Below are 230,686 nucleotides of genomic sequence, written 5' to 3' on the forward strand. Positions count from 1 at the left end.
TCGCGCAGTTCCCCGCGCCCCTGAGAAGCACGGGCTGCGCCCTGTGCTTCTCAGGCCCGCAGGGGCCTGAATCTTCAGGGGCGCGGGGAACTGCGCGAGCAACCCCGACGCACCCGCACCCGACGAGCAACCGTCCGTCCCCGATTCGGCGAAGCCCGGACCGCATGGCAACATGCCGTCATGTCCTCCGCGCTGACCGATCTCGTCCCGCTCCCGATCGTGCAGGCCCCGATGGCGGGCGGTGTGTCCGTGCCGCGGTTGGCCGCCGCCGTGTCCGAGGCGGGTGGGCTGGGGTTTCTCGCCGCCGGGTACAAGACCGCCGACGGGATGTACCAGGAGATCAAGGCGCTCAGGGGCCTGACCTCCCGCCCCTTCGGCGTGAACCTGTTCATGCCGCAGCCCGAGTATGCCGAGCCCGCCGCCGTGGAGGTGTACGCGGAGCAGCTCGCCGGTGAGGCCACCTGGTACGACGCCGAGCTGGGCGACCCGGACAGCGGACGCGACGACGGCTACGAGGCCAAGCTCGCGGTGCTGCTCGACAACCCCGTGCCGGTGGTGTCGTTCCACTTCGGCTGCCCGACCCCCGAGGTCGTCGACGCCCTCGCCCGCAAGGGCACGCTCACCCTGGTCACCGCGACCTCGGCGGAGGAGGCCCAGGCCGTCGAGCGGTCCGGGGCCCACGCCGTGATCGTGCAGGGCGTCGAGGCGGGCGGCCACCAGGGCACCCACCGGGACGACCCCGAGCGGGACTGCGCCGGCATCGGCCTGCTGTCGCTCGTCGCCCAGGTCCGCGAGGCCGTGGCACTGCCGATGGTCGCGGCCGGCGGCATCATGCGCGGCGGCCAGATCGCCGCCCTCCTCACGGCGGGCGTCAGCGCCGCCCAGCTCGGCACGGCGTTCCTCGCCACCGCCGAGTCCGGCGCGCACGCCGTGCACAAGCGGGCGCTGACCGACCCCCTCTTCGTCCGTACGGAACTGACCCGCGCCTTCTCCGGGCGCCCGGCCCGAGGCCTGCTCAACCGCTTCATGCGCGAACACGGCCCGTACGCGCCCGTCGCCTACCCCGAGGTCCACCACCTCACCTCACCGCTGCGCAAGGCCGCCGCCAAGGCCCAGGACGCGCAGGGCATGGCGCTGTGGGCCGGGCAGGGGCACCGCATGGCCCGGGGGCTGTCGGCCGGGGAGCTGGTCGAGGCGCTGGCCGCCGAGATCGCCGCGGCGCAGGCCGCGCAGGCCTCCGCCCAGGTCGGCAGCGGTCAGGGCGGTCAGGGCGGCGGCCAGGCAGGGAGCGAGGGGCGATGACCGCACCCGTGTTCGTGGTGGACTCGCTGGACCTGCCGGACGGCTGCGGCGGCGAGTTGGTCCTCGACGGGCCCGAAGGGCGGCACGCCGTCTCCGTGAAGCGGCTGCGGGCCGGTGAGGACGTCGTCCTCACGGACGGACGCGGACGCTGGGCGGAGGGGATCGTCAAGGCCGCCGAGGGCAAGGACCGGCTCGTGGTCATGGACCTGGAGACCGTGCACGAGGAGGCCCCCGCCGAGCCCCGGATCACCGTCGTCCAGGCGCTGCCCAAGGGCGACCGGGGCGAAGTGGCCGTGGAGACCATGACCGAGGTCGGGGTCGATGTGATCGTGCCCTGGGCCGCCTCCCGCTGCATCACCCAGTGGAAGGGCGACCGGGGGCTGAAGGCCCTCGCCAAGTGGCGGTCCACCGCGCGGGAGGCGGGCAAGCAGTCCCGCCGGGTGCGGTTCCCCGAGATCGCGGACGTGGCCACCGGCAAGCAGGTCGCGGCGCTGCTGGCGAAGGCCGACTTCGCCGCCGTCCTGCACGAGAGCGGCGACGAGACCCTGGCCACGGCCGAACTGCCGGCGACCGGGGAGATCGTGCTCGTCGTGGGGCCCGAGGGGGGTGTGTCGCCGGAGGAGCTGGCGCTCTTCGGCGAGGCGGGCGCGGGGGCGTATCGACTCGGGCCCAGTGTGCTGCGTACGTCGACCGCCGGGACGGCGGCCGGGGCGCTGCTGCTGGGCCGAACCGGACGCTGGTCCTGACCGCCCCGGTCACGGCCCGCCTCCCCGACCCCCTGGGAGCATCGTGGAACTCGCCCAAGTAAGGCTGCTCGTCTCCGACTTCGCCGCCTGCTACCACTTCTACGCCGATGTGCTCGGGCTGAAACCGCAGTCCGGGGCGGTCGAGGGGCCGTACGAGAAGTTCAGTCCGGCGGTCGGGGCCGCGGGGATCGCGCTGCAGGACCGGGCGATGATGGCCGAGGTGCTCGGCGAGCTGGCCGACGCGGCGAACGGGCACCGGTCACTGGTCGTGCTCCGGGTCGACGACCTGGACGACCACTGCCGACGGATCGTGGAACGCGGCGCCACGCTCCTCCACGGGCCCGCACGTATGACCGACCGGATGCGCGCGGCCCATCTCAAGGACCCCGAGGGGAACTTGGTGGAGCTGCAGGAATGGCTGCTGCTGAGCGGCTGACGTCTCCGCCCTCGCCCGCTTCTCCCGGCAGCATGGCCGCATGCGGTCTTCCGTGGCGCGGCGGGCGGTGGCAGGCTGCCGTGCATGGGCGCATGGAGGCGTATCAGGGCGTACCGGACAGGTGGGCGTCGGCTCCTGCTGGGAGTCGGGCTCGGGGTCGGCGCCGTCGTGAGCCTGGTGGCCTGTGAGGGCGGCGGGCTCAACACCGGCGCGGTCGCGTTCACCACGGACCAGCTGGCCACCAAAGAGCTGGAGCGGGAGGGCCTCGACGTCCAGTGGCTCAACTGCACGGCGTCGTACGACGGCGACGGCGAGGGTGACAAGCAGGCCGGCGACAAGCAGGCCGGTGACAAGAAGTCCGCGTCGCCTTCCGCGTCCGTCAATACCGTCGCGAAGGTCGACTGCACCGGTGAGGACAAGGAAGGCCGGGACATCACCGTCACCGGGAAGGTGACCAAAGAGGTCAACGGCAGGTGCGTACGCGGTGATCTGACCGCGAAGGTCGACGGCAAGGAGTGGTTCCACGTCGAGGGGCTGGGCAACTGCGACGCCCCCGACCAGACCCCGGGCGCCGGACAGCCCGATCCTGGTCGGCCGGGGCCCGAGGTGACGGTCACCGTCACGCAGACCATCTGGTGCCAGAAGGACCCGGCGTGCGTGCCCGAGGGCAAGTGAGGCCCGGCCCGGGGCAAGTGGCGCCCGGCGCGAGGGACATGATCCAAACCCCTCCCCATCAGAGCGAACGCTGCTTACAGTGACCGGGTGACTCAGCTCGCGTATTTCCGGTATCCGCACCTGCACGGCGACCTGGTCGCCTTCACCGCCGAGGACGACGTGTGGGTCGCGCCTCTGGACGGCGGCCGTGCCTGGCGGGTCAGCGCGGACAACGTGCCCGTGAACCATCCGCGGATCTCCCCGGACGGCACCACCGTCGCGTGGACCTCCACGCGGGACGGCGCGCCCGAGGTGCATGTCGCGCCCCTCGACGGCGGTTCGGCCAAGCGCCTGACGTACTGGGGGAGTTGGCGCACCCAGGTGCGCGGCTGGACACCCGACGGCCAGGTCCTCGCGCTCAGCACCCACGGTCAGGCCAGCCTCCGGCGCAGCTGGGCGCGCGCCGTCCCGCTCGACGGCGGCCCGGCCACCACCCTCCCGTACGGGCCGGTCGGCGATGTCGCCCACGGCCCCGCCACCGTGCTGCTGTCCGCGCCGATGGGCCGCGAGGCCGCCTGGTGGAAGCGCTACCGGGGCGGCACGGCGGGCAAGCTGTGGATCGACCGCGCGGGTGAGAACGGCGAGGGCGCCGGTGAATTCACGCGGCTGCACGCCGACCTGGACGGAAACATCGAGTACCCGCTGTGGGTCGGCGACCGGGTCGCGTTCCTGTCCGACCACGAGGGCGTCGGGGCCCTGTACTCCTCCCTCGCCGACGGCTCCGACCTCCGCCGCCACACCCCCGGTGGGGGCACCTCCCGCTCGAGCGAAGCCGAGAGCGGGGGAGGTTTCTACGCCCGGCACGCGGCCACCGACGGCACCCGCGTCGTGTACGCGTCCGCCGGTGAGCTGTGGCTGCTGGACGACCTGGACGGGGCCGAGCCGCGCAGGCTCGACATCCGGCTGGGCGGGCAGCGCGTCGACCTCCAGCCGTTCCCGGCGAGCGCCTCCCGCTGGTTCGGCGCCGCCTCGCCCGACCACACGGCCCGGGGCAGCGCGATCTCCGTGCGCGGCTCCGTCCACTGGATCACCCACCGCTCCGGCCCCGCCCGCGCCCTCGCCGCCGAACAGGGCGTACGGGCCCGGATGCCGCGCACCTTCCGGGTGGACGGCGAGGAGTGGGTGGTGTGGGTGACGGACGCGGAGGGCGACGACGCGCTGGAGTTCGCCCCGTCGACCGGCGTCGGACCGGGCGCCACCCCGCGCCGCCTCGCCGCCGGACAGCTGGGCCGTGTCCTCGGTCTCGCCGTGGCGCCCGACTGCAGCCGGGTCGCCGTCGCCGCGCACGACGGCCGGGTCCTCCTCGTCGAACGGGAGACCGGAGAGGTCCGGGAGGTCGACCGCAGCGAGGACGGCGAGGTGTCCGGGCTGGTCTTCTCGCCCGACTCCGCCTGGCTCGCCTGGTCGCACCCCGGCCCGCGCCCGCTGCGTCAGCTCAAGCTCGCCAACACGGCCGACCTGTCCGTCACCGAGGCGACCCCACTGCGCTTCCAGGACTTCTCGCCGACGTTCACCCTCGACGGCAAGCACCTCGCCTTCCTCTCCGCGCGCGCCTTCGACCCGGTCTACGACGAACACGTCTTCGACCTGCACTTCGTCAGCGGCGCCCGCCCGCACCTCATCACGCTCGCCGCGACCACCCCGTCCCCCTTCGGGCCCCAGCGCCACGGCCGCCCGTTCGACGCACCCGACAAGGACGAGACCCCGGACAGCGAGGGCGCCCCCGCGACCCGGATCGACCTCGAAGGGCTCGCCGACCGGATCGTCCCCTTCCCGGTCGAGGCCGCCCGCTACTCCACGCTCCGCGCCGCCAAGGACGGGGTGCTGTGGCTGCGCCACCCCGTCACCGGCGTCCTCGGCCACTCCCGGGCCACTCCCGACGACCCGGACCCGAAGTCCTCGCTGGAGCGGTACGACCTCGCCCAGCGGCGCCTGGAGTACCTCGCCTCCGACGCCGACCACTTCTCCGTCAGCGGCGACGGCAAGCGGGTCCTGCTGTGGACCGACGGCAAGCTCAAGGTCGTCCCCAGCGACCGGCGCGCCTCGAACGACGACGAGAGCGACAGCAACATCACGGTCGACCTCTCGCGCGTACGACGGACCGTCGACCCGGCCGCCGAATGGCGCCAGATGTTCGACGAGACCGGCCGGCTGATGCGGGACAACTTCTGGCGCCCCGACCTGGGCGGCGTGGACTGGGACGGCGTCCTGGCCCGCTACCGCCCGGTCCTGGAACGGGTCGCCACCCACGACGACCTCGTCGACCTCCTCTGGGAGGTCCAGGGCGAGTTGGGGACCTCGCACGCGTACGTCACCCCGCGCGGCCGGGGCGGCTCAGGCGACCGGCGGCAGGGGCTGCTCGGGGCGGACGTCTCCCGCCACGAGGACGGGACCTGGCGCATCGACCGGGTGCTGCCGTCGGAGACCTCCGACCCCGACGCGCACGCGCCGCTCGCCGCGCCCGGGGTGGCCGTGCGGGCCGGGGACACGATCGTCGCCGTGGGCGGGCAGCCGGTCGATCCGGTGGTCGGACCCGGGCCGCTGCTCGTCGGGACGGCAGGCAAGGCGGTCGAGCTGACCGTGCAGCCGTCCGGCGGCGGGGATCTCCGGCATCCCGTCGTGGTGCCCATCTCCGACGAGGAGCCGTTGCGGTACCACGCGTGGGTCGCGGACCGGCGGGCCTACGTCCACGAGAAGTCCGGTGGCCGGCTCGGGTACCTGCACGTGCCCGACATGGTCGGCTCCGGCTGGGCCCAGCTCCACCGTGATCTGCGGATCGAGGTCGCGCGGGAGGGACTGGTCGTGGACGTCCGGGAGAACCGGGGCGGGCACACCTCCCAGCTCGTCGTGGAGAAGCTGGCGCGGCGGATCGTCGGGTGGGACCTGCCGCGCGGGATGCGGCCGACCAGCTATCCCGACGACGCGCCCCGGGGGCCCGTCGTCGCCGTCGCCAACGAGTTCTCCGGGTCCGACGGGGACATCGTCAACGCGGCGGTCAAGGCGCTCGGGATCGGGCCGGTGGTGGGGACGCGGACGTGGGGCGGTGTCGTGGGGATCGACAGCCGGTACCGGCTGGTCGACGGGACGCTCGTGACCCAGCCGAAGTACGCCTTCTGGTTGGAGGGGTACGGGTGGGGGGTCGAGAACCACGGGGTCGATCCCGATGTGGAGGTCGTGCAGGCGCCGCAGGACTACGCGGCGGGGCGTGATCCGCAGTTGGACGAGGCGATCCGGATCGCGTTGGAGGGGCTGGAGTCGACACCGGCGAAGACGGCGCCTTCGCTGCCGGAGTCGTAGTGAGGGGTGGCTCGTTCGTCTGCGGCTGAGTGGGGGCTGGTCGCGCAGTTCCCCGCGCCCCTGAGAAGCCGGGGCTGCTGCGCCCCGTGCTTTCAGGCCCGCAGGGGCCTGAATCTTCAGGGGCGCGGGGAACTGCGCGACCAGCCCCCACCGGACCCGCACCCGACGACGCGCCCTGGCGATAGCATGCCCGGGTAGCGATCACCGGTGGCTGGGAGGCGACATATGGCTGGGGAGCCGCAGGACGACTGTCTGTTCTGCAAGATCGCGGCGGGTCATGTGCCCGCGACGATCGTGCGGGAGACGGAGACGACCGTCGCGTTCAGGGACATCAACCCACAGGCACCGACCCACGTCCTGGTCATTCCGAAGGCGCACTACCCGGACGCCGCGACCCTCGCCACCGCCGCCCCGGCGCTCGCCGCGGACGTCCTGCGCGAGACCCAGGCCGTGGCCGACGAGGACAAGCTGGAGAGCTACCGCATCGTCTTCAACACCGGTGCCGGCGCCGGCCAGACCGTGTTCCACGCGCACGCCCACGTCGTCGGCGGCCGTGGCCTGCAATGGCCCCCCGGGTGACGAGCCGTGTCCGTACGTGAACTGGTGGTCCTCGGCACCGCCAGCCAGGTCCCGACCCGGCACCGCAACCACAACGGCTACCTCCTCCGCTGGGACGCGGAGGGGCTGCTCTTCGACCCCGGTGAGGGCACCCAGCGTCAGATGCTGCGCGCCGGGGTCGCCGCGCACGACCTGAACCGCATATGTGTCACCCACTTCCACGGGGATCACTCGCTGGGGCTGGCCGGTGTCATCCAGCGGATCAATCTCGACCGGGTCCCGCACGACGTCACGGCGCATTACCCGCGCTCCGGGCAGCGGTTCTTCGACCGGCTGCGGTACGCCACCGCGTACCGGGAGACGGTCCCGCTGATCGAGGCGCCGGTCGAGGGGGAGGGCGGGGTGCTGGCCACCACCCCCGGCTACACGCTCGACGCGCGCAGGCTCTCGCACCCCGTCGAGTCGTACGGCTACCGGCTCGTCGAGCCCGACGGGCGCCGCATGCTGCCCGAGCGGCTCGCCGAGCACGGGATCAAGGGGCCGGACATCGGGCGGCTGCAGAGGGAAGGCGCGATCGGGAACGTCTCCCTCGACGACGTGAGCGAGGTGCGGCGCGGACAGCGGTTCGCGTTCATCATGGACACCCGGCTGTGCGACGGCGTCCATGCCCTCGCCGAGGCCGCCGACATGCTCGTCATCGAGTCCACGTTCCTGGACGAGGACATCCAACTCGCCGTCGATCATGGACACTTGACGGCCGGTCAGGCTGCCTCGGTCGCCCGCGACCGCGGCGTACGGCATCTGGTGCTCACCCACTTCAGCCAGCGCTACTCCGAGCCCGCGGAGTTCGAACGGCAGGCGCGGGCCGCCGGGTTCGAGGGGGAGCTGACCGTGGCGCACGACCTGATGCGGGTGGCGCTGCCGAAACGGCGGTAGGCAGCAGGCCGCAGGTGGCAGGTGCCAGAGCGAGCGTTTTCGAAACGGCAACAGCGCGGCCGTACGATGCTTTGATGTCCCTCCCCAAAGCTGAACTGCACCTGCACATCGAAGGCACCCTGGAGCCGGAGCTGGCGTTCGCGCTGGCCGCCCGGAACGGGGTCGCGTTGCCGTACGCGGACACGGATGCGCTCCGCAAGGCGTACGAGTTCGAGGATCTGCAGTCCTTTCTGAACCTGTACTACGAGCTGATGGCCGTGCTCCGCACCGAGCAGGACTTCGCGGACCTCGCCGACGCCTATCTCGCCCGCGCCGCCGCCCAGGGCGTACGGCACGCGGAGATCTTCTTCGACCCGCAGGCCCACATCGCGCGGGGCGTGGGGATGGGGACGGTCGTGGAGGGGCTGTGGCGGGCGCTGGGGAGGAGTGAGGAGACGCATGGGGTCTCGACTCAGCTGATCATGTGCTTCCTGCGCGACCAGTCCGCCGCGTCCGCCCTCGACACCCTGGAGGCCGCGAAGCCGTATCTCGACCGGATCGTCGGGATCGGGCTGGACTCCGCCGAGGTCGGGCATCCGCCGGTCAAGTTCCGTGAGGTGTACGAGGCCGCCGCCGCGCTCGGCCTGCGGCGCGTGGCGCACGCGGGGGAGGAGGGGCCGCCGGAGTACATCACCGAGGCCCTCGACATCCTCGGCGTCGAGCGCGTCGATCACGGGCTGCGCTGCATGGAGGACCCGGCCCTCGTCGAGCGGCTGGTGCGGGACCGGATCCCGCTGACGCTCTGCCCGCTGTCGAACGTCCGGCTGCGGACCGTCGACACCCTCGCCGACCACCCGCTGCCCGCGATGCTCGACGCGGGCCTGCTCTGCACGGTCAACTCCGACGACCCGGCCTACTTCGGCGGGTACGCCGGCGACAACTTCGACGCCGTACGGCGCACGCTCGGCCTGACCGAGGACCGGCTGCGCGATCTGGCCCGCAACTCCTTCACCGCGTCCTTCCTGGAGCACGACGAGGAGCGGCGGGCCCGGTATCTCGCCGAGGTGGACGCGTACGACTTCGGCTGATCGACCGGGTGACCGCGCGACCGCGTGACCGGGTGACCAGGTGACGGGGCCTCAGGCCGCCGGGCGGTATTCGGGCCGCTCGGCGGTCGTCTGCTCCTGGTAGCGGGCGTGTTCCGTGGTGGGGGCGGCCGTGCGCAGGGCCACCCAGGTCATGGGGGTCGCGATGAGGAGGAGGCCCACGGCCAGGATCGCGCCCATCACCGGGTAGCCGGCGTGGGCGGAGAGCAGACTGCCGACGAGGGGGCCGGCGGCCGTGCCGAGCGAGGACGCGGAGCCGATGAGGACCGCCCAGCGGCCACGCGGGTCGAGGGAGGCGGCGAGACCGATGAGATACGACAGGACGACCGGGTAGAGCGTGTTCCAGGCGATCTCGCCCGTCGCGAAGGTCGTCAGGTCGGTCGCGGTGGCGGTGAGCGCGATACAGCCGGCGATGAGCGCCGTGCCGGCGCCGATGGGGAGCGCGCGGCCGAACCGCGCGCCCAGCGCACTCGCCCCGATGACCCCGAGCAGGCCCGCGCCGAGCGCCGTCGCGAAGACCGCGCCGACGGTGACCTCCGAGAGCCCGGCCTGGGTGGTGCCGATCCGGCCGCTGACACCCCAGAGGGAGTTCTGCGCCAGGGACCACAGCAGGAGCGTGACGGCGAGGGTGAGGCCGTGCCGGAGGTGGGGCAGCGGGCCCCGTTCCCGGGTGACCTGGGCGGTGGCCACCGGGGCTGCGAGCCGGGTGGTCGCCGGGAGGGTGAGCAGGGCCGTGAGGGCGAGGGCGGCCAGCGGGAGGCCGTGGCCGGGGCCCAGCTGGGGGATCGTCAGATACAGCGCGCCGGCCAGCGCCGAGACGCTCAGCAGGCCCTGCGTCGACACCCGGTGCGGGTCGCGCCGCCCGGCGATCCCGGTCGCGGCCACGGCGGTGGCCGTACCGGAGCCGAAGCCGCCGAGGACCGCGCCCACGACCACGGCGGGGAGGGCGGTGGTGAGCGCGGCGGTGCCGTAGCCGGCGGCGGCGAGCAGCAGGCCGGTGCGGGCGAGGCGGCGGGGGCCGAGGCGTTCCACGTGCGCGGCGAGCGTGAAGCCGGCCGTGGCCGAGCCCAGCAGCAGGGCGCTGCCGACGGCGCCGGCCTCGGTGGTGGTGAGGGGGAGGGACGCGTCGAGTCTGCCGACCGTGGTGGGCAGGAGGTACGCGGCGAGATACCCGGCCGTGAAAAGGGCGACGAGGGGCCAGGGCGGGGTGGTGGTGCGGGGGGACACGGGCGTTCCTGGACGTGCGAAGGTGCGGCTCAATGAGGGGGGTTGGGCGGCTGGCTGTCGACGGACAGGGACGCGCGGAGAATTTGTATCACGTCGCGTTTGGGGTGGGGATTGCTGGGTAGCGGAGAGGGCTTTGGGGGTGCTGGGTGGGGCGTTTTCGGGTGCGGGTGGGTGGGGCTTCTCGCGCAGTTCCCCGCGCCCCTAAAGATTCAGGCCCCTGCGGGCCTGAAAAGGGCGGGGCGCAGCCCCGGCTTTTCAGGGGCGCGGGGAACTGCGCGATCAGCCCCCACGCACCCGCACTCGCCCTACTGCCCGCAGCCCCGAGCTATGAGGCGCCGGGCGGCCGTCAGGCGGAGCGGCGGAACCCGATCGTCGGGACCGCCCGCCGCAGCGGCCACGGGCTGACGTGGTCCTTGGGGAGGAGGTCCTCCAGGAAGGCGTACCGGCGCAGCGCGGCGGGGTCCTGGCGGTCCAGCGACCGCACCCGCCGCCACCACGCGGCGATCTCGGCCCACCCGGGCGCGGACAGCGACCCCCCGAACTCCTGCACGGACAGCGCCGCGGTCAGCCCCGCGAAGGCCAGCCGGTCCTCCAGCGGCCAGTCCGCCAGCGTGCCGGTGACGAATCCGGCCACGAACACATCGCCCGCGCCCGTGGGGTCCATGGCCTCCACGGCGATGGCCGGCACCTCCGCCGTCTCACCGGTCCGCCCGTCCACGGCGTACGCGCCGTCCGCGCCCAGCGTCACCACGGCCACCGGGACATGGTCGGTCAGGGCACGGGCGGCGGCCCGCGGGCACTCGGTGCCGGTGTACCGCATCGCCTCCTGCGCGTTCGGCAGGAACGCCTCGCAGTGGGCGAGATCGGCGAGCCCCGCCAGATCCCAGGCGCCGGTCTCGTCCCAGCCGACGTCGGCGAAGATCCGGGTGCCCTCGCTCGCGGCCCGGGCGATCCAGGGGGCGCGTACGCCGGGCGTGAGGGAGGCGACGGCGGCGCGTGCGGGGGGCGGGCACTCCGGCTCGGACTGCTCCGGGGGCGCCGCGTGGCCGTGCGAGACCATCGTGCGCTCGCCCTCGTACGCCATGGAGACCGTGACCGGGGAGTGCCAGCCGAGGACCGTGCGGGAGGTGGAGAGGTCGATGCCCTCGCCCTGCTCCAGGGCGTCCCAGCAGTACTCGCCGTAGTGGTCGTCGCCGAAGGCCGCCGCGAGGGAGGTCTTCAGGCCGAGGCGGGCCAGGGCCGTCGCCATGTTCGCCACACCGCCGGGGCTCGATCCCATCCCGCGTGCCCAGGACTCGGTCCCGCGCACCGGGGCGGAGTCGAGGCCGGTGAAGATGATGTCGAGGAAGACGGTGCCTGTCAGATACACGTCCCAGGGCGGGTCGTCCGGTGCGCGCAGGGCCCTCAGCGGGTCGACCTGGGGCCGGTGCGGACGCTCTCCCTTGAACGCGGTCACGATGTGCTCCCTGGCGTGGTGCGGATTTAGCCAGTCTGCACCAAACGCTCCGCTGAGGGGGGCGGGGCGTGCTGTTGCCAGGTCTTCGGCCCCGTGCCTCGCCCTCCAGCTCGGTCCCTGAGGGATTCTGGCGGGCGCGGGTGCGTGGGGGTTGCTCACGCAGTTCCCCGCGCCCCTGAAAAGCGGGGGCTGCGCCCCCTGCTTTTCAGGCCAGCAGGGGCCTGAAGCTCTTAGGGGCGCGGGGAACTGCGCGAGAAGCCCCACCGGGCCGCGGACGGAGAACCGGGGTCACCAGCGCGGTACGGCCGGTGTCGTCCAGTCCGGCTGAGCCACCCGCATCGCCGCCGCGTCGTCACGTTCCCGCAGGGACCCGTCGTCGGACAGCCACCGCTGATGCAGGGACTCCAGCCGGACCCGGTCGAGTTCGACGCCGAGCCCCGGCGCGTCGGACACCCGTACCGCCCCGTTCTCGAACGTGAGCCGGGAGGTGAGGACGTCCTCCGACTGCCAGGGGTAGTGGGAGTCGCAGGCGTGGTGCAGACCGGGCACCGTGGACGCCACATGGGTCATCGCGGCGAGGCTGATCCCCAGGTGGGTGTTGGAGTGCATGGACACCCCGACCCCGAAGGTCCGGCAGATCGCGGCCAGTTCACGCGTGTTGCGCAGCCCGCCCCAGTAGTGGTGGTCGGACAGGACGACCTGCACGGCCCCCTTCCGGAACGCCTCCTCGATCTCCGCGAAGGTCGTCACACACATGTTGGTGGCGAGCGGCACGGACGTCCCCGCCGCGACCTCGGCCATCGCGGGCGTCCCGAGCGCCGGGTCCTCCAGATACTCGAGCACGTCGGCCAACTCGTCCGCGACCTTCAGTGAAGTCCCCACGGACCAGGCCCCGTTGGGGTCGAGCCGCAGCGGATGCCCGGGGAACGCCTCGGCCAGCGCACGGACCGCGGCGACCTCCTCCTCCGGCGGGAAGACACCCCCCTTGAGCTTGAACGACGTGAACCCGTACCGCTCCTTGAACTTCCGGGCCTGCGCCACGACCCCGGCCGGATCAAGAGCCGCACCCCAGTCGTCCTTCTCGCTCGCGACGCCCTCGGGATGGTCCGCCCACTTGTAGAAGAGGTACGCGCTGTACTCCACGGTGTCCCGCACCTTGCCGCCGAGCAGCGCGTGCACGGGCAGCCCCAGCGCCTTGCCGAGGGCGTCTAGACAGGCGACCTCGAACCCCGACACCACCGACAGCCGCAGCTTGTCGGCGGTCTGCACGCCGCGCAGCCCGCCCACGTCCACCTGCCCGGAGACCCGCGACCCGTCGACCGCCACCTCGTCGGCGAGGACGGACAGGCCGTTCAGATCGCTGACCTGACGCCCCACCAGCTTCTCCGCGAACGGCCGGGCCAGCTCCAGGTACTTGGTGTCGCCGTACGTCTCACCGACCCCCGTGATCCCGTCGCCGGTCACCACCTCCACGATGAGCCGCGGGGTGTACGGCTGGTGCACACCCTGCGTGTTCAGCAGCGGCGGGTCGGCGACCAGGATCGGGGTCAGCCGGACCTCGGTGATGGTCAGGTCGCGGGTCGCGGTCACGGGTCGGCTCCTACGGTCGGGGACCATCTGCATCTTCTGTTTCTATCTTCATTCGTCTACATATGGAGATGGAGGTTAGGTACGCGAACAGCGGGCGTCAATAGGTCCCGGCCCCGCCCCGCTCACGCTCGGCACGGACACGCGTACGCGCCGTACGGCCCGGCCGGCGATGAAAAGCACGGGGCGCGGCCCCGGCTTCTCAGGGGCGCGGGGCTGTGTCGACATGCGGCTCCGCCGCGTGGGCGCGACCAGCCATGAACGACCCGCAGCCCGCTGACCGACAGCCGGCCCCGAGCTCCCCCGGTAAAAGCCCTACGGCACTGTCAGTCCCCCGTCGTACTCTTGAATCACAAGCGCAGGCCACCGCCTGCGACTCGCTTCAAGGAGGACGTGCGGCCCCAGAGCCGGCCCATGACTCAGACACCCACAGCTCACACCCCCGCGCAGGGCAAGGCGAGAGCACAGTTCACCGTCCCCGCGGCGCACCCCATGGTCACCGTGCTGGGTTCCGGCGACTCCCTCCTGCGCGTGATCGAGAAGGCCTTCCCGGCGGTCGACATCCATGTCCGGGGCAATGAGATCAGCGCGGTCGGCGACGCCCCCGAAGTCGCTCTCGTCCAGCGCCTGTTCGACGAGATGATGCTGGTGCTCCGCACCGGACAGCCGATGACGGAGGATGCGGTGGAACGCTCGATCGCGATGCTGAGGGCGAGCGAGAACGGGAAGAGCGACGGCCAGGAGACCCCGGCCGAGGTGCTGACACAGAACATCCTGTCCTCGCGTGGCCGCACGATCCGCCCCAAGACGCTCAACCAGAAGCGGTACGTCGACGCCATCGACAAGCACACCATCGTCTTCGGCATCGGCCCGGCCGGCACCGGCAAGACCTACCTGGCCATGGCCAAGGCCGTCCAGGCCCTCCAGTCCAAGCAGGTCAACCGCATCATCCTGACCCGCCCCGCCGTCGAGGCCGGAGAGCGCCTGGGCTTCCTGCCCGGCACCCTCTACGAGAAGATCGACCCCTATCTGCGTCCGCTGTACGACGCGCTGCACGACATGCTCGACCCCGACTCGATCCCCAGGCTGATGGCCGCCGGGACCATCGAGGTCGCGCCCCTGGCGTACATGCGCGGCCGTACGCTCAACGACGCCTTCATCATCCTCGACGAGGCCCAGAACACCTCGCCCGAGCAGATGAAGATGTTCCTCACCCGCCTCGGCTTCGAATCGAAGATCGTGATCACGGGCGATGTGACCCAGGTCGACCTGCCGAACGGCACGAAGTCCGGTCTGCGCCAGGTCCAGGACATCCTGGAGGGCCTGGACGACGTGCACTTCTCCCGGCTGTCGTCGCAGGATGTCGTACGGCACAAGCTCGTCGGCCGTATCGTCGACGCGTACGAGAAGTACGACACCACGCACGGCACGGAGAACGGCTCGCACAAGGGCGGCCGGGGCAAGGCCGGGCCCAAGGGGAAGTAGCAAGCACCGCACCATGTCGATCGACGTCAACAACGAGTCCGGAACCGAGGTCGACGAGCAGGCGATCCTCGACATCGCCCGCTACGCACTGACGCGGATGCGTATCCACCCCCTCTCCGAGCTGTCGGTGATCGTGGTGGACGCCGACGCCATGGAGCAGCTGCACATCCAGTGGATGGACCTCCCCGGTCCGACCGATGTCATGTCGTTCCCGATGGACGAGCTGCGTCCGCCGTCGAAGGACGACGACGAGCCGCCGCAGGGTCTGCTCGGCGACATCGTGCTCTGCCCCGAGGTCGCCGAGAAGCAGGGCAAGGAAGCCGACACGCAGCACTCCATGGACGAGGAACTCCAGCTCCTCACCGTCCACGGAGTGCTGCACCTCCTCGGCTACGACCACGAGGAGCCCGACGAGAAGGCCGAGATGTTCGGCCTGCAGGCCGCCATCGTGGACGGCTGGCGCGCGGAGAAGGGCCTCACCGGCCCCTCCCCGGCACCGACCGTGTCATGAGCGCGACCCTCATCGGCGGTGCCGTCGCCCTGGTCGTCGTCGCCTGGCTCGCCGCCTGCGCGGAGGCGGGCCTCGCGCGCGTCTCCAGCTTCCGCGCCGAGGAGGCCGTACGGTCCGGGCGGCGCGGCAGCGCGGGCCTCGCGCAGATCTCGGCCGACCCGACCCGCTATCTGAACGTCGCGCTCCTTGTGCGCGTGGCCTGCGAGATGGCCGCCGCCGCGCTCGTCACGTACGCCTGTCTGCAGCAGTTCGACGCGACCTGGGAGGCGCTGGTCGTCGCCATCGGGGTGATGGTCCTCGTGTCGTACGTGGCCGTCGGTGTCTCCCCCCGCACCATCGGCCGCCAGCACCCCCTGAACACGGCCACGGCCGCGGCGTACGTCCTGCTGCCGCTCGCCCGGATCATGGGCCCGATCCCGAACCTGCTCATCCTGATCGGTAACGCGCTGACGCCCGGCAAGGGCTTCCGGCGCGGCCCGTTCGCCTCCGAGGCCGAGCTGCGCGCGCTGGTCGACCTCGCCGAGAAGGAGTCCCTGATCGAGGCCGAGGAGCGCCGTATGGTGCACTCGGTGTTCGAGCTGGGCGACACCCTCGTCCGCGAGGTGATGGTCCCGCGCACCGACCTGGTCGCCATCGAGCGGTACAAGACCATCCGCCAGGCCCTCACCCTCGCCCTGCGGTCCGGTTTCTCGCGGATGCCGGTCACCGGCGAGAACGAGGACGACATCGTCGGGATCGTCTATCTGAAGGACCTGGCCCGCAAGACGCACATCAGCCGGGACGCCGAGAGCGAACTGGTGTCCACGGCCATGCGCCCCGCCGTCTTCGTCCCCGACACCAAGAACGCCGGTGACCTGCTGCGCGAGATGCAGCAGGAGCGCAACCACGTCGCCGTCGTCATCGACGAGTACGGCGGCACCGCCGGCATCGTCACCATCGAGGACATCCTGGAGGAGATCGTCGGCGAGATCACCGACGAGTACGACCGGGAGCTGCCGCCGGTGGAGGACCTGGGCGACGACCGCTACCGGGTCACCGCCCGCCTCGACATCACCGACCTCGGTGAGCTGTACGGGCTCGACGCCTACGACGACGAGGACGTGGAGACCGTGGGCGGTCTCCTCGCCAAGGCCCTGGGCCGGGTCCCCATCGCCGGCGCCTCCTCGGTCGTCGCCCTGCCCGACGAGCGCGAACTGCGCCTCACGGCGGAGGCCGCGGCCGGCCGTCGGAACAAGATCATCACGGTGCTCGTGGAGCCGGTCGGCCCCGCCGGGTCGCCGGAGGAGGAGGCGAAGCCGGAGTGAAGTCCCGATGACCCCACAGGAGTTGCGCGCCTTCTGCCTCTCCTTCAACGAGGCCGTCGAGGACTTCCCCTTCCGCCCCGAGATCTCCGTCTTCAAGGTCCTCGGCAAGATGTTCGCCCTGAGCTGGATCGACGAGCGGCCCCTGAAGGTCAACCTCAAGTGCGACCCCGAGGACGCGATCCGGCTCCGCGGCGAACACCCCGGCCTGATCACCCCCGGCTATCACATGAACAAACGCCACTGGAACACGGTGACCCTCGACGGCGACCTCCCGGACCGGCTGGCCCGGGAGCTGATCGAGGACTCGTACGACCTGGTCGTGGCGGGCCTGCCGCGCGCGGAGCGGCTCCGCCTCGACCGGCCGTGAGCCCACCCCGTGGCAGGGCGGGCCGACCCGCTCTCCGTATGCTCGGCTCATGACCGACAGCAGCGCGCTCGACCCCGAGGACCGCAAGATCGTCACCCTGGCCCGTTCCGCGCGGGCCCGTAACGGGGTGCCCGAGGGGGCCGCCGTACGTGACGAGACCGGCCGTACGTATGTCGCCGGGACCGTGGCCCTGGACTCCCTGCGGCTCAGCGCGCTGCGCACGGCCGTCGCCATGGCCGTGGCCTCCGGCGCCAAGTCCCTGGAGGCGGCGGCCGTGGTCACCGACTCCGACACCGTCTCCGACGAGGACCGGGCCGCCGTACGGGACCTCGGCGGGCCGGAGACGCCGGTGCTGCTGGCGGGGCCGGACGGGGCGGTACGGGCGACGGTGACGGCGGGCTGAGGGCGAGGGCGGGGCGAAGCTGACGTCGGGCCGCGGGTGACGGTGGGCCGCGGCTGCCGGTGGGATCGCCATCGCCGCACCGTCAGCGCCGAATGCCCTTCCGCGATGGGCGCGGCCGTGGTGGGCCGGGCAGGGGAGAATGAGGGCCGTACCCAACGTCGACCTTTGCGGAGGAGCGGGGAAATGCGGAACGCGCGAGCGGGGCAGGTCGCCGGGCCCGAGGACCTCATCGATGTGGCCCGCCTGGTCACCGCGTACTACGCGCTGCACCCCGATCCGGCCGAACCGGGGCAGCGGGTGGCGTTCGGCACCTCGGGGCACCGCGGTTCGTCCGTGGCGGCGGCGTTCAACGAGGACCACATCGCGGCCACCAGTCAGGCCATCTGCGAGTACCGCGCCGCCCAGGGCACCGACGGCCCCCTCTTCCTCGGCGCCGACACCCACGCCCTGTCCGAGCCCGCCCGGATCACGGCACTGGAGGTGTTCGCCGCCAACGACGTGACCGTCCTCATCGACCTGGCCGACGGCTACACGCCCACCCCGGCCGTCTCGCATGCCATCCTCACCCACAACCGGAACCGCGCGTCCGGTCTCGCCGACGGCGTGGTGGTCACCCCCTCGCACAACCCGCCCGCCGACGGCGGCTTCAAGTACAACCCGCCGAGCGGCGGCCCCGCCGGTTCCGAGGCGACCTCCTGGATCCAGGACCGCGCCAACGAGATCATCACCGGCGGCCTGAAGGACGTACGCCGTATCCCCTACACCCGCGCCCTCGCCGCACCCGGCACCGGCCGCCACGACTTCCTCGGCGCCTATGCGGCCGACCTGCCGAACGTGCTGGACCTGGAGGCGATCCGGTCCGCCGAAGTGCGCATCGGCGCCGATCCGCTGGGCGGCGCCTCGGTCGCCTACTGGGGCCGGATCGCTGAACAGCACCGGCTCGACCTCACGGTGGTGAACCCGCTCACCGACCCCACCTGGCGCTTCATGACGCTCGACTGGGACGGCAAGATCCGTATGGACTGCTCCTCGCCGTACGCCATGGCCTCGCTCATCGAGCGGCGCGACCGGTTCGACATCGCCACCGGCAACGACGCCGACGCCGACCGGCACGGCATCGTCACACCGGACGGGGGCCTGATGAACCCCAACCACTACCTCGCCGTGGCGATCTCGTACCTGTTCTCCCACCGCGAGCAGTGGCCCGCGGGCGCCGGAATCGGCAAGACCCTGGTGTCGTCCAGCATGATCGACCGGGTCGCGGCGGACGTAGGCCGCCCGCTGGTCGAAGTCCCCGTCGGCTTCAAGTGGTTCGTGGACGGCCTCTCCGACGGCACGCTCGGCTTTGGCGGCGAAGAGTCGGCGGGCGCGTCCTTCCTGCGCCGCGACGGCTCGGTGTGGACCACCGACAAGGACGGCATCATCCTGGCCCTGCTCGCCTCCGAGATCACGGCGGTCACGGGCAGCACGCCGTCGCAGCACTACGCCAAGCTCACCGACCGCTTCGGCGCCCCCGCCTACGCGCGCGTCGACGCCCCGGCCTCCCGCGAGGAGAAGGCCCTGCTCGCCAAGTTGTCCCCGCGCCAGGTCACCGCCGACACCCTCGCCGGCGAGCCGGTCACCACGGTGCTCACCGAGGCCCCCGGCAACGGCGCCGCCCTCGGCGGCATCAAGGTCGCCACCGCCAACGCCTGGTTCGCGGCCCGCCCCTCGGGCACCGAGGACGTCTACAAGATCTACGGGGAGTCGTTCCTCGGCCCGGACCATCTCAGCCGGGTCCAGGAGGAGGCCAGGTCCGTGGTGCTCGCGGCGCTCGGCGCCTGACACGACGAGTAGGGGGCCGGGATGGACGACGCCGTGGTGACGGCGCTGATCGCCGCCGGGGCCGCGATCGGCGGCGGAGCACTCACGGGGGTGTTCACCCTCGCCTCCGCCAAACGCCAGGCCGCGGCCGCCTGGGCGGCGGGCGAGCGCCAGGCGACCGCCGCCTGGGAGGCCGGCCGGCAGCAGGCGGCCGCCGCCTGGGACGCCGGACAGCTCCAGGCCACGGCCCAGCTGGACGTCGCCCGCCGCACCCTCACCGAACAGACGCTGGCGAACCAGCGGGCGGTGCGGCGCGCGGCCTACGTCACGTATCTGAGCCGTACCGACAGCGCGCAACAGGCGCTCACCGCCTGGCAGAGCGCCCTCGGTACCACGGACGAGGCGCCGCGCCGACGGGAGTACGACACCGCCATGGGCGCGGTCGGGGAAGCGCTCAACGTCGTACGTCTGGAAGGGCCGGACCCCGTGGCAGCGGCGGCGGAGGCGCTGCGGAACTCACTCGACACGGCCGCTTCCGGAACCCAACAGTCCGTGGCACAGGCCGAGTTCCTGAGTGCGGCCCGCGCGGCGCTCACGCCTGTGTAGTCCGTGGCGGGCGGATAAGATCCGTGGTGCCCGAGATGAGGGGGGCCTGGTGCAGCTGAACGTGTCGTACGAGGACCGGCACGACGGCATCACTGTCGTGCGGGTGGAAAGCGCCTGCCAGGGCGACGCGCTCGACGTCGGTTCCGCATCGGAGTTGCGCACGGCGCTGTTGAAGCGGGTCGAGGAAGGGCGGCGGTCTCTTGTCGTCGACCTCAGCGCGATCGATGACGTCGACAGCGCGGGAGCGGGCGTGCTGGTCGAGGACCTGAAGTGGGTGTATTTCAAAGGGGGGAGGCTCTCCCTGGTCGTCACGAGCGATGGCTGGCACGCACTCTTGTCCAAGGCCGGCTTGTACAGGATCGTCCAAGCACACGACACCGTGTCGAGGGCGCTCAAGGGGGCCGCTTCGCCCAACTACGAACGGGGGAGTGAGGAGTGGGCCAGCCATTGGCGTGAAGGGGAGGAGCGCGCCGTCGCATCGGGCGGTCACACGTACGAACATCTTTCCGAGGACGTCACGTTGGTGAAGGTCATGGCCGGGCAGCCGTTCGGAGATCTGAACGTGTACACCGCGCCGTACCTCCGTAGCCTGTTCGTCGACCTGGTGAACCAGGGACGGTACTTCCTGGTCGTGGACTTGACGGATCTCGGGGGCCTCGACTCGACCGGGCTGGGTGTGTTCGTCGGTGGTCTGAAGAGGGTCCGCGGCCGCGATGGCTCGATGGTGCTGGTCGTGCCGTCCGAGCGGATCCTGAAAGCCTTCCGGATCACCGGGCTGACCAAGGCTTTTCCCCTCTTCGACACGGTGGACCCCGCCGTCGAGTTCATCGGCCGGGAGGTATCCACGGCACATGCCTGACGGTGAAGCGCGTCGGCGCACCGCCGCTCAATGGGACCCCGTACGCCTCGGAGTCCACCCCGCCCCCGGCCCGGACAGCACCCTCGACCTGCCGTTGACCGAGTACCTGCCCCGCCCGCACGACGAGACCCTGCGGCAGCGGCTGGCCCGTACCGCGGCCACGAACGACGCGGTGTTCGTCCTGTTGGTGGGCCGTTCCGCGAGTGGCAAGACCCGGGCCGTCTATGAGGCGGTGGCGGCCGTTCTGCCCGACTGGCCGGTGGTGCACCCGGCGGACGCGGACGAGCTGATCGCGGCGGACATCGGCGCCCGCACCGTGCTGTGGCTCGACGAGACGCAGCGCTATCTGAACGGGGTCTCGGGCGAGCGGGCCGCCAGGGCGTTGGGGCGGCTGCTGGACCAGGTGGCGCCGCTCGCGGTGGTCGGCACGATGTGGCCGGAGCATCTCAGGCGACTGACCGAGAGCCGACGGGACGGCGAGGACGAATCGCCGTACATCCGGGCGTTGTTGACGAGACGTCACGCCATGATCGCGGTGCCGGACACGCTGTCCGGTGACACCCCGGCCCTCGCCGCCGCGGCGGCCCGTGATCCGCGCCTCGCCGCCGCCGTACGGGCGGCAGGTCCCGGCCATCGCGTGCTGCAACACCTCACCGGGGGACCGGAGTTGGTGCGCCGCTGGGAGATGGGCCCGGACCAGTGGTTCACCGCTCCCGAGCACGCCGTGCTGACGGCGGCCGTCGAGGCACGCAGGCTCGGGCACGCCAGCGCCGTACCGGCGCGGCTGCTGATGGAGGCCGCGGCCGGGTTCATGGACTCCACCGCCCGTGCGACCGCGGGCAAGGAGTGGTTCCCGGCGGCCATCGGCGCGCTGACGACGGCCGTACGTCGCCACAGCCCGGCGCCGCTGATAGCGGAACGGCACGAGCCGGGTGTCGGCGACCCCGACAGCTACCGCCCGGACGACTACCTGGAGCAGCACATCCGCCGGGTCAGGGCGCACCGGGCGCCACCGGCCGAGTTCTGGACTGGCGCCTCCTGGGCCAGGACCGCCGACGACCTCTACGCCTTCGGGCGGGCCGCCGAACAGCGGCGCCGCTACGGCTGTGCCGCCGCGCTGTACGAGAAGGCCGTCCAGCAGGGCCACAGCCGGGCCCGGGCCGCCTGGGCGGTACTGCGGGAGACCACCGACGGCCGGGCCGCCGCCGAGGAGACGGCCGCGACGGACCCCGTCGCCTGGGCGGCCCTCGCCGTGTCGAGGGAGCGCGACGGCGACAGGACCGCCGCCTACGACGCGTACCGGCACGCGGCCCGGGCGGGCGATGTGTGGGCCTGGCCGGCGATGGCCCGGATCCGCGAGGAGGAGGGCGACCCGGCCGCCGCGGACGCCGTCGCCGCCCTGGCCGCGGCGGCGGGGCAGCCGCTCGCCTGGCGGACGCTCGGCCGGATGCGCGCGGTCCACGGCCCGGCGGCGGCCAAGGCGTTCGAGCAGGCGGTGGGCGTCGGTGACGGGTGGGGGCACGTCGGACTCGCGCAGGTCGCCGAACGCGCGGGCGACCTCCCCGAGGCGGTGGAGCACGCCACACGGGCGGCCGACGCGGGCGTCACGGCGGCCTGGGCGCGTCTGGTGGGGCTGCACCGGTCGCTCGGTGACCCTGCGTCAGCCGTGGCCGCGGCCACCGGGGGCGCGGACGCCGGAAACCCCGAAGGCTGGTCCCTCCTCGCTCAACTGCGCCATGCGGACGGCGACTTGCCGGGTGCCGCCGCGGCCCATCGAGAGGCCGCGGCCCTCGGCGTCGGCGCGGCTTGGCGCGAACTGGCCCTGCTCGCCGAGTCGGACGGCGACAGCGTCGCCGCCGAGGAGGCCGCCGCGCAGGCGGTGCGCACCGGCGACCCGGAGGCCTGGACCGCCCTGGCCGAGTCCCGCGAGGAACGCGGCGACGACACGGGCGCCGCACATGCCGCCGCGGAGGCGGCGCGCGCCGGCGATGTGGAGGCGTGGATCACGCTGGCGCGCGGCCGGGAACGCGCCGGGGACGCGGAGGGCGCGGAGCGCGCCGCCGACCTGGCCGCGGACCGGGGCTCCCCCGCAGCGTGGGCGGCGCTGTCCCGGATGCGGGAGCGGGCGGGGGACCGGGACGGATCCCGGCGGGCGGTGCTGCGGGCCGGCGCCCTCGGCGCCTCCGACGCCTGGACGGCACTGGGACGCGTGCGTGAGGAACTGGGCGACACCGCAGCCGCCGAACGCGCCTACGACCGCGGCTGCGAGGCCGGTGACACGGAGGCGTACGCCGCGCTCGGCGCCCTGTATCTGGAACAGGGACGGTCGGCCGAGGCCTGCGCCGCCTACCGGTCGGCCGTGGACGCGGGACTCCCCGACGCCTGGGAGGGCTTGCTGTCGGCGTTGGCGGCCCAGGCACCCCGCGCCACCTCGGCACGGACGGTGGACCGGCTGCGCACGACGGGACTGTCGGCGGGGGGGTGAGTGGAGGGCAGACGGAGGGGTGAGCTGAGGCCGGGTGACGTGCAGCGCAAGGGCGGGGGCGCTGCGGGCCCTCGCCGCCGCGGTACGTGAGGTGTCGGGCAGGTGCACGGCCCTCTCCCGAGCCGCATCGGAAGCGCTCGCCTGGTTCTTCCAGTTCCTTTTAGTTCTTCTTCTAGTTCTTCTGCAGGGTGCGGGTCACCCCCGCGATGACAGCCGTCGTCAGGATCCAGCCGACGGCGATCAGGGCGTAGGCCAGCCACTGGAGGGTGCCGTCCGACCAGTACCAGGCGGTGCGCTGGCCCAGGCCGCCGATCGGGATGAGCAGGTCGAGGGTGTAGACGAACGGCTGGAAGGGGGCGCCCTCGCCCCGCTTGACGGGAGTGGGGGACCCGGCGTCGAAGGCCGCCGTGCCCAGCAGGGTCAGGGCGAGGAGCCAGACACCGGCCAGCCAGGGGCGGTAGCCGTAGCCGACGGTGACGTCGAGGAGATGGCCCCAGACGCGGGCGGCCGGGGAGAGCGTGCGGCGCCGGTGGCGTTGCCGGGCGAGGAGCACACGGCGGGCGTCGTCGTCGTGACCGGCCTTGCGGTACCAGGCCGCCAGCTGTTCGTACGGTTGGGGGCTGTAGCCGGGGCTGCTGCGTATCCAGGCCACCCGGCGGGCCACGGACTCCCGGTCGCCCACGGCCTCGCGGCGCTCGCCGTTCGCCTCCGCCGTCTTGATGGAGCCGTAGACGAAGCCGTCCAGCTCCACCCGCTCCGGCCAGCTGTGCTCGTTCTCGTGGAGGTACGACACCTGGGCGGCCCGTAGGTCGACCGTGCCGGACGGCCGCCGGGCGAGGGTGAAGTCGAAGTCGGTGGCCTGTGCGAGCATGGCGACCAGGGCCGGGCCGTCGGCATTCTCGCCGTCGGGGGCTCCGTTCAGGACAGCGCCTTCGAAGGTCACGTTGTCCGTGATCCGGGCGCCGCGCAGCCGTACGGTGCCGTTCGCGGTGAATCCGCCGGAGAGGTTGAGTGTCTGGATCACGGAGTTGTCCAGGGCGAGGGCGACCCCGCGAGGGCTGGGACGGTCCAGCAACGCGCCCTGCATGAAGAGTCCGCCCGACAACTGCGCGCCCAGCAGCCGGACTTCTCCTCGGGCGACGAATCCGTGCCCGCAGTAGAGGCCTCCCTCCACGACCAGGCCTCCGGCGCGCACGGCCCAGCCGGTCGATGAGGAGATCTCGGCCCCGTTGAGGATCACGGCCCCGCTCACGTGGGTGTTGATGAGAGACAGAGGGACGGTGTGGCCGTGGAACGGTGACACGGCACCGCGTTCCACGAGGGATCCCCGCAGGTCGAGGAGCCCGTCGACACGGGCCGTCGTGGCCTCGACACCGGGCACCCGACAGCTCATGATCGCGACCGTTCGGGTCGACGCTCCGAAGAGGTCCACCCCTTCGTCCAGCCGGCACCCCTCCAGCCACAGCGGATGAGTGATCTCCGCCCCGGACAGATCGATGCGCCCGGTGATGCGCGCCCCGGCGAGCCTCAGACACGCGACCGCGCCCGGCCGCGCCGTGTTCGCGCCCAGCAGCAGCGCCACGATCACCGCCGCCCGCACAGTCCGCCCCGGCCCCCACTCCCCGCCCCCGGCGAACCGGTCCTCCTCCGCGACACCCGTCCGCAGATCCACCCGCCGCCCCTCCGGAAACGCGTCCCACAGTTCACGTTCCGGGGCCGTCAACTCGTCGTAGGTGAGCACCGGTACAGGGTAGTGATCTACGGCCACGAGGCATCGGCAGGCGCTCACGGCGTAGTGTTACGGCCGGTAACAGCCCTCCGAGCTGCACGAAAATCATGCGCGGACGAGTGGACACCCGGGCCGGGCTACCGGCGAAACCGCACGGCGCGGGACAGATCGGCGCACCGGCGCGACCTTGCCGGAGAGTCGGCCGGCGTCGTCGGCGATCGGCTTCGGCCACTTTCGCCGACCCTTGCCGCAACCCGCAGAACATCTCTTGCAATCTTGGCCCGCGCACGCCTCAATGGAGCCGTTCTCCTGGCGGACCGTCACATTCCGCCGCGCGGCCGCGCATTGCACCGCCCCCACATGGCAACGCCCGTACCGGGACGTACGGGGCGTCCCCAGGCCCCGTGCACCTCCCGTACCAGGGAAGGGAATTCGCTCGATGAAACGCATACGACTCGGAGTCGGCTCGGCGCTCGCGGCAGGGACGCTGGCCGTCACCGGCCTAGCGTTCGCCCCCACCGCCGCGGCCGTCACCCCGGCCACCGCGACGATCAACGCCACCTGCACCATCGGCGGTTCCGGCGTGGCCACGCTCACGGCCACCCAGACCGGCACCACCGCCACCGTCACCGTCTCCTCGGAGGAGATCACCGCCCCGCTCGCACTCGCCGAGGACTCGATCCAGTCCACGCTCACCCTCGTGAAGGCGAGCGGCGGTACGACCGTCTTCACCGGTACCGAGAACCCGGCGCTGGCCCTCGGTGACGGCGTCACCGTAGGCCCGCTCACCGGCACCGTCGCTCCCGGCGACAGCCTGGAGGCCTTCGGCGGCTCGCTGCAGATGGTGATCTTCGGCTTCCCGGTGACGTGCACCGCCGGCGAGGCACAGTCGCCGGGGCCGTTCGTCTTCGACTGACAGACCTGTTCGACGGCTACTGACAGGTGAGGGGTGGTGCCGCCCGACCGGCGGCACCACCCCTCACCTCGACTCCGCCATGACGCGGTCACGGTCAGAGCGCGTCGGGCCCCCGCTCGCCCGTCCGCACCCGTACGACCGTCTCCACCGGCAGCGCCCACACCTTGCCGTCGCCGATCTTCCCGGTGTGGGCGGCCTTGACGATCGTCTCGATCACCGCGTCCGAGTCGGCGTCCTCGACGACGATCTCGATACGGATCTTGGGGACGAGATCGACCTGGTACTCGGCGCCCCGGTACACCTCGGTGTGGCCGCGCTGCCGGCCGTAGCCGCTGGCCTCGGTGACGGTCAGACCGTGCACGCCCGTCTCCTGCAGGGCGGACTTGACCGCGTCGAGGCGGTACGGCTTGACGATCGCGGTGATGAGCTTCATGGCTTAGGCCTTGGCCTTCTGCGAGGAGGGGACGGACGCGCTGACCGGGGCGCCGTGCCCCAGGACGCCGTGATCGTATGCCGTCTCGGCGTGCACCGTAAGGTCGAGACCGGTGTGCTCGTGCTCCTCGTCCGCGCGGAAGCCCAGCACCTTGTCGATCAGCTTCCCGATGCCGTACGTGACGAGGAAGGCGTACGCCCCGACGGCGACCACGGCCACCAGCTGCTTGCCGAGCTGGGCGAGCCCGCCGCCGTAGAGGAGGCCCTCGGCGCCGCCGGTCATCGACTCGACGGCGAAGACACCGATCAGGACCGTGCCGATGACACCGCCCACCAGGTGGACGCCGACGACGTCGAGCGAGTCGTCGTAGTCGAGCTTGAACTTCCAGCCCACGGCGTACGAGCAGACGACACCGGCGGCCAGGCCGATGACCAGTGCGCCGAGCAGGGAGACCGAGCCGCAGGACGGGGTGATGGCGACCAGACCGGCGACCGCTCCGGAGGCCGCGCCCAGGGTCGTCGGGTGGCCGTCGCGCTTCTGCTCGACGAAGAGCCAGCCGAGGAGGCCGGTGCAGCCGGCGGCGAGGGTGTTGAGGAACGCGGCGGCGGCCAGGCCGTTGGCGCCGAGGGCGGAGCCGGCGTTGAAGCCGAACCAGCCGAACCAGAGCAGACCCGCGCCGAGCATGACCATCGGCAGGTTGTGCGGGCGCATGGCGTCCTTCCTGAACCCGAGCCGCGGGCCCAGGACCAGGCACAACGCCAGTCCCGAGGCGCCCGACGTGACCTCCACGGGCAGGCCGCCCGCGAAGTCGAGGGCGCCGAGGTCGTCGAGGATCCAGCCGCCCGGTCCCCACACCCAGTGGGCGACCGGAACGTATACGAGCAGCGCCCACACCGGCACGAAGACCAGCCACGCTCCGAACTTCGCGCGGTCCGCGATCGCGCCGCTGATCAGCGCGGCCGTGATGATCGCGAAGGTCAGCTGGAAGGTGGCGAAGAGGAGGGTGGGGACGGTGCCGTGGACGTCGGCGGGGCCGAGGCCGCCCATACCGAGGTGGTCGAGGCCGCCGATGAGACCGCCGAAGGCGTCGTCCCCGAAGGCGAGCGAGTATCCGGCGGCCAGCCACACCACGGTGACCAGGGCGATCGAGACGAAGCTCATCATCAGCATGTTGAGGACGCTCTTCGTACGGACCATGCCGCCGTAGAAGAGGGCGAGGCCCGGGGTCATCAGCAGGACGAGGGCGGTGGCGGCGAGCAGCCAGGCGGTGTCGCCTGTGTCGATGCGCCCTGCGGCAAGGGCGGCGGCGAGAGTCACGGTCGTCTCCATCGAGGTCGGGGCTCGTCAGAGGGTCACCGGAACGCGTTTCCGGATGCGTACGGGTGTGTTTCCGTGACGTTTCGTTGCGTGAGGGTTTCGGAAAGCTCACGGTCCGTGCTGGGTACGGCGGGGCTCTGTCGATCAGGGACAATGGGCGCCATGAGCGTTCGTACCCAGTCATCCGAGCAGCCGGCCGAGGCCGCCCACCGTGCCGGCTTCGCCTGCTTCGTGGGCCGCCCCAACGCGGGCAAGTCCACCCTCACGAACGCTCTGGTCGGCCAGAAGGTGGCGATCACGGCCGACCAGCCCCAGACGACGCGGCACACCGTACGGGGCATCGTGCACCGTCCGGAGGCCCAGCTGATCCTGGTGGACACCCCCGGCCTCCACAAGCCGCGCACCCTGCTGGGCCAGCGGCTCAACGACGTCGTGCGCACGACCTGGGCCGAGGTCGACGTGATCGGCTTCTGTCTGCCCGCGAACGAGAAGCTCGGCCCCGGTGACCGTTTCATCGCGAAGGAACTGGCGTCCATCAAGAAGACGCCGAAGATCGCGATCGTCACGAAGACCGACCTCGTCGAGAGCAAGCAGCTCGCCGAACAGCTGATCGCCATCGACCAGCTCGGCAAGGAGCTGGGCTTCGAGTGGGCCGAGATCGTGCCCGTCTCGGCGGTCGCCGACAAGCAGGTGGACCTGCTGGCCGACCTGCTCGTCCCCCTCCTCCCGGAGGGCCCCGCCCTCTACCCCGAGGGCGACCTCACCGACGAGCCCGAGCAGGTCATGATCGCCGAGCTGATCCGCGAGGCGGCCCTGGAGGGCGTCCGTGACGAGCTGCCGCACTCCATCGCGGTCGTCGTCGAGGAGATGCTCCCCCGCGAGGACCGCCCCGCCGACCGGCCCCTCCTCGACATCCACGCCTTCGTCTACATCGAGCGCCCCAGCCAGAAGGGCATCATCATCGGCCCCAAGGGCAAGCGCCTGAAGGAGGTCGGCATCAAGTCCCGCAAGCAGATCGAGGCCCTGCTCGGCACGCCGGTCTTCCTTGACCTCCATGTGAAGGTCGCGAAGGACTGGCAGCGCGACCCGCGCCAGCTGCGGAAGCTGGGGTTCTGACCCCCCGGTCGACACCGAGTCCGGTCGACTTCGAGTCCGGTCGACTTCGAGCCCGTTTCGACATCGAGCCCGTTCGATGGCCCTAAAGGGGTCGCCCGCTGGTCAAATTTGACTAGGGTGAAGCAATGGGTGAGAAGACGATTCCGATCCTTCCGTGTCAGAGCCTCCCGCCGCTCCTCGACTTCTATGTGGCCCTCGGCTTCGAGGTCACCTTCCAGCAGCGCAGCCCCAATCCCTATGCCGTGGTGGAGCGGGGCGGGATCGAGCTGCAGTTCTTCGGGCTGAAGGCGTACGACCCGGCCGTGTCGCTCAGTACGTGTTACGTGATCACGGACGAAGTCGACGCGTTGTACGCCGCGTTCCGGACCGGTCTCAAGGAGACGTACGGGCGGATACCCACGCGCGGGCTGCCGCGTATCGGGCCGCTCAAGGACATGTCGTACGGCGTGCGGCAGTTCCTGATGACCGATCCGGGAGGCAACTGCGTCCGGGTCGGGCAGCCGACGAGCGAGGACCAGAGCCACCGGCCAGCCCCGAAGGAGACGTTCGCGCGAGCCCTCCACCACGCGTCCCTGCTGACGGACTCGAAGGAGGATCCGGCCGCCGCCGCGCGGGTCATCGACCGGGTGCTGGGGTCGACGGAACAACCGACGCCGTCGCTGCTGGTACGACTGCTCGTGCTGCGTGCCGATGTCGCCGTACGGCTCGGCGACGAGGAGACGGCGACCACCGCGCTCGTACGGGCGGAGACGGTACCGCTCACCGGCGAGGAGCGGGACGCGGCCAAGGACGCCCTGCTGCGGCTGGAGGATCTGCGGGGCCGGGGCCCGGCCTGAGAGAGCGCCGCCGCCCCGGGACGGTTCTCCGGGGCGGCGGCGGGCATGCCGGGTCAGGCGGTGGTGGCGGGGGTCAGCGCGTCCACCAGGCCGCCGACGTGTTCCTCAGGGTGTTGGTGCCGCAGTGGATCTCGCCCATACCGAGGTGGTACGTCTCCCAGTCGTCGAGGTACGACACCTTCATGCCGGCGCCGCTGTACGCCGCCGTCACGGCCTCGGTGAAGATGTCCTTGCCGCCGATGACCGGGCCCCACTGACGCGGAGCGAGGTAGTGGGTGCGGCTGAGGACGACGCCGTTGACGGCGCCGGGGACGTAGGCGCTGGTCATGACCGGCGGCGCGGGCGCGGGCGCCGCCGGGGAGGCCGCCCCCTGGCTCTCCCTCGGCGCGTCGAGCCGCTGCTGCTGGCCGTACTCCCGTGCCACCTCCGGGAGTTCGGCGCCGGTGCCGAGACGGGTCAGCCGGGGCAGGCGGACGGTCTCGTCCGCGCCGCCCGACTGCGACTCGCCCACCTGGTCCCTGCCCTGGGTGTAGAGCGCCGGGACGCGTACGACCTCGGCGTCCGTGACACCCGTCTCGCGCTTGAGCACCGCGAGGTTGGCCTCGATACGGCGCGTGGCGAGGTTGTTGTCGGAGACCAGGTTCTTGGAGCCGAGGGCCTCCGAGATGGACTCCCAGGGGACGTTCGGGATGGAGAACATCGGCTTCGAGCCGTGACCGGCGGCCTTCGCGTCACGCAGCAGCTTCAGCCCCGCCTCGGGGTCGGCGACCGCGATCTTCCAGCCGCGCGGGGTGTCGGCGGGCAGGAACTGCACGAACTCGTCGACATGGCCCACGTGCAGCCAGGACGTGTCCAGGAACAGGGGGTCCTGGAGGCCCTGGGACTTCAGGAACGTCCGCATCACCTTCGCCGGCTTGTCGCCGGTGTCGGGGCGCTGCCCCATGATGATCCGGCCCGCCGGGAACGAGCGCTCGCCGTGGGCGTACGGCGGAATGGTCTCCAGGTTGCCCATGGAGTTGAGCGTCCACTCCTCCGACTCCTTGGCGCCCGTCACCTGCACGGCACCGATGTTCCGGCCCCGCAGCTTCTCGAACAGCTCCCGGCCCGACTCCCGGTCCAACTGGGCGGAGCGCAGCATCACGCGCATGGCCTGCCGCTTGCCGTTCGCGCCGGTCATGCTGACGTACGCGGGCTCCACGAAGTCCTGCGCCCAGATGTCCCCGTACTTGGTGAAGTTCACCGTCGGCTGGGTGATGCCGGCGTTCTTGGCCGCCTTGTCCAGGCCCTCGCGGAAGGCGCGGTTGAGCTTGCCGTAGTTGCCGCCGGAGACCTTGGTGACCAGCAGCTGCTGGGCGTTCTGCAGGTGGTGGTGGGTGAGGAGCGGGGCGACGCGCAGGGTGACCGAGTCGGCGGTCGTGCCCTTGGAGGACTTCACGGTCAGCCGGACGCGGGCCGTCCCGTCCCACTTCGCGGTGTCCCGGATCACGTCCCGGGCCTCCACGCCGAACTCCACGCCCGCGCGCAACTCGGCCCGCGACAGACGGGTCTTGTCCGTGACGGGCTCCCACTTCGTGCCCCGCTTGACGAACACGCGGGTCTGCTTGGCGCCCGCCGTGATCTTCACGCTGCCCTGGGCGCCGGCGGGGGCGCTCTTCATCGGTACGGACCGGACGCGGGCCAGGTCGGCGATGTCGGCCGTGCCGTTCACCTTGGTGTCGGAGGCGTCGTTGCAGGCGGCCAGCTGGGCGTCCGTGAGGGGCTTGCCCTTCGGGCCCGTGGACGGGCAACGGCTGCTGTCGTCGTCGATGTTGGGCAGCATCAGCGCGCCCCGGGCCACGGTCCAGCCGTTCTCGCCGGCGGTGTCCGTCGTGCCCGTGACGTCGACCCGGCCGTCCCTGTTCGTGTCCACCCGGAGGTCGGTCGGGGGTGCCCCGGCGGCGAAGGCCGCGGGGGCGGCGAGGGAGGGGGTGGCGAACAGGGTGCCGGAGACGGCGAGTACGGCTATCGCCCGGTGGGCGGGTCTGGGTGAACGCGGGGGCACGGGTGTCCCTTCAGTGGTGAGGTGGTCAGCACTGAAGAGGGGTGGTGGGGAGGATGCGTTGCCTGTGAACCCGCTGTGATTTCGCCCCCGCCGCCCCTACCCGTCCCATCCCCAGGGGCGCTGCCCCTTCGACCCCGAGGGGTGCTGGGTGGTGGGCGGGGTGAGGGGTGGGGTGTTTGGGGTGGGTGGGCGTGTGCGGGTTCGGTGGGGGTTCTCGCGCAGTTCCCCGCGCCCCTGAAAAGCACGGGCTGCGCCCTGTGCTTTTCAGGCCGCAGCCCCGTCGTCTTTCAGGCCGCAGCCCCGTCCCTTTCAGGCCCCCCGGGGCCGTCGGCTTTCAGGCCCCGGGGCCTGAATCCTTTGGGGGCGCGGGGAACTGCGCGATCAGCCCCCACGCACCCGCACCCGCCGACGAACCGGGCGTCACCCCCCGCTCTGCCCCCGCAGCACATCCCGGTACCACCCGTACGACGTCTTCGGAGTCCGCTCCAGCGTGTCGAAGTCGACGTGGACCAGCCCGAACCGTCGCGCATAGCCCTCCGCCCACTCGAAGTTGTCGAGAAGGGACCACACGAAGTACCCGCGGACATCGACCCCCGCCTCGACCGCCCGGTGCAGCGCGCGCACATGGCCGTCGAGATAGGCGACGCGCCGCTGGTCGTCGACGCCCTCGTAGGAGCAGCCGTTCTCGGTGATGACGACGGGGGGCAGCCGGTCGCCGTAGCGGGCGTGGAAGGTGGTCAGCAGTTCGGTGAGGCCCTCGGGGACGACCGGCCAGCCGAAGTCGGTGGTCGGGACGTTCTCGATCTGCTTGACGGTGAAGGGGAGTTCGGCCGGGATCGTGACACCGCCGAACTCGATGTCCGCGCCCTCGGGGGCACCCACGCGGGTGGGGGCGTAGTAGTTGACGCCGTACCAGTCGATGGGTTCCGAGATGATCTTCAGGTCGGAGTCGATGTCCGTGCCCGGCATCAACTCGCCGATGCCCTCCGGGTATTCGCCCAGCAGGACGGGCTCCGCGAACAGCCGGTTCAGGAGAAGGTCGTAGAAGCCGGCCGCCTCCACGTCCGGCTGGGCCTCCGACGCCGCCCATGTCGGCCCGTGCGAGTTGGCGATGCCGATGTCACCGACTCCGGCCGCGCGCAGGGCCCGTACGGCGAGACCGTGGCCCAACAGCTGGTGGTGGGCGGCCGGGAGCGCGTCGAACATCAGCTGCTTGCCCGGCGCGTGGGTGCCGAGGGCATGGCCCAGGAGCGTGTGCTCGGCGGGCTCGTTGATGGTGATCCACTTGGTGACGCGGTCACCGAGCCGCGCGGCCACGACGGCGACGTACTCGGCGAACCGCTCGGCGGTGTCCCGGTTCAGCCAGCCCCCCGCCTCCTCCAGCGACGACGGCAGATCCCAGTGGAAGAGGGTGGGGACGGGGCGTACGCCCGCGCTCGCGAGTTCGTCCACCAGGCGGTCGTAGAAGTCCAGGCCGTTCGGGGTGTTCACCCGGGGCCAGGAGATCGAGAAGCGATAGGCCCCCACGCCCAGGTCGCGCAGCAGGGCCACGTCCTCGGGGTAGCGGTGGAAGTGGTCGCAGGCCACCGCCGCCGTCGAGCCGTCCTTGATGTGGCCGGCCCCGGCCGAGAAGGCGTCCCACACGGACGGCTCGCGCCCGTCGACGGCCCCCTCGATCTGATGCGCGGAGGTCGAGACGCCCCACAGGAAGCCTGCCGGGAACTGGGGTATCGGGTTCGTCGGGTTCGTCGCCATGGGCGGATCATCCGTACCACTGGTAACGGAAGTCAACGCCCCCGGGTGAAGTGCCCGTTAAGCGCCCTGAGCACGGCCGGGACGCCCCTCACGCCCCTTCCTTCAGCACCCTTCTGATCAGCTCCCGCTGGTCCTCCGTCAGCCGGGGGTCCGCGCAGTGCACGGTCCTGCCGTCCACCGTGATCTCGTACGCGAAACCGTCCGGCACCCCCAGCGGCGGAGCGCCCCGGCCGGCGGCGAGTGCCCGCTCGGCCAGGGCCTGCCAGTCGCAGGCGTCGGGCCGCCCGGCGGTGTCCACCACCGCGTGCCGCTCGATGCCCGCGAAACCGCCCGTGCGCCGCACTTCAATACGCATGGGTCATGTGTACTACAGCGTCCGTACGCCCACCTGCTCCCAGGCCTTCAGCACCGCCGTCAGCTCGTCGCCCTGGCCGTAGCGGTCCTTGGCCGCCTTCACCGTGAGCGTGGCGAAGTCGACGAAGAGGGCCTGCTTGCTCAGTTCGCCGCCGGTGAGGACGTCGTACCAGATCTGCCCGGCCCGCTCCCAGGCGTGGCCGCCGAGGGCCGTGGCCGCGAGGTAGAACGCGTGGTTGGGGATACCGGAGTTGATGTGCACCCCGCCGTTGTCGCGGCCCGTGCGGACGTAGTCGTCCATGGTCGCCGGCTGCGGGTCCTTGCCGAGGACGTCGTCGTCGTACGCCGTGCCCGGGGCCTTCATCGAGCGCAGGGCGGTGCCCGTGACGCGCGGGGCGAGCAGGCCCGCGCCGATCAGCCAGTCGGCCTCGGCGGCGGTCTGGCCGAGCGTGTACTGCTTGATCATGGCGCCGAAGACGTCCGACATGGACTCGTTGAGCGCGCCCGGCTGGCCGAAGTACGTCAGGTTCGCCGTGTACTGGGTGACGCCGTGGCTCAGTTCGTGGCCGATGACGTCGATCGGGATGGTGAAGTCGAGGAAGATCTCGCCGTCGCCGTCGCCGAACACCATCTGCTCGCCGTTCCAGAAGGCGTTGTTGTAGTCGCGGTCGTAGTGCACGGTCGCGTCCAGCGGCAGCCCGGCGCCGTCGATCGAGTCGCGCGCGTACGCCTGGAGGAACAGCTCGAACGTGGCACCCAGGCCCGCGTACGCGCGGTTGACCGTGGCGTCCTTGCCGGGCTCCTCGCCCTCGCCGCGGACCTTCCTGCCGGGCAGGGCGGTGCCGTGGCGGGCGTCGTGGATGGTGCGGTGCGGTTTGCCCGTCTCGGCGCCGGCGGGCGCGGCGATGCTCGGGGCGCCGATGACCGTGGTCAGCCGGCGGTGGGTGCGCTCGAAGGCGTCGCGCTCCAGGGTCTTGCGCGCGGCGCCCGCGAGCACCGGGTCCTCGGCCTGGGAGAGCTTGTCGAGGACATGCGGTGGTACGACGGTGCAGAAGACGGGCTCGTGGCCCCCGTTGGTGGTCATGTCCCGCACGATTGCACTCCGTTAAGGGCGTGTCACTAGGGGCAACCATGATTGGTGAAATGTCGCCGTATGGGTTGCGTTTCGTCAGCGCCTTGTTACTGAGGGTTCCGTGCGGGCTTTCCGTGGTTGGGGCTTCTCGCGCAGTTCCCCGCGCCCCTGGAGGGGCGCTCGTCGCACCCGGTGTGGTCTTGCGCACCTTTTGTCCCGCTTGCTCCTTCGGTCCCGCATACTGATACGGCCCCCCGCACCGGGCAGGACTCAGCTAGGCTGCGCAGCATCATGCGTTTCGGGCTGCTTCTCCTTAGCTGCCGCGGCGAGGGCCTGTAGTCGAGGCCGACCCCCTCCCCGCGGTGCTTTGGCGTTGCGTCGTCGGCCGTCCTTTCCGGACCATCGAGGAGCCCACGCAATCATGGCGAACCGCCAGCAGCCCACGTCCATGCCGATCCACAAGTACGGACAGTACGAGCAGGTCGACATCCCGGACCGCACGTGGCCGAACAACCGGATCACTACCGCCCCCCGTTGGCTCTCCACCGACCTGCGCGACGGCAACCAGTCCCTGATCGACCCGATGTCGCCCGAGCGCAAGCGCCGGATGTTCGACCAGCTGGTCAAGATGGGCTACAAGGAGATCGAGGTCGGGTTCCCGGCATCGGGACAGACGGACTTCGACTTCGTACGGTCGATCATCGAGGAGCCGGGGGCCATCCCCGACGACGTCACCATCTCCGTACTGACCCAGGCCCGTGAGGACCTGATCGAGCGGACCGTCGAATCCCTGAAGGGCGCCAAGCGCGCGACCGTCCACCTGTACAACGCCACCGCCCCCGTCTTCCGCCGGGTCGTCTTCCGCGGCTCCAAGGACGACATCAAGCAGATCGCCGTGGACGGTACGCGGCTGGTGATGGAGTACGCGGAGAAGCTGCTGGGCCCGGAGACCGAGTTCGGGTACCAGTACAGCCCCGAGATCTTCACCGACACCGAGCTGGACTTCGCGCTGGAGGTCTGCGAGGCGGTGATGGACGTCTACCAGCCCGGCCCGGGCCGCGAGATCATCCTCAACCTGCCCGCCACGGTGGAGCGTTCGACGCCGTCGACGCACGCCGACCGCTTCGAGTGGATGAGCCGCAACCTCTCCCGCCGCGAGCACGTCGTCATCTCCGTCCACCCGCACAACGACCGCGGTACGGCCGTCGCCGCCGCCGAGCTGGCGCTGATGGCCGGCGCCGACCGCGTCGAGGGCTGTCTGTTCGGACAGGGCGAGCGCACCGGCAACGTCGACCTGGTCACCCTGGGCATGAACCTCTTCTCGCAGGGCGTCGACCCGCAGATCGACTTCTCCGACATCGACGAGATCCGTCGTACGTGGGAGTACTGCAACCAGATGGAGGTCCACCCGCGCCACCCGTACGTGGGCGACCTGGTCTACACGTCCTTCTCCGGCTCCCACCAGGACGCCATCAAGAAGGGCTTCGACGCCATGGAGGCGTCCGCGAAGGAGCAGGGCAAGACCGTCGACGACATCGAGTGGGCGGTCCCGTACCTGCCGATCGACCCCAAGGACGTCGGCCGCTCCTACGAGGCGGTCATCCGGGTCAACTCGCAGTCCGGCAAGGGCGGTATCGCCTACGTCCTGAAGAACGACCACAAGCTGGACCTGCCGCGCCGGATGCAGATCGAGTTCTCCAAGCTGATCCAGGCGAAGACGGACGCCGAGGGCGGCGAGGTCACCGGCTCCGACATCTGGGCCGTCTTCCAGGACGAGTACCTGCCGAACCCCGACAACCCCTGGGGCCGGGTCCAGGTCCGCAACAACCAGTCGACCACCGACAAGGACGGCGTGGACACGCTGACCGTGGAGGCCGAGGTCGACGGAGCGGAGACCACCCTGGTCGGCACCGGCAACGGCCCGATCTCGGCGTTCTTCCACGCGCTGCAGGGCATCGGCATCGACGCCAGGCTGCTGGACTACCAGGAGCACACGATGAGCGAGGGCGCCTCCGCACAGGCCGCCTCGTACATCGAGGTCGCCATCGAGGACAAGGTCCTGTGGGGCATCGGTATCGACGCGAACACGACGCGTGCCTCGCTGAAGGCGGTCGTCTCCGCCGTCAACCGCGCGGCCCGCTGACCAGCCCGACCGGCGGTTTGAAAGCCCCGTTCGCCGGATTCCGGCGGGCGGGGCCCGTCGTTTACCGGCCAAACCCGGTGATCGTCGTGGGTGGGCCTCGTCCGGAGTACTGACTGCGCCTCAACAATGTGGCTAACATCACGCAAGCGCGGCGATGTTGCCGAGGGGGCACTTCCCGCGCCCAAGAGCCGTGTGTGGGGGAGTGACGGAGGTGCGACGTGCTGCCAGGACGGGACCCGATCGGCGATGCCGCCGCGCTCGCCCGCGTCGGGCACACCAGCCGTGCCGCCGGCCTGTCGCGGGTGCTGGGCACCCGGATCGCGTGGACCGGCGTCGGTGACGGCGAGTTCTTCTGTCCGGGCTGCGGAGGCGACCGCAACTACCAGCGTCTGCTCGGGCGCCGCCGCTTCACCTTCCTCGGTGTCCCCGTCCTGCCCCGCGGCGAGACGGGCCCCGTGGTGGAGTGCGCGGCCTGCCGCCACCACTACGCCACGGACGTCCTCGACCACCCCACCACCACCCGCTTCTCCGCGATGCTCCGCGACGCCGTCCACACGGTGGCCCTGGCCGTCCTCGCGGCCAGCGGCACCTGCTCCCGCCCCTCGCTGACCGTCGCCGCGAGCGCCGTCCGCTCCGCCGGGTTCGACGACTGCACGGAGGACCAGCTCGGCGCCCTCGTCGAGGCGCTGGCCGCCGACACCGGCCGCGTCTTCGGCGAACCCTGCGGCCCCGGTCTGGCCATAGAGCTCCACGAGGCCCTGGACCCGCTGGCCCCACACCTCGCCCCGACCGGCCGCGAGGCGATCCTCCTCCAGGGCGCCCGGATCGCCCTGGCGGACGGCCCGTACACCCCGGCGGAGCGGGACGCGCTCGCCACGGTCGGAGCGGCGCTGACGATCTGCTCGGACGACGTGACACGACTGCTGGTGGCGGCGCGGACACCGTCGTAGTCGGCACGGGCGCGGCCACCGTCGTGACCGCGACAGCCACCGTCATGACCGCCGCTGTGCATACATGCGTACTGGTTTCGTACGTGCGCCCTTCCTAGCCACCTCCGCGCTTCGAGCGCCCTCGTGTGCGCTTGTATGGGCCACGCGTCGCTGGGGATCGTCGCCAGAGACACCCCCCCCACGGCACTGCGAGGTCCCAGGTGACGACGACGACCGACACCGCTCCCTCCGCTCCGGGAGCGCTCCCGCTCATCGGCCACGCGGGCCGGCTGGCCCGCGACCGGCTGGGCTTTCTCGAAGAGGTGCGCGCCCTCGGGCCGGTCGTCCGGATCCGGCTGGGGCGCACCCCGGTCCATGTGGTCAGCGCCCCCGAACTGGTCCAGCGGATGCTGGTGGCGGGCAACGGGGTGGAGTTCGACAAGGGCGGCCCCTTCTTCGACCAGGCCGCCCAGCTCGTCGGGGACGGCCTGTCCACCTGCCTGGCCGGACCCCACCGGCCGATGCGCGCCGCGCTGCGGCCCGTGTTCGCCCGGTACCAACTGCCGCACCACACCGAGCGGTTCCGTGACTGCGCGGTGGAGGTGACCTCGGCCTGGCGGTCCGGGCAGGTCGTCGAGCCGTACACGGAGATGAAGCGCTTCGCGGTCGCCGTGCTGGCCCGGACCCTCTTCCTGGCCCCCGAGGACCGGCAGGCCGTCGAGGCCGTCCAGCGCAATGTGCCGGTGATGCTCTCCGCTCTGGCGACCCACATGATGGTGCCCGGCAGCAATCGTCTGCCGACCCCCGAGAACTGGCGGAACGCACGGGCGTCCCGGGAGACGCGCGCGGCGGTCGCCGCGATGGTCCGGCGCCGGATGAGCGACCCCGTCGACCACCACGACCTGATGTCGGCCCTGGTGCCCCCCGACCGCCCGGACGCCTACACCGAGCAGGAGGTCTTCGACCAGGTCATCACGTTCTTCATCGGAGGCACCGAGACCATGTCGTCGCTGCTGTCCTGGACCCTGCATCTGCTCAGCCGCCACAGGGAGGAGTACGAGCGGCTGGAGACCGAGCTGGACGAGGTGCTCGGGGACCGGCCGATCACCTACCAGGACCTGGGCCGGCTGACGTACCTGCGGCGGGTGATCAACGAGTCGCTGCGGCTGCACCCGCCCGTGTGGCTGCTCAGCCGGGTCGTCCTCGTCGACACCGAGCTCGGCGGCCACCCGCTCCCCGCCGGCGCGGGCCTGCTCTTCAGCCCGTACGCCCTGCACCGGGACCCGGACGTCTTCGCCGAGCCCGGGCGGTTCGACCCCGACCGCTGGATCGAGGACCGGATCGAACGCCGCCACCGGGAGGCGTTCATCCCCTTCGGCGCCGGCGCCCGCAGATGCGTCGGCGACGCGTTCGGGCTCGCCGAGGCGCAGACGGCCCTCGCGGTGATCCTCCGCGACTGGCGGGTACGGCCGAGTCCGGGCGGGATCCCCGAGCCGCTGCTGCGGATGACCATGCGACCGCAGGGGGAGCGGCTGGTCCTCGACCGCCGGACGGACCGGGCCCCCTCCACCGGGGCCGGAGTACTCCCCGGGGAGTAGTACGGCCGTCGTACCGCCCCCGGCAGTACCGCTCAACTCGCCCTCACGCGCGACGAATCGGTTCTCTCCCGGCGGGAGTCTGGTGAACGTCCAGACACCCGCAGAGGGAGGGGGGACCCCGTCATGGGGCCCGGAGAGACAAACGTACGTACGCGACGGCGGGCCGTGCCCTGGCTGGTGCTCGGGTTGTGGGTGGTGCTGCTCGCCGTGGTGTCGCCGTTCGCGGCGAAGCTGTCCGAGGTGCAGAACGACCGCGCGGTGGACTATCTGCCGGCGAGCGCGGACTCCACCCAGGTCGCCGAGATCCAGGACCGGTTGCCCGGCGGCGAGGCCACCGAGCTGGTGCTCGTGTACCACCGGGAGGGCGGGCTGACGGCCGCCGACCGGGCCGCCGCCGACGCGCAGGTCGCCGAGATCGGGGACCGGGACCGGCTGACCACCGAGCCCGAGGGCGTGCCGTCGAAGGACGGGGCCACGCTCATGTACCCGGTGGCGAGCAACGGGCCCGGGACCGACGAGAAACTGCGGGACGCGTTCGTCGAGCGGGTGCGTGAAGTCGCCCACAGCGAGGGCGGGTTGACGGTCGAGGTGGGCGGGCAGGGTGCTCTGGCCACCGACGCGGGCAAGGTCTACGACTCGCTCGGCGGGCCCCTGCTCTACACGACCGTCGGGGTCGTCGCCGTCCTGCTGATCATCATCTACCGGAGTCCGGTGCTGTGGCTGGTGCCGCTGGTCGTCGCCGGGATCGCGGACTTCATGTCCATGGGGGTCGCGTACGGGCTGAACCAGGCCTTCGGGACGACCGTGTCCGGGCAGAGCTCGGGCGTGATGACGATCCTCGTGTTCGGGGCGGGCACGGACTACGCGCTGCTGCTCGTCTCCCGCTACCGCGAGGAACTACGGCGTATCGAGCGGCCGTACGAGGCCATGAGGGTCGCCCTGCGCGGCTGCGGGCCCGCCGTGCTCGCCTCCTCCGGGACGGTCGCCGCCGGGCTGCTGTGCCTGCTGGCCGCCGACCTGAACAGCAGCCGGGGCATGGGACCGCTCGGGACCGTGGGCGTCCTGTGCGCCCTCCTCGCCATGCTCACCCTGCTGCCGGCCCTCCTCGTCCTGCTGGGGCGGCGGGTGTTCTGGCCGCTCGTCCCGGCGTTCGGCAGTGAGCCCAAGCAGCGGCGGAGCCTGTTCTCGGCGATGGGATCGTCCGCCGGGCGGCGCCCCCTGGTCGTGCTGGCGGGCGGGGCCGTCCTGCTGGGCGCGCTCGCGCTCGGCACGCTGAACCTGCCGGGCGCCCTGAAGCAGGAGGACTCCTTCGTCGACAAGCCCGAGTCGGTGGCGGCCATGGAGACCCTGGGCAGGGCCTTCCCCGGCCAGGGCACCCAGCCGATCTCGGTGATCACCCCGACCGGGCGGGCCGACGCCACGCTCACCGAGATCGAGGGGCATCAGGGGGTCGCGGCGGTCGAGCGGGGCCGCAGCGGGGACGGCTGGACCGAGATCTCGGTCGTCGCGAGGAGCGCGCCGGAGTCGGCCGCCGAGACGGCCACCATCGAGTCGCTGCGGGACGCCCTCCCGGAGTCCTACATCGGCGGGCCCAGCGCCGAACAGCTCGACCTGAAGGACACCAACGCCCGGGACCGGCTCGTCGTCGTACCGATCGTGCTCGTGTCCGTGCTGCTCGTCCTGGTCGCCCTGCTGCGGAGCCTGGTCGCGCCACTGCTGCTCGTCGTCGCCGTGGTCGCGGTGTGGGCGGCCTCGCTCGGCATCGGCGGACTGGTCTTCGGGCCGGTGTTCGGGTTCGAGGGCACCGATCCCGGGCTAGGACTGCTGTCCTTCGTCTTCCTCGTCGCCCTCGGCGTCGACTACGGCATCTTCCTCATGCACCGGATGCGCGAGGAGTCCCTCGCCGGCGCCGAACCGGCCGCCGCCGCGCTCACCGCGCTGCGCACCACCGGCGGGGTCATCGCCTCCGCCGGGCTCGTCCTGGCCGCGACCTTCGCCGTGCTGCTGAACATGGGGCTCGTCCAGCTCGTCCAGCTGGGCTTCGTCATCGCGGTCGGCGTCCTCCTCGACACCTTCCTCGTCCGTACCTACCTCGTGACCAGCGCGAGCGTGGCGCTGCGGCGGAAGGTCTGGTGGCCCGGACCGCTCTCGCGGGAGCCGGCCGACCCGGCGGGGCAGCCGCCGGGTGAGGCAACGGACCGGGAACGCGTGGCAGCCGGCCGCTAGCCGCGACGACCCCAGGGGCGCCCTTCCCTCCCGGAAGGGCGCCTTCCTGACGGAGGATGAGCCCGTGACGGCAACCACGAGCAGACGGACCGGATCCACGAGCACGAGGACCGGATCCACGATCACGAGGATCGGACCCGCGATCACGAGGATCGGATCCACGATCACGAGGATCGGACCGGGGCTCGTCGAGCGGCTGCGCACGGCCACCGGGCCCGACGGCCTGCGGTACGACGCGTACACCGCCGCCGTCCTGGCCGTCCTCGACTGTGTGACCGCCGTGGTCGTCACCGGGGACGGGCGGGTGCCGGACGCGCTCGGCTTCGCGCTGCTGGTCGCCGTCCATGTGCCGCTGGTCTGGCGCCGGCGGCGGCCGGTGCTCACGCTCTGGGTGCTGGTGGCGCTGGTCGCCCCGTACCACGCGTTCGACAACAACCACACCGCCGCCGTGGCCCCGGCCATGCTGGCGCTCTACACGGTCGCGGTGAGCGGCACGGCCCGGCGCACCCTGCGCAACGGCGCCGCCGTCGTGGCCTTCACCCTGGTCGTCAACGGCCTGTTCACTCCCGACCAGCTTCCGGAGTTCCTGCGGATCTCCGGCTGGATCGTCTCCGTCCTGATCTTCGGCGGATACGTGCGCGTCCACCGCCAGTACGTCGCCTCCGTCGTCGAACGCGCCGAGCGCGCCGAACGCACCCGGGAGGAGGAGGCGCGGCGGCGGGTGGCGGAGGAGCGGCTGCGCATCGCCCGCGACCTGCACGATCTGCTCGCCCACAGCATCACGCTCGTCGGTGTGCAGACCTCCGTCGCGGCGCACGTCCTGGCCGCCGACCCCGACCGCCTCGACCGGGCCGCCGTCGCCCAGGCCCTCGACGACATCGCCGAGACCTGCCGGACCGCCCGCGGTGAACTGCGGGGCACGCTGGAGGTGTTGCGCGAGTCCGAGTTCACCGGCCCGGGAGGACGGGGCCCGCTGCCGGGTCTCGACGGCCTCGCCGACCTCGTCGACGCGGCCCGCACGGCGGGGGCCCGCGTGGAGAGCGCGGTCGAGGCGGACGGGGTGCCGTCCGGGGTGGGCGCGGCGGCCTACCGGATCGTGCAGGAGGCCCTGACCAACGCCGTACGGCACGGGGGAGCGGACCTGGCGATACGGGTGGAGCTGCGGGCCGGGGGAGGGGTGCTCCGGGTGCGGGTGACGGACGACGGGGTCGGGGCGGCGGCGTCACGGGAAGCGGTCGGGACGCCCGCACGGGGCTCCGGTTCGGCGGGCCCCGCCGTCACGGACCGGGGCTTCACGGACCGGGGCTTCACGGGCTCCGGTTTCGGGATCCTCGGCATGCGCGAGCGGGCCCGCAGTGTGGGCGGCACGCTGGAGGCCGGGCCCCGGGCGGGCGGCGGTTTCGCGGTGGAGGCGGTGCTGCCGCTGGGCGGGGCGGGTGAGCGGCACGCACCCGTCCCCGTGGACGCCGATGCGCATGCCGGTGCCGGTACCGGTGCCGAAGCCGAACGCGGAGAGGCCGTCGCCGTCGCTGTCGCCGCCACCGAGCGGAAGGCGGCCCGATGACCGACCGGACGATCCGTGTCCTCCTCGCCGACGACCAGACCCTCGTCCGCGCCGCCTTCGCCATGCTCGTGGAGTCGGCGCGGGACATGGAGGTCGTGGGGCAGGCGGGGACGGGCCGGGAGGCGGTGGAGCTGGCGCGTACCGCGCGGGCCGACCTCGTCGTCATGGACCTGCGCATGCCCGACCTGGACGGCATCGAGGCGACCCGGCTCATCGCGGCGGACGAGGACCTCGCGGGCGTACGGGTCCTGGTGCTCACCACGTACGACACGGACGAGCACGTCGTGGAGGCCCTGCGGGCGGGCGCCTCCGGCTTCCTGGTGAAGGACATGCGACCGGCCGAACTCCTCGACGCCATCCGCACGGTGGCCGCCGGCGAGTCCCTGCTCTCCCCGGGCCCCACGGCGCGCCTCATCGCCCGGCTGCTGCGGAGCCCCACCATGCCGACCGCCCTGCCCGACGGCGGCCCCGACTGCCTCTCCGACCGGGAGAGGGAGGTCCTCACCCTCGTGGCACGCGGCCTCAACAACACCGAGATCGCCGACACCCTGGGCCTGAGCCCACTGACCGCCAAGACCCATGTCAGCCGCATCATGGGCAAGCTGGGCGCCCGGGACCGCGCCCAGCTGGTGATCGTGGCGTACGAGTCGGGGATGGTGACCCCGGGAGCGGGCTGACGTCACGTCAATACCCGATCGGCGCAGCCCTGTTGCCGGACACCGGGGGGCGCATTAGGTTCACCGGACATCAGACATCAGACATCCGACATTCGACGTCCTACGTCTGGGGAGCCGCCGCCGTGCCGATCATGCCCCTCACAAGCCGTACGGCCGCCGTGCTGGCCGCGGCCACAGGACTCCTCGCCGCCACCACCGCCGCCGCGGTCCCGGCGGCCTCCGCCACCGAACTCCCCACCCGGGGCTGCGCCTCCTCCGTGCCGTACGTGTCGGGCCAGGGCGGCTACGCCACCTACCGCATCCCGGCCACGGTCAGCACCCGGGCGGGCACCGTGCTGGCCTTCGCGGAGGGCCGGCGCGACGGGGCAGGCGACACGGGCGACATCGACGTCGTCCTCAGACGGTCGGCCGACGGCGGCTGCACCTGGGGCCCGCTGAAGGTGGTGGCCGCCGGGAACGGGGACACCCGGGGCAACCCGGCGCCGGTGGTCGACCCGAGGACCGGCCGGGTCGTCCTCGTCACCTCGTACAACGGCGGCGGGGTGACCGAGGGGCAGATCATGCGGGGCGAGGTGCCCGCCGAGCGGAGCCGCCGCGTCTTCGTACAGGTGAGCCGGGACGACGGCCGCCGCTTCACCGCCCCCCGGGACATCACGGCGGACGTGAAACCGCCGGGCTGGCGCTGGTACGCGACCGGCCCCGGCCACGCGCTCGCCGTCACCCGGGGACCGTACGCGGGCCGCCTGGTCGTCCCCGCCAACCACTCGGCCGCTCCCCTCGCCGACTCGGCGGACAGCGGGCAGGAACCCAGGTACTACGGCGCCCACGCGATCCACTCCGACGACGGGGGCACGACCTGGCGGCTCGGCTTCGTCGACGACACCTACGACGGCCTCGGCAACGCCAACGAGAACATCGCCGCCCAACTCCCGGACGGGCGGCTGTACTTCAGCGCCCGCGACCAGCACGGCAGCAGCGTCGGCAACCGCCTGGACACCTACTCCGGCGACGGCGCGGAGTCCCTCGACCGCCCGTACACCGTGCAGCCCACCCTCCTGGACGTCCCCGTCGTCCAGGCCTCCGTCCTGCAACTCCCCTCCGGCGGCCCCCTCCTCTTCTCCGGCCCCTCCGTCCCCACCATGCGCCAGGCGATGTCCGTCTGGCGCAGCGACGACGCGGGCGCCACCTTCTCCAGGTCCACGACGCTCTCGCAGCGCCCCGCCGCCTACTCCGACCTCGTGCCCCTGGGCCGCACCCATGTGGGCGTCCTCTACGAGACGGGCGTGACGGGCCCGTACGAGACGATCGAGTTCCGCCGGCTGCCCGTGCCCGCCGTCGTGCGCTGACGCGCCGACGGCTACAGCAGGCCCGCCGCCGCCAGGTACTTCCCCACCTGCTCGGTCTCCGCCTCCGACAGCGGCACCTGCGGTTCCGCGGTGGCCGGGCAGGCGATGACGCCGCGCAGGTGGAGGGCCGCCTTGAAGGCGCCGAGGGCGGCCGAGCTGCCGCCCATCCGGGTGAGGTCGGCCGCCCCGACCATGGCGAAGAGGGCGCACAGCCGTTCCTGTTCGGCGCGGGCCCGGTCCCAGTCGCCGGCGCGGCAGAGGCGGAAGAGGCGGACGTACCCGGCGGGGTCGACGTTCGCCAGCCCCGGCACCGCGCCGTCCGCGCCCAGGGCGAGCGCGGAGTCGACGACGAGTTCGGAGCCGGTGAGGGCGCTGAAACCGGTGAGGGCGGCGTCGGCGCGGGCGCCTGTGACGACCGTACGGAAGGCGGCCAGGTCGCCGCTGGAGTCCTTCAGACCGGCGATGACCCCGTCCGCCGCCAGGTCGAGGATCACGTCGGCGGGGAGCTTGGTGTGGACGGCGGCCGGGATGTCGTAGGCGAGGACCGGGACGGGGGAGCCGGCGGCGAGCAGCCGGTAGTGGCGGGCGATCTCCGCCGGATGGGTGCGCGTGTAGAAGGGGGCGGTCGCCACGACGGCCTGGGCTCCGGCGGCGGTCACGGCGCGGACGTGGTCCAGGACCCGGGGCGTCGTCATGTCGATCGCCCCGGCGAGCACCGGGAGCCGGCCGCCGACATGGCCGACCACCGTCTCCACGACCCGCCGCCGCTGCGCGTCCGTCAGATACGCCGCCTCCGACGACGAGCCGAGCACGAACAGCGCGTCCACACCGCCCGCCACGAGATGGTCGACCAGCCGGACGAGCGAGGGGACGTCCAGCTCGCGGTCCGGTGTCAGGGGCGTGCAGACGGGCGGGATGACACCGGTCAGCGGGGCGGGGACGGTCATGGCGGCTCCCTTGGTGCTAGGTATCGCGTACGGAGCCCGACGCGGGCGCGGCCACCGCCTGGGCGACCAGGTCACGCGTCGACTCCGTCTCCTGCACAGGATGGTGGCAGCGGAACCGGTGTCCGGCGGCCGACGCGGCCGTGAAGTCCGGCATGATCTCCGCGCACGCGTCGTCCGCCTTCCAGCAGCGCGTACGGAACGGGCAGCCGCTCGGCGGCCGGGTGGCCGACGGGACGGGGCCCACCAGCGGGATCGGGTCGATCGGGTCGAGCAGACCGGGCGTGGCCGAGAACAGCGCGCGGGTGTACGGGTGCCGGGCGCGGTCGGTGACCAGGGCCGCCGGGGTCTCCTCCACGATCCGGCCCAGATACATGGTGATCACCCGGTCGCTCATCCGCCGTACCGTCTGGATGTCGTGCGAGACGAAGACCAGCGCCAGGCCGAGGCGTTCCTTGAGGTCGAGGAGGAGGTTGAGGATCTGGGCGCGGACCGAGACGTCCAGCGCGCTCGTCGGCTCGTCCGCCACCACCAGCTCGGGGTCGAGCGCCAACGCCCGCGCGATGGCGACCCGTTGGCGCTGACCGCCGGAGAGCTGGCCGGGCAGCCCGTCCGCGAGTGCCGTGGGCAGGCCGACCAGGGACATCAACTCCCTTACCCGGTCCTCTCGTTCGGCCGGGGTGCCGCGCCGGTGCACATCGAGGGGGTCGCGCAGGATCTGGCGGACCGTCAGCCTGCGATTCAGGGCCGTAGACGGGTCCTGGAAGATCATGCCGGTGCCGCCGCCGACGGTCACCCGGCGCTCGGCCGGCGACATGGACCACAGGTCCCGCCCCCGGAACGACACCGCCCCGGACGTCGGCCGGTCCACGCCCACCAGCACCTTCGCCAGCGTCGACTTGCCGCACCCCGACTCGCCCACCACACCCACCGTCTCACCGGGCGCGATCACCAGATCGGCGCCGGTCAGCGCGTACACCCGATCCCGGGTGAACACCCCGCCGCTGCGCGCCCGGTGGACGACATGGGCGCCGGAGACCTCCACGAGCGTGCTCACCGCGTCACCTCCGTGGCGTTCATGACGTCCACCACCGGGTGGTGGCAGGCCGCCGTGTGCGTACGGGTGCCCCGCAGGGCCGGGGCCGTCGTACGGCAGAGCTCGCTCGCCCTCGGGCAGCGGTCGGCGAAGCGGCAGCCCGCCGGGAAGTCGGCGGGGGAGGGGACGACCCCCTTGATCTGGGTCATCCGCTCGGCCGCCGACTCCAGCGACAGGACGCTGCCCAGCAGACCGCGGGTGTAGGGGTGGGCGGGCAGCTCCACCAGGTCCGCCGTCACCCCCGTCTCGACGATCTGCCCGCCGTACATCACCACCACCCGGTCGGTGACGTCCGCGATCAGGGCCAGGTCGTGCGAGACGAGGATCAGCGCGAACCCCAGCTCCTCGCGCAGCCGCAGCAGCAGCTCGATGATCTGCGCCTGTACGGTCACGTCGAGCGCGGTCGTCGGCTCGTCGGCCACGATCAGCCGGGGGGTGCGGGACAGGGCCATCGCGATGAGGACGCGCTGGCGCTGGCCGCCGGAGAGTTCGTGCGGGTAGCTGCGGAGGGTGCGTTCGGGGTCGAGGCCGACCAGGCGCAGCAGCTCGGGCGCGGGGCGTCTGCCGCCCCGGCGCACGACCTGCTTCAGCTGGGCGCGGATCGTCATCGCCGGGTTCAGGGAGGACAGGGCGTCCTGGTAGATCATCGCCATCTCGTGGCCGAGAAGCCGACGCCGTACGCGCATCGGCTCGCCCACCAACTGCCGTTGATCGAAGCGCACTTGGCCGCGCACCCGGGCGCCCTTCGGTTCCAGGCCCATCACCGTCAGCGCGGTCAGCGACTTGCCGCAGCCCGACTCGCCGACCAGGCCCAGCACCTCACCGGGGCGGACCTCGAAGCTGATGCCGTCGACGATGTCCACGCCCCGGTGGCGCTTGTCGAAGCCGATCGCCAGGTTCTCCACGGACAGGACCGGTTGGCCGGACGGGAGGGGCCGGGCCCGGGAGCGCAGGCGCAGCGCGGCCTCGGTCAGACCCGGCAGCTCGGTGATCTCGTCGCCGCCCTCCGGCGCCGGGGTCTCCAACGGGTCCTCCGCCTCACGCGGCTCCACCTCCCGCGCGACCGGCGCGGCCCACGCGTCGGAGACGCCCTCGGAGAGGATGTTCAGGCAGAGCACCGTGACCAGCATCAGCAGACCGGGGAAGACGGTCGCCCACCAGCCGCCGGTCAGCACCATGTTCTTGCCGTCGGCGATGACACTGCCCCAGGACGGGTCCGGTGGCCGTACGCCCGCGCCGATGAAGGACAGCGACGCCTCGAAGACGATGGCCTCGGCGACCTGGACCGTGCAGAACACCAGCACCGGGGCGGCGCAGTTGATCGCCACGTGCCGGATCACGATGTGCGGGGTGCGGGCTCCTATCACCCGCTCGGCGGTCACATAGTCCTCGCCGTACTGGTCGAGGACGTTGGCGCGCACCACCCGGGCGACCGGCGGGGTGAACAGGAACGCGATCGCGCAGATCAGGACGGTGATCCCACCGCCGAAGACGGCCACCAGGACGGCGGCCAGAGCGATCCCGGGGAACGCCATGACCACGTCCAGACAGCGCATCAGCGTCTCGTCGACCGCCTTGCGCGAGGTCGCGGCCACGGCCCCGATCAGCGCCCCCACCACCAGGGCGAGCGCGGTCGCGCCGAGCCCGATCGCCAGCGACCAGCGCGCCCCGTACATCAGCCGGCTCAGGATGTCCCGGCCGAGGCTGTCCTGCCCCATCCAGTGCTCGGCGGAGGGCGCGCCGGTGCCGCCCACCAGCGCCTGCTGGTCGAGCGGGTCGTCCGGGGCGAGCCAGGGCGCGAGGAGGGCGGTGAGGACCACGACCGCCAGGAAGCAGACCGCGATCCGCGAGAGCAGCGGCAGCCGGCGCCAGGAGCGCAGCCGGACGCCGGGCCGGGACAGGGCCTCCGTCAGGCGTTTGCGCGTGGTCACCATCAGGCCGAACATCAGGGCATCAGCTCGCATCCCTCAGTGGTGGTCGTCAACTTGCTTCCCTCAGGCGCGGGTTCACCAGCAGATAGAGGACGTCGATGACGAGGTTCACGACCACGAAGCCCGCGGCCGTGGTCAGCACGACCCCCTGGACGACCGCCGGATCGCCGTTCTTCACGGCGTCGATCATCAGCTTGCCCATCCCCGGCAGCGAGAAGATCGTCTCGATGACGACCGCGCCGCCCAGCAGATAGCCGACGCGCAGCCCGAGCACGGTGAGCGGGTTGATCAGGGCGTTCCGCAGGACGTTCCGGCCCACGACCACCCTCGGCGGCAGCCCGCTCCCGATCGCCGTCCGCACGTAGTCCTTGTCCAGCTCCTCCACCATCGCCGTCCGCACGATCCGGGTGAGCTGCGCCGCCACCGGCAGCGACAGCGCGAACGCCGGCAGCGTCATCGTCTTCAGCCACCCGGTGAAGGAGTCCGCCGGATTGACGTACCCGCCCGTCGGGAACCACCCCAGGTCCACCGCCAGGTACTGGATCATCAGCAGCGCCAGCCAGAACCCGGGCGCCGCGACCCCGGTCAGCGACACCACCCGGATGACCTGGTCCGGCAGCCGGTCCCGGTAGATGGCCGCGGTGACCCCGCCGAGCAGCGCCAGCACGACCGCGATGCCCAGCCCCAGGAAGGTCAGCTGCAGGGTGAGCGGCAGCGCGGTCATCACCTGGTCGACGACGGGGGCACGGGTGAGCGCGCTGATCCCCATGTCCCCGTGCAGCAGATCGCCGATGAAGCCGACGTAGCGGACGGGCAGCGGGTCCAGCAGCCCGTTCTCCTCCCGGAAATCACGCAACTGCTCCGGCGTCGGATTGGCCCCCTGGAAGAACGCGGACGCCGGATCGACATCGGAGAACCGCATGACGACGAACACGAACAGCACGATCCCGAGCATCAGCGGAACGAGCAGAGCGACCCGCCGAACAAGAATGCGAACAATAGCGACCACGTATGACTCCGGATCACTGAGGAAACCCAAGGGGCGCGGGGAACTGCGCGATCAGCCACGAACAAACCCGCAGCCGGCATTCCACCCGCACCCCAACGGCGCTAAACCCACTTGGCCTGCAACAGGTTGATCCCGGGATAGGGCTGAGCCCTTATCCCGCTGAGCCGCTTCGGATTCCACGCCGTCATCAACTCGTTGTGCACCACCGGATACAGCACGACCTGTTCGGCGACGATGTCGATGTAGTCCTGCACCATCATCTTCTTCTTGTCGGCGTCGGGCTCCTGCGTTGCCTGGTCCATGTCCTTGAAGAGCTTCTTGGCCACGGAATCGTCCGCCCAGCGCGCGTACTGCATCCACAGGTTCTGCGGCCCGTAGTTGTAATGCATGATCAGATCCGCGTCGAGCCCGAACTGATTGGGATTCGAGGCCGCGGCGACCACCTGGTAGTCCTGCTTCTGGTCCATCTTCGTGAAGACGGCCGTGGTCTCCTGCGGCGAGAGCGTCGTCTCGACCCCGATCGCGTCCCAGGACGCCTTGATCGTCGGCAGACAGTCGACGATCCAGCTGACGTTCACCGCCAGGATCTCGATCTTCAGCCCCTTCACCCCGGCCTCCGCCAGCAGCGCCTTCGCCTTGTCCGGGTCGTACGCGTACACGCTCTTCGCCGGCCGGTAGCTCGGATTCTGCTCGTTCAGAAAGGAACTCGCCGGTTTCCCGTGCCCCTTCAGCGCGACCTCGATCATCTTGTCCCGGTCGATCGCGTGATGCAGTGCCTGCCGCACCCGGACGTCGTCGAAGGGCTTGCGTTCGGTGTTGAACATGAGGAAGAGGTTGTTCATCCCGGAGCCGCCCTGGACGGACATGCCGCCCTTCTCCAGTTGCCCGATATTGGCGTACGGGATGTTGTCGGCGATCTGCGCGCCGGCGCTCGCGCCGGAGATCTTCGCGACGCGCGGGGCCGCGTCCACGATGGTCAGCCAGTTCATCTTCTTGAACGCGGCCGGACGGGGGCCGTTGTAGTCGGCGTACGCCTCGAACGTGGTGTTGGACTTCGGGTGGTGCGCGGTCTGCCGGTACGGCCCCGAACCGATCGCCTTGCCCTTGATGGCGTCCTCCCAGGCGCCGGGCTGGGAGTAGACGTGCTTCGGCATGATCTTCGCCAGGGTCAGCCGGGAGATGCCGTCCGGGAACGGGAACCTGAGCACCAGCTCGACGTTCCGCGCGTCGATCTTCCGGACCTCCTTCAGCCAGCTCGCGAAGAAGCCCTTGGCGAGGGTCTGGGTGCCGGGGTCGAGGATGCGCTCGTAGACGAAGACGACGTCGTCGGCGGTCACCGGTTTGCCGTCGTGGAAGGTGGCGCCGGGCCGCAGCTCGAACTTCCACGAGGTGCCGGAGGTGTCGCCCGGCACGGCCGTCGCGAGCGCCGCGTAGGGCTCGCGGGAGATGGGGTCCGTGTCGAGGAGGCCCTCGTAGATGTGGTTGTTGGCGGCCATGCAGAAGGCGGACGCGGTCTGGGTCGGGTCCCAGCTGCCGTCGTTGCCGTACCCGATGACGGCGGTCAGGGTGCTGTTCTTCCCGCCTCCGCCGCCACCGGTGTCGTTGGTGGACTCCGGTCCGGCCGAACAGGCGGCCAGCGACGAGGAGAGAGTGGCGGCCGCGCCCAGCGCGCCGGAGTACTTGAGGAGTGACCGGCGGGTCGGCGCCGGGGCGTCACGGATCACGTCGCGCACGGTTCCTCCAGGGAGAGAGGCTGGGAGGGAGATACGACGTCCTACGTCCTGTAGGGGGCAGCGTGACCTTAAAAGCACCGGTGAGGGCGGTCAAGTGATCGCACACGAATGGCGTACCCGCCAAAGGTGCGACCAATGGCGGATCATTGTCGACGGGAACTCCGGTATGAAATAACGACAGTTGAGGGTCCGTTAGGAGAGAGTTTCCCGGAGTCATCACAGGGCGTTAACCTGGCGTTCCCCTGGTCAGTTCACGCGGTTTCCGTCCGGAGGTGGGACGTCGGATGTCCGGCGAGCGTACGATGCGGCGCATGTCTCAGGAGAGCGGGCGCCGGCGCCGGCCCGAGCGGCGGGTGAGCAGCCAGATCCAGCACGAGGTCATGCAGCTCATCCTCGACCGCAAGCTCCAGGCGGGCGCCCCCCTGCCCACCGAGACGGAGCTGATGGAGGACCTCGGCGTCAGCCGCAACTCCGTCCGGGAGGCCCTGAAAGCCCTCCAGGCCCTCGACATAGTCGACATCCGCCACGGCTACGGCACCTATGTCGGCGAGGCCTCCCTCACCCCCCTCGTCGACGGCCTCACCTTCCGCACCCTCGCCCGGCCCGACGGCGACACCGCCGCGCTCGCCGAGATCCTCCAGATCCGCGAGGTCCTGGAGGACGGCCTCGTACGACGGGTCGCGGCCACCCTCACGGACGAGGAGCTGGACGGTCTCGCGGCCGTCGTCGACCGGATGGAGGCGGCCGGAAAGGCGGGCGAACCCGTCGCCGAACTCGACCGCGACTTCCACGAACTCCTCTACGCCTCCCTCGGCAACGCGCTCATCCCCCAGTTCCTCGGCGCCTTCTGGACCGTCTTCCTGCGCGTCGCCGGCGCCCGCGGCTGGACCGACGACCCCACCCCCGAGCTGACCGTCCGCCGCCACCGCGACATCGTGGCCGCCCTGCGCGCCCATGACGTCGAGGGCGCGCAGCGGGCGATGTCCGACCACTTCAGGGGCATCGAGACGCGGGCGGCACAGGCCTCGCGGGGGGTGGGCTAGGCCATGGGGGAGTCGATCCGGCTCTGGGACCCGGCGGACCCCGGTGTGCTGCGGCTGCCGTCCGGCCGGCTGGTGCGCGGCCGGGGGCTCCGCCGTCCGCTCCCCGACGGCCGGGTCCCCACCTACGCCGTGTACCTCCTCGGCAAGGAGCCGCCCGAAGTCCCCTGGGAGTCCCGCTGGTTGCGCTGGCCCGACTTCCGGCTGCCCGGTGACCGGGCGGAGGCGGCGCGGGTGCTGCGGGACGCCTGGGACCGGGCTTCCGTCGACCGGGTCGAGCTGGCGTGCGGCGGCGGCCGGGGCCGCACCGGCACCGCGCTGGCCTGCCTGGCGGTGCTGGACGGCGTACCGCCCCAGGAGGCGGTGGCGTACGTACGCCGGCACTACGACCGGCACGCGGTGGAGACCCCCTGGCAGCGGCGGTACGTACGACGGTTCGAGGTCTGACGGCTTGGGGTCACGGCCGGCGGGCGCGGAAGCGGAGGCTGCCGCCCTGCTCGTGCGTGGCCACGGCGACATCCGTGAAGCCCGCCCCGGTCAGACGGGCGGGCAGGGTCGCCGGATCGACGACGTTCATGGTGTCCCGGAAGTGGATCAGCCGGAAGCGGAAGCCCGGCAGGCTGTCGCTGCCGGCGAAGGTGCCGCCCGGCCGCAGCACCCGGAACGCCTCCGCGAAGATCCGGTCCTGCTGCTCGACGGTCGGCACATGGTGCAGCATCGTGAAGCAGACGACCGAGTCGAACGCCGCGTCCGGCAGCGGCATCGCCGCCCCGTCCGCGTGCACGATCCGGGCGCGCTCGCCCCAGGCGACGTCCAGCAGCCGGGCGGTCCCGGCGTCGACCTCGACGGCGGTCAGGTGCGGCACCTGCTCGACGAGCACCCGCAGGTTGGCGCCGTAACCGGGACCGATCTCCAGGACTTCCGCGCCCAGTTCGACCCCGTCGAGCGCCCAGGGCAGCAGCAGTTCCCGCGTCTTGACCGCCCACTTCTCGGAGCTACAGATCTTGCGGTGCATCTGATTCATCGGCATACCGCCGACGCTAGGCCCGCCCCCGCAGTGTCCACCACGGGCTAGGCTGCCGTCCCATGTCGCCAGACGGACACGGACACGGACACGGGCACGGACACGGACACGGACACGGGCACGGACAGCGGGGCGCGGAAGCCGACGAGGGTGCGGGCGCGGGCGGAGCGGTCTGGTGGGACACCGGGCCGGTCGTCGAACGCACCCCGCCCGCCATGCTGCGAGGGCCGCACCCCACCGCGATCTTCATCGGCCACTTCGCCATGCCGCGCGGCACCGCCTTCACCCGCCACTGGCACGCCGTCCACCAACTCGCCTGGTCCGCCAAGGGGTTGCTGCGGGTCACCACCCGGCGGGGCTCCTGGCTGCTGCCGCCCACCCTCGCCCTGTGGATCCCCGCACGCGTCCCCCACACCACCGAGTCGGCCGGCGACACGGTGATGCGCAGCCCGTACGTGGATCCCGCGAGCTGCCCCGGCATCGACTGGCCGGAGCCGACGGTGGTGGCGGTGGGCCCGCTGCTCCAGGCGCTCATCGAACACCTCCTCCGCACGGACCTGCCCGCCGAGGCCCGCGCCCGCGCGGAGGCCGTCCTCCTCGACGTCCTGCACCCCGTCCCCGTCACCAGCGTCACCGCCCCCGAGCCCAGCGACCCCAGAGCCCGCGAGGTCGCCCGCGCCCTCACCGCGAACCCGGCCGACCCCCGGCCCCTCGCCGCCTGGGGCACCCAGGTCGGCGCCAGCGGCCGAACCCTGGCCCGGCTCTTCGTCACCGAGACGGGCCTCGCCTTCGGACAGTGGCGCGAACAGGCCCGGATGCGCGCCGCGATGCCGCTGCTCGCCGAGGGCCTCCCCATCGAGTCCGTCGCCCCCCGCGTCGGCTACGCCTCGGCCAGCTCCTTCGTCGCGGCGTTCCACCGGATCGTGGGCGTGACCCCGCGCCAGTACTTCCCCGTGCACCGCTGAGCGGCGACCCCCACGGGCAGGGGAAGCACGGCACCATCCGCCCGAACCGCCCCGCCCCGCACATGACTTCGCCCCCGCCACCCCTGCCCGTCCCATCCACAGGGTGCTGCCCCTGGCCCCCGCTACGGGGTTCGCCGTCGAGGCGACACGGAGGACGGGGTGCAGCCCTCGGGGATGGGACGGGTAGGGACGACGGGGGCGGGAAAGCCCCGGGCGCCTCGGCGGGAGCGGCCCGGTCCGGACTACGTGCCGGTCCTCGCGGGCCCGTACAGCGCGTTCGGCGCGCCCGTCATCAGTGCCCAGTACCTGTCCCCGTACGACCAGTGCCACCACTCGGTGGGGTAGTTGACCAGCCCGGCCGTGGTGAGCGCCGCGCTCAGGGTGCGGCGGTTGCGGCGGGCCGTTTCGGAGATGTTGGGCGCGTCGGTGTAGCAGGCGTCGTCGCTCTCCTCGGGGCTGGCGTCGAGGCGGGTGCCCATGTCGAGTTCCTCCCCGGCGGCGGTGCACAGGGTGAGGTCGACCGCGGCGCCGGCGACATGCGGCCCGATCTCGGGCGGGGAGAGGGAACGGCTGGCCTGGACCCGGAGGTACTCGTCCGACCAGTCCGGGTTGGCCTCGCGCAGTTCGGCGGCGTACCTCTCGAAGTACTCGATCTGCAGGGTCAGCGGCCGGTACCCCTCGGTGACCAGCAGCCGCAGCCCGTCGGGCAGCAGCCGGGCGGCACGGGCGAGCCGCCACGCGACGCCCTCGCGCAGATGCGCGTACGACCCCTCGGGGTCGGCCTGGCGGGAGTCGACCACCACGAAGGGCAGCTCCCTCAGGTCGACGAGGGGCTCACCGCACTCCTGGACCGGGACACCGGCGACCTCGGGGTCGCTCATGAGGATGATCGAAGGCATGCGTCGTCCTCCACCGGGCGGGAGGTGTGAGGCGGCGGGCTGTGCGGCAGCACCCCGGGGAGGGACCTGATCCCCTGATGTCCCTCCCCGGGGGCTTCCCCCCTTGAGTGGTGGTCTGCGGCCTGGAGCCGGGCTTTCCCCCAGCCCGTCCTGCTGTTCCGAACCCACTGTTGTCACGTTCCCACCGGTCCGTCCCCTGTGCGCTCCGGTGGGCCGACCGGCCGGGCGGTGGTCGCCCGGCCGATCCGTTGTTCCCCCGAGAACAACGAGAATGCCGCACTCCGCTGGAAGTTCTCTGCAAGTCCGCCGCAAGCGGGTTTCGGCCTGGCCGACCGGCGACCACGACCGCGACCGACGGCCGGCCGCCGGCGGCGGAAGCGGTCCTGTTACGTACCCGCGTACGCAATTCCACGGATCCCGGGCCGTGTTCCCCGCACGGAATGCTGATCTTCCGCGGGGAAACAGGAGGATCCGGTGGTCCGTCGCACCAACACGTCGTGCCTGGGCATGGCCGTCAAGGCCTATCTGCTGCTGGTGGTGTGGAACACCGTCGGTTACGCGCTGGTGCTGCCGGTCGTCGTACCGGACGTGATGGCCGCCCAGGATCCGCCGCTGCCGCCGCCCACGGCCGAGCAGTACGCGCTCCTGCACGCCGTCCCCGTCGCGGTCGCGCTGGGCCTGGCCGCGTTCACCAGATGGTCCCGGCCCAGCCCCTGGTGGTCCTACGTCTGCCACGCGGCGGTCGTCCTCGTCGCGAGCCGCGCGGCCGTGCTCTGGGCGGACGCCCGGTTCGAGTCGGCGATGCTCGCGCTCAGCGGGGCGGCCGGGCTCGCCGCGTTCCTCTGCCACCGGGCGGTGCGCTGGTGGGACGACGGCGGCTTCAACGGCGGCCGGCGCCGCCCCGCGCCCGGCGAGATCTGGCATGCGTACGTTCCGTACCGGGACACCGAGGGCGGGAAGGAACGGTACTGCGTGGTCATGCGGCCCCGCCTCCGCCATGTCGAGGTTCTCCAGATCACCAGCCAGGACAAGGACCGCCGCGACGATCACATCCGTATCCCCAACGTCGGCTGGGACTTCTCCTCCGGCAAGGACCACTGGGTCGAGATCGGTCTGCAGCCCCGGCTCGTCCGCTACGACTGGTTCACCGACGTCAGGCCCAAGGGCCGCTGTCCGAAGCCGACCTGGCGACAGCTCCGGGCCCGCCGCCCGGCCGGCGGCACGGCGGCGTCCCTCCGGTCCCGGATCGCCCGGATCGCCCGGATCACGCGGGTCACGCGGGTCACACCCACGGCCACGGCTCGTTCCGTTCGCGGGCCTCGCAGACGTTGAACACCGCCATGGCCTCGGCCCGCAGCGCGTCGGCGCCGGCCCGATCGCCGAGCGCGGCCCGTACGACGGACAGGTTGCGCAGGGCACGGGCCCGGGGCAGCGGCAGGGCGAGGACGGCCCAGAGGGCGGCGGAGGCCGTCAGCAGCCCCTCCGCGTCCGTCAGCCGGCCGTCGGCCAGCGCGCACTCGCCGAGCGTGCGCAGCGTCAGGGCCTCGCCGAAGCGGTCCTCGTGGACCCGGCAGACCTCCAGGATCTCGTGCAGTTCCGCCTCCGCCTCCCGGATGTGCCCGAGCCGCAGCCGGGCCTTGGCCCGGGCCCGCAGGGCGTACGCCGCCATGTGCGGGTCGCCGAGGGCGCGCAGGATCTCCAGCGCCTGCTCGGCCACGCGCGCGGCGTCCTCGTACGCGCCGAGCGAGCGGTGCACCAGGCTGAGGGTGCGCAGCGCCAGGGCCTCGCCGCGCCGGCTGCCGAGCCGCCGGTACGCCCGCAGCGACTCGTCGAGCAGCGGGAACGCGCCCTCCTGGTCGCCGAGTTCTAGCCGTACGGAACCGCCGTACCGGCAGGCGACCCCGACCCCGGTGTCGTCGCCGACCCGCCGGAAGCCGTCGGCCGCGTCGGTCAACGCCCGCTCCGCGTCACGCAGTTCACCGACCTCGCGGCAGGCGCTGCCGAGGCCGGCGAGGGCGGCGGAACGGCCGCGTACGTCGCCGAGTTCGGTGCAGATGCGCTCGGCGGTGCGGAAGTACTCCTGGGACTCGGCGATGCGGTCCTGCTCGTAGCGGAGCTGGCCCAGGCCGATGATCAGCAGAGCCTCGCCCGAGCGGTCCTCGGCGCGGCGGGCCGCGGCGAGGGCGGCGTCGTGGCTGCGCCACCAGGCGTCGAAGCGGTTCTTGATGGCGAAGGAGGAGGAGCAGAGCGCGGCGGCGGCTTCGCAGGCGAGGGTGTGCAGGCCCATGGCCGCCGCCCGCTCCACCGCGTTGGTGAGGGTGTCGGCCTCCGCGTCGAACCAGGCGAAGGGGTCTTCCAGGGCTCGGTGGGTTGTTCGGGCGCCTACCGGGGTGGGGGGTTCTGTTTGTTCGCGGGTTTCGGTCGTGGGTGGTTGCTCGCGCGGTTCCCCGCGCCCCTTCAGGGGCGCTGGTGTGAACCTCTGTCTCAATGTGACCGCGCCTGAGGGGGACTTCTCCGTCACTCTGTCCATCAGCCACAGGCCCGCCGAGAGGGCTCTGCCGACCGCTGCCGTGCGGTCTTCCACCGGGTCCTCGGTCTCCGCTCGTTCGGCGGCGTAGACGCGGACCAGGTCATGGAGGCGGTAGCGGGGCTGGCCGATCTGGTCGGTGCCGGGGCAGTTGATCAGCTGGGCGTCCAGGAGGCGTTCGAGGATCTCCTCGGCCTCGTCCTCCGGTGTGCCGGACAGCGCGGCCACCGTCCACACGGCGACGTCCGCCGAGCCGAGCGTGGCGATACGGCGCAGCACCCGGCGGGCGCACTGGTCGAGGGCCTGGTAGCTGAGGCCGAGGCCGGCCCGTACCTCCAGGTCGCCCACGGACAGCTCGTCGAGGCGGCGGTGTTCGTCCGCGAGGCGCTCGGCGAGCACGCTGGGCGTCCAGTGCCGCCGGGTCGCCAGCCGGGCGCCCGCGATCCGCAGGGCCAGCGGCAGCCCGCCGCACAGCTCGACGATGCGCCGCGCCGCGGCCTGTTCGCGCGGGTCGTCCGGGGTGCGTTCCGGGCCGGTGACCCTGGTCAGCAGTTCGAGGCCGCGGGCGTTGTCCAGGACGTCCAGGTCGGTGCGCCGGGCCCCGACGAGCCCGCCGAGCCGGGCCCGTGAGGTCACCAGCACCCCGCAGGTGGCGCTGCCCGGCAGCAGCGGCCGTACCTGGGCCTCGCCGTTCGCGTCGTCCAGGACCAGCAGGATCCGCCGCCCGGCGACGAGGCTGCGGAACAGGTCGCCGCGCTCGGCCGTGTCCTCGGGCGGGTCCGCGCCGAGCGCCCGCAGCAGCCGGCCCAGGACCTCGGCGGGCGGCACGGGCTCGCTGAAGCCGTGCAGTTCGGCGTAGAGCTGACCGTCGGGATACTCGCCGGCCACCCGGTGCGCGGCCTGCACGGCGAGCGCGGACTTGCCCACCCCGGCGGCCCCCGACACCACGACGACGGGCATCGCCTCCCGCTCGCCGGTCAACCCCGCGACGACCCGCGCCAGTTCCTCCTCCCGCCCGGTGAAGTCCCCGATGGCGGGCGGCAGCAGGGACACGGGCCGGGGCGCGGCGGCCTGCTGCGGGGCGGCGGTCGTGGGGGAGACGAGCAGCGCCGGGTCGGCCCGCAGGATGGCCTCGTACAGCCGGGTCAGCTCCGGGCCCGGGTCGAGTCCCAGTTCCTCGGTGAGCACGGCCCGGCCCTCCGCGTAGACGGCCAGCGCGTCGGCCTGCCGGCCCAGCCGGTACAGGCCCAGCATCAGCTGCCCGCGTGGCCGTTCCCGGGTCGGCCGGGCCCCGACCAGTTCGGTCAGCTCGGTGACCAGCTCCGCCTCGTGCCCGCCGGCCTCCAGCTCGGCGGCGATCCGTTCCTCCAGGGCCGCCTGCCGGGCCTCCTCCAGCCGCCCGGCCTCACCCCGCAGCGCGTCCCCGACCCCGCCGAGCGCCGGGCCGTGCCACAGCTCCAGCGCCTCCCGCAGCAGCCGTGCGGCCTCCGTGTGGTCCCCGTCGGCGGCGGCCCGCCGGCCGTCCGCCGTCAGTGCCTCGAACTCCGCCACGTCGACCCGTCCGACACCGGGCCGCATCACATACCCCGGCGGCCGGGTCTCGATCGCCTCCGCCGCCTCGGCGGGCAGCGCCCGCCGCAGCGCCGACACATACGTCTGCACCAGCGCCCGCGCGGTGTCCGGGGGCTCGTCCCCCCAGATCACGTCCACCAGCGCGTCCGCGGGCACCACCTGTCCCGCCCGCAGCAGCAGCACGGCCAGCAGCGCTCGCGGTTTCGGTCCGCCCAGCCGCAGGGGTCTGGCACCGTGCCACGCCTCGACCGGGCCGAGCAGTCGGAATTCCAGCTCCACGGGTCCCCATCTTCCGTGCCGTCGGACCGCCGGGACAGCGGTTGCTCACGCAACGTTCGACGCTCATGTACGCCGAGTGGTTTCCCAGGACGCGTGATGCGCCAGCGAGTTGTCGGAAAACGGGGGAACCAGAGGGAATCTTAGGTGGGCGACGCGGAGATTCCCCGCCTGAGTGAGGACCACCTGTGACGATGCTGTGAGGACCGCCTGTGGCGATGCGGTACGGGAGCCCCCGGTCAGGGGCGGACGGGACGGACGGGGTGGGCCGCCTGGAAGGCCAGCCGCCGGTCCGCGTCGGCGCCGAGCCGGTCGAGCAGGTCGTCGAGGGCCAGGAACTCCTCCCAGACGGGCCTGCCGCTCACCTCGGCCAGCCGCCCGACCACGAGGTCCTCCAGCTCCCGGACCCGCTTGTCCTTCCACACCTTGTCCGCCAGGGACACCAGCAGATCCTCGATCCCGGTCCCCGGCTCCGCCCACGCGGCATGTGTCGCCGCGAACCTCGCCCACTCCGGCTCGACGCCGTGCTCCAGCAGCAGTCGGCGCCCGGCCTCCTCGTGCGCGGAACCGGGGCCCGACAGCTCCCCGGTGTGCGCCGTCTTACCGATGTCGTGCGTGGCCGCCCCGAAGAGCACGGCCGCACGGTCGAACGACAGCTCCGGGTAGCGCCGCTCCGTCCAGTCGGCCAGCTCGTACGCCACGTCGTGCACGAGCCGCAGATGCGCCGCGAGCCGTGGCGGGGCGTCGAGGCTCCGCAGCAGCGCGACGGCCCGCTCCGGCAGCGGGCGCAGTGGTGGGTCGGTGACGGCGGTCAGGGGATCGGCGGCGCGCGACGAATGCACGGCATTTGTATACAGGCCGTTCAGTTCTCTTGGCCACGGCCCAACGCTTTTGCGCCGCCCGGAAGTTGTACAGCACAGACTCCCGCCGAGTTTAGGCACGGCAGGTCACCAGGGAGATGCGAAGAGTGAAATTCGATGGTGCAGGGGAGCACCGTGAAGGCAGTGGGAGAAGGGCCCGGGGGACGACACTCGGCGGGCGCGTCGAAGAGGCGGAGGAATCGGTGGAGGAATTGCGGCGGACGGCCGGGAGGGCAGGAATTGTTCTGTCGTCACCGGGCATTTCGGCGGCGGCTCTGCGGTGAGCGGGCACGGGAAGAAGCCGGCGATCGGCACCTACGCGGTCGACACCCGCACCGGGAAGGTCGGCCGGGTCATGGGCCACGAGGGGCCGTACGTACAGCTGCGGCCGGTCGGCGGAGGGAGGGAGTGGGACTGCGCCCCCGAGGCCGTACGGGCGGCCACGACCATAGAACGGCTGCGCGCGGCGACCGCGTACGAGAACGCCCGCAGCCGGGGTGAGGTCCCTTGAAGGGGTGACCGTGGCCCGAGGTCCCTCCAAGGGGTGACTGTAGGCGAGAATGGGCGGCATGAGTCTGTTCCGCGACGACGGCGTCGTCCTGCGCACCCAGAAGCTGGGTGAGGCGGACCGGATCATGCTGTGCTCTCCCGGGGGACGACCCCCGTACCCCCAGCAGGAAACCCGCGGGGGTGCGCGATGAGTCTTTTCCGGGACGACGGCGTGGTGTTGCGCACCCAGAAGCTGGGTGAGGCGGACCGGATCATCACGCTGCTCACTCGTGGTCATGGGCGGGTGCGGGCGGTGGCCCGGGGGGTGCGGCGGACGAAGTCGAAGTTCGGGGCGCGGCTCGAACCCTTCTCGCATGTGGACGTGCAGTTCTTCGCGCGGGGCAGCGAGCTGATCGGACGCGGACTGCCCCTGTGCACCCAGAGCGAGACCATCGCCCCGTACGGCGGCGGCATCGTGAGCGACTACGCCCGCTACACCGCCGGGACGGCCATGCTGGAGACGGCCGAGCGGTTCACGGACCACGAGGGCGAGCCCGCCGTGCAGCAGTATCTGCTGCTCGTCGGCGGGCTGCGCACCCTCGCCCGCGGCGAGCACGCGCCGCACCTCGTCCTCGACGCCTTCCTGCTGCGCTCGCTCGCGGTCAACGGCTACGCCCCCACCTTCAGCGACTGCGCCAAGTGCGGTCTGCCCGGCCCGAACCGGTTCTTCTCCGTCGCCGCCGGCGGCTCCGTCTGCGTGGACTGCCGGGTGCCCGGCAGCGTCGTACCCTCGCCGCAGACGCTGGAACTGCTCGCCGCGCTTCTTACGGGAGACTGGGAGACCGCGGACGCGAGCGAGCCGCGGCATGTGCGGGAGGGCAGCGGGCTGGTGTCCGCCTATCTGCACTGGCATCTGGAGCGCGGCCTGCGCTCCCTGCGCTACGTGGAAAAGTCGTAGACCGTACGTCGTAAGTCATCAGCGGTACAGCGGTACAGAGGAGACGAGAAGCACATGGTGGTACGCGGGTTCCTGGGGCGTCAGCGCCGCGAGTACAAGGCACCGACGCCGCACCCGTCCGGCGCCCGCGCGCCCAAGCTCCCCGGTGAGCTGGTCCCCAAGCATGTGGCGATCGTCATGGACGGCAACGGCCGCTGGGCCAAGGAGCGGGGGCTGCCGCGCACCGAGGGCCACAAGGTCGGCGCCGAGCGCGTGCTCGACGTCCTCCAGGGCTCGGTCGAGATCGGCGTGCGCAACATCTCCCTCTACGCCTTCTCCACGGAGAACTGGAAGCGCTCGCCCGACGAGGTCCGCTTCCTGATGAACTTCAACCGCGACTTCATCCGCAAGACCCGCGACCAGCTCGACGAACTGGGCATCCGGGTCCGCTGGGTGGGCCGGATGCCCAAGCTGTGGAAGTCGGTCGCCAAGGAACTCCAGGTCGCCCAGGAGCAGACCAAGGACAACGACCTGCTCACCCTGTACTTCTGCATGAACTACGGCGGCCGGGCCGAGATCGCCGACGCCGCCCAGGCCCTCGCCGAGGACATTCGCGCGGGCCGGCTGGACCCCTCCAAGGTCACTGAGAAGACCTTCGCGAAGTACCTCTACTACCCGGACATGCCGGACGTCGACCTGTTCCTGCGCCCCAGCGGCGAGCAGCGCACCTCCAACTACCTGCTCTGGCAGAGCGCCTACGCCGAGATGGTCTTCCAGGACGTGCTGTGGCCGGACTTCGACCGCCGTGACCTGTGGCGCGCCTGCGTGGAGTTCGCCTCCCGCGACCGCCGCTTCGGCGGCGCCATCCCGAACGAGGAACTGCTCGCCATGGAGGGCCGGACGGAGGACTGACCGTTGGCGCAGGCCGGTGGGGAGAACATCGAGCTGGTGTACCGGACGACGGCCGGGGACTTCCGCGAGGCGCTGCGCGTGTCGGCGCGGGCCTCGGCCGCCGGGCGGTGGGGGAGGGGGCTGCTGCTCTTCTCCGGCGGAACGGGGCTGGTCCTGGGGGCGGTGCCCCTGCTGCTCGGCGTCGTGCCCGACCCCAGGGTCCTCGTGATGACGGCCGCGCCGGTGCTCGGGCTGCTGGTCCTCCCGTACGTCCAGGCCCGGCTGCTGCATCGCCGGGCGGCACCGCTCGGCGTCCACCGCACGGTGCTGGACCTGTGGGGTGTCACGGTCGCGCACGACCGGGGCACCGAACGGGCGGCCCGCTGGTCACAGGTGTCCCGGTACGCGGAGACCCCGCACACCTTCGTCCTCCTCAGCGGCGCCCACGCGCCCCGCCTCACCGTGCTGCCGAAGCGGGGCCTCGCCGACCCCGCCGACACGGACCGGCTCCGCGCCGCCCTCGACCGCGAGGGCCTGACCCGGGTATAGCACTTGGTGCACGCCAGTGAGGCGCTTGGGGCGACGCAACGCGACGCCGCCTGGTTCGGCTACCTCGGCGACGTCGAGGACTTCTACGAGAAGGGCCCGAGCTTCGCCGACGGCGACATCACGTACAAGATGGCGGACGTCCTGCTCGACGACTTCTTCAAGCAGGTCGAGGCCAAGCGCGACGGGACGAGCGAGCTGGGCGCGGAGCTGCGGTTCACCCACGCCGAGGAGATCATCCCGCTCGCCGCGCTGATGGGCCTGCCCGGCAGCACCAAGGGCGCCACCACCGGCCGGCCGTACATCTACGCCGACAACCCCTGGCGCGGGGCGAACGTGGCACCGCTGGGCGCGAACATCCAGTGGGACGTCTTCAAGAAGGGCTCCACCCTGCTGGTTCGCATGCTCTACAACGAGAAGGAGACCGCGTTCAGGAGCGGCTGCCGCCCGGTGGCGAAGAACAGCTCCTTCTACGACCTGAACGAGCTGGAGCGCTGCTTCGGCCGCAAGGCCTGACGAGGCTTGTGCGAAGCCCGGCCAGGGCCTGACCTCCGGCGTCGTGGTCTACGAGGTCTTCGCCGCGCACTCCGCGCAGGTGCCGAAGATCTCCACCGTGTGGGCGACGTTCACGAAGCCGTGTTCCGCGGCGATCGCGTCGGCCCACTTCTCGACCGCCGGGCCCTCCACCTCCACGGCCTTGCCGCAGACGCGGCAGACGAGGTGGTGGTGGTGCTCGCCGGTCGAGCACCGGCGGTACACGGACTCGCCGTCGGAGGTGCGCAGGACGTCGACCTCGCCCGCGTCGGCGAGGGACTGCAGCGTGCGGTAGACGGTGGTGAGCCCGACCGAGTCGCCCTTGTGCTTGAGCATGTCGTGGAGGTCCTGCGCGCTGCGGAACTCGTCGACCTCGTCCAGTGCCGCGGCCACGGCCGCCCGCTGCCGGGTGGAACGACCTCGTACAGGTCCAGCGGTCGTCACCGTTGCCTCCTCACGTAGCGGTCTTGCGGGGGCCATTGTGCCAGTCCGCACCGTCCCCGGTCGGACACCGGTCAACCGGCGGACCCCTCGACGGAGCTCCGACTGGCCGGAACCGCATCCCCGGCCACTCCCGCCCCGGCGGCCTCACGGGCCTTCGGGATCACACATTCCCCCGGGTCGCCGGCGGCCGCTTCCAGGGCCTTCGCACGCCGCCTGGCCAGCGGCGTGGCCAGCGCGGTGAGCACCATGAACGCGGCGATGGCGAGCAGCACGATCGTCGCGCCGGGCGGCACGTCCTGGTAGTACGAGGTGACCGTGCCGCCGATGGTCACGGAGACCCCGATGGCGACCGCGACCGCGAAGGTCGCCGCGAAACTGCGGGTCAACTGCTGTGCGGCGGCGACGGGGACGACCATCAGCGCGGACACCAGCAGCAGGCCGACGACGCGCATGGCGACCGTCACGGTCACCGCCGCCGTGACCGCCGTCAGCAGGTTCAGCGCGCGGACCGGCAGGCCGGTGACCCGGGCGAACTCCTCGTCCTGGCTGACCGCGAACAGCTGCCGGCGCAGGGCCAGCGTCATCACGATCACGAACGCGGCCAGGACGCAGATCGCGGTGATGTCCTCCTGCGACACGGTCGACAGCGAGCCGAAGAGGAACGACATCAGGTTGGCGTTGGTGCCGCCGGGCGCGAGGTTGATGAGCATCACACCGCCGGCCATGCCGCCGTAGAAGAGCATGGCGAGCGCGATGTCGCCGCGTGTCCTGCCGTACCAGCGGATCAGCTCCATGAGGACCGCGCCCAGCACGGACACCAGCGTCGCCATCCACACCGGGGACCACGACAGCATGAAGCCGAGGCCGACGCCGGTCATCGCGACATGGCCGATGCCGTCGCCCATGAGGGCCTGGCGGCGCTGGACGAGGTAGACGCCGATCGCGGGGGCGGTGATGCCGACGAGGACGGCGGCGAGCAGGGCCCGCTGCATGAAGGCGTAGTTGAGGATCTCCATCGCGAATGCCTTCTCAGCTCAGCAGGCCCGTACGGACCGGCTCCGTGCCCGGTGCCGCGTGCGGGTGGACGTGGTCGTGGCCGGGCAGCGCGTGCTGGCCGACCGCCTTCGGGGGCGGGCCGTCATGGGTGACACAGCCGTCGCGGAGGACCACCGCGCGGTCGATCAGCGGCTCCAGCGGGCCGAGTTCGTGCAGGACCAGCAGCACGGTCGTACCGCGTTCGACCTGCCCCCGGAGCGTCTCGGCCAGCACCTCCTGGCTGGCCAGGTCGACACCCGCCATCGGCTCGTCCATGATCAGCAGTTCGGGTTCGGAGGCGAGGGCGCGGGCGATCAGGACGCGCTGGTGCTGGCCGCCGGAGAGGGCGTTCACCGAGTCCTTGGCGCGGTCCGCCATGCCGACCATCTCCAGGGCGTGCCGGATCGCCTCGTGGTCGGCCTTGCGGAGGATGCCGAGGCGGGTGCGGGAGAGCCGGCCCGAGGCCACGATCTCCGTCACGGTCGCCGGGACACCGCCCGCCGCCGTCGTGCGCTGCGGTACGTATCCGAGGCGCTTCCAGTCGCGGAAGCGGCGGCGCGGGGTGCCGAACAGCTCGATCTCGCCGTCACTGACCGGCACCTGCCCGATCACCGTGCGTACGGCGGTGGACTTGCCGGAGCCGTTGGCGCCGAGCAGCGCGACGACCTCACCGCGGCGCACGGTGAGGTCGATGCCGCGCAGGACGGTGCGCGAGCCCAGTTCGGCGCGGACGCCGCGCAACGAGATGACGGGCTCGGTCATGCCTGCTGCCTCCGAAGGGTCAATGAGGTCACTTGGCTCCCAGGGCCGTCTGGAGGGCCTTGAGGTTGGCTTCCTGGACCGAGAAGTAGTCCTTGCCGCGCGATTTCTCGGTGATGCCCTCGATCGGGTCGAGGACGTCGGTCTTGAGGTTCGCGTCGGCGGCGATGGTCTTCGCGGTCTTGTCACTGACCAGTGTCTCGTAGAACACGGTGGTCACGCCGTCGGCCTTCGCCATCTTCTCAAGTGCCTTGACCCGCGCGGCACTCGGCTCGGACTCGGGGTCGAGGCCGGAGATGGCCTCCTCGGTGAGGCCGTAGCGCTCGGCGAGGTAGCCGAAGGCGGCGTGGGTGGTGATGAAGATCTTGGTGTCGGTGGTCTTCAGACCGTTCTCGAACTGGTCGTTCAGCGCGCCCAGCTTCTCGACCAGGGCCTCGGTGTTGGTCTTGTAGGTGTCCGCGTGGTCCGGGTCGGCCTTCTCGAAGGCGGCGCCGACGCCCTTGGCGATCTCCGCGTACTTCACGGGGTCGAGCCAGACGTGGGGGTCCTTGCCGGCCAGTTCCTCGTTCTCGTGCTCGTCGTGCTCCTCCGAGTGGCCGCCGACCTCGTTGCCGTGGTGCTCCAGCGTCGTCAGCGTGGCGGCGTCGATCTTCGTCTTCAGCTCGGACTGCCCGACCGCGTCGTCCACGGAGGGCTGCAGGCCCTTGAGGTAGAGCACGGCGTCCGACTCCTGGAGCGCGGCCGTCTGCTGGGCGCTGATCTCCAGGTCGTGCGGCTCCTGGCCGGGCTCGGTCAGACTGGTGACGTTCACGTATTTCCCGCCGATCTGCTCGGCGAGGAAGGCCATCGGGTAGAACGACGCGACGACGTCGAACTTGTCCGTGTTGCCTGCGGCGGCACTGTCGGTGGAGCAGGCCGAGAGCGTGGTGAGGCTCAGGGCGGCGGCCGCGGTCGCCGCCGCGGGTATCAGGACTCGTCGTCGTACTGCGTTCATGACAGTCATTTTCATCTTATCTGGAAACGATTGTCAACAAGGCTGGTGGTAAGCCCTTGGTAAGGCCTTTGTCCGGCTCTTGTCCGTCTCCGGCCGTCTCCTTCTTCGAACCGATTTGATCGGAGGGCAGGCCCCGCCGGTAACCTGAAGCATTCGCTCTGAAGCGCGTTCGCTTCCCTCCAGGGGCGCATCGCTTCGTCGCCCGTCGTCGTAATGAAGAGAGCACCGTGGCCGCCGACAAGATCGACACCATCGTCAGCCTGAGCAAGCGCCGAGGCTTCGTATTCCCCTGCAGCGAGATCTACGGCGGCCAGAAGGCCGCCTGGGACTACGGACCGCTGGGTGTCGAGCTCAAGGAGAACATCAAGCGTCAGTGGTGGCGCTACATGGTGACGTCGCGCGAGGACGTGGTCGGTATCGACTCGTCCGTCATCCTGGCCCCCGAGGTCTGGGTCGCCTCCGGCCATGTCGCCACCTTCTCCGACCCGCTCACCGAGTGCACCTCCTGTCACAAGCGGTTCCGCGCGGACCACCTGGAGGAGGCGTACGAGGCGAAGAAGGGCCGCCTGCCGGAGAACGGCCTCGCGGACGTCAACTGCCCCAACTGCGGCACCAAGGGCCAGTTCACCGAGCCCAAGCAGTTCTCGGGTCTGCTCTCCACCCACCTCGGCCCCACCCAGGACACCGGCTCGGTCGCCTATCTGCGCCCCGAGACCGCCCAGGGCATCTTCACCAACTTCGCCCAGGTGCAGACCACCTCGCGCCGCAAGCCGCCGTTCGGCATCGCGCAGATGGGCAAGTCCTTCCGCAACGAGATCACGCCCGGCAACTTCATCTTCCGCACCCGCGAGTTCGAGCAGATGGAGATGGAGTTCTTCGTCAAGCCGGGCGAGGACGAGAAGTGGCAGGAGTACTGGATGCAGGAGCGGTGGAACTGGTACACCGGCCTGGGCATGCGCGAGGAGAACATGCGGTGGTACGACCACCCGCAGGAGAAGCTCTCCCACTACTCCAAGCGCACCGCCGACATCGAGTACCGCTTCCAGTTCGGCGGCAACGAGTGGGGTGAGCTGGAGGGCGTCGCCAACCGCACCGACTTCGACCTCTCCGCCCACGCCAAGGCCTCCGGCCAGGACCTGTCGTACTACGACCAGGAGTCGAGCGAGCGGTACACGCCGTACGTCATCGAGCCGGCGGCCGGTGTCGGCCGGACGATGCTGGCGTTCCTGCTCGACGCGTACACCGAGGACGAGGCGCCCAACGCCAAGGGCAAGCTGGAGAAGCGGACGGTGTTGCGGCTCGACCACCGGATCGCCCCGGTGAAGGTGGCCGTGCTCCCGCTGTCGCGCAACCCCGAGCTGTCCCCGAAGGCCAAGGGGCTCGCGGCGGCGCTGCGGCAGAACTGGAACATCGAGTTCGACGACGCCGGTGCGATCGGGCGCCGGTACCGGCGCCAGGACGAGATCGGTACGCCGTACTGCGTGACCGTGGACTTCGACACGCTCGACGACAACGCGGTGACCGTGCGTGAGCGGGACTCGATGAAGCAGGAGCGGGTTTCCTTGGACCAGATCGAGGGTTACCTCGCTGGGCGGCTTGTCGGCGCGTGATGCCGGGGCCGGGTTCGCGTCTGCCCGGCTTGAGTGAGGGGCCGGCCGCGGGTTGTTCGTGGCTGGTCGCGCAGTTCCCCGCGCCCCTTGAAGGGCCTTCGGCCCTCACGGGTGCGGGGAACTCTGCGTTTTACAGGTCCAGGTCGGCGTAGAGGGCCGCGTGGTCCGAGGCCTGGTTGAGTTTTGAGGTGACTGTGGTGAAGGGCTCGAAGGTTCTCGGGGCCCAGATGCCCCGGCGTTCGACGCCGACGTGTGTCACGCGGTCCCACAGCTCCGGGCTGAACATGAGGTAGTCGAGCTTCTGTTCGTCGCGTTTGCCGGTGCCGTGGGTGCCCGGGGGATTGGTGCCGTAGCTCTCGTGGGTCATGGCCTCGCGCAGGCCCGCGTCGAGGAGGAGCTTGATCGGGGGACTGGTCAGTGTGTCGTTGAGGTCGCCGGCCACGACGACCCGTGAGGAGCGTTCGAGGGCGGCCTCGTAGATCTCCCTGACCCGCTTCGCCTGGGCCTTGCGGCGCCTGTCGTTCTCGGAGGCGCGGCCGAAGCCCTTGCTCTTGAAGTGGTTGCCGAGGATCCACAGGGGTTCGCCCGCGACCTCGACCTCGAACTCGGGGCAGTCGCGGCTGAACACCGGGCCGCCGTCGTCGCCGGGGTCGAAGATGTGCGACCGCACGGAGGTCACCGGGAACCGGCTGAGGATGCCGACGTCGATGCCACGGCTGTCGTTGCCGTCGACGAGCAGGTTGAACGGGTACGGGTCGTGCCCCATCGCCCCGCCCAGCACCTGGGTGTTGAAGCGGTCCAGGGTGAGCCGGTCCTCCACCTCGACGGTGAGCAGGATGTCCGCGTCCACCTCGGCCATCACCCGGGCGGTGTTCTCCACCGCGTCCCAGCTGATGTCGCCCCGCACCATCTCGGCCCAACCCGACCACTTGGCCCGCCCCTTGGCGACGATCCTGATGGCGGGGCCGCCCGTCGGGGACACCGTGTAGAGCTTGGCGCCGCCACGGGGCTGGTTGACGAAGAACGGCCGGCTGCTGCCCGGGTCCGAGTCGTGCGCGCCGTGCTTCACGATCAGCTCGGCGATCCGTTCCTTGTCCGCCTCCTGGTAGATCTCCTTGTCGAGGAGGCCGGCCAACTCGGTGAAGTCGTCCAGGATCTCCTTGCGCCGCACGTCGTCGTCGAGGCCGAACACCGTCGGCCGGCGGAAGAGGTTCTCGGCGTTGAAGGTGGCGATACGGATGGTCATGCGCCCTCCTGGGGCCACGCGGCCGGTGACGGGCTTGACGGGCCTGACGGGCTGACAGGCACCTCGAATTGTCCGAGAGCGGGCGATTGGTGTCCAACGGAATGCCATGGAAACCTCTGGAACACCATGGAAGCTTCCGGAGTGCCCGGAAAAATCTCGTACGACCCACCAATCCGGACGTTCCCCCGGTCCGAAGAAGGGGTCATACGGCCCGCAGGGGGCGGGCCGCGCATCTCACGGGGGCGCACATGCGCAAGCAAGCAGTCATCGGCGTACTGACCATAGCGGTGGCGATCGGGACGGTCGGCGCGGTCGGATCCGGGGTGCTGGGCGGATCGTCGGCGTCGACCGGGGTCGCGGGCAGCGACTCCTCCGGCACCGGCACGGGCGCCGGAACCGGTATCGAGTCCAAGGGCGGCGGTCTCGGCGCCGGGGCGCGGGTGACCGGTGGGCTGAAGGCCGTCGGTCTCACCGCCGACCAGCGGCTCGTCGCCTTCCGCGTCGACAAGCCGGGTTCCGTCGTCCCGCTCGGCAAGGTGGGCGGCCTCCGGGGCGACACCAAGCTCATCGGTATCGACTACCGCGTCCAGAACAACAAGCTGTACGGCGTCGGCGACCGGGGCGGCATCTACACGATCCGCGAGGTGGGCGCCAAGGCCACCAAGGTCTCCCAGCTCACGGTCGCCCTCCGGGGCAAGGCGTACGGCGTCGACTTCAACCCCGCCGCCAACCGACTCCGGGTGATCAGCGACACCGGACAGAACCTCCGCCACAACCTCGACGATGCCCAGGGCGCCCCGGCCGCCGGCACCACGGCCGTCGACGGCACCCTGACCAACCCGCCGGTCCCGCCCGCCACGACCGGCGCCACGGCCCAGGGGGTGACCGGAGCGGCGTACACGAACAACGACCTCGACACCACCACCGCGACCACCCTCTTCGACCTGGACACCGCCCAGGACCAGGTCTCCGTCCAGTCCCCGGCCAACGCGGGCAACCTCGCCCCCACCGGGAAGCTCGGCGTCGACGTGCCGCCGGACTCCGGGTTCGACATCTACAGCTCGGCGAAGAGCGGGGTGAACGCCGGGTACGCGGTGACGGGGACGCGGGTGTTCGGCGTCAACCTGCTGACGGGGAAGGCGAGTTCGATGGGGAGCTTCCCGAAGGGGCGGAAAGTGGTGGACCTGGCGATCCCGCTGCGACAGGGCTGACGGAACGAGGTGAAGTGACGGAGGGAGGGGTCGAAGGGTGACGGCTGACAGCTGACAGATATTGAAATCTGTCAGCTGTCATGCCATCGTGGGGTCATGACCACGACGACACCGACCCGCACCCTCGGAACCACCGGCCCCCAGGTCTCCGCCCTCGGCCTCGGCTGCATGGGCATGTCCGCGCTGTACGGCGACGCCGACCGGGCCGAGTCCATCGCGACGATCCACGCGGCGCTCGAAGCGGGCGTGACGCTGCTGGACACCGGCGACTTCTACGGCATGGGCCACAACGAACTGCTGATCGGCGAGGCCCTGCGCACCGCGCCCGCCGCCCGCCGGGAGCAGGCGCTGACCAGCGTCAAGTTCGGGGCGCTGCGTGACCCGGACGGGGGCTGGTCCGGGTACGACGGCCGCCCGGCGGCGGTGAAGAACTTCGCCGCGTACTCCCTCCAGCGCCTCGGCACCGACCACATCGACATCTACCGGATCGCGCGGGTCGACCCCGGCGTACCGGTCGAGGAGACGGTCGGCGCGATCGCGGAACTGGTCGAGAAGGGGTACGTCCGCCACATCGGCCTGAGCGAGGTCGGCGCGGAGACGATCCGCCGCGCCGCCGCCACGGCTCCCATCACGGACCTCCAGATCGAGTACTCGCTCATCTCGCGCGGCATCGAGGACGAGATCCTGCCGACCACGCGCGAGCTGGGCATCGCGGTCACGGCGTACGCCGTCCTGTCCCGGGGCCTGATCTCGGGCCACTTCACCCGCGACCGGCAGCTGGGCGCGGGGGACTTCCGGGCCTCCTCGCCCCGTTTCCAGGGGGAGAACCTCCAGCACAACCTGGACATGGTCGATGCCCTGCGGAAGATCGCCGAGCAGAAGGGGGTGTCGGTCGCGCAGATCGCGATCGCCTGGGTGCTGGCACAGGGGCCGCGCCACGACACGGACATCGTCCCGCTCGTCGGCGCCCGCCGCCGCGACCGGCTGACCGAGGCGCTGGGCGCGCTGGACGTGACCCTGGACGCGGCCGACCTGGCGGCGATCGAGGGCGCCGTCCCGGCCGACGCGGCCGCGGGCGACCGCTACCCGGCCGCGCAGATGGCACACCTCGACAGCGAACGCTGATCACTCCTGCGGGTACGGTTCCCACCATGTCACCGACCTCCGAGACCCTGACCGCCGAGCGCATCCTCGAAGCGACCGAGGAGGTCCTGCGCCGCCACGGGCCCGCCAAGGCCACCGTGGTCGACGTGGCCCGCGCGCTCGGCGTCAGTCACGGCAGCGTCTACCGCCACTTCCGTACGAAGGCGGTGCTGCGGGAGGCGGTGACCAAGCGCTGGCTGGACCGCACGACGGCGACCCTGACCGCGATCGCCGACGAGGACAGCGCCCCGGAGACCCGGCTGCGCGCCTGGCTGACCGCCCTCTTCGACGCCAAGCGCCGCAAGGCCGGCGACGACCCCGAGCTGTTCGCCACCTACCAGGTCCTGGCGGACGAGAACGGCGAGGCGGTCGGCACCCACATCACCGAACTGACCGACCAGCTGGCCCGCATCATCGAGTCGGGCGTGACCACCGGCACCTTCGCCTCCCCCGGCCCCGACCCCACCCCCACCGCCCGAGCCGTCTTCCACGCCACCGCCCGCTTCCACGACCCCTCCTACGCCCCCACCTGGCTACAGCCGGACATCGAGGCCCAGTTCGAGGCGGTCGTGGACCTGGTGGCGCGGGGGCTGCGGGCCTGAACGCGCGGGCGCCGGGCGGGCGGTGGCCCGGCGGGGCATACGCCTACGCCGCGCAGAACTCGTTCCCCTCCGGATCCCGCATCACCCACCAGTGCCCCGCCGGGCCCCGGTCGAACTCCTCGACGCGGGTGGCGCCCAGGGTTTCCAGGCGGGTGACCAGGGTGTCCAGGCCGTCGGGGTCCGCGTGGATGTCGATGTGGAGGCGGTTCTTGACCGTCTTGGGTTCGGGGACGTCCTGGAAGAGGAGGCGGCGGCCCTTGCCGATGCCGGTGAAGGGGTCGTACGGGTCGTCGGGGTGGCGGACGGCGGCGTAGCCGCGGAAGACGTGGTGGCCGTTGTGCTCGGCGACGGCGGCCTCGGGGAGATCGCCCGTGGCGAGGAGGTGGGTGATCAGCGTGCTCGGGTCCTCCACCTCGTAGCCCAGCGCCGCGGCCCAGAAGTCGGCCAGCGGCTGGGCGTCCCGGGTGTCGATGACCAGTTTCCAGTTCAGTGCGGTGGTCGTAGCCATGTAACCGGTTATATTGGTTACATGGGTTCGACGTCCAGGGCATCGGCTGCGAAGGGGGTGTCGGGAGTGTCGGCAGCGGCTGGCATCCGACTGCGGTCCTACTCCGGGAACGTCTACCGGTTCGATCCGGGCGCGCTGTGTCTGGAGCTGCTCGTCACCGGCGGTCCCGGCGCCCTGGCCCGCTACGAGGTGCTGCACACCCCCGACGACCTGACCGCATGGGCCGATCAGTCCCGGCTCACGCCCACGCCCCTCGCGCTCCACGTCACGGCGGACGACGTGGCGTACGCCCGGCGGCTGCGCGACGCGCTGACCCGTACGGTCGTCTCCCGCGTCGTCGGCGGCGCCGGGCTCCCCGAGCTGGGCATAGCGGCGGCGGACACCGCCGACCTCGACCTCGTCAACGAGGCCGCGGCCCGCCCGCCGCTCGCCCCGGCGATCGGCGCGGACGGCACCCGGGGCTGGGCCGCCGGCACGGCGACCGGGGCGCAGCTCCTCTCCACGGTCGCCCGCGACGCCGTCGACCTCCTCACCGGGCCGTACGCGGAACGGATCCGCATGTGCGCCGGCGACCGCTGCTACCTCCTCTACGTCGACACCTCCCGCCCCGGCCGCCGCCGCTGGTGCTCGATGGAGCACTGCGGCAACCGCCACAAGGTCCGCGCCCACCGTGTGCGCCGCTCCGGGGCGGCGCCGGTCGAGTAGCGGCCCCGCCGGGCAACAGTCCACGAGAAAGGGTGATCCTCATGTCCACGCGATCCACCGGACTCACCAAGGACGCCGGATGGGAAGTCGGCGTATCCCGCACCCTGCCCCAGTCACCCGACGCCGTATGGGAGTTCATCAGCGGACCGCGGGGGCTGGAGCTGTGGCTCGGGGCCGGGGCGCGGCTCACTCCCGAGCGCGGTGCCGCGTACGAGACCGACGAGGGCGCCACGGGCGAGGTGCGCGGCTACCGGCCCGGTGACCGCATTCGCGTCACCTACGGCGACACGACCGTCCAGGTCGCCGTCTCGGCGGCCGGCGGCGGCAGGACCGTCCTCGTCTTCCACCAGGAACGCATGGCGAGCACCGAGGAACGCGAGCGCCAACGGGCGCACTGGCGGCGGGTGATGGACCAGGTCGCCGACGCCCTCGACCAACTGGCCTGACGCCGGCGGCGGTTACGAGTCCGTCGGGTCCACCGTCGCCTGGTGGGCCTCGGCGAGGTGTTCCTCGGCCTTCAGCCACGGCAGGAACTGCGCGCCCTTGCGCCAGCCGCAGGTGTCGCAGCTGATCGTGCGCTGCACCCCCGACCGCTGGACCCGCACGATGTGCTCCCGCCCGTGCTGATCCCAGCGGCTCACCTTGCTCGTGTTGATCTGCTGCATGACGTCTCCAGCCGACACCCTGACACCCGCACGGTTGCGTTCCACGTCCGTGAGGAGTCTGCGGCAAGAGCAACATCAACAGGGGAGGTTGAACGATGAGTTATCCCATTGGTTACCCGGTCCCCGGTGCCGGCCCCTACGAGCCGACGCCCGCCGCGTCCCGCACCTCCGCCGACTCCAGCCGTTTCGCCGTCTGTTCGGCGGTCCCCCGGGCCCACGCGCCCGTGGTGAGGGCGCCGAGGACGAGTACGACGAAGCCGCAGACCGCGAGGATCCACCAGGCGGGGCGGGCCGCCGCGACGAACGAGTCGGCGTACGACGACGAGCCGATGCCCGCCGCGAGGACCGCGCCGATCACCGCGACGCCCAGTGTCTGGCCGATCTGGCGGCTGGTGGAGGCGACCGCGGCGGCGACACCGGCCTGGGCGCGCGGCATCCCGGACACGGCCGTGTTGGTGATGGGCGCGTTGACGAAGCCGAAGCCGAGGCCGAAGAGGACGTAGCCGATGACGAGGGTGACATTGCCGGTCTCGGCCTCGAACGCGGCGAAGAACACCCCGCTCGCGGTCATCGCCGTCCCGGCGATCAGGAGGGGCAGACGCGGCCCCCGGCTGCCGACCATCCGTCCGGCGACCGGCGCGCAGACGAAGCACAGGATCGCCATCGGGAGCATCCACAGCCCGGCGTCCAGGGCGTCGAGGCCGCGTACGTTCTGCAGGTAGAGCGTCGACAGGAACAGGAAACCGCCGAGCGAGGCGAACGCGCTGACCGCGATCACCGTCGCCCCGCTGAACGGCGCCGAGCGGAAGAAGCGCAGGTCGATGAGGGGTTCGTCGCGGCGCGGCTCGTAGCGCAGGAGGGTCAGCAGCGCGGCCAGGGCGACGCCGCCGAGCGCGAGGGTCTCGGCGACCGGCGCGGTCGGCGCCTCGATGATCGCGTACGTGAGGGAGCCGAGCAGCACGATGACCAGGAGCTGTCCGACGGGGTCGGGGCGGCGGGCCTTCGGGGCGCGGGACTCGGGGACGTACCGCCAGGTCAGCAGCAGCGCGGCCAGCCCGACCGGAAGGTTTATCCAGAAGATCGAGCGCCAGCCGACGGAGTCCACGAGAACCCCGCCGATGATCGGCCCGGCGGCCATCGAGATGCCCACCACCGCGCCCCAGACACCGATCGCCCGGGCCCGCTCGCGCGGATCCGTGAACGTGTTGGTGATGATCGACATGGCGACCGGGTTGAGCATCGAGCCGCCGACCGCCTGCACCATACGGAAGGCGACCAGCGATTCGAGGTTCGGGGCGAGCGAGCACAGCACCGAGCCGACCGTGAAGACCACCAGGCCGGCCATGAAGACCCGTCTGCGGCCGATCCGGTCCGCGGTGGAGCCCGCCAGCATCAGCAGGGCGGCCAGGACCAGGGTGTAGGCGTCGATGGTCCACTGCAGACCCGCGAGGCTCGCGTTCAGGTCACGCTGCATCGAGGGCAGGGCGACGTTCAGGACGGTGTTGTCCAGGCTCACGATCAGAAGGCTGGTGCAGCAGATCGCGAGCACCAGCAGACGGTGGCGGCGGCTGAGCTCGGGCATGCGCACCATCGTACGCCTGACTCAATAGTGTGCCTAACTAATGAATGACGTGGTGTTCGTCCGTGTGCGTGACAATGGGGGAATGTCCACGCCCTCGAACGCGACCGCCTCGCCCCTGCGGATCGGTCCGCACACCGTCTCGCCGCCCGTCGTCCTGGCCCCGATGGCCGGCATCACGAACGCGCCCTTCCGTACCCTGTGCAGGGAGTTCAGCGGCGGCAAGGGCCTGTTCGTCAGCGAGATGATCACCACGCGGGCGCTGGTCGAGCGCAACGAGAAGACCATGCAGCTGATCCACTTCGACGCGACCGAGACACCGCGCTCGATCCAGCTGTACGGCGTGGACCCGGCGACCGTCGGCAAGGCCGTCCGCATGATCGCGGACGAGGGCCTCGCCGACCACATCGACCTCAACTTCGGCTGCCCGGTCCCCAAGGTGACCCGCAAGGGCGGCGGCTCGGCCCTCCCGTACAAGCGCAACCTGCTCCGAGCCATCCTCCGCGAGGCCGTGAGCGGCGCGGGCGACCTGCCGGTCACGATGAAGATGCGCAAGGGCATCGACGACGACCACATCACCTACCTCGACGCCGGCCGGATCGCCGTCGAGGAGGGCGTCACCTCGATCGCCCTGCACGGCCGCACCGCCGCCCAGCACTACGGCGGCACCGCCGACTGGGACGCCATCGCCCGCCTCAAGGAGCACGTCCCCGAGATCCCCGTCCTCGGCAACGGCGACATCTGGTCCGCCCAGGACGCGCTGCGGATGGTGCGGGAGACCGGCTGCGACGGCGTCGTCGTCGGGCGCGGCTGCCTCGGCCGACCCTGGCTGTTCGCGGACCTGGTCGCCGCCTTCGAGGGCCGTACGGAAGCCCGTGCCGGAGGCGCTGACGGATACGGCGCGGCGCCGGCCCTCCGCGAGGTCGCCGACATCATGGTCCGCCACGCCACGCTCCTCGGCGAGTGGATCGGCGACGAGGCGCGCGGGGTCATCGACTTCCGCAAGCACGTGGCCTGGTACCTCAAGGGCTTCGCGGTCGGCTCCGAGATGCGCAAACGCCTCGCCATCACCTCCTCCCTCGCCGAACTCCGCGCCGGACTGGACGAGTTGGACCTCGACCAGCCCTGGCCCGTCGGCGCCGACGGGCCGCGCGGCCGTACCTCCGGCAACAACCGCGTCGTCCTGCCCGACGGCTGGCTCAAGGACCCGTACGACTGCGCGGGCGTGGGCGAGGAAGCCGAACTGGACACGTCCGGAGGCTAGTTGTTCGGGGCTGCCCGTTCTGTCGGTGTTCCGGTCGTTGTGCGGCCGGTTTCCGTCATCTCGGAATGAGTGGGGAAATGTCCGGGTAGCGCGTTTTGGTGTGCGGAGCGAATGAGACACCGAAAAAGTCGAAGAATCCGGCGAAGAGGCCCTCGAAGCGGCCGCTGCGGAAACCGTCGGCCCAGCCGTGCAAACCCTCCCGGCCCCCCGCCCCGCACACCCCGCCCCCGTCCTACGTCCCCCACTGCGCGCACTACGTCTCGTACGTCCTCACCGTCCTGGACCGGCTGGTGCCGGCCGGCACCCGGTGCGCGGTCATCGGCGCCCCGCTGAACTCCAACGTCGGCGACAGCGCGATCTGGCTCGGCCAGCGCGCGCTCCTCGGCGCGCTCGGGGCCGAGGTGCGCTACGCCTGCGACCTGATGTCGTACGACGCCGGGCACCTGGCGGCCTGCCTCCCGGACGGCCCGATCATGCTCACGGGCGGCGGCAACCTCGGTGACCTGTGGGAGGACAGCCAGCTCCTGCGGGAGCAGGTCCTGCGCGACTTCCCGGACCGCCGGATCGTCCAGCTGCCCCAGTCCGTGCACTTCACCGACCACGCCAACCTCACCCGGGCCCGCCGCGTCTTCGACGCCCACCCCGACCTCACACTCCTGCTGCGCGACCGGCACAGCCTGCACCGCTGCCGCACGGTCTTCGAGGCCCCCGCGCTGCTCGCCCCCGACCTCGCCTTCGCCGTACCGCCGGACGCGCTGGCCGGCGGCGCGGTCGCCCATGACGTCGTCTGGCTGGCGAGAGAGGACAAGGAGTCGGCGAAGGGCCCACCGGCCGGGCGCGGCGCGTCCCGCACACGGCAGGACGGCCCGTACGTCTTCGACTGGACCCGGGAGGGCGCCGACCTCGACTGGCGGCAGGCGAAGGAGGCCCTCTGGCGCGGCCGGGCCCGCGCCCTGTGCCGCGCCGGCTCAGGTGACCCGCCCGGCGCCGTTCCCGCCCTCCTCGCCGCCTACGACGGCCTCGCCCGCCTCCAACTGGCCCGAGGCTGCCGCCTGTTGACCGCCGGCCGCGTAGCCGTCACCGACCGCCTCCACGGCCACGTCCTCGCCCTCCTCCTCGGCCTCCCCCACGTCCTCGTAGCCGACCGCTACGGCAAGGCCCGCAGCTACTGGGACACCTGGACCACCCACCGCCCCCCGACCACGGAGTGGGCCTGGACAGAGGCGGAAGCGAGGCAGACGGCGGGACGGCTACTGGAGCGCCTCCGGGCCCCACAAAGGTGAAAGGCAGGGGGCGCAGCCCCCGCCTTTCAGGGGCGCGGGGAACTGCGCGAGCAACCACGACGCACCCGCAGCCGAAGCTGCAAGGGGCGCAGCCCCGTGCTTTTCAGGGGCGCGGGGAACTGCGCGAGAAGCCCCACCGAACCCGCACCCACCGACGAACCCGCACCCCAACGGCGCCTAGGCCCCTCCCACCGCGGTCAACAGCGCCAACGGCGCCGCCGCCGACCGAGACTCCCGCACACACGCATGCGGATACGGCACCGGCACCGGATGCGTATCCCGCCCGTACCCGGCCAACACCTCCGGCAGCCGATACCCGGCCGCCCCCGCCGCGTCCACCATGCCGGAGGCCACCGCCCGCGCCTCGTCATGCAGCCCGTACCGCGCCAGCCCCAACGTGATCAGCGCGTTGTCGTGCGGCCACACCGACCCCCGGTGGTACGACAGCGGGTGATACGCCGGCTGCCCGGCGGCCAGCGTCCGCACCCCCCACCCGGAGAAGAAGTCGGGCTCCAGCAACCGCCGCCCCACCGCCTTCCCGTACTCCTTGTCCAGCAGCCCCGACCACAGCAGATGCCCCGCGTCCGAGGCGAGCGCGTCGACCTGCCCGCCCTCGCGGTCCAGCGCCAGCGCGGGAAAGCCGTGCCGGGGCATCCAGAAGTCCCGCTGGAAACGGTCCCGGAGGTCACCGGCGGCCTGCTCCAGCAGCGCCGCGTACACCTCGTCCTCCCACACCGTGCGGGCCAGCACGGCGGTGCGGCGCAGCGCGTCGTACGCGTAGCCCTGCGCGCCCGCCGCCATCACCGGCCCGGCGGCGGGCCGGCCGCCGTCGGCGGAGCAGATCGAGCCGGGGGAGTCCTTCCAGTTCTGGTTGGCGAGGCCGCCCTGGTCGGCGCGGTAGACGAGGTAGCCGCGCGAGGTGAGGCCGCCGTGGTCGAGCATCCAGCCGATCGCGGCCCGCGCGTTGGGCTCCAGGCGGCGGGCCAGGGTGACGTCCCCGGTCTGCTCGACGTACGCGCCGAGGAGGACGAGGAAGAGCGGGGTCGCGTCCACCGAGCCGTAGTAACGCCCGTACGGCACCTGCCCGAAGTGCGCCAGCTCGCCGTGCCGCACCTCGTGCACGATCTTGCCGGGCTGGGCCACCGAGTCGACGCCGACCTCGGTCGCCTGGGCCGAGGCGAGCGCGAGCAGCGTGGCGGCGGCCGGCTCCGGCCGGTAGGGGAGCGTGAAGAGGGAGGTCAGCAGGGCGTCGCGGCCGAGGAGGGTGAGGAACCAGGGCGCCCCCGCGGCGGGCACCCGTACCGTCTCGCCGTCCGGGCCGGTCGCCGGGACCTGGAGCGCGGCGAGATCGGCGAGACCGCGTGCGCAGGCCGCCGCCAGCTCCGGCCAGCCCGTGGGGAAGGCCACGCCCTCCACGAACTCGTCCTCGGCGGACCGGAGTTGCTCGTGCACGGCGACCGGTGAGCGCGGAACCCGGATGGCACGCCGGTCGCCGTGCGGCCGGGCCATCACCCGCAGGGTCAGCTCCACCGAGCCGTGCGGTGCGACATCGAGGGCCCAGACCAGGCGCCGCGCCCCCGTCCCGGTCTCCTCCACACTGTCCGGCACGGGCTCGGCCGTCACCGTCGTGCACGACCGCCACTCACCGCGCCGGTAGCTGAACTCCACCCCGTCGTCGAGGACTTCGCGCTTCCGGACGACACCGCTCTTGGCATACGTACGGAAGTCGGAGCGCAGCTCGAACTGGTCGGTGAAGTCGGCGTCCGCGGTGATCGCGATCCGGACCGTCGTCGCCACCGGGCGGTTGCTCGTGACGCGCAGTGTCTCCACGAACGCGCTGTCGGAGACGGCCTGTTCACGGAAGAGCGTGTACGCGGGCGGCTCCCGGCGCCCGCCCCGGGGCACGAGCACACAGCGCGCGATGTCGCCCTCCGCGACCGGCGTCAGCGTCTCGGGGACCGCGCCGTCGACGGTCAGCTGCCACCGGCTCAGATGCCGCGCGTCCCGTACGAACAGCCCGTCCGGGGAACTGCCGCCCCGCACCCCGCTGATGTCGCCGCCGTCGCCCACGGCGGCGAACGTCCCGCCGCGCACGAGCAGGTGATGCCGGTCCGTCATCCCCGGTCCCCTCCCTGGTCACCCATGCCGAACACGACCTCGTTGTCGTGGTGTCGTCCGTCGTGCGCTTCTTGACGCGGTTCCTGACGTGGTTCGCGGCGCGGCTCACGGCCGTCGTGGTGCTCACGGTGGCTGTGGTCGGTGTGGCCGTGGTCCCGGTCGTCCTGGTGCAGCAGGTCGAGGGTGAGCGCGGCGGTCCAGCCGAAGCCGAGGGCTCCGCAGGCCTCGCCGGTGTACGGGTCCACGTACTCGGCGAACCCGGACGCCCCCGCGGTCTCCAGCAGCGCCGCCCGCAGCGCGTCGGCCCGGCCCAGTTCCCCGTGCAGTCTGAGCCCGCGCTCCAGCAGCCAGTTCGTGTTGAACCACGCGGGACCGCGCCAGTAGCGGTGCGGATCGAAGGCCTCGCCGGTCAGGTCGTACGAGGGGACGAGCCGGGTGGTGTCGCCGAGCCCGAAGCGCGGACCGTGGACCGTGCGCACGAGGGCGGCCGTGAGGTCGCGGGGGAGGCCGGGGAGCAGCAGGGGGATCAGGCCGGAGACACCGCGCTCGGGGATCAGGGCGTCCGTGGTGACGTCCCGGCAGAAGAACATCCCCTCCGCCGGATCCCACAGCCGCTCCACCAGAGCCGCCGTCAGACGCTCGGCGTGCGCGTGCCGGGCCGTCCCCGGGGCACCCAACTCCTTCGCGATACGGGCGAGGGCGTGCTCGGAGGCGATGAGCAGGGCGTTGAAGGCCGGATCCTCGACGGCGAAGTCACTCCGTCCGCTCCCGGCCCCGGCCCCGCTCCCGGCCCCGCTCCTCCCGACCGCCCGGTCCCGGTACCCGGCGTCCCGGTAGTCCGCCGCCAGCCGTACATACCGTCCGTAGTCCAGATCCGTCGGCCGGTCCTCGGCGGCGCCGTGGTCGAGGTCGGCGCGGCGGAAGGAGCGGGCCGGGGCCGGGGTGATCCGGGCGAGGGGCGCGTCCCAGGCCGGACTGTTGTCCATGCCCTGCTCCCAGGGGTGGACGACCGAGGCCAGCCCGCCCCCGCCCAGGTCGCGGCGGTGCAGCAGATAGCGGTGCCAGGCCGCCAGCCGCGGATACACCCGGGACAGGAAGCCGCGCGCCCGGGACAGCCCGGGGTCCGACCGGTGCACCAGCCACGCGGCCAGCGCGTGCACCGGCGGCTGCACGATGCCCGAGGTCTGCGTGGTGCTCGGGGCGCCGGCCGTACGCCCGGCGGTCGAGGAGCGCCAGAAGTCGGGGCTCGGGAAGTACGCGTCGAGCGGCACGGAGGGGTTGAAGACGATGTGCGGGATCCGTCCGTCGCCCCACTGCGCGGCGAGCAGCGTCTCCAACTCGGTCTGCGCCCGCAGCGGCGACAGATGCCGCAGCCCGATCGCGATGAACGCCGAGTCCCACGACCACTGGTGCGGATACAGCTTGCGCGACGGCACCGTGGACCGGCCCGTCCAGTTGGCGGCCAGCACGTCCGCCGCCGCGCGGTGCAGCGCACCGGCCGACGCGGTCGCCGCCCCCGGTGACACGACCGGATCGTATACATCGCCTCCGACGTGCGCACCCGGGTCCGGGCGACGGGCGGTGAGCTGGGTTGTGCGGTCCACGCAGGGCTCCCTGAGGACAAGGTGCCGACCGGTTCGGCAGTAGCTACCGTAGGGTTACGTCTACTTAACACGCAAAACTCAATATGTAATGCAGAGTTGGTGAGCGCAAGAGGGTGAGCGGGAACGGATTCCCCTGGGGCCGCGACAATGGCGGCACCGGGGACGCCATGCGAACCGCGTGGCAACCGGACGACAACGACATGACGACATGAGCGAAGGGCCGTGAAGGTGGGCAGTCACGCCGGTGCCGGAGATCTGCTGGAGCTGGTCCGCAGCGGCCGGGCCACCACCCGTGGCGCGCTCCAGCAGGCCACGGGCCTGTCCCGGGCCACGGTCGGCCAGCGTCTGGACCGCCTCTTCCGCGCGGGCTGGCTCCGCGAGGGCGCCGGCGGCCCCGTCGGCTCCCCGCTCGGCGGACGGCCCTCCATCACCCTGGAGTTCGACGATGCGCACGCGCTCGTCCTCGCCGCCGACCTCGACACCCGCCACGCCCGCGCCGCCGTCCTCTCCCTCACCGGCGAGATCCAGGCCGAGCACACCGGCACCCTGGTCATCGAGGAGGGCCCCGACGCCGTACTGGACGAACTCGGGCGCTGGTTCGCCGAGTTGCTGGAGAAGTCGGGCCGCCCGGCGGACGCGGTCTGCGGCATCGGCCTCGCCGTGCCCGGCCCGGTGGACTCCGACACCGGCCGCGTCGTCCAGCCGCCGATCATGCCCGGCTGGGACGGCTACGACATAAGGAGCCGCCTCGCCCGCGCCTTCACCGAACACGCGAACGGCCCGGCCGGCGTCCCGGTCCTCGTCGACAACGACGCCAACCTCATGGCGTACGGCGAACAGCGCACCGGGTACGCCGACTGCTCGGCGTTCGCGCTGGTCAAGGTGTCCACGGGCATCGGCGCGGGCGTGGTGGTCGGGGGCTCGATATACCGGGGCGTCGACGGCGGCGCCGGGGACATCGGCCACATCCGGGTCCCGCAGGGCGCGGACGCGCTGTGCAGGTGCGGCTCGTACGGCTGTCTGGCGGCGGTCGCGAGCGGCGGCGCCGTGGCCCGACGACTGGCGGAGGCCGGGGTTCCGGCAGCCTCGGGATCCGATGTACGGGATCTGCTGACCGCCGGGCATCCCGGGGCGGCGGCGCTCGCGCGGGAGGCGGGCCGGGTCGTTGGGGACGTCCTGGCGACGGTCGTGACCCTGCTGAACCCGGGCGTCCTGATGATCGCCGGCGATTTGGCCGGAACCCCCTTCCTCACGGGCGTACGCGAACTGCTCTATCAGCGCGCCCTGTCCCGCTCCACGGCCCATCTGGACGTGGTGACCTCCAGGCTGGGGGAGCGGGCGGGCCTGGTGGGGGCGGGTGCGCTGGTCGTCGAGTACCTGTACGCGCCGGAGCGGGCCGAGGAGCGGTTGGCGGCGCTGGGGGTGTGAAGGGGCGCGCGGGGGCGCGAGCGGGTGTGACGGGCGTGTTTCTGTCCCAGGAGCAGGTCCGCATGGTGAAATCCGGGCCCCTCGAACTGCGTGATTCTCGCCACCCCTGATAGGGCTTGCGCTCAGATGAGCGATTCGCGGGCGACTCTGCGACTTCAAAGGGTGGCACTGGGTGCCACCCTTTGATCGTTCATCGAACGAACTCAGGCGTGCCGATAGCCGCTCATGTGAGCGTTATGGGGTGCGAGTGGAGATGATCGCTTTCAAGAAGTGAACACATCTCGGCGCTGTTCCTTGCCAAGCCTTGACTTTCGATCTACTGGCGGACGGGTGGTTACAGGCGCATGACGCGCAAGTGGACGTACCCAGGTGCCTTCGATCTGGGTATGTTCCTCGCCGTCAGGGCAGCCACCGCGTCCTCAAGGAGTTGGGACCTGTGTCGGAAAACAAAGATCCCCACGTAGGCCACGTAGCTCAGAGTGTTGAGGGCGTGAAGTTTGTTTATGACTTCACCGAAGGCAACAAGGACCTGAAGGACCTTCTCGGCGGAAAGGGCGCGAACCTCGCCGAGATGACCAACCTCGGTCTCCCCGTGCCACCCGGCTTCACCATCACCACCGAGGCCTGCAAGGTCTACCTCGACAGCGGCGACGAGCCCGCGGCACTCCGTGACGAGGTCAGCGCCCACCTGGTCGCCCTCGAAGAGCGGATGGGCAAGAAGCTCGGCCAGGCCGACGACCCGCTCCTCGTCTCGGTCCGCTCCGGCGCGAAGTTCTCGATGCCGGGCATGATGGACACCGTTCTGAACATCGGACTGTCGGACAAGTCGGTCCAGGGTCTGGCCAAGCAGGCCGGCGACGACCGCTTCGCCTGGGACTCCTACCGCCGCCTCATCCAGATGTTCGGCAAGACGGTCCTCGGCGTCGACGGCGACCTCTTCGAGGAGGCGCTGGAGGCGGCGAAGACGGCCAAGAAGGTCGTCGTGGACACCGAGCTGGAGGCCGCCGACCTCAAGAAGCTCGTCACCAAGTTCAAGAAGATCGTCAAGACCGAGGCCGGCCGGGACTTCCCGCAGGACCCGCGCGAGCAGATGGACCTCGCCATCCACGCGGTCTTCGACTCCTGGAACACCGACCGTGCCAAGCTCTACCGCCGCCAGGAGCGCATCCCCGGCGACCTCGGCACGGCGGTCAACGTCTGTTCGATGGTCTTCGGCAACCTCGGCCCCGACTCCGGCACCGGCGTCGCCTTCACCCGCGACCCCGCCTCCGGCCACCAGGGCGTGTACGGCGACTACCTCCAGAACGCCCAGGGCGAGGACGTGGTCGCGGGCATCCGCAACACCGTCCCGCTGGCCGAGCTGGAGTCGATCGACAAGAAGTCGTACGACCAGCTGATGCAGATCATGGAGACCCTGGAGAACCACTACAAGGATCTCTGCGACATCGAGTTCACCATCGAGCGCGGCCAGCTGTGGATGCTCCAGACCCGTGTCGGCAAGCGCACGGCGGGCGCGGCCTTCCGTATCGCCACCCAGCTCGTGGACCAGGGCCTGATCGACGAGGCGGAGGCCCTCCAGCGGGTCACGGGCGCCCAGCTCGCGCAGCTGATGTTCCCCCGCTTCGACGAGGACGCGAAGGTCGCCCAGGTCGGCCGGGGCATCGCCGCCTCCCCGGGCGCGGCGGTCGGCAAGGCCGTCTTCGACTCGTACACGGCCGTGAAGTGGTCGCGTTCGGGCGAGAAGGTCATCCTGGTCCGCCGCGAGACCAACCCCGACGACCTCGACGGCATGATCGCGGCCGAGGGCATCCTGACCTCGCGCGGCGGCAAGACCTCCCACGCGGCCGTGGTCGCCCGCGGCATGGGCAAGACCTGTGTCTGCGGCGCGGAGGAACTGGAAGTCGACACTAAGCGCCGCCGGATGACGGTCCCCGGCGGCCATGTGGTGGAGGAGGGCGACCTGATCTCCATCGACGGGTCGAGCGGAAAGGTCTACCTGGGCGAGGTCCCGGTGGTCCCGTCCCCCGTCGTGGAGTACTTCGAGGGCCGGATGCACGCGGGCGCGCAGGACGCCGACGAACTGGTCGAGGCCGTCCACCGCATCATGGCCTTCGCCGACCGCAAGCGCCGCCTCCGCGTCCGCGCGAACGCCGACAACGCCGAGGACGCGCTGCGCGCCCGCCGTTTCGGCGCCCAGGGCATCGGCCTGTGCCGTACGGAACACATGTTCCTCGGCGACCGCCGTGAACTGGTCGAGCGTCTGATCCTGGCCGACACGGAGGTGGAGCGCGAGGAGTCCCTGAAGGCCCTCCTCCCCCTCCAGAAGCAGGACTTCGTCGAACTGTTCTCTGCGATGGACGGCCTCCCGGTGACGGTCCGTCTCCTCGACCCGCCGCTGCACGAGTTCCTCCCCGACATCACGGAGCTGTCGGTCCGCGTGGCCCTGGCGGAGTCCCGCCAGGAGCCCCACGAGAACGAGCTGCGGTTGTTGCAGGCGGTCCACCGCCTGCATGAGCAGAACCCGATGCTGGGTCTGCGGGGTGTACGTCTGGGCCTGGTCATCCCCGGCCTCTTCACGATGCAGGTCCGTGCCATCGCGGAGGCGGCGGCCGAACGCAAGAACGCCAAGGGCGACCCGCGCGCCGAGATCATGATCCCGCTGGTGGGCACGGTCCAGGAGCTGGAGATCGTCCGCGAGGAGGCCGACCAGGTCATCGCGGAGGTCGAGGCGGCGACGGGTGTGGCCCTGAAGCTGTCGATCGGCACGATGATCGAACTCCCGCGCGCCGCGCTGACCGCCGGTCAGATCGCCGAGGCGGCGGAGTTCTTCTCCTTCGGCACGAACGACCTGACCCAGACGGTGTGGGGCTTCAGCCGCGACGACGTCGAGGCCTCCTTCTTCACGGCCTACCTGGAGAAGGGCATCTTCGGCGTCAGCCCGTTCGAGACGATCGACAAGGACGGCGTCGGCTCCCTGGTCAAGCTGGCGGCGGAGGCCGGCCGGGCCACCCGCCCCGACCTCAAGCTCGGCGTCTGCGGTGAGCACGGCGGCGACCCGGAGTCCGTCCACTTCTTCCACGAGGTCGGCCTCGACTACGTCTCCTGCTCCCCGTTCCGCATCCCGGTCGCCCGCCTGGAGGCCGGCCGCGCGGCCTCGCAGTCCGTGGGCAGCGACCACCGCTGAGGCCTTCCGGCCCACACCAGCCCCGGAACCGCCGCTTGTCCCCGACCGACCCTCACCGATGGGCGGCGGTTCCGGATCACGAAGAGAGGGCGGCACCCCGTGCGGGGGGTGCCGCCCTCTTGGTTTTGGGGTGTAGTGGGCGTTTCGTTGCCTTCCATGCTTCAAGATCACCTGAATCGGTGGTGGTTGGGAGATCGATCGTTTCTCTGCGCGGTTGTGGCGTTACAGTCCGTAATTGATGGTGGTCGTCGGGGCTGCCGGTGGTTGCGGAGGGGTTTATGAAGAAGACCATGGCCGGGCTGATGGCGGCCGCGCTGATCCTCACGGGTGCGGGGGCCGCGCTCGCGGCGCAGAAGGGGCGGATCCCGGCGCTGACGTCGGCCGGTGTCGCATTCGAGAAGGGGACGTACAAGTTCAATCCCCCTGGTACCGATCACGGCTCATTCGAGTGGGCCGGCGATCTCAGGGACGCGTACCCGGACGACGGCCACAACGTATACGTACAGGTCGGTGTCGAAGGGCACGGTTGGGCGCGGTACTACGGGAAGCAGCGGCGCACCGTGAGCGTGCGCCACTCCGACTGGAGCGGAGCGCAGCAGTACACGGACAACGCGAAACTCCGGGTGTGCCGTGACCGGGGCTCCCTGCGGCCGGACAACTGCTCGCCCATCAAGTACTTCTCGTACACGCCCCACTGACCCCACCCGGCATCCACAGCCCAGGCGTCCCCGCCTGGGCTCGTGCTCTTCTTAGGGGAATGAGATCAAGACTTCAGAAGTCCTGTTCGCCAAGGGAGTCGACCTTCTCTACGGTGAGACCCTCGCGGTCAGGAACGCCGAGATCTCCCTGAGCCGGGGGGAGGTCGTGGCGATCACCGGACAGAGCGGCTCGGGGAAATCGTCACTGCTGTACTGCCTGGCCGGTGTGTTGCCGGTGGCCCGAGGTGAAGTCCGGTTCGAAGGGCGCCCCCTCGGCGAGCTCGACGACGAGGAACTCAGCGAGCTGCGCCGGGAACGCTTCGGGTTCGTCTTCCAATACGGCGAACTCCTCCCCGAGCTGACGGTGGAGGAGAACACCGCGCTTCCCCTCCGGCTCGCCGGGCAGCGCAAGAAAGAGGCTCTCGCCGCAGCCGGAGAGGTACTGGGCCGGCTCGGTCTCGCCGACCTGCGGGAGCGACGGCCCTCACGGGTGTCCGGCGGCCAGAGCCAGCGCATCGCGGTGGCCCGCGCCTTGGTGCACCGCCCTGCCGTGGTCTTCGCCGACGAGCCGACCGGGTCCCTCGACAGCGCCAACGCCACGGCCGTACTCGACGAGTTCCTGACCCTCGCCCGCTCCCAGGGAACAGCGGTGGTGCTCGTGACGCACGACTCCCAGGTGGCGGCACGTGCGGACCACCGCTACACGATGCGCGACGGCGTCCTCTCGGCCCAAGTGAAGGAGGCGACGTGAAGGAGCTCGTCCTGGGGCTGCGGCTGTTGATGGGCGCCGGACGTGGCAGTCGTGTGCGATTCCTGCTCATGGTCGCGGGGAGCGCCGTCGGGGTGGGTTGCCTGGCCATGGTCCTCACGATTCCCGGGATTCTGGCCGCGCAGGACGGGCGTAAGGCCGCGCGTGGACCGGAGTGCGTCAAGGACCCGAAGCGGTTCGCCTGCCTCGTGCCCGAAGGCGCTTCCTTCGAGCTGACCAGGACGGACCCTTACGGTGCGGAACCCCTCACCCGAGTCTTTCTGGCCCGGGGGGACAGGCATGTCGAGCCACCGCCGGGTCTGAGGGAACTCCCCGCCCCCGGTGAGCTGTTGGTCTCTCCCCGACTGAGCGAGGTACTGCGGCGAGAGCCCGGACTGGCTCAACTGCTGCCGGGTGCGGAGAAAGGGATCATCGGGGCCCAAGGGCTGGCTCACCCCGCCGAGTTGTACGCGTACGTCGGGGTCAGCCAGGACGAGCTGGAGGGCGGCGGCAACCCTGTGGCGTTCTTCGGCGAGGAGTTCGCCGGCTCGCCCACGGTGGACCCCTCGACTCTCGACATCGTCCGCTTCACCCTCGCGGGCGTCGTCCTGCTGCCCTTGGCCGTGTTCCTTTCCGTGTGCGCCCGGCTCTCCGCAGCCGCTCGCACCCGGCGGCTGGCCGCCCTACGGCTACTGGGCCTGAGCAGGAAGGGCACCCAGAGGGTCAACGCCGCTGAGACGGTGGCGGCGGCGTTGCTGGGGGCTGTGCTCGGCCTGGGCGTCTACGAAGTTGCCAATCAACTGGTCTCGCGCGTGGGTGTGCCGGGCTTCAAGTGGTACCCCTCCGACGGGGCGCTGTCCTTGTCCACGGCCCTTGTCTGTCTTGTCGGCTGCCCGGCACTCGCCTGGTTCGTGGGCCGGGCGAGCGCGAGGAAGGCGGCGGCGAATCCGCTGGCCGTTCGACGAAGCGCTGTGGAGCGGGCACCCGGAAAGTGGGGGCTGCTCCCGCTGGTCCCGGGACTGGGCATCGTGGCCGGGTACTGCGTGGCCGGTGCGACGGGCCACGCGCCCAGGGACACCGCACTCTCCTCGATCCTCATGCCCCTCGCCGTCCTCCTGGTCGGCATCGGGCTCGTGATGCTGCTGCCGGTCTTCTCACGGGCCGTTGCCCAGAAGGTCGCCCACTCCACCCACTCGGTCTCCCTCGGACTCGCCATGCGGCGCAACGAGACCGAACCCGGGGGCGCGCTTCGGGTGGCGACCGGGCTGGTGATCCTGGTCTTCACGGCCTCGCTGGTACAGGGGGTGCTGATCGAACTGGACCAGGTGAGCAAGCACACCTTGCCCGTCCAGGAGTACAGAATCCCGCTCAAGGACGTCACCGAGGAGAAGCAGCGGGCCTGGCAGCGGGTGAAGGGCGTCCGCGCCCACGCGATGGTCATGCAGTCACGGACCAGCGGGGACATCGACCATGTGGTTCCGAGCATCAGCGCGGTGGTGGCCACCTGCGACCAACTGCGCGGAATGCTGCCGAGAGTCGACCGTTGCGTGGACGACCGCCCTGTACGGCTCTCGGATCCGGACCAGCTCTACGAAGGGGACAGCAAGCCCGGGGCGAGCTTCCTCTTCGACATGCGGAGGGGGGACGATCGGCACGCCATGAGAGTGGAGGTGCCACGAGAGACGCTACGGTTCAGCGGCTACCCAGGCTGGCCGATCCTCCACAGTGGAGACGTACTGGTGCCGCCCTCCGCACTGCCGGAAGGGTTTCGCCCGGACCAGGCCACCCTCAGCCTCTTCAGCGACTCCGCCCCCGAAACCGTCCGCGCCGTCCTCGACGGCATCGGCGGTGTCGACCCCACCACCGAGGTCGACACCCCGGGCGTGGTCGTCACGTCTCTCCAGCAGATCACCGTGGTGAAGAGCCTGTTGGGGATCGGGATGGTCCTGGGCCTGATCATCGGCGTGGCCGCCTACCTGGTGGCCGCCACCGACCGTGCCGTCGAGCGAAAGCCCCAGGTGACCGCCCTCTCCCTGCTCGGCGCACGCCCCCGCACGCTGCGGGCCGTGCAGGTCGCCCAGGTGGTCGTGCCGTTGGCCGTGGGGCTCGCTCTGGCGGTGGTGATGGGGAAGTTGGCCGAGTCCAGCTATCTGGTGACCGGGGGCGGCGCCATCTACTGGGACGGCGCCGGAATCCCCCTGCTGCTGGCCTGCGCGGTCGGCGCGGTGGCCGTGGCCGCCGTCGGGGCGCTGCCGCTCGTGGGGCGTCGGATCGATCCGGAGCTGATCCGGCGGGACTGAACACCCGGCGGGACCGAACACCCGGCGGGCAAACTCCGTGGCCTGTCCGCCGGGTCCATGGATACCTTCGGGTTCGTGAGCAGGCAGCGAGAGACGACGACACTGTGGCGGCCCACCGGTCCCGAGGAGTTGGAGCTGGTACGGGAGTCGGGGTGGCGGGCCTGGCCGCCGCGCCTTCCCGAGCAGCCGATCTTCTATCCGGTGCTCAACGAGGCGTACGCGGTGAAGATCGCCCGGGACTGGAACGTGAAGCACGACGGGGCCGGGTACGTCACCCGGTTCGAGGTCGAGACGGAGTTCCTGCGGCGGTATCCGGTGCGGCAGGCCGGTGGGGAGACGATCCTCGAACTGTGGGTCCCGGCGGAGGAGCTGGAGGAGTTCAACGCGCACATCGTGGGGGACATCGCGGTCGTGCACGAGTTCCGATGAGCCGGGTGAGGTGAGGGCCACCGTCCCTCACCTCACCTCGCGGCTCAGCTCCTGGCCGTCGTCGTCTCCCGGGACGGCCGAGGGATGGACACCGGACCCGCGCTTCGTCCGCCGCTGATCTCCAGCAGGACCCGTACGAGTTCGTCGTGGAGCGCGTCGCTGATCTCATGTGCTTGGGGTGTGTCCACGTGCAGCATGTTGACGTGGAGACCGGTGTCCGTGCGGTGGAACCAGTGGCTGATGCCGTTGCCACGGGCGGCCCAGACGTGCAACGTCGGGTTCCAGAGCGGGTGTTGGGGGCCCCCAGGGGTCCTGCGGAAGTCGATGTAGGAGAAGAAGTTCACCGGGAACGGCCAGTGGTGGAGGCAGAAGGTCTCCGGGGCCAGCAGTTCCCACGCCCGTACGAAGGGGATGCCGGCATTGCGCTGCAACTCGCCGTACGCCGTCCGGGCCCGCGCGATGGTGGTCGCGTGGTCCGTGCCGCCCTCGCCGACCTGGAACGCGATCGGCATCGTGTTCACGAACCAGCCGATGGAGTGCTGCCACGGGTTCGGGGTTCCGCCGGGCTCCCCTCCGCCCCCGTCCGTCCGCTCGCTGATGGGAAGCAGACCCCGGTAGACCCCCGGGCCCCCGAAACGGTGCTGGGCCGTCGCCGCCGCCGCCAGGACGGCCGTGAAGACGCTGCCCCCCGATGCGCGGGCGCCCGCCGCCAGGGCGTCGGTCCGGGGAGCGTCCAGGAGGGGGAGGCTGCGGTTCACGAGGGGGTACAGGTGGTCCTCGGGTACGCCCAGGTCGAAGGGGAAGCGGGGGAAGAAGCCGCCGTTGCCCTGGATGAAGACCTTCCAGTACGTCAGACGGTCGTCGTCGTGGCGGAGGGAGGTGTAGCGGCGGCGCTGGTCGTCGCCGAAGGTCAAGTAGCTTCCTGCGGAGGGGAGTTGGGGGGTGCGGTTTGCCGTCAGGGCGGCGTACGAGGTCTCGATCTCGTTCACGACGACGGGCATGGACAGGCCGTCGCACACGATGTGGTCGAAGCAGAGATAGACCGTCGCGCCCGTCTCCCGGACCACCGCGCCCATCAGGAACAGCGGCCAGGACAGCGTGTCGATGCTCTTGAACGTCTTGTCGAGGTGGGTGTGCAGATCCTCCCCGGTGTCGAAGTGGCCGACCTCCTCCGCCTCCAGGACGATGGATTCGGGCGCCAGTGCCGTGCAGTTCAGGTCACCGGCCAGGCGCTGGAACTCACAGCGGAGCACCTCGTGGCGCCGTACGAGGAGAAGGAGCGCCGATTCGAGTGCCTCCGTGTCCAGCCGGCCGGCGATCTCGAAGGTGACCGTGATCGAGCTGGCGATTCCGTCGGTCGTCCTCCGGGTCGCTTCGGACGACGAGTGATGCTTGTCCTGGTTGAACGAGGCAGAAGTGAAAGCGGAATCCTGTCCGTCGTGGGGGGAGTGCTTCGTGCGCAGGGACCAGGAGATGACGGTCCCGGGCGCGATGCTGGCGTCGGAGAAGGGGATTTGCAGCACTCGGGGGCCTTCTGTTCGTGACTTGTGGGGGGAAGTCGGCGGAAGTCGGGGGGATCAGGGGTGAGGGAGAGAGTCGGGGGCGGGGGAATCGGAGAGGTAATGGTGAGTGGTAATGGGGAGGGGTGACGGGGAGGGGTGACGGGGAGTGGTAATGGGGGCTCAGGAAATGTGGGCCAATAGGGAATTCACCGCCGTGTTGACGCCGTCCTCCGCCCGGACGAGGGCGGCGATCTCGCTTGCCCGGTGTGCCAGGCGCCGGTCCGTCACCGAGGTGGCGATCGCTTCCGCGAGTCCGTGCGCGGTGAGGGTGCGGGCGGTGAGGGGAGCGGGGGCGACGCCCAGGGCTCGCATACGGGCGGACCAGTGGGTCTGGTCGCCCATGTGAGGGCAGAGGACCTGAGGGCGTCCGGCGGCGAGGGCGGCTCCGACGGTGCCGGGGCCGCCGTGGTGGACGATCGCGGCCGTACGGGGGAAGAGCCAGTCGTGGGGGGCCTGTTCGATCGTCAGGATGTTCGGTGACGGTGGGCCCCCGGACGCGTCGGCCGCCGCGCCGATGCCGCCCCAGCCGGTCGCGACCACCGCTCGTACGCCGGTGAGGCGGATCGCCTCGGTGACCAGGGCGTGGTTCCGGTGGGCCCGGGTGCCGGTCATGCTGCCGAAGCCGATGTAGACCGGGGGCGGCCCCTCGTCCAGGAAGCGGGCCAGCTCCCGGGGCGGCGTCCAGTCGGGGCGGGCGGGCAGGTACCAGAAACCCGTGGTGCGTACGGCGTCGCCCCACGCCCGGTCGACCGGTGTGATGTGCCGGCTGAACGACTGCAGGACCGGGCGCCGTCTGCCCTCGGGGTCCCGCAGCCACCGCCGCGCACCGTGCCGGCGGGGCGCCAGGCCCAGTTCGGTCGTCCGCCAGCGCTCCACCTGGCGGGACCGCTGGGCCGCGGTGACCAGCGCGTATGTGCTCCGGTTGAGGAAACGCGGCACGCGGGGGAGCGGCATCAGCTGGCAGGGGAACGCGTCGGTGGGGATCCAGCCGGGCTGCAGTGCCACGACGACGGCGGGTACGCCCAGCATGTCGGCCACATGCTGGGCGGGGAGCGCCGCCGAATGCACCACCGCCGCCACGTCACCGTGGTCGTGGGCGATGGCCGCCACGTCTCGCAGTGAGGGGATGAGTAGTTGTTTGAGGCGGGCGACGGTCCGGGCGGCCGCGAGCTTTCCGCGGACACCCATCAGGCCTTTGTCGATGATTTCGCGGGTCGCCGTCTCGTCGAGGATCCGGGTCGGGCCGTCGTCGATCGCGGCGAAATCGACGCCGTACGCGGCCGCGTCGGCCGTATAGGAGGAAGGGGCGGCCAATAACGGGTGATGGCCGTGGCGACGGAGCGCCACGGCCAATGCGAGAAAGGGCTGTACGTCCCCGCGAGTGCCGCATGCGGCCAGGAGAACCTTGTGCGAGCGGGCGCCGACTCCGAGGCTCTCCGGCCCCGATTCTTTGGGCATGACCACGCGCTGAACCTAGCAGAAGCGGAATCGAACAAGTCTTGCGTGATAATGAGTTCGAGGACTTCTGGGATTCTATTTTTTATGGGTGCTAGGGGCGTAGTGGCGTAGGGCCGTTGAGGCTATGGGCTCGGTGTCAGGTGCGGAACGGGCCCGTCACCTCATAGGTGATGCCGCCCGACGAACTGCCGCTCGTGCCGCGCTGGCTGGAGAAGTAGAGGCGGCGGCCGTCGGGGGAGAAGGCCGGGCCGGTGATCTCCGACGAGGACTGGCCGTCGATGCGCAGGAAGGGGGCGATGGTGTCGTTCGGGGTGATGAGGCAGATCTCCATGTTGCCGCCGTCCTCGGCGACATAGAGGTCGCCGGAGGAGGTGCCGGTGATGTTGTCGACGCCGGTGAGGGGAGCCGTGCCGGAGGAGACCAGGGAGTCGTCGTACGCCAACTCGTAGGTACCGGCGGCGAGGTTGAGCTGCCAGACACGGTTGTCGCCCTTGGTGGTGAACCAGACCGTGTCGTCGGCGTAGTAGCAGCCCTCGCCCCCGTTGAAGGACTTGGAGCCCGAGACCTGGGTGCGGGTGGACGTGGGGGAGCCGTCCGGGTCGGGGACGTTCGCCCAGGTGTAGGAGCCGGACGTGGCGCTGCCGGCGACCATGACCTGGAGGGTGCCGGAGGACAGGTCGCCCCAGGTCGTGGGGACGAAGCGGTAGAAGCGGCCGTTCGTCTCGTCCTCCGTCAGATAGACCACCCGGCGGACCGGATCGGCCGCCGCCGCCTCGTGCTTGAAGCGGCCCATCGCGTCCCGGCGGACCGCCGCCGTCGCGCCCCACGGGTCGGTCTCGTAGACGTAACCCCGGTCCACCTCCTCGCAGGACAGCCAGGTGTTCCAGGGGGTCTTGCCGCCGGCGCAGTTCTGGCGGGTGCCGGACAGGACGCGGTACGCGGACGTGACCGCGCCCGTCGACGAGAACCGCACCGCGCTCGCCCCGCCGGAGGGGTTGATCTCCGAGTTGGAGACATAGATCCAGCCGCTGCCGTCCGCGTAACAGGCGCCGCCGTCGGGGGCGTTGTGCCAGGTGTACGACGTCCCGGGCACCGTCTGGCCGGAACGGGCGATCACCCGGCTGGTGAAGCCGCTCGGAAGCCTGATGCCGTTGGCGTCCGCGCCGCCGAGCGCCCCGTACGGGCCCGCGCCGGGCTGGGCGGGCGCGGCATACGCGGCGCCCCGCCACAGGGTTCCGCCGAACGCGGTCGATGTGCCGCCGAGTACGGCCGCGCGCAGGAGAGTACGACGTTCCACTGTCGCTCCAAGGGATACCTTGACCGGCCCGCCTGCCGGTCGGCGGCGGGGTCGCGCGCTCATGGAACTTAGGTGAGTGTGATTGACGGGGCATGGACAATCAATGGCGCTGCGGCGGACAGGGCACCCCGTTGGCGGCGCGGTAGCGCCCTACAGGGACGCGGGGAACCGCGCGATAAGCCACGTACCATCCGCAGTCGCCGTACAACGCGCCACTCCCGAGCCATGGCGCGGGCGGCCGGTCGCCTCACGCCGGCAGCGGCGGAGCCTCCCGACGCCGCTGCCCCGGCCGCCCCCCGAACCCATGCCCGTGGCTGTGCGGCGGAGCCGGCGGCTCCGCCGACGGAAGCCGGACCACGGCGTCCAACCCACCAGTGGCCGCCTCGTGGAGCGCCACCGCACCCCCACTGGCGTGCGCGAGGCGCTGCACGAGGGAGAGCCCTAGACCGGTACCGCCCTTGGGTGCGCCGGGGGCGCGCCAGAACCGGTCGAACGCGCGGGCGCGCTGCTCGGCCGTCATCCCGGGGCCCTCGTCGGTGACATGGAGGTCGACCCAACTGGGCCGGGCGTCGCGCAGCGCCCGGCGGGCGGGGACGAGGAGCCGTAGCTCCATGGTGACCGTGCTGTGGGCGGGGGAGGCGCGCAGCGCGTTGGAGAGGAGGTTGTCGAGGATCTGCTCCACCGCCCCGGGGACGGCCGACACCGGGCCGACCACACCGGCGAAGAGGACCAGCGAGACCCCCTCGCGCTGGAACAACGGCCCCCACGTACGGTGCCGTTCCGCGCAGATCGCGCTCAGGTCGACCTGGGCGGGGATGGCCGCCGCCTCCTCCAGGCGGGCCATCGCCAGCAGACCCTCGACCATCCGGGCCAGCCGGTCCGTCTCGGTGACGGCGGCGTCGAGGCTCGGCCGGGCGCGCCGGGCGATGTCCGGCTCCAGGTTCTCCAGCCGTAGCCGCAGCGCCGCCAGCGGCGTCTTCAGCTGGTGCGAGGCCTCACCGGCGAAGGCCCGCTGGGAGGCCAGCAGATGTTCCAGGCGGGCGGCGGTCGTGTTGAAGGCCGCCGCGAGACTCCGTACCTCCGGCGGGCCCGAGGTGACGACCACACTGGTGGCCGCACCGCCCTCGGCCAGCCGGTGCGTGGCCTCCTCCAACTGCCGGATGGGGCGCCCCGTCCAGCGCGCGAACGCGAACGCCACGGCGGCGACTCCGGTGAGCACCGCGAGCCCGACCAGCGCCAGGAGCAGCCAGACCGCGTACACCCGGGCGTGCACCATCGTCGTCGGGAGGGTGATGCGTACGGCCCCCTGGGTGCGGGCGGCAGAGTCTGCGTCCGTTCCCGTGGCCGCGGCCGCGGTGGTGCCGATGGTCGCGGTGGTGGTCGGGACCGAGTCGGTGCCGGTGTCCGCCGTCGCGTGGCCCACCGGAGCCGCCACGGACAGGTAGTGGACGCCACCGGTCGTCGTCGTACGAACGTCCGTGGTGGCGCGGCCCCGGAGCGCGGCGGAGATCTCGGGGAGGGAGGAGAGCGTCTGTTCCTCGTCGTCGGAGAGGGAGTGGGAGGAGGCCAGCAGCTTGCCGTCCGCGTCGACGATGACGACCTTGCCGCCGATGCGCGCGGCGCAGTGCCGGGCCCGTTCGAGGAGTTCGTCCTGGCGGCTCGCGGCGAGGGACAGCGCGGTGTACGCGGCCACCGACTCGGCCTCGTCGTTGGCCGAGTTGACGATCCGCTCGCGCTCGGCCCGCGAGTAGACGAAGCCGAGCGGGATCTCCAGGCCGAGCAGGACCAGGGCGGCGAGGCTGAGGTAACTCAGCAACAGGCGCCGGGTCATGACGCCCTGGCCTCGGATGTGCGGTGCCTTCCGGAGCCCGGGCCACGCCCCCGTCCCCGGCCCTGGCTCTGGCCCGGACCGTTGGTCTGTCCCGGAGACTGCCCGGGGGAGCGTACGGCGAGCCGGAAGCCGACACCGCGCAGGGTCTGGATCCACGCCGGGTCGCCCAACTTGCGGCGCAGGGTGGCGACATGGACGTCCAGGGTCTTGGTCGGGCCCTGGTAGTGGTCGTCCCAGACACGGTTGAGGATCTGCTGCCGGGAGTAGACCGCGCCGGGGTCCTCGGTGAGCAGCGCCAGCAGTTCGAACTCCTTCGGCGTCAGCGCGACCGGCACCTCGCCCACCCACACCTGCCGGGTCCGCCGGTCCACCACCAGCGGGCCGGGCGGCGGCGGAGCCGAACCGTCGTCGGCGGCGCCCGGACCGGAGGAGTCACGCGGGCCGGGCGGGGCCTGTTCGTACATGGGGGGTTCGTAGACGGGGGGTTCGTAGGGGGGAGGGTCGTAGGCGGCTGGGCTGCCGTGCGGCGGGGTGCCGTACGTGGGGGTGCCGTGGGCCGGGGTCCCGTACATCGGGGAGCCCTGTGGGGGAGTGCCGGGAGCACCGGGAGTGCCCTGCGCGGTGCCGAACAGCGGGTTGCCGTACGTCTGGTTGCCGGGGGTGGCGGGGGTTCCGTGCGCTCGTGTCTCCGGTGCTCGTGTCCCCGGCGCCCCCGGTGGCGGCGCCGGCGTCTCGTACGAGGCCGACCAGTCGTACACGGACCCGCCGGCCCCCGCGTCGAAGCCGGTCCTACGGGCGCGCCCGTCCCCGGCGCCCGCACCCTCGTCGCCGACACGGCTTGAGCTCTCGGCCGCGAAGTCGCTCGCCACCGCGAAATCGACCCCGGCCCCACGAGCGTTCCCGGCCCCGTGAGCATTGCCGGTCCTGTGAGCATTGCCGGCCCCGAAGTCGCTCGCGGCTGAGAAGTCGCTCTCAGCTCCGAAGTCGGTTCCGAAGCCGGCCCCGAGACCCCGCCCGGACCGACCCCCGGGACCGGCGCCGCCCTCCCCGGTGGTCGAATCCCACTGGCTCACCAACTCCTCTGCGGACGAGTCCCGTTGGGCGTACGCCTCACTCCCGGCGCCGACGCCGACACCGGCGTCAGCACTGGCACCGAAACCGACACCCGCACCGTCCCCGACCCCGGCCCTCGCCCTGAAGTCGTCCCCGACCCCGGCCCTCATCCCGAAGCCGCCCCCGACCCCCCTCTCGACGCCTTCCTCAGCCACCACGACCCCGGCGACCACCCCGGCCGCGACCCCGCCCCCCGGTCGCAGATGGCGTCGGGACACGGCCCGTATCCGGGCGACCAGTTCGCGGATGCTGAATGGTTTCGCCAGGTAGTCGTCGGCGCCGAGTTCGAGGCCCAGGACACGGTCGGCCTCCTCGCCGCGCGCGCTGAGGATGATGATGGGGACGTCGGAGGTCCGGCGGATGCCGCGGCAGACGTCGATGCCGTCCATGTCGGGCAGACCGAGATCCAGCAGGACGACATCGCCGTGCGGACCTCTCAACCCGTCCGCGCCGGTGGCCACGTGGTGGACCGTCAGGCCGAAGTGCCTCAGCCCGTCGGCGAGCGGTTCGGCGATCGTCTCGTCGTCCTCGATGAGCAGCACTCGTACGCCCATGGCCGCCTGTCTCTCCAAGAAGTCGGGACAACACGAGACCCGTGCTGTGGGGCGTCACGCTACAAGAGACCGAACAAGAACGTGCAAGGAATCCGGAGCATTGTGAAATGACCCTCAGAAACCGCTTGTATTCGGTCGCCCGACCTGCGGTGAAGGGGTGTCTGGCCGAAATCTGTGGAAAACCTGGCGCCGCTTTAGTGTTCTCTTAACCTTCCTCTGGTCATCGCCGTCCTACGGTCGTCCCAGCTGGTCGTTCTGGCTGGTCGGAACCGCTTCAGGGAGGCAGGATGAAGGCGTTGCTGGATCGCGCCCGGTCGTTCAAGCGACGGGTCGACTTCGAGAGCGATGAATACCGGAAACTCGCCGTCGGGCAATTTCCCGAGGCGCTGTTCATTACCTGCTCGGACTCGCGGGTGATTCCCGCCCTGATCACCGGGGCGCGGCCCGGCGAGATATTCGAGCTGCGAAATGCGGGCAACATCGTGCCGCCGCACGACGCGTACGGGGCCGCCTCCGGTGAGGCCGCCACCATCGAGTACGCGCTGGAGGTGCTCGGCGTTCAGGACCTCGTGGTGTGTGGTCATTCCCACTGCGGTGCGATGGGCGCGCTGAAGCACGGTGCCGACCTGTCCGGCCTGCCCAGGGTGGACGCCTGGCTCGACTACGCCCGGCCCGCGCTCGAACCGGTGCTCGGCGGTGACGGCGGTGACCCCGCCCTGCGCGAGGTCGTCCAGCTCAACATCCGCAACCAGCTCGCCGTCCTGCGCGACTACCCCGTCGCCCGACAGCAACTCGACGCCGGGCGGCTCCGGTTGCACGGCTGGTACTACGAGATCGACACCGGCAAGGTCCATGAACTGGACGCGGACGGCGGCTTCCAGGTGCACGGTTCATGAGCGGCGCGCACGGACGACGGCATGCGGCGGGCGCCCGCAGGGCGGCGGTCGGCAACGGTCAGGCCGATACGACCGGCATGACGGACCGGTTCTGGAGCACGTCCACGTCCACGTCCACCCCCACCCCCACACCTACACCTACGCCTACGCCGGCCATGCCGGGCTATGCCCCCGACGTGCGCGAGTTCGCGGGTGGTTCACCGGAACCGAACGTCGGCCCCAAGGACTCCGGTGGCGGTGCGCCGCGCGGCCGTATCGACTTCGCCACCGAGATCACCGCGTCCCTCGTCGTCTTCCTCGTCGCGCTGCCGCTCTGTATCGGTGTGGCCGTGGCCTCCGGTGTGCCGGCCGAACTGGGCATCATCTCCGGGGTGATCGGCGGTCTGGTCGTCGGCGCGGTGCGCGGCAGCACCCTCCAGGTCAGCGGCCCGGCGGCCGGTCTCGCGGCGCTCGTCGCGGAGACGGTCATGGAGTTCGGCGTCGCGATGCTCGGCGTGATCGTCCTCTTCTCCGGCATCCTCCAGATCGTGCTGGGCCTGGTGAAACTGGGCCGGATGTTCCAGGCGATCTCCCTCGCCGTCGTGCAGGGCATGCTCGCGGGCATCGGACTGCCGCTGATGTTCAGCCAGCTGTACCCGATGTCCGACTCCAAGGCGCCGGGCACGCCCCTGGAGAACATGGCGGGCGTCCCCGGGCTGATCGCCGACACCGTGACGAACCCTCAGGCGCTGATCGCGGCCGGGCTCGGGATCGTCACGATCGTGCTGAGCTTCCTGTGGAAGCAGGTGCCGGGGCCGGTCAGGAAGGTCCCGGCCGCGCTCGTGGCCGTCGGGATCGGGATCGCGGTCGCCTCGCTGCCGGGCGTCGAGGTGAAGACGCTCCAGGTCGGGAATCTGCTGGCGTCCGTGGACGTACCCGGGGCCGAGCAGCTGTCCGGGCTGGCCGACGCCGGGATCATCACGGCGATCCTCACGTTCACCGTGATCGCGTCGGCGGAGAGCCTGTTCACCGCCGCCGCCGTGGACCGGATGCACAACGGCCCGCGCACCCGCTACAACACCGAGCTGATCGCCCAGGGCGCGGGCAACACGATCGCCGGCGTCCTCGGCGCACTGCCCATCACGGCGGTCGTCGCGCGCAGCTCGGCGAACGTCCAGGCCGGCGCCAAGACCCGCCTCTCCCGTACGCTGCACGGCCTCTGGCTGCTCGCCTTCGCGCTGCTGCTGCCGCAGGTGCTGGCGCTGATCCCGATCTCGGTGCTCGCGGGTGTCCTCGTGCACAGCGGGTGGAAACTGTTCGCGCCGGACGAGTTCCCGAAGATGTGGCGGCAGGACCGGGGCGAGTTCGCGGTCATGACGCTGACGACGCTGGTCATCACGGTGACCGCGCTGCTCGAAGGGGTGCTGTTCGGGCTGGCGGCGGGGGTGGTGCTGGCCGCGCTGCGGATGTCGCAGACCGTCGTCCGGCAGCACATCGAGGACGACACGGCGAAGGTCGTCATGGCGGGCAACGCGACGTTTCTGCGGCTGCCGAAGCTGATCGACGCGCTGGAGGGCGCGGCGGCCTCCGGCAAGCCGCGCATCCGGCTCGATCTGCTCGGGGTGACCCATCTCGACCATGCCTGCCGCAGCCAGGTCGAGGAGTTCGTGGCGCAGCAGCGGGGGGCTGGGTTGCGGGTGGAGTTGTTGATGCCGGATCTGACGGACACCGGCACGAGGGTGCCTGCGGCGGCTGAGCCGGTGTCTGTGCCTGAGCCGGTGTCTGTGCCTGAGCCGGTGTCTGTGCCTGAGCCGGATGTGGGGATGGCGGCGGCGGAGGTGTGGGACTACGCGACGGTCGGTACGGCGGCGGTGGGGGGTATGGGGCCGATGCCTCCCGGGGGTGGGCCCGGCCCCACGGCGGAGTGGTTCTACCTCGACACCCGCCCCATGCCAGGACAGGAGTAGCCGGGTGGGGTTCGTTGTCGGCCGCGGGCCCGGTGGGGCTTCTCGCGCAGTTCCCCGCGCCCCTAAAGATTCAGGCCCCTGCGGGCCTGAAAGACCACGCCCCGCCGGCCTGAAAGGCGACGGGCCGGTGGGCCTGGAAGGTGACGGGCCGGTGGGCCTGAAGGCGACGGGCCGGTGGGCTTGAAAGGTGACGGGCCGGTGGGCCTGAAGGCGGCAGGCCGTGGGCTTGAAAGGCGGCGGGCTGGTGGGCCTGAAGGCGGCAGGCCGGTGGGCATGGAAGGTGACGGGGTTGCGGGTCTGGAAAGCATGGGGCGTAGCCCCTGTTTTTCAGGGGCGCGGGGAACTGCGCGGCCAGCCCCCACGCACCCGCGGCCGTCACACCTCCCGCAACACCCCCGGCGGGACTACGCTGAGAACGGCTGACGAACCCTTCGGGAAGGCGGCGCTCATGGCAACCTGGAACGTCGGCGACATCCCCGATCAGCGTGGCCGCACGGCCGTCGTGACCGGTGCCAACAGCGGCATCGGATACGCCGCGGCCCGCGCACTGGCCCACCGCGGCGCCCACGTGATCCTCGCCTGCCGCAGCCCGGAGCGGGGCGCCGCCGCACTGGAGCGGATGAGTTCCGAAGTCCCGGACGGAAGCGTCGAGTTGATCCGACTCGACCTCGGAGACCTGAACTCCGTCCGGGACTTCGCGGAGACGTACACACACGCGAGCGACCGGCTGGACCTGCTGGTCAACAACGCGGGCGTGATGGCCGTGGCCCAGAGCCGCACGGCCGACGGCTTCGAGACGCAGTTCGGGATCAACCACCTCGGCCACTTCGCCCTCACCGGCCTGCTCCTGCCGCTGCTCCTCGCCACCCCCGGGGCCCGCGTCGTGACCGTCTCCAGCGGTATGCACCTACGGGCGAACATCGACATCGACGACCTCAACAGCGAGCGGAAGTACGGGCGTTGGCTCGCCTACGGCCGCTCCAAGACCGCGAATCTGCTCTTCACCCACGAGCTGGCCCGCCGACTGGCGGCGAATGGCTCGCAGATCGTCGCCGCCGCCGCTCACCCCGGCTACGCGGCGACCAACCTCCAGACGGCCGGCCCCTCCGCCGAGGGCCGCAAGGGCGTCGAGCGCTTCATGCGCGTCGGCAACCGCCTCTTCGCCCAGTCCGCCGCATCCGGCGCCCTGCCCACGCTGTACGCGGCGACCGCCCCCGGCGTACGCCCCGACTCCTTCATCGGCCCGTCCTTCGCGATGTGGCGCGGCGCCCCGGGACCGTCCACCCGAGCCCCCTGGACGCTCAACGACCAGGCGGGCGAACGCCTTTGGACCGCCTCGGAGCGGCTCACCGGAATCACGTACGACGAGCTGAAGACCTGACGCCCGGCCACGGCCACGAGGCCACGACCGCGCCCCCGCCCACCCGCACGAACAGGCGCGTGGCACGCGAACCGCACCCTCATGCGGCCCGCGCGCCACGCGCACGTACGTGTCGGCTCAGCGCCGCCGGCTCAGCGGCGCCACGTCACGAAGCCCGCACCTCGTACGTCGTGATCCGTACCGTCTCGTCGTCCAGGCACTGCCCGCTCTCCAGGTCGAAGCGCTGCTTCAGGAGGGGGGAGGCGACGAACGGGCGGCCCTGGTGGCTGCCGGTGAGGCCGCGGGAGAGGACGGCGGCGCCACCGAACGGGTCGCGGTTGTCGATGGCGTACAGCTTGCCCGCGCGGTCGAGGAACAGCGCGGCCTGGTTGCCGTCGGGGAGCAGGGCGGCCACGCCGCGGCCCGGGATCAGCAGGGCCAGGTCGCAGACCGTGAACCAGCCGTCCGCCAGCCGCAGCTGGACCTTCACATCGGTTTTCTCGGGAGCGAGAGTCATCGCTGGGCGCTTCCTTCCAGGACTTCTTCGGTGGCGGCGGGCCGCAGACCGATGGACAGCAGCGGCAGGTCGGGCTTGATCTGGTCGCGCTCGGGCACGAATCCGACGACCGGGTCCGGGGTGTCGGGGGCGTTGACGAAGGACACGAACCGGGCGAGCTTCTCGGGGTCGTTGATGGTGGAGGCCCACTCGTCGGCGTAGTTCGCGACATGCGCCGTCATCAGGGACTCCAACTCCTCGCAGATACCGAGGGAGTCCTCCACGACCACGTCCCGGATGTGGTCCAGGCCGCCGGGAATCCGCTCCAGCCATGTGGACGTGCGCTCCAGGCGGTCCGCCGTGCGGATGTAGAACATCAGGAAACGGTCGATCAGCTTGATCAGTTGGGCGTCGTCGAGGTCCTGGGCCAGCAGGTCCGCGTGGCGCGGGGTCGCGCCGCCGTTGCCGCCGACGTACAGGTTCCAGCCGTTCGACGTCGCGATGATGCCGAAGTCCTTCGACTGGGCCTCGGCGCACTCACGGGCGCACCCGGAGACCGCCGACTTGAGCTTGTGCGGCGACCTGAGCCCCCGGTAGCGCAGCTCCAGGTCGATGGCCATCCGGACCGAGTCCTGGACGCCGTAGCGGCACCAGGTCTGGCCGACGCAGGACTTCACCGTACGCAGGGACTTGCCGTAGGCGTGCCCTGACTCGAAGCCGGCGTCCACCAACCGGGCCCAGATGATGGGGAGTTGCTCGACGCGTGCGCCGAACATGTCGATCCGCTGGCCGCCGGTGATCTTCGTGTAGAGGCCGAAGTCGCGGGCGATCTCACCGATCACGATCAGGCCCTCGGGGGTGATCTCACCGCCGGGGATGCGCGGGACGACCGAGTACGAGCCGTTCTTCTGGAGGTTGGCCAGGAAGTGGTCGTTGCTGTCCTGCAGCGCCGCCTGCTCGCCCTCCAGGACGTAGCCGCTGGCGCCGATGGTCGGGGCGAGGGAGGCGATGATCGAGCCGACGGCCGGCTTGCAGATCTCGCAGCCGTCGCCGCCCTTGGCGCCGTCGCGGCCGTAGCGGTCCAGCAGGTCCTGGTACGTGTTGATGCGCAGGGCGAGGACGATCTCGTACAGCTCCTCGCGGGTCTGCGAGAAGCAGCCGCACAGGCCCTTGTCGACGACGACACCGCTGGCCTCCAGCTCGGCGGTGACGAGCTGGCCGAGGACCTTGACGCAACTGCCGCAGCCCGTACCGGCCTTGGTGCACTTCTTGACCTCGGGCACGGTGGTGCACTGGTGGTCGGTGACCGCGCCGCGGATCGCGCCCTTGGAGACGTTGTGGCAGGAGCAGATGATCGCCTCGTCCGGCAGCGCGGATGGGCCGAGCTGCGCGCCGCCGCCGGAGCCCGCCGGGAGGACCAGGGACTCGGGGGAGACCGGCGGGACGGAGCCGGTGAAGGCCCGCAGTGTGCCGTACGCCTCCGCGTCGCCGACCAGGATGCCGCCGAGCAGCTCGCCGTCGCGGCCGATGACCAGCTTCTTGTAGACGCCCGAGCGGGAGTCGGAGTACACGACGTCCAGGCAGTCGGCGGTCGCGCCGTGCGCGTCACCGAAGGAGGCGACGTCCACGCCCAGCAGCTTCAGCTTCGTGGACATGTCGGCGCCGGTGAACGAGGCCTCGTCCGCCGCGATGGTGGCCGCGGCCGTCTCCGCCTGCTCGTACCCGGGGGCCACCAGGCCGTACACCCGGCCGTCGGAGGCCAGCGCGCACTCGCCGATCGCGAAGACGTGCGGGTCGTTGGCCGTACGGCACTGCTCGTCGACGGCGATGCCGCCGCGCTCGCCGACCGTCAGACCGCAGTCGCGGGCCAGCTGGTCGCGGGGGCGGACACCGGCGGAGAACACCACCAGGTCGGTGCTGAGTTCGGAGCCGTCGGACAGCTTCATACCGGTGACGGCACCGGCCTCGTCGACCACGATCTCCTGCGTGCCGACGCCCGTGTGCACGGACAGGCCCATGTCCTCGATGGTGCGCAGCAGGGCCGCGCCACCGCCGTCGTCGACCTGCACCGGCATCAGCCGGGGCGCGAACTCCACGATGTGGGAGGTGAGTCCGAGGCCCTTCAGCGCCCCGGCCGCCTCCAGTCCGAGCAGACCGCCGCCGACGACGGCACCGACCTCGGCCGTCTTCGCGTACTCCTCGATCGCGAGCAGGTCCTCGATCGTGCGGTAGACGAAGCAGCCGGTGGCGTCCTTGTTCGGGACGGGCGGCACGAAGGGGTACGAGCCGGTGGCGAGGACGAGGGTGTCGTACTCGAAGACCTGCCCGGAACGCGCGGTGACCTTCTTGGCCTCGCGGTCGATGGTCTCCGCCGGGTCACCGACGAACAGCTCGATGCCGTGCGTCTCGATGAACTCCATGTCGGTCATCGACAGGTCCTCGGGCGTCTTGCCCGCGAAGTACGAGGTGAGCGCCACCCGGTCGTACGCGGGGCGGGGCTCCTCGCACAGCACGACCACGCGGTGTGTGGCGGTCAGGCCGCGCTCGGCGAGCGCTTCGAGGAAGCGCTGGCCGACCATGCCGTGGCCGACGAGCACGATCGTGGGGGTGGCCCCCAGGGTGGCGGACATTCAGGAGCCTCCATCGTTGGTGAGCAGGTGGAGCAGGGGAGCGCCGTTCGCGGGGAGCGGCTCCGCTCCCTCCCAGGCGCGGGCGAGCGCGCCCACGGTGCCGAGTTCGCCGACGAGCACACCGCCGACCAGCCGGTCGTCGCGGACGACGACCTTGCGGTAGGTGCCTCGGGTGGCGTCGGTGAGCTGGATGACGTCGTCACCGGGCCGGGGCTCGGGCTCGCCGAACGCGGCGAGGTCGAGGAAGTCCGCCCCGGCGAGCGTCAGCCGGGTCAGCGCGCGGGTGCCGGTGTAACGGGAGTCGGCGTCCCCGGCGATCAACTCGGCGAGTATGTCGGCCTGTTCGAGCGCCGGGGTGGCGAGCCCGTACACCGTGCCCTCGAACTGGGCGCAGTCGCCGATGGCGTGGATGCGCGGGTCGGAGCTGCGCAGCTCCTCGTCGACGATGACGCCCTTGTGCACCGCGAGCCCCGCCTCCTGGGCGAGACCGACACGCGGGTGGACCCCGCAGGCGATGACGACCAGGTCCGCGTCGAGCGCGTACCCGTCGGCCATCTCCACGGACCGTACGGTCCCGCCGACGCTGCGCACCGCCCGTACCCGGGTCTCGGTGTGTACCTCGACGCCGAGGTCGGTGAGATGCCGGCGGACCAACTTCGAGGCGGACGGGTCGAGTTGACGTTCCATCAGGCGCTCGCCCTGCTGGGCGAGGACCACCTGGGCGCCGCGCAGGGCGAGTGCGCGGGTGGCGGAGACCCCGAGGAGCCCGCCGCCGATGACGACGGCCCGCACCCCCGGCCGTACCGCCTCCGAAAGACGCAGGCAGTCGTCCATGGTCCGGAAGGCGTGCACCCCGTCGGGGAACTCGTGCCGCTCCGGGTCCCAGAGGCCGCGCAGCGGCGGCAGCACCGGGTTCGAGCCGGTCGCGAGGACCAGCCGGTCGTACGCGATCTCCGTACCGTCCGCGAGATGTACGGCTCGCATCTCGCGGTCGATACGGACCACCCGGCCGCGCGTCAGCTCGGCCGGCGCGGGCAACGCGATGACCTCGGGCGCGTACCGCCCGGCCAGGACCTCGGCGAGCAGCACCCGGTTGTACGGTGTGTGCTCCTCCTCGCCCACCAGCGTGGCGGGCATGCCGAGCTCTCCGAGCCGCCGGGCGAGACGTACGCCCGCGAGGCCGGAGCCGATCACCACCACACGCTCATTCGAGGTCATGTCCTTGAGCGTGCGGTGCCGGTGTTACCCGACCGCATCGCATCTGTTTCCCACGAGGAACGCTGCCCTCCCTGTGGCCCCCAGGGGAGTGTGAGGGGTTTCCGGAAGAGCGGGGTGGGGTGTGAGGACACCCCGGATCACGCTGCTGACCTGGCGATACGAGGCCCGCGCGGGCGTATACGGGAGGGCGGGCGAGGGCGCGGGGAGCGACGAGCGCGCCGGGGCGCGTACGGCGAGGGGTGGGGCAGGTCACCTCGGGCGGGCGCCGGGGCCGCAGGTTGGGGGTGGGCGCGGGGCGGCGGTGAGCGACGGCGGCACCGAACCTCAGAAGATCCTCAGGTCGATGGACGGCACACCTATCCCACCCCATAGGGTCGCGATCATGCCCGACATATCGCTGACCATGGTCGTTCTCCTCTGCCTCGCCGCCCTCGCGGCCGGCTGGATCGACGCCGTGGTGGGCGGCGGCGGGCTCCTGCTCCTCCCGACCCTCCTCCTGGGCCTGCCGAACGGCGCCTCGGCCGCGCAGTACGCGCTCGGCACCAACAAGGCGGTCGCCATCGTCGGCACGACGGGCGCGGCGGTGACGTACGCCCGCCGCACCCCCGTCGACGTCAAGATCGCCGTACGGATCGGTCTGGCCGCGCTCGCGGGATCCACGGCCGGCGCGTTCGTGGCCGCCGGCATGAGCACCGAGATCCTGAAGCCGGTGGTCATGGTCGTCCTGCTCGGCGTGGGCGCCTTCGTGATCCTGCGCCCCTCCTTCGGCACGACGGCCCCCGCCACGGGCCCCGTCTCCGCGCGCCGCGTTCTCGCCGCGATCGGCCTCGCGGGCGTCGGCATCGGCTTCTACGACGGTCTCATCGGCCCCGGCACCGGTACGTTCCTGGTCCTCGCCCTGACCGCCGTCCTCCACCTCGACCTGGTCACCGCCTCCGCCACCGCCAAGATCGTCAACTGCTGCACCAACGCCGGTGCCCTCGCCACGTTCGCCTGGAAGGGCACGGTGTACTGGCAGTTGGCGGCGCTGATGGCGGTCTTCAACCTGGTCGGCGGGACCGTGGGTGCGCGGACCGCGCTGAAGAAGGGCAGCGGGTTCGTGCGGGTGGTGCTGCTGACGGTGGTGTTCACGCTGGTGGCGAAGATGGGGTACGAGCAGTGGGTGGCGTGAGCCGGGGCGTGAGCGGGAGCGGGGGGTTCGGTTGTTCGGCGGGTGCGGGTCCGGTGAGGGCTGGTCGCGCAGTTCCCCGCGCCCCTGAGAAGCGGGGGCTGCGCCCCTTGCTGCTCAGGGGGGATCAGCTGACGCGGCTGCCCGTGAGGTGTGCGAAGACGACCACGTTGCCCTGGTAGCCGGTCGACCTCGAATATCCGCCGCCGCAGGTGATGACCCGCAACTCCGGCCTCGCCGCCGCCCCGTACACCTTCTCGTCGGGGAAGTCCCGGGCGTCGTACACCTCCACCGCGTCCACCGTGAACACCGCGACCCCGCCGTCCCGCCGGTCCACCTCGATGGTGGCGCCCCGCTTCAGCGCGCCGAGGGCGAAGAAGACGGCCGGACCGTCGGCGTTGTCCACATGCCCCGCGACGATCGAGGTGCCCCGCTCACCCGGCGTGGTGCCGGCCTCGTACCAGCCCGCGAGGTTCTCCTTCTCGGCGGGCGGGACATCGAGACTGCCGGCGGCCGTGAGGCCGAGCCCCATGAGCGGCGCGTCCACGCGGAGGGAGGGGATACGGATCCGGTCGGGCGGAGAGGGCGGCAGCGGGGCGGCGGCGGACCCGTCGACTCCGGGGACACCCGATGAACTCGACGAACTCGACGAACTCGACGGACTTGAGGACCCATTCGACGCGCTCGGTTCCTGGGACGTACCGGAACGGATATGTGCCTGTGCGGCCGACGGCTGCGGTGGCGCGTGCGACGCGGTGCCGCTGCGCAGCAGCCACGCGCCGGAACAGAGGGCGACCACGGTGACCCCGGCTATGACGGCGTTGGCGAGCCGACGCACGAAACCTCCTCTCGGGCCGTACGGGGGAGCGGAGGCCGCGCCGTACGGGCCGTGCAGGGCGGGACACTCCCCGGTCCCTACTCTCTTCTCTCTCGTCTTTCTCTCCCTCCCCTTGTTCCTCCCCTCCGGGCCGCGAGGGGCGTCGGGTCCGGAGGGGAGGAGGGGACGGCGGTACCGGCGGACGGACGGCGGAGGGTGTCCGTCAGATCCCGTCGCCTCTCGCCCGGCGATGCAGGAGCCAGGTACCGCCCGCGGCGGCGACGGCCAGAGCCGCCACGCCCGCCGCGGTCTGCACGGGGTCGGGACCGAGTGCGCCACCGACCCCCGTCTTCACACTTCCTCTCGGATACGTCGGCGGCGCGGTGTGCGTGCCGGTGAGCGAGACCACGAGGTCGCCGGTGACCCGGCGGCCTCCGTCGGCGCAGGTCGCGGCGATCTCGTACGTCCCCGGCTGCGCGCTCGGCGGCACCTCGAACCGTCCGTCGAGCCGCCCCTGGCCCTCGCCGGGTGCCAGCGAGAAGGAGGCGGCGCCGACCGCGCTGGCGTCCCCTGTCGCCGTACCGTCCGCGCCGCAGGCCGCCGTACGGACGGTGACCTCGTCGCCGGGTGTGACACCCGTGGGGGACAGTTCGAGTCGCCCGGTGCCCTCGCCGCCGTGGGCGGGGGCGGCGGGGAGGGCCGCGAAGGCGAGGGCGAGCGCGGTTACGGTCAGCGGCCGGGCGGTACGTCGCATCGTGCGCTCCTCCGAGAGTCCTCCGTTCTCTTCCGAGGTAAGGGGCACATCGGCGTCGGCGCTTCCTGAGGGGGCGTCAGAAATGCCGTGAACAGGTGTCGGGGAGGTGGGGGCGGAGGCCGGAGGGGGAGGTGTTTGGGCAGGTCAGCGGGGTGGGGGTGGGGGTGGCGGAGAGGGGAACGGGTTGGGTGGGCGGCGGGGGTGTGAACGGGTGACCGGGGTGGTGGTGCGGGCGGTCGTGGATACGGCTTGACCTCAAGTCAGGTCGAGGTACGAGGGTGGTCGCCATGAAGACCGCTATGGAACCCCAAGCGCACACAGCCCCCTCCTCCGCCGTCCCGGTCAGGGTGACGCTGGTCATCGGCAGCAACCGCACCGGACGTTTCGGCTCGGTGGTCGCCGAGTGGCTGCTCGGCCGGGTGCGGGAGCACGACGGCTTCGAGGTCGACGTGGTGGATGTCGCCGAGGCCGACCTGCCGACGACGTTCGCCACGACCCCGGAGGCGACGGAGCGGCTGGCCGAGATCACGCCGAAGCTGGCGGCGGCCGAGGCGTTCATCGTGTTGACCCCCGAGTACAACCACTCGTATCCGGCGGCCCTCAAGAACCTCATCGACTGGCACTTCCATGAATGGCGTGCCAAGCCGGTCGCGCTCGTCTCCTACGGCGGCATGTCGGGCGGCCTGCGGGCGGCGGAACACCTCCGGCAGGTCTTCGCCGAACTCCACGCCACCACCGTCCGCGACACGGTCTCCTTCCACAACGCCCACGCCTCCTTCGACGAGACCGGCCACCTCAAGGACCCGACCGCCCCGAACACCGCGACCCGGTTGATGCTGGACCAACTGTCCTGGTGGGCCCAGGCCTTGCGCGAGGCGAAGAGGAGGAGGCCGTACGGGGGTTGATGGGTGGGGGTGTGGGGGGTGCGTGAGGTGTGAGGTCGGGTGCGGGTGGTGTGTGGTTGCTCGCGCAGTTCCCCGCGCCCCTAAAAACGTCAGGCCCTGCGGGCCTGAGGGACGGTCGGGTGGGCCGGGAAACGGTGAGCCGGGTGGGCTGAGAAGCCGAGCGGGGCGTAGCCCTCGCTCGGCTGCTCAGGGGCGCGGGGAACTGCGCGAGCAACCACACGCGACCCGCACCCGCCAACCCACCGAACCCCCCGAGCCATAAGGCGCCCAAGGGGGTCGAAGGGGCACAGCCCCTGGGGGATGGGACGGGTAGGGGCGGCGGGGGCGAGAAAACCCGCGACCACCCACCGCCATCCCAACGTCAGCAACCGCCTCCCGGCCCCCCGGACCCAGGCTGCTCCGGACCCTCCGGCACCGGCTCCACCGGAGGCACAGGCACCTCCGGCACCGGCTCAACCACCTCCGGCGGACCAGGAACCTCCTCCACAGGAGCCCCTTCTCCCGGAGGCACCTCCTCGACAGGAGCCTCCTCCACGGGAGCCTCCTCGACAGGAGCCTCCTCCACGGGAGCCTCCTCGACAGGAGCCTCCTCCACGGGCACAGGCACCTCACCGACAGGAACCTCAACTACCGGCTCGTCAACCACCGGCTCGTCAACCACCGGCTCCTCAACCCCAGGCTCCACAACCCCGGGTTCCTCCACCACAGGCGTCTCACCCCCCGGCTCCTCCACCACCGGGTATCCGCTACCGGGCTCCTCCACCCCGGGCTCCTCCATCCCGGGCTCCTCCACCCCGGGCTCGTCCACCCCGGGCTCCTCCACCCCGGGTTCTACAACCCCCGGCGCCTCAACCCCAGGCTCCACACCCCCCGGCGTATCCACCGCCGGAACATCCACCCCCGACCCCACGTCATCGCTTCCCCCCGCCCCCCGAACCCCCGGCTCCGCCACGGCCCCACCATCACCCGCGTCCCGAACCACCCCACTGCCGCGCCCCTCCGAACCCGGCACAGTCGAGGCACCCCCCACCCCACCCACATCCCGGGGCGAGAGCAGGGCGTGCGTGACCGCGCCCCGGCGTTCGTCGATCTCGGGGGCACGGGCGTCGGGGACGCGCGCCTCGGGCCGAGCCGGCGCCGGCGCCTCGGCGACCGGCACCCGCTGGGGCGGCGCCGTCCCCGAGTCGAGCGGCCCAAGAATGACCCCGGCGACGACGGCGGCAGCCACCGCGGCCGCCCCGACGGCAACGACCGCGGGCACCTTCGCCCCGCCCGCTCCCCCCGTCGCGGCCTGCCGCACGGCATGCAGCAGTTGCCCACCCCCGAGGCCACCGGCCCCACCGGCTCCACCCGCCCCACCGAGCACGGCGGCCGTACCGGCGGACCCCGCCGTGAGGGAGAGCAGCAGCTTGCCCCCGCCCCCACCCACGACGAACACCAGCAGCGCCGGCCCGACGAGCGCGGGCAGCCGGTCGTTCGTGCGCATCAGGACCGCGAGCCGCGCCCGGCAGTCGTCGCACGCGTCCACATGGCTGAGCAGTTGCTCGGACTGCCGCGAGGTGGCCGTACCGCGCACATACGCCGGCATACGCCCCCACCGCACCTGGCACGCCGGATCGACCGGCGCCCCGGGCTGCTCGCGCAGGAACGCCTGGCGCATCCCCTCACGCGCCCGGTGCAACAGCACCGCCGTCGCGCCCTGCTTGGCGCCGATGCGCTGCCCGACCGCCTCCAGTGGCTGCCCCTCCGCCTCGGCCAGCCACAGCGCCCGTACCCACCGCTCGGGCAGCTGGCCCAGCACCCGCACCAACAGATCGACGGAGGACACCTGTTCGGCGGGGTCGGCGGACTCGGCCACCCGGACGTCGGCCTCGACCCGCTCGGGGGCCGTCGGATCCAGCGGTGTCTCCCGCGGGGCGGTGCCCACCGCCGCCGCGAGATGGCGCACGGTCGTCGTCAGGTACGCCGGCACGTTGTCGATCTCGTGCCCCGCCGACAGCCGCCGCCACACGCGGAAGTGCGCCTCGGCGACGAGGTCCTCGGCGGTCCAGGAGTTCCTCGTGAGGGAACGCGCGTACGCGACGAGACGCGGGTGCTGTTCCTCGTAGATCCGGGTGTACGCGGCGGTCGCGGACCCGGACAGGCCGTCGGTCATGGCGGGAACGCTCTCCAGTCGCCTGCTGATGGGTGGGATGAGGACGATTTTGTATGCCGAGATGACAAAAATCTCAAGTAATCACACAAAGTGACACGCGTCACAGCGGGTAACTTCGAAAACGGCGTAATACATGGGGTCGTGGCGCGGTCGAGAGGGTGTGTCGTCCGAAGAGGCATCCGAAGAGGCATCCGAAGAAGCATCCGAAGAAGCATCTGACGAACACACGAACCCGCAGCATCCGAGCATCCGAAGAGCCTGAACCACATGAAGAAGTCGAAGCGCCCGAAGTTCCTGCAGCGCCCGAACTGGAGACCGCTCATGCACCCCGCGCAGCCCACCCGGCCCACGCCCCCCGCCCTCGAACAACGCGCCCGCGCCCGCCTGATCACCCCCGACTACGAGGAGGTCCAGGTACGCACCACCCTGCGCTACACCCCCGCCGACCCCCTCGCCGTGCACATCCACTTCCCGGCCGGCGCCTCCACCGACGCCACCGACGTGACATGGACGTTCGCCCGCACCCTGCTGGCGGAGGGGCTGACCACCCCGGCCGGGATCGGCGACGTACATCTGTGGCCCTGCGGCCCCGCCCACACCGTCGTGGAGCTCCACTCGCCGCACGGCATGGCCATGATCCGCTTCGACACGTCCTCGCTCCGCCGCTTCCTGAACCGCTCGTACGCCGTCGTCGCCCTCGGCGGCGAGGACCTGGAACCGGCGCTCGACGACGGCCTCGCCTCCCTGTTGGGCGGGGTCTGACACGGCCGCCCGGAGCGCCCGCTATGTTCGACCCGATCAGCCGGATACTCGGAGTTGGCATGCAGAAGACAGATGAACCGGCCGAAGGGGCGGTGACGGCCGCGTCGGAAGAGACGGCGACGGAGCCGGAGATACCCGTGGTGGTCCACGAGGCCACCCGCCACCAGGCCACCCGTCACCAGGGCGCCCGTCACCAGGGCACCCTCCGTCGGGCCACCCGCCCCGGCGCGCAGCACGACCTCGGCCCCGACCTGGATCCCGACCCGGACCTGGACCCCGACCCCGACGCCGACCACAGCTGGCCCCGTCACTGGCCCCTGCTGCTCGTCGGCGCGGCCGTCGTCCCCGGCGTCCTGCTGTTCGCCCTGGGGCGGTGGATGGAGGAACCGGCCGTGCAGGCGTGGCGGACGGTGTGTCTCTCCATCACCGTGCAGGCGCTGCCGTTCCTGTTGCTCGGTACGGCCCTGTCGGGTGCCATCAACGCGTTCGTACCGGCACGGGTCTTCACCCGGGCGCTGCCCCGCAGGCCGGCGCTCGCGGTCCCGGTCGCCGGTGCCGCCGGGGTGATCCTGCCCGGCTGCGAGTGCGCGTCGGTGCCGGTCGCGCACAGCCTGATCCGCCGGGGTGTCAACCCGGCCGCGGCCTTCGCGTTCCTGCTCTCCGCCCCCGCCATCAACCCGATCGTCCTGACCGCCACGGCCATCGCCTTCCCCGGCAGCCCCGAAATGGTGCTGGCCCGGCTGCTCGCCTCCCTCGTCACCGCCGCCGCGATGGGCTGGCTGTGGCTCTGGCTGGGGCGCGCGGAGTGGCTCAAGCCGGTCGCGCGCCACACGGGACACCGGCCGGGGCACAGCCGTTGGCACGAGTTCCGGACCGGTTTCCAGCACGACTTCCTGCACGCGGGCGGCTTCCTCGTCGTCGGCGCGATGGCCGCGGCCACCTTCAACGTGCTCGTCCCGCGCACCGTGCTCGACACCTTCGCCGACTCGCCCTGGCTGTCGGTGCTGTTCCTCGCCGCGCTCGCCATCCTGCTCTCGGTGTGCTCCGAGGCCGACGCCTTCGTCGCCGCGTCCCTCACCGGCTTCTCACCCACCGCGCGGTTGACGTTCATGGTGGTGGGACCCATGGTCGACCTGAAGCTGATCGCCCTCCAGACGGGCACCTTCGGCCGGGCCTTCGCGGTCCGCTTCTCCGCCGCGACCGTCGTCGTCGCGATCCTGTGCAGCGTCGTGATCGGAGCCGTACTGCTGTGAAACGCCCCCTCCAGGCAGTCCTGCTCCTCCTCAGCGGCCTCGGCCTCCTCCACGCCACCGTCCTCACCGACCACTACCTCCGCTACGTCAAGGAGGGCATGCACCCCCTCCTCGTCGCCTCGGGCGTACTGCTGCTCGTACTGGGCGCGGCGGAGGCATGGTCACTGTGGAGACGGTCCGGGACAGACGAACGCGACAGCCACGGCGACCAAGACGGCCACGGCGACCAAGACAGCGACGGCGACCACGGTGACCACGACAGCCACGGCGGGCATGACCACTCCACCCCGCCCCGGGTCGCCTGGCTCCTGCTCCTCCCCGCCCTGAGCCTGCTCTTCTACGCCCCGCCGGCCATCGGCGCGTACACGGCCTCCCGCGAGGCCCCGAAGGCGGTGACCCTCACCGACCAGGACGACTTCGACCCCCTGCCGACGACCTCACCCCTGCCGATGACCCTCACCGACTTCACCCGCCGCGTACAGCAGGACCGCGACCGGGCCATCGACGGCCGTACCGTCCAACTGACCGGTTTCGTCACCCCCGACCAGGCGGCCTCCGGCAAGGACGGCGACGACGGCGACAACAGCGAGAGCGGCGGCTACAACGGCGGCGACGCAACCCCCGGCTGGTACCTGACCCGCGTCATGTTCAGCTGCTGTGCCGCCGACGCCCAGTTCGTGAAGGTACGCGTCCACGGCACCCCGCCCCCGCCCGCCGACACCTGGGTCACCCTCACCGGCACCTGGCACCCCACCGGCACCCTCGGCACCAGCTCCGCCGAGGCCGCCCTCGACGCCCACGCCGTCAAGAAGATCAGCCGTCCGACCAACGGCTACACGGACGCCCTCCCGCTCACCGCACCCTGACCCCCGGGAACGCCGACACCATGCCTTCCGGATCCGCCTCCGCCGACCGTGGCGGGAACGAGACGATCACGTACAAGTCGGGGCTGCTCCAGTCCGTCCTGCCCGTCGCGCTGGGGTTCCTCGCCGGTACGGCGTTTCTGTACGCGGGCCTCGCCCTGACCTCCGACCCGATGGGAAGCGGCACGCTGCGGCAGTGCCTCACGGGGGCGTTGACGGCCACCGTGGTCGTCGCGGTGCTACGCCGCAACGACGAGATCACGCTGGCCGACGACGCCCTCGTGGTGCGCGGCACCCGGCGTAGGCGGATCCCCTGGACCGGCATCGAGCGCCTTGAGGTCCGCCGCGTCGTCGGCATACGCCAGATCACCGTCCACACCACGGACGGCCGCCGCGCCACGCTGCACACCCCGACATCCTTCGTCGACAAGGAGTTCGACCTGAAGGCCGAGACCCTCACCCGGTGGTGGCAGGCGCGACGCTGACGACCGAAGACCGGCGACCGGCGACCGGCGACCGGCGACCGGCGACCGGCGACCGGCGACCGGCGACCGACGACCGACGGTCGGCGACCGGCGACCGGAACGTCGTACGCCGGGCCGCGGTCAGCCCAGCCGCTCATCAGGTCACCGACACCGCACTCCACGCCGCCGCCACCGCGTCCCGCTCCGCGCTCCCCGACCCGTACAGATCCCGCGCCGCGTTCAGGGTCGCCGTACGCGCCCCCGCGTAGTCCGTGGACGAGGTCATGTAGACCGTCAGGGCCCGGTACCAGATCGCGCCCAGCCTGTCCTTGCCGATGCCGGTCACCGTCGACCCGTCGCAGGTGGTGCCGGAGTGCTCGACCCCGCCGATGGTCTTCGTGCCGCTGCCCTCGGCGAGGAGGTACGCGAAGTGGTTGGCGACGCCCGAGGAGTAGTGGACGTCCAGTTTCCCCACCGACGGACTCCAGCAGTCCACCGAGGAGCCGTCCTTGCTCGGCCGGTCCATGAACCTGAGCGCCGGCCTGCCGAGACCCGGGCGGACGATCTTCTCGCCGACGAGCCAGTCACCGGGGTCGGAGGCGTTGGCCGCGTGGAACTCGACCAGGGTGCCGAAGATGTCCGAGGTGGCTTCGTTGAGCCCGCCGGGCTCGCCCGAGTACGTCAGGTCGGCCGTGGCGGAGGTGACGCCGTGGCTCATCTCGTGGCCGGTCACGTCCAGCGAGACGAGCGGGCCGAGGAGGTTCCCGTCACCGTCGCCGTACGTCATACAGAAGCAACTGTCGTCCCAGAAGGCGTTGTTGTAGCCGTTGCCGTAGTGGACGCGGTTGTACGAGCCCCGGCCGTCGCCCGCGATGCCGTTCCGGCCGTGCACGTCCCGGTAGTAGTCCCAGGTGGTGTCGGTGCCGTACTGCGCGTCGACGGCGGCGGTGGCGCGGTCCGTCACCGTGCCCGTGCCCCAGTGGTTGTCGGCGTCCGTGAGGAGCGTCGCGGGCGCGCGCCGGACGCAGACGCCGAGGAGACAGAGGTCGGTCCGGTTCGCGGCATCACCGGTGTATGTGTCGCCGCGCGTGGGGTCCTTGAGCTGGTACGCCGACCCGGAGCGGGTCGTCTCCAACGGAACCGTGCCGCCGTACAGCGACCTGCCGTCGCCGGTCGCGGTCTCCAGCGCGTCCCAGGCGTCGATCCGCTTCCCCGTCGTGGCGTCCGTGATCACCGTACGGGCGACCGGGTTGCCGGCCTCGTCCCGGGCCAGCGCGTCCGTCCGCCAGGCCAGCTTCGGGGCGCCGTGCAGGGCGTCGACGACCAGCCGGGGCCGGGACGTCAGCTCGCGGAGCGTCTCCCCGACGTTCGCGGCGCGCAGCGCGGCGGCGGCGAGGTCGGCGGCCCTGGGCGCCTTGACGGCAGGGGTGACGGTGGGGAGGCCGATCTCGCGGGTCGTCGCCCGGCTCGCACCGCGGTACGCGCCACCGGGGTAGAGGTGGACGACGAAGTCCCCGCCCAGCACCGGGAGTTCGCGATATGTGCGGTCGTAACGGACATGCCGCGCCCCGTCCGCGTCCACGATCACGTCCCGTACGGTGGTGCCCTGGGCGGAGGTGAGCCCCAGGCTCGCCGCACGCTCCCGCAGGACGGCGGCGGCGTCGGCGATCGCCGTGTTCCGGGTCGGTCTGTCGGCGGCCCCCGCGGTGGGGGTGAGCGTCGCGGCCAGCAGCGCGGCGGCGGCGACGGCGATGCCGGTGGTGGCCGGGCGCGGGCGTCGGAGGTGCCGTATTCGGCTCATCTGTCTCCCAGGGACGGTGGTGGTCGGTGGGCCGACCACGGATGTCGTCAGATTTAAGTGGGCATGACAGATGGCGTCCAGCGTGTCGGCAGTGGGTTGTGTGAGGGGTGAGAATCGTTTCTGCAAAGGCCCGCACACGGCACATCCGGCCGCGTCCGACCCAGTTGGAGAGGAGAACGGTGCTCCCTTTCTTCGTCTACGGCACCCTCCGCCCCGGCGAGCCCAACCACGACCTCTTCCTGCGCGGCCGTACCCGCGCCGAGGAGCCGGCCAGGATGCCCGGCATGGTCCTGTACGACGGCCCCGGGTACCCGTACGCCGTGGAGGAGACCGGCGCGGACGGCGGCGTGGTGAGCGGCGAACTCGTCACCGCGCGACCCGAGTTCTACGCCGAACTCCTGCGCACCCTCGACGAGTTGGAGGAGTACGCCCCGGGTGACCCCGCGAACCTCTACGAGCGGGTGGAACGCGGGGCGGCCCTCGCCGACGGCACGGTCGTCCGGGCCTGGGTGTACGTCGCCGCCCCGACCGTCGCCGCCGGGCTGCGGGCGCGGGGGAAGCGGATCGAGGGCGGGGACTGGGGTAGGCGCGGCTGAGTCGTCCGCCGGCGGGGGTGCCGGTTCCGATCAGGGGGTGGGGGTGCTGTGCGATCCGGGCTGCGGGTTGCTTCGTGGCTGGTCGCGCAGTTCCCCGCGCCCCTTCAGGGCGCGGCTGTTGTGAGCCTCAGGAGTACGACCGACGGGGCTTCCGGCAGGCTCAGCCGGAGCTTCGAGCCGTCCCGCTCGGCTGTGGCCGTCGTCGTCCTCGGGTGCAGGATCTCCACCTGTACGTCGCCCATGTCGGCGTCGGGCAGGGCGAAGGACCGTTCGGTGTCGCCGCCCCGGCGCCAGACCGTCACATACGCCGGGGCTGTGCCCGCGACCGGCGGTCTCATGCCCAGGGCGATCCAGTCGTCCGTCCAGCCCGGCAGACCCAGGGGCCAGAAGGGCAGGGCGGTGCGCAGGTCCGCCCGGATGGACTTGTACGTCGTCAACGCGTCGCGGACCAGCCCGAGTTGATGATCCGTCATCTGGTCGAGGTGGCCGGAGAGATGGATACGGCCGAGGAGCGCGGAGCCGAGGGTGAAGGCGATCTCCGCGTCCGTGCAGGACGGTTGGGGGTAGGCCCAGACGGCGCCCTGTTCCGGGGGTACGGCGGTGGGAGCGGAGGCGGCGATGGGCGGGTAGCGCAGCGGATCCTGCTGGTCGGAGGTGGACTGGAGCTGGGCCACGGCCAGCGAGGCGCCGTCCATGCGCATGCCGCCGGAGGCGCAGTTCTCGATGACCAGGCCGGGGTGGCGGTCCAGGACCGAGGACAGCCAGGAGAGCCAGGCCCGGGAGTGGGCGAGGTGGGCCGGTGCCGTGGTGGTGATGTTGTAGTCGAGTTTCAGATAGCCGACGCCCCACTCGCCGACGAGGCGGTCGACCGTCCCGTCGAGGTGGGCGCGGGCCGCCGGATGGGTCAGGTCCAGCTGGTGGCGGCCCTGTTCGGTCACCCGGCTGCCGTCCTCGTGCCGCAGGAACGCCTCGGCGGGCAGTGCGCCGGCGAGGGGACTGCGGACCCCGATGACCTCCGGCTCCAGCCACAGCCCCGGCACCATCCCGCGCTCCCGGATCCGGTCGAGCACGACCCGGATGCCCCCGGGACCACCGTCCGGCCCACCACCGGGGAACCGCCGCGCCGACGGCAGCCACGCGCCGACACTGTCCCACCAGCCCCCGGGGGAGTCGGCGTTCTGGACGCCGCCACCCTCCCCGGGCTCCTGGTCCTCACCGCTCTCCCCGCGCTCCCGGCCCTCCCCGCTTCCCCCGTCCTCCCCGTCGTCGTACCACCCCGCGTCCACGCAGAAGTACTCCGCGCCCGCCTCCGCCGCCGCGTCGATCAGCGGCAGCAGTTTCTCCGTGGTCGGGTCGCCCATCAGGGTGTTCATGTAGTCGTTGAAGATCACCGGAAGCCGGGTCTGGTCCGGGTGCGGGCGGCGTACGGCGCGGCGGTAGGAGGTCAGGGCCGCCAGGGCGCCCTCGAAGCGGGTGCCGAGGGCGAGGGCGGCCCACTCGGTCGTGAACTCGGCGCCCGGCTCCAGGACCTCCCGCCACTGGTGCTCGTCGTGGGTCGGGCCGCCGAGCGCCAGATACGTCTGGCCCGCCGCCTCGCCGGCCTCCCAGACCCAGCTGGACGCCGACTCGATCTGCCACAGCCAGCTCCGCGCGTCCGTACGGTGCTGGAGCGCGCCCATCGCCAGATGCCCGTCGGTGGGCCAACTGCCGCGCCCGGCGAGGCGGGCCGCCGCGTGCCCGGCACCGCCGTGCGCCTCGTGGTTGATGTCGGGCACGGAGTCCCGCAGCGGCTCGGCGTACCAACGGCACTCCGCGAGCCAGTCGTTGCGTGCCCGGAGGACGGACAGCTCGTCGGGGGAGGGGAGTCCGCCGAGGAGCAGACTGCCGACGGAACGCACGGTGACCGTCCTGCTCCCGTCGTTGCGCAGCCGGACCCGGGAGCGCAGGACGGGGATGCCGTCAGGTGAGGCGTACTCGACGAAGGCGGTCAACCCGCTGGCCGCGTCGTGCAGTTCGAAGGTCAGCCGATGCCAGCCCTCGCCCTCGTACGTGGAGTGGTGCGCCCGGTATCTCAGTCGGCCGCCGATCGCCGTGCCGGTGAAGCGCGGCCTCGCCCAGCCGGTGCCCTCGCCGAGCAGGACCAGGTCGACCAGGGGCGGCGAGGGGTCGTTCTTGGCTTCCTCGGGCCCCGGTTCGGGTTCGCCGGGGCGGCGGACGCGCAGCAGGCGGGGTGTGTCGCCGCTCAGGTCGAAGTCGGCGGTCAGTGCGGAGTGGCCCCAGCGGTACGCGAGGCTCCACGGAAACGAGTCGGTCCACTGGTGACTGTCGTGCTGCGGCATGCGATCCCCCGGGTCGGCTGTACTCCCAAGTGTTCACGGCAGGCTGTACGTCCGCTGTTCCCCATCCTCTGCGAAGCGTCGAAGCATCGGGACAACCACACGAGATCTACGTATCAAAAAGCATGAATGTTCAAGCAGACAGGGTATCGATGCTGTTCACGACAGCACCACCGAGTTGTGAGCACGAGGAGCCCCCCATGAGCGACGTAGCCCTGAGCGAGACCGTCCTGAAGAACGCCCGCCCCGAAGTCGAGGCGTGGCTCGCCGAGTTCGTGGAGCGCAACGGCGGCTTCGTCGGCTCCGTCCATCTCTCCGAGCCCGCCGAGGAGGGCGAGATCGTTCTCGTGGCCTCGCACAACCTGCCGGTCTCGGTGCGCAACGGCACCGCCGTGATCCCGCTCGGCAAGGGCATGGCCGGGACGGCAGCGCAGCGCCGGGCGCCCGTCGCGATCTCCGACTTCCAGACCGACACGACCGGCGTCGCCGTCCGCGGGGGCCGCGCCGCCGGCTCCCAGGGCTCCCTCACCCTCCCCGTCTTCCACCCGGAGGACGACACCCGCCTGGTCGCGGTCGTCGGCCTGGGCTTCACGGAACAGCGGGACTTCACGGCCGAGGAGATAACGAAGTACGCCGAGGACGCGACCACCGTACTGACGGCCCTCTGAGCCACCTGTCCCGCCCTCCCGCCGGCCGGGCCCCGGTCCCGGCCCGCCGCCTCGCTACTTCCCCGCCACCTCCACCCGCACCGCGCACGTCTTGAACTCCGGCATGCGGGAGGTGGGGTCGAGGGCGGGGTTGGTGAGGGTGTTGGCGCGGCCCTCGCCGGGCCAGTGGAACGGCATGAAGACCGTGTCGGGGCGGATGGCGGTCGTGATGCGGGCCGGTGCCACGGCCCGCCCCCGCCGGGAGACCACGGCCAACGGGTCGCCCTCCGCCGCGCCGAGCCGCTCGGCCAGCCGGGGGTGCAGTTCCACGAAGGGGCCGGGCGCGGCGGCGTTCAGCTCGTCGACCCGCCGGGTCTGGGCGCCCGACTGGTACTGGGCGACCACCCGTCCGGTGGTGAGCAGCACCGGGTACTCGGCGTCCGGTTCCTCGGCCGCCGCCCGGTGCGAGACGGGCACGAACCGGGCCCGGCCGTCCTCGGTGGCGAACCGGTCGAGGAAGAGGCGAGGGGTGCCGGGGTGCACCTCGGCGGCCGGGGCGGGGTCCGCGTCGGCCGCCGGAACGGACCCCAGGCCGACGGCCGGGGTGGACCCCAAGTCCGCGGCCGGCACGGCATCCACGTCGACGGCCGGTGTCGGGCAGGGCCAGAACACCCCGTTCTCCTCCGCCAGCCGCCGGTAGGTGATCCCCGAGTAGTCGGCGGGCCCGCCCGCGCTGGCCCGGCGCAGCTCCTCGAAGACCTCCTCGGGGTCGGTCGGGAAGCCCTTCTCGACGCCCAGCCGGTCGGCCAGCTCGTGCATGACCTCCAGATCGCTGCGGACGCCCTCGGGAGGGGTGATCGCCCGCCGCCGCAGCAGCACCCGGCCCTCCAGATTGGTCGTCGTGCCGGTCTCCTCCGCCCACTGCGTCACCGGCAGCACGACATCCGCGAGGGCCGCCGTCTCCGACAGCACGACATCGCAGACCGCGAGGAAGTCCAGCGACTTGATCCGCTCCTCGATGTGCGCGGCGCGCGGCGCCGACACCACCGGGTTGGAGCCCATCAGCAGCAGGGACTTGATGTCGCCGCCGAGCGCGTCCAGCAGTTCGTACGCGCTGCGCCCGGGCCCCGGCAGCGAGTCCGGGTCGACCCCCCACACCTCGGCGACATGCCGCCGCGCCTCGGGGTCGACCAGCTTGCGGTAGCCGGGCAACTGGTCGGCCTTCTGGCCGTGTTCGCGCCCGCCCTGCCCGTTGCCCTGCCCGGTGAGACAGCCGTACCCGGACAGCGGCCGTCCGGCCCGGCCCGTCGCCAGCGTGAGGTTGATCCACGCGCCGACGGTGTCCGTGCCCTTGGACTGCTGCTCGGGCCCGCGCGCGGTGAGCACCATCGCGTTCTCCGGCTCACAGAACAGCCGTACCGCCTCTCGGAGTTCGGGAACGGACACCCCCGTGATCCGTTCCACGTACTCCGGCCAGTGCGCCATGGCCGCCGCGCGGGCCTCCTCCCAGCCGCTCGTCCGCTCGCGGATGTACTCCTCGTCCGTGCGCCCCTCGGCCACGACCAGGTGCAACAGGCCGAGGGCCAGGGCGAGATCGGTGCCGGGGCGCGGGGCGAGATGCAGATCGGCCTGTTCCGCCGTACGGGTGCGGCGCGGATCGATGACGATCAACGTGCCGCCGTTCTCGCGCAGTTCCGTCAGATAGCGGAGCGCCGGCGGCATGGTCTCCACGAGGTTCGACCCGACGAGGACGACACACCCCGTCCTCGGGATGTCCTCCAGCGGGAACGGCAGCCCCCGGTCGAGCCCGAACGCCTTCATCCCGGCCGCCGCCGCCGAGGACATGCAGAAGCGGCCGTTGTAGTCGATCTGCGAGGTGCCGAGCACCACCCGCGCGAACTTGCCCAGCGCGTACGCCTTCTCGTTGGTCAGTCCGCCGCCGCCGAACACTCCGCACGCGTCCGGGCCATGTTCCGTACGCGTGCGGGTGAGCCCCTCCGCGATCCGGTCGAGTGCCTCGTCCCAGGAAGCGGGTTCCAGGACACCCGCCCTTCTGACCAAGGGGCCGGTCAGCCGGACCCGGGACGAGAGCACCGCCGGCGCCGTACGGCCCTTGCCGCACAGCGCTCCCCGGTTCACCGGGAAGTCCGCGCGCTCCGTGACCACTACGACCCCGTCGGACCCGTCCGCACCGGGCGTCAGGTTCATCCCGCACTGCAGGGCGCAGTACGGGCAGTGGGTGGGCGTCGCGGAGTTCTCCATACCGTTCAGCGTGCGTCGGGCGTGTTACGCGCCGGGACGCCCCCCGTTACGCGACCGGCACGGGGACCTCCCCGCCGCCCGGGGCCCGGCGTGAGGCGCGGATGTCGCAGTTCTGTCACCGTGTGCGCTCACCCAAGCGCTTGCCGTCCACCTGTTCGGCGTCGGCGTGCTAAGAACTACGGGCGCCACAGACAACGGGGTCGTGCCGTGAGCCCCGTGTGGTGTACGTCCTGTCACGTGGCCCGTGCGAGGGCCGTAGGGGGAAGAGGAACCATCACCGTGAACCGTATGCGTACCACCGTCGCCGTCCTGGGAGCCGCCGGCGCTCTCACCGCCGCCCAGCTGGGCCTGGCCGGCGCCGCGTCCGCCGCCTCCGGCACGTCCACCGCGTCCGTCGAGACGCAGGTCGCCGCGAGCTGCCCGATCAAGATCACCTACCTGAAGAAGTTCTATGTGGACCACAACAACTGGGTGACCAACGGCGGTCTCCGGTTCGGTCTCACGAACTCCAGCAAGAAGGCGACCTTCAAGGACGTCAGCCTCAAGGTGACCAACACCAAGAGCCTCCGCTTCGGCAAGGCCACGGTGACGACCAAGGGCGCCCGCATCACCCAGAAGACCAACCAGATCGTCAAGGTCGCCGCCAAGACCCTGAAGCCGGGCAAGAGCGCCGCCTTCAAGGTCAGCACCCGCATGCTGCGCACCGACCTGTACGAGGTGAAGTTCGCCGTCTACGGCAAGACCTCGGACGGCAAGAAGTGGGGCTGCGCCGTGGACCAGGGCACCTGGGGCACCGTCAAGCACTGACCCGCTCGACCACTGGCCCGCTCCACAACTGACCCGCTCGGCCACCGACCGCCGAAGCGCCGACCCACCGACGCGCTAACCGGCCGACGCGAGCGCCGTGTCGACCCCCGTTTCCTCAGGACCGAGGAAGCGGGGGTCCGGCTCGAACAGCGCGTCCAGCGAGGCCTTGCCCGCCGCGAACAGCTCCCGGGTGGCCCCGTAGTACCAGGTCTCGTCGTGCCGGTCCTGCACCCCGACGCCGTACGAATCGACGCCCGCCTCCTGGCACAGCGCGACCGCCCGGCGGATGTGGAAGCCCTGGCTGATGAGCACCGCCCGGTCCACCCCGAAGATCTTCTTGGCCCGGACGCAGGAGTCCCAGGTGTCGAACCCGGCGTAGTCACTGACGATGCGGGCGTCCGGCACACCTTGGTCCGTGAGGTAGCCGCGCATCGCGTCCGGCTCGTCGTACTCCTTGCGGCTGTTGTCCCCGGTGACCAGCACCACCTTGATCCGGCCCGAGCGGTACAGCTCGGCCGCCGCGTCCAGCCGGCGCGCGAGATAAGGGGACGGCTCGCCCTGCCACAGCCCCGCCCCGAAGACCACCGCGACCTCGGTGCGCGGCGCGTCGGCCGTGGTCCGCAGCCGGTCGTCGGCCGCCGTGAACATCCAGGTCGAGGGCAGCAGCGCCAGCACGCCCAGCGCCATCACCGTCTGCACGGCCCGCCGCCGTCCCGTGCGCGTACGCGGCAGCCGTACGACGCGCGCGACCCGCCTGATGCGCCCCACCGCGACCCCCGTTTCGTCGGACCCACGGACGAGTCCCGCGTGTCCCGTGTGTCCTGCTGTGTGTCCTGGCTGTTTCGGACGGCCCCGACAGCGCCCGTCCTTTCGACCAACGAAGACGTCATCCGCATCGATCCGGTTCACTGTCCCGCGTGACAAGCTTCACTCGCACGAGTGGAAACGCCAGGTCAAAGAGGTTCACACCGCCCCACCGCGCACGGTGAACCGCCGGAAAAGACCCGTCACGGCCGTGCAACGGGGAGGCAACCTCCCCCCGGCACCATCGGTGCATGACGGCGACGACGAGCAAGTCGAACGCGGACCTCGACAGTACGGCGCACATCATGAACCTGATCACCGACCGGCTGGCCGCCCAGCTCAGCCTCGTCTCCCGAGACGGAACCCGGCGCCCGGCCCCGCCTGCCCTGGTCCTCGTGGCGCATGGCAGCCGCGACCCGCGCGCCCTGGCGACCGTACGCACCCTCATGGAGCGCGTCCGCGAGCAACGCCCCGGCCTCGCCGTGCACCTCGGCCACATCGAGCTGAACGAGCCCCTGCTCCCCGACACGCTCGCCGCCCTCGGCGACCGGGAGGCGGTCCTCGTCCCCCTGCTCCTCAGCCGCGGCTACCACGTCAAGCAGGACATCCCCGAGATGGCCGCGGCCGCCGAGGCCCGCACCCGCCTCGCCGGTCCCCTCGGCCCGCACCCCCTCCTCGTGGAAACCCTCCACACCCGCCTCGTCGAGGCCGGCTGGCGCACACGGATGAGCGAGGCGCGCCGCCGCACGAGCGCCGTCGTCCTGGCCGCCGCGGGCTCCCGCGACCCCGAGGCCGCCGAGGACACCGGCCGCACGGCCCGGCTCCTCGCCGACCGCCTCGGCGTCCCCGTCGTCCCCGCCTACGCCTCCGCCGCCGCCCCCACCGTCGGCGAAGCCGTCCGCGCCCTCACCGCCCGAGGCCGCACCCGCATAGCCGTAGCCTCCTACTTCACCGCCCCCGGCCGCTTCGCCCGCGAGTGCGCGGAAGCGGCCCCCTGGATCGCCGCGGCCCCCCTGGGCGCCCACCCGATCATGGCCCGCTTGATCCTGCACCGCTACGACGAGTCCCTGACAACCGGCACCCTGCCGCTCCCGGCACTGGCATCGGCATAGGGAAGCCACAGAACTCCGGGCCCACACGAGCGCCCCTCAAGGGGCGCGGGGAACTGCGCGACAAGCCGCGACGCACCCGCACCCGCCCACGAACGTCACCCGGCAGACGGGTAGGCACCCATTTGTCACACCCTCCCCGTACTGTCGAATCATGGAAGGCACCGCACCCCCCGGCCACAACCCCCCGGCAAACCACGACACCCCGGCCGGCTACGACCCACCCTCCGCGGAGCGCTACGCCCCGGAACCCGACAAACGCCCAGGCCGCACCGCCTTCCAACGCGACCGCGCCCGCGTGCTCCACTCCTCGGCCCTCCGCAGACTCGCCGGCAAGACCCAGGTCGTCACCCCCGGCACCCGCAACCTCGCCTGGGACTCCAGCCCCCGCACCCGCCTCACCCACTCCCTGGAGTGCGCCCAGGTCGGCCGCGAACTGGGCGCCGCCCTCGGCTGCGACCCCGACCTCGTCGAGGCCGCCTGCCTCTCCCACGACCTCGGCCACCCTCCCTTCGGCCACAACGGCGAACAGGCACTGAACGAATTCGCCGAGGACTGCGGCGGCTTCGAGGGCAACGCCCAGTCCCTGCGCCTCCTCACCCGCATCGAACCCAAGCGCTTCGTCCGCTCGGACACGACCGGCGACCTCGTCAGCGTCGGCCTCAACCTCACCCGAGCCGCCCTGGACGCCGCCACCAAGTACCCCTGGCCGCGCGGCGCCCACCCGACCGACCCGAAGTCCCCCAAGTTCGGTGTGTACGACGACGACCGCCCCGTCTTCGACTGGGTCCGCAAGGACGCCTCCGGCACGAGCACGACCTTCGAGGCCCAGGTCATGGACTGGTCCGACGACGTGGCGTACTCCGTGCACGACGTCGAGGACGGCCTGCACGCGGGCCACATCGACCCCAACTGCCTGCACGCGGAGCCCGAACGACAGTCGGTGTTCGAGGTGGCACGCGGCCGGTACGCCCCCGCCGACACCGACCCGGCCGAGCTCGCCGAGGCCCTCGACCGCCTCCTCGACCAGGAGTGGTGGCCGCACGGCTACGACGGAACGGCCGTCGCCCAGGCCCGGTTGAAGGACGCCACCAGCCAGCTCATCGGCCGCTTCTGCCTCGCCGCCGAGGCCGCCACCCGGCAGGCGTACGGCACCGGCCCCCTCACCCGGTACGCCGCCGAACTGGTCGTCCCGCGCGAGACGCACCTGGAGTGCGCGGTCCTCAAGGCGGTCGCCGACCGGTATGTGATGCAGCGGGCCGAACAGGAGCGGCTCCGCGCCGACCAGCGGATCGTCGTCGCCGAACTGGCCGAGGCGCTCACCGCCCGCGCACCGGACGGTCTCGAACCCCAGTTCCGGGCCCTGTTCGACACGGCCCCGGACGACCGTGCCCGCAAGCGGGTGATCGTCGACCAGATCGCCTCGCTCACCGACCCCTCCGCCCGCACGTTGCACGCGAGACTGACGGGGCGGATGTGACAGGGGTATGCGGGGACAGGACTGACACGTGACCCTCCGTGGCCTGATCGGGTCACTACCTCTTCCCGCATCACGCTGTGTGCGGGACGCTCGCATGTGGACGCACCCTTAAGAGGAGGCATCAAGTGGTCGACGCGGATCAGACATTCGTCATCGTCGGTGGTGGTCTCACCGGCGCGAAGGCGGCCGAGACGCTCCGAGCGGAGGGCTTCACCGGCCGCGTGATACTGATCTGCGACGAACGGGACCACCCCTACGAGCGCCCGCCGCTCTCCAAGGGCTATCTGCTCGGCAAGGAGGAGCGCGACAGCGTCTTCGTCCACGAACCGTCCTGGTACGCGCGCAACGACATCGAGCTGCACCTCGGCCAGACCGTCGACGCGATCGACCGCACGGCGAAGACCGTCCGCTTCGGCGACGACGGCACCCTCGTCCACTACGACACCCTGCTGATCGCGACGGGCGCCGAGCCCCGCCGCCTGGACATCCCGGGCACCGATCTCGCGGGCGTCCACCATCTGCGCCGCCTCGCCCACGCCGAGCGCCTCAAGGGCGTCCTCGCCGCGCTCGGCCGCGACAACGGCCACCTCGTCATCGCGGGCGCCGGCTGGATCGGCCTGGAGGTGGCGGCGGCGGCCCGCGAGTACGGCGCGGAGGTGACCGTCGTCGAGCCCGAGCCCACCCCGCTGCACGGCGTGCTCGGCCCCGAGCTGGGCAACCTCTTCGCCGAGCTGCACCGCGAGCACGGCGTCCGCTTCCACTTCGGCGCGCGGCTCACCGAGATCGTCGGCCAGGACGGCATGGTCCTCGCGGCCCGTACGGACACGGGGGAGGAGCACCCGGCGCACGACGTCCTCGCGGCCATCGGGGCGGCGCCCCGGGTCGGCCTCGCCGAAGCCGCCGGGCTGGAGCTGGCCGACAGGTCCGAGGGCGGCGGCATCAAGGTGGACGCCCGGCTCCGCACCTCCGACCCCTCCGTCTACGCCGCCGGTGACGTCGTCTCCTTCCCGCACGCCCTCTTCGACACCCGGCTGCGGGTCGAGCACTGGGCCAACGCGCTCAACGGCGGACCGGCCGCCGCCCGCTCGATGCTCGGCAAGGACGTCGCCTACGACCGGGTGCCCTACTTCTTCTCCGACCAGTACGACCTGGGGATGGAGTACTCGGGGTGGGCGCCGCCCGGGTCGTACGACCAGGTGCTGATCCGGGGGGACGCGGGGAAGCGGGAGTTCATCGCGTTCTGGGTGAAGGAGGGGCGGGTGCTGGCCGGGATGAATGTGAACGTGTGGGATGTCACTGAGCGGATCCAGAAGCTGATCCGGTCCCGGGCGCGGGTCGATGTGGACGCGCTGTCGAATCCTCAGGTGCCGTTGGAGAGCCTGATCGCCTGAGGGGTTGCCGGATGGGGGCGGCGGGCGACTGCGGGCCGTATGTGGCTGGTCGCGCAGTTCCCCGCGCCCCTTCGGGGCACAGGGATGTCAGAACGCCACCGTAGAATTCACGCGTGGCTGGACGGATCAACGACGAGGACGTGAAGGCGGTTCGGGACGCGGTCCCGATCGACGCCGTGGTGTCCGAGTACCTCCAGCTGCGGAACGCGGGCGGCGGGAACCTCAAGGGCCTCTGCCCGTTCCACGACGAGAAGTCGCCGTCGTTCCAGGTCAGCCCGAGCAAGGGACTCTTCCACTGCTTCGGCTGCCAGGAGGGCGGCGACACCATCACGTTCGTGATGAAGGTCGACCACCTGTCGTTCTCGGAGGCGGTCGAGCGGCTCGCCGGCCAGGCCGGCATCACCCTGCGCTACGAGGAGGGCGGGTACAACCCCACCCACCAGCGCGGCGAGCGCATCCGCCTGGTCGAGGCGCACAAGATCGCCGCCGAGTGGTACGCGGAGCAGCTCGCCACCAGCCCCGAGGCCGACACGGGCCGGATCTTCCTCGCCGAGCGCGGCTTCGACCAGGCCGCCGCCGTCCACTTCGGCGTCGGCTACAGCCCCCAGGGCTGGGACCACCTCACCCGCTTCCTGCGCGGCAAGGGCTTCGCCGACAAGGAACTGCTCCTGTCCGGCCTCTCCCAGGAGGGCCGCCGGGGCCCCATCGACCGCTTCCGGGGCCGTCTGATGTGGCCCATCCGCGACATCGGCGGGGACGTCGTCGGCTTCGGCGCGCGCAAGCTCTACGAGTCGGACAACGGCCCGAAGTACCTGAACACCCCGGACACGGCGATCTACCGCAAGTCCCAGGTCCTGTACGGCATCGACCTCGCCAAGAAGGACATCGCCAAGGCCAGCCGCGCCGTCGTGGTCGAGGGCTACACGGACGTCATGGCCTGCCACCTCGCCGGGGTCACCACGGCCATCGCGACCTGCGGCACGGCCTTCGGCGGCGACCACATCAAGATCCTCCGCCGGCTGCTGATGGACAACGGCTCGGCCCGCGTGATCTTCACCTTCGACGGCGACGCGGCCGGCCAGAAGGCCGCCCTGCGCGCCTTCGAGGACGACCAGAAGTTCGCCGCCGAGACCTACATCGCGATCGCGCCCGACGGCATGGACCCCTGCGAGCTGCGCCTCGCGAAGGGCGACGAGGCGGTCGCCGAGCTGACCGAACCCCGCACCCCGCTCTTCGAGTTCGCCCTCCGCCAGATCGTCGCCCGCTACGACCTGGAGACCCCGGCCGGCCGCGCGTCCGCGCTCGACGAGGCCGCGCCCGTCGTGGCCCGCATCAAGAACAGCGGCGCCCAGCACGAGGTCGCCGTGCAGCTCGCCGGCATGCTCGGCATCCTCGACACCCAGTTCGTCGTCAAACGTGTCGCCCAGCTCGCCCGCTGGGCCCGCGACCGGGGCGGCCAGGGCCCCGCCCCGTCCGCCCAGCGCTCGTCGCAGCCGTACGAGTCCACCGGCCGGCCCCCGTCCGGCCCGGCCCTCACCCTGCGCAACCCGGTCTTCGCCACCGAGCGCGAACTCCTCAAACTGGCCCTCCAGCGCCCGGAGTTGGTCGCCCCCGCCTTCGACGCGTACGGCGTCGACGAGTTCACCGCCGACCAGTACGCGGCCGTCCGCCAGACGATCATCGAGGCGGGCGGCGTCGAGTTCGGCGTCGAGGACCCGCAGGAGTACCTGGTTCGGGTCCGCGAGGCGGCACCCGACGACACGGTGCGCGCCATGGTGACCGAGCTGGCCGTCGAGGCGATCATGCGCAAGACGGTCGACGAGGTGTACGCGGGCGCCCAACTGGTCACCGTCCGCCGCCGGGCCGTCGAACGCCGGGTGCGCGACGTCCAGGGCAGCCTGGCGCGGGCGGCCGCCCAGGGCGACCCGGCCCAGCTGGCGGCCGTACAGAACGAGTTGTGGGTCCTCCAGCAGTACGACCAGGCCTTGCGCGAGCGGGGCGCGGAGGCGCTCTGACGGCGCCCGGGTCGGCGCCCCGGGGGTGAACGTCCCTGGCGCACTTGCCAATCCCACGCCGGAGCCACCCCGTTCCGTACGGCGTTCAAGCGGTTTAGGGGCCTCCCAGCAGCGCACTCGTCCGGCACAGTAACCGTGGGGTCACGGACCGGACGCAAAAAGTCATCGCACGCCCCTCGTGGCGGCTGTGTGTCGTACTCCACACTGGGTTCCGGTGCCTGAGTCCTCGGAGCGCGGCCGACCCGTCCCCCATGGGTCCGAGATCCCCGCGGTTCCACTCGATGAGTACGGGATGGACGGCGGCGGGGCCGCCCGCGCCATCCCAGACGTACCGCTGCCGCACGCCCTGGCAGCGACATTCCTGGAGGTCGCCCCCGTGCAGACCCAGACCCTCGTACAGAACGACACCCGTACGGCCGGTACGGCCATCGGTACCGACGTCTCGGAACCGGACGCGGAGACCGATGTCATCCCGGCGGTGCCGGCCCAGAGCCGCGCCGCGCACCACCCCGAGACGGCACCGGACGGCCCGCCCGGGCTCGAAGAGCCGCCGCCCGCCGTGCTGGAGGTGGTGGAGGTACTGGAGGCAACGGAGGCGGTGGAGGCCGTCGAGACGGCCGAGTCCCCGGAACCCCCCGTCGAACTGCCGCGCACCCGCCCGGACACCAGCGGCCCGTCCTCGGACCTGTTCCGCCAGTACCTGCGCGAGATCGGCCGCATCCAACTGCTCACGGCCGCCGAGGAAGTGGAACTGGCCCGCCGTGTCGAGGCCGGCCTCTTCGCCGAGGAGCGGCTCGGCAGCGCCCCCGACCTCGACACCCAGCTCGCCCTCGACCTCGACAAGCTCGTCGTCATGGGCCGCATGGCCAAGCGCCGCCTGATCGAGGCGAACCTACGGCTCGTCGTGTCCGTGGCGAAGCGGTACGTCGGCCGCGGCCTGACCATGCTCGACCTGGTCCAGGAAGGAAACCTGGGCCTCATCCGGGCCGTCGAGAAGTTCGACTACGCCCGCGGCTACAAGTTCTCCACCTACGCGACCTGGTGGATCCGCCAGGCCATGTCCCGCGCCCTCGCCGACCAGGCCCGCACGATCCGCGTCCCGGTCCACGTGGTCGAACTCATCAACCGAGTCGTCCGCGTCCAGCGCCGCATGCTCCAGGAACGCGGCTACGAACCCACCCCGGACGAGGTGGCCGCCCACCTCGACCTCGCCCCCGAACGCGTCAGCGAGGTCCTCCGCCTCGCCCAGGAACCCGTCTCGCTCCACGCCCCCGTCGGCGAGGAGGACGACGTGGCCCTCGGCGACCTCATCGAGGACGGCGACGCGGCGAGCCCCGTGGAGTCGGCGGCGTTCCTGCTCCTGCGCGAACACCTGGAAGCGGTGCTCTCGACCCTCGGCGAACGCGAACGCAAGGTGGTCCAACTCCGCTACGGCCTCGCCGACGGCCGCCCCCGCACCCTGGAGGAGATCGGCCGCATCTTCGGGGTGACCCGAGAACGCATAAGGCAGATCGAGTCCAAGACCTTGAACAAACTCCGCGACCACGCCTTCGCGGACCAGCTGAGGGGTTACCTGGACTGAGGGGGCGCGCCGTCGGCCGCGGGCCCGGGCGGGGGCTTCTCGCGCGGTTCCCGGAGCCCCTGAAGCAGGGGCGCAGCCCCGTTTTTTCAGGGCGCGGGGAACTGCGCGACCAGCCCCCACCGACCCGCACCCACTCACTCACCCACCCACCCACCCCGCGCGGAGCGCGAAAGGGGGTCAAAGGGGCGCAGCCCCTTGCGGATAAGACGGGTAGGGGCGGCGGGGGCGACCCCTCAGTCCACCTCAGCCACCGCCTCCGCGAACTGCGCCCGATACAGCCGCGCATAAGCCCCACCCGAGGCCAACAACTCCTCGTGCGCCCCCTGCTCCACGATGGCCCCGTTCTCCATCACCAGAATCGTGTCCGCGTCCCGAATCGTCGACAACCGATGCGCGATCACGAACGACGTCCGCCCGTGCGCGAGCTTCGCCATCGCCTTCTGGATCAACACCTCGGTACGGGTGTCCACCGACGACGTCGCCTCGTCCAGCACCAGAATCACCGGATCCGACAAGAACGCCCGAGCGATCGTGACGAGCTGCTTCTCACCCGCACTCACCCCGGTCCCCTCGTCGTCGATCACGGTGTCGTACCCGTCGGGCAACGTCCGGATGAACCGATCCGCGTGCGCGGCCCGAGCCGCCTCCTCGATCTCCCCGCGTGTCACCTTCCGCGACGCCGACGCCCCGTACGCGATGTTCTCCGCGATGGTCCCCCCGAACAGCCAGGTGTCCTGGAGCACCATCCCTATCCCGTCCCGCAGTTCGTCCCGGGACATGGCGGCGACATCGACCCCGTCCAAGGTGATCCGCCCCCCGGTGACCTCGTAGAACCGCATGAGCAGGTTCACCAGGGTCGTCTTCCCGGCCCCGGTCGGCCCCACGATCGCGACCGTGTGCCCCGGCTCGACGACCAGCGACAGATCCTCGATCAGCGGCTTGTCGGCCTCGTACCGGAAGGACACCCCCTCCAGCGCCACCCGCCCCCGCAGTTCCTCGGGCCGCACCCCGGGCACCGCGTCGGCCTCCTGCTCCTCCGCGTCGAGGAGTTCGAAGATCCGCTCGGCGGACGCGACCCCGGACTGCACCAGGTTCGCCATGGACGCGACCTGCGTCAGCGGCATCGAGAACTGCCGCGAGTACTGGATGAAGGCCTGCACATCACCGATGGACAGGGCCCCCGAAGCGACCCGCAGCCCGCCCACCACCGCGACCAGCACATAGTTGATGTTCGACACGAAGAACATCAGCGGCTGCATGATCCCGCTGTTGAACTGGGCCTTGAACCCGGCCTCGTACAACCGCTCGTTCTCCTCGGCGAACTGCTGCGCCGACTCCTCCTGCCGCCCGAACACCTTCACGAGCGTGTGCCCGGTGTACATCTCCTCGATGTGCGCGTTGAGCTTCCCGGTGACCCGCCACTGCGCGACGAAGTGCGGCTGCGACCGCTTGCCGACCCGCGTGGCCACCAGGAACGACACCGGTACGGTCACCAGCGCGACCAGCGCCAGCAGCGGCGACACCCAGAACATCATCACCAGCACACCGATGATGGTGAGCAGCGAGTTCACGAGCTGCCCCATCGACTGCTGGAGCGTCTGGCCGATGTTGTCGATGTCGTTGGTCGCCCGGCTCAGCACCTCACCGCGCTGCCGCTTGTCGAAGTACGACAGCGGCAGCCGCGACAGCTTCGCCTGAAGCTCCTCGCGCATGTGGAAGACGGTCCGGTTGATCGCCCGGTTGGAGAGCCGGGTGGCCGCCGCCATCAGCAGCCCGGCGACCAGGAAGATGCCGAGGGCAACCAGAAGAACCGTGCCGACGGCGTCGAAATCGATGCCCTTGCCCGGCGTGAAGTCGGTGCCCGCCAGCATGTCGGCGACCCCGCCGTCCCCGCGCTCGCGCATGGACTCCAGGACCTCGGCCTTGGTGGCGCCCGCCGGCATCTCCCGCCCGATCACACCCGCGAAGACGAGGTCGGTCGCCTTGCCGAGGATCCACGGCCCGAGCACCGACAACCCGACACTGAGCACGGCGCACACGACCATCGCGTACATCGTGAACCGCTCGGGCCTGAACTGTGCGAGCAGCCGCTTCCCGGACCCCTTGAAGTACATGGAGTGCTGATCGGGGGCCCCGGCCCCCGCCATCCGTGCCAACGGCCCGGCCATCAGGCTGCCTCCGCTTCCGTGAGCTGGGAGAGGACGATCTCCCGATAGGTCTCGTTCTCCGCCATCAGCTCGTGGTGGCGTCCGGTGCCGACGACCCGGCCCTCGTCGAGGACGACGATCCGGTCGGCGTCCCGGATGGTCGCCACCCGCTGGGCGACGATCACCACGGTCGCGTCGGCGGTCTCCCGCCCCAGCGCCGCCCGCAGCGCGGCATCCGTCGCGTAGTCGAGCGCGGAGAACGAGTCGTCGAACAGATAGATCTCCGGCCGCTGCACCAGCGTCCGCGCGATCGCGAGCCGCTGCCGCTGTCCGCCGGACACATTCGTCCCGCCCTGCGCGATGGGCGAGTCCAGCCCGTTCTCCAGCCGCTCGACGAACTCCTTGGCCTGCGCCACCTCCAGCGCGTGCCACAGCTCCTCGTCGGTGGCGTCCGGATTGCCGTACCGCAGGTTCGTCGCCACGGTCCCCGAGAACAGATACGGCTTCTGCGGCACCAGACCCACGGTCTTCGCCAGCAGCTTCGGATCGAGCGTCCGTACGTCGACGCCGTCCACCAGCACCTCGCCCTCGGTGACGTCGAACAGCCGGGGCACCAGCCCGAGCAGCGTCGACTTCCCGCTGCCCGTGGACCCGATGACGGCGGTCGTCTCACCGGGCCGCGCCACGACCTCGATCGACCTGAGCACCGGCTCCTCGGCACCCGGATAGCGGAAGCCCGCACCCCGGACCTCCAGGAACCCGTGCCGCCGCAGTTCCCGTACGGGCTCGACCGGCGGCACCACGCTCGTGTCGGTGTCCAGCACCTCCTGGATGCGCTCGGCGCACACCTCCGCGCGCGGCATCATCATGAACATGAAGGTGGCCATCATCACAGCCATCACGATCTGCATCAGATAGGCGAGGAACGCGGTGAGCGCACCGATCTGCATCCCGCCGCTGTCGATCCGATGGGCGCCGAACCAGACCACCGCGATCGACGACAGATTGATGACCGTCATCACGATCGGGAACATCAGCGCGAGCATCCGCCCGGTTCCCAGGGATACGTCCGTCAGCTCGACGTTCGCCTTCCGGAACCGGTCCTTCTCGTAGTCGTCCCGCACGAAGGCCCGGATGACCCGGTTGCCGGTGATCTGCTCCCGCAGCACCCGGTTCACCGTGTCCAGCCGCTCCTGCATCGTGCGGAACAGGGGGCGCAACCGGCGCACGATCAGGCTGACGGAGACACCGAGCACCGGTACGACGGCGAGCAGCACCCCCGACAACGGCACATCCAGCCCGAGCGCCAGCACGATGCCGCCGACACACATGATCGGCGCCGACACCACCAGCGTGAACGTCATGAGCACCAGCATCTGCACCTGCTGCACATCGTTCGTGGTCCGCGTGATCAGCGACGGGGCCCCGAAGTGACCGACCTCACGCGCCGAGAACGACTGCACCCGGTCGAACACGGCAGCCCGGATGTCCCGGCCGACCGCCGACGCGGTGCGGGCGCCGTAGTACACGGCCCCGATGTTGCACACGACCTGCACCAGCGAGATCCCGACCATCAGCGCGCCGAAGGACAGGATGTAACCCGTGTCCCCCTCCACCACGCCCTGGTCGATGATGTCCGCGTTCAGCGTGGGCAGGTAGAGCGTGGCGCACGTCTGCACGAACTGCAGCAGCACCAGCAGGATGATCGGTGTCCGGTAAGGACGGAGATGACTTCTCAGCAATCGTATGAGCACGCGAGATCTCTCGGAGTCGAGGACGGGGTTCGGGACGCACCACCCCCCATCGTCGAACACTCCACCTGCGTTACCTCAACCGAATTAACCCGATGGTGAAGCTCTCATGCCCAGTCTTTGCAGCTGGGGGCGCGTCCGAAGTCTTTAGGGGCGCGGGGAACTGCGCGATCAGCCACAACGCGCCCGCAGCCGCGCACTCACCCGACCAGGCACCCCATCAGGCGCGAAACGCCCCCGGATGCGTCTGCTCCCGCACCGCGACGTACTGCTGCCGAACCGCCTGCCCCACAGCCAACTCGTCCCCGGGATCCAGCACCTGCGCCGCCGCCCCAGGCCACATCGGCGGCGTACGCGGATCGAGCGTCCCCTGCGAGACCCCGAGCGCCCACGCGGCCTGCCGCGCCGCGCCCACCGCCGCGTAGTCCGCCGGCTGCGGCACCACCACCTGCACTCCGAACAGCGCCGGCGCCGCCGCCTGCACGGCCGGCAGCTCCGCCGCCGCGCCCAGCAGGAAGATCCGCCGCACGTCGACCCCTCGCCCGCGCAGCACGTCCAGCGCGTCCGCGAGCCCGCACAGCATGCCCTCGAACGCGGCCCGCGCGAAGTGCTCCGGCTTCATCGACTCCCGTCGCAGCCCGGCCAGCGTCCCCGCCGTGTGCGGCAGATTCGGTGTCCGCTCGCCCTCCAGATAGGGCAGCATCACCAGCCCGTGCGACCCCGGCGTCGACTTCATCGCCAGATCGGACAGCCCCTCCAGATCGGCCACCCCGAGCAGTTCGGCGGCCCCGCGCAACGTCCGTACGGCGTTCAGCGTGGTGACGACCGGCAGATGCATCCCCGTGGCATCGGCCAGCGAGGTGATCATCCCGGAGGAGTCGACGAGCGCCGTGGTGTGGACGGCCATGACGGACCCGGAGGCCCCCAGCGACACCACCGCGTCCCCGAGCCCGATGCCGAGCCCGAACGCGGCGGCCATGGTCTCACCGGTGCCGGCGGAGATGAGGAGCCCCTCCGGCGTCGTACCGGCGGCGTCCGAGGGCCCGAGCACCTCGGGAAGCATGACCTGATGCCCGAGCGCCATCTCGACGAGATCCGTGCGGTACTGCCCGGTCGCCGCGTTCCAGTACCCGGTCCCCGACGCTCCGCCCCGGTCCGTGGTCCTTCTGACCGGCCGCCCCAGCAACTGCCAGACCAGCCAGTCGTGCGCCTGCAGCAGTACGGCCGTCCGCATCGCGGCATCCGGTTCCGTACGGCTCATCCAGCGCAGCTTGGTCACCGGCTGCGCCGCCCCCGGTACGCATCCGACGGCCTCCGCCCAGGCGCCGCGCCCCCCGAGCGCGTCGACGAGGTCGGCCGCCGCGACCTGGGTCCGCTTGTCACCGCCGACCATGGCCGGGCGCACGCTGTTGCCCTGGGCGTCCAGCGCGATCAGCCCGTTCTGCTGGGACGACACCCCGATCGCCTGCACGCCCTCCAGCAGCCCGCCGGTGGCCGCCTCCCCCAGTGACAGCAGCCACGCCTGCGGATCGACATCGGACGGGCGTCCCCCGCCCTCCGCCGGCTCCAACGGGTGCGGGGCATACCCCTGCCTGAGCACGGCCCCTGTGTCCGAGTCACAGACGACAATGCGCGTAAAATCGGGCGAACTGTCCAGCCCGGCGACTATCCCCATGACAGAAATTCTGCCGCACGGGAAGCAGTGGGGGCGCCGCGCGTCGCTCCGGCCGGGCTGATGCGGTCCCTATGTATTACTGGTACCCCAGTCGTCTCCGGCGGAGCCGTTCGCGTTGCGTTCGCGCAGCGAGCGGACCCGCTCGGCGACCAGGTCGGGCACGCGGTCCCCGACCTTCTCGCTGACCACGTGGTACGCCTTGCCCGCGTAGACGCGCCCCTGCTGGGCGGCCGACTCGGCGGTGTTGCGCACGGCGGGGTTCTGCGCGACCTGTCGCGCGGACTTCTTCAACTGCTCGTAGCGTTCCCGTCCGGCCTTCGTGCCGAGCACGTAGCCCAGGGCCAGTCCGGCAAAGAACGTGAGCCGATAGCGCATGGCAGCCACCCTTCCCTTACGTCTGCGTCGGTTCCTTGCGTTGCCCTGCGTGGGCGACGGGCGCGGGGGATACCGATTGGCGGAGCACCCCCCTGCTTGCGCTAATGTATGTGTCGCAGCGAGCGCACGCCCCCTGGCGAATACCCAGGGAGGTACGTTCGATGCAACGAGGCAATCCTCCGTAGCTCAATTGGCAGAGCAGCCGGCTGTTAACCGGCAGGTTACTGGTTCGAGTCCAGTCGGGGGAGCTTCGATCTTCCGTAGCTCAATTGGCAGAGCAGCCGGCTGTTAACCGGCAGGTTACTGGTTCGAGTCCAGTCGGGAGAGCAGACGAAGAAGGACCCCGTCGGGGTCCTTTTTCATGTCCGGGGGAACCGCGTGCACCGCCCCGAAGTCCTCAAGGTCAAGAAGCGCATGCGAAGGCCGACCATCCGAAGCAGGAGATCGTATGAGCGGCTATGCTGCGGCAGACGGCGCGCACACATGTACGCGACACGCCGTACGGGGCGGTAGCTCAGCCGGTTAGAGCAGCGGACTCATAATCCGTCGGCCGTGGGTTCGAGTCCCACCCGCCCCACCAGGCAGGTCTGTGACCTGCGGAAACGTCTCAGCGGGCGTGCGGATTCAGGGCTTTGGGCCCGGATTGAATCCGCTGCTCGTGAGTTCAAGGGCGTTGTGACCGGCGTCGGTTGGCGCTCTGACTTGCATGGACGTATCAGCCGACTGTCGGCGCAAGCCGCCGCGGGTGGACTCTGCGAGCGGGCGGTGTGGTGGCGGGCCACCGGGGTACTGGGCGACTTCCTGACAGATCAAGCCGGCCCAGCGCCATGCCGGTGACCACGAACGTCATCCAGGTGATCGCCGGGTAGAAGCCGGTGAGCAGGAAGTCGAGCACACCCACGCCGGAGAGGCGCGCGATCGGGTCGTAGGCGTCGATGGTGTTCACGATCGATTCGCTGAGCAGCGCCCGCAGGCAGTACGCCACCTGCGGCGCGATGAGCGCGAGCGCGACCGCGATGGTCGCGAGGGTCCTGGCCCGCAGCCGCAGCAGGGGCAGGGCCAGCAGGAAGTACACCGCGTAGAAGTTGATGATGACGCCGCCGCCGAAGTCGGTCATCGCCAGCGCGGTGCCCACCACGAGCAGGATCACGGCCCGGATCACGATCCTGGCCTTCGCCTGTCGGCCGGCCAGTCCGGTCTTCGGCTCCAGGCGGCCGGCGATCAGCACCAGCGAGAATCCGGCGAGGGTGGCGAACAGAGCCGAGGCCCGGCCGCTCGCCAGCCAGACGAACCAGGTGCCCGCGCCGTCGCCGGAGGTGGGGAAGGGATTGAAGGGGCCGACGTGCACGGCGAACATTCCGAACACGGCCACGGCACGGGCGAGGTCCACTCCGACCAACCGCGCGGTCGACGAAGGGCGTTTCGTCGCCGTGCCGGACTCGGGTGCGGGTAAGGGCTGGGCAGGCGCCTTCTTGGCGCTTTCGATCTCGGTCACCGGGACAACCTTGCCGAGGCGGGGGCGGTCGACCATCCGCCGGGCTTCAGGAGGTCCCCCGCCGGTCGGCCGGCCGGTCCCCTCCGATCGGCGGGGGCCCGGTCTCGGTCGTACAGGCACGCCTGCGGTGGTCAAGCTGGTCGCCGCGATGCCGCGGGTCGGCAGGCTCACCACGAGCCGGCGGTTCTTCCGCTCCGCCTGAAGGCCGAGCGGCGTCACTTCGCATCGATGTTGATCACGCAGGCGGGTGGCGGGGTGACGTCCGAACTCGCGTCGGAACGGCATCCGTGGGAAGTGACCCACCCCGATGTGTCTTATCGGATGTGTCGGGCCAGTCCGGTCGCCCTGCCCATCAGCCATTCGAGCGGCCCTCGCTTTACGAAGCGGGACCAGAGGGTGGCGAGGACGGTGACGGACGCGATGAGGCCTAGCAGGACGTACAGCGGCGGGACGGCCGATGTCTCGGTGTCCAGGAGCCAGATGGCGACGATGTGGTAGACGTACGCCGTCAGTGACATCGAGCCGACCGCGATGACGGGTTTGGCCAGGCGGCGCAGCCGGGGGAAGGCGTCCATGGCGGCCAGGCACGCGGTGATCACCAGGGTCGCCACCCCCGTGGCGGCCATGATGGACAGGGTCGCCTCGCTGTGCGGGGCCGAGGCCAGCATTCCGGCGGGGGTGTCGCCGAAGATGCCGATGCTGTCAGGTGATACGGACGACGCGGACGACATGCCCGGCCCCTCTTCGGCTTTCCGGACGGCTTCGGCGGCACCGGGTACGAGACGCACCGCAAGCCAGGAGCCGCCGTAGCCAGTGACGGCGAGGGCGACGCCGGTGAGGGCCAGGCGTATCCGGACGGACGTGGCAGCCAGGTCGCAGCGGGCGAGAGCCATTCCGGCGATCACGAACGGGACCCAGGTCAGGGCCGGATAACCGCCGGTGAAGAACAGCGAGACGGGGCCGTCGGCCTGGCCGTAGGAGAGGAACACGCGGCCGCCGACCACCGGCTTCAGCGCGTACAGCAGCTGCGGACCCACCAGGGCCCATCCTGCGGCGATCAACGCCAGTGGCTTGGCGCCCAGCCGGTACAGCGGCAGCACGAGCAGGAAGAACAGTCCGTAGAAGGCGAGGATCGGCACGACCGGGGTGCCCGTCAGGGTCAGGGCGGTGCCAAGGGCCAGCAGGATCACGGCCCTGATGATCACCTTGGCGCGGGCCTGGCGGCCGGCCAGGCCCGTCTTCGGTGTGCGGCGGCCGGTGATGAGGGCGACCGCGAAGCCGGCCAGGACGGCGAACAGGGCGGAGGAGCGGCCTTGCGCCAGCTCCATCAGGAAGCCGATGACCCCGCCCTGGCTGGGGGCGGGGCCTACGTGGACCGCGTACATGCCGAAGACGGCCAGGCCGCGGGCCAGGTCCAGCCCTATCAGCCGGCCCACGCCGGGCGCACCGGTCGAGGGCTCGCTGCGCTCGCGTTCGGGGGACGGCGCGTCGGCCGTAAGCGGCGGGGAGTCCGGGTGATGGGTCATGGCCCTCAGGCTGGAGACCCGGGCCGATCATGGACTATCCGGCAGAAGGCTGCCGTGTCCCTGCCGAGTGGTGGGTGCTACCCCGCCGTGTGGCTGGAGCTGCCGCTCGCCGAGCCGTAAGAGCTCTACGTGGCTTTAGGGTCGAGGCGGCATGGGCCGGACGGCATGAACGAAGGTGAGGCGGAGCGCGTGATCCGGGTAGTGGTGGTCGACGACGAGGCACTGGTCCGCTCGGGCTTCGAACTCATTCTGGGCGCGTCCGAGGACATCGAGGTCGTCGCGACCGCGAGCGGCGGCCACGCGGTGGAGGCCGTCCGGCGGGAGCGGCCGGACGTGGTGCTGCTGGACATCCGGATGCCGGACGTCGACGGGCTCACCGTCCTGCGCGAGCTGCGCACGATGCCGGACCCCCCGGTGGTGGCGATGCTGACCACGTTCGACGCCGACGAGTACATCCTCACCGCGCTGAACTCCGGTGCGGCCGGTTTCCTGCTCAAGGACACGGAGCCGGAGCAGCTTGCCCACCTGGTGCGGACCCTGGTCGCGGGCGGCGTGGTGCTGTCGCCCAAGGCGTCGCGGACGCTGCTGCACAGTCACCCCGGCACCGAGGCGGCCGTCGACGAGGAGGCCGCGCGGGTCCGGCTGCTCACCGCGCGGGAGCGCGACGTCCTCGTCCTGGTGGCGGAGGGGCTGTCGAACGCCGACATCGGGGCGCGTATCCACCTGGGGGCGGGCACGGTGAAGGACCACGTCAGCGCGATCCTCACCAAGCTGCGGGTGACGAGCCGGGTGCAGGCCGCGCTGCTGGCGCAGCGGGCCGGGCTGCTCGACGAGCGCCCACCGTCGAAGGCCGGCCGATGAGCCGTGCACGTGCCGTGTGGCAGCGGGTTCCCGCGCCGGTCGTCGACATCGTCCTGGTGACGGTGGCGGCCGTGGACGTGCTGGTGGTGAACATGTGGGAGCACACGCGTCCCGAGGTCACGCTGGCCGCGGTCGGCTGCGCCGCGTTGGCGTTCCGGCGCAGGTTCCCGCTCGGCGTCTTCCTGCTCACCCTGCCCATCGCGCTGATGCAGGATGTCGCCGTCGCTGTGCTCGCGGCGCTGTTCACGCTGGCCGAACGCTCCCGCAACCGCCGTCTCCTCGCGGTGTGCGTCGTCCTGGCCGCCGTCGCGAGCAGTACTCCGTGGCCCCTGGCCGAGGCGGACCGGACCATGACGCTGGTCTTCTTCGTGTACGGCCTGGCAACGAGCGTCGCCCCGGTCCTCTTCGGCCAGCTTCTCCAGGCACGACGGGACCTGGCGCGGCGGCTGGTCGAGGTCGAGGAGGCCAGGGAGCACGAGCGGACCCTGCACGCCCAGGCCGTGCTCGCCCGCGAACGCGCCCAGCTGGCCCGCGAGATGCACGACGTGGTCTCCCACCAGGTCAGCCTCATCGCCGTACGGGCCGGGGCGTTGCAGGTCGCCGCGCGGGACGCGGACGCCAAGGAGGCCGCCCGCACGATCCGTTCGCTGAGCGTCACGACCCTCGACGAGCTGCGCACCATGGTCACGCTGCTGCGCGCCTCCGGCGGCAGATCCACCGAGCTGACGCCGCAGCCCACCTTGGCCGACCTGCGCAAACTGGTGGAATCCAGCGGCACTCACACGGAGCTGACGGGTGAGCTGCCGCCCACCGTGGGCACACCCGCCCAACGCGCCCTTTACCGCACGGTTCAGGAGGCGCTGACCAACGTCCGCAAGCACGCCCCCGGCGCCAACGCTCGCGTCGAGCTGTGGCAGGACGGGGACGGTATCGGAGTGACCGTCACCAACACCCCTCCCACGCGCCCCTCCCTCTCCTTGCCCGGTTCGCAGCAGGGCTTGGTCGGCCTGCGGGAACGGGCCGAGATCCTGCACGGCTCCCTGGAGGCGGGCCCTACTGCTCAGGGCGGCTACCGGGTGCGGCTGAGGGTTCCCCTGAGCGCGGACTGAGATGCTGATCTGTCGGCTCGGCTGCGGCCCGGGAGGCGAGCAGGCCCCAGCCGAGGAGCAGGACGGTGTTGATTCCGAAGGCGACGTACTCGATGCCGCCCGAGTCACCTCGCCGAACTGCGTGAGCGCGGCAACGGCCGAACTCGACACCAGGAGCCCGTACACGCCGCCGAACAGCGCAGTCGGCTGGGCCAGCCAGTCCCATAGCCCACGTCTGCAACGGATGGCGGACTCGGTGCGCATAGGCGGCCGACAGTGGACGACCGGACAACCCTGCGTGTGGTGGGTCATCGCGCGGGGGCCAGGAGCTGGGTGGCTGCCAGCCGCGCGTACAGCCGGTCCTGGTCCACCAGTTCCTCATGGGTGCCCACGGCCCGGACCCGGCCGGCGTCCATGACGACGATCCGGTCGGCGCCTGTCACCGTCGACAGGCGGTGGGCCACCACCAGCACGGTGGTCTCCCGGGCCACGTCCGTGATGACGTCCCGCAGCGCGAGCTCGTTGACGGCGTCGAGTTGCGAGGTCGCCTCGTCCAGGAGCAACAACCGGGGCTTGCGGAGCAGGGCGCGGGCGATGGCGATGCGCTGCCGCTCGCCGCCCGACAGCTTCGAGCCGCGGTGGCCGACCGGGGTGTCCAGGCCGTGGGGCAGACGCTCGACAAGGGTGTCGAGCTTCGTGCGGGCCAGGACGTCGCGGAGGGCGTCGTCCGTCGCGCCGGGCTCCGCGAAGACCAGGTTCTCCCGTAGCGTGCCGGCCAGCACCGGGGCGTCCTGCTCGACGTATCCGATGGCGGACCGCAGGTGAGGCAGCGACCAGTGCCGTACGTCCTTGCCGTCGACCAGGACCCGGCCACCGGTGGCCTCGTGGAACCGCTCGATGAGCGCGAAGATCGTCGACTTGCCCGCACCCGAGGGGCCCACGAAGGCCGTCATCCCGGCACCCGGTACCTCGAAACGCACCCGCTGATGGACGTACGGCTGGCCCGGGCGGTAGCGGAAGGACACGTCCTCGAAGCGGACCGACGCCGGACCCGGCGCGGCTGTCCCCTGCCGGGGCAGGGCGTCCGCCTGCCGAGCGGGCGATTCCGTCGAGAGGCGTTCCACGGCCGCGATGCGGGAGACCGCGGCCGCCCCCTCCTGATAGGAGGTCACGGCGTCGACCAGCCTGGACACCGGCTCGATCAGATAGAAGAGGTACAGCAGGAAGGCGATGAGGGTGGACACGGGGATCTCCCCGGACGCCACCCGCGCCCCGCCGACCGCGAGCACCGCGAGAAAGGCCAGCTGTACGGCGAGTTCGTCGGCCGAGCCCGCCACGGCCTCCCACTTCGCGCTCTTCACACCGTGCCGCCAGGCCCGCCGTGCCGCCGCCTCCACCCGGGCGGTCTCCCGCTCCTCGGCACCGGACGCCTTCACCGTGCGAAACGCCCCGAGAGACCGCTCCAATCCGACGGAGATCTCCCCGACCGCCTCCTGCGACCGCTCGGTGGCCCGCGCGATCTGTGGCATCACCAGCGCGGCGGCCCCACCGACCAACACGATGACACCGAGCGTCACACCCAGCAGCACGACGTCCAGGAACGCCATCACCACGACCGCCGCGACGAAGGCCACCGCGCCGGTGGCCGCGGAGACGACCGCCTGGGTGCTGACCGCCCGCAGCAGCGTGGTGTCCGAAGTGACCCGGGACATCAGATCACCCGGCGGGATCCGCTCCCACTCCGAGACCCGCAACCGCAACAGCCGCCCCACCAGGGTGCGCCGCGCGGCCAGGACCACCGACTCCGCCGTCCGCTCCAGCACATACGCGCCGAACGCCTCGACCGCCGTGCCCAGCACCACCAGAACGGTGAGCGCGATCAGGATCCCGGCGATGGTCTCACCCGAGGCCAGCCGGTCCACCAGCGCCTTCGTGGCCAGCGGCTGCAGCAGCCCCCCGGCGGCCCCGACCAGGGCGCACAACAGACCGAGGGCGACCGCCCACCGGTGCGGCCGCACATACGCGCCCAGTGCCTTGATCGTCTCCCGGGCGGACAGGGACGGCTCATCTGTCTGGGACGGCTCATCTGTCGGGGACGGCTCATCCGTCGTCGGAGCGGATGCGGTGTTCACGAAGTTCCCTTCTTCTGCGGTGTCGCGGCGTCACAACCCGGTACGCGGGCCGAAGTGCCGGGGCATTCCTCGCGCTCCTTGTGCCGGCGCGGTCTGCCTTGCCTCCAGCCTTCAAGCCCGGCCGCCACGCGCCCATCCGGCAACCGTCGGGTCCACCCCCGCCGAGTGGCCGAACAACACCGCCCGTCCGGTCGCGCCGGACCGACCGGTCAGGACGAGACTCCGCCTGTCGGCAGGGCGGTACCCGCCGATCGGCGGGGGAGAGCCCGAAGACTGCCGGATGGTCCGCCCTTGGACTTCCACGCGAGGTTCTCCGTATGACACAGACACAGCCGCCGCAGGAGACATCAGCTCCGCAGGAGAACTCGCCTCCGCCGCCCCAGACCTCCCCCGAGTCCCCGGCCTCGCCCGGTCCCTCGATGGGACGCCTCGTCGGGGTGGACCTGGCCCGCGCGCTGGCGGTGTTCGGCATGTACGTCGTGCACATCGGCCCCCCGCTGTCCGCCACGACCGGCGTCGCCAGCTGGATCCGCTACATATCGGACGGCCACTCGTCGGTCCTGTTCGCCACCCTCGCCGGGTTCTCCCTGATGCTGCTCGCCGGCCGCCGCGAGCCCAAGACCGGCCTGGCGGGCCGGCAGGCGAGGGCCCGCATCGCGATCCGCGCCGTGATCCTGCTGGCGCTGGGCACCGTGATGGCGATGGAGTACGGGGGCGTGATCATCCTCGGCTTCTACGGCGTCTACTTCCTCCTCGCCCTGCCCCTGGTGCGACTGAGCGCCAGGACCCTCGCGATCATCGCGGCCGCGTTCGCCCTCGTCACACCGCAGCTGGCGTTCGCCCTCACCTCGCTGCTGACCCCGTCGGTCCAGCAGAGCATCAACACCTACGACCCGCTCCGCCACCTCGGCGAGGTCGGCGTCCTCGATCTGCTGCTCACCGGCTTCTACCCGGCGCTCACCTGGATGTCGTTCGTCATCGCGGGCATGGCGCTGGGCCGCCTCGACCTCTCCTGCGGCACCATCCAGAAGCGCCTGGCCGCGCTCGGCGCCACCCTCACCGCTGCCGCCTACGGCATGTCCCTGCTGCTCGCCGGCAAGGGCGCGTTGCGGAGCCTCGCGGAAGACGGGCCGTCGTCCGGCGGCTCCGGTTCGATGCCCAGCGGCAGCGGTTCGATGCCCAGCGGCAGCGGTTCGATGCCCACTGATGCGGGGTCGTTCCCCGACATGCCCGCGTCGTTTCTTCTGAAGGCCGGGCCGCACAGTGGCACCACGTTCGACATCATCGGCAGCGTCGGAATCGCGATCCTCGTGATCGTGGGCGCGACGGTGGCGATGGACCGCCTGCCGCGACTGCGCCGCCTGGCCAAGCCGGTCATCGCCGTGGGCACCATGTCCCTGACCGCCTACGTCGGCCACTTCCTCGCACAGACCGCATTTGCCACGCCCGCCGGAACCGGCACCCAGCAGTCCTGGCTGCCCCTGATCATGTACGTCCTCGGAGCCATCCTGTTCGCCGCGATCTGGTCCCGCTTCTTCCGCCGCGGCCCCCTGGAGTACCTGCTCAACGCCGCCACCAAGCCTGCGAAGCGCATCCGATGAGACTCGGGGCCGGGGTGGACTGAGGCGCCAAACGTCTTCTGAGCTGGGAAACAGCCAGGATGGGCACTGATCGACAAGGGCACCTTCTGACCGGCGGCTTCGCCGGGCTGGGCAGCAGTCCGGACGGTCCGGGGCGCTTCGGCAGCCGAGGCGCTCCCGGGCCGTTTCCGTGTTCCTCCGGCGATGCTGCCGCCGCATTCCGGTCGTCCTCTCGGCGCTCGGGCCGGCGTGACAAAATGGGGTCACTGTTCGTTCGCCGCCCCTGGCCCTGTCTCTGTTCCCGCACTGATCCTCCGAGGTTGAAGCCGTGACCAAGTCCGTGGCCCGCGAGCCGATGCGCCGTAATTCGCGGTCCAACCGGGCGCGCATCCTGGCCACGGCCCGTGAGGAGTTGGGACGCAACCCCGACATCACGCTGGAGGAGCTGGCGCGGGCCGCCGGGGTCGTCCGGCGGACTCTCTTCGGTCACTTCCCGGGGCGGGCCGCGCTGTTGGAGGCCCTCGCCGAGGAGGCCGCCGACACGCTGCGGAGCGCGGTGGAGGCCGGGCCCGCGCCGACGGAGCCGGCCGAGCGGGCGCTGGCGCAATTCGTCTTCACCATCTGGCCCGTGGGGGACCGTTACCGCATGCTCCTGGCGCTGGCCCGGCGGGACCTCGGCTCCGAGCGCGTCGCCGAGGTGCTGGCGCCGGCCCGTGAGGCGGTCGCGGCCATCCTGTCGCGGGGGCAGCGGGACGGTGTCTTCCACTCCCATCTGCCGCCCGCCGTGCAGAGCGCCGGCCTGGAGGCGATGCATGTCGCCCTCCTGGAGGCCGTCAACACCGGCGCGTTGGAGGACCACGGGCACCGGATCGCCATCGCCACCCTCATCGCCGCCGGCGTGCCCGAGAAGCGGGCGGGCGAGGTGGTCGAGGAGGTCGCCATGGCCATGGGAACGTCCCCTCAGGCCGCCGACGCCGACGCCCAGGCCGACGACCTGTCGTAGCGCCGGTGCCAGTGCCGGCGCCCGACAGTCAGGAGCCCTCGGCCGTTCGTGGACGGTCGAGGGCTCTTCGGTGTGCGGGGCCGCTCAGGTCGATTCAGGTCGATCCGTTCGGCGCGGTGTCGCGGGGCTTGCTGGTGTCGCGGGTGTCGTCGGGATGGAAGGTGACCGACTTGCCGGAGAAGTGGGCGGTGAGGCCCTTCGGGGTGGGGGTGACCGAGCGGAGGTGGAGGCCCTCGGGGATGTCGCGGAGGGCGATCGGCTCGGCGAAGACCTTGTCGAGCAGCTTCGCGCCGCTCTCCGGCAGGGCGACGCGGCCCGCGATCTCGAAGTTCTTGAAGGCGATGCGGTTGCCGGAGGCCACCGAGACGGTCGTCGTCGCGGTGACCTCGAAGCCGAGGGACGTCAGGACGCGGGCGCGGATCCGGTTCGTGCCGTAGCCCTGGGAGACCTCCAGGCCGAGGGTGTCCGACAGGTCGGCGTACGACAGGAAGGCGGTCGCCTCCGCGGACCGCGCACGGGCCTCGCTGTCGTCGTCGGACTTCGTCAGTCCGTCCAGTTCCAGGGCGAGTTCGGCCACCGGCAGCGGGCGGTCGGAGCCCTCGGCGGGGATGTCGTGCGCCGTGATGTCCACCTGGTCCAGGGTGCCGGAGGCCGCCTGCGCCAGTACGGGGAAGCCGTGGACCTCGACATCGGGCCGGGCGGGTGTGTCCATGCCCTCCTGGAACGCCTGGGCCGTACGGGATTCGATGCGCGCGGCCACGGCCCGGTCGACCGCGACGGGGACGAGAGCCAGGGCGGCCAGCGAGGCGGCGGCGACGGCGAGGGGGCGTCGGCGCCAACGGCGGGTGCGGGGTGCGGAGTCGGCGCCCCAGGCCGTCCGGCGGATGTGGGGAGGCGGCGGGCCCTGCGGCTCGTATGCCGAGCCGTCGCCGGGCTCGTACGAGTAGTCGTAGCCGGGGTTGTAGTCGTACTCCGGCCGGGATCTGCTCATGAGTCCTCCTGTAGAGGGGGCGGAGTCAGGGGAGTTGGAGGGAGTCAGGGGTTTCGGAGGGGCCGTGGGTGGCGACCCGGGTTCGTAGGCCGTCGACCGTCGTGGCGGCGGTGTCGGGGGCGACTCCGGCGGCGATCAGGGCGGCGGTGGCGGCGCTGGTGCCGTCGTCGGACCAGATGCCGCGGTTGACGCAGTCGAGCAGGGTCAGCAGATGGGCCTCGATGGCCCGGCTGAGCGGGTCGGGCGGGACCGTTGTCTGGAAGGTGCCCTGTCGCTGGCCGTGGGCGAGGACCGCGGTGACCAGGTCGCGGGCCGGGGCCAGCAGTTGGTTGACGCGGTCGGGGCCGAGGTCCTGGCGGGCCAGCCGGATGAGGGTGCGGAAGCGGTCGCCGACCGGCCACAGGGTGAGGACGAGCCGCGCCAGGTCGGTCGCGGCGTCGGAGGTCGCGGGGTGGCAGGTCGCGGCGGGGGCGGCCGTGACCGCGAGCCGGATCGCCTCGGCGGCCTCCGCCGCCAGGCCCTCCACGAGCGCGGCCCGGCCGGCGAAGTGGACGTAGACCGTGCGCCGGGCCACACCCGCGGCTCCGGCTATGTCCTCAAGACGGCTGTCGGGGTCGCGGGTCAGCTCCCGCCGGGCCGCCTCCAGGATCCGGGCGCGGGTGGCGCGCGAGTCCCGGCGCAGCGGTGGATGCGGCGGGGGATACGGGGTCGGGGGCGGCGGCGTGGCGTACGGCGTCGAGGCGTGCGGCAGCGGGGGCGGTGTTCGTGCTGGTCGGCGGGTCACATCGGCACCTCGGGGATCGGGCGAGGGGAGGGGATAGCGCGATAGTTGCACACCAGTGGGCAATAAACTAGTCTGCACATCGATGGGCAATTAAGTGTTGCCGCTCGTCCTCCCCGTCCCCTTTAGGAGCTTTCGATGCCCTTCCTCGCGACCACCCCCGTGGAGAAGATGACCGGGCCGTACGCACGGCGCTGGTGGGCGCTGCTCGTGCTGTGCCTGAGCCTGCTGATCGTGGTGATGGCGAACACCTCGCTGATCGTGGCCGCCCCCGACATGACCACCGACCTGGGCCTGAGCAGCAGCGATCTGCAGTGGGTCGTCGACGGCTACACCGTCCCGTACGCGGCGCTGATGCTGGTGCTGGGCTCGATAGGCGACAAGTACAGCCGGCGCGGCGCGCTGATCACCGGCCTGGTGATCTTCGCGGGCGGTTCGGTGATGGGCAGCCTGGTCGACGAGACCTCGCTGGTCATCGCGGCCCGCGCGATCATGGGTGTCGGCGCCGCGGTCGTGATGCCGGCCACGCTGTCGCTGCTGGTCGCGACCTTCCCGCGCGGTGAGCGGGTCAAGGCGATCACCGCCTGGACCGCGACCTCGGGGCTGGCCATCGCCGTCGGCCCGCTGGTGGCCGGCTGGCTCCTTGAGGACCACGCCTGGGGCTCGACCTTCCTGATCAACGTGCCGATCGCCCTCGTCGCCGTCGTCGGCGCGCTCGCCCTGGTGCCGCCGTCGAAGGCGGAGGGCATGGGCCGGATCGACTACGTCGGTGGTCTGCTGTCGATGGTCTCCGTCGGCTCCCTGGTGTACGCGGCCATCGAGGGCCCGCACTTCGGCTGGGGCGCCGGCCCCGTCACCGCGGCCGTGGTCGCCGGGGTGGGCTTGCTGGCCTTCGTCGTCTGGGAGTTGCGGCACCCGCACCCGATGCTGGACGTCCGCAAGTTCGCGCTGCGGCCCTTCAGCGGCTCGATGCTCGCGGTGCTGTTCTTCTTCTTCGGCACGTTCGGCGCGATCTACTACTCCACCCAGTTCCTGCAGTTCGTCCTCGGTTACGACGCCCTGGACACGGGTGTACGGCTGCTGCCGCTGGCCGGTGCGGTGTTCCTCGGGGCCGTGGTGACCGGGAAGCTGACCCCGAAGCTGGGCGTGAAGGCGATGGTCGTGACCGGCATGGCCATCGGCACGGCGGGCGTGTTCCTGCTCACCCAGGTCGACAAGGGCTCGACGTACGCCGACTTCCTGGCGCCGATGATGATGCTGGGCTTCGCGATCGGGCTGAGCGTCTCCCCGGCCACCGACACGATCATGGACTCCTTCCCCGAGTCCGAGCTGGGCGTCGGCGGCGGTGCCAATGACACCGCGCTGGAGCTGGGCGGTGCGCTGGGTATCGCGGTGCTGGGCTCGCTGCTGGGCACCGCCTACCGCGACGAGCTGACCGACCTGGTCGGCGACCGGCTCCCGGCCGCCGCGATGGAGGCGGCCCAGGACTCGGTCGGAGGTGGCCTGGCCGTCGCCGAGCGCGTCGCCCAGGACCCGTCCGCCGGGCCCCAGCAGGCCCAGGTGGTCGTGGACGCCGTCCACCAGGCCTTCGCCCACGGTGTCGCCCAGACCAGCCTCATCGGCGGGATCATCATGGCCGCCGGGACGATGATCGTCCTCGCGGTCCTGCCGGGGCGGTGGGGGTTCGGGAAGAAGGGGGCCACGCAGGCGGGCGAGGCGACGAGTGAGGCGGCGGGCGAGGAGCGGGTGGAGGCCCACGCGGACGCGGCGCGCTAGGCCGCCCCACCTGGCGGACTCCGTGCGCCAGGCCGCCCACCGCGAGGCCTCGGCGAAGGGGGCCCGGGATCGCCCCGCGAGGGGTGCCCGGGCCCCCTTCGCGGGGCATCGGAGGAGGGGCCGGGAAGCCCGTCGCGGAGCGATGGGGCGGACGGCGGGCGACGACCGGCCGCGATGACCGGCGGACGACGACCGGCCGACGATGACCGGCCGACGATGACCGGCGGACGACGACCGGCCGACGATGACCGGCCGCGATGACCGGCGGACGACGACCGGCCGACGACGAACGCGGACGACGAACGTCGGACGACGAACGGTCGACGGCGGATGTCGGACGGCCGCCTGCGGGTGGCGGGTGGCGGGTGGCGGATGGCGGGCGGTAGGCGACGGAAGGTCGACGGCGGACGGCCGCTGACCCCGCGTCGACGCCGGTCTCGCGCTAGTCGTCGAGGCCGGGCAGGGGCAGTCGGGAGATGTCGTGGGCCTCGTCCGGGGGGACGCCCAGCATGCGGAGGATCAGCTCGGCCAGGTTGGTGGCGGCCTCGTCGCCGTCGAGGTCGGGGCGGGTGACGCGCAGCTCGACGAGCGAGATCAGGGAGCCGCCCATCGCGGCGAGGGTGACGACCGGGTCGGCGGGCAGGAAGCGGCCCGAGGCGATGCCGACCTGGAGGTCGCGCAGGGCGCGGGGCGCCAGGCCCTGGTCGGAGTGCATGTGCTGGAGCCCCCGGTGGCGCAGGACCTGCATCAGCTCCGGGTGCGAGTCGACCATCCGGACGCTGAACCGGAAGCCGGCCGCGACGAGCTCCGCCGGATCGTCGATCCCGGTCAGCCGCTCGTCGAAGGTCCGGCCGAACTCCTCCAGCGCGTCCACCACCGCCGCGTCGAACAGCTCCGTCTTCGACGAGAAGTGGTTGTAGAAGGAGCCGAAGCCGACGTCGGCGCGCTCGGCGATCGTCTGGATGCTGGCGCCCGTGTCACCGGTCTCGGCGAGGATCCGCCGGGCCGCGCGCACGAGCGCCTGACGGGTCTCGGCACGCCGTCGTTCGAAGCGGTTGCCGGGCGGGGCTGACGTCGACATGCCGAGAGTCTAACGGTGGCGACGAGGGCGATCCCAGTTCTGATGAATCCATCACTTTGCCCGGCTCGGCTCTTGACGATGGATGAATCAGACTTGATGCTTTCATCATTCATCATGCGTCACCATCATTCAGCGATGCCGCTTGGAGGACGAAGTCATGTCCCGGACAGCCCATCAGGACCTCCACAGTGAGCGGGGCGCCCTGCGTGGTGAGCACCCCGGCCGGTCGAGGAACCCCGTGATCAAGGTGGCGGACCTGGCCTGGCTGGAGTTCGAGAAGCCCGACCTGGACCGCGCGGAGGTCTTCGCCCGTGACTTCGGATTCCAGATCGCCGCCCGGAGCGAGCACGAGCTGTGGCTGCGCGGCACCTTCGCGGGCCCGCCCTGCATGGTCATCCGGCGCGGCCGTACGTCCCGTTTCATCGGCCCGGCGTTCCGGGCGGCCGAGCGGGCCGACCTGGACCGGCTGGCCCGCGCGACCGGCACCGACGTACGGGACGTGGCGGGCGCGGCCGTACCCGCAGGCGGCGAGGTGGTCGACCTGCTCGACCCGTCGGGGCTGCCGGTGAGGGTCGTGCACTGCGCCGAGAGCCTCCCCGGGCTGCCAGGCCAGCGACCGCTGACACTGAACTTCGGTACGGACCACGGTCGCGTCAACGCCACCCAGCGGCCGCCGCGCGAGCCCTCCCGGATCCAGCGGCTGGGCCATGTGGTCCTGGGGACACGGGTGTTCGCCCGTGCCCTCGACTGGTACCTGGACACCCTCGGGATGATCGTGTCCGACTTCCTGTTCCTGGACGGCCAGCGGGAGCGCGGTCCGACGATGGCGTTCCTCCGGTGCGACCAGGGCTCGCTGGCCGTCGACCACCACACCCTGGCGATGCATCTGGGCCCGGGCAACGGCTATGTCCACTCCGCCTACCAGGTCACCGACCTGGACTCGATCGCCGCCGGCGGGGAGTACCTGGCCGAGCGCGGCTACCGGCGCAGCTGGGGCATCGGCCGGCACATCCAGGGCAGCCAGCTCTTCGACTACTGGCGCGACCCCGACCGCTTCATGCTGGAGCACTTCGCCGACGGCGACCTCTTCTCCCGCGACCTCGAACCCGGCTGGGCGCCCATGTCGACCACCGGCCTCGCGCAGTGGGGCCCGCCCGCCACCCGCGACTTCCTCGGCGCGAGCCCCTCCCCGCAGCGCGTCCGCGATGTCATCCACGCCCTGCGCGGCGACAACGAGATGGACCCGGCCCGTCTGCTGGGCCTCCTCAAGGCCGCCGCCTCCTGAACCCCGGCCCCCTCAAGAAGGTCAAGAAGGTTTCGACATGAGCACCAACGTTCTGCGCACCGCCGACGGCTGGTGGGCCGTCCTGGGCGACCGGGCCGTCCCCGTCGCCACCGAGGCCGTCACCACCGCCGAACTGATCGCCGACCGCGACGCCGTACGGAACGCCGTACGGGAGGCCGTCGCCGGCGGGGAGCCGGGCACGCCCGTCGCCGACCTGGCGGTCCTCTCCCCGGTCACCACGCCCTGCCGGGTGGTGGCCCAGATGGTCAACTACCGCAGCCACGCCCGCGAATCGGGGTTCACCGGCGACATCCCGCCCGCCTTCTTCCGCAAGGCGTCCGGCTCGGTGAGCGGCCCCGGCGAGGCGGTCGTCCGCCCGGCGCACATCGAGTTCCTCGACTACGAGATCGAACTCGGCCTGGTCCTGGGCGCGCCACTGCCCGTCGGCACGGTCGTCGAGGAGCGGGACCTGCCCTTGTACGTCGCCGGGCTCGTGATCACGAACGACATCAGCGGACGGGACGTCCAGCTGACGAAGACACAGTTCTACGAGAGCAAGTCGTACCCCACCTTCACGCCGACCGGGCCCTACCTGGCACTGCTGGAGCCGGAGGACTTCGCCCGTCTTCTCGATCTGCGGCTGCGGTTGACGGTCAACGGCGATCTGCGGCAGGACCGCACCCTCGCCGACATGATCGTCCGCCCGGCGCGGGCACTGACCCTGCTGGCCCGCTTCCAGACCCTCGACCCCGGTGACCTGCTGCTCACCGGCACCCCCGGCGGTACGGCCCTGCAGGCGCCGCCCAAGGTGGTCGAGAAGATCGGCGCGCTGCTGCCGCCCGCGATGAAGTGGAAGGCGTTCTTCAAGAGCCAGGCCCGCAATCAGCGCTATCTGCGCGAGGGCGACGTGATCACGGCGACCATCGCCACGGCGGACGGCCGGATCGACCTCGGGGTGCAGCACACACCCGTCACCGACGCGCACTAGGACCCGGGTGAGCCGCACATGACTCTCGACCAGACCGGATCCACCGTGGTCCCCATAGTCCCCGTCGTCATCGTCGGAGCCGGGCCCGTGGGGGTGACCGCCGCCCTGCTGCTCGCCCGGAGGGGTGTCCGTACCGTCGTCCTCGAACGCCACCATGACGTCTACCCCCTTCCGCGCGCCGTCGCCACGGACGACGAGGTGCGCCGCATCCTCCAGTCCGCCGGTGTCGCCGACGCCTTCGCCGCGATCGCCCGTCCCGCGCGCGGGCTGCGGCTGCTCGACGGACGCCACCGCCTGATGGGCGAGTTCCGGCGTTCCCCGCACGGCCACCACGGCTTCCCCGAGACCAGCATGTTCGACCAGCCCGACCTGGAGCGGTTGCTGCGCGCCGAACTGGCCCAACGTCCGGAGTGTGAACTGCGGGGCGGGGCGGAGGTCGAGGGCGTGGAGCAACTCGATGACGGGCGCGTACGGGTGACGTTCCGTCAGGATAATGTCGTACGACACCTGTTGGCGGAGTACGTCCTCGGCTGCGACGGCGCGGGTGGCCTCGTACGGCAGGCTGTCGGCTCTGTCTGGGAGGACCTGCGGTTCGAGGAGCGCTGGACCGTCATCGACGTCCGCACCGAACTGCCGGTCCGCTGCTGGGAGGGCGTCGACCAGGTCTGCGACCCGGACCGGCCGGCCACCTTCATGCGGATCGGCGAGGACCGCTACCGGTGGGAGTTCCGGCTGAGGGAGGGGGAGGAACTCACCCCCGAGAAGCTGCGGGAACTGGTCGCGCCCTGGGTGGACATCCCCCACGGCTTTCCCCATGGCTCCCCCCACGGTTCCCCCGACGGCTTCCGGGTCGTACGGCAGTCCGCGTACACCTTCCGGGCCCGCATCGCCGACCGGTGGCGCCGGGGCCGCGTCTTCCTGCTGGGCGATGCCGCGCACCTCACACCGCCCTTCGTGGGGCAGGGGCTGTGCGCGGGGATGCGGGACGCCCACAACCTCAGCTGGAAGCTCGCGATGGTCCTCCAACAGGGCGCGGACGAACGGCTGTTGGACACCTACGAGCGGGAACGCAAGCCGCACGCACGCCATGTGATCCGGCTCGCGGTCATGACGGGCTGGGCCATGACCGGAGGCCAGGATCGGGCCGCCGCGCTGCGCCGGACCGTGGTGGGCGCGGCCTGCCGGGTGCCGGGGGTGACGACCGTGCTCGGCCGTGGCCTCGGCCGCCCCCTGGACAAGGGGCCGTTGACGCGCCGCCACCGGCTCCGCCCCGGCCTCGGCGGTACGTACTGCCCACAGCCCTGGGTCGCCGTCGAGGGCCGCCGGGTCCGCCTGGACGACGTGCTCGGCGACGCCTTCGGCGTACTGACCGCCACCGAGCCCACCCCCTCGCTGCGCGCCACCGCCGAGGGCCTCGGCGCCCGCCTCGTCGACGTACGGGAACTCGGCGACGACGGCACCCTCGCCGCCTGGCTGCGCGCCGGCCGGGCGGACGCGGTGCTGCTGCGGCCCGACCGGGTCGTCCTGGACGTCCTCCCGGCGGGCGGCGGCCACTTCACGGACCCCGCCGCCTGGGCCCCGCTGCTCTGTACCACCCGCCGCCCCGCCGTCCCCCACGGCACACAGCCCGTACCCGCCTCGACGCCGAGGAGCACCACGTCATGACGACGACCACGAACGCGGCCACGACCACGGCTGTGGTCATGACCGGGGACGCCACCGCGACCACGGACGCCGACGCGAGCCCGACCGTGGGCGCGACCACGCCGGGCGCCGACCCCTTCTGGACCCCGGACCCGGAGACCGCCGCGAGCAGCCGAATCGCCGACTTCACCCGGTGGGCCGCCGGCCGCTTCGGCGGGGTCGCGGCGGACGCCGACTACGCCGAGCTGCACCGCTGGTCGGTGACCGATCTGGAGGGGTTCTGGGGCGCGGTCTGGGAGTACTTCGGGGTCGAGGCGGACGCGCCGTACGAGAGGGTGCTCGCGGACGAGCGGATGCCGGGCGCACGCTGGTTCCCCGGCGCCACCCTCAACTACGCCCACCACGCCCTGCGGGATCTGCCCTCCCACGCCCCGGCGATCGTCGCGCTGGACGAGACCGGTGCCGGATACGAGGTGACCGGGCGGCAGTTGCGGGCGCGGGTCGCCTCCGTCGCCGCCACGCTGCGCGATCTGGGGGTGGGGCCGGGGGACCGGGTCGTCGGGTATCTGCCCAACACCCCGCACGCGATCATCGCGTTCCTCGCCGCCGCGAGCATCGGCGCGGTCTGGTCGGTGTGCGGGCAGGACTACGCACCCAGGGCCGCCGCCGACCGCTTCGGCCAGCTCGAACCGACCGTACTGATCGCGGCCGACGGCTACCTCTTCAACGGCACCCCGCACGACCGCCGCGAGGCCGCGCTCGAACTGGCCCGCTCCCTACCGGGGTTGAAGGCGACCGTGCTGGTGGGCCGCCTCGGACTGCCGTGGCCGACGGACAACTACCCCACGCTGGTGGTCCCGTGGGAGGACGCGGCGACCCGTACCGAGGAACTGGTCTGTGTCCCGGTGCCGTTCGACCACCCTCTCTGGGTCGTGTTCTCCTCCGGCACGACCGGGCTGCCCAAGGGCATCGTCCACGGTCACGGCGGTGTCCTGCTGGAGCACCTCAAGACCCTCGGCCTCCAGTCCGACCTGGGCCCCGGCGACCGTCTCCTCTGGTACACCACCACCCACTGGATGATGTGGAACCTGGTCGTGTCGACGCTCCTGACCGGGGCCACGACCTGTACGTACGACGGCAGCCCGGCCCTCCTCGCCAAGCCGGACATCCTCTGGGAGCTGGCCGCCCGCCACCGCGTCACGCTTTTCGGCACCAGCCCCCAATACCTGCTCGGGATGGCCAAGTTCGGCATCGACCCGTCCGTCCACGACCTGTCGTCGATCCGCGCGATCGGCTGCACTGGCTCCGCGCTGCCGGCCTCCGCGTACCCGTGGGTCGGCCGACATGTGGGCGAGCGCGTGCAGTTGGTCTCCGTCAGCGGCGGTACGGACATCGTGTCCGGCTTCGCGGGCGGCGCGCCCAACACCCCCGTGTGGGCGGGTGAGTTGTCGGCGCCGCATCTGGGGGTCGCGCTGGCCGCGTACGACGCCGAGGGCTCGCCGGTGGTGGACCAGGTGGGCGAGCTGGTCGTCACCCGGCCGATGCCGTCCATGCCGCTGTCCTTCTGGAACGACGTGGACGGCAGCCGCTACCGGGACGCCTACTTCTCGTCGTATCCCGGGGTGTGGCGGCACGGCGACTGGATCACCGTCACCGGGCACGGCTCGGTGATCGTCCACGGGCGCTCCGACTCCACGCTCAACCGCAACGGGGTGCGGCTCGGGAGCGCGGACATCCATGACGTGGTGGAGCGGATGCCGGAGATCGTGGAGGCGCTGGTGATCGGGGCGGAGGAGGCGGACGGGGGGTACTGGATGCCGTTGTTCGTCGTCCTCGGGGCGGGTGTCGAGCTGGACGACGCCCTGCGTGAGCGGGTTCGCGCGGCGATTCGTGACGGGGCGTCACCTCGGCATGTTCCCGACGAGATCATCGCCGTGCCGGCCATTCCGCATACGCGCACCGGGAAGAAGCTGGAGGTGCCGGTGAAGAGGTTGCTTCAGGGGGCGGCTCTTGAGGACGTGGTGAATCTGGCGGCTGTGGATGAGCCGGGGGCGGTGGAGTTCTTCGCGGGGGTGGGGGCGGAGCGGCGTCTACGGGATCGGGGGGAGGGGTGAGTCGACGGGTGCGGGTGTCAGACCCAGGTTCATTGCCGACTGTTGGAGGGCCTCCACCAGAGCCGACGTTCGGGGCTGGGGGCCGGACGGGGAGGCCGGCCAGGTCGCCGCGATGCGGCGGTGGCCCGCTACCTGGACCGTGGGGAGGGCGACGGTTTCCGGTGGGGCGTCGGTGAGGGCGAGGGTCGGGACGACCGCCGCGCCGAGGCCGGCCCGGACCAGGGCCAGGGTGGTCGGGAACTCCACGGCGGTGTGGGCGCGGCGCGGGGTGAAGGCGTACTGGGCGGAGATACGGGCCAGGGCGCGGCCGCACGCCGTGCTCGGTGGGGCGGTGACCCAGGGGCGGTCGGCCAGGTCCCGGACCGTGCGGGGCGGCGGTGACCAGTCGGCGGGGGTGATCACGCGGTACTCGTCGTCGGCGAGCGGGGCGGACGCCAGGTCGCGCCACTGTTCGTCCGGGTCGGGATCGTCGCCGTCGTACTCGACGACCAGCAGGTCCAGGCCGCCGGTCCGCAGTTCGCGCAGGGCCTCGGGGCCCTCCGCCTCCACCACCCTCGGTTCCAGACCGGGATGGGTGCGGGCGAGGGCGGCGAGGGCCGGGACGAGCAGATGGCACACCGCCGAGGAGAACGCGGCGACCGTCACAGGACCGGTCGAGCGGCCGGTCAGCTCGGCGAGTTCACGGCGGGCCTCCGCCAGTTCGTGCTCGATCCGCTCGGCCCGCGCCGCCAGCAACCGCCCCGCCGGAGTCAGCCCCGCCCGGCGCCGCGAACGGTCCACCAGCGGCTGACCGACCTCCCGCTCCAGCTGCGCCAGATGCTGCGACACGGCCGACGGGGTCAGATGCAGCACCTTCGCGGCGTCCACGACACCACCGCGCAACGCCACGGCACGCAGGACGCGCAGCCGGCGGGGGTCCAGTTCCATAAGCCGTACTGTAGTGCCGCTTCAGTAAATCTTGCTTGTGATGAAGTGGTGCTACAGGGAGGATCGGGGCATGAGCAGCAAGCAACGGCGGATCGTCGACCTCAGCCATCCCATCCGGCACGGGATGATCACCTACCCCGGCCTCCCTGGCCCGGAGATCGGCGACCACCTCACCCGAGAGGCCTCCCGGAAGATCTACGCGCCCGGCACCGAGTTCGCCATGGGCCGGATCTCGATGGTGTCCAACACCGGCACCTACGTCGACAGCCCGCACCACCGCTTCGACGACGGTCAGGACCTCGCCGGGCTGCCGCTCGACCGGCTGATCGACCTCGACGGGGTCGTCGTACGCGTCGAGGGCATCGCCGACCGAGGCCGGGCCGTGGACCGGGAGACACTGCTGCCGTACGACGTGACCGGCCGGGCGGTGCTGATCCACACCGGCTGGGCCCGGCACTGGGGCACCGAGGCGTACGGCCACGGCCACCCCTACCTCACCGCCGACGCCGTCGCCTGGCTCGTCGAGCGGGGAGCCGTGCTCGTCGGCATGGACACCCTCAACATCGACGACACCGACGACGGCACCCGCCCCGCCCACACCGGCCTGCTCGCCGCCGGCGTCCCCGTCGTGGAACATCTGCGGGGCCTGGAGCACCTGCCCCCGGAGGGCTTCCGTTTCCACGCCGCGCCGCCGGCCGTGGAGGGCATGGGCACGTTCCCGGTACGGGCGTACGCGCTCCTCGACGACCAGGGTGACGCGTAGCGGCCCTAGGCTGGCGCGGTGACCGATCTCGACATCAAGCGCGTGGACGGCACCGCCGGGGACGAGGAACTCGAAGCCTGGCGGTACGTCCACAACACGATCATCCCCACCCACCTCCTCTCCCTCGACGACGTCCGCGAGCGCGCCGTACGCAACCACCTCGAACTCGCGTACGTCGACGGCGTTCTCGTCGGCAATACGACGGTCCGCCCGCCCGAGGGGGACACGGCGACGGCCACGGTCATCGCGCGCGTGCTCGCCGAACACCGGCGGCGCGGGTACGGCGAGCAGCTGTACGAGCGGGCGTCGAGGCGGGCGCGGGAGCTGGGTGCCCGGGTGATCGAGACCTGCGTACTGGCCTCGAACGAGGACGGTCTGCGGTTCGCGCTCGGCCACGGTTTCGTGGAGACCGAGCGCTATCTGCTGGACGGCGACACGATCCCGTGGATCGACCTACGACACTCCGCTTGAACTACAGCTTCCCGGCGATGTCCAGCGCGGCCACGTACCCGAAGGTCATCGCCGGCCCGATCGTCGACCCGGCCCCGGCGTAACTGCGGCCCATCACGGCGGCGCTGGCGTTGCCCGCCGCGTACAGGCCGGGGATCACCATGCCGTCCGGGCGGAGCACGCGGGCGCGGGCGTCGGTGAGGAGGCCGCCCTTGGTGCCGAGGTCGCCCGGGACGATGCGCAGGGCGTAGTAGGGCGGCAACCACAGGGGCGCCAGACAGGAGTTGGGGGCGACGGACGGGTCCGTGTAGTAGTGGTCGTACGCGCTGTCGCCGCGCCCGAAGTCCGGGTCGTCGCCCTGCCGGGCCAGGGAGTTGAAGCGGTCGACGGTCGAGCGGAGGGCGGCGGCGGGAACCCCGATGGCACCGGCCAGCGCGTCGATCGACCAGGCCTTGTGGACCGCCCCGGCGTCGTACCACTCGTCGGGGAACGGGAAGGTCGGCGCGATGTCCTTGAAGAGGTAACGGTTGCGGTAGTTCTGGTCGACGATCAGCCAGGCCGGGATGTGCGCGGCGGACGCGGTGTCCTTCTCGTACATCGTGTGGACGACATCGCTGTACGGCCCCGCCTCGTTGACGAACCGCGCACCGCTGCCGTTGACCAACAGCCCACCGGGCAGGGTGCGTTCGGCGAGACAGAACCAGGCCTGGCCCGGGGTGTCGACGGCCGGCCCCCACCAGGCGTCGTCCATCAGCGCGAGATCGGCACCGGCCCGCTGACCGGCCCGTATCCCGTCCCCGGTGTTCTCCTTCGCGCCCACCGTCCACCGCGTCCCGACGGGCTGCTCCTGGTACTGCGCCCGCATGGCCGCGTTGTGCTCGAAGCCGCCGGAGCCGACGATCACACCCCGGCGGGCGCGGACGAGTCCGGCCGAGCCGTTCTTGGTGACGACCGCTCCCTTCACGGCCCCGTTCTCCAAGTAGAGGTCGGTCAAAGGGCTGTTGAGCCACACCGGCACATTCGCGCCGAGCAGCCCCGCCCGCAGCCCGCCCGCCAGCGCCTGCCCCATGGTGAGCGGCTTCTGCCCGAGCAGCGCGGCCCGCGTCCCCCGGGCGAGACACTCCGTGGCGACGGCCAGCCCCTTCACGCTCACGGCGGTCAGCGCGAGCCACTTGTAGTCGGCGCTGAACACCACCATCCCGGCAGGCGTGGCCAGATAGGGGGGATTCAGCCGGGCCAGCTCATCGCCCAGCAGGTTCCCGTCGAACTGGTCCGGCTCGATGGACCGCCCGTTCGGCAACCCGCCCGGCAGCTCCGGGTAGTAGTCGCTGTACCCCTCCATCCACCGGAACCGCGACGGGCTGTTGGCCATGACGAACGACAGCATGGCGGGCCCGTGATCGAGAAACGCCTTCTGCCGGTCGGCGGGCACGTCGTCCCCGACCACCGCCGCGAGGTACTGCGCCGCCTTGGCCGGCGTGTCCGGCACCCCGGCCGCCTTGATCACACTGTTGTTCGGCAGCCAGATCCCGGCCCCCGACCGCGCCGCCGACCCCCCGTACGTCGGCGCCTTCTCCACGACGACACAGCTCAGCCCCTGCTTCGCCGCCGTCAGCGCGGCGGTCATCCCGGCCGCGCCGGAGCCGACGACGACCACGTCGTAGGTACCGAGGAGGGGCGGAGCGGCGGCCGCCGCCGGGCTCCCCACCACCCCACCGGCCGCGACCGCGACCCCCGCCCCCGCGGCCGTACCGATCACCCGCCGCCGACTGGGGCCGGCCTCCGCCCCCGTACGTCTCTCAGGTTCCGCGCTCTTGGCCATGCCGGACGCTCCAGCCTCACGAAGGGATGGTGGCCGTGCTGTTCCCCCGACGACGGCAAGGGGCCCGTTCGCGCCGGGTGGTGTGCGGAGCCTCGAATCTGACGTGAAGGGGTGGTGAAGTCAAGACACGTGTCGGGCATGGTGCAGGTGGGGTACGGGCCGCACGACACCCCTCTTCTCCGTGGGGTGGACGGTCGCCGGCCCGGTTCGTTTCGTGGGAGGGGCGGACGGGAAATGTCCCGGCAGCGTGGTCCCGGTCCACGGACCGAGGGAGGGGGAGCGCTGTGCATGACCTGGCACGGGCACCGACCCATGTCCGGGCGCCCGACGGGCGGCTGCTCAGGGTCGAGTGCTCGGGGGATCCCGCCGGGCGGCCGGTCTTCCTGTTCCACGGAATGCCCGGCAGCCGGGTCGGCCCCCGGCCGCGGTCGATGTTCCTCTACCAGCGCGGGACACGGCTCATCAGCTACGACCGGCCGGGGTACGGCGGGTCCGACCGCAGACCGGGACGGCGGATCGTCGACGTCGTGGAGGACGTGACCGTCGTCGCCGACGCGCTGGGCGTGGACCGCTTCGCCGTTGTGGGCCGCTCCGGCGGGGCCCCGCACGCGCTGGCGTGCGCCGCGCTGCTGCCGCACCGGGTGACCCGGGCGGCCGCCCTGGTGACACTCGCGCCGAGCGACGCGGCCGGGCTGGACTGGTTCGCGGGGATGGCGCCCTCCAACGTCAACGAGTTCCACACGGCGTCAACCGATCCCCAGCGTTTCGTGGACCGGTTGATCCCGCGCTCCGCCGAGATCCGTTCCAACCCCGCCCGGCTGCTGGAGGAGTTGAGGGACGAGCTCACCGACGACGACCGGCTGATCGTGTCCGACAACGGCATCCGCTCGATGCTGCTGCGCAACTACCACGAGGCGCTGCGGACCTCCCCGTACGGATGGATCGACGACGCGCTCGCGCTGGCCCGGCCGTGGGGGTTCGATCCGGCCGGGATCCGGGTGCCGGTGCTGTTCTGGCACGGCGCGAAGGACGTCTTCTCCCCGGCCGCCCACTCCTCCTGGCTCGCCGCGCGCATCCCTCGCGCCACCGCCGTACTCGAACCCGCCGCGGCTCATTTCGCCTCTCTGCGCGCCCTTCCGGGGGCGCTGGGCTGGCTGCTGCGAGGGACACCGCTACCGGTGGTGCCGCCCGTCTGAGCCGTCGGCGCCGGCCCCGCCCGAGGCTTTCACACCGTCAGCGGCTCCAGATCCCGGTACACCCTGCGTTCCTCGCCCACCAGTTTCGTCACGCCGCTGCCCACACCCAACTGCGACTGCCGCCGGGCGAGTTCGGCGATCGTCGCCGCGCGCAGCTGCTCCGCCTCCTCCACCCGGCCGAGCGCGCGCAGCGTCAGCGTGGAGTTGGCGACCACGGCCAGTGCTTCCGGATGCTGGGCGCCGAGTACCACCTGGAGGGTGTCCCGGGCGAGTTCCTCCAGGGCCCAGGCTTCCTCCATGCGGCCTTGTTCGGCAAGGACGTTGGCGTAGTTGGCCCGGCAGAAGAGTGTGTGCGGATGCTGGTCGCCCAGCACCTCCGCCATGCGGCGCGTCACCCGCCGGAACACCGCTTCCGCCTCCTCGGCGTCCCCACAGGCCCAGTGGTAGATGCCCAGGTTGTTGAGCGCGACCTGGGTGTACGGGTGCTCCTCACCCGGCACCCGCATGTACTCGGCCAGTGTCGCCAGCGCGATCTGCCGGGCTTCCTCCGGTCTGTCGGCGGCGTAGAGGTCCGCCGCCCAGTTCAGGTCGCAGGCGAGCGAATCGGGGGTGTGCGCGTCGTACTGGGCTTCGTACTGTTCGCGGGTCGCCTTCGTCAGACGGCGTGCGTCCTCGAAGTAGCCTGCTCGCCGCAGTGACACGGCCAGCGACTTGGCGCAGCTGAGTGTGCCGGGGAAGTCCTTGCTCAGCGCGGACTTGTGGGAGGCGTACGCCTCCGACAGCAGCGTCACCGAGTCGGTGTAGAGGCCGACCTCGCGCAGGTCGCGGCCGAGGCTCGAAGCCGACGACAGCGAGTAGGGGTGGTGGGGACCGAGTACCTTCTTGCGGCGGTCGTAGGTGTTCTGATCGATCTCGCGGGCGTCGTCGTAGAGGCCGACCATGCGCAGGGCGAGCGCGAGGTTGTTCGCGGCCATGAGCGTCCGCGGGTGGGCTTCGTTCAGGAGCTGGCTGAAACCCTTGTGGGCGTCGCGGGCCAGCTTCTCCGCCTTGCGGTAGTTGCCGAGCGCGGCGTGGTCACTGGCGAGGGAGGACGTGGTGATGTACGTGTGCGCGTCGGTGGGGCCGAGGATTCGTGTCTGACGCTCCAACAGGTCCTCGTCGATGTTCTTGGCCTCCACGAAACGCCCTCGCGAGCGCAGCACGTTGGCGAGCTGGCAGCGCAGAAACAGATACTGCCGGTCGTCCTCGCCGAGCAACGACCCCCAGTGCGCCAGCAGTTCCTCGGCCAGATTCTGCGCGGCCGGGAAGGCGCCGCGCTTCCACAGGTAGCGGACGCGGTCGATGAGCAGGCGGCGAGGTTCGTCCTCCGAGCAGCTGCGGATGTCCGAGGCGCGCAGATGGGGCCAGATCACCTCGAACTTCGGCCAGTTGTCAGGGTCGTCCGTGGGTTCGTCCTTGTCGGGGCGGGCGCCCGCGAGGACGGTGTGGACGACATGTCTGGCGTGCCGCTGCTGCTCCTCGTCGAGCTGGGAGCGGATGACGGCCTGGACCAGCCGGTGGATCTGGATGGTCCGGTCGTCCTGGTCGACCTTGGCGAGGGCGAAGCGGCCGATCTCGCGCATGACCTGGCCCACCATCAGGCTCTCCTGGAGGACCGGGTCCACCTTGCGCAGTTCGTTGCGCATCTCCCTGCTGTAGATCAGGTCGCGGGAGATCGGCTCGGGGGCCATGAACGCGCACAGCTGCAGCAGCCGTACCGCGGCGGGGGAACGTTCCGCCAGGCGGCCGATGGAGATGTTCCAGGTCGCGGCCACCGTCGTGGGATAGGCGGTGGGCGGGTTGAGGTCCAGCACATGGGTGGTCTGGTCGGCGAGCGCGTTCAGGTACTCGTCGACCGGGGTGGCGGTCTCGGCCAGCCAGGCCGCCGCCTGCTCCACGGCCAGTGGCAGGTCGCCCACCGCCTCCGCCACCCGGTCGGCCTCTTCCGCGCTCAGGCTGGTCGCCCGCACGGAGAGGTGCTCGACGCTCTCCTGGCGCAGGAACACATCGACGGGCAGCGGGGCGGCCTTCTGCGCCCAGGCCTGGTTGCGGGAGGTGACGAGAATGTGCCCGCCGCCGCCCGCCGGGAGGAAACGGACGAGGTCCTCGGGGTCGTCGGCGTTGTCGAAGACGAGGAGCCAGCGCTTGGTGGGCTCACCGCGGGCCAGTTTCTGCACGGCCTCCTGGCTGACCAGGCTCAGGTCCTCCCCGCCGGCCGCGCCGATGCTGTTGCCCAGCTGGGCGAGCGAGGCCACGACGTTGTCCTCGTGCTCGGCGGAGGTCCACCACACCAGGTCGTAGTCGGCCATGAACCGGTGCGCGTACTCCAGGGCCAACTGCGTCTTGCCGACACCCCCGAGCCCGAACAGCGCCTGGGGGCGCGGCAGTACGACGGACATGCCGCCGTGGAGCTGCTCACGCAACTGGTCGAGGATCAGGCCGCGGCCGGTGAAGTTGGCGTTGCGCTGGGGCGCGTGCCAGATCGTCGGTGTCAGGCCCGGGAAACGAGGATCCGCCGAGCCGCCGGGCACGGACTGGGCAGGCAGCCGCAGGGCGCCGAGGAGACCGCCGACGCCGTTCGTCTCGTCCATCCGGTGCAGGTTCACCCAGTCGGCGGTGGAGCCGACCGGCCGGACCTCTTCGACACGTGCCTGGACGTGCACGGCGGCGGGTATGTCCCGGACGGAGTCGGTGAGCACCTGCCTCGTCGCCTCCGCGTTGCGGGACTTCTGGAAGGCCTGCGACTGCAGGACCAGGACCCGGGTCTCCGGGGCGGGCCGCCGGGGCGGGCCGATGGCCACGTCGTGCAGGGTGACACGGCAGCCGGATCGTTTGAGCACCGCCTCGGCCCACTCCGCCCACATACGGTTCTCGGCCGCGTACACCACGAGGACCTCCACCGCGAGTGTCGTCGGCGGCTGCCGGGTGAACGCCTCCAGACAGCGCAGCCGCACCTGCTCGGGTATCGGCGGCAGTTGGGTGACCTCGCCGTCGGAGAGTCTCGCCGTGAGCCGTTCGAAGGCGGACAGCAGGGAGTTCGCGTTGCCGCTCTGGTCACCCACGGTCGCGAGGGTCTCCTCGTACGCGTAGTACGGCTTGTACGGGATCTCGACCGCGCCCCAGTACGCCGTGAGTTCCTCGGGGCCCAGCTCCTCCCCGTCGGCCCCCTTGGGCAGTCCCTCGAACTTCAGCCGGGCCAGTGCCCGCCCCGTGTCGGCCTTCTCCTTCTCGCCCTCGTCGATGCGCATCGGCACCGGCAGCACCCGGATCCGCCGCTTGCGGTAGCCGCCCTCCACGGTGCGTGCCACGGCGGCCGCGCCGTCCAGGGCCTGGCCGCTGAGCGTGAAGCAGTCGACGAGGACATCGGGCATCTGGATGGTGCAGATGTCCGCGTTGTCGGACAGGCCGGTCCGGCTGTCGATGAGGATGTAGTCGTACGACGCCTTCATGTCGTCGCGCAGCGCGTCCAGGAACAGACCGCCGCCCAGCCGCTCGTAGAAGTTGTCCCACTCGAAGGAGGACACGGTCGCCGAGTACTCCCGGTTCTGCCGCCCCGCGGACAGGAAGTCGAGCGAGCCGCCGTCCGGGAAGGACAGACCGTACCGTTCGGGTTCGAGCGAGACGGCGTGCTCCTCGACATGCGCGTAGTCCCGGTGCCAGGGCCCGGTGCGGGGGCTGCCCGTGGTCGCCGCCCACGAGTACTCGGTGATGATGTCGATCACCCCCGAGGTGGCGGCGAGCGCGTTGGGGTCGAGGAAGGGCTCGAAGAAGCGGTGCAGACCGGGCGCCTCCAGATCCCAGTCGACGGCCAGGACCCGTTTGCCGTTGGCGGCGAGTATCCAGGCGGCGTTCGCCAGGGCCATGGTCCGGCCCGTACCGCCCTTGTACGAGTAGAAGGTGATGATCCGTCCGCTGTGCCGGGCCGTCATGCTTCTCCTCGATGGTCGGAACCCGCGGGGGGCCGCTGCGGGTAGGTGGGGCCCATGAGACGGGGCTGTGGCAACTGCGGGCCCTCGGGTGGATGTGCATCGGCGTGCTTGAGGTACTGCCGCGTCAGATGCGCCACCACGGACGGCAACACATCGGTGAACGCCTTCAGGGTCGGTACGCCGTTGACCGCGATCCGGCAGTCCGTGCGCCGGCCGCGTTCCAGGATCAGGGGGAGGGTGCGCTCCAGCTTCGCCTTGACCTGTCGTCCCTCCTCGCCCTGGCAGGGCTGGTCGGCGCGGTTCCAGGGGACCATCGCGGCCACCCAGGGCCGGGCCGTAGCGTCGAACGCCTTGAGCCGGCGCCGCCGTTCCTCGTCGAGGACCGCCCAGCAGTCGACCAGCAGCAGCGCGGGATGCCCGGAGCCCGACTTCTCGCCGACGGTGTCTGCGTCTGCGTCGGTGTCGGCTCCGCCCGTGGTGAGGTCGCCGGTGACCGGGTCCGAGTCGTCGAAGTCGGACACGGTGATCCGGTAGTCCAGCGACCGGATCATCTCCTCGGCCAGCACCGGCAGCGGACGCGTCGACTCGTTGTGGTACGGGTTCCACTTCAGGGCGTTCTCGCCGTACGGGTGAGTGCCCCGGTTGTCCGGGACGTCGTGCCGGGCGGGCGCGGCCACACTGAGGTGCAGCCGGCGCGGACCGTCGCCCGGCGGCCGGAAGGCACTCGGTATGGTCTCCCACGGCCGGGGGTCGCTGGAGGGCAGCGGGGTCTGCTCGGCGACCTGCACGATCCGCTGCGCGAGTGTGAACACGGTTTCGTCGTACTCGTCCCGCAGCCGCTTGAGCTTGATCAGCCCGTAGATCCCGTGGGCCAGATACCGCTCCCCGAAGGCGGGCCGCTCGACCTGGATGCTCCGGGCGGACTCGGGAAGCGCGTTGAGGTCGACCCGGGTCCACAGCACCGGGACGATCGCCGGAATGTCCCCGGCGCCGCTGTCCCGGGCCTGGCGCATTCGGTCGGTGAAGGCGAACCATTCACGGCCGCAGTTCTCACTGCTGAAATAGCGCGGGGAGTACAGCGGGACGAACACCCGGCAGCGCGCGAGATTCTGGCTGAGCTGCTCCTGCCAGTCACCGGATCGCATCTCCCGGTCCATGAAGCCGACGTCGGAACCCTCGAAGGCCGTGTGCGCCAGGATGTCGGTCCACAGGTCCTTGAACAGCGTGTGCACCCAGTGGTCCGGGTCGCCGCCGATCCCCGAGGACGGCGTATGCGCGTAACTCAGAAAGAAGTAGGGCCGCTTGTCCGGCTCGACCCGCCCCCGTGCGTGACTGTTCACATGCCCCCCGCCTGTCGGCGCCCTTGTGCCCCCGCCGGAGAGTCATCTGGCCGGAGCCAACAATGTGCCCGACTGCTCTGGGTACGGGATGGCTTGTTTCACGTCAATCATCCGCGATATCCGGACATCAGCCGCTGAGCGGAGTCGACGGCGTCGCGCAGACCGAGGAGAACCATCGGCCTCCCTGCCCATTCCCGCTCTTCGAGCAGCTCGCGCGGCAATCGCGCCCCGATCTCCCCGAAGTCCCCGTCGAACAGGGAGAGATCCTCGTAGGAGATCCAGCCGCCCCTCTCCTCCAGCACACAGCGGTACGTCCGCATCGGCGGCGCCGGGGTCGTCCGGTACTCGGCGAGGTGGAAGGCGGTGCACACCTCGAACCCCACGCGCAGCAGGAGTATCTGGGCGTCCGCCGTGTACAGGGAGGCCATCGGGGACCGTTCGCCGAGGTGGCAGTGCGGGTCGTGGTCGGCGAGCAACTCCGCCGCCCGGGGGCCGAGTCCGGCGAAGGAGGTCTGCGGGTGGGCGCTGCGCACCGCTCCCGGTGTGGTCCGTACACACTCGGCGAGCGCGCCCATGGTCGGGCAGGGCGTGACGTCCTTCTCGAACGGGAGCATCGCCGCCCGGAACTCGGCCTTCTCCCGCTCGGTCATGCCCTCCGTGGACACGTGGTACGCACGGGAGGTATCGGAGTTCTCCGGGGTGAAGGCGGGTACGACGAGTGTGCCGTCGGGGCCGAGGGCGCGCAGCAGCGCGTCGCGTACGGCGGTGGGGGCGAGACCGGTGCCGCTGAGGGAGGAGTGGACCATCAGGACGCCGCCGGGGCGGACGCCCATCTCGGCCAAGTCGTCCTGAAGACGCCGCAGAAGGCCCTGTGGTCGAGTGGCGTCAGCCATGAAGCGATACCCATTCCCTTCGTAGTTCCGCGGCCAAGTGGGCTCCGCTCTCGGTGAGTTCGGCGCCGTCGAGAGCGGCGAGGCCGTCCAGGGCGTGCCGGGTGCGCCGCAGTTCCCTGGTGACGGTGGCCCGGTCCGTCGACACGGTGGCCCGGCCGAGAGCCTCGCTCGCCTCGTCGAGGAGCCGTCCGGCGCCGGTGCCGGGCACGTTCAGGTCCGCGACCTGGCGCAGTGCGGCCAGCCTGGACCGCCGCCCCAGCAGCGGAAGTTCACGGATCAGTTCCTCGGGTTCGAAGTCGACGGCCACCCCCAGCGCCCCGGGTGCGTCCGTACTCAGCCGCAGCCCGGTCCCCGCCGCGAGGGGGGTGACTGTGGTGCCGAGGAAGGCGTCGGAGCCCCACCGCCGGCCCGGCTCGCGTTCGTCGAGAGTGTCGTACGTGGCACGGAGCCGTTTGGCGAAGAGCGCCAGATCGCTGGGGCTCAGCGGAGCCGCGACCGGCACCGGGTAGCAGTCGCGGTAGGGATCGGCGTCGTCGAGGAGCAGCGACGGTCCGTCGGTGGGTTCCATCGTGGTCAGCGGCTGCCATGCGAAGGTGAGTTCGCCGCCGTCCTGGGCTGTGCCGGTCACCTGGAGTCCGTCCGCGGTGACCGAGCATTCGACTCGTCCGGGTGCGGAGAGCCGCAGGGTGCCGAGGGACGGGAGGTGGAGGTCCCGGTCAGGCTGGTGCCAGCCGAGGGTGGTGTGCGACTCCGCCAGTACGGCGGCCGCCGTGGCCGTCGCCATCAGCCGGGGGAGGTCGGCGGGTCCGTCCAGGGAGCGGCGCAGCACGATTCGCAGATACGGGTGGGCGAGAACGGTGTCGAGGCGGGCGCCGGTGGCGGCGTCGGAGTCCAGGTCGAGCAGGAGCCGCCAGGCCGCGTCCCAGTCGGGGTGACCGACCAGCGCGGCGTTCACCCGGGCCAACAGGGCCCTGTGCAGGTCCAGTTGGGCCAGCCGGAGTTCTTCGGCCCCGGTGACCGCCGGGTGCAGGGCGTGCTCGGTGATCCGCTCGGCGATGCCTTCCACCAGGCCCCGCAGGTCGGCGCAGAACACCGAGGGATTGTCGAAGCCGTTGTCGACGCTGTAGCGGTGGGCGTAGAGGCCGCCGCCGCAGGACTCCACGACCGGGCAGCGCCGACAGGTCTCGCTGATGCCGGCGATGCCCAACTGGCGGGCGCGGACACCGGGGTGCTCGGCGAACTCCGCGAACCCGTGCCGGAAGACGTCGTAGCCGGTGGCGGGGGCGCCGGCGTACGCGGTCTTGAGGGAGTCGGCCTGTTCGAAGGTGCCGTCGGTCTCGACGACCGCCAGGTCGGACGGCGCGAGCCCCATGGCCTCGGTGAGACTGGGGCCGCCCCGCAGGGTGCTCAGCACCGAGTCGAAGGTCCTGACCCGCATGGGGCGCCCCTGTTCCTCCCAGCGGTCGAAGACCTTCAGCAGCCAGTCCGCGTAGGGGGTTCCGAGGCCGTGGCCGGGAGGGGGACTGTCCCAGGTCGAATGCGGGAGGAGGTAGTCGATGCGGGGCGGTTCGAGGGCGGTCAGCGCGTCGTGCACCGCGACCGGGTCGTTGGCCACGTCCACGGTGCACAGCAGGCCCTGGAACAGGTGCCGGTACTCCGGGAGGCGGAGCAGCCCGACCGCTCGCAGCACCCGGTCGTAACTGCTGCGGCCCCGACGATCCAGCCGATGGCGGTCGTTCGCGGCACGGTCACCGTCGAGCGAGATTCCGACCTTCACACCGAATTCCCGGAATACTTCCAGGTGCCGTCTGTTCAGTTGTACGCCATTCGTGTGAATGCGCAAATCCACTGTGGTGACCGGTGTCAATATGCGGGTGAGTTCCGCGCAGATCTGTCTCAGCCGGGCCGGTCCCGCGAGAAGTGGTTCTCCACCGTGCAGAATCACGGCGACGGATTCCAGTTCGCTGTTCGTCGCGTATTCGGCGAGCCTGCGGGCCACTTGGCCGAGGGTTTCCTCCGCGATCACCACGGGCCGCGCGCGCCAGCTCTGGTCGGCGTGCTCGTACACATAGCAGTGGTCGCATGCCAGGTCGCATCGGCTGTGCACCTTGAGGACCAGCTGCTGGATCGATCGCTGGCTGCGGGAGTCCGTCACTTTCCCGGAGTGTACGCGCAGGAGGCGCCCGCTGAAGGCGGCGCGAGACCTCAACCACCTTGATCATCAAGGAGGTTGAGGCCTCGGTGCGGTGCTCGGGAGCTAGATGGACGAGTTGAACTCGCCCGCACCGGCGGGGCGCGACTCGCGAACCTCGGTCACTCGACCGGTGAACCGCTGGACGCGGAGTTCACGCGTGTCGATCGTCGCGAGTAGGGCCGTCCGCTGGGGAGCCGGTCGAGTCTCGCCCGGTCGGCGGATCGGCTTCGTGCCCGGAACGTTCATGGATTTCTCGTCCTCCTCAGGTGACCAACTTGCGTCATCACTCCCTGGCCGACGAGATCCCGTGGCAAGGGCCTGGTCATCGAGGTGTGAACGACACCGTAGGGCATGGTTCTATCATGCACGCCCTATACCACGCACGCCTCCGACCGTAAAGGGTGCCTGTTCTTCCGTGGGTGGCCTGGCGCGAATTCAAGATTGACGAGAGCATGACCGTCCCGTTGACTCCGGCATCCGTACGAGGTGCGCATGGCTGCGACGCCCGGCCCCAGCACTACGGTGAGTGATCGAGATCTGTCTCCGTTGTTCCGTGTGTGCGATGAGAAGGCGGTGGCCCATCAGGGGGAATCCTTCAAGGTCGTCCGTACGCAACTGGTCGTTCTGCTGCTCGCGACCGCGACCGCCTCGCTGGCGGAACGGGTGGGGAGCCGGGTGCCGTCCGGTGTCGCGGCGGTGCTGTACGCGCTGACGATCGGGATCGGGCTCTACGCGTCCCGGCGTCGTGCGCGGGCGCAGTGGCAGGCGCATCGGGCGGCGGCGGAGGTGGTCAAGTCGTTGGCGTGGCAGTTCATGGTGCACGGGGGGCCGTTTCCCTCGCGGCTGGTCAATCCCGAGGCGATGTTCGCCGAGCGGCTGGAGGAACGGCTCAGCGAGCTGCGGAAGGTGGGGTGGGAGGACCCGAGGGAGGGGCCAGGTGAGCGTGGGCTCGGGCAGATCACGCCGGTGATGCGGGCGGTGCGGGCCAAGGGGTTCGCGTCGCGGCGGGACATCTATCTGCGGGACCGGGTGTCGGAGCAGCTCGCCTGGTACGGCAACAAGGCCGGGCAGGCGCACCGGGCGTCCGTGCGCTGGTCGGGGATGACGACCTTTCTGACGCTGCTGGCGCTGCTCGCCGCCGTGCTCAGGGCGCTCGGGGTGATCGAGGGGCGCTGGGATCCGACCGGCGTGCTGAGCGCCGCCGCCGCGGCCGGTGTCGCCTGGCAGGAGGTCCGGCGGCACCGGCCGCTCACGTACGCGCACAAGCTCGTCGAACAGGACCTGGACACCCTGCGCGTCGCCATGAGCACCACCGTCAAGGAGGACGGGTGGGCCGACGCGGTCGCCGAGGCGGAGCGGGTGGTCTCGCCCCAGCACACGGACTGGCTCGTGCGGTTCGGGTCCTGACGGGACGAGGGACAAGGGACAAGGGACAAGGGTCGAGGGGCGAGGGGCGAGGGACAAGGAGCGAGGGGGGCGGGGTCAGGTGCGGCGTACGCCTGGGCTCCACAGGACCGTCACCGGGACGCCCGTGAGGTGGGCGTAGTCGACGATGTCGGCCGTGCCGCCGAGGCCGCGGGAGGGGGCGCCGTCCCAGACGGCGATCATGCGGTCGGCGTGGTCGACGATGTAGCGGCCGGCCGCGTAGTACGCCTCCTCGTGGGTGCGTTCGCGCGGCAGTTCCACGCGTTCGGCGGAGCACTTGAGGAGCCTGCGGTAGGCGGCCCGGACCTGGTCGTCGCCGAGGTGGGCCTCGTAGTCCATGCCGGGGATCACGGCGGTCAGCTGCATACCGCTTTCGAGGGCCAGCTCCGCGAAGAGCTGGTCGGCGCCGGCGGCGAGGCTGCTGAGGGCCCGGGTGGTGGCCTGGCGGTCCCGTAACTCCGCCCGGATGCCCGAGCGGACGGCCGAGAGGGCGGCTTCCGGGATCTCCCGGTGTCCGGTGATACCGATCCGGGTCACGGGCCCTGGCATCCGTGCGCTCACCTCCGTGTCCGGTTCCTCCAAGTAACCCTAGCGTCGGGGGACTTCGGCGAGAACGACGCGTACGGGCGTTCGGACGTTCGGTGGGGGTGTCGTCGGGGCACCGGGGGTGGCCACCGGGGGAGTGCTGTGGTGCCGACCGCCCTTGCGTGCTCCGGACGCTGCCGCTAGGAGGGATGCCGGGAGGGGTGTGGGAAGGGCGCCGGCCGGGATGCTGGAAGGGGATGCCCGCGGGCCGGCGGCCGGTCAGTCGCCCACCGGGTCCAGGCTGATGGGTGCGATGCGGCCCTCCAGCATGGCGCCGATGCCGAGGGCGGCGCAGACGTCGGGGCGTTCGGCGATGTGGACCGGCATCCCGGTGGCGTGGCGGAGCATCTGGTCGAAGCCGGGGAGCAGGGCGCTGCCGCCGACCATCATGATGCCGCGGTCCGCGAGGTCGGCCACCAGGTCGGGCGGGCAGTCGCGCAGGACCTTGCCGATGCCGTCGACCACGGCGGTGAGGGGGGTCTGGATCGCGTCGCGCACGGCCGCGGTGTCCACCTGGACGGAGCGGGCGAGCCCGGTCGCCACGTCGAGGCCGTGGATCTCGGTGGACTCGGGGCCGTGCGGGGTGAGGCCGTTGCCGGAGAGGGCGAGCTGGAGCGGCCGTACGGACTGGCTCGGCAGGGTCAGTTCGTGGCGCAGCCGCAGGTGCTGCACGATCGCGTGGTCGATGGCCTCGCCGCCGACGGGGATGCGTACGGCGCTGACGACCGCGCCGAGGGAGAGGACGGCCAGCTCGGTGGCGCCCGCGCCGCAGACCATGATCATGGTGGCTTCGGGCTGCTCGACCGGGAGGCCGCAGCCGACGGCCGCCGCGATGAGCGTGTCGACCAGTTCCACGCGGCGGGCGCCGAGGCCCACCAGGGTCTCGATCGTGGCGCGTTGGGCGAGCGGGTCCGCGCCGTGCGGGGTGCACGCGGCGGCGCGGAGCACGGGCTTGCGCCGCAGATTGCGGCGGACCCGGTCGCCCAGCAGCTGGCGCAGCATGCGCTGGGCCATCTCGATGTCGACCACCGTGCCGCCGGACACGGGCCGCACGACCCGGATGTAGTCGGGCGTACGGCCCATCATCTTCTCCGCGAACTCCCCGACCGCGATCAGCGCGCCCGTCCGGGTGTTCACGGCGGCCACGCTCGGCTGGTCCACGACCAGGCCCGCGCCCTTCACGAACACCCGGGTCCGCGCGGCTCCCAGGTCGACACCGAAGTGGCAGCGGCGCAGCTGCTCCAGACTGGCGGTCATCGCTGTCATTGCGGATCCTCCCGAGGGCACGGACCGTACGGACCGCCGCCGGTCGGCGGTTCCCTGGTTCCCTTTTCCCTTTGCATCGTGCGGGGGGTGGGGGCGGGGTGCCTGTTGGGGTGGGCCGGGTGGGGGTACGGCCGGACGGGTGATCCGGTGCGAGTCGTGCTTGACGGGCGGTCAGAAGGGGTGATCGGGCGTGGCGGGTGCGACGTCGGGCGTCGCGGGCGCGACCACGCCCCGTACGACGCCCAGCTCCACCAGGTCCTGTGGCCGTACCCGGAGCTCGTCCGCCGTCGCCCGGGTCAGTTCCGGCGGCCGTTTGAGGATCGCGGCCGCCAGTTCCGGGGCGATCACCGAGAAGTAGCTGTCCGGGGTGGCCCAGGTGTTGTCGGGGGCGGCGAGGGCGAGGGCGCCGCCGGAGCCGCCCTCGCCGATGAGGAGGGTGGTGAGGGGGGTGCGGGCGGTGGCGACGGCGGTGAAGAGGTCGGCGATGGCGGGGCCCGCGCCCTGGCGTTCCGCTTCGGCGTCGTTCGCGGCGCCCGGGGTGTCGACGAGGGTCAGTACGGGGATGCCGAGGCGGTCGGCGAGGCGGATCAGGCGGGCGGCGGTGCGGTAGCCCGCCGGGCGGGTGGGGGTGCCGGACTGGGCGGCGTAGGCGATGGTGCGGCCGTTGTGTTCGCCGAAGCCGCAGAGTATGCCGGGGTCGGTGCCGCCGGCGCGGTCCCCTTGCAGGGGGGCTCGGCGGGTGAAGTAGGTGTCCAAGTAGGCGGTGGCTCGGGGGCGTTGGGGGTGGCGGGCGCGTTGGACGGCTTCCCAGCCGGTGGTGGGGAGGGTGGGGAGGGGCGCCGATTCGGGTGGGGGGATCGGTTGGGTGGCGGCTGCGGGGTCGTGGGGGCTGGTCGCGCCGTTCCCCGCGCCCCTTGAGGGCCTGCGGCCCTCGGCGGGGGCGCGGTCTGGGAGGGCTTGGGGTGCGTCGGCGGCTGCGGGTGCGTCGTGGCTGGTCGCGCCGTTCCCCGCGCCCCTGGAAAGCAGGGGCTGCGCCCCGTGCTCTTCAGGCTGCGGGGGAGTGTCCGGTGGAAGGGCTCGGGGTGGGGGTGCCGGGGCTGTGGAGGGGGTGGTCAGGAGGGTCAGGTAGAGGGTCAGGGTGTCGCGCAGGGCGGTCGGGGGGATCACCGCGTCGATCGAGCCTGCCGCGAGTTGGGACTCCGCCGTGTAGGCCGTGGGGTCCGCGGCCGGGGGGCGGACGCGGGAGCCGGCGAAGCCGATCTGGGTGGTGGGGAGGGCCAGGGTGATGTCGGCGCCGGCGCCCAGGGTGGCCCAGCCGCCGCCCGTGGTCGGGTCGCGGAGGACCGCGATCTGGGGCAGGCCGGCCTCCCTCGTGAGGGCCGACTCTCGGGCCACGCGCTGGAGTTGGGCGAGGGCGCGCATGCCCTCCTGCATACGGCTGCCGCCGGTCGCGACCAGGGAGACGACCGGGAGGCGGTGCTCGCGCGCGTACGTGTACGCCGCCTCCAGACGGTCACCGGTGCGTTCGCCGAGCGAGCCGCCGAGGAACCCGAACTCGAAGGAGATCAGTACGGCGGGTGAGGTACCGATCGTCGCCCGGCCCCACACCACCGATTCGTCCTCGCCGGTGCGCTCGGCGGCGCGGGCGCGTGCGGTGTCGTAGCCCTGCCAGGCGAGGGGGCCGTCGGGGGCGTACTCCCGTTGCGGGGTGGGGAGTTCCGTGAAGCCGTCCGTCAGGAGGGTGATGGCCTCGCGGGCCGGGAGGCGACGGTCACTCATCCGTCTTCAGCGCTCGCTTCATGATCTTGCCCATGTCGTTGCGGGGGAGGGAGGAGAGGTAGTGGACGGTTCGGGGGCGTTTGTGGGGGGAGAGGTTGGTGGCGACGTGGGTCGCCAACTCGGTGGCCGAGGGAGGGGATTGGGGGTCCGCCGGGACGATCCAGGCGACCACGCGCTCGCCCAGGTCGGGGTCCGGTGCGCCGGTGACCGCGGCCTCCCGTACGCCCGGGTGTTCCAGGAGCGCGTTCTCGATCTCGCCCGCGCCGATCTTGTAGCCGCCGCTCTTGATGAGGTCGGTGGCCTTGCGGCCGACGATGCGTACATAGCCGTCGGGGTCGCGGACGGCCATGTCGCCGGTGCGGAACCAGCCGTCGGAGGTGAACGCGGCGGCGGTCGCGTCGGGGCGGTTGAGGTACTCGGTGAAGAGGTTCGCGCCGCGCACCTGGATCTCGCCGACCGACTCGCCGTCGTACGCGGTGAGCGGGGTGCCGTCGTCCTCGACGAGCCTCAACTCCACGCCCGGCAGCGGGAGTCCGACCGTGCCGGCGCGGGGCTCGCCGTCGGCGCGGACGCTGGTGTTCATCAGGGTCTCCGTCATGCCGTACCGCTCGATCACCCGGCGCCCGGTCGCCGCGGCGATCCGTTCGTGGTCGTGCACCGGCAGCGCGGCCGAGCCGGAGACGAGGAGACGGGCGCCGCCGAGCGCCTTCGCCAGCTCCGGGTCGGCGGGCAGGGTCTCGGCGATGCGGTGGTACATCGTCGGGACGCCGAACAGCATCGTCGCGCCGGACGACAGCTCCCGGGCGACGGCCGTCGTGTCGAACCTGCCGAGGTGCCGGACCGAGCCGCCGCGCCGCAGCGGGCCGAGGATGCCCAGGATCAGGCCGTGTACGTGGAAGAGGGGGAGGGCGTGGACCAGTACGTCGTCGGCGGTCCACTGCCAGGCGTCGGCCAGCGCGTCCAGGGTGGTCGCGATGGCGCGGCGGGGAATGACGGCGCCCTTGGGCGGGCCGGTGGTGCCGGAGGTGTAGACGATCAGGGCCGCCGTGTCGGGGGTGGCGGCCGGCTGTTCCTCGGGGGAGGGGGCCCTGCTGTCGGGTGCGTGTACGTCCACGTCGACGCGCGCCAACTCCCTTACGGGCGCCGGTAGTTCGTCAGACGGTGCGGCGAGGACCAGTGACGGGGCGCTGTCGGAGAGGATGTGTCCGAGTTCCTTCTCCCCGGACTTCGGGTTCAGGGGTACGGCGGGGACGCCGGCCCGTAGCGCCGCCACGACCGCGACGGCGGTCTCCAGCGTGGGGGTCGCCCAGACGGCGACCCGGCCGCCGCCCCTGACGCGGTCCGCCAGGGCGCCGGTGACGGCCGCGAGTTCCGCGTACGTCAGGGACCGGTCGCCGAAGCGGAGGGCGGGCCGGTCGGGGGCCTGGGCTTCGCCGGTGAGGGCCGGGAAGAGAGGGGACACGGACACGTTCTTCGCTCCTTGTTTGTCGCCTTGTTTGTCGCCGCGGTTGGGGCTGTGGCTGTCGCTGTGGTTGTCGCCGTCCGATGTACCGCTACCGCGCATGTGACTATCCGAACCCCGGGACCACCAGCACCAGCCACATCACCGCGGGTACGACCGCCACCACGATCCCTCCGTAGATCATCAGCTGTCGGAAGAAACGCTCGCGGTCGACGTCCGGTGCGGCGGCCAGGACCAGCGCGCCGTTCGTCGAGAAGGGGCTCACGTCCACGACCGTCGCGGACACGGCGAGTGCCGCGATCATGCCGACCGCGCCGATCTCGCCCTGGGCCAGGAACGGTACGGCCAGGGGGATCAGGGCGCCCATGATGCCCACGGAGGAGGCGAAGGCCGACACGATCGCGCCGATGTAGCAGAGGAGGAGGGCCGCGAGGAGGGGGATGCCGATGTCGCTGACGCCCTCGCCGGCCCAGGTGATGGTGCCCATCTCGTCGAGTACGCCCACGTAGGTGAGGACGCCGCAGATGAGGAGGACCGTGGACCAGGCGATCTGGCCCACCGCCTTGCGGCTGTCGTCGGGCCAGAGGGCGCTGAGGGTGGCTGCGAGGGTTACCGCGGTGAGGCCCGCGTCCAGGTCGAGGGCGAGGACGGCGATGACCAGGGCGAGGAGGGAGGTGAGGGTGGCTATGCGGGCCGGGGTGAGCTGGGGGGCGGGTTCGGTGCCGTCGGCTTCGGAGTGCCCGGGGGTGGGGTCGGCCGGGGGTTGGGTCCGCTGCTCGGCGGTACGAGGTGCCGCTGCGCCCACCCTCCCCCACTCTCGACTTCGCTCGAGCGGGGGGACCCCCATCGCCCCAGCGGCACGATTGCCCGCAGCTACGTCAACGGGACGGTCGTCCGCAGCTGGGTCGGTGGGGCGGTCGCCCGCAGCTGAGTAGGAGGCGTCAGCCGGTTGTTTCCACAGTTTCAGGCCCCCGAACAGGACGAACACCACGCCCGCGATCACGAGGTTGGCGAGTAGGGAGGTCAGGAAGAGGGTGAGTTCGTTGCCGGGGAGGTGCTCGCGTTCGACGATGCCGTTGACGATCGTGCCGTAGATGCTGATCGGGGAGAAGCCGCCGCCCTGGGCGCCGTGGACGACCATCGCGCCCATCAGGAGGGGGCTGATGCCGTAGCGCGCGGCGAAGCTGAGCGCGATGGGGGCGACGATCGCGACCGCGGCCGGGCTGACCGCGCCGATCGCGGTGAGGGCGCCGGTGAGGAAGAACATCACCCAGGGGATCAGCGCCACCCGGCCCCGTACGAGCCGGATCGAGGCGTGCACGAGCCAGTCGGTGGTGCCGTTGGCGCGGGCGATCGCGAAGAGATAGGTGACGCCGACGAGGACGACGAACAGGTCGCCGGGGAAGCCGGCGAAGATGCCGTCCGCGTCGAGGTCGGCGACGAGTTCGCCCACGCCGAAGGCGGCGGCGAAGGCGAGCGCGCCCATGTTCACGGAACGGGTCGTGGCGATGACGAACACCACGGCGAGGACGAGGATCGAGATGAGTTCGGGGGACATACGGGCTCCCGTCGTTGGGTCCCGGAACGGCTGTGGGGGCGAACGATTGGCCGAGTGGCTGAGCCACTTACGGTTGGTCAGCGTGGGGGCGTACGGCGGTGGCGTCAAGGGGTCGCGCGGGGATTGGCTCAGCCACTCGGCCACCGGGCCACTGACGCGGACCCGGTGTTACGCTCCCGGCGAGCTCTCGAAGAGCTACGCGGACGCGCCGGAGGAACCGGACGATAACCGGACGATAGGGGGAACCGTGAGCGACGCCCTGCGCCCCATGGCCAAGCAGCGGCTCTACGAGCAGGTTCTCGACCGGCTGCGTCAGTACGTCGCCGAGGGCGGGCTGAAGGCGGGGGACCGGCTGCCGCCCGAGCGGGACCTGGCCCAGCGGCTGGGGGTGAGCCGGGCCTCGGTCAAGCAGGCCATCGTGGTGCTGGAGGTCCAGGGCCTGGTGGAGGCGCGGCACGGCGGGGGCACGTATCTCGTCCGGGACAGCCTCGATGTCGAGCCGGTGGAGGAGATGGTCGAACGGCGTCGGCGGCTGCCCGATGTGCTGGAGGCGCGCGAGGCGTTGGAGACCAAGCTGGCCGAACTGGCCGCCGAGCGCCGCACGGAGGGCGATCTGACCGCCATGCGGGACGCGCTCGCGCACATGGCCGGGGAGATCGAGCGGGACGGGCACGGCATCGAGGGCGACCGGCTCTTCCATGCGGCGGTCACGGCGGCCGCGCACAGCAGTCTGCTCGCCGAGTTCATGCGCTCCATCGCCGACCAGATCGCCGAGAGCCGCACCGAGTCGCTGCGCCAGCCGGGCCGCCCCGGGCGCTCCCTCGCCCAGCATCAGGCGATCCTCGACGCCATCGCCGCCGGGCAGCCCAAGCAGGCGGCCACCGCGATGCGCCGCCATGTCCGCACGGTCGCGAAGGTCCGCCTGCTGGACTGGGACCCGGGCGACCCGCCTTCCTGACCGGGGCCGGGCCAGGCCCAGGCCCCGGGCGTGGACCCGCACTCGGCCCCAGACCCGCACTCGGACTCGGCCCCGCGCCCGCCCTCAGGCCCGGGCCCCGCCCCCAGGCGCCAGCCCGACTACACGGCCTCCCTCCCCACCACATCCGCCACCACGCAGCTCACGTTGTCCGGTCCGCCCGCCTCGTTCGCCGTGGTGATGAGGGTGCGTACGGCGGTCTCGGGGTCGGGGGTCGTGGAGAGGGTGTGGCGGAGGGTGGGGTCGGGGACGACCGTGGAGAGGCCGTCGGAGCAGAGGAGGAAGCGGTCGCCGGGGTGGGCGTCGTGGAGGCGTAGGTCGGGGGTGGAGATGGACTCGTCGTTGGTCAACGCCTTGAGGAGCAGGGCGGGTTGGGGGTGGGTGGCCGCCTCCTCGGGGGTCAGACGGCCCTCGTCGATCATCGACTGGACGACGGTGTGGTCGTGGGTGATCCGGAACAGCTCGCCGTCGCGCAGCAGATACGCGCGGGAGTCGCCGATGTGGACGAGGGCGAGCTGTGAGCCGGTCCAGAGCATCGCGGTCAGGGTCGTGCCGTCGTCCCCGGTCGCCACGTCCCGTACGGCGGCCCTCGCGCCCCGCACCGCGTCCTCCAGCAGGTTCAGCACGCCGCCCGCCGGGAGGCTGTCGCGTTCCAGGGTCTTCAGCGCCTCCACGGCCGCCGTGCTCGCGGGCGCCCCGGCCGGGCCGAAGCCGTCGGCGACGGCGAGGACACGGGTGCCGGCGTAGGCGGTGTCCTGGTTGGCGGCGCGGACCAGGCCGGTGTCGGAGAGGGCGGCGTAACGGAGTTCCAGCATCGGGGTGTCCTCCTCGGACGTGTGGGTGAGGTGGTCCACGAGGAAGGCCGCCAGGTCGCGTCGGGTCGCCGTCTCGGCCTCGACCCCGGCCCAGTAAGCCCGGATCTCCCGGGCCGCCGGACCCGGCTCCAGCGCGCACACCGTACGGATACGGGCCAGCGGCATACCGAGCCGGCGCAGCCAGGCCACCAGCCGGGCCTGCTCCAACTGCTCGGTGGCGTAGTAGCGGTAGCCGGTGTCCGGGTCGACGCGGGCGGGGCGCAGGAGATCCAGCTCGTCGTAGAGCCGCAGTGCCTTCGGTGACAGCCGGCAGGCCTTCGCGAAGGCCCCGATCGTCAGCATCTCCATGACCCCTCCTCGTTCCACGCTCGATGCTGGGGCTTCACCGAAGGTGAAGGTCAAGCGATGGTGTGGAGCTGCGCCGATCATCCGTTATCGTTTCGTGACCGACTCGGCCACATCCGATCACATACCGATCACACTCTGAAGGAACATGAGCGCGCACAAGGCAACACCTTCCGGCACTCACACCCGTAGTGGCACCCGCCGTCGTGGGAGCGGCTCGGAGCGTGCCACCGCGCAGGGCTCGGCCAGGGGGACGGCCGGGAGAAGAGGGAACGGTTCGGGGCGCCGGAGGAAGGGGCCCGCGCGACGGGGGCGGGGGCCGCTGTTGACCGGGCTCGGCGTCGCCACGGTGCTCGGCGTCGTCGGATTCGCGGCGGCGGGCTGGACGCCCGGCGGCAAGGAGGAGTTAGCCGGACAAGCGGGGGCCGACGCGTCCGCCTCGCCCTCACCCTCCCCCGAGCGCTCCCGGCGCTCGCCCGATCCGAGCACGAGTTCCAGCGCCGGTGCCGGTGCCGGTGCCGGTTCCGGGTCCAGTTCGGGTGCCGGCTCCGGTGCCGGTTCCGACGTTTCCCGGAGCCCGTCCTCCTCGCCCAGCTCGTCACCGAGCGGGTCGCGGTCGCCGTCCTCCAGCGGTTCCCCGGTCACCATTCCCAGGACCGGGCCGGGCACGTTCACCGCGGCCTCCGGCGGCAGCGGCAAGGTGGGGCAGGGCACGCCCCTGCGCTACCGGGTCGAGGTGGAGAACGGGCTGTCGCTGTCCGCCGCGCGCGTCGCCGACGAGGTGGAACGCATCCTCGCCGACCCGCGCGGCTGGACCACGGACGGGAAGTCGGCCTTCCAGCGGGTCTCCGGCGGCGCCACCGACTTCGTCGTCAAGGTCGCCACCCCCGGCACCGTCGACGACATCTGCGGCCAGTTCGGGCTGAACACCGGTGGCGAGTTCAACTGCAACGTCGGCGACAACGTCATGGTCAACCTCGAACGCTGGGAACGGGCGACCCCCGTCTACGCCAAAAACGTCACGGCCTACCGCGCCCTGATCATCAACCACGAGGTCGGCCACTTCCTGGGCCAGGGCCACGTCACCTGTCCGGGCAAGGGCAAGCCCGCCCCGGCGATGATGCAGCAGATCAAGGGCATGAAGGGCTGCGTGCCCAACGTCTGGCCGTACGACAGCGAGGGCCGCCTCATCACGGGGCCGTCCGTACCGTGAGCGCACGCGCGGAAGCCCCTTCCCGCCTCGGCCCCCGCGGTTGTTAGCCTGCGCCGGAGACCCGACCTCCGAAGCTTCGGCCTCCGGAGACCCGACCTCCGAAGCTCCGGCCTCCGGAGGCCCGGCCTCCCGGGCAGCCGCCCGGAGCGCGCACCCGCAGTCGTACGAGAATGGAGCCCCCGTGGCCCGCACAGCCGCCCCCCGCATAGCCCTCGCCACCTATGACCCGGGGCCCAGGACGAGTCACGACCGGGATCTGCCGGGGCTGGTGCGGGCGCTGGGGGAGGCCGGGGCGGACGCGGTGGCCGTGCACTGGGACGACCCGGCCGCCGACTGGGCCGGCCACGACCTCGTCGTCATCCGGTCCACCTGGGACTACAGCTGGCGCGCGGCCGAGTTCGTGGCCTGGGCGGACAAGGTCGGCGAGGCCACCCGGCTCGCCAACCCGGCCGAGGTCGTGCGCTGGAACACCGACAAGCGGTACATCGGGGACCTCGCCGGGGCCGGGGTGCCCGTGGTGCCGACGGCCTATCTCGCGCCGGGCGACCCCGTGGAGCTTCCGGAGGCGCACGAGTACGTCGTGAAGCCGACCTCCGGCGCGGGCGCCCGGTTCGCCGCCCGGTACACCCCCGACCGGCGCGAGACCGCCGTACGGCATGTCGAGCGGATGTACGCCGAGGGGCTCACCGCGATGGTGCAGCCGTTCGTGACGAGCATCGACACCGAGGGGGAGCGGGCCCTGCAGTTCTTCGGCGGGCGGCTGCTGCACGCCAGCCGCAAGGGGGCGGTGCTCGCACCCGGCACGGCGTACGACGCCGACAAGATCGCCCACCCGGACCTGGTGCCCTGGACCCCGACCGAAGCCGAACTCGCCGTCGCCGAGCGGGCGTTGGCGGCCGTACCGGGCGAGCCCGAGCTGCTGTACGCGCGCGTCGACCTCGTCACCGGGGAGGACGGGCGGCCGTGCGTGATGGAGCTGGAGCTCGTCGAGCCGAACCTCTTCCTGTGGCTGCACCCGGACTCGTCGCCCCGCGTGGTCGAGGCGATCCTGGCCGCCGCCACCTCCTGACCCCGCGAGCCCCCCTCACCCGAAGAGGCGGGAAATCCACGAAGCGCGCGTCCCGCCCGTACCCGCTGCCTACCCTTCGGGGTTACAACAGCGCGTACGGGAACCACAACTGAGGGCGTGACCAGGGTCGTGGGCGGATCGGAGTCGCGGCGCACTTCCGGTTTCCCGGCGGAGCTGACGAGCTTCGTGGGGCGACGGGACGAGGCGGCCGATGTCAGACGGTTGTTGTCGGCGGGCAGACTGCTGACGCTGACGGGACCCGGCGGGGTGGGCAAGACCCGGCTCGCCGGACATGTGGCGGGACAGGTCGCACGGGCGTTCCCGGACGGCGTGTGGCTCGTCCCGCTGGCCGCGCTGAGCGACGAGGCGTTCGTCCCGCACGCCGTGAACGACGCGCTCGGCGTCCGCAACGAGACCGTACGGCCCCCGCTGGAGATCCTCGTCGACCATCTGCGCGAGCGGCGGTTACTGATCGTCCTCGACAACTGCGAGCATCTGCTGCGCAGTTGCGCGGTCCTCGCTCAGGCCGTGCTGGCGGCCACCGAGGGCGTACGGATCCTCGCCACCAGCAGACACCGGCTCGGGCTCGCCGGGGAACAGCTCTTCGAGGTGCCGCCGCTGCCCGCGCCCGCGCCGGAGGAGCTGAGCCCGTCCACGGGTTCGTCGGCGGTCGAGTCCTTCCCCGCGCTGCGGCTGTTCGCCGACCGGGCGGCGGCCGTGGTCCCCGGCTTCACCGTCGGCGAGGCGAACCAGCAGGCCGTGGCCCGGCTCTGCCGGCGCCTCGACGGGCTGCCGCTCGCCATCGAACTGGCGGCGGTCCGGGTGCGCGCCCTCGGCGTGGACCAGCTCGTCGAACGCCTCGACGACCGCTATCAGCTCCTCACCTGCGGCAGCCCCACCTCCGCGCCCCGCCACCGCACCCTGCGCTCCGCCGTCGACTGGAGCCATGAACTGTGCACCCCGCAGGAGCAGTTGGTGTGGGCGTGGCTGTCGGTGTTCGTCGGCGGCTTCGATCTGGCCGCGGCCGAGGCGGTCTGCGCGGGGAAGGACGCCGGCACGGGGGAGCGGATCGACCCGTGCGCCGTCCTGGACGCCGTCGCCGGGCTCGTCGACAAGTCGGTGCTCGTCCGGGAGGAGCACGCCGGGCAGGTCCGCTACCGGCTGCTGGTCTCCCTGCGCGACTACGGGCTGGAGAAGCTGCACGGCCTCGGCGAGGCGACCGACACCCGGCGGCGGCACCGCGACCACTTCGCGCGCCTCGGCGCCGAGTACGAGCAGGCCTGGTTCGGCCCCGACCAGGCGGAGATCACCGAACGGATCCGGATCGACCAGGACAACTTCCGGGCCGCCCTGGACTTCTGCCTCACCACTCCCGGCGAGGCCCAGCACGGGCTGCGGCTGGCCGCCGGCCTCTGGTTCCACTGGGTCGCGGGCGGTATCTGGGGCGAGGGCCGGCACTGGATGGACGGTGCCCTGCGGGCCGGGGCCCGGCCGGACGCGGGCCTGACCCGCGCCATGTGGGCGGGTGCCCTGACCTCCCTGGTGCACAGCCGCTCCGCCGCCGTCCTGGCCGGCCTCGACCAGGTGCGCACCGCGGCCGCCGCCGACGGGGAACCCCCGGTGCCCGCGCCCCCGCCCGTACCGGCCGGGGCCCTCGCCCCGGGCCGGGCCCGCGCCTCCACCGCCTTCGTCGTCCTCACCCGCGTCGAACTGGCCTGCACCCTCGTCAGCCGGGGCCGCGCCGCCGAGGCGATCCCGCTGTGCGCCGAGGCCGTCGCCCTCTGCGAGGCACACGGCGAACAGTGGGCCCGCTCCTGGGCGCTGCGCACCCTCGCCCTCGCGCACTGGTCGGCCGGGCAGTACGACCGGGCCGCCGAGCACGCCCGGGCCTGTCTGCGGCTGCCGTACACCGTGCGGCAGCACCAGAGCCTCGCACGCACCCTCGATCTGCTCGCCGCCGCCGAGGCCCTGGCGGGCGACGCCGAGCGGGCCGGGGTGCTGCGCGGCGCCGTCGACCGCATCTGGCACGACATCGGCGGCAACCCCATGGACACGCTCCAGCCGGGCGGCCCCCGCACCGCCGAACACCCCGCCCGTCACACTCCCGGCGACCCCGCCTACACGCTGGCCCACCGCCGGGGCGGCCGTCTGACACCGGAACAGGCGGTCGCGTACGCGCTGGGTGAGCCGTGCGAGGGGGCCGCCGCGGTCGTACGGACGTGTGCCGCCGCGACCGTGTGCGAGGGCGCCGCCCCGGCCGGGAGCACCGCCGGCGCGGCCCCGGCGGCGAGTGCCGATCCCGGCCCTGACCCGGTCCCGCTCACCCGCCGTGAACTCCAGGTCGCCGCGCTCGTCGCGCAGGGCCGCACCAACAAGCAGATCGCCGATCACCTCGTCATCGCCCGCCGCACCGCCGAGGGCCATGTCGAACGCATCCTCGTGAAGCTCGGTTTCCACAATCGCAGTCAGGTGGCGGCCTGGTTCAGCGCGCGAGCGGGGTCGTAGCGGGGGCGGTCGTGGTGAGTGCGGTCGTGCCGAGGGCCGTCGTGTCGGGCGCGGTCGTGCCGGGGGCGGGCGGTTGCGGCACCGACAGGGGCACGGGCAGAGGCACGGACAGGGGTACCGACAGGGTGGCCGTGGTACCTCGGTGGGTGCCACGCAGACGGATACGGCCCGCACCCGCACCCGCACCGGCACCCGGGCCGGCGATCAACGACTCGGCGAGCCGCAGCCCGTGCCCGGCGGACCGTCCCGGCGTGGGACCGGGCCCGCTGTCCGTCACCTCGCAGCACAACTCGCCCTCCGCCACCCGCAGTTCGATGACCCCCGCCCCGCCCCCATGGACCACGGCGTTCGTGGAGATCTCCAACGCGGCCTGCACGAAAGCACCCTTGACGGCGGCGCCGAGCCGGGACCGCAGGGCCGCCTCCTCGACCAGCGAGCGCACCAAGGGGAGTTCGGATCCCCCGAACTCCATCCGCAGCACCGGCATCGCGCTCACCCGGCGCCCTCCTCGTCGTCTTCCCCCTCCACCTCCACGCTGACCAGCAGCTGGGGCACCTCGCCGGCGCCCAACTGTTCCAGCACCAGCCCCAGCAGCTCGCCGCAGCGCACGGTGACCTCGCTGCCGGCCGGGAGCGACGCGGCGAGGCTGATCAGCTGCCAGGCGCAGTGGGCCTCCATGAAGCACAGGTCGCGCAGGTCGAGGACGAAGTGGCTGGGCCCGGAGTCGTCACGGTGCTCCAGCGCCTCGCGCAGGGCCTCGACGAACTCGGTCCGTGTGCTCAGCTCGGCGGTCCCGGTGATCCGCCCGCCGTCCGGGGTCTCGGTGACCTCCAGGGAGTCGAGGCGCTCCATGACCCGCAGCGGGTGCACCTTGCCGACGCGGCTCGTCAGCTCCTCGTCGAACCGCTGGCGGTCGTACCAGCAGATCGCGGTGAACAGCGGGTCCGCGAACAGCGGCGCCACGGACGCCTCGTAGTCCAGCAGCCGGTCGTGGCCGAGGTTCACCCGGGGCGCCCAGCTCATGTCGGCGGTGACCCGCAGCCCCGCCCAGCCCTCGTCACAGGCACGGTCGACCTCGGAGGCGTACGCGTCGATCGTGCGCCGCTCCTGGAAGCGGCCGTCGGGGACGTAGATCTCGGTGTTGCGCTTGAGCGAGAGCTGACCGCCGGCCCGCGCCGCCACGACCTGCCCGCTGCCCCGGTCCAGCAGCGCGACCACCTCGTCGTCGCTCAGATCGTCCGGGTCCATGACCAGCAGGACCTTCTCCCCGCGCGCCAGGCTGGTCCGGGTGTACGCGGTGAACACCTTCCACGGCGACTCCCCGGCCCCCTCGATGTCACCCGGCCCCATACACGCGTGATCCCCCAGCCGCAGCCGCTCGACGGGCACGGTTCGCTCCGCGCGGTGCTGGGTCGTCATGGGACAGCCTTCCCGTGAGGATCAGGACTCCCCACGGACAGTAGGCCCAGCGCCGCCCCCAACGGCCGGATGATCGCCAATCTTCTACTCGGGCGGCTTTGGGGGGCATTTGGGAGCGGTTGATGAAGTGGCTGATCGATCGTGCGCGTGACCTGACAGGATGCGATCAGGTGGTGTTTTTAGGGGCGCGGGGCTGGATCGATGTGCGGCCCGGTGGGGGCTGGTCGCGCAGTTCCCCGCGCCCCTGAGCGACCCGGGCTCACCCCATGTTTTGAAGGGGCGCGGGGAACTGCGCGAGAAGCCCCCACCGGACCCGCACCCGCGCACGCACCCAGGCCACCCGAGCTCTCAGGCGACCCTCTGCAACAACCCCCACGTGAACTCGGCGACACACTCCCGCACGACCCCCGCCCCGTCAGGCGCAGCGAACCGCAGCCCCCACCGCGTGGGCGCCGTCCCCTCCATCGGCCGCACCGGCGCGAACGCCCGCGCCACCTCGTCCACCGTGCACGACCACGGCGTCAGGTCACCGACAGCGCGCAGGTCGGGACCCGCGGCCCCCGGAGCCCGCACGAGCCACTCGTTCCACACCGCCCCGTTCGGCGCGAGCAGCACCTCGAAGCGGAGGTCGGCCCACAACGGCACCGGCCACAGCCACGCCTCGCAGTCCAGGTCGCCGATCCTCCGCGCGGTCACCGATTCCGGCGTGCCCAGGACCGACCGGTACCGGGCGGCCGACCCCCGCCCCCGGGGCGACCGCACCATCGCCTGCCACCGCCGGTTCGCCTCCCGCATCTGGGCGAGGGAGACGCCCAGCTCACGCCGGGCGTCCTCGACGAGCCCCGGATTGTGGTCGGCCATCCGGCGCAGCAGGACGAGCTGGAAGTCGAGCGGGGTGAACGGACCGGAGGGCCTATCGGGGCCCGGGCGCTTCGCGGAGGACATGCGGTCCATCGTCGCGTACGGCGCCGGACGCGGGGGGCGGCTCACCCGGGCGGCGCCCGTCCGGCAGGAACAGCACCGAGTTGACGTACCGGGGCCCGCCGAACGGCAGGACGCGCCGGAGCAGCCCGTCGGACGCCACATGCGACGTACGCGCCTGATGGGCCTCCAGGCGTGCCGGGACGAGGGGGAGCCACGTCCCGGCGGGCAGGACCCAGCCGGCGTAGCCGAGGCCGGCGAGGAGGTCGACGACCGGGGTGATCGGCTGGATACGGGCCTCCAGTTCGACGAAGAGGGCCGGGCGGTCGCGGACCAGGAGGCCGGACGCGCCGCGCAGCACGGCCAGTTCGTTGCCGTCGACGTCGATCTTGACGAACCCGACGTCCGTCAGGCCGAGGCCGTCGAGGGTGACGCAGCGGACGTCCAGGGCGCGGGCGTGGATGTCCCGGCGGACCAGGGACGACACACCCCGTCCGCCGTCGTCGCCGGACGGCAGCCAGAGCCGGGCCGTGCCCGGGCGGTCGGAGGCGGCGGCCTGGACGACGCGGACGTTGGCGGGGGCCGAGGCGGTGAGCAGCCGGGCCAGCCGGGGCACCGGCTCGACGGTCACCACGCGCCCGGCCCGTCTCGCCAGCCGCCGGGTCCAGGGGCCGTACCAGCCGCCGACGTCCACCGCCGTGCCGCACCCCGGCGGGCACAGCTCGTCGAGCCGGGCCAGCTCCGGTTCGAAGCGCGGGTAGACGAACCGGGCGGTAGCGGCGATCAGCCGGTCCGGGAGGAACGGCGCGAGCCGCGCGGCGAGTGTGGTCATGACCCCAACCTCCGGAGAAGTGCCTCGTGTTCGTCCTCCGTCACCTGCTCGCCCGACGACGGCAGCAGCTGCGGAATGCCGTCGACGATCGGGTAACGGCGGTGCAGCCGGGGGTTGTAGAGCGACTCCGACGCCTGGACGGCTGCGTCGGTGGCGTCCGAGGTGTCGGTGGTGTCGGTGGCGTCGGTGGTGTCGGAACGCCTTTCCTCTGGCTGTTCCTCCTCGTGGACCACCAGGTGCAGCGGCCCCTTGTCCAGCGGGCACGCCAGGATCCGGAGCAATGGGTCGTCGGGGTTCATGGAGGGGTCAACTCCTTGGCCGGTGCGGAGGATTGGGGCGCCGACGGCGCGGGACTGTCGTGCTTGGGCATGCTCAGCAGTACGGCGACCGCCAGTACCGTGCCCGACAGCCGCAGCGTCAGCCGCAGCGGGTCGTCGGGCAGCGACTCCCCGAACGACAGCGTGCCGAGCACCGCCGTGAACAGGCAGGTCACCGTCGTACAGACCGGCACGATCAGCGAGGCCCGGCAGCGCTGCAGCGCCGCCTGTGACATCACCAGACCGAACGCGCCGGTGAAGAGCAGGAGATACGGGTACGGGGAGCGCAGCAGACCGACCACCGCGTCCCCGAGGCCACTGGTGGTCAGATAGCTCGACACGCCCTTGATCGCGAGCGAGCTGACGCCGTACAGCAGGCCCACCGCCACGCCGTACTCGACGCCCGTGGTCGGCAGCCGGTGACGGTGCCGGGCGCGCCGCTCGGCGGACCGGTAGAGCCCCACCCCCGCCGCCAGCGCGGGCAGACAGATCGTCAGGACCAGCGCGTACGGCGCCTGCTGGCTGACCGTGTCGGAGCCCTCGTCCAGCGACAGCACCACCATCAGCAGCGCGGCGAGGATGGCCCCGAGGGCGTACCGCTCCCGGCCCGTGGTCTCCTCGCCGAGCAGCCGCGCGGACAGCAGGACGAGCAGCACCAGCCCCGAGACGAAGATGCCCTGGGCGGCGGCGATCGGCAGCGTCCGGTACACGGCCAGCTGCGCGGCGAACCCGGCGGCCAGCGACAGGGAGCCCGCGATCCACAGCGGGCTGCCGACGACCTGCCGCAGCAGTTTCACCGGCTCCCGGACCGTCACCTGCGGCATCGCGGTGAGTGCCCGTTTCTCCAGGACGAATCCGGTGCTGTACAGCGCGTTCGCCAACAGGGCCGCGGCCACTCCCCACCACATCGCCTACATCCTCCGTGCGTGCAGCAGCAGGATCGACGCGGCCGAGGGGGCCGCGCAGGCCAGCCGGTCCAGCGGACGCAGCGGACGCGGTACGCCGTGGAAGGGCGCCCCGCGCAGCCGTACGACCTCGAAGCCGGACGCGGCCACGAACTCCCGTAGCGCGCGGGCGGTGTAGAGCCGAAGGTGGCCCACGACCTCCGTCCCGGGGCGGCCGTGGATGCCGCGCAGGCTCACCTCCGAGAACACCGGCTGGACGCCCGCGAGGAGCAGGGCGCGGTTGTACCAGGCGGCGAGATTGGGGGTCGACAGCATCAGATGGCCGCCGGGGCGCAGGACACGGCGGATCTCGTCGAGGGCGGCGTCCGGGTCGACCAGGTGCTCGATGACTTCGCTGAACAGGACGGCGTCGGCGGACTCCGACCTGAACGGCAGCCCGCCGTCGGCGAGTTCACCTCGGATCGCGTACGGGACGCGGGTGCGGGCGCGTCTGAGGGCGTCCTGGGACCAGTCGACGCCGATGATGCGGTGGCCGGGGAGGAGGGGCGCGGCGGTCGCCGCCGCCGTGCCGTCGCCGCAGCCGATGTCGAGGATGGTGCGGGGGCCTGCGCTTCCGGCCGCCGGGCCGAGGGCCGTCGCCAGCATGCGGGCCTGGGCGAGGCTGCGGGGGGTGCCGGAGGCGACGGGGACGGACGGGTCCTCGTAGAAGTCCCGAAGTCCCTTGAGCGGGGACTGGGTTGGAGCCGGTGTCGGGGTCGGGGTGGGTGTGGGTGTGGGGGTCTGTGTCGGGGGCTGGGCGGGTGACGTGGTCGGGGTGGCTCGCGGCATCACTCGGTGTCCTCTGCCGTCGCGTGCAGATAGTGCTCGAAGAGGTCGCGGAGGTGGGCGCCGTCGCCGTGACTGAGCAGGGCGCGCGACCAGCGCAGGGCCAGATGGAGACGGCCCGCCGTGGAGGCGGTCGTGACGGTGAGGCCCCGGGGCATACGGGCCGGGGCCGAGAACCAGACGGCGTGGGCGCGGCCGGCCTCCTCGCCGAAGTCCAGCGCGTAGGGGACGCGGCCGATGTTGCTGAGGAGGGTCGTCGAGGTCCAGGGCGCGGCGGCTCTGCGCAGGCCCCTGGTGAGGGCGGCGCGCCACGCCACGGGGACCACCGGGGCGGTCAACAGGGAGGCACTGTGGCCCAGTTGGGGGCGTGGGGCGGACTTCAGGGCGCGGGTGCGGTCCGCCGTGCGGTGGAGGAGCGTGGCGAGAGGGGTGTGGGACGGGTCCAACTCGGCCGGTGAGAAGGGGACTTCGACCAGGCGGGTGCCGTTGCCTATCGGCATGTCCGTGTCCCTCGGGCGGTCGTCCACGGGCATGGTGATGCGCAGGGGGCGGGGGTGGGCGCCGTGTTCCCGGTTCCAGTGGGCGAGCATCAGGGCCGTGGTGACCATGAGCTGGTCGTTCACGGTGTAGGGGGCGGACTTCGGGCGGCGGGGGACGGGGAGTTCGGTGACGAGCAGGCCGTTGCCGGGGGAGGGTTCGGGGGTGCCGGGGGCGACTCGGGCGGGGCGGGACCAGTTGGAGGGGGCGTCGGTCTCGGCCGGGGTCGGTTCGGTCTGGGTGGGGGTGGGGCGGATGGGTGGGGCGGTGGGGGCGTTGTCCTTGCCGCCGTACAGCTCCGCTGCGGTGGCCAGGATGCGGAGGCAGGCGGGGCCGTCCAGGGCGGTGTGGTTGATGGTGAGGAAGAGGACGGTGCGGGTGCCGGTGTTCTTGCCTGTGCCGGTGTTTCTTGGGCGCCCGGGGGTGGGGTCGGCCGGGGGTTGGGTCCGCTGCTCGGCGGTACGAGGTGCCGCTGCGCCCACCCTCCCCCACTCTCGACTTCGCTCGAGCGGGGGGACCCCCATCGCCCCAGCGGCACGATTGCCCGCAGCTACGTCAGCGGGGCGGTTGCCCGCAGCTACGTCGGCGGGGCGGTTGCCCGCAGTTACGTCGGTGGGGCGGTTGCCCGCAGTTGAGACGGTGGGGCGGGAGGCGTGCCCGACGTCGTCGCATGCCTCGCTTCCCACCGCCGGTCCCGCTCCCTCCACCACCTCCAGGCGGATCGGCGGGGACAGTGTCAGCGGGGGTGCTTCGATCAGGGCCCTTGTGCGTGCGTCCCGTAGGGCGTGTGGGCTGGCGGGGAGGAAGGCGACCACCTCCACCTCCGGCTCCGCCGTCAGCTCCCACTCGTAGCGGCGGCGGTACCACCGGCCCGGAGCCTCGCGCATGAGGATCCGGGGATGGTGGCGGAGGGCGGCGGTGAAGGCGGTGCGCAGGCGGTCGGGGTCGAGGCGGCCGGGGAGGTGGACCTCGATGTGGACGGTCTCGGGCTCCTCCTCCTGGAGACAGTGCCGGGACACCTCGTCGACCACGGGGAAGGGGATCCGGACGGGCCCGGGCGCGGCGTCGTCCCGTGCGGGGTGGTGCAGTGCCGTCATGCCGGGCCCCCCTTCCCCGTACCGCCGTCGTCGTTGTCGGCCGCAGGCGGAGACGGCGGAGGCGGCGGAGGCGGCGTCGCCTTGGACTTCGGCTTCGTGAACGGAATCCGCCGGGTCGGGGTGTCCGTGTCCGTCGCCGTGGCCGTCTCCGGGTCCGTCTCTCCTTGCGGGCTCCCCGGCCCGCGCGCGGAGATCGTCGGGCTCGCCACGGACCCGCCGCCCGCACTCACGCCCGTTCCCGCACTCCCGCCGGCTCCCGGCCCGCCGTTCAGCGTCTTGTCCACCCGCCGCCGCTGCGGCAACGGCGCCGTCGGTGCCGTGGCCCCCGGCGGTACCTCGAACCGCCGTGTCGAGCCGGGCCGTTCCGGCGCGGTCACGGCATCCGCGCCCACACTCACCAGCGCCGCGAACAGCCCGGTCAGCGCGAGGAGTTGGGCCACATGACCGAACGCGCCCTCGTCCGCCGCGACCGGCTCGCCCGCTCCGAAGGCGGCGGCGAGGCCGGCGCCGGCCAGGGCGAGGAAGGCGATCGGTACGAGCAGGGTGTGCCGTTTCCAGGCGAGGAGGGCCAGCAGCGGGACGAGGAGGGCGAGGAAGCCCGCGATGACGATGCCGACGACGGTGAGGGCGATCGTGCCGAGCCAGAGGCCGGGGCCCGGCGGGATCGGCTGCGGCGCGTCGGGGTTGGGCTCCCGGCGGCGCCAGAGGGCCAGCCCGATCAGGGCCGCGAGGCCCACACCGGCACCGATCAGCCCGGCGTCGTACGTCACGGACGGCTCGTACGACAGCTTGACCGTGCCGCCCGCGCCGCCGGGGACGCGCCAGCCCTGCTGCCAGCCGTCGAGCCGCACGGGGGTCAGCTCACGGCCGTTCAGGGTGGCCTTCCAGCCGTCGTTGAAGTTCTCGTACGTCGTCAGGTAGGAGGCCGCGCCGTCGCCGACGGTGACCGCGCGGCGGTCGCCGAGCCAGTCGCGGATGCCCAAGTCGCGTCCGCGGACGGCGGGTTGGGCGACCGAGCCCCGGGTGAGGGTCATGGTGGTGACGGCCAGGGCGCCCGAGTCCTCGGACTCGACGGTGTGCCGGTCGTCAGCGTCCAGCTGCAACCCGCCCCCGGCGCCGCTGCTCTGGCAGAGCGTCAGCTCGATCGACCGGCGCTCCACCAGGTCCCGTACCGTCCCCTTGGCGCTCGTCTCGTACGGCGTCCCGTCCACCTCGACGGCCGGGCCCTCGCCGCACGGCAGCTCGAAGTCCCGGGTCGGGGCGGGCTGCGGGGTGCGGAACTGGTCGAGGGCCGGGATGTACGCCTCCGTGAGACCGACCGGGAGTTGCAGGTCCTCGTCGGCGACGGGGTTGTGGACGGTCAGCGGGGCCGTCTCGGTGATGGTGATGTCGAGTCGGTCGGTGTTGATCGGGTCGAAGCGGACCCAGCCGTTCTCGTCGACGGCGGCGATGACGGCACCGTCCGGGGAGCTGATCTCGACCTGGGTCGGCCGGGTCGACAGGCCGCCCGCCGGGGCCAGGACGAGCGAGCCGACCGGCCACTTGTCCTTCCAGCTCAGGTGGATCGTCGGGTCGTCGCCCGCGATCCACGCCGTGGTCAGGTCCCCGTCGGTCAGATTGCGTGGCGAGAGCCCGGCTCCGAGGGAGGCCGTGGACTCGGCGGTCGCCATGATCTGGGTCTGCTGCTCGGGCGCCACCTTGTACAGCAGTTTGTCGAGTTCCTCGCCCGGCACGGGGACGGCCGTCGCCTTCACCTCGTACGTCCCCGCCGTGGTGGTGGCGAACGTGCGGTGCAGGCCGGGCTCGGTGCCCGTGGGGGAGAGGCCGGTCGGGTCGGCGGCGCGCTGGATCGAGACCAGCTCGGCGGAGGCCTCGGCGTCCTTCGCGTCGGTCGGCAGCCGCAGCATCCGGGTGACCTTCACACCGGGGATGTCGACCTCGGCGAAGCCCGCGCCGACGATCCCGGCGTGCCGCCGCGCCGAGTCGAGGATCGTGATCTTCAGCCAACTCGTCTCGCCGGGACGGGCGTTGACCGTCTGCGTCGAGCCGTCGGCCTGGAGGTTCGTGGAGCGCGAGCCCCGCTCGGTCTCCACCTTGATCCGCGTCGGCGCCGACCGCACCCCGTCCTGCGGCAGCGGGGTGACCTCGAACGTCTCCGGGATGTCCTGCTTGCCGTCGAAGTCGATCCGCAGCCACTGCCCGTTCGCCGACCCGGCCGCGCCCTCCGCCCAGGCGGTGTTCCGGTCGCCGTCGAAGGCGTTCACCGGGTCGTACTGCGGCAGATGGAACAGCCAGTTACCGCTGGTCGAGGCCGTCACCGACTCGGCGCCGCGCAGCTCGGCCACCGTCTGGTGGTCGAGCCCCGACACCGGCAGGATCTGTTTCGGCTGCTCACCGGCGTTCTGCACGCTTCCGCTCGGGTTCCGCTCGTTCGCCGTATACGTGTACGACGTGTTGGCGTTGACCAGGCCGAACCGGGTGTCCGCGCGCCGCAGTCCGTCGCCGACCACCTGGACGGCCGGGGTGCCGAGACCGGGGTGGTTGTCGCCGGTCAGCACGGTGGCCCGGTCCCGCAGCTCCGGGTCGGCGGCCAGCGGCAGCAGTGACTCGGGCCCGCCGGAGACGACGGCGGTGTCCGCGATGGCCTTCAGCCCGGCCTGCCCGGGACGCGGTACGTCCTCGGTCGGGCGGTAGATCTCCACGGCCCGCTGCCGCGCGTACAGCCCCTCGACCTGGAGTGGGGTGCCCTCGGCGATCCGCCCGCCGGTCATCGTCGGCCCGAGCCCGGTGACCCGCTCGTATCCGGACTGCTCCAGGGTCCGCTTCACGGTCGTGGTCGGTACGGAGCCGATCTGGTCGGGGTCGAGGTCGTTGCGTACGACGACGTAGTACAGCCCCGCCCGGCTCAAGTAGTCGGCCAAGCCCGGGACTTCGCCTCCTGTCAGCAGCGCCTGCTCGACGGCGTCCATCGCGCGCCGGTTGCCGGGGGTGCCGAAGGGCACGTAGTCGCGCTGCGCCCAGCGGGACTCGGCGAGCACGTCGAGCGGCTGGTCGACCGTCGTGCCCCAGGTGTAGATGCCGTGCGCGGTGGCGGGGACGACCAGGGCCCGTGAGTCCGGCGAGTACTTCTCCAGCCAATCGGCCGTGGACTGCCAGTACTTGGGCAGTGCCTGGAACGAACCCGGTTGCAGCACCGACCCGTTGAGGTACGGCCACAGCAGCCCCGGGATCACCAGCACGGCCGCGATCAGCGGTGCGAAGCGGCGCCCCCGCACCCGGCGGGCCCCGTGCGCCCGTACGGCCACTCCCACCAGATGCGCGAGCCCGAGGACCAGCGCGAGCGCCAGCCCGGTCTGGAACTTGTAGATGTTCCGGAAGGGCGCGAGCCCCGAGTTCAGCCAGTCCTGGACCACCCCGTGGAAGGGCGCCCCGAACGCACCGCCGTACCCGGCGAGCGTGATCAGCGCGACGACCAGCACGGTCAGCACCAGCCACCGCCGCTCGGGCATGTCCCGCCGCGCGAGCCCGGCCAGCCCCAGCCCCGCCGCCAGCGCCGACGACAGGATCACGATCACCGAGGCGGCGACGGACCACCCGGCGGGCAGCCAGGCCTCACCGAAGTGCAGATACCCCACCCAGTTCCCGGCACCGCGCAGTGCCTCGGTGGCGGACATCGTGGCCGTCGTGGTCTGCGAACTCTCCACGTACGGGAGGAAGTTCTCCCCGTGCACACCGAGCAGCAGCAGCGGGACCACCCACCACGCGGTCGCCAGGATCACCCCCGGCACCCACCACGCGATCAGCCTCCGCTGTCTGGTGCCCGGTGGCCGGGTGAGCAGATACAGCCCGACGGGCAGCAGCGAGGCCAGGGTCGCGGTCGCGTTGACCCCGCCCATGAACGGGATCACGAGCGCCGACCGCAGGGCGGCCACCCGCGCGCTGTACCGCTCGTTCGTCAGCGGCAGCAGCACCCACGGCAGGAAGGCCCCCGGCAGCGCGGCGGCCGAGGTCGATCCGACGACGGTGGTGAACACCGGCCACAGCGCATAGGCGCCGGCGGCCAGCAGCCTCGACGCGGAACTCCCGACCCCCAGCCGCTCCGCCAGCCGCAGCGCACCCCAGAACGCCACCGACACGATCAGTGACAGCCACAGCCGCTCGGCGAGCCACACCGGCAGTCCGACCAGATCGGTCAGCCCGTAGTACGGCAGCATCGGCCACAGGTAACCGACGTACTGGTCCGCGATGCCGCCGAACCCGCCCCGGTCGTGCCACAGTTGGCCGAGGTCGGAGACGAACTGCCAGGGGTCGGTGGTGACTCCGAGCTTGGTGTCGAAGGTCTGCCGCCCGGGCTGCGCCGCGACCAGCAGAACGAACACCACGGCCCAGAACCCCAGCAGCCAGCGCCGCGACCGAGGGCCCTCGGGGGGTCCCTCGGTCGTGCCCGCCGGCCGTACCGGCGCGGGAGGTGGAGCCTGGACCGTGCTCGTCATGGTGGACACCGCCGGAGGATGAGGAGAAGGTTCCAGGTGGCGAACTCACGCAGTCCCGGCGCCTTCACGACGGTCTCCGCGAGAAACGGCCAGTAGCGGGAGCGCGCCGACACGACGGTCACGTCGTCCCGGCCGCGCACCTGCCGCAAAGTGCGTCCGATGTGCACGGCGAAGAGGTTCTCGCCGAGGGTGTGCTTGGCGTCCTTCCCGGTACGGCGCCGATAGCGGGCCCGCGCCCGCTCCGCCCCCAGGTAGTGCCAGGGCGCCCACTCGTGCCCGCCCCACGGGGACAGCCAGTTCGTGAACGACACATAGATCAGCCCACCGGGCCGGGTGACCCGGACGAGCTCACTGATGAAGGTCGGCGGATCGGCCACATGCTCCAGCACATTGGAGGTGAAGGTGACGTCCGCGACCCCGTCGGCCAACGGCAGCAGATACCCGTCGGCGACGACGGCACCCTCGGGCGGCTTCGTCCCCAACTCCCGTAGATCCGGCTCGAAGAGATAAGCCTGCGCACCCCGCCGCCGGAACTCCTCGGTGAAGTACCCGCTTCCGCCCCCGACATCGACCACGGTCAGCCCGTCGACGGGTCCACCGCCGTACGCCTCGACCTGATCGACGGCGTCACGGGCGAGCAACGCGTAGCAGTACTCGGGGTCGTCCTGCTCCCGCATGAAGGCTCGGAAGAGGCTGATGGAGCGACGAAAAGAGGGATCTCTAAAGGGAGCGCCGGCTGCCGCGCCCCTGAAGGGGCGCGGGGAACTGCGCGACAAGCCACGACGCACCCGCAGCCGCCAACGACCATCCGAGGCACCCCATTTGGCGCTCAAGGCGTCCAACCCCGCACAGCCTCCGCAGCCACCGCCCGAAACTGCCGAACAGTCCGCTCCCACCGATACTGCGCGGCCCGCTCCCGCGCCGCCTTCCCCATCAGCACCCGCCGATCGGTCGACAACGCGAGCGCACACCAGGCCGCGGCGAAGGAGGACTCCCCCCGGGCCAGCACCCCGGTCTCCCCGTCCACGACGGAATCCCGCAGTCCGGGCACATCGAAGGCGACCGAGGGGGTCTCCCGTACGGCGGCCTCGGTGACGACCAGCCCCCACCCCTCCACCGCGGAGGGATGAAGCAGCAACCAGGCCGCACACAGCAGCCGATGCTTCTCGACCTCGGACACATGCCCGGCGAACTCGACCCCCGGCCCGGCCATCGCCTCCAGCCGTGACCGCTCGGGCCCGTCGCCGACGATCACCAGCCGCCCGCCCGTGACCGGACGGACCCGTTCCCACAGCCGCAGCAGCAGATCGATCCGCTTGTACTCGACCAGCCGCCCCACCGCCACGAACAGCGGCTCGGGCGACCGCTCGGTACGCGGCCCCGGTTCCTCGACCCCGTTGTGCACGACCCGTATCCGCTCCCGCTCCACCCCGATCGAGCGGAGCGCGCCGGCGGTGGACGAGGACACGGCGACCAGGAGGTTCTGGCGCTGCGCGGCCGTCAGCGACCAGTGTTCGAGTCTTCGGCCGAGGCGCGCGACGGGCGCCAGGGCGCCGCCGAACCGCAGCTGCCACAGATCCGTGTGCACATGGTTGACCAGGCACATCGTGGGGCCGTGGTGCCAGAGCGGCGCGAGGTAGGGCATGCCGTTGCACACCTCGACGAGGAGGTCGCAGTCGCCGACCTGACGGGCGAAGGCCGACTTGGCACGCAGATGGTGGCTCAGGTCGCCGCCGGCCGACACGACGCGGTAGTCGCGGTAGGCCGCCGGGCCGCCGCACAGCAGGGTGACCTGGTGGCCGAGCCGGGTCAGGCCGTCGGCGAGCCGGTCGACGAGGAGCTCGGAGCCCCCCGCCGCCGGATTACCGAGGTCACGGCGGGCGAGAAAGACGATACGGCGTGGCTGTGGGGGGCCTGCCGACCGATGCCGGTCGAGGCGCGGAAACACCTCGACCAGCGAGAACGGCACGTGCTGGGGCATGGGTGCTCCAACTCGTCTCGGGGTGCGGAACTCAGCGGGGAGAAGGACGTTCGCTGTGGGGGATGTTCCGGTGCGGAGGGGTCCGGGTGGGTCGTGCGGGTCTCTCGTTCTGTGGGGTGCTTGTCGGCGGGGTGTGGGTGGGCTGTGCTCGGGTGGGGTGGACAGTTTTCGCCCAGCGGTTCGAAGCTGCTACTCACCGGCGTGACAATTTCCGGGGTTTATTGAACTGACGCCCTGTCACATCGTGATCGGTTCCTGGGACGACTCGGGCGTATCGGGGCGCCGCCTGCCGCGTACGACCAAAACGGCGCCCACCGCGGCGAGGACGAAACCGAGCACAGCGGTACCGATCGGCACCGTCAGCCCCACCAGCCGCAGCAGTCCGCTGTCCTTCTCCGCCTGGTCCACCGCGAACTTCTGCGTCGCCGGGGTGAACGCGAGCTTCCGGCTGTCCAGCAGCACGGCCGCGTCCTCGTCGCCGCCGGGCGCCCGCAGGGTCCGGCGCGGCCCGGTCTGCGCGTACAGCACACGCCCCGTGCTCTGGTCGACGACCAGTTCGAGACCGTGGTTGGCGTACCACTCCTCGGCGAGCACCTGCGGCCGGTTCGGCTCGTCGACGAGGGCGCCGGGGACGAGTCGGGTGCCGGTCTTGGTGGCCGGAACCTTCGCGGTGAAGCGCAGCCCCTCGTAGCCCCGGATCTTCTTGCGGCCCTCGTAGTGGAGCGTCACCGTCCCGCCGAGCGTGTTGTCCCACCAGCGGTAGGAGCGTTCCTGCACATCGAAGGGGAACTTCAGGTACGCCTCGCCCTCGATGTACGGCTTCTCGTCGCAGCAGTGCACCGGCCGGTTGGTCTTCCGGTCGCTGACCCAGCGGTGCGGGGTGAAGTCCAGGGCGTCGTGCGGGTCGGCCGCCGGCAGTGACTTCTCGGTGTCGACCGAGGTGATCACGTCCCACACGGCGGCCCCGCTGCGCTCACTTTCGGCCACATCTCCGCGTACCCGCTGGGTCACGGTGATCTCCTGGTCCGGCACGGTCTTCACCTGCTCCACGTCGAAGACGCTGCCCGTGCCGGCGTAGACGGCGGTCGTGTCGATGTCGATCGGGTTCACGGCGGCCCGTGGCTGCACGTACCAGGCCAGCAGGGGCGCGAGGACCAGCAGAAACGTGCCGAGGCCCAGTAGGACCAGGGAGAGCGGTGAGGCTGTACGGCGCATCCGGGCACTCCAGGGGGCGTTGGGAGGTGCGGCTCGGGCAGGCGCGCGGCAGAGGCGACGCCCAGGGAACGTGCGCGTGCGGACGGGGCGGGGCAGGGGGCTGCGCATCGGGCTACCGATGGGTTGCGTATGGGCCGGGAACCGTAGGCGGAGTCTTGACGCAGTGTCAATGCATTGCTGACACTGGGTCCGCGGGGTGCCCTGGGTGGGGACGACCTGTCGACCGAGAGGCTGCCCCTGCGATGTCCAGACTGCTCGCCGCCGCACTGACCATGGTGGCCGCCGCCGCTCTCGCCGTGGGGGCCGCGCTCGGCATCGTCGCGCTGCTCGACGCGACCCCGGACCAGCCGAACACCCCGCTCATCACGTACGAGAACGCCGGTCAGGATCAGGGGCGCTGAGGGGTGACCGGAGTACCGGCAACCGTCACCGTCCGCTCCGCCTGGCACGACGTGCCGCGGCTCCAGGTGCGGGAGTTCGCCGCGATCGCCATGGCCGAGGCCCCCGCCCTCGCCGAGGAGATCCTGTGCGAGATCCGCCGGGAGTACCCGCATCTGCCCGTCGTCCTCGACGACTCCGGCGAACCGATGGCCCTCATCGGCATCCGGCGCGCGATCGAGGTCTTCGTCCAGCACCTGGAGACCGCCGAGGGCCGCCCGCGTGTCCCTCCCGGCGTCTTCCAGGAGTTCGGCCGCGGCGAGGGCCTGAACGGCCGCAGCCTCGACTCGCTCCAGGCGATCTACCGCCTCGGCGTACGCCTCGCCTGGCGCCGCTTCGCGGAGATCGGCCAGCGCGTGGAGATCCCGCCGCCCGCGATGTACGAGCTCGTCGACGCCGGTTACGAGTATCTGGACGGCCTGGTGGACCAGTCGGTGCGCGGCTACGCGGAGGCGGCGGCCCGGCAGGCGGGGGAGCGTCTGCGGCTGCAACGCCGGCTGATGGAACTGCTGTTGGCCGAGCACCACAGGGGCGACCCGGCCGACGCGCTCACCGAACGCGCGGCCCGGATCGGCTGGACCCTCCCGGAGAAGGTCGCCGTCGGGGTCCTCTTACGCCCCGCCCGTGAGGCCATGGCCCCCGCCGTCGGCCAGGGCGTGCTGCTCGACATGGAGTACGAGCAGCCCCGTATGGTCGTCCCCGAACCGGACGCGGCCGGCCGGCCCGAACTCCTCCACCGCGCCCTGACCGGCTGGTCCGGCGCGATCGGCCCGCCGGTGCCGCTGGCCGACGCGGCGAAGTCGCTGCGCTGGGCGGAGGCCGCCGTACGCCTCATGGAACGCCGGCTGCTGCCCGGCGGCGAGGTCCTGCACTGCACCGAGCACACCGAGGCCCTCGTCCTCCTCCAGCCCGAGGAGCTCATCGACGACCTCGCCCTGCGGTGTCTCGCGCCGCTGGCCCACTGTGGCCCCACGCACGGCCGCCGCCTCGCCGAGACGCTCCTCGCCTGGCTGGAGACGCGTGGCGGTGCGCCCGAGATCGCGACCCGCCTTGGTGTGCACCCGCAAACCGTTCGGTACCGTCTCCGGCAGATCCGTGAACTCTGGGGCGACGAGATCGACGACCCCGATCGCCGCTTCGAGCTGGAGCTGGTGCTGCGGGCGCAACGGTTGCGGGGGGAGCTGGGGGATCCGCGCGGGCGGCGATGAGGGCGCCTCGGGGGGCGGGGGTGCGGGTTCGTTGGCGGGTGCGGCTCCGGTGGGGCTTCTCGCGCAGTTCCCCGCGCCCCTGAAAAGCAGGGGCTGCGCCCCGTGCTTTTCCCCCGCCCGGCCGTCGTTTTCAGGCCCGCCCGGCCATCGTCTTCAGGCCTGCGGGGCCATCGTCTTCGGGTCTGCGGGACCGTGGTCTTTCAGGCCCGCCAGGGCCTGAAGTTTTTAGGGGCGCGGGGAACTGCGCGAGAAGCCCCACCGGGCCGCACTCGACAACGCCGCTCCGTGGTGGACGAAACCGCCGAGCTCCTCCGGCGCCGAGAGGTCACCGCCCGGGGAAACCCCGAGTGTTCCCGGCCATTGCCCGGCCAGGGGCACTATGACTAGCCTGTGTTCGTTATGCCGATCGACAGTTGAAATTTCGAACACTCGCCGCAGACAGAACAGAGGGAGGGGGCCGACCGTGGGACGCCTAGTACCTGCCGTGACCCGGGCGCTCGACATATTGGAGCTCTTCCTGGACGGGGACGGCACACTCTCCGCCCCCGACATCGTGCGCAGACTCCAGCTGCCCCGCACCACCGTGCACGAGCTGGTCACCACGCTCGCCGCCCGGGGGTACATCGTCCAGGTCCAGGGCCAGCCGGGCCGCTACCGCCTGGGCGTCCGCCCGTACCAGCTGGGCAGCCGTTACGCCGAGCAGCTGGACCTCGCCGCCGAGGGCCAGCAGGTGGCCAGATCCGTCGCCGAGACCTGCGACGAGACGGTGCATGTGGCGATCCTGGAGTACACGGACGTCATCTACATCGCCAAGGTCGACTCCACGCACGCCGTGCGCATGGTCTCCGCCGCGGGCCGCCGCCTTCCGGCGCACTGCACCTCCGTGGGCAAGATGCTCCTCGCCTCCCTTCCCGACGTCGAGCTGTCCGCCCGGATCCCGGACGACGCCGACCTGGTCGCCATGACCCCCAACAGCATCACCGACCCGGCCGCTCTGCGCGAGGCCCTGGCCCGGATCCGTGAGCGGGGTCTCGCCGTGGAGAACCGCGAGTCCAACCCGGACGTCTCCTGCGTCGCCGCGCCGGTCCGCGACCGCGCGGGCAAGGTCGTCGCCGCGCTCTCCATCTCCGTCCCCATGATCCGCTGGAGCGACGAGCGCCGTGTCGAGCTGGAGCAGCTCGCCGCCAAGGGCGCGGCCGAGCTGTCCGAGCGCCTCGGCCACCGGAGCGTGGCATGAGCCCGCACAGGGGCCGCACGGGTCACACGAGTGACGCGGGTCACGCGGGATACGAGGTCGCGGTACGGGAGTACGCGGCCCTCGGCGAGGGGCCCACCTGGGACGCCGACACCCAGCGACTGATCTGGATCGACATCCTCGGCTGCCGGGTCCACACCTACGACCCGGCCTCCGGCCGTCGCACGGTCCTCGTCACCGAGCAGCACGTCGGCGCGGTCAAGCCCCGCGTCGGCGGCGGTCTCGTCCTGAACCTGCGGGACGGCGTCGGCCTCACCGACCCCGACGGCTCCTTCCGCTGGCTGCACCACGAGCCGGTCCCCGGCCGCCGCGCCAACGACGCCGCCGTCGCCCCCGACGGCTCCCTCTTCGCCGGCACCATGCGCTACGACGAGGCCCCGGGCGGCGGCACCCTGTCCCGCTTCACGGCGGCGGGCCTCGCCTCGACCGTCCTGGACGACGTCGCCGTGAGCAACGGCACGGGCTGGAGCCCGGACGGCCGGCTGATGTACTACATCGACTCCCCGACCCGCCGCATCGACGTCTTCGACTACACGGACACCGGGGACGGCGTACGGCTCCCTGTCAACCGCCGCCCCTTCGTCACCGTCGAGGACGGCGCGGGCTACCCCGACGGCCTCACCGTCGACGCCGAGGGCTGCGTCTGGGTCGCCCTCTGGGAAGGCGCAGCCGTCCGCCGCTACACCCCGACCGGCACCCTGGACCGCGTCGTCCCCCTCCCCACCCCCCGCCCCACGGCCTGCGCCTTCGCCGGCCCCGACCTCACCGACCTCTACATCACCACAGCCCGCACAGGCACGGCCACCCCCCACCCCCTCTCGGGCTCCCTACTGGTGATCCCGGGCGCAGGAAAGGGCCTACCCCAGCCGGCATTCGAGGGCTGACAGCCACCCCACACCTCACCCCATCCCCGCCACAGCGCCGCCCATCCGCGACGGCGCTGCCCGGCGGTGCCGTACCGACCGTGTCCCCGCCGTACCGCCCGCAGCCGTGCGGGCCGGGCGGTCGCGGTCAGATGCCGGCGGCTTTGCGTTCCTCCGGAGTCAGTGGGGCCTCCTTCAGGCTTGGTTTGAGGGGGCCGGTGGCTGCTGCGAGGAGGGTGGTGGGGGTGAGGAGGATTTCGGGGCCGCGTTCCAGGGAGGTCACGTCGGTGAGGCGGCGGGCGATGCGGCCGTTGCCGGTGGCGGTGTGCACCAGCCGGTCCACGTACGCGGACACGAGCCGGTCCCGCCATGTGGGCCCGGCCTCGGTCGCCCCCTCGTAGAACACGTCCTGCCCTATGGCCAGGTCCCAGGCGACCCCCACCGGCCGGGCCACGGCCTTCTGGATCCGCCGTGCCAGACCGGGTGAGCCCCAGCCCTGACGCCGGATCACATCCCGTAGGGCGACCGCGCTTTGGGCGGCGACCGCCATCCCGTGCCCGTACACCGGGTTGTACACGGCGAGCGCGTCCCCGACGACGGCGAAGTTCTCCGGCCAGCGGGACATCCGCTCGTAGAACCAACGCCGGTTGGCCGTGGACCGCGTGAACGCGACGTCGCCCAACGGCTCGGCCCCGGCGATCAGTTCACCGATGATCGGATGCCGTAGTTCCTCCCGGGCGAACCGGACGAAGTCCTCGTTGGCGGGGGAGGGCTCGCCGCCCCGCGTCCCGGACTGCATGACGATCCACCGGCCGTCCTCGATGGGCACCAGGAAGGCGGACCGACCGGGCCCCGGCCGCCGCGCGTCGGCCTGTACGGCGACCACCGGAAACCCCCGCCGGGCCCCCTCGGGCGCACGGAAGACCCGGCTGGCGTACGCGAGACCGGAGTCGACCTCCCGCCGCTCCGGCGCGGGCAGCCCGAGTGCCGCGAGCCAGTGGGGCGCGCGCGAGGCCCGGCCGGTGGCGTCGACGACCAGCCCGGCATCGAGGACCCGCTCGGTGCCGTCGTCGTGCCGGACCCGTACCCCGGTCACGGCCGCCCCGTCGCCGACGAGCCCGAGCACCTCGGTGCGATCCAGCAGCCCGACCCGGTCGTCGGCGAGGACCGCCGCACGGACGGTCGCGTCCAGTAGATCCCGCCCGGCCAGGAGGCAGTGGTGGGACACGGGCCAGCGCCGGTACCACCCCTGGGGCGACAGGACCACCATGTCCGTGGTCACCGCCTGCCGGTGCGCCCCGGCGGCCAGCAGCCGCCCGGTGGTTCCCGGCACCAGCTCCTCCACCGCCCGGGCCCCGCCCGACCACAGCATGTGGGCGTGGCGCGCCTGCGGCAGACCCCGGCGCGGACCGGCCCCCTCGGGCAGCGCGTCCCGCTCGACGACCGTGACCGCGTCCACGAACCCGGCGAGGGCACGGGCCGCGAGCATCCCGGCGAGGGAGCCACCGAGCACGACGGCGGTGCGCACGGGCGGGGCGGACCGTGACGACCCGGAGGACGGGTCGACGGCGGCGGGACGTTCACTCATGTACCGGCACACTGCTCTCTGTTCGGGAGTCTGTTCGGGAGGCGACGGCGAGCGCGCGCACCGCCTCGATCTCGACCGGCTCACGGAGCACCAGCGACACGGCCTCGATGTCCTGGAGCAGGTCGGTGAAGTCCGAGGAGACCATGAACTCCCCCGAGCCCGCCGCAAACCCCGGGAAGACGAGCGGACCTGTCGTGAGCGGACCTGCCGTGAGCGGACCTGCCGTGAGCGGACCTGTAGTGCGTGGAGCTGTAGTGAGTGGACCCGTCGCGAGCGGGTCCGTCGTGAGCGTGACCGCCGGCCCGCTGTCCGGCGACCGCCGCCGCGTGGCCACCGCGTCCTGGATCGTGACGGCGGCGGCGAGGGCCTTCGCACGGCCGGGCGTATGACCGAGGTCCAGCGCGGCGTCGTACGCGAGGCGCCGCAGATCCTTGTCGAGATGGCGGGTCAGCCGGAGCAGACCGTCCCGGATGAACGTCTCCCGGCGGGTGAGGCGCAACTCCGGGGTGGCGCGCAGCGCGAACGGGACGCGGGAGCCGTCGACGGTCCGGATCAGCAGATACAGGGGCCGCAGCCGCCGCAGGCCGGCCCGCACCCGCCAGCGGTCCTGCAGATACTGGCCGCCGTGCGGCAGGATGAAGCCCACCGCGATGAAGATGGCCGCCAGGGCGACGACCGGCGGCGCCACATGCGTGCTCAGCCAGTCCAGGTCGTGCCCCGTCCAACGGGCCACCACCGCCGTGAACTTCGAGGCGTCGAACACCAGATTGAGCACGCAGCCCAGGCCCAGCGCCTTGAGACCTCCGCGCAGCCACAGATCGAGGCCGTCCGCGCGCGCCCAGTTCCGAATCAGCCGGTAGGTGATCAGACAGGCCGCCGTGTGCGCGAGGAGGTAGAGCAGGATCTCCTCGCGCATGAAGGGGGTGGTGGCGTAGTACGTGTCGAGGTCGCGCAGCCGCTCGCGGGGGACGTCCGCCAGCGCGAACAGCACCCACAGCACGACGATCACCCCCGCGTACACACCGACGACCCACCGCATCAGACGGCGCGTCGCCGGGGACCGGGCCGCCGGGCCGTTGCGCCAGGCGACGATCAGCAGCAGACAGCACGCGCAGAACGCGGTGATGAGTGAGTACACCCAGGGCGCGGCGACGTTCGGCACGCCCACGACCCGGTTGGTCCACGCGATGACCGACGGCACCGCGAACACGAAGACACAGGCGGCGAGCAGCAGCAGCCCGCCGACCGCCCGCAGCAGCGAGTCCCGCCACAGCTTCACGATGCTGGGCAGCTTGATCACCAGGGCGGCGGTGAGGACGGCCGTGGGGATCCAGAACGAGATGTACAGCTCACCGAAGAAGTCGGCCGGATCGGTGGAGCCGAGTGCCCCGGTCGTCGTCGCGGGCACGGCCGTCCCCCTCATCTGCGGTGCCTGCGATAACCCAGGGACGCCTGGATGGCCTGCCCGACGGGATCGGCCGAACCGTCAGGTCCGGCGGCCCCGCCCTGCCCGGTGTCCACCCAGGAACGGAAGGCGGTCGCGAGCCGGTGCCCGAAGTCCTCGGCCTCCTGCTCGTCGGACTCGTGCGAGCCGTTGCGCGCCGCGATGGGCGTACCGCCCTGCCCGAGCGCGGCCGACAGCTCGGGGGAGAGCGGGGGCAGCGCGGCCCCGCCCTCGCCGGGGTCACCCGGCCGCCCGTCCACGGCACCCGTCTCCCCGGACAGGGCGAGCGTGGCGGCATCCGGGCCCGGCAGTTGGTGATGACAGTGCCCGGCGTGCATGTGCCACAACTCATGGCCCAGGATGACCAGTTGCTGCACGGTCTCGGCCCGCTCCTCGACGATCACCAGATCGAAGTCGGGGAACTCCATCCACAGCCCCGTCACCCCGATTCCGTCCGGGAACCGCTCGAACCGCAGCTTCACCGGCCGCCCGCCCCGCCGCGCGCTCATCTCAGCGCACAGCGCCGCGCCCAACTCCCGTACGTCTACGGGCGCGTCGAGCCTTCCCCGGACGGCCTTGCTGAGCCCGGCGGTCAGCTTCCGCATCTCGGCGGCGGACGGCGACGGCAGCAACGCGGCCCGCACCCTGGCGACGGCCCCGCGCAACGCGGCGACCCCCCTGCCCCGCCCGGCTCCCGTCCCACCCCCGACACCCGTGCCCCGCCCGGCCCCCGTGCCCCCGTCGCGGCTCATCACCGGGCCTCCTCGTCGTCGACACCGAGCAGCCCTTCGAGCATGACGGCGAGAGCCTCCTGCTTGCGACGGGTCAGCCGATGGCCGCGCAGCGCGAGCGTGACGACCCCGTGCCGGGTGGCGAACTCGACCAGCGGCCCGTCGTCGTCAGGGCCGCCCTCAAGTCCCGCCAGTACACGCAGGAGTTCACGGTTCAGGACGGTCGCGGCCGGGTCGGTGAAGAACCGGACGCCCTCCTCGATCCCGAAGAACCCGGCGAGTTCGGTCAGATCGGGCACGTTCGGCATCTTCTTGCCGAGCAGCAGCTGTCTGGCCCACTCGGGACTGATCGAGAGCCGCTCGGCGACCTCCCGGCAGACCTCCCCGGCCCGCTTCCCGCTCCGCGCGACATACGCCTCGTGCAGCGCCCGCACCCGCCCACGCACCCGGTCGTCGACCCGGCCGGCCACCGGCTCGCCCCCGTCGAGCAACGCCCGTACCTCGTCCTCACCGAGAGCGGTACGTTCGGCCAGCACGCGCACATCGAGAAGCCGGCCCCGGTCGGCCCCGCTCCCGGCGATACGGGCGTCGAGTCGTTTCAGGGTCTCGGCAAGGGCATCGGGGAGCTCGGGCACGGGCCGACCCTACGTGGCACAAGACGCCCACACCATGAGATTCCAACGATCGTTGAATTTTGACGAACGATGGTTGCGCTACCCGGAATGCGCGCCCCTGAGAAGCACGGGGCGCAGCCCCTGCTTCTTTCAGGGGCGCGGGGAACTGCGCGAGCAACCACGAACAACCCGCACCCGCCCGACCACCGCCCCCGGCAGTCGAATAGGCGCCCATTCGCAGGCCCATCCGCAAGCCCACCCCACCCCATTGACTCGCCCCGACTTCGACCATAGCGTCCCGTTCGGCTAGACGATCACCATCCGCAGTACCGAACATCGAACACCGAAGGGGCCGCCCTCGATGACCCGCACCGCCCGCTTCACCCTCGACCCCGCGTTCAAGGTCGGCGAGGTCAACCCCCGACTCTTCGGCTCCTTCGTGGAGCACCTCGGCCGCTGCGTCTACACCGGCATCTACGAGCCGGACCACCCCACGGCCGACGAGGCGGGCCTACGCGCCGACGTCCTGGACCTGGTCCGGGAACTGGGTGTCACCACGATCCGGTACCCCGGCGGCAACTTCGTCTCCGGCTACAAGTGGGAGGACTCCGTCGGCCCCGCCGAGGACCGCCCCCGCCGCCTCGACCTCGCCTGGCGCTCCACCGAGACCAACCGCTTCGGCCTCTCCGAGTACATCGCCTTCCTGAAGAAGATCGGCCCCCAGGCCGAGCCGATGATGGCCCTCAACCTCGGCACGCGCGGCGTCGCCGAGGCCCTCGAACTCCAGGAGTACGCCAACCACCCCGCCGGCACGGCCCTCTCCGACCTGCGCGTCGCCCACGGCGACAAGGACCCCTTCGGCATCAGACTCTGGTGCCTCGGCAACGAGATGGACGGCCCCTGGCAGACCGGTCACAAGACGGCGACGGAGTACGGCCGGGTCGCCGCCGAGACCGCCCGCGCGATGCGCCAGATCGACCCGGGTGTCGAACTCGTGGCCTGCGGCTCCTCCAGCCAGTCCATGCCGACCTTCGCCGAGTGGGAGGCGACGGTCCTGACGGAGACGTACGACCTCGTCGACCACATCTCCCTGCACGCCTACTACCAGCCCGAGGACGGCGACGTCGACTCCTTCCTCGCCTCCGCCGTCGACATGGAGTCCTTCATCGAGAACGTGGTCGCCACCGCCGACCACGTGGGCGCGAAGCTCAAGTCCAAGAAGAGGATCAACCTCTCCTTCGACGAGTGGAACGTCTGGTACATCTCGGAGTGGCACGAGATCGAGAACTCCGGCGCACGGGACTGGGCGGAGGCCCCGCGCCTCCTGGAGGACAACTACAGCGTCACGGACGCCGTCGTCTTCGGCTCCCTGCTCATCGCCCTGCTCCGGCACGCCGACCGCGTCACCGTCGCCTGCCTCGCCCAGCTCGTCAACGTCATCGCCCCGATCATGACCGAGCCGGGCGGCCCGGCCTGGCGGCAGACGACGTTCTTCCCGTTCGCCCAGGCCTCGAAGTACGGGCGGGGCGAGGTGCTCGACGTACGGGTGGACTCGCCGACGTACGAGACGAAGAAGTACGGCGAGGCGGATCTGCTGCACGCGACGGCGGTGCGGGCGGAGGACGGGTCGGTGACCGTCTTCGCCGTCAACCGGAGCCGTACGGGGGCGCTGCCGTTGGAAGTCGCGCTGAACGGGCTGGAGTTGAGCCGGGTCGTCGAGCACAGTGTGCTGGCCGACGCGGATCCGGACGCGCGGAACACGTTGGCGGAGCCTGAGCGGGTCGGGCCGCGGGTGGGGGAGGGGGCCGCCGTTCAGGATGGTGTGCTGAGCGTGGTTCTTGAGCCGCTGTCGTGGAATGTGATCCGGCTCGGCTGAGAGCTCGGGGCGACTGTCCGCTGCCGGGTGCGGGTCGTTCGTGGTTGCTCGCGCCGTTCCCCGCGCCCCTTCGAGGGCGCGGGTGGTCGACAATGTTGCCCATGAGGATCTCGGCACGGGCGGATTACGCGGTACGCGCGGTACTGGAGCTTGCCGTACGGCAGGACAGTGGGCCGGTGAAGGCGGAGGTCATCGCGACCGTGCAGGAGATTCCGCACAAGTTCCTCGAAGGCATCCTCGGGGACCTGAGGCGCGGCGGCCTCGTCACCAGTCGGCGGGGCGGCAGCGGTGGGTACCGACTGGCGCGCGAGCCCGCTGCCATCACCGTCGCCGATGTGATCCGGGCCGTCGACGGGCCCATCGTCTCGGTGCGCGGCGAACGTCCCACCGGCCTGACCTACACCGGCTCCGCCGAACCGCTGCTGCCGCTGTGGATCGCGCTTCGGGCCAATGTCCGCCGCATCCTGGAGGGCGTCACCGTGGCCGACATCGCGGCGGGCACCCTCCCCGAGCCGGTGAAGGACCTGGCGGCGGAACCGGCGGCCTGGGAGAACCCGTGACGCCGCGATCCCGTGACCCGGTGACCCGGTGACCCCTGCCCCTGCCCCCTGACCCCGTAGGCCCGGCGGGCGGCCGCACAGGATCGTTACCTCGTCCTCAGCCAATCCTCAGCTCGGCCCCGTAGCGTTGCCGCCCGGTCGATCCCTACTTAACCGGTGGGAAAGACAGGGAAGAAGCGGCGACGGAAACGGAAGACGGGACAGGGAACGGATGCGGACGCTGGTACTGCTCGCGCTGGCGGGCCTGGGCGCCCAGCTCGTGGACGGCAGCCTGGGCATGGCCTACGGCGTGACCTCGACGACGCTGCTGCTCGCCCTGGGCACCAACCCGGCCGCCGCCTCGGCCACGGTGCATCTCGCCGAGATCGGCACGACCGTGATGTCGGGCGCAGCGCACTGGCGGTTCGGGAACGTGGACTGGAAGGTCGTCATCAGGATCGGTGTACCGGGCGCGGTGGGCGCGTTCCTGGGCGCGACCGTCCTCTCCCAGCTGTCCACCGAGGTGGCGGGACCGGTGATGTCGCTGATCCTGCTCGGCCTCGGCCTCTATGTCCTGTCCCGCTTCACCCTGCGCGGCCTGCCCCGGGAACGCCTCGGCCGGCCGCTGCGGAAGCGGTTCCTGGCGCCGCTCGGCCTGGCCGCCGGCTTCCTCGACGCCACCGGCGGGGGCGGCTGGGGCCCGGTCGGCACCCCGGCCCTCCTCGCCAGCGGTCGTATGGAGCCCCGTAAGGTCATCGGCTCCATCGACACCAGCGAGTTCCTCGTCGCGGTCTCCGCGAGTCTGGGCTTCCTCTTCTCCCTGGGCTCCCAGGGCCTCGACTGGACCTGGGTGGCCGCCTTCCTCCTCGGCGGTCTGATCGCCGCGCCGGTCGCCGCGTGGCTGGTCCGCCTGGTCCCGCCGAGGGTGCTGGGCTCGGCGGTGGGCGGCGTCATCATCGCGACGAACGTCCGCACGCTCCTGAAGAGCGACTGGATCGCGGCGTCCGGTGCGGTGAGCGCGGTCGTCTACGCCGCCGTGTACGCCCTGTGGGCGGCGGCCCTGGCGTACTCGATCCGAGAGCACCTGAAGGAGAAGGTGGAGGACGCGGAGGAGACGGCGACCCCAGCGTCCCAAAGGGGCGCGGGGAACCGGGCGACCGGCCAGGACGATCGGGAGGCCGTCGAACCGACCCCGTCCGGCACCCGCTGACGCGCACCGCCGGCCGACTCGCCTCTCAGTCCAGGTCGGCCTGGACCAGATGGTGGTCCGAGTACGGGGTGAGGTGCACGCGGTGTTCGCGCGGGGTGAGGCCGCGCAGGAAGACGTAGTCGAACTTGCTCTGCCAGTCGGTGGTCAGCCCGCAGTCGCCGGCCGGCGAGGGACGGCACGCGGGGTCCGTGTCCGTGGCCAGGGCCCATATCGGGGTGAGTTCGGGGGCCTCCGGCACGGCGTTGAAGTCGCCGACCAGGATGAAGCGGTCGTACCGGACGACGGCTTCGGCGAGTACGGCGGTCTGGTCCGCCCGGACCGCTTCCTGACGCCGCTGGGCGAGGTGGGTGTTGAAGACCCGGACGGACCGGCCGCCCACCTCGGTGGTGACCGCCATGTATCCGCGGGCCTCGGAGCCGCCGTCGGGGTAGGCCACGTCGACGGCGTCCGTCATCGGTGCCGCGGAGAGGACCGCCTGACCGTAGCCGCCCGGGCTCCACGGCACCCCGCCGCAGCGGCCCCAGTGCCGGAGCACCGCCCCGTACTCGACGTGGTAGACCAGCCCGTACAGGTTCTCCAGATACTCCCGGATCCGCTCGACGTCCCGCACGCACGCCTCTTGCAGCCCGATGACCTGGGGCGCGTATCTGGCGATCTCCGACGCCCGGTCGACGTTGCTCTCCTTGCAGGGGTTGCACATGTTCCATGTCATGACCCGGTTCGGTACGACGTCCCGGACGGCCTCGACGGGCCGTGACCGGGCGAAGAGGGCGTCGCTCGGCGCACTGGGGCCGACGAGCACCACACAGGCCAGTGTCACGGCACCCGCGAGCAACCGCATGCCCCGTCCGAACACGGCCGCCTCCTCAAGGTCGATCCACGTCACATCTGACGTCTCCGCACACGAGGTTATGCCCCAGCCGCACGGCCAGCGTCACCTCGGCCCCCGTTCCCGTCAGGTCCGTCGTGACCGTCAGACGGTCGGTGACCAGGTGGGCGAGCCAGAGGCCGCGGCCGGGGCAGTTGTCGGTGAGACCGGGGAGGAGTTCGGGGATGGCGGGGGTGAAGCCGGGGCCGTTGTCGGTGATGCGGCACTCCAGCTCATGGGGGAGACGGCGGAGTTCCAGGCGGCCCTGGCCGCCCGCGTGTTCGACGGCGTTGGCGGCGATCTCGCTGACGGCGAGGGTGAACTCACCGAGGCGTACCCCGCCGAGGCCCGCCGCCGCGGCCGTGTCCTCCACCTGGGCGCGCACCTGGGGGAGGTTCTCCCCCGTGAAGTGGCGTTTCAGCAGGAGTGTTTCGGGGGCGGGGCAGGGGCCGCGGCCGGGGGTGTCACCGCCCGGGCCGCCGATCGTGTCGGTTCCGCTGTCCGTCTCCCCGCCCGGCGTCACGGCCGCCTCCTCTCGATGGGTGTCGATGGGTACGGGCACGGGGCGCTGGGCGTCAAAGACGAACCGCCGTACCTCGCCCACGCTAGCCGTGCTCGCCCGATGAGTACCCAGGAGATCGAGAGGACATCGTGCCTGGTCGAAACCGTATGAATTCGATCGGTTGGCGATCGCATTAGCCCGACCTCGGCTGATCGGTTTGCGTCCACCGATCGGTCGGGCCGCCTCCCCGGCCCGTCGAACGGCACCGGCCCCCACCCGCACGGTCCGGGAGGGGGCCGGTGCCGTCCTGGGTCAGCTCGACTCCACCCCCACCGTCAGCGACCCCGCGTACCCGGCCGTCGGCGAACTGCCCAGGGCCGTCAGGGTGAGGAGAAGAGCCGGCCGGTGTGGAGCTCCTGGCCGCCCGTGAACGAGCCGTCGGAGGTCAGCGCGACGTCGGTGTGCACCTTGAGGTGGATGTGGACGCACCGGCCCCGGTACCAGCCGGGGTAGACCGTCGTGATCCTCGCGACGCCGGCGGCGTTCGACAGGACGGCACCGCGCAGGAACGTGCCGTTGTCGGGCTCGTCGTGGCCGTTGTTGCCGACGAATCCGGAGTACTCGCCGAGCGCGTCGCAGTGCCAGATCTCGACCAGGGCGTCGCCGAGGGGCGCGCAGGTGTCGTCGTCGACGACGGTGAGGGTGAGCTGGAGCGGGAAGCCGGTCTTGTCCTCGCTGATGTCGGCGCGGACGAGCTGTCCGTCGAGGTGGTAGGGGCCTTCGGTCATCTCCTTCGTGAGGGTGCAGACGGCCGCGGCGGCGACGGGAGCGGTGTCCCCGGTCTCGGTCGTCCCGACGGCGGGGGCTTCGGGCGCGGCGGCGGCGCCCACGACCAGGGTGGCGGCCGTATTCAGCGCGAGTTCAGCCTGGGGCTAGGGGGTTCACTCCGCCGTCTTCGCGATCGACTCCAGTACCTTCCGCGGATCCCCGCCGGGGGCCACCGCCTTGCCGATCCGCGCACGGATCGAGGCCGCCACCTCGGACCAGTTGGTCTCGGCGACGGGGTACAGGCGGAGGTTCTGCAGGGTGTCGAGACCGCTCCACAGGGGCTGGTGGTCCTTGTCTTCGCGCATCGCGTCGGCGGCGGAGGTGGTGACGGGGAGCAGTTCGTACTGGGCGGCCTGCTCGGTCACGTACTTGTCGGCGTAGAGGAAGTCGAGGAACTGGCCGATGGCGGCCCGGTGTTCGTCGTTCCTGAAGGCGATGACCCAGTCCGCGGTGCCCATCGCGGGCGTGTCCTCGCCGTCACGGCTCGGCAGCGGGACGGCGCCGTAGGGCACGGGCTCGGAGGAGTCCTCGATCCGGCGGATCAGCGACAGCGGGGCGTTGACCATGGCCGCGTCACCGGTGAGGAAGGCGTCGAGGGCCTCGCCCCGGTTCAGGTCGCCGGGCGCGACCGGGCCGGTGAGCCCCTCGCCGACCAGGTTCTCCTTCAGCCAGGTCAGCGTCGCCACATTGGTGGGGGAGGCGATGTCGTAGCTGTTCGTGGAGTCGGTGTAGCCGCCGTCGCCGGCCAGCAGCCACATCAGCGTCTCGGCCTCCGCCTCCTCCGGGCCGAGCGGCACGGCGATCGGGTACTCGACCCCCTGCGCCTTCAACGCCCGTGCCGCGTCGCGGAGTTCGTCCCAGGTCTTCGGCGGCTCCAGGTCGGCCCGCTCGAACAGGTCCTTGTTGTAGTAGAGCAGCCGGGTGCTCGCGGTGAACGGCAGGCCGTACTGCGCCCGGTCCATCTCCCCGGCATTGGCGAGGCTCCGGACGAACGAGGCCTGGACCGGGACCGACAGCACGTCGTCGGCGCTGTAGAGCAGGTCCCGCGCGGCGTACTCGGAGTAGCTGTCCGTCTGCACGATGTCGGGTGCCTCGCCCCGCTCCACCAGCGCGGCGACCTTCTCGTCGACCTCGTCCGGGTCGTAGACCTCGACGTCCACGTCGATGCCCGGGTGCTCGGCGCCGAACGCCAGGGCGACCCGGTCCCAGTAGCCCTCGGAGTTCTTGCGGACGCTGTCGCCGTAGTTGGTCGCGACGACCGTCAGGGACACCGTGCCCGACTCCGCGTCCGCGTTCCCGCCGCAGCCGGACAGCCCGGCCGCGAGCCCCAGCGCGGCCGTGGCCGCCACGAATGTCCGTGCCTTGTGACGCACGGTGCACCTACTTCCGGCGTGAGTACGGGACTTGGAGATCGGACTTGATCGTATGGCGCGCACCGGTGAGTACGGGGCCGGATGGGTTGCGTTCTTGTTCCGGCGACGTGACAGGTGTGACCGAGATGCCCCACCCGCGCCAGGAAGTACGGAATCGGCACGCCCGTCGTTCACTTCGCCGGGCGGGCCGGGTACGCGGGGTGGCCATGAGGTGAACTCCGGAACTCTCGCCCGAGTACCCCGGATGAAACAGCCCCGGTGGGTGTTCGGGAGGGTTTTTCCGTACAACCCCCGGTTCCGGAGCGGTGTCGTAACGAGTACTCATCTCATCTCTACTCAACTCACCGCTCCGCGAAGGGGTACCTCGCCATGCCCGTCCACAGACTTCCCCGGCACAGAGCCGCCACCGCCGTCAGTGCCACCACCGCACTCACCCTCGCCCTGGCCGGCGCCCTCCTCACCGCCCCCCTCGCCCAGGCCGCCCCCGCGCCCGCCGCCTCGCTCGTGCACGAGAAGGGCGAGCTGTGGTTCAAGGCCGCGCCCGGCCAGGCGAACCGGCTGACGGTGTCGGCGAAGATCGTGGAGCGGACGGAGTGGGAGGCGGACTATGTGCTGACCTTGAACGACCGGTACCCCATCACGCTCGCCGCGAAGGAGTGCGCCTACCCCAAGCCGGCCGACCGCACGGTCGCCGAGTGCGCGGTCCCCATCCCGATGAACTCCGACGACTCGGACATCTACGACGTCAGCCTCGGCGACAACAACGACACGGTCACCATCGCCGCCGCGAACTCCGCGTACGCGGCGATCTACGGCGGCACCGGCAACGACATCCTGCTCGGCAACAAGTCCGTGGTGCTGTACGGCGAGAACGGCAACGACCGGATCGACGGCGGCGGCGGGGTGTGGGGCCTCGGCGCCTTCGGCGGACGCGGCAACGACACCATGACCGGCTGCACCTACAACTGCCACGGCGGCGCCGACCACGACACCCTCAGCGGCGGCGCCAACTCCAACGGCCTGTACGGCGACTCCGGCAACGACACCCTGTACGGCCGGGCCGGCAACGACGGCCTCCACGGGGGCAAGGGCAACGACAGGCTGTACGGCGAGGACGGCAACGACAAGCTCTACGGCAACAGCGGCGACGACATCCTGTACGGCGGCAAGGGCAAGGACACGCTCTCCGGAGGCCCGGGCCGCAACAAGCTCCACCAGGACTGACACCGCCAGGACTGAGACCACCGGGACCGACACCACCGGGACCGACGCCGGGCCTCCGGCGGACGGGCATCCGATGGACGTGCCCCGACGGACGGGCCCGACAAGGCGACGCCCCCGACAGCGGCCCGTACAGGGCCTGTCGGAGGCGTCGCCTCATGGGGTCATTCGGTGGGCGGGGGAGGCCGGACCTCACCCCACCTGGTTGTACACCGCCCCCGCAGCCGGCCATCCCTGCGGCTCCTCCAGCGGCTCCGGCTGGGTGCGGCCGCGTACCTGGGCGGCGGTGAGGCCCTGGGCCGCGCCGTTGACGCGGCGGCCCTGGGCGGCCGCCGCGAGGCCGGGCATACCGGTCTGGGAGACGGGCTGGAGGCCGGGGACCGGCATGCCCGGGCTCGGCATGCCCGGGCCCGGCATGGCGGCGGCCGGTGCGGCGGGCATCGGGGCCGGTGCGGGGACCGGCATCGGCATCGGGGCCGGTGCGGGCGCCGGGGACGGGAACTGCATGGACGATTGCATGGAGGGCTGCATGGGCGCCGGCATGGCCGCGGCGGGCGCCGGCGCGGGGGACGCGAACTGCATGGAGGACGCGGGCGCCGGGGCCGGCATGCTCATGGCCTGCGCGGCGAGGTTCTGCATCCCCGTGCCGCTGGTCTCGCCCATCAGCCGGTCCACGGCCGCCGTACCCGAGCTGTAGCTGGTCCCGGTGCTCAGCTCCGGCACGGCGGCTCCCCTCCTGGACCCGTAGAGAACCGACTCCAGGCCGGACACCAGGCGACGGACGTCGACCTGGGGCCGGACCACGAGTCGCAGGAAGCGACTGGACGAGCCGACCTTGTTGCCGCACTCGCGGACCAGGACCCGGTGCTCGGTGAGGAGCCGGTCGCGGACCACGGTGCCCTCGGCGCCCACGGGCAGGCGCACGAAGAGGAAGTTCCCCTGCGACGGGTAGACCGTCAGCCCGGGGAGGGCGGAGAGCTGGCGGGCCATGTCCAGCCGGTCGCGGCGGACCTGGTGCAGGCTCTCCATGTACTCGGCGCCGTGGTTCTTCAGCATGAACACCACGTGCTCGGCGAAGGAGTTGAGGTTCCACTTCGGCAGCATCGAGCGGACCTTGCCCGCGAGCGCCGGGTTGGCGACCAGATAGCCGAAGCGGATGCCGTGCAGACCGAAGTTCTTGCCGAGGCTGCGCAGCACCACCACGTTGGGCCGCATGACCGCGTCCTGGACCGTGGACGGCTCGGACTCGGCGTCGGCGAACTCCAGGAACGACTCGTCGATGACGATCAGATCCAGGTCGGCCATCGCGTCCATGAACTGCACCAGCGCGTGCCGGTGCAGGAAGCCGCCGTCGGGGTTGTTCGGGTTGCAGATGACGGCGACCCGGGTGCCGCGGGCGCGGATGAACTCGGCGTACTGCGCGAGGTCCAGGGCGAAGCCGCTGGACTCCTGGAGCGGGAACATGTCGACCCGCTTGCCCGTCTCCATCGGCTGGTCGGTCCAGCGGCCGAAGGTGGGCACGGGGACGGCGAGCGACTCACGGACCATCAGATGGTCGAGCCAGGTGATGAGTTCGGTCGAGCCGTTGCCCATCGCCACGCACTGCGGCGGCAGTTGGAGCAGATTGCACAGCTCCGCCGTGATCGTGTCGGCGCTGCTCGGGTAGTACGTGATGATGTCGCGCAGCTTGCCCGCCATGTCGTCGAACATGGCGGGGGTGGGGAAGTACGGATTGCACGGGATACAGAAGTCCACCGGACCCACCCCGTCGCCGCCCTCACGCGTCAGCGCCGCCATAGAAGGGCTGTGCGCCGCGGTGCTGCGGAACAACGAGGTGACGTTGTCGGCCATGGAACCTCCGTAGGGGGCGGACCCGTTGGGGACGACCGGGTCCGACGACTAAGGGCGGCCCGTGCGGGGGAGCACGGGCCGCTCATACATACGGAGGCTGGGGCGGCTCTGTTCAATCGCTGAGAATCCGGTAGGAAGTTGTGAATCAGCTGTGAAGGCGGGCCGTCAGGCAAAGGTGTGGACGGTCGTCGAGCGGTACGTCTGCCCAGGTCGCAGCACGGTCGACGGGTACGACGGCTTGTTCGGCGAGTCCGGGAAGTGCTGGGTCTCCAGACACAGCGCGTCGCCCTGCCGGTAGGCCCTCCCGGCCGGTCCCACGAGTGTGCCGTCCAGGAAGTTCCCGGAGTAGAACTGCAGCCCCGGCTCGGTCGTCGAGATCCGCAGCGTGCGCCCGGACACCGGGTCGGTGAGCGTGGCGATCCACTCCGGCTCGGTGGTGGCGCCCTTGTCCAGCACCCAGTTGTGGTCGAAGCCCTTGGCGTACAGCAGCTGTCGGTCGTTCGCGCGGAGGTCCTCGCCGATCGTCTTGCCCGCGCGGAAGTCGAAGGGGGTGCCCGTGACGTCGGCCGGTTCGCCGGTGGGGATCAGGCCGGAGTCGACGGGGGTGTAGCGGGCGGCGGCGATCGTCAGTTCGTGGCCGTGGACCGAGCCGCCGCCCTCGCCCGCGAGGTTCCAGTAGACGTGGTTGGTGAGGTTGACGACCGTGGCCCGGTCGGTGGTCGCCTCGTAGTCGATACGCCACTCGCCGCGCTCGGTGAGGGTGTAGGCGACCGTCACGTCCAGCGTGCCGGGGTACCCCATCTCGCCGTCGGCGCTGGTGCGGGTCAGCCGCAGACCGACGTCCGGGCCGTCCGTGAACGGCTCGACGTCCCACACGACCCGGTCGAAGCCGTCCGTCCCGCCGTGCAGGCTGTTGTCGCCGTCGTTGACGGAGAGCTCGTACGTCTCGCCGTCCAGGGTGAAGCGGCCCGCCCCGATGCGGTTGCCGTACCGGCCGATCAGGGCGCCGAAGTAGGGCGACCCGGAGACGTAGTCCTCGACGGTGTCGAAGCCCAGGGAGACGTTCGCGTACCGGCCGTCCCGGTCCGGGATCTCCAGGGACTGCACGATCCCGCCGTACGACAGGACCTTCAGTCGGGTGCCGCCGTTCTCCAGCGACCAGCGGTGGATCTCGGTGCCGTCGGCGAGCTTGCCGAAGAGTTCCTTCACCGGTTTCCTGCCTCTCGTGAAACGTGGGAAAGCCGACGGGTCCCGCGCGCTCGTGGCACGCGGGACCCGACGACTTGCTCGAAAACCTGCCTGCGAACCCTGTCTACGAACCGGACTTGCGCTTGTTCCACACGTCGAAGCCGACCGCCGCCAGCAGGGCCAGGCCCTTGATGACCTGCTTCCAGTCGGAGCCGACGCCGAGGAGGTTCATACCGTTGTTCAGGACACCGAGGACGAGACCGCCGATGATCGCGCCGAGGACGGTACCGACACCGCCGCTCATGGACGCGCCACCGATGAACGCGGAGGCGATCGCCTCCAGTTCGTAGTTCAGACCCGCCTTCGGTCCGGCCGCGTTGAGGCGGGCGGCGACCACCAGTCCCGCCAGGGCCGCGAGCACGCCCATGTTCAGGAAGACGTAGAAGGTGACCTTCTTGTCCTTGACGCCGGACAGCTTGGCCGCCGGCAGGTTGCCGCCGATCGCGTAGATGTGCCGGCCGAAGACGGTGTTGCGCATGACGTAGCCGTAACCGACCACCAGCAGACCGAGGATGATCAGCACGATGGGCGCGCCGTTGTAGCTGGCGAGCAGCAGCGTGAGGACCGTCAGGGCGGAGACGATCGCGACGAGCTTGAGCAGGAAGAGGTTGGTCGGCATCAGGTCGAGCGCGAACTCCTGCTGACGCTTCCGGCCCCGGACCTCCTGGATCACCACGAAGGTGATCAGGACGAGACCGAGCAGCAGGGTGAGGTTGTGGTAGTTCGTCTCGGGGCCGACCGCCGGGAGGAAGCCGTTGCCCATCTTCTTGAGGCCCTCGGGGAAGGGACCGAGGGTCTGCCCCTCCAGCAGGATCTCCGTCACACCCCGGAAGGTCAGCATGCCGGCGAGGGTGACGATGAACGACGGTATGCCGAGGTACGCGATGAAGAACCCTTGGATCGCGCCCGCCACGGCACCCGCCAGGAGGCAGAGCACCATGGCGACGGGCCACGCGATGTCGTGCTGCACGGTCAGTACGGCGGCGAAGGCCCCGACGAACGCGGTCAGTGAGCCGACCGACAGGTCGATGTGGCCCGCGACGATGACCAGCATCATGCCGATCGCGAGGACCAGGATGTAGCTGTTCTGCAGCACCAGGTTGGAGACGTTGCGCGGCAGCAGCAGGTCGCCGTCGGTCATCACGGCGAAGAACGCCACGATCAGGCCGAGCGCGATCAGCATGCCGTACTGCCGCATGTTGCGCCGCATACCGTCCAGCATCAGCTGGAGCAGCCCTCCGCCCGCCGCGCCCCCGCTCTTGCCGGGCGGCGCGGGGGCCGGGCTCTTGGCGGTCACATCCGTGCTCATCGGGTTACCTCTTTGTCCTTCGTCATCTGACGCATCAGCGATTCCTGCGTGGCCTCGGCACGCGGGAACTCACCGGTCAGCCGCCCTGCGGCCATCGTGTAGATGCGGTCGCACATCCCGAGCAGTTCCGGCAGCTCGGAGGAGATGAAGACGACCGCCTTGCCCTCAGCGGCCAGCTTGTCGATGACCGTGTAGATCTCGTACTTGGCGCCGACGTCGATGCCGCGTGTGGGCTCGTCCAGGATCAGCACATCCGGACCCGCGAAGATCCACTTGCTGAGGACGACCTTCTGCTGGTTGCCGCCGGACAGCTTGCCCACCGGCTCGAAGACGGTCGGCGCCTTGATGTTCATGGACTTGCGGTACCGCTCGGCGACCTGCCGCTCCTCGTGCTCGTCGACCACACCGCGCTTGGAGACCTTGTTCAGGGCGGTCAGCGAGATGTTCCGGTTGATGGTGTCGATGAGGTTGAGGCCGTAGTGCTTGCGGTCCTCGGTGACGTACGCGATGCCGTGCCCGATCGCCTCGGCGACCGACTTGGTACGGATCTCCTTGCCGTCCTTGAGGACCGTGCCGCCCGCGTACCGGCCGTACGTCCGCCCGAAGACGCTCATCGCGAGTTCGGTGCGGCCGGCGCCCATCAGGCCCGCGATACCGACGATCTCGCCGCGCCGGACGTTGATCGACACACCGTCGACGACCTTGCGCTGCTGGTCGATCGGGTGGTGCACGGTCCAGTCGCGGATCTCCAGGGCCGGGGCCGAGCCCGCCTCCGGCTCGTGCGGGGTGCGCTCGGGGAAGCGGTGGTCGAGGTCGCGGCCGACCATGCCGGAGATGATCCGGTCCTCGGTGGTCTCCTCGGCCTTCACATCGAGGGTCTCGATGGACTTCCCGTCGCGGATGATCGTGACCGAGTCGGCGACCCGGCGGATCTCGTTGAGCTTGTGGGAGATGATGATCGAGGTGATGCCCTGGTTCTTCAGCTCCAGGATCAGATCGAGGAGTTTGCCGCTGTCCTCGTCGTTCAGGGCCGCGGTCGGCTCATCCAGGATGAGCAGCTTCACCTTCTTCGACAGCGCCTTCGCGATCTCCACGAGCTGCTGCTTGCCCACGCCGATGTCCGCGACCCGGGTCTCCGGGTGGTCGCTGAGACCCACCCGGCCGAGCAGCTCGCTGGCGTGCCGCAGGGTGTCGTTCCAGTTGATGACGCCGCGCGTGGCGTGCTCGTTGCCGAGGAAGATGTTCTCCGCGAGCGACAGGAACGGCACCAGCGCCAGTTCCTGGTGGATGATGACGATGCCCCGGTGCTCGCTCGCCCGGATGTCCTTGAACTCGCAGACGTCACCCTCGAAGAGGATGTCGCCCTCGTAGCTGCCGTGCGGATGGACGCCGGAGAGCACCTTCATCAAGGTCGACTTTCCGGCGCCGTTCTCACCGCAGATGGCGTGGACCTCGCCCTGGCGGACGGTCAGTGAGACGTCCGACAGCGCTTTGACACCAGGAAAGGTCTTGACGATCGAGCGCATTTCCAGGACGGGTCCCGCCATGGTCGTGCCTTCCAATCCGTGAGGGTCGACGCTTACTTGAGCTGGTCGGCCGTGTAGTAACCGCCGTCGACGAGGACCTGCTCGTAGTTGGCCTTGTCGACGCTGACCGGCTCCAGCAGGTAGGCCGGGACGACCTTCGCGCCGTTGTCGTAGGTCTTGGTGTCGTTGGTCTCGACCTTCTTGTCGTTCAGCACGGCGTCGACCATGTTCGAGGTGACCTTGGCCAGCTCGCGCAGGTCCTTGTAGACGGTCTGCGTCTGGTCGCCCGCGATGATCGACTTCACCGAGGCCAGCTCGGCGTCCTGGCCGGTGAGGACCGGCAGCGGCTTGCTCTTGGTGCCGTAGCCGTCGGACTTCAGCGCCGACAGGATGCCGATGGAGATGCCGTCGTACGGCGAGAGCACCGCGTCGACCTTCTCGCTCTTGTACGACGCGGTGAGGATGTCGTCCATGCGGCCCTGGGCGGTGGCGCCGTCCCAGCGCAGGGTGGTGACCTGGGTCAGCTCGGTCTGCTTGGACTGGACGACCAGCTTCTTGCTGTCGATGTACGGCTTGAGCACGCTCATCGCGCCGTTGAAGAAGTACTTGGTGTTGTTGTCGTCGTTGGAGCCGGCGAACAGCTCGATGTTGAAGGGGCCCTTGCCGTCCTTCAGGCCGAGCTTGTCGACGATGTAGTTGGCCTGGAGCTCGCCGACCTTCGAGTTGTCGAAGGAGGCGTAGTAGTCGACGTTCTCGCTGCCGAGGATCAGCCGGTCGTAGGAGATGACCGGGATGTTCGCGTCCTTGGCCTGCTGGAGCACGTTGTCCAGCGACTTGTTGTCGATCGCCGCGATGATCAGCGCCTTGACGCCCTGGGCGATCAGGTTCTCGATCTGCGAGACCTGGGTCTCGGGCTGGTCCTCGCCGTAGACCAGCTGGGTCTTGTAGCCCTTGGCCTTCAGGTCCTTGACGACGTTGTTGCCGTCGGAGATCCAGCGCTCGGAGGACTTGGTCGGCATCGCGATGCCGATGGTGGCGCCCTTGGTGCTGCCCGAGGACTTCTCCTCGCTGCCGCCCGAGCCGCTCTGACCGCACGCGGAGAGGGTCAGGGCGAGGGACGCGGCGGTGGCTATGGAGGCGAGGGCGGCTCGGCGAGTACGCATGATCATCTTCCTTGATGTCTGATTCCGGGACCCGGGCGGGCGAGAATTTGTGTCGGAGTCTGTGTGACTGCGTCGGGTTCTGTGAAGGGAGGTTTCCGGAACGTTATGAGGGCGTTCCGAAACGCTTCAGCGCGCCCGGCAGCCGCGAGCCGAGCGGCGCCATGTCGCCGTCCGCTCCGTGCCGTGCGAGAAGGTCCAGGGCGAGCCGGCCGCGACGGACGCGTTCCTTGGCCGTGGACAGGGTGAGGTCCCGCATGTGGTGCCCGTAGGGGTAGATCCCGGGGGCCTTCGACAGGCCGAACTTCAGATAGATCGGTGCGCCGCGCCGGATCAGCTCGGCGACCTCGTACATCCGCACATAGCCGCCGAGATCGTCGGGGGCCTCGATGTACATGTCCATGGGAGCGCCGGACACCCGCCGGATCTCCGTGAGGTGATCGAGCGTCAGATCGCTGGGTACGTTGATCGAGTCGCCGCCGAGGTTCTCGTACACGGCGTACGCGGTCGGGTTGACCGGCCCGATCAGCGCCGACACCTTGAAGGTCGTGTCGGCCGGGATGATCCCCTCGACCCGCGCCCGGTGCAGCGTCCACAGCACGCCCTCGTCGGCGACGAGCAGGCACTTCACGCCCAGCTCGGTCGCGCGCACGGCGTCCTCGACGCATCCGGCGACCGCGTCGTGACCACGGGCCCTCAGGCCGGCGCCCTTGGAGTCGGTACGGGTGGAGCCGCCGATGTCCCAGGTGCCGCGCGGGCCGGTGAACAGGCAGAGCTCTATGTCGCGCTCGGCCGTCGCCTCCACCATCTCGGTGATCTCGGCGTCGGTGAGCATCCAGATGCCGCTGCCCTGGCTGATCCGGTGGATCGGCACATCCAGCCGCGAGGCCTCCTTGAGGACCACGCCCAGCGCCTCGGGCCCCTCGACGGAGGGCACCTCGGTGCGCCAGCGACCGCCTTCGGGGAAGGTGTGCGGGGAGGCGTCGGAAGGGTCGAGGGCGGGTGCGTTCAGCCCGAGCGCGGCGAGGGCCTGCTCGCCGGGTCGGCGCGGCGCCGGAGCGGTGGTGTCGGTCACAAGCTGTCCTTCTGACTCGATCAGATTCGATATTTCGGACGGGGTTCGCGGCTCTTGGTGCGCAAAGCTCTTGGGTGTACGCCGGTACGAAGTCGTCAGGTACCCCGTACCGGCGTACGGCTCAGGGGTGTGTCATGGCCGCAGCAGGACCTTTCCGACCGTCGGATCGCCCGACCCGACCAGCTCGATGGCCTGCGAGAACTCCTCCAGCGGCAGCTCGTGCGTGACGAGCGGCAGCGGGTCCAGCAGTCCGGCTCCGAAGACCCGCACGGTGTGCGCCCAGGCGTCCGGCGCCGCGCCGAACACGGTGTGCACCTCCAGCTGCCGTACGACGAGATCCGTCGGATCGAGCCCGTCCGCGCCCGGCGCCGGGATGCCCGTGAGGACCAGCCGGCCGCCGCGCCGCAGCAGGGCGGCCGCCGTGCGTGCCGCGTCCGCGGACCCGGCGGTCTCGATGACCACGTCGAAGTCGCCGGGCAGTTCCTGGTCCTTGGTACGGAAGTCCGTCGCACCGAACCGCTTGGACAGCTCCGCCCGGTCCGGACGGGTCCCCACGACGAGCAGCTCGGCGGGCGAGCCCGCCTTCAGGAACTGAACGGCGAACATGCCGAGCGTTCCCGTGCCCACCACCGCGACCCGCTCACCCGGAACGGCGTTCGCCTTGAGCGCGGCGGCCGCGATGCACGCGGCCGGCTCCAGCAGCGCCGCCGCCGTCAGATCCGCGTCGTCCGGCAGGACGTGCAGCAGACGGGCAGGCAGCGTGAGGGTCGTGGCCATCGCGCCGGGCTGGGTGAACCCGGTCTCCTCGTACCCCGCCGAGCACAGCGTGGTCTCGCCCGCGTGGCAGCGGTCGCACACCTGGCAGTTCCGGAAGCCCTCGCCGACGACCTTGCGGCCGACAAGACTTGAAGGGACACCGTCACCGACCGCCGCCACCGTCCCGGACCACTCGTGGCCCGGTGTGAGGGGGTAACGGACGTATCCTTCCGGACGGTTGCCCTGGAAGACCTCGCGGTCGCTGCCGCAGATCCCGGAGGCGTGCACCCGGACCAGGGCCTCGCCGGCCTCCGGCTGCCGGGCCTCGTGCGGGACGAGCCGGTGCTCGCCCGGCGCCTCGATGACGACGGCCGAGGCCGCGTCGGGCGAGGCGCTCACTCGGTCCCCTTGGGCTTGCGCTGCTCCCAGCCCTCGGCCCACAGGTCGAACCGGGCCTGCTGCTGCGGGAACTCCGCAGCCGCGTCCACGTCCAGCTCGACCCCGAGGCCGGGCTTGTCGGAGAGGTGGAAGTAGCCGTCCACGACCTCCGGGGCCCCCGAGACGACCTTCTTGATCTCCGCGTCCGCGAAGTCGTTGAAGTGCTCCAGGATCTTGAAGTTCGGGGAGGTGAAGCCGACCTGGAGCGAGGCCGCGGTGAGCACAGGACCGCCCACGTTGTGCGGCGCGACCAGTGTGTAGTGGGTCTCGGCGGTCGCGGCCAGCTTGCGGGTCTCCCAGATGCCGCCGATGTGGCCGACGTCGGGCTGGATGATGTCCACGGCCTGGCTCTCGAAGAGCTCCCGGAACTCGATCCGGTCGTGGATCCGCTCACCCGTGGCCACCGGGATGTCCACCTTGGCGGCGACCTTCTCCAGCGCCTTCAGGTTCTCCGGCGGGCACGGCTCCTCCAGCCACGCGGGCTTGAAGGGCGCCAGGTCCTTGGCGAGCCGGACGGCGGTCGAGGGCGAGAACCGGCCGTGCATCTCCAGCATCAGCTCGGCGTCCGGCCCGATGGCGTCGCGCACGGCCTCGATCAGGGAGACGGCGTACAGGCTCTGCTCGTGGTCCAGCTCGAAGTGGCCGGTCCCGAAGGGGTCGATCTTGAGCGCCTTGTACCCGCGCTCCATGACCCCCTGCGCCGCCTTGTGGTACGCCTCGGGCGTGCGCTCGGTGGTGTACCAGCCGTTGGCGTACGCCTTGACCTTGTCGGTGACCTTGCCGCCGAGCAGCTGCCAGACGGGGACGCCGAGGGCCTTGCCCTTGATGTCCCAGCAGGCCATCTCGATGACGGCGATGCCGGACATCACGATCTCGCCGGCCCGCCCGTAGTCGCCGTACTTCATGCGCTTGACGAGATCCTCGACAGCGAACGGGTCGGAGCCGAGAATGTGATTGGTCTTCGCCTCGTGCAGATAGCCGAGCAGCGCGTCGGTGTG

183 protein-coding genes, 3 tRNA genes and 7 pseudogenes (1 of these 193 cut by a window edge) are annotated in these 230,686 nt (G+C 71.5%); 97 read left to right on the plus strand and 96 right to left on the minus strand.

Annotated elements, in window-relative coordinates; all coding sequences use genetic code 11:
• The first annotated feature begins 180 nt into the window (after positions 1-180).
• From ABT147_RS07865 to ABT147_RS07900, 8 genes are all read left to right on the plus strand, one after another.
• On the plus strand, positions 181-1,302 hold the full coding sequence (locus ABT147_RS07865) for a nitronate monooxygenase (RefSeq protein ID WP_351403344.1): 1,122 nt from the start codon (positions 181-183) through the stop codon (positions 1,300-1,302).
• Positions 1,299-2,048, plus strand: a complete 750-nt coding sequence (locus ABT147_RS07870; RefSeq protein ID WP_351403345.1) for a 16S rRNA (uracil(1498)-N(3))-methyltransferase — start codon at positions 1,299-1,301, stop codon at positions 2,046-2,048. The genes ABT147_RS07865 and ABT147_RS07870 overlap by 4 nt, the downstream gene beginning before the upstream one ends.
• A 43-nt stretch (positions 2,049-2,091) precedes the next feature.
• Entirely contained in the window at positions 2,092-2,484 is a 393-nt protein-coding gene (locus tag ABT147_RS07875; protein WP_351403346.1) for a VOC family protein, read from the plus strand.
• An 84-nt stretch (positions 2,485-2,568) separates the two neighbouring features.
• Positions 2,569-3,159 (plus strand): hypothetical protein, encoded by a 591-nt coding sequence (locus ABT147_RS07880; protein WP_351403348.1) that lies wholly within the window; start codon positions 2,569-2,571, stop codon positions 3,157-3,159.
• Between the two features lie 87 nt (positions 3,160-3,246).
• Entirely contained in the window at positions 3,247-6,495 is a 3,249-nt protein-coding gene (locus ABT147_RS07885; protein ID WP_351403349.1) for a S41 family peptidase, read from the plus strand.
• A 225-nt stretch (positions 6,496-6,720) separates the two neighbouring features.
• Positions 6,721-7,074: an HIT domain-containing protein gene (locus tag ABT147_RS07890; protein WP_351403350.1), complete on the plus strand. Its 354-nt coding sequence runs from the start codon at positions 6,721-6,723 to the stop codon at positions 7,072-7,074.
• Positions 7,075-7,080: 6 nt separating this feature from the next.
• Positions 7,081-7,989, plus strand: coding sequence for a ribonuclease Z (locus ABT147_RS07895; protein WP_351403351.1), 909 nt, complete (start codon positions 7,081-7,083; stop codon positions 7,987-7,989).
• A 74-nt stretch (positions 7,990-8,063) separates the two neighbouring features.
• Positions 8,064-9,056 (plus strand): adenosine deaminase, encoded by a 993-nt coding sequence (locus ABT147_RS07900; RefSeq protein ID WP_351403352.1) that lies wholly within the window; start codon positions 8,064-8,066, stop codon positions 9,054-9,056.
• Positions 9,057-9,107: 51 nt separating this feature from the next.
• On the opposite strand, the gene ABT147_RS07905 is transcribed toward ABT147_RS07900, so the two are convergent.
• The 3 genes from ABT147_RS07905 to ABT147_RS07915 form a co-directional block, all read right to left on the minus strand.
• Positions 9,108-10,301 (minus strand): MFS transporter, encoded by a 1,194-nt coding sequence (locus tag ABT147_RS07905; protein ID WP_351403354.1) that lies wholly within the window; start codon positions 10,299-10,301, stop codon positions 9,108-9,110.
• A gap of 346 nt (positions 10,302-10,647) precedes the next feature.
• On the minus strand, positions 10,648-11,757 hold the full coding sequence (locus tag ABT147_RS07910) for a carbohydrate kinase family protein (RefSeq protein ID WP_351403355.1): 1,110 nt from the start codon (positions 11,755-11,757) through the stop codon (positions 10,648-10,650).
• Positions 11,758-12,045: 288 nt separating this feature from the next.
• Positions 12,046-13,374 carry a glucarate dehydratase family protein gene (locus ABT147_RS07915; protein WP_351403607.1) on the minus strand — a complete coding sequence of 443 codons (1,329 nt, stop codon included), beginning with the start codon at positions 13,372-13,374 and terminating at the stop codon, positions 12,046-12,048.
• Positions 13,375-13,758: 384 nt separating this feature from the next.
• On the opposite strand from ABT147_RS07915, the gene ABT147_RS07920 reads away from it, so the two are divergent.
• The 10 genes and pseudogenes from ABT147_RS07920 (at position 13,759) to ABT147_RS07965 (ending at position 23,167) form a co-directional block, all read left to right on the plus strand.
• On the plus strand, positions 13,759-14,829 hold the full coding sequence (locus ABT147_RS07920; protein WP_351403356.1) for a PhoH family protein: 1,071 nt from the start codon (positions 13,759-13,761) through the stop codon (positions 14,827-14,829).
• A 13-nt stretch (positions 14,830-14,842) separates the two neighbouring features.
• Positions 14,843-15,340, plus strand: a complete 498-nt coding sequence (ybeY, locus tag ABT147_RS07925) for an rRNA maturation RNase YbeY (RefSeq protein ID WP_184894224.1) — start codon at positions 14,843-14,845, stop codon at positions 15,338-15,340.
• A complete protein-coding gene (locus ABT147_RS07930; RefSeq protein WP_351403358.1) occupies positions 15,337-16,644 on the plus strand; it encodes a hemolysin family protein in 1,308 nt (435 codons plus the stop codon). Before ybeY ends, ABT147_RS07930 begins: the two co-directional genes overlap by 4 nt.
• 7 nt (positions 16,645-16,651) lie before the next feature.
• Positions 16,652-17,011, plus strand: a complete 360-nt coding sequence (locus tag ABT147_RS07935; RefSeq protein ID WP_351403359.1) for an MmcQ/YjbR family DNA-binding protein — start codon at positions 16,652-16,654, stop codon at positions 17,009-17,011.
• A gap of 49 nt (positions 17,012-17,060) precedes the next feature.
• Positions 17,061-17,414: a cytidine deaminase-like protein gene (locus ABT147_RS07940; RefSeq protein ID WP_351403360.1), complete on the plus strand. Its 354-nt coding sequence runs from the start codon at positions 17,061-17,063 to the stop codon at positions 17,412-17,414.
• A 183-nt stretch (positions 17,415-17,597) separates the two neighbouring features.
• The gene (pgm, locus tag ABT147_RS07945) at positions 17,598-19,238 is read left to right on the plus strand and encodes a phosphoglucomutase (alpha-D-glucose-1,6-bisphosphate-dependent) (RefSeq protein WP_351403361.1); all 1,641 of its coding nucleotides are present in this window, start codon (positions 17,598-17,600) and stop codon (positions 19,236-19,238) included.
• A 21-nt stretch (positions 19,239-19,259) separates the two neighbouring features.
• Positions 19,260-19,823, plus strand: a complete 564-nt coding sequence (locus tag ABT147_RS07950; protein ID WP_351403362.1) for a hypothetical protein — start codon at positions 19,260-19,262, stop codon at positions 19,821-19,823.
• Between the two features lie 61 nt (positions 19,824-19,884).
• Positions 19,885-20,202: pseudogene (locus ABT147_RS07955) on the plus strand (STAS domain-containing protein); the annotation flags it as partial.
• A gap of 153 nt (positions 20,203-20,355) precedes the next feature.
• Entirely contained in the window at positions 20,356-20,682 is a 327-nt protein-coding gene (locus tag ABT147_RS07960) for an STAS domain-containing protein (protein WP_351403608.1), read from the plus strand.
• Positions 20,675-23,167 carry a tetratricopeptide repeat protein gene (locus ABT147_RS07965; protein ID WP_351403363.1) on the plus strand — a complete coding sequence of 831 codons (2,493 nt, stop codon included), beginning with the start codon at positions 20,675-20,677 and terminating at the stop codon, positions 23,165-23,167. The genes ABT147_RS07960 and ABT147_RS07965 overlap by 8 nt, the downstream gene beginning before the upstream one ends.
• 172 nt (positions 23,168-23,339) lie before the next feature.
• On the opposite strand, the gene ABT147_RS07970 is transcribed toward ABT147_RS07965, so the two are convergent.
• A complete protein-coding gene (locus tag ABT147_RS07970; protein ID WP_351403365.1) occupies positions 23,340-24,908 on the minus strand; it encodes an oxidoreductase in 1,569 nt (522 codons plus the stop codon).
• A 427-nt stretch (positions 24,909-25,335) separates the two neighbouring features.
• Here ABT147_RS07970 and ABT147_RS07975 point away from each other — a divergent pair, with 427 nt between their 5' ends.
• A complete protein-coding gene (locus tag ABT147_RS07975) occupies positions 25,336-25,812 on the plus strand; it encodes a hypothetical protein (RefSeq protein WP_351403366.1) in 477 nt (158 codons plus the stop codon).
• A 94-nt stretch (positions 25,813-25,906) separates the two neighbouring features.
• On the opposite strand, the gene ABT147_RS07980 is transcribed toward ABT147_RS07975, so the two are convergent.
• Both ABT147_RS07980 and ABT147_RS07985 read right to left on the minus strand, forming a co-directional pair.
• Positions 25,907-26,245, minus strand: a complete 339-nt coding sequence (locus tag ABT147_RS07980; RefSeq protein WP_351403367.1) for a P-II family nitrogen regulator — start codon at positions 26,243-26,245, stop codon at positions 25,907-25,909.
• A 3-nt stretch (positions 26,246-26,248) separates the two neighbouring features.
• Entirely contained in the window at positions 26,249-27,574 is a 1,326-nt protein-coding gene (locus ABT147_RS07985; RefSeq protein ID WP_351403369.1) for an ammonium transporter, read from the minus strand.
• Between the two features lie 141 nt (positions 27,575-27,715).
• Between ABT147_RS07985 and era the strand changes: the two genes are divergently transcribed.
• The gene (era, locus tag ABT147_RS07990) at positions 27,716-28,678 is read left to right on the plus strand and encodes a GTPase Era (protein WP_351403370.1); all 963 of its coding nucleotides are present in this window, start codon (positions 27,716-27,718) and stop codon (positions 28,676-28,678) included.
• Between the two features lie 125 nt (positions 28,679-28,803).
• Positions 28,804-29,514 (plus strand): bleomycin resistance protein, encoded by a 711-nt coding sequence (locus ABT147_RS07995; RefSeq protein ID WP_351403371.1) that lies wholly within the window; start codon positions 28,804-28,806, stop codon positions 29,512-29,514.
• Between the two features lie 73 nt (positions 29,515-29,587).
• Here ABT147_RS07995 and ABT147_RS08000 read toward each other — a convergent pair whose 3' ends face one another.
• The 4 genes from ABT147_RS08000 to ABT147_RS08015 form a co-directional block, all read right to left on the minus strand.
• Complete coding sequence (locus ABT147_RS08000) at positions 29,588-31,555, minus strand: protein-arginine deiminase domain-containing protein (RefSeq protein ID WP_351403372.1); 1,968 nt, start codon at positions 31,553-31,555, stop codon at positions 29,588-29,590.
• A gap of 420 nt (positions 31,556-31,975) precedes the next feature.
• On the minus strand, positions 31,976-33,310 hold the full coding sequence (locus ABT147_RS08005; protein ID WP_351403373.1) for a GH1 family beta-glucosidase: 1,335 nt from the start codon (positions 33,308-33,310) through the stop codon (positions 31,976-31,978).
• 88 nt (positions 33,311-33,398) lie between these two features.
• Complete coding sequence (locus ABT147_RS08010) at positions 33,399-33,665, minus strand: protealysin inhibitor emfourin (RefSeq protein WP_351403374.1); 267 nt, start codon at positions 33,663-33,665, stop codon at positions 33,399-33,401.
• Between the two features lie 12 nt (positions 33,666-33,677).
• Positions 33,678-34,748 (minus strand): M4 family metallopeptidase, encoded by a 1,071-nt coding sequence (locus ABT147_RS08015; RefSeq protein ID WP_351403375.1) that lies wholly within the window; start codon positions 34,746-34,748, stop codon positions 33,678-33,680.
• Between the two features lie 409 nt (positions 34,749-35,157).
• On the opposite strand from ABT147_RS08015, the gene leuA reads away from it, so the two are divergent.
• From leuA to ABT147_RS08050, 7 genes are all read left to right on the plus strand, one after another.
• Complete coding sequence (gene leuA / locus ABT147_RS08020) at positions 35,158-36,879, plus strand: 2-isopropylmalate synthase (protein WP_351403377.1); 1,722 nt, start codon at positions 35,158-35,160, stop codon at positions 36,877-36,879.
• 218 nt (positions 36,880-37,097) lie between these two features.
• Positions 37,098-37,829, plus strand: a complete 732-nt coding sequence (locus ABT147_RS08025) for a tellurite resistance TerB family protein (RefSeq protein WP_502983047.1) — start codon at positions 37,098-37,100, stop codon at positions 37,827-37,829.
• A 200-nt stretch (positions 37,830-38,029) separates the two neighbouring features.
• The gene (locus tag ABT147_RS08030) at positions 38,030-39,406 is read left to right on the plus strand and encodes a cytochrome P450 (RefSeq protein ID WP_351403378.1); all 1,377 of its coding nucleotides are present in this window, start codon (positions 38,030-38,032) and stop codon (positions 39,404-39,406) included.
• A 123-nt stretch (positions 39,407-39,529) separates the two neighbouring features.
• Positions 39,530-41,632, plus strand: coding sequence for an MMPL family transporter (locus tag ABT147_RS08035; RefSeq protein WP_351403379.1), 2,103 nt, complete (start codon positions 39,530-39,532; stop codon positions 41,630-41,632).
• Positions 41,633-41,804: 172 nt separating this feature from the next.
• Positions 41,805-43,196 carry a sensor histidine kinase gene (locus ABT147_RS08040; protein WP_502983056.1) on the plus strand — a complete coding sequence of 464 codons (1,392 nt, stop codon included), beginning with the start codon at positions 41,805-41,807 and terminating at the stop codon, positions 43,194-43,196.
• On the plus strand, positions 43,193-43,873 hold the full coding sequence (locus tag ABT147_RS08045; protein WP_351403380.1) for a response regulator: 681 nt from the start codon (positions 43,193-43,195) through the stop codon (positions 43,871-43,873). Before ABT147_RS08040 ends, ABT147_RS08045 begins: the two co-directional genes overlap by 4 nt.
• Before the next feature lie 131 nt (positions 43,874-44,004).
• The gene (locus ABT147_RS08050) at positions 44,005-45,219 is read left to right on the plus strand and encodes a sialidase family protein (protein ID WP_351403612.1); all 1,215 of its coding nucleotides are present in this window, start codon (positions 44,005-44,007) and stop codon (positions 45,217-45,219) included.
• A gap of 11 nt (positions 45,220-45,230) precedes the next feature.
• Here the strand turns inward: ABT147_RS08050 and ABT147_RS08055 are convergent, their stop codons facing one another.
• From ABT147_RS08055 to ABT147_RS08075, 5 genes are all read right to left on the minus strand, one after another.
• A complete protein-coding gene (locus ABT147_RS08055) occupies positions 45,231-46,166 on the minus strand; it encodes a dihydrodipicolinate synthase family protein (RefSeq protein WP_351403381.1) in 936 nt (311 codons plus the stop codon).
• Positions 46,167-46,182: 16 nt separating this feature from the next.
• A complete protein-coding gene (locus ABT147_RS08060) occupies positions 46,183-47,220 on the minus strand; it encodes an oligopeptide/dipeptide ABC transporter ATP-binding protein (RefSeq protein WP_351403382.1) in 1,038 nt (345 codons plus the stop codon).
• Positions 47,217-49,193: a dipeptide/oligopeptide/nickel ABC transporter permease/ATP-binding protein gene (locus ABT147_RS08065; protein ID WP_351403613.1), complete on the minus strand. Its 1,977-nt coding sequence runs from the start codon at positions 49,191-49,193 to the stop codon at positions 47,217-47,219. Before ABT147_RS08065 ends, ABT147_RS08060 begins: the two co-directional genes overlap by 4 nt.
• 46 nt (positions 49,194-49,239) lie before the next feature.
• The gene (locus ABT147_RS08070; protein WP_351403384.1) at positions 49,240-50,199 is read right to left on the minus strand and encodes an ABC transporter permease; all 960 of its coding nucleotides are present in this window, start codon (positions 50,197-50,199) and stop codon (positions 49,240-49,242) included.
• A gap of 101 nt (positions 50,200-50,300) precedes the next feature.
• A complete protein-coding gene (locus ABT147_RS08075; RefSeq protein WP_351403385.1) occupies positions 50,301-51,932 on the minus strand; it encodes an ABC transporter substrate-binding protein in 1,632 nt (543 codons plus the stop codon).
• A 302-nt stretch (positions 51,933-52,234) separates the two neighbouring features.
• On the opposite strand from ABT147_RS08075, the gene ABT147_RS08080 reads away from it, so the two are divergent.
• Both ABT147_RS08080 and ABT147_RS08085 read left to right on the plus strand, forming a co-directional pair.
• The gene (locus ABT147_RS08080) at positions 52,235-52,975 is read left to right on the plus strand and encodes a FadR/GntR family transcriptional regulator (RefSeq protein ID WP_351403614.1); all 741 of its coding nucleotides are present in this window, start codon (positions 52,235-52,237) and stop codon (positions 52,973-52,975) included.
• A gap of 3 nt (positions 52,976-52,978) precedes the next feature.
• The gene (locus tag ABT147_RS08085; protein ID WP_351403386.1) at positions 52,979-53,419 is read left to right on the plus strand and encodes a protein-tyrosine phosphatase family protein; all 441 of its coding nucleotides are present in this window, start codon (positions 52,979-52,981) and stop codon (positions 53,417-53,419) included.
• A gap of 10 nt (positions 53,420-53,429) precedes the next feature.
• On the opposite strand, the gene ABT147_RS08090 is transcribed toward ABT147_RS08085, so the two are convergent.
• On the minus strand, positions 53,430-54,002 hold the full coding sequence (locus ABT147_RS08090; protein WP_351403387.1) for a class I SAM-dependent methyltransferase: 573 nt from the start codon (positions 54,000-54,002) through the stop codon (positions 53,430-53,432).
• A gap of 209 nt (positions 54,003-54,211) precedes the next feature.
• Here ABT147_RS08090 and ABT147_RS08095 point away from each other — a divergent pair, with 209 nt between their 5' ends.
• On the plus strand, positions 54,212-54,961 hold the full coding sequence (locus ABT147_RS08095) for an AraC family ligand binding domain-containing protein (RefSeq protein WP_502983057.1): 750 nt from the start codon (positions 54,212-54,214) through the stop codon (positions 54,959-54,961).
• A 242-nt stretch (positions 54,962-55,203) separates the two neighbouring features.
• Here ABT147_RS08095 and ABT147_RS08100 read toward each other — a convergent pair whose 3' ends face one another.
• Complete coding sequence (locus ABT147_RS08100) at positions 55,204-55,860, minus strand: M15 family metallopeptidase (RefSeq protein WP_351403389.1); 657 nt, start codon at positions 55,858-55,860, stop codon at positions 55,204-55,206.
• Positions 55,861-56,334: 474 nt separating this feature from the next.
• Between ABT147_RS08100 and ABT147_RS08105 the strand changes: the two genes are divergently transcribed.
• On the plus strand, positions 56,335-57,192 hold the full coding sequence (locus ABT147_RS08105; RefSeq protein ID WP_351403391.1) for a type II toxin-antitoxin system PemK/MazF family toxin: 858 nt from the start codon (positions 56,335-56,337) through the stop codon (positions 57,190-57,192).
• Here ABT147_RS08105 and ABT147_RS08110 read toward each other — a convergent pair.
• Both ABT147_RS08110 and ABT147_RS08115 read right to left on the minus strand, forming a co-directional pair.
• Positions 57,143-60,238, minus strand: coding sequence for an AfsR/SARP family transcriptional regulator (locus ABT147_RS08110; protein WP_351403392.1), 3,096 nt, complete (start codon positions 60,236-60,238; stop codon positions 57,143-57,145). The two genes, ABT147_RS08105 and ABT147_RS08110, sit on opposite strands and share 50 nt — an antisense overlap.
• A gap of 236 nt (positions 60,239-60,474) precedes the next feature.
• Positions 60,475-61,077 carry an HDIG domain-containing metalloprotein gene (locus tag ABT147_RS08115; RefSeq protein ID WP_351403393.1) on the minus strand — a complete coding sequence of 201 codons (603 nt, stop codon included), beginning with the start codon at positions 61,075-61,077 and terminating at the stop codon, positions 60,475-60,477.
• A gap of 298 nt (positions 61,078-61,375) precedes the next feature.
• Here ABT147_RS08115 and ABT147_RS08120 point away from each other — a divergent pair, with 298 nt between their 5' ends.
• The 6 genes and pseudogenes from ABT147_RS08120 to ABT147_RS08145 all read left to right on the plus strand — a co-directional run.
• Positions 61,376-61,606 carry a hypothetical protein gene (locus ABT147_RS08120; protein ID WP_351403394.1) on the plus strand — a complete coding sequence of 77 codons (231 nt, stop codon included), beginning with the start codon at positions 61,376-61,378 and terminating at the stop codon, positions 61,604-61,606.
• A gap of 58 nt (positions 61,607-61,664) precedes the next feature.
• Positions 61,665-61,796, plus strand: coding sequence for a hypothetical protein (locus ABT147_RS08125; RefSeq protein WP_351403637.1), 132 nt, complete (start codon positions 61,665-61,667; stop codon positions 61,794-61,796).
• Entirely contained in the window at positions 61,793-62,542 is a 750-nt protein-coding gene (gene recO / locus ABT147_RS08130; protein ID WP_351403396.1) for a DNA repair protein RecO, read from the plus strand. Before ABT147_RS08125 ends, recO begins: the two co-directional genes overlap by 4 nt.
• A 54-nt stretch (positions 62,543-62,596) precedes the next feature.
• Positions 62,597-63,433 (plus strand): isoprenyl transferase, encoded by an 837-nt coding sequence (locus ABT147_RS08135; protein ID WP_351403397.1) that lies wholly within the window; start codon positions 62,597-62,599, stop codon positions 63,431-63,433.
• Between the two features lie 3 nt (positions 63,434-63,436).
• The gene (locus ABT147_RS08140) at positions 63,437-63,961 is read left to right on the plus strand and encodes a YcxB family protein (RefSeq protein ID WP_351403398.1); all 525 of its coding nucleotides are present in this window, start codon (positions 63,437-63,439) and stop codon (positions 63,959-63,961) included.
• A gap of 39 nt (positions 63,962-64,000) precedes the next feature.
• Positions 64,001-64,474, plus strand: a pseudogene (locus tag ABT147_RS08145) (histidine-type phosphatase); the annotation flags it as partial.
• 48 nt (positions 64,475-64,522) lie between these two features.
• Here ABT147_RS08145 and ABT147_RS08150 read toward each other — a convergent pair.
• The 4 genes from ABT147_RS08150 to ABT147_RS08165 all read right to left on the minus strand — a co-directional run bounded on the left by ABT147_RS08150 (position 64,523) and on the right by ABT147_RS08165 (position 67,724).
• On the minus strand, positions 64,523-64,936 hold the full coding sequence (locus ABT147_RS08150; protein ID WP_351403399.1) for a Fur family transcriptional regulator: 414 nt from the start codon (positions 64,934-64,936) through the stop codon (positions 64,523-64,525).
• 71 nt (positions 64,937-65,007) lie between these two features.
• A complete protein-coding gene (locus ABT147_RS08155; RefSeq protein ID WP_351403400.1) occupies positions 65,008-65,952 on the minus strand; it encodes a metal ABC transporter permease in 945 nt (314 codons plus the stop codon).
• A gap of 13 nt (positions 65,953-65,965) precedes the next feature.
• Positions 65,966-66,733 (minus strand): metal ABC transporter ATP-binding protein, encoded by a 768-nt coding sequence (locus ABT147_RS08160; RefSeq protein ID WP_351403401.1) that lies wholly within the window; start codon positions 66,731-66,733, stop codon positions 65,966-65,968.
• 28 nt (positions 66,734-66,761) lie between these two features.
• Complete coding sequence (locus tag ABT147_RS08165) at positions 66,762-67,724, minus strand: metal ABC transporter substrate-binding protein (protein WP_351403403.1); 963 nt, start codon at positions 67,722-67,724, stop codon at positions 66,762-66,764.
• Positions 67,725-67,951: 227 nt separating this feature from the next.
• Here ABT147_RS08165 and ABT147_RS08170 point away from each other — a divergent pair, with 227 nt between their 5' ends.
• A complete protein-coding gene (locus ABT147_RS08170) occupies positions 67,952-69,334 on the plus strand; it encodes a glycine--tRNA ligase (protein ID WP_351403404.1) in 1,383 nt (460 codons plus the stop codon).
• Positions 69,335-69,464: 130 nt separating this feature from the next.
• Here ABT147_RS08170 and ABT147_RS08175 read toward each other — a convergent pair whose 3' ends face one another.
• Positions 69,465-70,580 carry an endonuclease/exonuclease/phosphatase family protein gene (locus tag ABT147_RS08175; protein ID WP_351403405.1) on the minus strand — a complete coding sequence of 372 codons (1,116 nt, stop codon included), beginning with the start codon at positions 70,578-70,580 and terminating at the stop codon, positions 69,465-69,467.
• Between the two features lie 248 nt (positions 70,581-70,828).
• Here ABT147_RS08175 and ABT147_RS08180 point away from each other — a divergent pair, with 248 nt between their 5' ends.
• From ABT147_RS08180 to ABT147_RS08190, 3 genes are all read left to right on the plus strand, one after another.
• Positions 70,829-71,791, plus strand: coding sequence for a DUF4394 domain-containing protein (locus tag ABT147_RS08180; protein WP_351403406.1), 963 nt, complete (start codon positions 70,829-70,831; stop codon positions 71,789-71,791).
• A gap of 96 nt (positions 71,792-71,887) precedes the next feature.
• Entirely contained in the window at positions 71,888-72,916 is a 1,029-nt protein-coding gene (locus ABT147_RS08185; protein ID WP_351403408.1) for an aldo/keto reductase, read from the plus strand.
• A 26-nt stretch (positions 72,917-72,942) separates the two neighbouring features.
• On the plus strand, positions 72,943-73,536 hold the full coding sequence (locus ABT147_RS08190; RefSeq protein WP_351403409.1) for a TetR/AcrR family transcriptional regulator: 594 nt from the start codon (positions 72,943-72,945) through the stop codon (positions 73,534-73,536).
• A 43-nt stretch (positions 73,537-73,579) separates the two neighbouring features.
• Here the strand turns inward: ABT147_RS08190 and ABT147_RS08195 are convergent, their stop codons facing one another.
• On the minus strand, positions 73,580-74,044 hold the full coding sequence (locus ABT147_RS08195; protein WP_351403410.1) for a VOC family protein: 465 nt from the start codon (positions 74,042-74,044) through the stop codon (positions 73,580-73,582).
• A 21-nt stretch (positions 74,045-74,065) separates the two neighbouring features.
• Here ABT147_RS08195 and ABT147_RS08200 point away from each other — a divergent pair, with 21 nt between their 5' ends.
• A complete protein-coding gene (locus tag ABT147_RS08200; protein WP_351403411.1) occupies positions 74,066-74,749 on the plus strand; it encodes a CGNR zinc finger domain-containing protein in 684 nt (227 codons plus the stop codon).
• A gap of 41 nt (positions 74,750-74,790) precedes the next feature.
• Positions 74,791-75,195 (plus strand): SRPBCC family protein, encoded by a 405-nt coding sequence (locus ABT147_RS08205; protein WP_351403412.1) that lies wholly within the window; start codon positions 74,791-74,793, stop codon positions 75,193-75,195.
• 12 nt (positions 75,196-75,207) lie between these two features.
• On the opposite strand, the gene ABT147_RS08210 is transcribed toward ABT147_RS08205, so the two are convergent.
• Together ABT147_RS08210 and ABT147_RS08215 are read right to left on the minus strand one after the other, a co-directional pair.
• Positions 75,208-75,414 (minus strand): hypothetical protein, encoded by a 207-nt coding sequence (locus tag ABT147_RS08210; RefSeq protein ID WP_351403413.1) that lies wholly within the window; start codon positions 75,412-75,414, stop codon positions 75,208-75,210.
• A 136-nt stretch (positions 75,415-75,550) separates the two neighbouring features.
• The gene (locus ABT147_RS08215) at positions 75,551-76,996 is read right to left on the minus strand and encodes an MFS transporter (RefSeq protein ID WP_351403414.1); all 1,446 of its coding nucleotides are present in this window, start codon (positions 76,994-76,996) and stop codon (positions 75,551-75,553) included.
• An 82-nt stretch (positions 76,997-77,078) separates the two neighbouring features.
• Between ABT147_RS08215 and dusB the strand changes: the two genes are divergently transcribed.
• Both dusB and ABT147_RS08225 read left to right on the plus strand, forming a co-directional pair.
• Positions 77,079-78,257 (plus strand): tRNA dihydrouridine synthase DusB, encoded by a 1,179-nt coding sequence (gene dusB, locus ABT147_RS08220; RefSeq protein ID WP_351403416.1) that lies wholly within the window; start codon positions 77,079-77,081, stop codon positions 78,255-78,257.
• A 98-nt stretch (positions 78,258-78,355) separates the two neighbouring features.
• Complete coding sequence (locus tag ABT147_RS08225) at positions 78,356-79,540, plus strand: polysaccharide pyruvyl transferase family protein (protein ID WP_351403417.1); 1,185 nt, start codon at positions 78,356-78,358, stop codon at positions 79,538-79,540.
• Positions 79,541-79,717: 177 nt separating this feature from the next.
• Here the strand turns inward: ABT147_RS08225 and ABT147_RS08230 are convergent, their stop codons facing one another.
• Together ABT147_RS08230 and ABT147_RS08235 are read right to left on the minus strand one after the other, a co-directional pair.
• The gene (locus tag ABT147_RS08230) at positions 79,718-81,658 is read right to left on the minus strand and encodes an amylo-alpha-1,6-glucosidase (protein ID WP_351403418.1); all 1,941 of its coding nucleotides are present in this window, start codon (positions 81,656-81,658) and stop codon (positions 79,718-79,720) included.
• Positions 81,655-83,262, minus strand: a complete 1,608-nt coding sequence (locus ABT147_RS08235; RefSeq protein ID WP_351403419.1) for an MGH1-like glycoside hydrolase domain-containing protein — start codon at positions 83,260-83,262, stop codon at positions 81,655-81,657. Before ABT147_RS08235 ends, ABT147_RS08230 begins: the two co-directional genes overlap by 4 nt.
• Positions 83,263-83,490: 228 nt before the next feature.
• Here ABT147_RS08235 and ABT147_RS08240 point away from each other — a divergent pair, with 228 nt between their 5' ends.
• From ABT147_RS08240 to ABT147_RS08265, 6 genes are all read left to right on the plus strand, one after another.
• A complete protein-coding gene (locus ABT147_RS08240) occupies positions 83,491-84,690 on the plus strand; it encodes an ROK family protein (protein WP_351403615.1) in 1,200 nt (399 codons plus the stop codon).
• A 436-nt stretch (positions 84,691-85,126) separates the two neighbouring features.
• Entirely contained in the window at positions 85,127-87,874 is a 2,748-nt protein-coding gene (ppdK, locus tag ABT147_RS08245) for a pyruvate, phosphate dikinase (protein WP_502983048.1), read from the plus strand.
• A 278-nt stretch (positions 87,875-88,152) separates the two neighbouring features.
• Positions 88,153-88,572 carry a hypothetical protein gene (locus tag ABT147_RS08250; protein ID WP_351403421.1) on the plus strand — a complete coding sequence of 140 codons (420 nt, stop codon included), beginning with the start codon at positions 88,153-88,155 and terminating at the stop codon, positions 88,570-88,572.
• Positions 88,573-88,636: 64 nt separating this feature from the next.
• Complete coding sequence (locus ABT147_RS08255) at positions 88,637-89,323, plus strand: ABC transporter ATP-binding protein (RefSeq protein ID WP_351403617.1); 687 nt, start codon at positions 88,637-88,639, stop codon at positions 89,321-89,323.
• Positions 89,320-91,620, plus strand: coding sequence for an FtsX-like permease family protein (locus tag ABT147_RS08260; protein WP_351403422.1), 2,301 nt, complete (start codon positions 89,320-89,322; stop codon positions 91,618-91,620). The genes ABT147_RS08255 and ABT147_RS08260 overlap by 4 nt, the downstream gene beginning before the upstream one ends.
• 57 nt (positions 91,621-91,677) lie before the next feature.
• A complete protein-coding gene (locus ABT147_RS08265; protein WP_502983049.1) occupies positions 91,678-92,049 on the plus strand; it encodes a hypothetical protein in 372 nt (123 codons plus the stop codon).
• 44 nt (positions 92,050-92,093) lie between these two features.
• On the opposite strand, the gene ABT147_RS08270 is transcribed toward ABT147_RS08265, so the two are convergent.
• The 6 genes and pseudogenes from ABT147_RS08270 to ABT147_RS08295 all read right to left on the minus strand — a co-directional run.
• Complete coding sequence (locus tag ABT147_RS08270; protein WP_351403425.1) at positions 92,094-93,572, minus strand: condensation domain-containing protein; 1,479 nt, start codon at positions 93,570-93,572, stop codon at positions 92,094-92,096.
• A 159-nt stretch (positions 93,573-93,731) separates the two neighbouring features.
• Positions 93,732-95,069: a glycosyltransferase gene (locus ABT147_RS08275; protein WP_351403426.1), complete on the minus strand. Its 1,338-nt coding sequence runs from the start codon at positions 95,067-95,069 to the stop codon at positions 93,732-93,734.
• Between the two features lie 136 nt (positions 95,070-95,205).
• A complete protein-coding gene (locus ABT147_RS08280) occupies positions 95,206-96,366 on the minus strand; it encodes an alkaline phosphatase PhoX (RefSeq protein WP_351403427.1) in 1,161 nt (386 codons plus the stop codon).
• 247 nt (positions 96,367-96,613) lie between these two features.
• Positions 96,614-98,197 (minus strand): sensor histidine kinase, encoded by a 1,584-nt coding sequence (locus tag ABT147_RS08285; RefSeq protein WP_351403428.1) that lies wholly within the window; start codon positions 98,195-98,197, stop codon positions 96,614-96,616.
• Positions 98,194-98,706 (minus strand): annotated as a pseudogene (locus tag ABT147_RS08290) (winged helix-turn-helix domain-containing protein); the annotation flags it as partial. The pseudogene ABT147_RS08290 and the gene ABT147_RS08285, both read right to left, overlap by 4 nt.
• A gap of 801 nt (positions 98,707-99,507) precedes the next feature.
• Positions 99,508-99,864, minus strand: a pseudogene (locus tag ABT147_RS08295) (response regulator transcription factor); the annotation flags it as partial.
• Between the two features lie 287 nt (positions 99,865-100,151).
• Between ABT147_RS08295 and ABT147_RS08300 the strand changes: the two are divergent.
• The 3 genes from ABT147_RS08300 (at position 100,152) to ABT147_RS08310 (ending at position 104,087) form a co-directional block, all read left to right on the plus strand.
• Positions 100,152-100,760, plus strand: coding sequence for a carbonic anhydrase (locus tag ABT147_RS08300; protein WP_351403429.1), 609 nt, complete (start codon positions 100,152-100,154; stop codon positions 100,758-100,760).
• A 155-nt stretch (positions 100,761-100,915) separates the two neighbouring features.
• On the plus strand, positions 100,916-102,706 hold the full coding sequence (locus ABT147_RS08305; protein ID WP_502983058.1) for a SulP family inorganic anion transporter: 1,791 nt from the start codon (positions 100,916-100,918) through the stop codon (positions 102,704-102,706).
• A gap of 448 nt (positions 102,707-103,154) precedes the next feature.
• Positions 103,155-104,087 carry an oxidoreductase gene (locus ABT147_RS08310; RefSeq protein WP_351403431.1) on the plus strand — a complete coding sequence of 311 codons (933 nt, stop codon included), beginning with the start codon at positions 103,155-103,157 and terminating at the stop codon, positions 104,085-104,087.
• 145 nt (positions 104,088-104,232) lie between these two features.
• Here the strand turns inward: ABT147_RS08310 and nirD are convergent, their stop codons facing one another.
• The 3 genes from nirD to ABT147_RS08325 are packed head-to-tail and all read right to left on the minus strand — an operon-like array spanning position 104,233 to position 108,410.
• Positions 104,233-104,583 carry a nitrite reductase small subunit NirD gene (gene nirD / locus ABT147_RS08315; RefSeq protein ID WP_351403432.1) on the minus strand — a complete coding sequence of 117 codons (351 nt, stop codon included), beginning with the start codon at positions 104,581-104,583 and terminating at the stop codon, positions 104,233-104,235.
• A complete protein-coding gene (gene nirB / locus ABT147_RS08320) occupies positions 104,580-107,192 on the minus strand; it encodes a nitrite reductase large subunit NirB (protein WP_351403433.1) in 2,613 nt (870 codons plus the stop codon). The genes nirD and nirB overlap by 4 nt, the downstream gene beginning before the upstream one ends.
• On the minus strand, positions 107,193-108,410 hold the full coding sequence (locus tag ABT147_RS08325) for an NAD(P)/FAD-dependent oxidoreductase (RefSeq protein WP_351403435.1): 1,218 nt from the start codon (positions 108,408-108,410) through the stop codon (positions 107,193-107,195).
• A 382-nt stretch (positions 108,411-108,792) separates the two neighbouring features.
• Between ABT147_RS08325 and ABT147_RS08330 the strand changes: the two genes are divergently transcribed.
• Positions 108,793-109,581: a sulfite exporter TauE/SafE family protein gene (locus ABT147_RS08330; protein ID WP_351403436.1), complete on the plus strand. Its 789-nt coding sequence runs from the start codon at positions 108,793-108,795 to the stop codon at positions 109,579-109,581.
• A 124-nt stretch (positions 109,582-109,705) separates the two neighbouring features.
• Here the strand turns inward: ABT147_RS08330 and ABT147_RS08335 are convergent, their stop codons facing one another.
• Positions 109,706-110,416 carry a class F sortase gene (locus ABT147_RS08335; RefSeq protein WP_351403437.1) on the minus strand — a complete coding sequence of 237 codons (711 nt, stop codon included), beginning with the start codon at positions 110,414-110,416 and terminating at the stop codon, positions 109,706-109,708.
• A 202-nt stretch (positions 110,417-110,618) separates the two neighbouring features.
• Positions 110,619-111,149 carry a GVDTG sorting domain-containing protein gene (locus ABT147_RS08340; protein ID WP_351403438.1) on the minus strand — a complete coding sequence of 177 codons (531 nt, stop codon included), beginning with the start codon at positions 111,147-111,149 and terminating at the stop codon, positions 110,619-110,621.
• A 287-nt stretch (positions 111,150-111,436) separates the two neighbouring features.
• On the opposite strand from ABT147_RS08340, the gene ABT147_RS08345 reads away from it, so the two are divergent.
• Entirely contained in the window at positions 111,437-112,054 is a 618-nt protein-coding gene (locus ABT147_RS08345) for an NADPH-dependent FMN reductase (protein ID WP_351403439.1), read from the plus strand.
• Between the two features lie 361 nt (positions 112,055-112,415).
• On the opposite strand, the gene ABT147_RS08350 is transcribed toward ABT147_RS08345, so the two are convergent.
• Positions 112,416-114,209 (minus strand): sigma-70 family RNA polymerase sigma factor, encoded by a 1,794-nt coding sequence (locus ABT147_RS08350; RefSeq protein ID WP_351403440.1) that lies wholly within the window; start codon positions 114,207-114,209, stop codon positions 112,416-112,418.
• A 321-nt stretch (positions 114,210-114,530) separates the two neighbouring features.
• Between ABT147_RS08350 and ABT147_RS08355 the strand changes: the two genes are divergently transcribed.
• Genes ABT147_RS08355 through ABT147_RS08370 form a run of 4 tightly spaced genes read left to right on the plus strand, consistent with a single transcriptional unit; the run spans position 114,531 to position 117,572 of the window.
• Complete coding sequence (locus tag ABT147_RS08355; protein ID WP_351403618.1) at positions 114,531-114,971, plus strand: SsgA family sporulation/cell division regulator; 441 nt, start codon at positions 114,531-114,533, stop codon at positions 114,969-114,971.
• A 59-nt stretch (positions 114,972-115,030) separates the two neighbouring features.
• Positions 115,031-116,224, plus strand: coding sequence for a permease (locus tag ABT147_RS08360; RefSeq protein ID WP_502983050.1), 1,194 nt, complete (start codon positions 115,031-115,033; stop codon positions 116,222-116,224).
• Positions 116,221-117,090 carry a TIGR03943 family putative permease subunit gene (locus ABT147_RS08365; RefSeq protein ID WP_351403443.1) on the plus strand — a complete coding sequence of 290 codons (870 nt, stop codon included), beginning with the start codon at positions 116,221-116,223 and terminating at the stop codon, positions 117,088-117,090. The genes ABT147_RS08360 and ABT147_RS08365 overlap by 4 nt, the downstream gene beginning before the upstream one ends.
• Before the next feature lie 20 nt (positions 117,091-117,110).
• The gene (locus ABT147_RS08370; RefSeq protein ID WP_351403444.1) at positions 117,111-117,572 is read left to right on the plus strand and encodes a hypothetical protein; all 462 of its coding nucleotides are present in this window, start codon (positions 117,111-117,113) and stop codon (positions 117,570-117,572) included.
• A 136-nt stretch (positions 117,573-117,708) separates the two neighbouring features.
• On the opposite strand, the gene ABT147_RS08375 is transcribed toward ABT147_RS08370, so the two are convergent.
• Positions 117,709-119,352 (minus strand): M4 family metallopeptidase, encoded by a 1,644-nt coding sequence (locus tag ABT147_RS08375; RefSeq protein WP_351403445.1) that lies wholly within the window; start codon positions 119,350-119,352, stop codon positions 117,709-117,711.
• Between the two features lie 179 nt (positions 119,353-119,531).
• Here ABT147_RS08375 and ABT147_RS08380 point away from each other — a divergent pair, with 179 nt between their 5' ends.
• Positions 119,532-119,948, plus strand: coding sequence for a gamma-glutamylcyclotransferase family protein (locus tag ABT147_RS08380; RefSeq protein WP_351403446.1), 417 nt, complete (start codon positions 119,532-119,534; stop codon positions 119,946-119,948).
• A gap of 104 nt (positions 119,949-120,052) precedes the next feature.
• On the opposite strand, the gene ABT147_RS08385 is transcribed toward ABT147_RS08380, so the two are convergent.
• Positions 120,053-122,287, minus strand: coding sequence for a glycoside hydrolase family 36 protein (locus tag ABT147_RS08385; protein WP_351403448.1), 2,235 nt, complete (start codon positions 122,285-122,287; stop codon positions 120,053-120,055).
• Positions 122,288-122,484: 197 nt separating this feature from the next.
• On the opposite strand from ABT147_RS08385, the gene ABT147_RS08390 reads away from it, so the two are divergent.
• Positions 122,485-122,952 carry a GAF domain-containing protein gene (locus ABT147_RS08390; protein WP_351403449.1) on the plus strand — a complete coding sequence of 156 codons (468 nt, stop codon included), beginning with the start codon at positions 122,485-122,487 and terminating at the stop codon, positions 122,950-122,952.
• Positions 122,953-123,006: 54 nt separating this feature from the next.
• Here ABT147_RS08390 and ABT147_RS08395 read toward each other — a convergent pair whose 3' ends face one another.
• Positions 123,007-125,193 carry a molybdopterin oxidoreductase family protein gene (locus tag ABT147_RS08395; protein ID WP_351403450.1) on the minus strand — a complete coding sequence of 729 codons (2,187 nt, stop codon included), beginning with the start codon at positions 125,191-125,193 and terminating at the stop codon, positions 123,007-123,009.
• 279 nt (positions 125,194-125,472) lie between these two features.
• Here ABT147_RS08395 and ABT147_RS08400 point away from each other — a divergent pair, with 279 nt between their 5' ends.
• Complete coding sequence (locus tag ABT147_RS08400) at positions 125,473-126,000, plus strand: hypothetical protein (protein WP_351403451.1); 528 nt, start codon at positions 125,473-125,475, stop codon at positions 125,998-126,000.
• A gap of 75 nt (positions 126,001-126,075) precedes the next feature.
• On the opposite strand, the gene ABT147_RS08405 is transcribed toward ABT147_RS08400, so the two are convergent.
• Entirely contained in the window at positions 126,076-126,687 is a 612-nt protein-coding gene (locus ABT147_RS08405) for a SanA/YdcF family protein (protein WP_351403619.1), read from the minus strand.
• A 368-nt stretch (positions 126,688-127,055) separates the two neighbouring features.
• Here ABT147_RS08405 and ABT147_RS08410 point away from each other — a divergent pair, with 368 nt between their 5' ends.
• From ABT147_RS08410 to ABT147_RS08430, 5 genes are all read left to right on the plus strand, one after another.
• On the plus strand, positions 127,056-127,916 hold the full coding sequence (locus ABT147_RS08410; RefSeq protein ID WP_351403452.1) for a sirohydrochlorin chelatase: 861 nt from the start codon (positions 127,056-127,058) through the stop codon (positions 127,914-127,916).
• A gap of 151 nt (positions 127,917-128,067) precedes the next feature.
• On the plus strand, positions 128,068-129,393 hold the full coding sequence (locus ABT147_RS08415; protein ID WP_351403453.1) for a deoxyguanosinetriphosphate triphosphohydrolase: 1,326 nt from the start codon (positions 128,068-128,070) through the stop codon (positions 129,391-129,393).
• A 125-nt stretch (positions 129,394-129,518) separates the two neighbouring features.
• Positions 129,519-130,784, plus strand: a complete 1,266-nt coding sequence (locus ABT147_RS08420) for an NAD(P)/FAD-dependent oxidoreductase (RefSeq protein ID WP_351403454.1) — start codon at positions 129,519-129,521, stop codon at positions 130,782-130,784.
• Positions 130,785-130,897: 113 nt separating this feature from the next.
• Positions 130,898-132,799, plus strand: coding sequence for a DNA primase (gene dnaG, locus ABT147_RS08425; protein WP_351403456.1), 1,902 nt, complete (start codon positions 130,898-130,900; stop codon positions 132,797-132,799).
• A 214-nt stretch (positions 132,800-133,013) separates the two neighbouring features.
• A complete protein-coding gene (locus ABT147_RS08430; RefSeq protein WP_351403457.1) occupies positions 133,014-134,381 on the plus strand; it encodes an RNA polymerase sigma factor in 1,368 nt (455 codons plus the stop codon).
• 233 nt (positions 134,382-134,614) lie between these two features.
• On the opposite strand, the gene ABT147_RS08435 is transcribed toward ABT147_RS08430, so the two are convergent.
• From ABT147_RS08435 to ABT147_RS08450, 4 genes are all read right to left on the minus strand, one after another.
• Positions 134,615-136,549, minus strand: coding sequence for an ABC transporter ATP-binding protein (locus ABT147_RS08435; RefSeq protein ID WP_351403458.1), 1,935 nt, complete (start codon positions 136,547-136,549; stop codon positions 134,615-134,617).
• Positions 136,549-138,282 carry an ABC transporter ATP-binding protein gene (locus ABT147_RS08440; protein ID WP_351403459.1) on the minus strand — a complete coding sequence of 578 codons (1,734 nt, stop codon included), beginning with the start codon at positions 138,280-138,282 and terminating at the stop codon, positions 136,549-136,551. The genes ABT147_RS08435 and ABT147_RS08440 overlap by 1 nt, the downstream gene beginning before the upstream one ends.
• A 217-nt stretch (positions 138,283-138,499) precedes the next feature.
• The gene (locus ABT147_RS08445; protein ID WP_351403460.1) at positions 138,500-139,954 is read right to left on the minus strand and encodes an FGGY family carbohydrate kinase; all 1,455 of its coding nucleotides are present in this window, start codon (positions 139,952-139,954) and stop codon (positions 138,500-138,502) included.
• Positions 139,955-140,023: 69 nt separating this feature from the next.
• Entirely contained in the window at positions 140,024-140,329 is a 306-nt protein-coding gene (locus ABT147_RS08450) for a hypothetical protein (RefSeq protein WP_033530202.1), read from the minus strand.
• 175 nt (positions 140,330-140,504) lie between these two features.
• On the opposite strand from ABT147_RS08450, the gene ABT147_RS08455 reads away from it, so the two are divergent.
• The 3 genes from ABT147_RS08455 (at position 140,505) to ABT147_RS08465 (ending at position 140,909) form a co-directional block, all read left to right on the plus strand.
• Positions 140,505-140,577 (plus strand) — tRNA-Asn (locus ABT147_RS08455).
• Between the two features lie 6 nt (positions 140,578-140,583).
• A tRNA-Asn gene (locus ABT147_RS08460) sits at positions 140,584-140,656 on the plus strand.
• 176 nt (positions 140,657-140,832) lie between these two features.
• A tRNA-Ile gene (locus ABT147_RS08465) sits at positions 140,833-140,909 on the plus strand.
• Between the two features lie 177 nt (positions 140,910-141,086).
• On the opposite strand, the pseudogene ABT147_RS08470 reads toward ABT147_RS08465, so the two are convergent.
• Both ABT147_RS08470 and ABT147_RS08475 read right to left on the minus strand, forming a co-directional pair.
• Positions 141,087-141,824: pseudogene (locus ABT147_RS08470) on the minus strand (heparan-alpha-glucosaminide N-acetyltransferase domain-containing protein); the annotation flags it as partial.
• A gap of 314 nt (positions 141,825-142,138) precedes the next feature.
• Entirely contained in the window at positions 142,139-143,350 is a 1,212-nt protein-coding gene (locus ABT147_RS08475; RefSeq protein ID WP_351403462.1) for a DUF418 domain-containing protein, read from the minus strand.
• A gap of 165 nt (positions 143,351-143,515) precedes the next feature.
• On the opposite strand from ABT147_RS08475, the gene ABT147_RS08480 reads away from it, so the two are divergent.
• A complete protein-coding gene (locus ABT147_RS08480) occupies positions 143,516-144,211 on the plus strand; it encodes a response regulator (RefSeq protein ID WP_351403463.1) in 696 nt (231 codons plus the stop codon).
• Positions 144,208-145,320, plus strand: coding sequence for a sensor histidine kinase (locus ABT147_RS08485; RefSeq protein WP_351403464.1), 1,113 nt, complete (start codon positions 144,208-144,210; stop codon positions 145,318-145,320). Before ABT147_RS08480 ends, ABT147_RS08485 begins: the two co-directional genes overlap by 4 nt.
• A gap of 287 nt (positions 145,321-145,607) precedes the next feature.
• Here ABT147_RS08485 and ABT147_RS08490 read toward each other — a convergent pair whose 3' ends face one another.
• Positions 145,608-147,431: an ABC transporter ATP-binding protein gene (locus ABT147_RS08490; RefSeq protein WP_502983051.1), complete on the minus strand. Its 1,824-nt coding sequence runs from the start codon at positions 147,429-147,431 to the stop codon at positions 145,608-145,610.
• A 317-nt stretch (positions 147,432-147,748) separates the two neighbouring features.
• Between ABT147_RS08490 and ABT147_RS08495 the strand changes: the two genes are divergently transcribed.
• Entirely contained in the window at positions 147,749-149,032 is a 1,284-nt protein-coding gene (locus tag ABT147_RS08495) for a DUF418 domain-containing protein (protein WP_351403465.1), read from the plus strand.
• Positions 149,033-149,339: 307 nt separating this feature from the next.
• Positions 149,340-150,014 (plus strand): TetR/AcrR family transcriptional regulator, encoded by a 675-nt coding sequence (locus ABT147_RS08500; RefSeq protein ID WP_351403466.1) that lies wholly within the window; start codon positions 149,340-149,342, stop codon positions 150,012-150,014.
• 94 nt (positions 150,015-150,108) lie between these two features.
• On the opposite strand, the gene ABT147_RS08505 is transcribed toward ABT147_RS08500, so the two are convergent.
• Together ABT147_RS08505 and ABT147_RS08510 are read right to left on the minus strand one after the other, a co-directional pair.
• Positions 150,109-151,005 carry an LmeA family phospholipid-binding protein gene (locus ABT147_RS08505; RefSeq protein ID WP_351403467.1) on the minus strand — a complete coding sequence of 299 codons (897 nt, stop codon included), beginning with the start codon at positions 151,003-151,005 and terminating at the stop codon, positions 150,109-150,111.
• A gap of 25 nt (positions 151,006-151,030) precedes the next feature.
• A complete protein-coding gene (locus ABT147_RS08510) occupies positions 151,031-151,789 on the minus strand; it encodes a TetR/AcrR family transcriptional regulator (RefSeq protein ID WP_351403468.1) in 759 nt (252 codons plus the stop codon).
• A gap of 135 nt (positions 151,790-151,924) precedes the next feature.
• Between ABT147_RS08510 and ABT147_RS08515 the strand changes: the two genes are divergently transcribed.
• Entirely contained in the window at positions 151,925-153,562 is a 1,638-nt protein-coding gene (locus tag ABT147_RS08515) for an MFS transporter (RefSeq protein ID WP_351403470.1), read from the plus strand.
• Between the two features lie 442 nt (positions 153,563-154,004).
• Here ABT147_RS08515 and ABT147_RS08520 read toward each other — a convergent pair whose 3' ends face one another.
• Positions 154,005-154,643 (minus strand): TetR/AcrR family transcriptional regulator, encoded by a 639-nt coding sequence (locus ABT147_RS08520; protein ID WP_351403471.1) that lies wholly within the window; start codon positions 154,641-154,643, stop codon positions 154,005-154,007.
• A 157-nt stretch (positions 154,644-154,800) separates the two neighbouring features.
• On the opposite strand from ABT147_RS08520, the gene ABT147_RS08525 reads away from it, so the two are divergent.
• From ABT147_RS08525 to ABT147_RS08540, 4 genes are read left to right on the plus strand one after another with little or no spacing between them, the layout of a single operon-like run.
• A complete protein-coding gene (locus ABT147_RS08525; protein WP_351403472.1) occupies positions 154,801-155,928 on the plus strand; it encodes a VOC family protein in 1,128 nt (375 codons plus the stop codon).
• A gap of 37 nt (positions 155,929-155,965) precedes the next feature.
• Positions 155,966-156,916 carry a fumarylacetoacetate hydrolase family protein gene (locus tag ABT147_RS08530; protein ID WP_351403473.1) on the plus strand — a complete coding sequence of 317 codons (951 nt, stop codon included), beginning with the start codon at positions 155,966-155,968 and terminating at the stop codon, positions 156,914-156,916.
• Positions 156,917-156,934: 18 nt separating this feature from the next.
• Positions 156,935-158,581: a bifunctional 3-(3-hydroxy-phenyl)propionate/3-hydroxycinnamic acid hydroxylase MhpA gene (mhpA, locus tag ABT147_RS08535; RefSeq protein WP_351403474.1), complete on the plus strand. Its 1,647-nt coding sequence runs from the start codon at positions 156,935-156,937 to the stop codon at positions 158,579-158,581.
• Between the two features lie 38 nt (positions 158,582-158,619).
• Positions 158,620-160,674: an acetoacetate--CoA ligase gene (locus tag ABT147_RS08540; RefSeq protein WP_502983059.1), complete on the plus strand. Its 2,055-nt coding sequence runs from the start codon at positions 158,620-158,622 to the stop codon at positions 160,672-160,674.
• On the opposite strand, the gene ABT147_RS08545 is transcribed toward ABT147_RS08540, so the two are convergent.
• Entirely contained in the window at positions 160,651-161,601 is a 951-nt protein-coding gene (locus tag ABT147_RS08545; protein ID WP_351403476.1) for a LysR family transcriptional regulator, read from the minus strand. The two genes, ABT147_RS08540 and ABT147_RS08545, sit on opposite strands and share 24 nt — an antisense overlap.
• A gap of 70 nt (positions 161,602-161,671) precedes the next feature.
• On the opposite strand from ABT147_RS08545, the gene ABT147_RS08550 reads away from it, so the two are divergent.
• On the plus strand, positions 161,672-162,364 hold the full coding sequence (locus ABT147_RS08550) for a cyclase family protein (protein WP_351403477.1): 693 nt from the start codon (positions 161,672-161,674) through the stop codon (positions 162,362-162,364).
• Positions 162,365-162,382: 18 nt separating this feature from the next.
• Entirely contained in the window at positions 162,383-162,835 is a 453-nt protein-coding gene (locus ABT147_RS08555; protein WP_351403478.1) for a GNAT family N-acetyltransferase, read from the plus strand.
• Position 162,836: 1 nt separating this feature from the next.
• Here ABT147_RS08555 and kstD read toward each other — a convergent pair whose 3' ends face one another.
• Positions 162,837-164,636, minus strand: a complete 1,800-nt coding sequence (gene kstD, locus ABT147_RS08560) for a 3-oxosteroid 1-dehydrogenase (protein ID WP_351403480.1) — start codon at positions 164,634-164,636, stop codon at positions 162,837-162,839.
• Between the two features lie 284 nt (positions 164,637-164,920).
• Between kstD and ABT147_RS08565 the strand changes: the two genes are divergently transcribed.
• Complete coding sequence (locus tag ABT147_RS08565; protein ID WP_351403481.1) at positions 164,921-165,832, plus strand: alpha/beta fold hydrolase; 912 nt, start codon at positions 164,921-164,923, stop codon at positions 165,830-165,832.
• Positions 165,833-165,861: 29 nt separating this feature from the next.
• On the opposite strand, the gene fxsT is transcribed toward ABT147_RS08565, so the two are convergent.
• The 5 genes from fxsT to ABT147_RS08590 all read right to left on the minus strand — a co-directional run bounded on the left by fxsT (position 165,862) and on the right by ABT147_RS08590 (position 174,473).
• Positions 165,862-169,800, minus strand: coding sequence for an FxSxx-COOH system tetratricopeptide repeat protein (gene fxsT, locus ABT147_RS08570; protein WP_351403482.1), 3,939 nt, complete (start codon positions 169,798-169,800; stop codon positions 165,862-165,864).
• Positions 169,797-171,140: a TIR-like protein FxsC gene (locus ABT147_RS08575; protein ID WP_351403484.1), complete on the minus strand. Its 1,344-nt coding sequence runs from the start codon at positions 171,138-171,140 to the stop codon at positions 169,797-169,799. Before ABT147_RS08575 ends, fxsT begins: the two co-directional genes overlap by 4 nt.
• A gap of 107 nt (positions 171,141-171,247) precedes the next feature.
• Positions 171,248-172,033 (minus strand): AAC(3) family N-acetyltransferase, encoded by a 786-nt coding sequence (locus ABT147_RS08580; RefSeq protein WP_351403485.1) that lies wholly within the window; start codon positions 172,031-172,033, stop codon positions 171,248-171,250.
• Entirely contained in the window at positions 172,026-174,188 is a 2,163-nt protein-coding gene (gene fxsBH / locus ABT147_RS08585) for a radical SAM/SPASM protein FxsBH, inactivated beta-hydroxylase extension form (protein ID WP_351403486.1), read from the minus strand. The genes ABT147_RS08580 and fxsBH overlap by 8 nt, the downstream gene beginning before the upstream one ends.
• Positions 174,189-174,290: 102 nt before the next feature.
• Positions 174,291-174,473, minus strand: coding sequence for a hypothetical protein (locus tag ABT147_RS08590; RefSeq protein WP_351403487.1), 183 nt, complete (start codon positions 174,471-174,473; stop codon positions 174,291-174,293).
• 246 nt (positions 174,474-174,719) lie between these two features.
• Here ABT147_RS08590 and ABT147_RS08595 point away from each other — a divergent pair, with 246 nt between their 5' ends.
• Positions 174,720-175,634 carry a DUF4231 domain-containing protein gene (locus tag ABT147_RS08595; RefSeq protein ID WP_351403488.1) on the plus strand — a complete coding sequence of 305 codons (915 nt, stop codon included), beginning with the start codon at positions 174,720-174,722 and terminating at the stop codon, positions 175,632-175,634.
• Between the two features lie 75 nt (positions 175,635-175,709).
• Here ABT147_RS08595 and ABT147_RS08600 read toward each other — a convergent pair whose 3' ends face one another.
• The 5 genes from ABT147_RS08600 to ABT147_RS08620 form a co-directional block, all read right to left on the minus strand.
• The gene (locus ABT147_RS08600; RefSeq protein ID WP_351403489.1) at positions 175,710-176,201 is read right to left on the minus strand and encodes a hypothetical protein; all 492 of its coding nucleotides are present in this window, start codon (positions 176,199-176,201) and stop codon (positions 175,710-175,712) included.
• A gap of 255 nt (positions 176,202-176,456) precedes the next feature.
• Positions 176,457-177,494, minus strand: a complete 1,038-nt coding sequence (locus ABT147_RS08605; RefSeq protein WP_351403621.1) for a rod shape-determining protein — start codon at positions 177,492-177,494, stop codon at positions 176,457-176,459.
• A gap of 180 nt (positions 177,495-177,674) precedes the next feature.
• Positions 177,675-179,282: a carboxyl transferase domain-containing protein gene (locus tag ABT147_RS08610; protein ID WP_351403491.1), complete on the minus strand. Its 1,608-nt coding sequence runs from the start codon at positions 179,280-179,282 to the stop codon at positions 177,675-177,677.
• Entirely contained in the window at positions 179,275-180,744 is a 1,470-nt protein-coding gene (locus ABT147_RS08615; RefSeq protein WP_351403622.1) for an acyl-CoA synthetase, read from the minus strand. Before ABT147_RS08615 ends, ABT147_RS08610 begins: the two co-directional genes overlap by 8 nt.
• A gap of 106 nt (positions 180,745-180,850) precedes the next feature.
• On the minus strand, positions 180,851-182,302 hold the full coding sequence (locus ABT147_RS08620; RefSeq protein ID WP_351403492.1) for an SLC13 family permease: 1,452 nt from the start codon (positions 182,300-182,302) through the stop codon (positions 180,851-180,853).
• 247 nt (positions 182,303-182,549) lie between these two features.
• Here ABT147_RS08620 and ABT147_RS08625 point away from each other — a divergent pair, with 247 nt between their 5' ends.
• On the plus strand, positions 182,550-183,260 hold the full coding sequence (locus ABT147_RS08625) for a FadR/GntR family transcriptional regulator (protein WP_351403494.1): 711 nt from the start codon (positions 182,550-182,552) through the stop codon (positions 183,258-183,260).
• Positions 183,261-183,379: 119 nt separating this feature from the next.
• Here ABT147_RS08625 and ABT147_RS08630 read toward each other — a convergent pair whose 3' ends face one another.
• Positions 183,380-184,441 carry a MerR family transcriptional regulator gene (locus ABT147_RS08630; protein WP_351403495.1) on the minus strand — a complete coding sequence of 354 codons (1,062 nt, stop codon included), beginning with the start codon at positions 184,439-184,441 and terminating at the stop codon, positions 183,380-183,382.
• A 322-nt stretch (positions 184,442-184,763) separates the two neighbouring features.
• Between ABT147_RS08630 and ABT147_RS08635 the strand changes: the two genes are divergently transcribed.
• The 3 genes from ABT147_RS08635 to ABT147_RS08645 all read left to right on the plus strand — a co-directional run bounded on the left by ABT147_RS08635 (position 184,764) and on the right by ABT147_RS08645 (position 189,225).
• Entirely contained in the window at positions 184,764-185,651 is an 888-nt protein-coding gene (locus ABT147_RS08635; protein WP_351403496.1) for a DUF3152 domain-containing protein, read from the plus strand.
• Positions 185,652-185,832: 181 nt separating this feature from the next.
• On the plus strand, positions 185,833-186,720 hold the full coding sequence (locus ABT147_RS08640) for an ATP-grasp domain-containing protein (protein WP_351403497.1): 888 nt from the start codon (positions 185,833-185,835) through the stop codon (positions 186,718-186,720).
• Positions 186,721-186,837: 117 nt separating this feature from the next.
• Positions 186,838-189,225, plus strand: a complete 2,388-nt coding sequence (locus tag ABT147_RS08645) for an ATP-binding protein (RefSeq protein WP_351403499.1) — start codon at positions 186,838-186,840, stop codon at positions 189,223-189,225.
• Here ABT147_RS08645 and ABT147_RS08650 read toward each other — a convergent pair.
• The 12 genes from ABT147_RS08650 to pgfA all read right to left on the minus strand — a co-directional run bounded on the left by ABT147_RS08650 (position 189,203) and on the right by pgfA (position 203,767).
• Entirely contained in the window at positions 189,203-189,712 is a 510-nt protein-coding gene (locus tag ABT147_RS08650; RefSeq protein WP_351403623.1) for an ATP-binding protein, read from the minus strand. The two genes, ABT147_RS08645 and ABT147_RS08650, sit on opposite strands and share 23 nt — an antisense overlap.
• A 5-nt stretch (positions 189,713-189,717) precedes the next feature.
• Entirely contained in the window at positions 189,718-190,644 is a 927-nt protein-coding gene (locus ABT147_RS08655; protein WP_351403500.1) for an MEDS domain-containing protein, read from the minus strand.
• Positions 190,645-190,992: 348 nt separating this feature from the next.
• Positions 190,993-191,598: a hypothetical protein gene (locus ABT147_RS08660; protein ID WP_502983052.1), complete on the minus strand. Its 606-nt coding sequence runs from the start codon at positions 191,596-191,598 to the stop codon at positions 190,993-190,995.
• A complete protein-coding gene (locus ABT147_RS08665; RefSeq protein WP_351403502.1) occupies positions 191,558-192,397 on the minus strand; it encodes an FkbM family methyltransferase in 840 nt (279 codons plus the stop codon). Before ABT147_RS08665 ends, ABT147_RS08660 begins: the two co-directional genes overlap by 41 nt.
• Positions 192,394-192,696 (minus strand): Trm112 family protein, encoded by a 303-nt coding sequence (locus tag ABT147_RS08670; protein ID WP_351403503.1) that lies wholly within the window; start codon positions 192,694-192,696, stop codon positions 192,394-192,396. The genes ABT147_RS08665 and ABT147_RS08670 overlap by 4 nt, the downstream gene beginning before the upstream one ends.
• Positions 192,693-193,610 carry a hypothetical protein gene (locus tag ABT147_RS08675; protein WP_351403625.1) on the minus strand — a complete coding sequence of 306 codons (918 nt, stop codon included), beginning with the start codon at positions 193,608-193,610 and terminating at the stop codon, positions 192,693-192,695. Before ABT147_RS08675 ends, ABT147_RS08670 begins: the two co-directional genes overlap by 4 nt.
• Positions 193,611-193,625: 15 nt before the next feature.
• Positions 193,626-194,447, minus strand: a complete 822-nt coding sequence (locus tag ABT147_RS08680; protein WP_351403505.1) for a class I SAM-dependent methyltransferase — start codon at positions 194,445-194,447, stop codon at positions 193,626-193,628.
• Positions 194,447-196,078, minus strand: coding sequence for a condensation protein (locus tag ABT147_RS08685; RefSeq protein ID WP_351403506.1), 1,632 nt, complete (start codon positions 196,076-196,078; stop codon positions 194,447-194,449). Before ABT147_RS08685 ends, ABT147_RS08680 begins: the two co-directional genes overlap by 1 nt.
• Positions 196,075-200,571, minus strand: a complete 4,497-nt coding sequence (locus ABT147_RS08690; protein ID WP_351403626.1) for an alpha-(1->3)-arabinofuranosyltransferase — start codon at positions 200,569-200,571, stop codon at positions 196,075-196,077. Before ABT147_RS08690 ends, ABT147_RS08685 begins: the two co-directional genes overlap by 4 nt.
• Positions 200,568-201,248 (minus strand): class I SAM-dependent methyltransferase, encoded by a 681-nt coding sequence (locus tag ABT147_RS08695; protein ID WP_351403507.1) that lies wholly within the window; start codon positions 201,246-201,248, stop codon positions 200,568-200,570. Before ABT147_RS08695 ends, ABT147_RS08690 begins: the two co-directional genes overlap by 4 nt.
• A gap of 152 nt (positions 201,249-201,400) precedes the next feature.
• Positions 201,401-202,552, minus strand: a complete 1,152-nt coding sequence (locus tag ABT147_RS08700; protein WP_351403508.1) for a glycosyltransferase family 4 protein — start codon at positions 202,550-202,552, stop codon at positions 201,401-201,403.
• A gap of 237 nt (positions 202,553-202,789) precedes the next feature.
• On the minus strand, positions 202,790-203,767 hold the full coding sequence (gene pgfA / locus ABT147_RS08705) for a cell envelope lipid trafficking protein PgfA (RefSeq protein WP_351403509.1): 978 nt from the start codon (positions 203,765-203,767) through the stop codon (positions 202,790-202,792).
• A 242-nt stretch (positions 203,768-204,009) separates the two neighbouring features.
• Here pgfA and ABT147_RS08710 point away from each other — a divergent pair, with 242 nt between their 5' ends.
• From ABT147_RS08710 to ABT147_RS08725, 4 genes are all read left to right on the plus strand, one after another.
• Entirely contained in the window at positions 204,010-204,168 is a 159-nt protein-coding gene (locus ABT147_RS08710; protein ID WP_351403510.1) for a hypothetical protein, read from the plus strand.
• Between the two features lie 3 nt (positions 204,169-204,171).
• Positions 204,172-205,413: a PucR family transcriptional regulator gene (locus ABT147_RS08715; protein WP_351403512.1), complete on the plus strand. Its 1,242-nt coding sequence runs from the start codon at positions 204,172-204,174 to the stop codon at positions 205,411-205,413.
• A gap of 463 nt (positions 205,414-205,876) precedes the next feature.
• Entirely contained in the window at positions 205,877-206,650 is a 774-nt protein-coding gene (locus tag ABT147_RS08720; protein WP_351403513.1) for an IclR family transcriptional regulator, read from the plus strand.
• Positions 206,647-207,552 carry an SMP-30/gluconolactonase/LRE family protein gene (locus ABT147_RS08725; RefSeq protein ID WP_351403514.1) on the plus strand — a complete coding sequence of 302 codons (906 nt, stop codon included), beginning with the start codon at positions 206,647-206,649 and terminating at the stop codon, positions 207,550-207,552. The genes ABT147_RS08720 and ABT147_RS08725 overlap by 4 nt, the downstream gene beginning before the upstream one ends.
• A 127-nt stretch (positions 207,553-207,679) precedes the next feature.
• Here the strand turns inward: ABT147_RS08725 and ABT147_RS08730 are convergent, their stop codons facing one another.
• The 4 genes from ABT147_RS08730 to ABT147_RS08745 all read right to left on the minus strand — a co-directional run bounded on the left by ABT147_RS08730 (position 207,680) and on the right by ABT147_RS08745 (position 211,929).
• Positions 207,680-209,020: an NAD(P)/FAD-dependent oxidoreductase gene (locus ABT147_RS08730; RefSeq protein WP_351403627.1), complete on the minus strand. Its 1,341-nt coding sequence runs from the start codon at positions 209,018-209,020 to the stop codon at positions 207,680-207,682.
• Positions 209,021-209,111: 91 nt separating this feature from the next.
• Positions 209,112-210,542 carry an MAB_1171c family putative transporter gene (locus tag ABT147_RS08735; RefSeq protein ID WP_351403515.1) on the minus strand — a complete coding sequence of 477 codons (1,431 nt, stop codon included), beginning with the start codon at positions 210,540-210,542 and terminating at the stop codon, positions 209,112-209,114.
• On the minus strand, positions 210,539-211,315 hold the full coding sequence (locus ABT147_RS08740; protein ID WP_351403516.1) for a toxin-antitoxin system, toxin component: 777 nt from the start codon (positions 211,313-211,315) through the stop codon (positions 210,539-210,541). Before ABT147_RS08740 ends, ABT147_RS08735 begins: the two co-directional genes overlap by 4 nt.
• Entirely contained in the window at positions 211,315-211,929 is a 615-nt protein-coding gene (locus ABT147_RS08745) for a transcriptional regulator (RefSeq protein WP_351403517.1), read from the minus strand. The genes ABT147_RS08740 and ABT147_RS08745 overlap by 1 nt, the downstream gene beginning before the upstream one ends.
• 340 nt (positions 211,930-212,269) lie before the next feature.
• On the opposite strand from ABT147_RS08745, the gene arfA reads away from it, so the two are divergent.
• From arfA to ABT147_RS08760, 3 genes are all read left to right on the plus strand, one after another.
• Complete coding sequence (arfA, locus tag ABT147_RS08750) at positions 212,270-213,784, plus strand: arabinosylfuranosidase ArfA (protein WP_351403518.1); 1,515 nt, start codon at positions 212,270-212,272, stop codon at positions 213,782-213,784.
• Positions 213,785-213,885: 101 nt separating this feature from the next.
• Complete coding sequence (locus ABT147_RS08755) at positions 213,886-214,344, plus strand: RrF2 family transcriptional regulator (RefSeq protein ID WP_351403519.1); 459 nt, start codon at positions 213,886-213,888, stop codon at positions 214,342-214,344.
• Between the two features lie 211 nt (positions 214,345-214,555).
• Positions 214,556-215,533 (plus strand): sulfite exporter TauE/SafE family protein, encoded by a 978-nt coding sequence (locus tag ABT147_RS08760; RefSeq protein WP_351403521.1) that lies wholly within the window; start codon positions 214,556-214,558, stop codon positions 215,531-215,533.
• A gap of 25 nt (positions 215,534-215,558) precedes the next feature.
• On the opposite strand, the gene ABT147_RS08765 is transcribed toward ABT147_RS08760, so the two are convergent.
• From ABT147_RS08765 to ABT147_RS08780, 4 genes and pseudogenes are all read right to left on the minus strand, one after another.
• On the minus strand, positions 215,559-216,374 hold the full coding sequence (locus ABT147_RS08765; RefSeq protein ID WP_351403628.1) for an endonuclease/exonuclease/phosphatase family protein: 816 nt from the start codon (positions 216,372-216,374) through the stop codon (positions 215,559-215,561).
• 25 nt (positions 216,375-216,399) lie between these two features.
• Complete coding sequence (locus ABT147_RS08770) at positions 216,400-216,963, minus strand: ATP-binding protein (protein WP_351403629.1); 564 nt, start codon at positions 216,961-216,963, stop codon at positions 216,400-216,402.
• A gap of 252 nt (positions 216,964-217,215) precedes the next feature.
• Positions 217,216-217,817 (minus strand): annotated as a pseudogene (locus tag ABT147_RS08775) (dioxygenase family protein).
• A gap of 27 nt (positions 217,818-217,844) precedes the next feature.
• On the minus strand, positions 217,845-219,104 hold the full coding sequence (locus tag ABT147_RS08780; RefSeq protein ID WP_351403522.1) for an extracellular solute-binding protein: 1,260 nt from the start codon (positions 219,102-219,104) through the stop codon (positions 217,845-217,847).
• Positions 219,105-219,473: 369 nt separating this feature from the next.
• Here ABT147_RS08780 and ABT147_RS08785 point away from each other — a divergent pair, with 369 nt between their 5' ends.
• A complete protein-coding gene (locus ABT147_RS08785; protein WP_351403523.1) occupies positions 219,474-220,328 on the plus strand; it encodes a calcium-binding protein in 855 nt (284 codons plus the stop codon).
• Between the two features lie 189 nt (positions 220,329-220,517).
• Here ABT147_RS08785 and ABT147_RS08790 read toward each other — a convergent pair whose 3' ends face one another.
• The 8 genes and pseudogenes from ABT147_RS08790 to ABT147_RS08825 all read right to left on the minus strand — a co-directional run.
• On the minus strand, positions 220,518-222,176 hold the full coding sequence (locus ABT147_RS08790; RefSeq protein ID WP_351403524.1) for a pyridoxal phosphate-dependent aminotransferase: 1,659 nt from the start codon (positions 222,174-222,176) through the stop codon (positions 220,518-220,520).
• 165 nt (positions 222,177-222,341) lie between these two features.
• A pseudogene (locus ABT147_RS08795) lies at positions 222,342-223,397 on the minus strand (aldose epimerase family protein); the annotation flags it as partial.
• A gap of 91 nt (positions 223,398-223,488) precedes the next feature.
• A complete protein-coding gene (mmsB, locus tag ABT147_RS08800; protein ID WP_351403526.1) occupies positions 223,489-224,733 on the minus strand; it encodes a multiple monosaccharide ABC transporter permease in 1,245 nt (414 codons plus the stop codon).
• Positions 224,730-226,280 carry a multiple monosaccharide ABC transporter ATP-binding protein gene (mmsA, locus tag ABT147_RS08805; protein WP_351403528.1) on the minus strand — a complete coding sequence of 517 codons (1,551 nt, stop codon included), beginning with the start codon at positions 226,278-226,280 and terminating at the stop codon, positions 224,730-224,732. The genes mmsB and mmsA overlap by 4 nt, the downstream gene beginning before the upstream one ends.
• Before the next feature lie 32 nt (positions 226,281-226,312).
• Positions 226,313-227,422 (minus strand): multiple monosaccharide ABC transporter substrate-binding protein, encoded by a 1,110-nt coding sequence (chvE, locus tag ABT147_RS08810; RefSeq protein ID WP_351403529.1) that lies wholly within the window; start codon positions 227,420-227,422, stop codon positions 226,313-226,315.
• A gap of 103 nt (positions 227,423-227,525) precedes the next feature.
• Positions 227,526-228,494 (minus strand): hypothetical protein, encoded by a 969-nt coding sequence (locus ABT147_RS08815; protein ID WP_351403530.1) that lies wholly within the window; start codon positions 228,492-228,494, stop codon positions 227,526-227,528.
• A gap of 132 nt (positions 228,495-228,626) precedes the next feature.
• Positions 228,627-229,649, minus strand: a complete 1,023-nt coding sequence (locus tag ABT147_RS08820) for a zinc-dependent alcohol dehydrogenase (protein WP_351403531.1) — start codon at positions 229,647-229,649, stop codon at positions 228,627-228,629.
• A protein-coding gene (locus ABT147_RS08825) for a mandelate racemase/muconate lactonizing enzyme family protein (protein ID WP_351403532.1) crosses the window boundary here: on the minus strand, positions 229,646-230,686 show its 3' portion. It continues 117 nt past the right edge of the window; only the last 1,041 of its 1,158 coding nucleotides appear in the window; the start codon falls outside the window, past its right edge; its stop codon occupies positions 229,646-229,648. The genes ABT147_RS08820 and ABT147_RS08825 overlap by 4 nt, the downstream gene beginning before the upstream one ends.

Source organism: Streptomyces sp. NPDC001868, from assembly GCF_040297125.1.
In the GTDB taxonomy this organism is placed as follows: domain Bacteria; phylum Actinomycetota; class Actinomycetes; order Streptomycetales; family Streptomycetaceae; genus Streptomyces.

Coding starts and splice junctions, on each gene's coding strand:
- ABT147_RS07865 (WP_351403344.1), top strand. CDS start 181: ATGTCCTCCGCGCTGACCGATCTCGTCCCGCTCCCGATCGTGCAGGCC.
- ABT147_RS07870 (WP_351403345.1), top strand. CDS start 1,299: ATGACCGCACCCGTGTTCGTGGTGGACTCGCTGGACCTGCCGGACGGC.
- ABT147_RS07880 (WP_351403348.1), top strand. CDS start 2,569: ATGGGCGCATGGAGGCGTATCAGGGCGTACCGGACAGGTGGGCGTCGG.
- ABT147_RS07890 (WP_351403350.1), top strand. CDS start 6,721: ATGGCTGGGGAGCCGCAGGACGACTGTCTGTTCTGCAAGATCGCGGCG.
- ABT147_RS07900 (WP_351403352.1), top strand. CDS start 8,064: ATGTCCCTCCCCAAAGCTGAACTGCACCTGCACATCGAAGGCACCCTG.
- ABT147_RS07915 (WP_351403607.1), bottom strand. CDS start 13,374: ATGGTCCCCGACCGTAGGAGCCGACCCGTGACCGCGACCCGCGACCTG.
- ABT147_RS07920 (WP_351403356.1), top strand. CDS start 13,759: ATGACTCAGACACCCACAGCTCACACCCCCGCGCAGGGCAAGGCGAGA.
- ybeY (WP_184894224.1), top strand. CDS start 14,843: ATGTCGATCGACGTCAACAACGAGTCCGGAACCGAGGTCGACGAGCAG.
- ABT147_RS07930 (WP_351403358.1), top strand. CDS start 15,337: ATGAGCGCGACCCTCATCGGCGGTGCCGTCGCCCTGGTCGTCGTCGCC.
- ABT147_RS07935 (WP_351403359.1), top strand. CDS start 16,652: ATGACCCCACAGGAGTTGCGCGCCTTCTGCCTCTCCTTCAACGAGGCC.
- ABT147_RS07940 (WP_351403360.1), top strand. CDS start 17,061: ATGACCGACAGCAGCGCGCTCGACCCCGAGGACCGCAAGATCGTCACC.
- pgm (WP_351403361.1), top strand. CDS start 17,598: ATGCGGAACGCGCGAGCGGGGCAGGTCGCCGGGCCCGAGGACCTCATC.
- ABT147_RS07950 (WP_351403362.1), top strand. CDS start 19,260: ATGGACGACGCCGTGGTGACGGCGCTGATCGCCGCCGGGGCCGCGATC.
- ABT147_RS07960 (WP_351403608.1), top strand. CDS start 20,356: ATGGCCGGGCAGCCGTTCGGAGATCTGAACGTGTACACCGCGCCGTAC.
- ABT147_RS07965 (WP_351403363.1), top strand. CDS start 20,675: ATGCCTGACGGTGAAGCGCGTCGGCGCACCGCCGCTCAATGGGACCCC.
- ABT147_RS07975 (WP_351403366.1), top strand. CDS start 25,336: ATGAAACGCATACGACTCGGAGTCGGCTCGGCGCTCGCGGCAGGGACG.
- ABT147_RS07980 (WP_351403367.1), bottom strand. CDS start 26,245: ATGAAGCTCATCACCGCGATCGTCAAGCCGTACCGCCTCGACGCGGTC.
- ABT147_RS07985 (WP_351403369.1), bottom strand. CDS start 27,574: ATGGAGACGACCGTGACTCTCGCCGCCGCCCTTGCCGCAGGGCGCATC.
- era (WP_351403370.1), top strand. CDS start 27,716: ATGGGCGCCATGAGCGTTCGTACCCAGTCATCCGAGCAGCCGGCCGAG.
- ABT147_RS07995 (WP_351403371.1), top strand. CDS start 28,804: ATGGGTGAGAAGACGATTCCGATCCTTCCGTGTCAGAGCCTCCCGCCG.
- ABT147_RS08005 (WP_351403373.1), bottom strand. CDS start 33,310: ATGGCGACGAACCCGACGAACCCGATACCCCAGTTCCCGGCAGGCTTC.
- ABT147_RS08010 (WP_351403374.1), bottom strand. CDS start 33,665: ATGCGTATTGAAGTGCGGCGCACGGGCGGTTTCGCGGGCATCGAGCGG.
- ABT147_RS08015 (WP_351403375.1), bottom strand. CDS start 34,748: ATGACCACCAACGGGGGCCACGAGCCCGTCTTCTGCACCGTCGTACCA.
- leuA (WP_351403377.1), top strand. CDS start 35,158: ATGGCGAACCGCCAGCAGCCCACGTCCATGCCGATCCACAAGTACGGA.
- ABT147_RS08035 (WP_351403379.1), top strand. CDS start 39,530: ATGGGGCCCGGAGAGACAAACGTACGTACGCGACGGCGGGCCGTGCCC.
- ABT147_RS08045 (WP_351403380.1), top strand. CDS start 43,193: ATGACCGACCGGACGATCCGTGTCCTCCTCGCCGACGACCAGACCCTC.
- ABT147_RS08050 (WP_351403612.1), top strand. CDS start 44,005: ATGCCCCTCACAAGCCGTACGGCCGCCGTGCTGGCCGCGGCCACAGGA.
- ABT147_RS08055 (WP_351403381.1), bottom strand. CDS start 46,166: ATGACCGTCCCCGCCCCGCTGACCGGTGTCATCCCGCCCGTCTGCACG.
- ABT147_RS08065 (WP_351403613.1), bottom strand. CDS start 49,193: ATGGTGACCACGCGCAAACGCCTGACGGAGGCCCTGTCCCGGCCCGGC.
- ABT147_RS08080 (WP_351403614.1), top strand. CDS start 52,235: ATGCGGCGCATGTCTCAGGAGAGCGGGCGCCGGCGCCGGCCCGAGCGG.
- ABT147_RS08085 (WP_351403386.1), top strand. CDS start 52,979: ATGGGGGAGTCGATCCGGCTCTGGGACCCGGCGGACCCCGGTGTGCTG.
- ABT147_RS08090 (WP_351403387.1), bottom strand. CDS start 54,002: ATGCCGATGAATCAGATGCACCGCAAGATCTGTAGCTCCGAGAAGTGG.
- ABT147_RS08095 (WP_502983057.1), top strand. CDS start 54,212: ATGCTGCGAGGGCCGCACCCCACCGCGATCTTCATCGGCCACTTCGCC.
- ABT147_RS08100 (WP_351403389.1), bottom strand. CDS start 55,860: ATGCCTTCGATCATCCTCATGAGCGACCCCGAGGTCGCCGGTGTCCCG.
- ABT147_RS08125 (WP_351403637.1), top strand. CDS start 61,665: ATGAGTCTGTTCCGCGACGACGGCGTCGTCCTGCGCACCCAGAAGCTG.
- recO (WP_351403396.1), top strand. CDS start 61,793: ATGAGTCTTTTCCGGGACGACGGCGTGGTGTTGCGCACCCAGAAGCTG.
- ABT147_RS08135 (WP_351403397.1), top strand. CDS start 62,597: ATGGTGGTACGCGGGTTCCTGGGGCGTCAGCGCCGCGAGTACAAGGCA.
- ABT147_RS08155 (WP_351403400.1), bottom strand. CDS start 65,952: ATGGAGATCCTCAACTACGCCTTCATGCAGCGGGCCCTGCTCGCCGCC.
- ABT147_RS08160 (WP_351403401.1), bottom strand. CDS start 66,733: ATGACCGAGCCCGTCATCTCGTTGCGCGGCGTCCGCGCCGAACTGGGC.
- ABT147_RS08165 (WP_351403403.1), bottom strand. CDS start 67,724: ATGAACGCAGTACGACGACGAGTCCTGATACCCGCGGCGGCGACCGCG.
- ABT147_RS08175 (WP_351403405.1), bottom strand. CDS start 70,580: ATGACCATCCGTATCGCCACCTTCAACGCCGAGAACCTCTTCCGCCGG.
- ABT147_RS08180 (WP_351403406.1), top strand. CDS start 70,829: ATGCGCAAGCAAGCAGTCATCGGCGTACTGACCATAGCGGTGGCGATC.
- ABT147_RS08185 (WP_351403408.1), top strand. CDS start 71,888: ATGACCACGACGACACCGACCCGCACCCTCGGAACCACCGGCCCCCAG.
- ABT147_RS08190 (WP_351403409.1), top strand. CDS start 72,943: ATGTCACCGACCTCCGAGACCCTGACCGCCGAGCGCATCCTCGAAGCG.
- ABT147_RS08195 (WP_351403410.1), bottom strand. CDS start 74,044: ATGGCTACGACCACCGCACTGAACTGGAAACTGGTCATCGACACCCGG.
- ABT147_RS08200 (WP_351403411.1), top strand. CDS start 74,066: ATGGGTTCGACGTCCAGGGCATCGGCTGCGAAGGGGGTGTCGGGAGTG.
- ABT147_RS08205 (WP_351403412.1), top strand. CDS start 74,791: ATGTCCACGCGATCCACCGGACTCACCAAGGACGCCGGATGGGAAGTC.
- ABT147_RS08210 (WP_351403413.1), bottom strand. CDS start 75,414: ATGCAGCAGATCAACACGAGCAAGGTGAGCCGCTGGGATCAGCACGGG.
- ABT147_RS08215 (WP_351403414.1), bottom strand. CDS start 76,996: ATGCCCGAGCTCAGCCGCCGCCACCGTCTGCTGGTGCTCGCGATCTGC.
- dusB (WP_351403416.1), top strand. CDS start 77,079: ATGTCCACGCCCTCGAACGCGACCGCCTCGCCCCTGCGGATCGGTCCG.
- ABT147_RS08230 (WP_351403418.1), bottom strand. CDS start 81,658: ATGACGGACCGGCATCACCTGCTCGTGCGCGGCGGGACGTTCGCCGCC.
- ABT147_RS08250 (WP_351403421.1), top strand. CDS start 88,153: ATGAAGAAGACCATGGCCGGGCTGATGGCGGCCGCGCTGATCCTCACG.
- ABT147_RS08265 (WP_502983049.1), top strand. CDS start 91,678: ATGGATACCTTCGGGTTCGTGAGCAGGCAGCGAGAGACGACGACACTG.
- ABT147_RS08275 (WP_351403426.1), bottom strand. CDS start 95,069: ATGCCCAAAGAATCGGGGCCGGAGAGCCTCGGAGTCGGCGCCCGCTCG.
- ABT147_RS08285 (WP_351403428.1), bottom strand. CDS start 98,197: ATGACCCGGCGCCTGTTGCTGAGTTACCTCAGCCTCGCCGCCCTGGTC.
- ABT147_RS08300 (WP_351403429.1), top strand. CDS start 100,152: ATGAAGGCGTTGCTGGATCGCGCCCGGTCGTTCAAGCGACGGGTCGAC.
- ABT147_RS08305 (WP_502983058.1), top strand. CDS start 100,916: ATGCCGGGCTATGCCCCCGACGTGCGCGAGTTCGCGGGTGGTTCACCG.
- ABT147_RS08310 (WP_351403431.1), top strand. CDS start 103,155: ATGGCAACCTGGAACGTCGGCGACATCCCCGATCAGCGTGGCCGCACG.
- nirD (WP_351403432.1), bottom strand. CDS start 104,583: ATGACTCTCGCTCCCGAGAAAACCGATGTGAAGGTCCAGCTGCGGCTG.
- nirB (WP_351403433.1), bottom strand. CDS start 107,192: ATGTCCGCCACCCTGGGGGCCACCCCCACGATCGTGCTCGTCGGCCAC.
- ABT147_RS08325 (WP_351403435.1), bottom strand. CDS start 108,410: ATGACCTCGAATGAGCGTGTGGTGGTGATCGGCTCCGGCCTCGCGGGC.
- ABT147_RS08330 (WP_351403436.1), top strand. CDS start 108,793: ATGCCCGACATATCGCTGACCATGGTCGTTCTCCTCTGCCTCGCCGCC.
- ABT147_RS08340 (WP_351403438.1), bottom strand. CDS start 111,149: ATGCGACGTACCGCCCGGCCGCTGACCGTAACCGCGCTCGCCCTCGCC.
- ABT147_RS08345 (WP_351403439.1), top strand. CDS start 111,437: ATGAAGACCGCTATGGAACCCCAAGCGCACACAGCCCCCTCCTCCGCC.
- ABT147_RS08350 (WP_351403440.1), bottom strand. CDS start 114,209: ATGACCGACGGCCTGTCCGGGTCCGCGACCGCCGCGTACACCCGGATC.
- ABT147_RS08355 (WP_351403618.1), top strand. CDS start 114,531: ATGCACCCCGCGCAGCCCACCCGGCCCACGCCCCCCGCCCTCGAACAA.
- ABT147_RS08360 (WP_502983050.1), top strand. CDS start 115,031: ATGCAGAAGACAGATGAACCGGCCGAAGGGGCGGTGACGGCCGCGTCG.
- ABT147_RS08370 (WP_351403444.1), top strand. CDS start 117,111: ATGCCTTCCGGATCCGCCTCCGCCGACCGTGGCGGGAACGAGACGATC.
- ABT147_RS08375 (WP_351403445.1), bottom strand. CDS start 119,352: ATGAGCCGAATACGGCACCTCCGACGCCCGCGCCCGGCCACCACCGGC.
- ABT147_RS08385 (WP_351403448.1), bottom strand. CDS start 122,287: ATGCCGCAGCACGACAGTCACCAGTGGACCGACTCGTTTCCGTGGAGC.
- ABT147_RS08390 (WP_351403449.1), top strand. CDS start 122,485: ATGAGCGACGTAGCCCTGAGCGAGACCGTCCTGAAGAACGCCCGCCCC.
- ABT147_RS08395 (WP_351403450.1), bottom strand. CDS start 125,193: ATGGAGAACTCCGCGACGCCCACCCACTGCCCGTACTGCGCCCTGCAG.
- ABT147_RS08405 (WP_351403619.1), bottom strand. CDS start 126,687: ATGGCGCTGGGCGTGCTGGCGCTGCTGCCCTCGACCTGGATGTTCACG.
- ABT147_RS08410 (WP_351403452.1), top strand. CDS start 127,056: ATGACGGCGACGACGAGCAAGTCGAACGCGGACCTCGACAGTACGGCG.
- ABT147_RS08415 (WP_351403453.1), top strand. CDS start 128,068: ATGGAAGGCACCGCACCCCCCGGCCACAACCCCCCGGCAAACCACGAC.
- ABT147_RS08435 (WP_351403458.1), bottom strand. CDS start 136,549: ATGGCCGGGCCGTTGGCACGGATGGCGGGGGCCGGGGCCCCCGATCAG.
- ABT147_RS08445 (WP_351403460.1), bottom strand. CDS start 139,954: ATGGGGATAGTCGCCGGGCTGGACAGTTCGCCCGATTTTACGCGCATT.
- ABT147_RS08450 (WP_033530202.1), bottom strand. CDS start 140,329: ATGCGCTATCGGCTCACGTTCTTTGCCGGACTGGCCCTGGGCTACGTG.
- ABT147_RS08475 (WP_351403462.1), bottom strand. CDS start 143,350: ATGACCCATCACCCGGACTCCCCGCCGCTTACGGCCGACGCGCCGTCC.
- ABT147_RS08480 (WP_351403463.1), top strand. CDS start 143,516: ATGAACGAAGGTGAGGCGGAGCGCGTGATCCGGGTAGTGGTGGTCGAC.
- ABT147_RS08485 (WP_351403464.1), top strand. CDS start 144,208: ATGAGCCGTGCACGTGCCGTGTGGCAGCGGGTTCCCGCGCCGGTCGTC.
- ABT147_RS08495 (WP_351403465.1), top strand. CDS start 147,749: ATGACACAGACACAGCCGCCGCAGGAGACATCAGCTCCGCAGGAGAAC.
- ABT147_RS08505 (WP_351403467.1), bottom strand. CDS start 151,005: ATGAGCAGATCCCGGCCGGAGTACGACTACAACCCCGGCTACGACTAC.
- ABT147_RS08515 (WP_351403470.1), top strand. CDS start 151,925: ATGCCCTTCCTCGCGACCACCCCCGTGGAGAAGATGACCGGGCCGTAC.
- ABT147_RS08520 (WP_351403471.1), bottom strand. CDS start 154,643: ATGTCGACGTCAGCCCCGCCCGGCAACCGCTTCGAACGACGGCGTGCC.
- ABT147_RS08525 (WP_351403472.1), top strand. CDS start 154,801: ATGTCCCGGACAGCCCATCAGGACCTCCACAGTGAGCGGGGCGCCCTG.
- ABT147_RS08530 (WP_351403473.1), top strand. CDS start 155,966: ATGAGCACCAACGTTCTGCGCACCGCCGACGGCTGGTGGGCCGTCCTG.
- mhpA (WP_351403474.1), top strand. CDS start 156,935: ATGACTCTCGACCAGACCGGATCCACCGTGGTCCCCATAGTCCCCGTC.
- ABT147_RS08540 (WP_502983059.1), top strand. CDS start 158,620: ATGACCGGGGACGCCACCGCGACCACGGACGCCGACGCGAGCCCGACC.
- ABT147_RS08545 (WP_351403476.1), bottom strand. CDS start 161,601: ATGGAACTGGACCCCCGCCGGCTGCGCGTCCTGCGTGCCGTGGCGTTG.
- ABT147_RS08550 (WP_351403477.1), top strand. CDS start 161,672: ATGAGCAGCAAGCAACGGCGGATCGTCGACCTCAGCCATCCCATCCGG.
- kstD (WP_351403480.1), bottom strand. CDS start 164,636: ATGGCCAAGAGCGCGGAACCTGAGAGACGTACGGGGGCGGAGGCCGGC.
- fxsT (WP_351403482.1), bottom strand. CDS start 169,800: ATGACGGCCCGGCACAGCGGACGGATCATCACCTTCTACTCGTACAAG.
- ABT147_RS08580 (WP_351403485.1), bottom strand. CDS start 172,033: ATGGCTGACGCCACTCGACCACAGGGCCTTCTGCGGCGTCTTCAGGAC.
- ABT147_RS08590 (WP_351403487.1), bottom strand. CDS start 174,473: ATGAACGTTCCGGGCACGAAGCCGATCCGCCGACCGGGCGAGACTCGA.
- ABT147_RS08595 (WP_351403488.1), top strand. CDS start 174,720: ATGGCTGCGACGCCCGGCCCCAGCACTACGGTGAGTGATCGAGATCTG.
- ABT147_RS08600 (WP_351403489.1), bottom strand. CDS start 176,201: ATGCCAGGGCCCGTGACCCGGATCGGTATCACCGGACACCGGGAGATC.
- ABT147_RS08605 (WP_351403621.1), bottom strand. CDS start 177,494: ATGACCGCCAGTCTGGAGCAGCTGCGCCGCTGCCACTTCGGTGTCGAC.
- ABT147_RS08610 (WP_351403491.1), bottom strand. CDS start 179,282: ATGAGTGACCGTCGCCTCCCGGCCCGCGAGGCCATCACCCTCCTGACG.
- ABT147_RS08620 (WP_351403492.1), bottom strand. CDS start 182,302: ATGTCCCCCGAACTCATCTCGATCCTCGTCCTCGCCGTGGTGTTCGTC.
- ABT147_RS08630 (WP_351403495.1), bottom strand. CDS start 184,441: ATGGAGATGCTGACGATCGGGGCCTTCGCGAAGGCCTGCCGGCTGTCA.
- ABT147_RS08650 (WP_351403623.1), bottom strand. CDS start 189,712: ATGCCGGTGCTGCGGATGGAGTTCGGGGGATCCGAACTCCCCTTGGTG.
- ABT147_RS08655 (WP_351403500.1), bottom strand. CDS start 190,644: ATGACGACCCAGCACCGCGCGGAGCGAACCGTGCCCGTCGAGCGGCTG.
- ABT147_RS08660 (WP_502983052.1), bottom strand. CDS start 191,598: ATGGACCGCATGTCCTCCGCGAAGCGCCCGGGCCCCGATAGGCCCTCC.
- ABT147_RS08665 (WP_351403502.1), bottom strand. CDS start 192,397: ATGACCACACTCGCCGCGCGGCTCGCGCCGTTCCTCCCGGACCGGCTG.
- ABT147_RS08670 (WP_351403503.1), bottom strand. CDS start 192,696: ATGAACCCCGACGACCCATTGCTCCGGATCCTGGCGTGCCCGCTGGAC.
- ABT147_RS08680 (WP_351403505.1), bottom strand. CDS start 194,447: ATGCCGCGAGCCACCCCGACCACGTCACCCGCCCAGCCCCCGACACAG.
- ABT147_RS08685 (WP_351403506.1), bottom strand. CDS start 196,078: ATGACGGCACTGCACCACCCCGCACGGGACGACGCCGCGCCCGGGCCC.
- ABT147_RS08690 (WP_351403626.1), bottom strand. CDS start 200,571: ATGACGAGCACGGTCCAGGCTCCACCTCCCGCGCCGGTACGGCCGGCG.
- ABT147_RS08695 (WP_351403507.1), bottom strand. CDS start 201,248: ATGCGGGAGCAGGACGACCCCGAGTACTGCTACGCGTTGCTCGCCCGT.
- ABT147_RS08700 (WP_351403508.1), bottom strand. CDS start 202,552: ATGCCCCAGCACGTGCCGTTCTCGCTGGTCGAGGTGTTTCCGCGCCTC.
- pgfA (WP_351403509.1), bottom strand. CDS start 203,767: ATGCGCCGTACAGCCTCACCGCTCTCCCTGGTCCTACTGGGCCTCGGC.
- ABT147_RS08710 (WP_351403510.1), top strand. CDS start 204,010: ATGTCCAGACTGCTCGCCGCCGCACTGACCATGGTGGCCGCCGCCGCT.
- ABT147_RS08725 (WP_351403514.1), top strand. CDS start 206,647: ATGAGCCCGCACAGGGGCCGCACGGGTCACACGAGTGACGCGGGTCAC.
- ABT147_RS08730 (WP_351403627.1), bottom strand. CDS start 209,020: ATGCTCGCGGCCCGTGCCCTCGCCGGGTTCGTGGACGCGGTCACGGTC.
- ABT147_RS08735 (WP_351403515.1), bottom strand. CDS start 210,542: ATGAGGGGGACGGCCGTGCCCGCGACGACGACCGGGGCACTCGGCTCC.
- ABT147_RS08740 (WP_351403516.1), bottom strand. CDS start 211,315: ATGAGCCGCGACGGGGGCACGGGGGCCGGGCGGGGCACGGGTGTCGGG.
- arfA (WP_351403518.1), top strand. CDS start 212,270: ATGACCCGCACCGCCCGCTTCACCCTCGACCCCGCGTTCAAGGTCGGC.
- ABT147_RS08755 (WP_351403519.1), top strand. CDS start 213,886: ATGAGGATCTCGGCACGGGCGGATTACGCGGTACGCGCGGTACTGGAG.
- ABT147_RS08760 (WP_351403521.1), top strand. CDS start 214,556: ATGCGGACGCTGGTACTGCTCGCGCTGGCGGGCCTGGGCGCCCAGCTC.
- ABT147_RS08765 (WP_351403628.1), bottom strand. CDS start 216,374: ATGCGGTTGCTCGCGGGTGCCGTGACACTGGCCTGTGTGGTGCTCGTC.
- ABT147_RS08785 (WP_351403523.1), top strand. CDS start 219,474: ATGCCCGTCCACAGACTTCCCCGGCACAGAGCCGCCACCGCCGTCAGT.
- ABT147_RS08790 (WP_351403524.1), bottom strand. CDS start 222,176: ATGGCCGACAACGTCACCTCGTTGTTCCGCAGCACCGCGGCGCACAGC.
- mmsB (WP_351403526.1), bottom strand. CDS start 224,733: ATGAGCACGGATGTGACCGCCAAGAGCCCGGCCCCCGCGCCGCCCGGC.
- mmsA (WP_351403528.1), bottom strand. CDS start 226,280: ATGGCGGGACCCGTCCTGGAAATGCGCTCGATCGTCAAGACCTTTCCT.
- chvE (WP_351403529.1), bottom strand. CDS start 227,422: ATGCGTACTCGCCGAGCCGCCCTCGCCTCCATAGCCACCGCCGCGTCC.